211 protein-coding genes, 1 tRNA gene and 7 pseudogenes (1 of these 219 running past the window's edge) are annotated in these 230686 nt (G+C 71.7%); 100 read left to right on the top strand and 119 right to left on the bottom strand.

Going from position 1 to position 230686, the window contains the following annotated elements:
- Positions 1–188: 188 nt before the first annotated feature.
- A complete protein-coding gene (locus EV371_RS13460) occupies positions 189–1526 on the top strand; it encodes a sensor domain-containing protein (RefSeq protein ID WP_130462347.1) in 1338 nt (445 codons plus the stop codon).
- Positions 1502–2173 carry a response regulator transcription factor gene (locus EV371_RS13455; RefSeq protein WP_130462346.1) on the top strand — a complete coding sequence of 224 codons (672 nt, stop codon included), beginning with the start codon at positions 1502–1504 and terminating at the stop codon, positions 2171–2173. Before EV371_RS13460 ends, EV371_RS13455 begins: the two co-directional genes overlap by 25 nt.
- A gap of 49 nt (positions 2174–2222) precedes the next feature.
- On the opposite strand, the gene EV371_RS13450 is transcribed toward EV371_RS13455, so the two are convergent.
- Positions 2223–3041 (bottom strand): hypothetical protein, encoded by an 819-nt coding sequence (locus tag EV371_RS13450; RefSeq protein ID WP_130462345.1) that lies wholly within the window; start codon positions 3039–3041, stop codon positions 2223–2225.
- A gap of 78 nt (positions 3042–3119) precedes the next feature.
- Positions 3120–3545: a hypothetical protein gene (locus tag EV371_RS13445; RefSeq protein ID WP_130462344.1), complete on the bottom strand. Its 426-nt coding sequence runs from the start codon at positions 3543–3545 to the stop codon at positions 3120–3122.
- Between the two features lie 147 nt (positions 3546–3692).
- Here EV371_RS13445 and EV371_RS13440 point away from each other — a divergent pair, with 147 nt between their 5' ends.
- From EV371_RS13440 to EV371_RS13425, 4 genes are all read left to right on the top strand, one after another.
- Positions 3693–4343: an alpha/beta hydrolase gene (locus EV371_RS13440; protein ID WP_130462343.1), complete on the top strand. Its 651-nt coding sequence runs from the start codon at positions 3693–3695 to the stop codon at positions 4341–4343.
- Between the two features lie 115 nt (positions 4344–4458).
- Positions 4459–4797, top strand: a complete 339-nt coding sequence (locus EV371_RS13435; protein ID WP_130462342.1) for a PadR family transcriptional regulator — start codon at positions 4459–4461, stop codon at positions 4795–4797.
- On the top strand, positions 4794–5657 hold the full coding sequence (locus EV371_RS13430; protein ID WP_130462341.1) for an ABC transporter ATP-binding protein: 864 nt from the start codon (positions 4794–4796) through the stop codon (positions 5655–5657). Before EV371_RS13435 ends, EV371_RS13430 begins: the two co-directional genes overlap by 4 nt.
- Positions 5654–6337, top strand: coding sequence for an ABC transporter permease (locus tag EV371_RS13425; protein WP_130462340.1), 684 nt, complete (start codon positions 5654–5656; stop codon positions 6335–6337). The genes EV371_RS13430 and EV371_RS13425 overlap by 4 nt, the downstream gene beginning before the upstream one ends.
- A 38-nt stretch (positions 6338–6375) precedes the next feature.
- Here EV371_RS13425 and EV371_RS13420 read toward each other — a convergent pair whose 3' ends face one another.
- From EV371_RS13420 to EV371_RS13380, 9 genes are all read right to left on the bottom strand, one after another.
- Complete coding sequence (locus tag EV371_RS13420) at positions 6376–8415, bottom strand: glycogen debranching N-terminal domain-containing protein (RefSeq protein ID WP_130462339.1); 2040 nt, start codon at positions 8413–8415, stop codon at positions 6376–6378.
- Positions 8412–8819: an SCP2 sterol-binding domain-containing protein gene (locus tag EV371_RS13415; RefSeq protein WP_165436678.1), complete on the bottom strand. Its 408-nt coding sequence runs from the start codon at positions 8817–8819 to the stop codon at positions 8412–8414. Before EV371_RS13415 ends, EV371_RS13420 begins: the two co-directional genes overlap by 4 nt.
- 92 nt (positions 8820–8911) lie before the next feature.
- Positions 8912–10966 (bottom strand): glycogen debranching N-terminal domain-containing protein, encoded by a 2055-nt coding sequence (locus EV371_RS13410; protein ID WP_130462337.1) that lies wholly within the window; start codon positions 10964–10966, stop codon positions 8912–8914.
- Complete coding sequence (locus EV371_RS13405) at positions 10963–11337, bottom strand: SCP2 sterol-binding domain-containing protein (RefSeq protein WP_130462336.1); 375 nt, start codon at positions 11335–11337, stop codon at positions 10963–10965. The genes EV371_RS13410 and EV371_RS13405 overlap by 4 nt, the downstream gene beginning before the upstream one ends.
- Positions 11338–11532: 195 nt before the next feature.
- Positions 11533–11949: a CBS domain-containing protein gene (locus tag EV371_RS13400; protein ID WP_130462335.1), complete on the bottom strand. Its 417-nt coding sequence runs from the start codon at positions 11947–11949 to the stop codon at positions 11533–11535.
- Positions 11950–12046: 97 nt separating this feature from the next.
- The gene (locus EV371_RS13395) at positions 12047–13078 is read right to left on the bottom strand and encodes an aspartate-semialdehyde dehydrogenase (protein ID WP_130462334.1); all 1032 of its coding nucleotides are present in this window, start codon (positions 13076–13078) and stop codon (positions 12047–12049) included.
- Positions 13079–13189: 111 nt separating this feature from the next.
- Positions 13190–14551 carry a M16 family metallopeptidase gene (locus EV371_RS13390; RefSeq protein WP_130462333.1) on the bottom strand — a complete coding sequence of 454 codons (1362 nt, stop codon included), beginning with the start codon at positions 14549–14551 and terminating at the stop codon, positions 13190–13192.
- Entirely contained in the window at positions 14551–15846 is a 1296-nt protein-coding gene (locus tag EV371_RS13385) for an insulinase family protein (protein ID WP_130462332.1), read from the bottom strand. Before EV371_RS13385 ends, EV371_RS13390 begins: the two co-directional genes overlap by 1 nt.
- Positions 15847–16137: 291 nt before the next feature.
- Positions 16138–16884: a phosphotransferase gene (locus EV371_RS13380; RefSeq protein ID WP_207230474.1), complete on the bottom strand. Its 747-nt coding sequence runs from the start codon at positions 16882–16884 to the stop codon at positions 16138–16140.
- A 155-nt stretch (positions 16885–17039) separates the two neighbouring features.
- Here EV371_RS13380 and EV371_RS13375 point away from each other — a divergent pair, with 155 nt between their 5' ends.
- Entirely contained in the window at positions 17040–18458 is a 1419-nt protein-coding gene (locus tag EV371_RS13375) for a tetratricopeptide repeat protein (RefSeq protein ID WP_130462331.1), read from the top strand.
- A 554-nt stretch (positions 18459–19012) separates the two neighbouring features.
- On the opposite strand, the pseudogene EV371_RS13370 reads toward EV371_RS13375, so the two are convergent.
- Positions 19013–20247: pseudogene (locus EV371_RS13370) on the bottom strand (IS3 family transposase).
- Between EV371_RS13370 and EV371_RS34280 the strand changes: the two are divergent.
- A pseudogene (locus tag EV371_RS34280) lies at positions 20238–20429 on the top strand (epoxide hydrolase N-terminal domain-containing protein); the annotation flags it as partial. The pseudogenes EV371_RS13370 and EV371_RS34280 overlap by 10 nt on opposite strands.
- A gap of 229 nt (positions 20430–20658) precedes the next feature.
- On the opposite strand, the gene EV371_RS34275 reads toward EV371_RS34280, so the two are convergent.
- Entirely contained in the window at positions 20659–21363 is a 705-nt protein-coding gene (locus EV371_RS34275; RefSeq protein WP_130462329.1) for a DUF4184 family protein, read from the bottom strand.
- 257 nt (positions 21364–21620) lie between these two features.
- On the opposite strand from EV371_RS34275, the gene EV371_RS13355 reads away from it, so the two are divergent.
- The 4 genes from EV371_RS13355 to EV371_RS13340 all read left to right on the top strand — a co-directional run bounded on the left by EV371_RS13355 (position 21621) and on the right by EV371_RS13340 (position 23960).
- A complete protein-coding gene (locus EV371_RS13355; protein WP_130462328.1) occupies positions 21621–21839 on the top strand; it encodes a hypothetical protein in 219 nt (72 codons plus the stop codon).
- A 294-nt stretch (positions 21840–22133) separates the two neighbouring features.
- The gene (locus tag EV371_RS13350; RefSeq protein WP_130462327.1) at positions 22134–22454 is read left to right on the top strand and encodes a threonine--tRNA ligase family protein; all 321 of its coding nucleotides are present in this window, start codon (positions 22134–22136) and stop codon (positions 22452–22454) included.
- Positions 22455–22507: 53 nt separating this feature from the next.
- A complete protein-coding gene (locus EV371_RS13345; protein WP_130462326.1) occupies positions 22508–23335 on the top strand; it encodes an alpha/beta fold hydrolase in 828 nt (275 codons plus the stop codon).
- Positions 23336–23423: 88 nt separating this feature from the next.
- The gene (locus EV371_RS13340) at positions 23424–23960 is read left to right on the top strand and encodes an isochorismatase family protein (RefSeq protein WP_130462325.1); all 537 of its coding nucleotides are present in this window, start codon (positions 23424–23426) and stop codon (positions 23958–23960) included.
- A gap of 130 nt (positions 23961–24090) precedes the next feature.
- Here EV371_RS13340 and EV371_RS13335 read toward each other — a convergent pair whose 3' ends face one another.
- Positions 24091–24339, bottom strand: coding sequence for a flavin reductase (locus tag EV371_RS13335; RefSeq protein ID WP_130462324.1), 249 nt, complete (start codon positions 24337–24339; stop codon positions 24091–24093).
- Between the two features lie 162 nt (positions 24340–24501).
- Between EV371_RS13335 and EV371_RS33390 the strand changes: the two genes are divergently transcribed.
- The 8 genes from EV371_RS33390 (at position 24502) to EV371_RS13300 (ending at position 31464) form a co-directional block, all read left to right on the top strand.
- The gene (locus EV371_RS33390; RefSeq protein WP_165436677.1) at positions 24502–24639 is read left to right on the top strand and encodes a hypothetical protein; all 138 of its coding nucleotides are present in this window, start codon (positions 24502–24504) and stop codon (positions 24637–24639) included.
- Positions 24640–24977: 338 nt separating this feature from the next.
- On the top strand, positions 24978–25847 hold the full coding sequence (locus EV371_RS13330) for a Scr1 family TA system antitoxin-like transcriptional regulator (RefSeq protein WP_130462323.1): 870 nt from the start codon (positions 24978–24980) through the stop codon (positions 25845–25847).
- Positions 25840–26040, top strand: a complete 201-nt coding sequence (locus EV371_RS13325) for a DUF397 domain-containing protein (protein WP_130462322.1) — start codon at positions 25840–25842, stop codon at positions 26038–26040. Before EV371_RS13330 ends, EV371_RS13325 begins: the two co-directional genes overlap by 8 nt.
- Positions 26041–26130: 90 nt before the next feature.
- Complete coding sequence (locus tag EV371_RS13320; RefSeq protein ID WP_130462321.1) at positions 26131–26604, top strand: TspO/MBR family protein; 474 nt, start codon at positions 26131–26133, stop codon at positions 26602–26604.
- Positions 26605–26920: 316 nt separating this feature from the next.
- Entirely contained in the window at positions 26921–28015 is a 1095-nt protein-coding gene (locus tag EV371_RS13315) for a 3-deoxy-7-phosphoheptulonate synthase (protein ID WP_130462320.1), read from the top strand.
- Positions 28016–28220: 205 nt separating this feature from the next.
- Complete coding sequence (locus EV371_RS13310) at positions 28221–30683, top strand: transglycosylase domain-containing protein (RefSeq protein ID WP_130462319.1); 2463 nt, start codon at positions 28221–28223, stop codon at positions 30681–30683.
- A gap of 303 nt (positions 30684–30986) precedes the next feature.
- A complete protein-coding gene (locus tag EV371_RS13305; protein WP_130462318.1) occupies positions 30987–31208 on the top strand; it encodes a hypothetical protein in 222 nt (73 codons plus the stop codon).
- 61 nt (positions 31209–31269) lie between these two features.
- Complete coding sequence (locus tag EV371_RS13300) at positions 31270–31464, top strand: hypothetical protein (RefSeq protein ID WP_130462317.1); 195 nt, start codon at positions 31270–31272, stop codon at positions 31462–31464.
- A 109-nt stretch (positions 31465–31573) separates the two neighbouring features.
- Here the strand turns inward: EV371_RS13300 and EV371_RS13295 are convergent, their stop codons facing one another.
- From EV371_RS13295 to EV371_RS13285, 3 genes are all read right to left on the bottom strand, one after another.
- Entirely contained in the window at positions 31574–32092 is a 519-nt protein-coding gene (locus EV371_RS13295; RefSeq protein ID WP_130462316.1) for a DUF1360 domain-containing protein, read from the bottom strand.
- 116 nt (positions 32093–32208) lie between these two features.
- Positions 32209–32547 (bottom strand): SRPBCC family protein, encoded by a 339-nt coding sequence (locus EV371_RS13290; RefSeq protein ID WP_130465874.1) that lies wholly within the window; start codon positions 32545–32547, stop codon positions 32209–32211.
- The gene (locus tag EV371_RS13285) at positions 32544–32900 is read right to left on the bottom strand and encodes a DUF6158 family protein (protein WP_130462315.1); all 357 of its coding nucleotides are present in this window, start codon (positions 32898–32900) and stop codon (positions 32544–32546) included. The genes EV371_RS13290 and EV371_RS13285 overlap by 4 nt, the downstream gene beginning before the upstream one ends.
- A gap of 143 nt (positions 32901–33043) precedes the next feature.
- On the opposite strand from EV371_RS13285, the gene EV371_RS13280 reads away from it, so the two are divergent.
- A complete protein-coding gene (locus tag EV371_RS13280) occupies positions 33044–33472 on the top strand; it encodes a hypothetical protein (protein ID WP_130462314.1) in 429 nt (142 codons plus the stop codon).
- Positions 33473–33475: 3 nt separating this feature from the next.
- A complete protein-coding gene (locus EV371_RS13275; RefSeq protein WP_130462313.1) occupies positions 33476–33787 on the top strand; it encodes a DUF3817 domain-containing protein in 312 nt (103 codons plus the stop codon).
- Between the two features lie 159 nt (positions 33788–33946).
- On the opposite strand, the gene EV371_RS13270 is transcribed toward EV371_RS13275, so the two are convergent.
- The gene (locus EV371_RS13270) at positions 33947–34132 is read right to left on the bottom strand and encodes a DUF397 domain-containing protein (protein WP_130462312.1); all 186 of its coding nucleotides are present in this window, start codon (positions 34130–34132) and stop codon (positions 33947–33949) included.
- A 275-nt stretch (positions 34133–34407) separates the two neighbouring features.
- Between EV371_RS13270 and EV371_RS13265 the strand changes: the two genes are divergently transcribed.
- Complete coding sequence (locus tag EV371_RS13265) at positions 34408–35271, top strand: Scr1 family TA system antitoxin-like transcriptional regulator (RefSeq protein ID WP_130462311.1); 864 nt, start codon at positions 34408–34410, stop codon at positions 35269–35271.
- A gap of 164 nt (positions 35272–35435) precedes the next feature.
- Here the strand turns inward: EV371_RS13265 and EV371_RS13260 are convergent, their stop codons facing one another.
- The gene (locus EV371_RS13260) at positions 35436–35975 is read right to left on the bottom strand and encodes a DUF6232 family protein (protein ID WP_486484596.1); all 540 of its coding nucleotides are present in this window, start codon (positions 35973–35975) and stop codon (positions 35436–35438) included.
- Between the two features lie 726 nt (positions 35976–36701).
- On the opposite strand from EV371_RS13260, the gene EV371_RS13255 reads away from it, so the two are divergent.
- Both EV371_RS13255 and EV371_RS13250 read left to right on the top strand, forming a co-directional pair.
- Positions 36702–37664: a C40 family peptidase gene (locus tag EV371_RS13255; RefSeq protein ID WP_130462310.1), complete on the top strand. Its 963-nt coding sequence runs from the start codon at positions 36702–36704 to the stop codon at positions 37662–37664.
- A 129-nt stretch (positions 37665–37793) separates the two neighbouring features.
- Positions 37794–38483, top strand: coding sequence for a hypothetical protein (locus EV371_RS13250; protein ID WP_130462309.1), 690 nt, complete (start codon positions 37794–37796; stop codon positions 38481–38483).
- Between the two features lie 24 nt (positions 38484–38507).
- On the opposite strand, the gene EV371_RS13245 is transcribed toward EV371_RS13250, so the two are convergent.
- From EV371_RS13245 to EV371_RS33385, 7 genes are all read right to left on the bottom strand, one after another.
- Positions 38508–38867 (bottom strand): hypothetical protein, encoded by a 360-nt coding sequence (locus EV371_RS13245; RefSeq protein ID WP_130462308.1) that lies wholly within the window; start codon positions 38865–38867, stop codon positions 38508–38510.
- Between the two features lie 46 nt (positions 38868–38913).
- Positions 38914–39111, bottom strand: a complete 198-nt coding sequence (locus EV371_RS13240; protein ID WP_349338184.1) for a DUF397 domain-containing protein — start codon at positions 39109–39111, stop codon at positions 38914–38916.
- Positions 39112–39145: 34 nt separating this feature from the next.
- Positions 39146–40000: a Scr1 family TA system antitoxin-like transcriptional regulator gene (locus tag EV371_RS13235; protein ID WP_165436676.1), complete on the bottom strand. Its 855-nt coding sequence runs from the start codon at positions 39998–40000 to the stop codon at positions 39146–39148.
- A gap of 259 nt (positions 40001–40259) precedes the next feature.
- The gene (locus EV371_RS13230; protein ID WP_349338182.1) at positions 40260–41258 is read right to left on the bottom strand and encodes a sigma-70 family RNA polymerase sigma factor; all 999 of its coding nucleotides are present in this window, start codon (positions 41256–41258) and stop codon (positions 40260–40262) included.
- A gap of 498 nt (positions 41259–41756) precedes the next feature.
- On the bottom strand, positions 41757–42656 hold the full coding sequence (locus EV371_RS13225) for an N-acetylmuramic acid 6-phosphate etherase (RefSeq protein WP_486484595.1): 900 nt from the start codon (positions 42654–42656) through the stop codon (positions 41757–41759).
- Positions 42657–42953: 297 nt separating this feature from the next.
- Positions 42954–43862, bottom strand: a complete 909-nt coding sequence (locus EV371_RS13220; RefSeq protein WP_130462303.1) for an SIS domain-containing protein — start codon at positions 43860–43862, stop codon at positions 42954–42956.
- A gap of 263 nt (positions 43863–44125) precedes the next feature.
- On the bottom strand, positions 44126–44299 hold the full coding sequence (locus EV371_RS33385) for a hypothetical protein (RefSeq protein ID WP_165436675.1): 174 nt from the start codon (positions 44297–44299) through the stop codon (positions 44126–44128).
- Between EV371_RS33385 and EV371_RS13215 the strand changes: the two genes are divergently transcribed.
- Positions 44298–45053: an SDR family oxidoreductase gene (locus EV371_RS13215; RefSeq protein WP_130462302.1), complete on the top strand. Its 756-nt coding sequence runs from the start codon at positions 44298–44300 to the stop codon at positions 45051–45053. The two genes, EV371_RS33385 and EV371_RS13215, sit on opposite strands and share 2 nt — an antisense overlap.
- 316 nt (positions 45054–45369) lie before the next feature.
- Here the strand turns inward: EV371_RS13215 and EV371_RS13210 are convergent.
- Positions 45370–46017: pseudogene (locus EV371_RS13210) on the bottom strand (dTMP kinase); the annotation flags it as partial.
- A 263-nt stretch (positions 46018–46280) separates the two neighbouring features.
- On the opposite strand from EV371_RS13210, the pseudogene EV371_RS13205 reads away from it, so the two are divergent.
- The 4 genes and pseudogenes from EV371_RS13205 to EV371_RS33380 all read left to right on the top strand — a co-directional run.
- Positions 46281–46847: pseudogene (locus tag EV371_RS13205) on the top strand (nucleotidyltransferase); the annotation flags it as partial.
- Positions 46848–46918: 71 nt separating this feature from the next.
- Entirely contained in the window at positions 46919–47194 is a 276-nt protein-coding gene (locus EV371_RS13200; protein WP_130462300.1) for a hypothetical protein, read from the top strand.
- Between the two features lie 13 nt (positions 47195–47207).
- Positions 47208–47981 (top strand): metallophosphoesterase, encoded by a 774-nt coding sequence (locus EV371_RS13195; RefSeq protein WP_130462299.1) that lies wholly within the window; start codon positions 47208–47210, stop codon positions 47979–47981.
- 3 nt (positions 47982–47984) lie between these two features.
- Positions 47985–48128 (top strand): GPGG-motif small membrane protein, encoded by a 144-nt coding sequence (locus EV371_RS33380; RefSeq protein ID WP_165436674.1) that lies wholly within the window; start codon positions 47985–47987, stop codon positions 48126–48128.
- 224 nt (positions 48129–48352) lie between these two features.
- Here the strand turns inward: EV371_RS33380 and EV371_RS13190 are convergent, their stop codons facing one another.
- Positions 48353–49129, bottom strand: a complete 777-nt coding sequence (locus tag EV371_RS13190) for a M23 family metallopeptidase (RefSeq protein WP_486484594.1) — start codon at positions 49127–49129, stop codon at positions 48353–48355.
- Between the two features lie 130 nt (positions 49130–49259).
- Here EV371_RS13190 and EV371_RS13185 point away from each other — a divergent pair, with 130 nt between their 5' ends.
- The 6 genes from EV371_RS13185 (at position 49260) to EV371_RS13160 (ending at position 56512) form a co-directional block, all read left to right on the top strand.
- Positions 49260–50015, top strand: coding sequence for an HD domain-containing protein (locus tag EV371_RS13185; RefSeq protein WP_130465872.1), 756 nt, complete (start codon positions 49260–49262; stop codon positions 50013–50015).
- Between the two features lie 169 nt (positions 50016–50184).
- Entirely contained in the window at positions 50185–51528 is a 1344-nt protein-coding gene (locus EV371_RS13180; protein ID WP_130462297.1) for an ABC transporter substrate-binding protein, read from the top strand.
- A 76-nt stretch (positions 51529–51604) separates the two neighbouring features.
- Positions 51605–52672 carry a carbohydrate ABC transporter permease gene (locus EV371_RS13175; RefSeq protein ID WP_130465871.1) on the top strand — a complete coding sequence of 356 codons (1068 nt, stop codon included), beginning with the start codon at positions 51605–51607 and terminating at the stop codon, positions 52670–52672.
- A gap of 1 nt (position 52673) precedes the next feature.
- A complete protein-coding gene (locus EV371_RS13170) occupies positions 52674–53642 on the top strand; it encodes an ABC transporter permease subunit (protein ID WP_130462296.1) in 969 nt (322 codons plus the stop codon).
- Positions 53643–53745: 103 nt separating this feature from the next.
- Positions 53746–54768, top strand: a complete 1023-nt coding sequence (locus tag EV371_RS13165; RefSeq protein ID WP_130462295.1) for a LacI family DNA-binding transcriptional regulator — start codon at positions 53746–53748, stop codon at positions 54766–54768.
- A 64-nt stretch (positions 54769–54832) separates the two neighbouring features.
- Positions 54833–56512: a glycoside hydrolase family 13 protein gene (locus EV371_RS13160; protein WP_130462294.1), complete on the top strand. Its 1680-nt coding sequence runs from the start codon at positions 54833–54835 to the stop codon at positions 56510–56512.
- Between the two features lie 90 nt (positions 56513–56602).
- On the opposite strand, the gene EV371_RS13155 is transcribed toward EV371_RS13160, so the two are convergent.
- Positions 56603–58090 (bottom strand): MFS transporter, encoded by a 1488-nt coding sequence (locus tag EV371_RS13155; RefSeq protein WP_130465870.1) that lies wholly within the window; start codon positions 58088–58090, stop codon positions 56603–56605.
- A gap of 130 nt (positions 58091–58220) precedes the next feature.
- Here EV371_RS13155 and EV371_RS13150 point away from each other — a divergent pair, with 130 nt between their 5' ends.
- From EV371_RS13150 to EV371_RS13140, 3 genes are read left to right on the top strand one after another with little or no spacing between them, the layout of a single operon-like run.
- The gene (locus EV371_RS13150; protein ID WP_486484593.1) at positions 58221–58553 is read left to right on the top strand and encodes a PadR family transcriptional regulator; all 333 of its coding nucleotides are present in this window, start codon (positions 58221–58223) and stop codon (positions 58551–58553) included.
- Complete coding sequence (locus tag EV371_RS13145; protein ID WP_130462293.1) at positions 58550–59152, top strand: hypothetical protein; 603 nt, start codon at positions 58550–58552, stop codon at positions 59150–59152. The genes EV371_RS13150 and EV371_RS13145 overlap by 4 nt, the downstream gene beginning before the upstream one ends.
- 2 nt (positions 59153–59154) lie before the next feature.
- The gene (locus EV371_RS13140; RefSeq protein ID WP_130462292.1) at positions 59155–59448 is read left to right on the top strand and encodes a hypothetical protein; all 294 of its coding nucleotides are present in this window, start codon (positions 59155–59157) and stop codon (positions 59446–59448) included.
- A 330-nt stretch (positions 59449–59778) separates the two neighbouring features.
- Here EV371_RS13140 and EV371_RS13135 read toward each other — a convergent pair whose 3' ends face one another.
- The 5 genes from EV371_RS13135 to xylA form a co-directional block, all read right to left on the bottom strand.
- The gene (locus EV371_RS13135) at positions 59779–60054 is read right to left on the bottom strand and encodes a DUF6458 family protein (RefSeq protein ID WP_130462291.1); all 276 of its coding nucleotides are present in this window, start codon (positions 60052–60054) and stop codon (positions 59779–59781) included.
- Positions 60055–60819: 765 nt separating this feature from the next.
- A complete protein-coding gene (locus tag EV371_RS13130; protein ID WP_130462290.1) occupies positions 60820–61878 on the bottom strand; it encodes a hypothetical protein in 1059 nt (352 codons plus the stop codon).
- Between the two features lie 146 nt (positions 61879–62024).
- Entirely contained in the window at positions 62025–63545 is a 1521-nt protein-coding gene (locus tag EV371_RS13125; RefSeq protein ID WP_130462289.1) for a hypothetical protein, read from the bottom strand.
- A gap of 134 nt (positions 63546–63679) precedes the next feature.
- Positions 63680–65095: a xylulokinase gene (xylB, locus tag EV371_RS13120; protein WP_130462288.1), complete on the bottom strand. Its 1416-nt coding sequence runs from the start codon at positions 65093–65095 to the stop codon at positions 63680–63682.
- Positions 65096–65201: 106 nt separating this feature from the next.
- On the bottom strand, positions 65202–66389 hold the full coding sequence (xylA, locus tag EV371_RS13115; RefSeq protein ID WP_130462287.1) for a xylose isomerase: 1188 nt from the start codon (positions 66387–66389) through the stop codon (positions 65202–65204).
- A gap of 136 nt (positions 66390–66525) precedes the next feature.
- Between xylA and EV371_RS13110 the strand changes: the two genes are divergently transcribed.
- Positions 66526–67821 carry an ROK family protein gene (locus EV371_RS13110; protein ID WP_486484592.1) on the top strand — a complete coding sequence of 432 codons (1296 nt, stop codon included), beginning with the start codon at positions 66526–66528 and terminating at the stop codon, positions 67819–67821.
- Positions 67822–68175: 354 nt separating this feature from the next.
- Here the strand turns inward: EV371_RS13110 and EV371_RS13105 are convergent, their stop codons facing one another.
- Positions 68176–68652: a MarR family transcriptional regulator gene (locus tag EV371_RS13105; RefSeq protein ID WP_130462286.1), complete on the bottom strand. Its 477-nt coding sequence runs from the start codon at positions 68650–68652 to the stop codon at positions 68176–68178.
- A 107-nt stretch (positions 68653–68759) separates the two neighbouring features.
- On the opposite strand from EV371_RS13105, the gene EV371_RS13100 reads away from it, so the two are divergent.
- On the top strand, positions 68760–69884 hold the full coding sequence (locus EV371_RS13100) for a PP2C family protein-serine/threonine phosphatase (protein ID WP_130462285.1): 1125 nt from the start codon (positions 68760–68762) through the stop codon (positions 69882–69884).
- Positions 69885–69924: 40 nt separating this feature from the next.
- Here EV371_RS13100 and EV371_RS13095 read toward each other — a convergent pair whose 3' ends face one another.
- From EV371_RS13095 to EV371_RS13085, 3 genes are all read right to left on the bottom strand, one after another.
- Positions 69925–71409 (bottom strand): sugar transferase, encoded by a 1485-nt coding sequence (locus EV371_RS13095; RefSeq protein ID WP_486484591.1) that lies wholly within the window; start codon positions 71407–71409, stop codon positions 69925–69927.
- Between the two features lie 260 nt (positions 71410–71669).
- A complete protein-coding gene (locus tag EV371_RS13090; protein ID WP_130462284.1) occupies positions 71670–73421 on the bottom strand; it encodes a substrate-binding domain-containing protein in 1752 nt (583 codons plus the stop codon).
- Between the two features lie 198 nt (positions 73422–73619).
- Positions 73620–74672, bottom strand: a complete 1053-nt coding sequence (locus EV371_RS13085) for a lactonase family protein (RefSeq protein ID WP_130462283.1) — start codon at positions 74670–74672, stop codon at positions 73620–73622.
- Positions 74673–74872: 200 nt separating this feature from the next.
- Between EV371_RS13085 and EV371_RS13080 the strand changes: the two genes are divergently transcribed.
- Genes EV371_RS13080 through EV371_RS13065 form a run of 4 tightly spaced genes read left to right on the top strand, consistent with a single transcriptional unit; the run spans position 74873 to position 78537 of the window.
- The gene (locus EV371_RS13080; protein WP_486484590.1) at positions 74873–75670 is read left to right on the top strand and encodes a GntR family transcriptional regulator; all 798 of its coding nucleotides are present in this window, start codon (positions 74873–74875) and stop codon (positions 75668–75670) included.
- The gene (locus EV371_RS13075) at positions 75661–76392 is read left to right on the top strand and encodes a (Fe-S)-binding protein (protein ID WP_130462282.1); all 732 of its coding nucleotides are present in this window, start codon (positions 75661–75663) and stop codon (positions 76390–76392) included. The genes EV371_RS13080 and EV371_RS13075 overlap by 10 nt, the downstream gene beginning before the upstream one ends.
- Complete coding sequence (locus tag EV371_RS13070) at positions 76389–77870, top strand: lactate utilization protein B (RefSeq protein WP_130462281.1); 1482 nt, start codon at positions 76389–76391, stop codon at positions 77868–77870. Before EV371_RS13075 ends, EV371_RS13070 begins: the two co-directional genes overlap by 4 nt.
- Positions 77857–78537, top strand: coding sequence for an LUD domain-containing protein (locus tag EV371_RS13065; protein ID WP_130462280.1), 681 nt, complete (start codon positions 77857–77859; stop codon positions 78535–78537). Before EV371_RS13070 ends, EV371_RS13065 begins: the two co-directional genes overlap by 14 nt.
- Positions 78538–78720: 183 nt before the next feature.
- Here EV371_RS13065 and EV371_RS13060 read toward each other — a convergent pair whose 3' ends face one another.
- From EV371_RS13060 to EV371_RS13035, 6 genes are all read right to left on the bottom strand, one after another.
- The gene (locus EV371_RS13060) at positions 78721–79323 is read right to left on the bottom strand and encodes an ATP/GTP-binding protein (protein WP_130462279.1); all 603 of its coding nucleotides are present in this window, start codon (positions 79321–79323) and stop codon (positions 78721–78723) included.
- The gene (locus EV371_RS13055; RefSeq protein WP_130462278.1) at positions 79304–79696 is read right to left on the bottom strand and encodes a DUF742 domain-containing protein; all 393 of its coding nucleotides are present in this window, start codon (positions 79694–79696) and stop codon (positions 79304–79306) included. Before EV371_RS13055 ends, EV371_RS13060 begins: the two co-directional genes overlap by 20 nt.
- A complete protein-coding gene (locus EV371_RS13050) occupies positions 79686–80108 on the bottom strand; it encodes a roadblock/LC7 domain-containing protein (protein WP_130462277.1) in 423 nt (140 codons plus the stop codon). Before EV371_RS13050 ends, EV371_RS13055 begins: the two co-directional genes overlap by 11 nt.
- Entirely contained in the window at positions 80109–82982 is a 2874-nt protein-coding gene (locus EV371_RS13045) for a nitrate- and nitrite sensing domain-containing protein (protein WP_207230473.1), read from the bottom strand.
- Between the two features lie 280 nt (positions 82983–83262).
- Complete coding sequence (locus EV371_RS13040) at positions 83263–84594, bottom strand: MFS transporter (protein ID WP_130462276.1); 1332 nt, start codon at positions 84592–84594, stop codon at positions 83263–83265.
- Between the two features lie 260 nt (positions 84595–84854).
- On the bottom strand, positions 84855–86345 hold the full coding sequence (locus tag EV371_RS13035) for a catalase (RefSeq protein WP_130462275.1): 1491 nt from the start codon (positions 86343–86345) through the stop codon (positions 84855–84857).
- 569 nt (positions 86346–86914) lie between these two features.
- Between EV371_RS13035 and EV371_RS13030 the strand changes: the two genes are divergently transcribed.
- The 3 genes from EV371_RS13030 to EV371_RS13020 all read left to right on the top strand — a co-directional run bounded on the left by EV371_RS13030 (position 86915) and on the right by EV371_RS13020 (position 89178).
- Positions 86915–87505 carry a hypothetical protein gene (locus tag EV371_RS13030; protein WP_130462274.1) on the top strand — a complete coding sequence of 197 codons (591 nt, stop codon included), beginning with the start codon at positions 86915–86917 and terminating at the stop codon, positions 87503–87505.
- A gap of 14 nt (positions 87506–87519) precedes the next feature.
- Entirely contained in the window at positions 87520–88623 is a 1104-nt protein-coding gene (locus tag EV371_RS13025; protein WP_130462273.1) for a hypothetical protein, read from the top strand.
- 186 nt (positions 88624–88809) lie between these two features.
- On the top strand, positions 88810–89178 hold the full coding sequence (locus EV371_RS13020) for a hypothetical protein (RefSeq protein ID WP_130462272.1): 369 nt from the start codon (positions 88810–88812) through the stop codon (positions 89176–89178).
- A 113-nt stretch (positions 89179–89291) separates the two neighbouring features.
- Here EV371_RS13020 and EV371_RS13015 read toward each other — a convergent pair whose 3' ends face one another.
- The gene (locus EV371_RS13015) at positions 89292–91058 is read right to left on the bottom strand and encodes a glycoside hydrolase family 6 protein (RefSeq protein ID WP_130462271.1); all 1767 of its coding nucleotides are present in this window, start codon (positions 91056–91058) and stop codon (positions 89292–89294) included.
- A 745-nt stretch (positions 91059–91803) separates the two neighbouring features.
- Between EV371_RS13015 and EV371_RS13010 the strand changes: the two genes are divergently transcribed.
- From EV371_RS13010 to EV371_RS12995, 4 genes are all read left to right on the top strand, one after another.
- Positions 91804–92955: a hypothetical protein gene (locus EV371_RS13010; RefSeq protein ID WP_130462270.1), complete on the top strand. Its 1152-nt coding sequence runs from the start codon at positions 91804–91806 to the stop codon at positions 92953–92955.
- On the top strand, positions 92939–93700 hold the full coding sequence (locus EV371_RS13005; protein ID WP_130462269.1) for a class F sortase: 762 nt from the start codon (positions 92939–92941) through the stop codon (positions 93698–93700). Before EV371_RS13010 ends, EV371_RS13005 begins: the two co-directional genes overlap by 17 nt.
- Positions 93701–93936: 236 nt before the next feature.
- Positions 93937–94740, top strand: coding sequence for a hypothetical protein (locus EV371_RS13000; RefSeq protein ID WP_130462268.1), 804 nt, complete (start codon positions 93937–93939; stop codon positions 94738–94740).
- On the top strand, positions 94724–95476 hold the full coding sequence (locus tag EV371_RS12995) for a class F sortase (protein WP_130462267.1): 753 nt from the start codon (positions 94724–94726) through the stop codon (positions 95474–95476). Before EV371_RS13000 ends, EV371_RS12995 begins: the two co-directional genes overlap by 17 nt.
- Before the next feature lie 109 nt (positions 95477–95585).
- Here EV371_RS12995 and EV371_RS12990 read toward each other — a convergent pair whose 3' ends face one another.
- Entirely contained in the window at positions 95586–100529 is a 4944-nt protein-coding gene (locus EV371_RS12990) for an NAD-glutamate dehydrogenase (RefSeq protein ID WP_486484938.1), read from the bottom strand.
- A gap of 504 nt (positions 100530–101033) precedes the next feature.
- Here EV371_RS12990 and EV371_RS12985 point away from each other — a divergent pair.
- Positions 101034–102998: a penicillin-binding transpeptidase domain-containing protein gene (locus EV371_RS12985; RefSeq protein WP_130462265.1), complete on the top strand. Its 1965-nt coding sequence runs from the start codon at positions 101034–101036 to the stop codon at positions 102996–102998.
- A gap of 90 nt (positions 102999–103088) precedes the next feature.
- Here EV371_RS12985 and EV371_RS12980 read toward each other — a convergent pair whose 3' ends face one another.
- Positions 103089–103322, bottom strand: coding sequence for an NINE protein (locus EV371_RS12980; RefSeq protein WP_130462264.1), 234 nt, complete (start codon positions 103320–103322; stop codon positions 103089–103091).
- 125 nt (positions 103323–103447) lie between these two features.
- Entirely contained in the window at positions 103448–104005 is a 558-nt protein-coding gene (locus EV371_RS12975; protein WP_130462263.1) for a TetR-like C-terminal domain-containing protein, read from the bottom strand.
- 218 nt (positions 104006–104223) lie between these two features.
- Here EV371_RS12975 and EV371_RS12970 point away from each other — a divergent pair, with 218 nt between their 5' ends.
- On the top strand, positions 104224–104376 hold the full coding sequence (locus tag EV371_RS12970) for a hypothetical protein (protein WP_207230472.1): 153 nt from the start codon (positions 104224–104226) through the stop codon (positions 104374–104376).
- A gap of 1463 nt (positions 104377–105839) precedes the next feature.
- Here EV371_RS12970 and EV371_RS12960 read toward each other — a convergent pair.
- The 6 genes and pseudogenes from EV371_RS12960 to EV371_RS12935 form a co-directional block, all read right to left on the bottom strand.
- A pseudogene (locus tag EV371_RS12960) lies at positions 105840–106776 on the bottom strand (arginase family protein); the annotation flags it as partial.
- 65 nt (positions 106777–106841) lie between these two features.
- Positions 106842–107780 (bottom strand): tetratricopeptide repeat protein, encoded by a 939-nt coding sequence (locus EV371_RS12955; protein ID WP_130462262.1) that lies wholly within the window; start codon positions 107778–107780, stop codon positions 106842–106844.
- Between the two features lie 103 nt (positions 107781–107883).
- Positions 107884–109572 (bottom strand): coenzyme B12-dependent isobutyryl-CoA mutase large subunit, encoded by a 1689-nt coding sequence (icmA, locus tag EV371_RS12950; RefSeq protein ID WP_130462261.1) that lies wholly within the window; start codon positions 109570–109572, stop codon positions 107884–107886.
- Between the two features lie 284 nt (positions 109573–109856).
- Entirely contained in the window at positions 109857–110279 is a 423-nt protein-coding gene (locus EV371_RS12945) for an Asp23/Gls24 family envelope stress response protein (RefSeq protein ID WP_130462260.1), read from the bottom strand.
- Positions 110280–110446: 167 nt separating this feature from the next.
- Complete coding sequence (meaB, locus tag EV371_RS12940) at positions 110447–111391, bottom strand: methylmalonyl Co-A mutase-associated GTPase MeaB (protein ID WP_130465864.1); 945 nt, start codon at positions 111389–111391, stop codon at positions 110447–110449.
- A gap of 50 nt (positions 111392–111441) precedes the next feature.
- A complete protein-coding gene (locus EV371_RS12935) occupies positions 111442–112641 on the bottom strand; it encodes an acetyl-CoA C-acyltransferase (protein ID WP_130462259.1) in 1200 nt (399 codons plus the stop codon).
- A gap of 64 nt (positions 112642–112705) precedes the next feature.
- On the opposite strand from EV371_RS12935, the gene mce reads away from it, so the two are divergent.
- Complete coding sequence (mce, locus tag EV371_RS12930) at positions 112706–113170, top strand: methylmalonyl-CoA epimerase (protein ID WP_130462258.1); 465 nt, start codon at positions 112706–112708, stop codon at positions 113168–113170.
- A gap of 53 nt (positions 113171–113223) precedes the next feature.
- Here the strand turns inward: mce and EV371_RS12925 are convergent, their stop codons facing one another.
- Positions 113224–114105, bottom strand: a complete 882-nt coding sequence (locus EV371_RS12925) for a phytanoyl-CoA dioxygenase family protein (protein WP_130462257.1) — start codon at positions 114103–114105, stop codon at positions 113224–113226.
- 201 nt (positions 114106–114306) lie between these two features.
- On the opposite strand from EV371_RS12925, the gene EV371_RS12920 reads away from it, so the two are divergent.
- The 4 genes from EV371_RS12920 (at position 114307) to EV371_RS12905 (ending at position 120655) form a co-directional block, all read left to right on the top strand.
- Positions 114307–115389 (top strand): TIGR03621 family F420-dependent LLM class oxidoreductase, encoded by a 1083-nt coding sequence (locus EV371_RS12920; protein ID WP_130462256.1) that lies wholly within the window; start codon positions 114307–114309, stop codon positions 115387–115389.
- A 239-nt stretch (positions 115390–115628) separates the two neighbouring features.
- Positions 115629–116909: a cell division protein DivIVA gene (locus tag EV371_RS12915; protein ID WP_130462255.1), complete on the top strand. Its 1281-nt coding sequence runs from the start codon at positions 115629–115631 to the stop codon at positions 116907–116909.
- 195 nt (positions 116910–117104) lie between these two features.
- The gene (locus EV371_RS12910; RefSeq protein WP_130462254.1) at positions 117105–119330 is read left to right on the top strand and encodes a hypothetical protein; all 2226 of its coding nucleotides are present in this window, start codon (positions 117105–117107) and stop codon (positions 119328–119330) included.
- Positions 119331–119413: 83 nt separating this feature from the next.
- Positions 119414–120655, top strand: coding sequence for an AI-2E family transporter (locus EV371_RS12905; protein WP_486484589.1), 1242 nt, complete (start codon positions 119414–119416; stop codon positions 120653–120655).
- A gap of 63 nt (positions 120656–120718) precedes the next feature.
- Here the strand turns inward: EV371_RS12905 and EV371_RS12900 are convergent, their stop codons facing one another.
- Positions 120719–120952: a hypothetical protein gene (locus EV371_RS12900; RefSeq protein WP_130462253.1), complete on the bottom strand. Its 234-nt coding sequence runs from the start codon at positions 120950–120952 to the stop codon at positions 120719–120721.
- A complete protein-coding gene (locus EV371_RS12895) occupies positions 120945–122207 on the bottom strand; it encodes a hypothetical protein (RefSeq protein ID WP_130462252.1) in 1263 nt (420 codons plus the stop codon). The genes EV371_RS12900 and EV371_RS12895 overlap by 8 nt, the downstream gene beginning before the upstream one ends.
- Positions 122208–122435: 228 nt before the next feature.
- Here EV371_RS12895 and EV371_RS12890 point away from each other — a divergent pair, with 228 nt between their 5' ends.
- The 5 genes and pseudogenes from EV371_RS12890 to EV371_RS12865 all read left to right on the top strand — a co-directional run bounded on the left by EV371_RS12890 (position 122436) and on the right by EV371_RS12865 (position 125117).
- On the top strand, positions 122436–122642 hold the full coding sequence (locus EV371_RS12890) for a hypothetical protein (protein WP_207230471.1): 207 nt from the start codon (positions 122436–122438) through the stop codon (positions 122640–122642).
- A 155-nt stretch (positions 122643–122797) separates the two neighbouring features.
- Positions 122798–123058 carry a hypothetical protein gene (locus EV371_RS12885; RefSeq protein ID WP_130462251.1) on the top strand — a complete coding sequence of 87 codons (261 nt, stop codon included), beginning with the start codon at positions 122798–122800 and terminating at the stop codon, positions 123056–123058.
- Positions 123059–123080: 22 nt separating this feature from the next.
- Positions 123081–123715: pseudogene (locus EV371_RS12880) on the top strand (hypothetical protein).
- Between the two features lie 105 nt (positions 123716–123820).
- On the top strand, positions 123821–124228 hold the full coding sequence (locus tag EV371_RS12875) for a hypothetical protein (protein ID WP_130462250.1): 408 nt from the start codon (positions 123821–123823) through the stop codon (positions 124226–124228).
- 105 nt (positions 124229–124333) lie between these two features.
- Positions 124334–125117, top strand: a pseudogene (locus EV371_RS12865) (transposase family protein).
- A 9-nt stretch (positions 125118–125126) separates the two neighbouring features.
- On the opposite strand, the gene EV371_RS33790 reads toward EV371_RS12865, so the two are convergent.
- The 4 genes from EV371_RS33790 to EV371_RS12845 all read right to left on the bottom strand — a co-directional run bounded on the left by EV371_RS33790 (position 125127) and on the right by EV371_RS12845 (position 127785).
- Complete coding sequence (locus EV371_RS33790; RefSeq protein ID WP_207230470.1) at positions 125127–125708, bottom strand: hypothetical protein; 582 nt, start codon at positions 125706–125708, stop codon at positions 125127–125129.
- Between the two features lie 147 nt (positions 125709–125855).
- Entirely contained in the window at positions 125856–126437 is a 582-nt protein-coding gene (locus tag EV371_RS34270; RefSeq protein ID WP_349338136.1) for a hypothetical protein, read from the bottom strand.
- 114 nt (positions 126438–126551) lie between these two features.
- A complete protein-coding gene (locus EV371_RS12850; RefSeq protein ID WP_130462249.1) occupies positions 126552–127349 on the bottom strand; it encodes a transposase family protein in 798 nt (265 codons plus the stop codon).
- A gap of 256 nt (positions 127350–127605) precedes the next feature.
- Entirely contained in the window at positions 127606–127785 is a 180-nt protein-coding gene (locus tag EV371_RS12845; protein WP_130462248.1) for a hypothetical protein, read from the bottom strand.
- 416 nt (positions 127786–128201) lie between these two features.
- Between EV371_RS12845 and EV371_RS12840 the strand changes: the two genes are divergently transcribed.
- Positions 128202–129545, top strand: coding sequence for a glycoside hydrolase family protein (locus EV371_RS12840; protein ID WP_130462247.1), 1344 nt, complete (start codon positions 128202–128204; stop codon positions 129543–129545).
- A 53-nt stretch (positions 129546–129598) separates the two neighbouring features.
- Here EV371_RS12840 and EV371_RS12835 read toward each other — a convergent pair whose 3' ends face one another.
- From EV371_RS12835 to EV371_RS12815, 5 genes are read right to left on the bottom strand one after another with little or no spacing between them, the layout of a single operon-like run.
- On the bottom strand, positions 129599–130924 hold the full coding sequence (locus EV371_RS12835) for a Coenzyme F420 hydrogenase/dehydrogenase, beta subunit C-terminal domain (protein ID WP_130462246.1): 1326 nt from the start codon (positions 130922–130924) through the stop codon (positions 129599–129601).
- Positions 130924–132258, bottom strand: coding sequence for a polysaccharide pyruvyl transferase family protein (locus tag EV371_RS12830; protein ID WP_130462245.1), 1335 nt, complete (start codon positions 132256–132258; stop codon positions 130924–130926). The genes EV371_RS12835 and EV371_RS12830 overlap by 1 nt, the downstream gene beginning before the upstream one ends.
- Positions 132255–132890, bottom strand: coding sequence for a PIG-L family deacetylase (locus tag EV371_RS12825; protein WP_130462244.1), 636 nt, complete (start codon positions 132888–132890; stop codon positions 132255–132257). Before EV371_RS12825 ends, EV371_RS12830 begins: the two co-directional genes overlap by 4 nt.
- Before the next feature lie 8 nt (positions 132891–132898).
- Positions 132899–133753, bottom strand: coding sequence for a glycosyltransferase family protein (locus EV371_RS12820; RefSeq protein WP_130462243.1), 855 nt, complete (start codon positions 133751–133753; stop codon positions 132899–132901).
- Positions 133753–134982, bottom strand: a complete 1230-nt coding sequence (locus EV371_RS12815; RefSeq protein WP_130462242.1) for a class I SAM-dependent methyltransferase — start codon at positions 134980–134982, stop codon at positions 133753–133755. Before EV371_RS12815 ends, EV371_RS12820 begins: the two co-directional genes overlap by 1 nt.
- Positions 134983–135161: 179 nt before the next feature.
- Here EV371_RS12815 and EV371_RS12810 point away from each other — a divergent pair, with 179 nt between their 5' ends.
- The 7 genes from EV371_RS12810 to EV371_RS12785 all read left to right on the top strand — a co-directional run bounded on the left by EV371_RS12810 (position 135162) and on the right by EV371_RS12785 (position 141460).
- The gene (locus EV371_RS12810; RefSeq protein ID WP_130462241.1) at positions 135162–136193 is read left to right on the top strand and encodes an SDR family oxidoreductase; all 1032 of its coding nucleotides are present in this window, start codon (positions 135162–135164) and stop codon (positions 136191–136193) included.
- Positions 136190–137407 (top strand): methyltransferase domain-containing protein, encoded by a 1218-nt coding sequence (locus EV371_RS12805; protein WP_130462240.1) that lies wholly within the window; start codon positions 136190–136192, stop codon positions 137405–137407. The genes EV371_RS12810 and EV371_RS12805 overlap by 4 nt, the downstream gene beginning before the upstream one ends.
- 12 nt (positions 137408–137419) lie before the next feature.
- Positions 137420–138352, top strand: coding sequence for a glycosyltransferase family 2 protein (locus EV371_RS12800; protein WP_165436672.1), 933 nt, complete (start codon positions 137420–137422; stop codon positions 138350–138352).
- A 1-nt stretch (position 138353) separates the two neighbouring features.
- A complete protein-coding gene (locus tag EV371_RS12795) occupies positions 138354–139931 on the top strand; it encodes a lipopolysaccharide biosynthesis protein (RefSeq protein ID WP_165436671.1) in 1578 nt (525 codons plus the stop codon).
- Between the two features lie 660 nt (positions 139932–140591).
- Positions 140592–140732, top strand: coding sequence for a helix-turn-helix domain-containing protein (locus EV371_RS34265; protein ID WP_486484588.1), 141 nt, complete (start codon positions 140592–140594; stop codon positions 140730–140732).
- A 16-nt stretch (positions 140733–140748) separates the two neighbouring features.
- Positions 140749–141264, top strand: a complete 516-nt coding sequence (locus EV371_RS12790) for a DUF5753 domain-containing protein (RefSeq protein WP_486484587.1) — start codon at positions 140749–140751, stop codon at positions 141262–141264.
- Positions 141257–141460, top strand: a complete 204-nt coding sequence (locus EV371_RS12785; RefSeq protein WP_130462238.1) for a DUF397 domain-containing protein — start codon at positions 141257–141259, stop codon at positions 141458–141460. The genes EV371_RS12790 and EV371_RS12785 overlap by 8 nt, the downstream gene beginning before the upstream one ends.
- 75 nt (positions 141461–141535) lie before the next feature.
- Here the strand turns inward: EV371_RS12785 and EV371_RS12780 are convergent, their stop codons facing one another.
- Positions 141536–144451, bottom strand: a complete 2916-nt coding sequence (locus tag EV371_RS12780) for a PQQ-dependent sugar dehydrogenase (RefSeq protein ID WP_130462237.1) — start codon at positions 144449–144451, stop codon at positions 141536–141538.
- 163 nt (positions 144452–144614) lie between these two features.
- Positions 144615–147512: a PQQ-dependent sugar dehydrogenase gene (locus EV371_RS12775; RefSeq protein WP_130462236.1), complete on the bottom strand. Its 2898-nt coding sequence runs from the start codon at positions 147510–147512 to the stop codon at positions 144615–144617.
- Positions 147513–147972: 460 nt separating this feature from the next.
- On the opposite strand from EV371_RS12775, the gene EV371_RS12770 reads away from it, so the two are divergent.
- Genes EV371_RS12770 through EV371_RS12745 form a run of 6 tightly spaced genes read left to right on the top strand, consistent with a single transcriptional unit; the run spans position 147973 to position 154398 of the window.
- Positions 147973–149226 (top strand): glycosyltransferase family 4 protein, encoded by a 1254-nt coding sequence (locus EV371_RS12770; protein WP_130462235.1) that lies wholly within the window; start codon positions 147973–147975, stop codon positions 149224–149226.
- 41 nt (positions 149227–149267) lie between these two features.
- Positions 149268–150191 (top strand): hypothetical protein, encoded by a 924-nt coding sequence (locus tag EV371_RS12765; RefSeq protein ID WP_130462234.1) that lies wholly within the window; start codon positions 149268–149270, stop codon positions 150189–150191.
- Between the two features lie 53 nt (positions 150192–150244).
- On the top strand, positions 150245–151651 hold the full coding sequence (locus tag EV371_RS12760) for an O-antigen ligase family protein (RefSeq protein WP_130462233.1): 1407 nt from the start codon (positions 150245–150247) through the stop codon (positions 151649–151651).
- 58 nt (positions 151652–151709) lie between these two features.
- On the top strand, positions 151710–152561 hold the full coding sequence (locus EV371_RS12755) for a glycosyltransferase (protein WP_130462232.1): 852 nt from the start codon (positions 151710–151712) through the stop codon (positions 152559–152561).
- Positions 152558–153415, top strand: a complete 858-nt coding sequence (locus EV371_RS12750) for a glycosyltransferase family 2 protein (protein WP_130462231.1) — start codon at positions 152558–152560, stop codon at positions 153413–153415. Before EV371_RS12755 ends, EV371_RS12750 begins: the two co-directional genes overlap by 4 nt.
- 8 nt (positions 153416–153423) lie before the next feature.
- Positions 153424–154398, top strand: a complete 975-nt coding sequence (locus tag EV371_RS12745) for a glycosyltransferase family 2 protein (RefSeq protein WP_165436670.1) — start codon at positions 153424–153426, stop codon at positions 154396–154398.
- 51 nt (positions 154399–154449) lie between these two features.
- Here EV371_RS12745 and EV371_RS12740 read toward each other — a convergent pair whose 3' ends face one another.
- Both EV371_RS12740 and EV371_RS12735 read right to left on the bottom strand, forming a co-directional pair.
- A complete protein-coding gene (locus tag EV371_RS12740; protein ID WP_130462229.1) occupies positions 154450–155250 on the bottom strand; it encodes an alpha/beta hydrolase family protein in 801 nt (266 codons plus the stop codon).
- A gap of 82 nt (positions 155251–155332) precedes the next feature.
- The gene (locus tag EV371_RS12735; RefSeq protein WP_455419397.1) at positions 155333–155614 is read right to left on the bottom strand and encodes a hypothetical protein; all 282 of its coding nucleotides are present in this window, start codon (positions 155612–155614) and stop codon (positions 155333–155335) included.
- Between the two features lie 167 nt (positions 155615–155781).
- On the opposite strand from EV371_RS12735, the gene EV371_RS12730 reads away from it, so the two are divergent.
- The 4 genes from EV371_RS12730 to EV371_RS12715 all read left to right on the top strand — a co-directional run bounded on the left by EV371_RS12730 (position 155782) and on the right by EV371_RS12715 (position 160982).
- A complete protein-coding gene (locus EV371_RS12730) occupies positions 155782–156960 on the top strand; it encodes an Ig-like domain-containing protein (RefSeq protein ID WP_130462227.1) in 1179 nt (392 codons plus the stop codon).
- 447 nt (positions 156961–157407) lie between these two features.
- A complete protein-coding gene (locus tag EV371_RS12725) occupies positions 157408–158514 on the top strand; it encodes an Ig-like domain-containing protein (protein ID WP_165436669.1) in 1107 nt (368 codons plus the stop codon).
- A 40-nt stretch (positions 158515–158554) separates the two neighbouring features.
- Positions 158555–159670: an FG-GAP-like repeat-containing protein gene (locus EV371_RS12720; protein WP_130462225.1), complete on the top strand. Its 1116-nt coding sequence runs from the start codon at positions 158555–158557 to the stop codon at positions 159668–159670.
- 217 nt (positions 159671–159887) lie between these two features.
- Positions 159888–160982 (top strand): FG-GAP-like repeat-containing protein, encoded by a 1095-nt coding sequence (locus tag EV371_RS12715; protein ID WP_130462224.1) that lies wholly within the window; start codon positions 159888–159890, stop codon positions 160980–160982.
- A 36-nt stretch (positions 160983–161018) separates the two neighbouring features.
- Here EV371_RS12715 and EV371_RS12710 read toward each other — a convergent pair whose 3' ends face one another.
- Together EV371_RS12710 and EV371_RS12705 are read right to left on the bottom strand one after the other, a co-directional pair.
- Entirely contained in the window at positions 161019–162710 is a 1692-nt protein-coding gene (locus EV371_RS12710) for a 3-hydroxyacyl-CoA dehydrogenase family protein (RefSeq protein ID WP_486484586.1), read from the bottom strand.
- 142 nt (positions 162711–162852) lie between these two features.
- Positions 162853–163368, bottom strand: coding sequence for an FHA domain-containing protein (locus EV371_RS12705; protein WP_165436668.1), 516 nt, complete (start codon positions 163366–163368; stop codon positions 162853–162855).
- A 212-nt stretch (positions 163369–163580) separates the two neighbouring features.
- Between EV371_RS12705 and EV371_RS12700 the strand changes: the two genes are divergently transcribed.
- Positions 163581–165077 carry an aldehyde dehydrogenase family protein gene (locus EV371_RS12700; RefSeq protein ID WP_130462221.1) on the top strand — a complete coding sequence of 499 codons (1497 nt, stop codon included), beginning with the start codon at positions 163581–163583 and terminating at the stop codon, positions 165075–165077.
- Between the two features lie 79 nt (positions 165078–165156).
- A complete protein-coding gene (locus tag EV371_RS12695) occupies positions 165157–165816 on the top strand; it encodes a methyltransferase domain-containing protein (protein WP_130462220.1) in 660 nt (219 codons plus the stop codon).
- A gap of 39 nt (positions 165817–165855) precedes the next feature.
- Here EV371_RS12695 and EV371_RS12690 read toward each other — a convergent pair whose 3' ends face one another.
- The 4 genes from EV371_RS12690 to nucS all read right to left on the bottom strand — a co-directional run bounded on the left by EV371_RS12690 (position 165856) and on the right by nucS (position 168613).
- Positions 165856–166698, bottom strand: a complete 843-nt coding sequence (locus EV371_RS12690) for a MauE/DoxX family redox-associated membrane protein (protein ID WP_130462219.1) — start codon at positions 166696–166698, stop codon at positions 165856–165858.
- A 77-nt stretch (positions 166699–166775) separates the two neighbouring features.
- Positions 166776–167378 (bottom strand): cell wall protein, encoded by a 603-nt coding sequence (locus tag EV371_RS12685; RefSeq protein WP_130462218.1) that lies wholly within the window; start codon positions 167376–167378, stop codon positions 166776–166778.
- 12 nt (positions 167379–167390) lie between these two features.
- On the bottom strand, positions 167391–167801 hold the full coding sequence (locus EV371_RS12680; protein ID WP_130462217.1) for an RlpA-like double-psi beta-barrel domain-containing protein: 411 nt from the start codon (positions 167799–167801) through the stop codon (positions 167391–167393).
- 152 nt (positions 167802–167953) lie between these two features.
- Positions 167954–168613: an endonuclease NucS gene (nucS, locus tag EV371_RS12675; RefSeq protein WP_107260418.1), complete on the bottom strand. Its 660-nt coding sequence runs from the start codon at positions 168611–168613 to the stop codon at positions 167954–167956.
- A gap of 73 nt (positions 168614–168686) precedes the next feature.
- Between nucS and EV371_RS12670 the strand changes: the two genes are divergently transcribed.
- From EV371_RS12670 to EV371_RS12655, 4 genes are read left to right on the top strand one after another with little or no spacing between them, the layout of a single operon-like run.
- Positions 168687–169319: a DUF4126 family protein gene (locus EV371_RS12670; RefSeq protein WP_130462216.1), complete on the top strand. Its 633-nt coding sequence runs from the start codon at positions 168687–168689 to the stop codon at positions 169317–169319.
- 45 nt (positions 169320–169364) lie between these two features.
- Entirely contained in the window at positions 169365–170348 is a 984-nt protein-coding gene (locus EV371_RS12665; protein ID WP_486484585.1) for a polysaccharide deacetylase family protein, read from the top strand.
- A 50-nt stretch (positions 170349–170398) separates the two neighbouring features.
- Positions 170399–171247 (top strand): ATP-binding cassette domain-containing protein, encoded by an 849-nt coding sequence (locus tag EV371_RS12660; RefSeq protein ID WP_130462215.1) that lies wholly within the window; start codon positions 170399–170401, stop codon positions 171245–171247.
- Positions 171244–172101: an ABC transporter permease gene (locus tag EV371_RS12655; RefSeq protein WP_130462214.1), complete on the top strand. Its 858-nt coding sequence runs from the start codon at positions 171244–171246 to the stop codon at positions 172099–172101. The genes EV371_RS12660 and EV371_RS12655 overlap by 4 nt, the downstream gene beginning before the upstream one ends.
- Positions 172102–172136: 35 nt before the next feature.
- On the opposite strand, the gene EV371_RS12650 is transcribed toward EV371_RS12655, so the two are convergent.
- From EV371_RS12650 to EV371_RS12620, 7 genes are all read right to left on the bottom strand, one after another.
- Positions 172137–172886, bottom strand: a complete 750-nt coding sequence (locus EV371_RS12650; RefSeq protein WP_207230469.1) for an SRPBCC family protein — start codon at positions 172884–172886, stop codon at positions 172137–172139.
- Between the two features lie 4 nt (positions 172887–172890).
- Positions 172891–173529 carry a winged helix-turn-helix domain-containing protein gene (locus tag EV371_RS12645; protein WP_130462213.1) on the bottom strand — a complete coding sequence of 213 codons (639 nt, stop codon included), beginning with the start codon at positions 173527–173529 and terminating at the stop codon, positions 172891–172893.
- A gap of 152 nt (positions 173530–173681) precedes the next feature.
- On the bottom strand, positions 173682–174851 hold the full coding sequence (locus EV371_RS12640) for a DUF6596 domain-containing protein (RefSeq protein ID WP_130462212.1): 1170 nt from the start codon (positions 174849–174851) through the stop codon (positions 173682–173684).
- A gap of 50 nt (positions 174852–174901) precedes the next feature.
- Positions 174902–175252, bottom strand: coding sequence for a YciI family protein (locus tag EV371_RS12635; RefSeq protein ID WP_130462211.1), 351 nt, complete (start codon positions 175250–175252; stop codon positions 174902–174904).
- Positions 175252–176016 carry an SRPBCC family protein gene (locus EV371_RS12630; RefSeq protein ID WP_207230468.1) on the bottom strand — a complete coding sequence of 255 codons (765 nt, stop codon included), beginning with the start codon at positions 176014–176016 and terminating at the stop codon, positions 175252–175254. Before EV371_RS12630 ends, EV371_RS12635 begins: the two co-directional genes overlap by 1 nt.
- A gap of 123 nt (positions 176017–176139) precedes the next feature.
- On the bottom strand, positions 176140–176988 hold the full coding sequence (locus tag EV371_RS12625) for a 3-hydroxyacyl-CoA dehydrogenase family protein (RefSeq protein WP_130462210.1): 849 nt from the start codon (positions 176986–176988) through the stop codon (positions 176140–176142).
- Positions 176989–177111: 123 nt separating this feature from the next.
- The gene (locus tag EV371_RS12620) at positions 177112–177672 is read right to left on the bottom strand and encodes an NAD(P)H-dependent oxidoreductase (protein ID WP_130462209.1); all 561 of its coding nucleotides are present in this window, start codon (positions 177670–177672) and stop codon (positions 177112–177114) included.
- Between the two features lie 103 nt (positions 177673–177775).
- On the opposite strand from EV371_RS12620, the gene EV371_RS12615 reads away from it, so the two are divergent.
- A complete protein-coding gene (locus EV371_RS12615) occupies positions 177776–178270 on the top strand; it encodes a MarR family transcriptional regulator (protein WP_130462208.1) in 495 nt (164 codons plus the stop codon).
- Positions 178271–178323: 53 nt separating this feature from the next.
- On the opposite strand, the gene murA is transcribed toward EV371_RS12615, so the two are convergent.
- Positions 178324–179772, bottom strand: coding sequence for a UDP-N-acetylglucosamine 1-carboxyvinyltransferase (gene murA / locus EV371_RS12610; protein ID WP_130462207.1), 1449 nt, complete (start codon positions 179770–179772; stop codon positions 178324–178326).
- Between murA and EV371_RS12605 the strand changes: the two genes are divergently transcribed.
- Together EV371_RS12605 and EV371_RS12600 are read left to right on the top strand one after the other, a co-directional pair.
- Positions 179771–180343, top strand: coding sequence for a cob(I)yrinic acid a,c-diamide adenosyltransferase (locus EV371_RS12605; RefSeq protein ID WP_130462206.1), 573 nt, complete (start codon positions 179771–179773; stop codon positions 180341–180343). The two genes, murA and EV371_RS12605, sit on opposite strands and share 2 nt — an antisense overlap.
- Before the next feature lie 159 nt (positions 180344–180502).
- Positions 180503–180655 carry a VOC family protein gene (locus EV371_RS12600; RefSeq protein ID WP_486484584.1) on the top strand — a complete coding sequence of 51 codons (153 nt, stop codon included), beginning with the start codon at positions 180503–180505 and terminating at the stop codon, positions 180653–180655.
- A gap of 21 nt (positions 180656–180676) precedes the next feature.
- On the opposite strand, the gene EV371_RS12595 is transcribed toward EV371_RS12600, so the two are convergent.
- The gene (locus EV371_RS12595) at positions 180677–181405 is read right to left on the bottom strand and encodes a response regulator (RefSeq protein ID WP_130462205.1); all 729 of its coding nucleotides are present in this window, start codon (positions 181403–181405) and stop codon (positions 180677–180679) included.
- The gene (locus tag EV371_RS12590) at positions 181402–182598 is read right to left on the bottom strand and encodes a sensor histidine kinase (RefSeq protein WP_486484937.1); all 1197 of its coding nucleotides are present in this window, start codon (positions 182596–182598) and stop codon (positions 181402–181404) included. The genes EV371_RS12595 and EV371_RS12590 overlap by 4 nt, the downstream gene beginning before the upstream one ends.
- A 166-nt stretch (positions 182599–182764) precedes the next feature.
- On the opposite strand from EV371_RS12590, the gene EV371_RS12585 reads away from it, so the two are divergent.
- The gene (locus EV371_RS12585; RefSeq protein ID WP_207230467.1) at positions 182765–183370 is read left to right on the top strand and encodes an SAM-dependent methyltransferase; all 606 of its coding nucleotides are present in this window, start codon (positions 182765–182767) and stop codon (positions 183368–183370) included.
- Positions 183371–183487: 117 nt separating this feature from the next.
- On the opposite strand, the gene EV371_RS12580 is transcribed toward EV371_RS12585, so the two are convergent.
- The 18 genes from EV371_RS12580 to prmC form a co-directional block, all read right to left on the bottom strand.
- Entirely contained in the window at positions 183488–183928 is a 441-nt protein-coding gene (locus EV371_RS12580; protein ID WP_130462203.1) for a DUF2550 family protein, read from the bottom strand.
- 12 nt (positions 183929–183940) lie between these two features.
- Entirely contained in the window at positions 183941–184222 is a 282-nt protein-coding gene (locus EV371_RS12575; protein ID WP_130462202.1) for a F0F1 ATP synthase subunit epsilon, read from the bottom strand.
- 90 nt (positions 184223–184312) lie between these two features.
- Positions 184313–185461, bottom strand: coding sequence for an LCP family protein (locus tag EV371_RS12570; protein WP_486484936.1), 1149 nt, complete (start codon positions 185459–185461; stop codon positions 184313–184315).
- A 310-nt stretch (positions 185462–185771) separates the two neighbouring features.
- Complete coding sequence (locus EV371_RS12565) at positions 185772–186929, bottom strand: LCP family protein (protein ID WP_349338103.1); 1158 nt, start codon at positions 186927–186929, stop codon at positions 185772–185774.
- Positions 186930–187160: 231 nt separating this feature from the next.
- Entirely contained in the window at positions 187161–188597 is a 1437-nt protein-coding gene (atpD, locus tag EV371_RS12560; protein ID WP_130462201.1) for a F0F1 ATP synthase subunit beta, read from the bottom strand.
- The gene (locus EV371_RS12555; RefSeq protein ID WP_130462200.1) at positions 188597–189538 is read right to left on the bottom strand and encodes a F0F1 ATP synthase subunit gamma; all 942 of its coding nucleotides are present in this window, start codon (positions 189536–189538) and stop codon (positions 188597–188599) included. Before EV371_RS12555 ends, atpD begins: the two co-directional genes overlap by 1 nt.
- Positions 189539–189547: 9 nt before the next feature.
- Positions 189548–191200 carry a F0F1 ATP synthase subunit alpha gene (atpA, locus tag EV371_RS12550; protein WP_130462199.1) on the bottom strand — a complete coding sequence of 551 codons (1653 nt, stop codon included), beginning with the start codon at positions 191198–191200 and terminating at the stop codon, positions 189548–189550.
- 82 nt (positions 191201–191282) lie between these two features.
- On the bottom strand, positions 191283–192104 hold the full coding sequence (locus tag EV371_RS12545; RefSeq protein WP_130462198.1) for a F0F1 ATP synthase subunit delta: 822 nt from the start codon (positions 192102–192104) through the stop codon (positions 191283–191285).
- Entirely contained in the window at positions 192104–192655 is a 552-nt protein-coding gene (locus EV371_RS12540) for a F0F1 ATP synthase subunit B (protein WP_130462197.1), read from the bottom strand. Before EV371_RS12540 ends, EV371_RS12545 begins: the two co-directional genes overlap by 1 nt.
- A gap of 29 nt (positions 192656–192684) precedes the next feature.
- Positions 192685–192918 carry an ATP synthase F0 subunit C gene (atpE, locus tag EV371_RS12535; RefSeq protein ID WP_130462196.1) on the bottom strand — a complete coding sequence of 78 codons (234 nt, stop codon included), beginning with the start codon at positions 192916–192918 and terminating at the stop codon, positions 192685–192687.
- A 91-nt stretch (positions 192919–193009) separates the two neighbouring features.
- A complete protein-coding gene (gene atpB, locus EV371_RS12530) occupies positions 193010–193789 on the bottom strand; it encodes a F0F1 ATP synthase subunit A (RefSeq protein ID WP_130462195.1) in 780 nt (259 codons plus the stop codon).
- A gap of 42 nt (positions 193790–193831) precedes the next feature.
- Positions 193832–194053 (bottom strand): hypothetical protein, encoded by a 222-nt coding sequence (locus tag EV371_RS12525; RefSeq protein ID WP_130462194.1) that lies wholly within the window; start codon positions 194051–194053, stop codon positions 193832–193834.
- A gap of 171 nt (positions 194054–194224) precedes the next feature.
- Positions 194225–194656 carry a Cg1360 family ATP-synthase-associated protein gene (locus EV371_RS12520; RefSeq protein ID WP_130462193.1) on the bottom strand — a complete coding sequence of 144 codons (432 nt, stop codon included), beginning with the start codon at positions 194654–194656 and terminating at the stop codon, positions 194225–194227.
- The gene (locus EV371_RS12515; protein WP_349338102.1) at positions 194653–195984 is read right to left on the bottom strand and encodes a serine hydroxymethyltransferase; all 1332 of its coding nucleotides are present in this window, start codon (positions 195982–195984) and stop codon (positions 194653–194655) included. Before EV371_RS12515 ends, EV371_RS12520 begins: the two co-directional genes overlap by 4 nt.
- A gap of 107 nt (positions 195985–196091) precedes the next feature.
- Positions 196092–198431 carry a transglycosylase domain-containing protein gene (locus EV371_RS12510; protein ID WP_207230466.1) on the bottom strand — a complete coding sequence of 780 codons (2340 nt, stop codon included), beginning with the start codon at positions 198429–198431 and terminating at the stop codon, positions 196092–196094.
- A gap of 218 nt (positions 198432–198649) precedes the next feature.
- Positions 198650–199267, bottom strand: a complete 618-nt coding sequence (locus EV371_RS12505; RefSeq protein ID WP_130462192.1) for an arsenate reductase/protein-tyrosine-phosphatase family protein — start codon at positions 199265–199267, stop codon at positions 198650–198652.
- Positions 199268–199930: an L-threonylcarbamoyladenylate synthase gene (locus EV371_RS12500; protein WP_130465854.1), complete on the bottom strand. Its 663-nt coding sequence runs from the start codon at positions 199928–199930 to the stop codon at positions 199268–199270.
- Positions 199931–199989: 59 nt separating this feature from the next.
- Positions 199990–200916: a peptide chain release factor N(5)-glutamine methyltransferase gene (gene prmC / locus EV371_RS12495; RefSeq protein WP_130462191.1), complete on the bottom strand. Its 927-nt coding sequence runs from the start codon at positions 200914–200916 to the stop codon at positions 199990–199992.
- Positions 200917–201089: 173 nt separating this feature from the next.
- Between prmC and EV371_RS12490 the strand changes: the two genes are divergently transcribed.
- Positions 201090–202643, top strand: coding sequence for a diguanylate cyclase domain-containing protein (locus tag EV371_RS12490; RefSeq protein ID WP_130462190.1), 1554 nt, complete (start codon positions 201090–201092; stop codon positions 202641–202643).
- 79 nt (positions 202644–202722) lie between these two features.
- Here EV371_RS12490 and prfA read toward each other — a convergent pair whose 3' ends face one another.
- Together prfA and rpmE are read right to left on the bottom strand one after the other, a co-directional pair.
- Positions 202723–203811, bottom strand: a complete 1089-nt coding sequence (gene prfA / locus EV371_RS12485) for a peptide chain release factor 1 (protein ID WP_130462189.1) — start codon at positions 203809–203811, stop codon at positions 202723–202725.
- Between the two features lie 106 nt (positions 203812–203917).
- A complete protein-coding gene (gene rpmE / locus EV371_RS12480; protein ID WP_130462188.1) occupies positions 203918–204142 on the bottom strand; it encodes a 50S ribosomal protein L31 in 225 nt (74 codons plus the stop codon).
- Between the two features lie 227 nt (positions 204143–204369).
- On the opposite strand from rpmE, the gene EV371_RS12475 reads away from it, so the two are divergent.
- Complete coding sequence (locus EV371_RS12475) at positions 204370–205476, top strand: RNA ligase (RefSeq protein ID WP_486484583.1); 1107 nt, start codon at positions 204370–204372, stop codon at positions 205474–205476.
- Positions 205477–205548: 72 nt separating this feature from the next.
- The gene (locus tag EV371_RS12470) at positions 205549–206448 is read left to right on the top strand and encodes a phosphatase domain-containing protein (RefSeq protein ID WP_130462187.1); all 900 of its coding nucleotides are present in this window, start codon (positions 205549–205551) and stop codon (positions 206446–206448) included.
- A 229-nt stretch (positions 206449–206677) separates the two neighbouring features.
- Here EV371_RS12470 and EV371_RS12465 read toward each other — a convergent pair whose 3' ends face one another.
- The 8 genes from EV371_RS12465 to EV371_RS12430 all read right to left on the bottom strand — a co-directional run bounded on the left by EV371_RS12465 (position 206678) and on the right by EV371_RS12430 (position 220670).
- Positions 206678–210142, bottom strand: coding sequence for a phosphodiester glycosidase family protein (locus tag EV371_RS12465; protein ID WP_130462186.1), 3465 nt, complete (start codon positions 210140–210142; stop codon positions 206678–206680).
- A 225-nt stretch (positions 210143–210367) separates the two neighbouring features.
- Positions 210368–212458 (bottom strand): transcription termination factor Rho, encoded by a 2091-nt coding sequence (gene rho, locus EV371_RS12460; protein WP_130462185.1) that lies wholly within the window; start codon positions 212456–212458, stop codon positions 210368–210370.
- Positions 212459–212756: 298 nt separating this feature from the next.
- The gene (gene thrB, locus EV371_RS12455) at positions 212757–213704 is read right to left on the bottom strand and encodes a homoserine kinase (protein ID WP_130462184.1); all 948 of its coding nucleotides are present in this window, start codon (positions 213702–213704) and stop codon (positions 212757–212759) included.
- A 92-nt stretch (positions 213705–213796) separates the two neighbouring features.
- On the bottom strand, positions 213797–214147 hold the full coding sequence (locus tag EV371_RS12450; RefSeq protein ID WP_130462183.1) for a hypothetical protein: 351 nt from the start codon (positions 214145–214147) through the stop codon (positions 213797–213799).
- A gap of 12 nt (positions 214148–214159) precedes the next feature.
- Positions 214160–215026, bottom strand: a complete 867-nt coding sequence (locus tag EV371_RS12445) for an SPFH domain-containing protein (RefSeq protein ID WP_130462182.1) — start codon at positions 215024–215026, stop codon at positions 214160–214162.
- A gap of 142 nt (positions 215027–215168) precedes the next feature.
- Positions 215169–215822 carry a phosphodiesterase gene (locus tag EV371_RS12440; RefSeq protein ID WP_130462181.1) on the bottom strand — a complete coding sequence of 218 codons (654 nt, stop codon included), beginning with the start codon at positions 215820–215822 and terminating at the stop codon, positions 215169–215171.
- 224 nt (positions 215823–216046) lie between these two features.
- A complete protein-coding gene (locus tag EV371_RS12435; protein WP_130462180.1) occupies positions 216047–217339 on the bottom strand; it encodes an MFS transporter in 1293 nt (430 codons plus the stop codon).
- Between the two features lie 52 nt (positions 217340–217391).
- Positions 217392–220670 (bottom strand): efflux RND transporter permease subunit, encoded by a 3279-nt coding sequence (locus EV371_RS12430; RefSeq protein WP_130462179.1) that lies wholly within the window; start codon positions 220668–220670, stop codon positions 217392–217394.
- 353 nt (positions 220671–221023) lie between these two features.
- Here EV371_RS12430 and EV371_RS12425 point away from each other — a divergent pair, with 353 nt between their 5' ends.
- Positions 221024–221617 (top strand): hypothetical protein, encoded by a 594-nt coding sequence (locus EV371_RS12425; protein ID WP_130462178.1) that lies wholly within the window; start codon positions 221024–221026, stop codon positions 221615–221617.
- 159 nt (positions 221618–221776) lie between these two features.
- Here EV371_RS12425 and thrC read toward each other — a convergent pair whose 3' ends face one another.
- The 4 genes from thrC to argS all read right to left on the bottom strand — a co-directional run bounded on the left by thrC (position 221777) and on the right by argS (position 227671).
- Positions 221777–222826, bottom strand: a complete 1050-nt coding sequence (gene thrC, locus EV371_RS12420; protein ID WP_130462177.1) for a threonine synthase — start codon at positions 222824–222826, stop codon at positions 221777–221779.
- A 257-nt stretch (positions 222827–223083) separates the two neighbouring features.
- The gene (locus EV371_RS12415; RefSeq protein WP_130462176.1) at positions 223084–224433 is read right to left on the bottom strand and encodes a homoserine dehydrogenase; all 1350 of its coding nucleotides are present in this window, start codon (positions 224431–224433) and stop codon (positions 223084–223086) included.
- A 126-nt stretch (positions 224434–224559) separates the two neighbouring features.
- On the bottom strand, positions 224560–225945 hold the full coding sequence (gene lysA / locus EV371_RS12410) for a diaminopimelate decarboxylase (protein WP_130462175.1): 1386 nt from the start codon (positions 225943–225945) through the stop codon (positions 224560–224562).
- A gap of 64 nt (positions 225946–226009) precedes the next feature.
- The gene (gene argS / locus EV371_RS12405; RefSeq protein ID WP_130462174.1) at positions 226010–227671 is read right to left on the bottom strand and encodes an arginine--tRNA ligase; all 1662 of its coding nucleotides are present in this window, start codon (positions 227669–227671) and stop codon (positions 226010–226012) included.
- A gap of 95 nt (positions 227672–227766) precedes the next feature.
- Here argS and EV371_RS12400 point away from each other — a divergent pair, with 95 nt between their 5' ends.
- The 4 genes from EV371_RS12400 (at position 227767) to EV371_RS12385 (ending at position 230377) form a co-directional block, all read left to right on the top strand.
- The gene (locus EV371_RS12400) at positions 227767–228690 is read left to right on the top strand and encodes a DUF3105 domain-containing protein (protein WP_130462173.1); all 924 of its coding nucleotides are present in this window, start codon (positions 227767–227769) and stop codon (positions 228688–228690) included.
- A gap of 5 nt (positions 228691–228695) precedes the next feature.
- Positions 228696–229364: a DUF305 domain-containing protein gene (locus EV371_RS12395; RefSeq protein ID WP_349338092.1), complete on the top strand. Its 669-nt coding sequence runs from the start codon at positions 228696–228698 to the stop codon at positions 229362–229364.
- A 166-nt stretch (positions 229365–229530) separates the two neighbouring features.
- Positions 229531–230211, top strand: coding sequence for a winged helix-turn-helix domain-containing protein (locus EV371_RS12390; RefSeq protein WP_130462172.1), 681 nt, complete (start codon positions 229531–229533; stop codon positions 230209–230211).
- Positions 230212–230305: 94 nt separating this feature from the next.
- A tRNA-Arg gene (locus EV371_RS12385) sits at positions 230306–230377 on the top strand.
- A 37-nt stretch (positions 230378–230414) separates the two neighbouring features.
- Here EV371_RS12385 and EV371_RS12380 read toward each other — a convergent pair.
- A protein-coding gene (locus EV371_RS12380; protein ID WP_130462171.1) for a discoidin domain-containing protein crosses the window boundary here: on the bottom strand, positions 230415–230686 show its 3' end. Its footprint extends 1516 nt past the window's final position; 272 of the gene's 1788 nt are visible here — the last part of the coding sequence; its start codon lies off the right edge, out of view; its stop codon occupies positions 230415–230417.

Here is a 230686-nt window from a genome sequence, read left to right as displayed (position 1 = left end):
CCTCGTCCCCACTTCCCCGTCCGGACCCGGACCCGGCACGGGTCCGTCGCATCGACCCGTCGAGCAGACCACCGGGACGGGCTCGCCGGCACGGGCAGCAGGCACCGGATTCGGGGTGGGGCTGGGCATACCCGGTGACTACTGCCAGCCGCCTGGGCCGGCCCCGGTCTGCGCACTAGCGTGGTGACGTGTCGTCGAGCCCTCGTACGCTGCTGGAATCGGTGACCCGGCGCCGATTCCCGGTGACCCGCTGGCCGTGGCGGGCGCTGGCGTACCTGCTCAGCACCCCGCCGGTGGCGCTCGCCGCCGCCGTCCCACTCGGGCTGCTCGGCCTGCCCTGGCTCTACCTGCTGAGCCGGGGCGCCGGGATCACCGAACTTCCGCTCGGCACCGTGGCGCTGCTGCTCTCGCTCGGCGCGGTCCTGGTCGCCGGGCTCGGGCCGCTGGTCGCGCTGCCGCTGGCCGAGGTCGAGCGACTTCGGCTGCGCCTGGTCGACCCCCGGCCGGTCCGCTCCGGACACCGCCCTCCCCCGGTACCCGATCCGTGGTCCTGGCTGCGAACCCGGTACGCCGAGCCGGCCACCTGGCTGGCCCTGCTGCACGCCGTCCTGCTCGGTACGGTCGGGCTGCTGCTCTCGGCGACCGCTTCGGCGCTGCTGCTCCTGGTCGGGACGCTGATCGCCAGCCCGCTGCTGGTGCGGATCGACGACGGCCCGGTCACGATCGGGTGGGCCGAGGTCGAGACCGCCGGGCAGGCGGCGCCGCACGCGCTGCTCGGGGTGGTGCTGCTGGCCGTGTCGCCGTACCCGCTGGCGCTGCTGGCCGCCGGGCAGGGCGCGCTGACCCGGGCACTGCTCGGCGCCGGTACGCAGGAACGGCTGCGTACCGAACTGGTCGAGGTGGCCCGGTCCCGGGCCCGGTTGGTGGACGCCTTCGAGGCCGAGCGGCGCCGGATCGAACGCGACCTGCACGACGGGGCCCAGCAGCGGCTGGTCAGCCTCACCCTGCAACTCGGGTTGGCCCGGCTGGAGATCCCGCCCGGAACCCCCGGGGCGGCGGCGGTCGCCGACGCGCACGAGCAGGCCAAGCTCTTCATGACCGAGTTGCGGGAACTGATCCGGAACATCCACCCCAAGGTGCTCACCGATCGCGGCCTGCCGGCGGCGATACGCGACCTCGCCGATTCCTCGGCGGTCCGGGTGACCGTCGAGGTGGAGCTGCCGGGCCGGCTGCCGAACCCGGTGGAGGGGACGGCGTACTTCGTCGTCGCCGAGGCGCTGACCAACGTCGCCAAGCACAGCGGAGCGACGGCGGCGACCGTCTCACTGCGGCTGCGGGACGACCGGCTGACGGTCGAGGTCGCTGACGACGGCCGGGGCGGCGCCGATCCGGGGCTGGGCAGCGGGTTGACCGGGTTGGCCGACCGGGTGGCCGGAGTCGACGGAAGAATGCTGCTGTCCAGCCCGCCCGGCGGGCCGACCCTGTTGCGTGTGGAGTTGCCGTGCGGCCCGAACAACGAGACCTGATCCGGGTGGTCCTCGCCGAGGACGGCGTACTGCTCCGGGAGGGGCTGGCCGGGCTGCTCGGCCGGTTCGGCTTCGACGTGGTCGCCGCGGTCGGTGACGCGGAGGCGCTCGCCTCGGCGGTCGAGGCGTACGCCCCGGATCTGGTGCTGACCGACATCAGGATGCCGCCGGACTTCACCGACGAAGGGCTGCGGGCGGCGGTACGGCTGCGCCGCGCCCACCCGGGACTGACGGTGGTGGCGCTGAGCCAGTACGTCGAACAGAGCTACGCCGCCGACCTGCTCGACTCCGACGGCGGTCGCGGCGTCGGCTACCTGCTCAAGGACCGGGTGGTCGACGTGGCGGAGTTCGTCGGGGCACTCCGCCAGGTGGTGGCCGGTGGCACGGTCGTCGACCCGGAGGTGGTCCGCCAGCTGCTGCGCCGGCGGCGCGACCCGCTGGCCCGGCTCTCCGCCCGGGAGCGGGAGGTGCTGGCGCTGGTCGCCGAGGGACGCTCGAACGTGGCGATCGCCCGGCTGCTGGTGGTCTCGGAGGCGGCCGTCGGCAAGCACGTCGGCAACATCCTGGCCAAGCTCGACCTGCCGCCGACCGAGGACACCAACCGCCGGGTACTCGCGGTGCTGGCCTATCTGACCGGCCGAAGTTGACCCGTCGACGGCGATCGGTCAGACCTCGCCCGCCGTCGGGCCGCCGGGGTCAGCCGGCCCGGGCCGCGCGCCACCGTCGGGCCGTACCCTGCGGCCGGGGCTGCTCGCTCGCCGACCCGCGCGGTGCGGCGGCGACCGGGGACGGCAACCAGCGCCGGAGCGCAGCCGTCCGGCCGGCGGCGGCGAACGCCTCGTCGCGGAGGCTGCGGGCCGCCGCGGCGGCGACCTCGGCGTCCCGCCACGCGGTCCGCTCCCGCTCCTCCGCCGCCAGATAGGCGGCCCGCAGGCTGTCCCGGGCCACCCGACGCAACACGATCTCCTGCTCGGCCGGATGCCGTCGCGGGTCCCAGCCGTTCCGGTTGGCCAGCGCGTCGCTCAGTTGCAGCACCGTCAGCTCCTTCCGGGTGCAGGCCGCCATCACGGCGCGGTGCAGGAAGCGCTCGCGGTCGGCGTACTCGGCCGGGGTACGCGGGGTGCGGGGCTCGGGCAGTACGGCGGCGGCACCGACCCGCCGGGCTGCCGCGTCCGCCACCTCGTACGCCTGCCAGGCCGCCTCGACCGCCTCCTGCGCCGCCAGCCACTCGTCCCGACGCCGCTGGGCGGTCACGGCCGACCGCTCGGCGGCGACCGCCACCTCCTCGGCGTACCGGTGCAGCTCCGCCGCCCGGGCCGCCAGCCGTTCCCGGCGTCCCTCGGCGTCCTTGACCGCCACGTCGTAGCCGGCGTCGTCGGCCCGGCGGTCGGTCGGGTCGCCCTGTGGACGCACGACGAGCCAGATGCCCGCGGCCAGCACGAGCCCGAGCAGGACGAGCCAGAGGGTACTGGCCTGGGTCACCTCGATCAGGAAGTCGAACAGAACATTTTCCATGACGGCACCTCACGGGGTGGACGATGCGGACGAGGAGTCGGCGGGACCGGACCGGACGCGGTCGGGCGCGAGCGGTCCTCAGCCCAGCGGGGGTGCGCGCGGCCCGACCACCCGGGCGTACGCGTCACCGGCCGGCCACACCCCGGCCGCCGATCCGAGCGCCGGCCGAACCGGCTCTCTGCCCAACAGGCCGGCCCGGACCAGCACCGTCGGCACCGAGCCGGTCGGCACCGGTCGCTCGTCGGTCGCGGCGGCGCCCTCGACCGACGTCGAGGGTCGCTCATCCTCCACAGTCGAGTGCCCGACGCTGGGCGACTGTCCGACGCTGGACGACCCGGTGGCCGCAAAGGCCGGATCGGTAAGGCCGGACCGGGCTCCGGGGGCGCCGAGCAGCAGGCCCATCAACACCAGGGCGGTCACGAACCGCAGCGACCGGCACGCGATCCACCACACGGGGCGGACCAACGCGACGGAGAGCACGGAACCCAAATTACCTCGGGTCATCCGAAACCGCTCGGCGAGCCGGAGCGGTGCCGGTCACGCCGGAGGGGGTCCCGCTCACCGTCGTGCGCGGATCCGCGCGGTTACGCCGTCAGCGGAGTCGGCATTCCCGGCTGGCCCGACGGGGACGCCAGCGACCATGCTTGGCCCATGACGGAGCGGGGAATCGTGCTGTGGCTGCCGGGTGGCGGCTGGCGCGGCTGGTCGGACGAGGACGGCGCGGCGCTGGCCGGGCACGGGCTGGCGGTGGTGCAGGGCCGCTACCGGCTGAGCTCGGAAGCCAGGTGGCCGGCGCAGCTCGCCGACGTACGGGCGGCGGCGCGGGAGCCACTGGCCCGGGCCCGCGCGGCCGGGCTTCCGTTCCTGGTGGCCGGCGACTCGGCCGGCGGCCACCTGGCGCTGCACCTCGGGCTGCGCGGCGTCGCCGAGCCGGACGACGTGGACGGCGTACTCGCGTTATGGCCGCCGGTCGATCCGCTGGACGAGGAGTGGCCGCAGGCCCGCCGTGGTGACAACCCCTGGGCTGCGCTGCTGGGCCACCAGCCCACGGCCGGGGACCCGACGACGCGGGACGCGGTTCCGCTGCACCACGTCGGCAACCGGGTACCGGTGCTGCTGGCGCACGGTGTCGCGGACGACGCCGTACCGGTCGGCCAGACGATCGCGTTGACCTCGGCGCTGCTCCGGGCCGGTCATCCGGTGCACTCCCTGGTCACGCACGGCGGTCACGGCCTGCCGCTGCACCGGCCCGACGTCCGTGCCGTCGTCGCGGCCTTCCTCGACGCCCACCTGCCCGGCTGACCGCACTCGATATGCATGATCATCCTCCCCGTTCACCCGGCCTCGAACCTCGGGCGCACACCGTCGGGGCACTAGGTTGCTGCGCCAGCTAGCTGGCTGTGCTACCTTCTTCGCCGTGGATCAGGAGCGCCGTGGCCAGTGGTTACGCGGGGTGCTCGACCTGTGCGTTCTCGCCCTGCTGCACCGTCGGGAGTCCTACGGATACGAGTTGGCCCAGTCGCTCGACGCGAGCGGCATCGGCCCGATCCAGGGTGGCACCCTCTATCCGGTGCTGCTCCGGCTGCAACGGACCGGCCTGGTGAGCGCGCAGTGGCGGGAGGGCGACTCCGGCCCGGCCCGCAAGTACTACCGGATCACTCCGGCCGGCGCCGACACACTACGCCGGACCGCCGTCGACTGGGACGCCTTCGCCCGAGGGGTGGAGACGGTCCTGCGGGAGGTGCAGACACGGTGAACTCCGACGGATGGCTCCGGGCGCTCGCCGCTGAGCTGCACCGGCACGGCCTCGATCCGGACCTCGCCCGGCACGTGGTCGCCGAGTCCGCCACGCACCTGCGGGACAGCGGCGAGTCGCCGTTGCAGGTCTTCGGCCCGCCGTCGACGTACGCGTCGGCGGTCGCCGAAAGCGTCGGCGCACCGCGGCACACCGCCGGCGTCGGGACGGCCCGGGTGGACGCGCCGGCGCGGGCGCCGCAGACCGCCGGCCCGGTCCGGCTGGAGGTGCGCGACATCACCAAGCGCTACCGCCGGCGCCCGGTGCTGGCCGGCGTCGACCTGACGGTGCGGGCCGGTGAGATCGCCGCCGTGGTGGGGGCGAACGGCGCCGGCAAGAGCACCTTCCTGCGGATCTGCGCCGGCCTGCTCAGCCCGGACTCCGGCCGGGTCCGGGTGCACGGCACCCTCGGCTACTGTCCGCAGTCCGGCGGTACCGCCGACTTCCTCCATCCCGAGGAGCACTTCGTGCTGGTCGGGGCCGGACGCGGGCTGAACCGGGCGCAGTCCCGGGCCGCCGGTCGGGCGCATGCCGCCGCACTGGACTGGGAGCCCGCCGGCCGGACCCAGGCCCGGCACCTCTCCGGGGGTACCCGGCAGAAGCTCAACCTGGTGATGGCCGCGCTCGGCGAACCGGACGTGCTGCTGCTCGACGAGCCGTACCAGGGCTTCGACCGGGGCACCTATCTGGACTTCTGGCAGCAGCTCTGGCGGTGGCGCACGGACGGGCGGGCGATCGTCGTGGTGACCCACCTGCTCAACCAACTCGACCGGGTCGACACCGTGCTCGACCTGACCCCGGCCCGGGAGATGTCGGCATGACCAAGATCTGGACGGTGGCGGAGCTGGCGCTGCGCGAGGTGGTGCGCCGCCGGGGCGTGCTGCTGATCCTGCTGGTGTTTCCGCTGGCCTTCTACGCCAGTCGCCGGGACGATCACGCCGGCCAGTCGATCCGGTTCGTCTGTCTCGGACTGAGCTGGGCGCTCAGCACCGCCGCGCTCTTCGCCGGCAGTGCCGCCCGGGGCATCGAGCCCCGGCTGCGACTCTCCGGCTACCGGGCGCACCACCTGCATCTCGGCCGGCTGCTCGCGCTCTGGACGGTCGGCGCCGCGCTGTCGGTGCCGTACTTCCTGCTGGTCCGCTTCGACCAGGACGACGTCCGGTACGGCGCCATCGCGCTGATCATGGCGTTGACGGTGGCCACCGCCGTCCCGTTCGGGCTGGCACTGAGCGCGATCCTCCCCCGTGAGCTGGAGGGCACCCTGGTGCTGCTGATCGTGGTCGGGCTCCAGATGGTGCTGGATCCGGCCGACACCGCCGCCCGGGCGCTGCCGTTCTGGTTCAGCCGCGAGATCGGCACGTACGCGATCGACCACACCGACAGCGGTTACCTGGCCCGCGGCCTGGTGCACGGTGTCGTGCTGACCCTGACGCTGACCACGCTGGTGGCGACCGCCTCCGGCATCCGGCTGCGCCAGCGCCGGCACCTGAGCTTCGAATAGCCCTGGGCGGCCGGACCTCCAACGGCCGTCCGGGCGGCTCAGTCGGGTTTCAGCGGCACCCGGCCCCGACCGAACGCGTCGATCAGGCCCCACCGACCAGGAATGTCGATCAGCTCGATCCGGCCGAGCCGCTCCGGGATCGCCGGGTCGATCGTCAGGTGGTCCTGGTGCGGACGCAGGCCGAGCAGGGTACGGAGCAGCGCCAGCGGGGCGCCCGCCGACGAGCTGTGCGGGCTGCACGCCCGGGGGTACTGCACCGGATACCGGGTGAATCGCCGGTCGTAGCCGGCGAAGGCCTCCGGCATCCGGCCGTCGAAGTACTGGGACGCCTCGATCATCGTCACCGCCAGCCGGGCCGCCTCGTCGGCGAAGCCGTACCGGCGCAGCCCCAGGGCGATGAGGGAGTTGTCCGACGGCCAGATCGCGCCGGTGTGGTAGCCGACCGGGTTGTACCCGGCCTGGTCGTAGGCGAGCGTCCGGATGCCCCAGCCGGAGAAGAGCGGCCGGCTGAGCAGGTGGTCGGCCACCTGCGCGGCCCGGGACTCGTCCACGATGCCGCTCCAGAGCAGGTGCCCCATGTTGGAGGCGAGTGCGTCGACCTGGCCGCCCTCGGCGTCGAGCGCCAACGCGTAGTAGCCCCGGTCTGCGATCCAGAAGTCCCGGTTGAACCGGATGCGCAGGTCGGCCGCCTCCCGCTCCAACCGGTCCGCGTACGCCGGGTCGTTCCAGATCACGCGGGCCAGCCGGGCAGCCCGGACCTTCGCGTCGTACGCGTAGCCCTGTAGCTCGCAGGTGGCCCGGGGCCTGCCGGGCAGCCGGCCGTCGGCGTAGACGATGGCGTTCCAGGAGTCCTTCCAGCCCTGGTTCTCCAGCCCGCCGGGGCTGCGGCGCTCGTACCAGATGTAGCCGTCGTCCATCAGGTTGCCATACGTGTCGACCCAGTCCAGCGCCGACCGGGCCTCGTACTCCAGCAGCCGCACCGTCTCGGCATCCCCGGTCCACCGTTCGTACTCGTCGAGCAGGACCACAAACAGCGGTGTGCAGTCCGCCGCGCCGTAGTAGGTGGTGAACGGGCTGTCCTCGAAGCCGCCCGGCTCGCCGTACCGGACCTCGTGCAGGATCTTGCCCGGCTCCTCGTCCCGGAAGTCGTCCACCCGGCCGCCCTGGAGCAGCGCGAGCACCGACAGCGCGCTGCGGGCGATCTGCGGTAGGTACGGCAGCGACTGGTAGCCGGTGATCAGGCTGTGCCGGCCGAACAGCGACATGTACCAGGGCAGTCCGGCCGCCAGCAGCTTCCCCTGGCCGGTCAGCCCGGCGTACTGCAACGCGGCGAGGTCGGTCAGGCTGCGCCGGTAGGTGTGCGCCAGCATCCCGCAGTCACAGGTGAGCTTCGGGGCCCCGGCCATCCACTCCGCCAGCTCACGCTCCTTCTCCGGCCGCCTCTTCCGGTAGCCGCTCAGGTTCTCCCGGACGTCCCGGCCGCCGGCACCCCGGATGGTGCCGATCGCCCGGAGCGTCGTCGACCAGGCCTGGTCGGCGCCGAGTTCGATCTGGAAGGTCATGCCCCCGGGGTCGACCGCGGCCGGCAGGCTGCTGGTGACGATCGTCTCGGCGACGTGCCGGCCACGCTCGTGACGCAGCCGAAGCGCGCCCTCCTCGACGAACTTCTCCGACCGACCGGGCAGGGCCCGGGCCTCCCGGGCGTCGAACAGGTCCGCGAAGTCGCAGTCGATCTCCATCCGCAGCGTCAGCACCACCGCTTCGTCCCGGTGGTTGAGCACGGTCAACTCCTCCGACAGCCCATCGGCGAGCGTCCGGTGCCGGATCACCGAGGTCTTCGCGTCCACGTAGTGGGTCGGCTCGCCGGGCACCACGAAGAACCGGCACTCGTAGTACTGGAGGTCGTCGACGGAGAGTTCGTGCAGCCGCTCGCCGTCGACGGTCAGCGCCCACGTGGAGAGGAACCGGGTGTCCCAGGCGAAGAGCCCGGACGGCACGGTCGGGGACGAATCCACGTCACCGGCGGAGTCGCTGACCATGAACGTGTTGCCATCCAAGATGCTGACCAGCTCGTTCACGACCAGCTCTCCCCATTCCTTCCGGCCCGGCCGCCTGCGAACCGCTCCCGGATCCGCTCCCGGGGATCCCGGGTCCCCGGCGGCGAGGGGAAGGCGCGGCGGAACGTCAGCAGCAGCGGCAGGCTCCCCTGCACGGTCAGGTCGTTCCGGTTGTACGCGGCGAGCACCTGCGCCTCGCCGGTGGCGAGCTTGTCGAACAGATCCTTGTCGGTGGTGACCACGCAGTCCGCCTCCCGCCACTCGCGCGACACCAGCACGTTCCCGCGATTGATCGCGACGAACCAGTGATCGACCTCGTCGCCCCGGTCGATGTCGAACCGGAGTGTTCCCCGGGCCCTGGTCGGCAGCAGGCCCGGTCCGCTCTCCTCGATCCGGTTGAAGAACTCGACGGTCGGATCCGCCATCGGATGATGCCTCCTCCCCGATTCGTCCGGCATTCCGCACCCCTGCGGGTGCCGTGGCACCCCCGCACATCGACGGAGGCCGTGCCGCCCGGTCAATCCGTCAGGTTCGCCGTGTGCTCCGGGCGGCCCCGGCCGAAGGCGTCGATCAGGCCCCACCGCCCCGGGATGTCCAGCAGTTCCATCCGGCCCATCCGCTCCGGCAGGGCCGGGTCCACGACCAGGTGCTCGCCGTGCGGCTCAAGCCCCAGCAGGGTTCTGATCATCAGCATCGGCGTACCGGTCGACCAGGCCTGCGGGCTGCACGCTGTCGGGTACTGCACCGGATACTTCGTCAGCGCCCGGTCGTAGCCGGCGAACGCCTCCGGGAGCCGGCCGTCGAAGAACCGTGCCGCGTCGATCATCGCCTCGGCGATCCGGCCCGCCTCGCACCGGAAGCCGTACCGGCGCAGCCCCCAGGCGATCAGCGAGTTGTCGAACGGCCAGACCGTGCCGACGTGGTAGCCGATCGGGTTGTACCGGCCCTCCCCCTCGGCCAGGGTGCGCACACCCCAACCGGAGAAGAGCCGGGGCCCGAGCAGGTGCTCGGCCACCTTCGCGGCCCGGTCCTCGTCGACGATCCCGCTCCAGAGCAGGTGCCCCATGTTGGAGGAGAGGGCGTCCACCTGGCTGCCCTCGATGTCCAGGGCCAGCGCGTAGTACTCGCCGTCGGCGACCCAGAAGTCCCGGTTGAACCGCTGCTTCAGGTCCGCCGCCTCCCGCTCCAGCTGCTCGGCGTAGACCAGGTCCTTCCAGACCAGCCGGGCGAGGCGGGCGCCCCGAATCTTGGCGTCGTACGCGTAGCCCTGTAGCTCGCAGGTGGCCCGGGGAAACGCGGGCAACCGGCCGTCGGAGTACGAGATGCCGTCCCAGGAGTCCTTCCAGCACTGGTTCTCCAGGCCGTTGCGCAGGTTCCGCCGTTCGTACCAGACGTAGCCGTTGCCCATCAGGTCCCCGTACCGGTCGATCCAGTTCAGCGCCGCCCGGGCCTCGTACTCCAACGACTCGACCAGCTTGGTGTCCCCGGTCCACCGTTCGTACTCGTCGAGCAGGATCACGAAGAGCGGGGTCGAGTCGGCCGAGCCGTAGTAGGGCGAGTGTGGCTGCTCCTCGAACGCGGTCGACTCGCCGTACCGGACCTCGTGCAGGATCTTCCCCGGCTCCCGGTCCCGGAAGTCGTCCAGGCTCACCCCCTGGGTCATCGCCAGGTAGCGCAGCGCCGGCGGGGTGAGTTCCGGGGTGAACGGCAGGGTCTGCAGGCAGGTGATCAGGCCGTCCCGGCCGAACATCGTCATGAACCAGGGCAGGCCGGCGGCGGGCAGCGGGGCACCGGAGGTCAGCGGCACGTACCGGAGCGCGGCCAGGTCGACCAGGCTGCGCCGGTACGTCCCGGTCAGCGCATCGCTGTCGCTGCTGAGCTTCGGCGCCCGGTCCAGCCACCCTTGCAGGTCTTGCCGCAGTTCCTCGGGGGACCGGCTGCGGTGCCGCTGGATGCTGAGCCGGATGTCCCGGCCGCCGGCCCCCTCGACGTTGGCCTGCACACACAGTCGGGTATGCCATTGCTGGTGCGCTTCGATCCGCAGCGCGAAGGTCAGCCCGTCGGGGTCGAACTCGGCGGGTGCGCTCGAGGTGATGACCGTCTCGCGTCGGTAGGTCTCCCGGTGGTAGCAGAGTCGCAGCCGATCGTCCTCGACCAGCGCGATGGTCTCGCCGGCCTTCCCCTGCATATCCTTGATCTCGAACAGGTCGGCGAAGTCGCTCGCCACGTTCAACCGGACCGTCAGTTCGACCGCCTGGTCCTGGTGGTTGAGGACGGTCAGATCCTCGACGAAGCTGCCGCCGATCGTCCGGTGCCGGATGATCGACAGCTTGGCGTCCACGTAGTGCGTCGGCTCGCCCGGGACCAGGAAGAACTGCGACTCGAAGTACTGGAGGTCGTCGACGGAGAGCACGCTGAGCCGGTTTCCGTCGACGGTCAGCTCCCACTTCGACAGGAACCGGGTGTCGAACGAGAAGAACCCGGTGGGAAAGGTCGGCGAGGGGTCGATGTCGCCCCGGTTGTCGCTGACCACGAAGGTGTTGCCATCGAGGATGCTGACCAGTGGTTTCATCTCCGCTGCCCCCGCCGCCGCGCCCATTGGCGAGGTTCGTGCGCGCCGGGCGGTCCGGGCACCAGGTGCAGCAGGTAGCTGTACAGGAAGAGGTTTCCCTCCACGGTGACCCTGTTGCGCAGCAGCGCCGCGAACACGTTCGCCTCGCCCGCGGCGACCCGGTTGAAGAACTCCCGGTCGGTCCGGACCGTGCAGTCCGCCGGCCGGTCCGACTCGGTGGCGGAGACGCTGCCGGCGCTGAGCACCAGCAACCAGGTGTCGACGTCGATATCCGACTCGATCTCGAAGCGGATCGTTCCCCGGATCTCGCGCAGCAGCGGATCCGGCGGACGGTAGTTGAGTCCTTCGAAGAACTCGGTGGTCGGATCCATCGCCCTGCACCTCCCTCGCCTGTCCGTCACCGCCCTCCGGACCGTCCCCTGGGCGCGTCACCGTCTCCGGACCGTCCCCTGGGCGCCCGGGACCAACCGTCGGCGGACGCTGAGGGGATCAACCGACCGGGGAGACCTGGCCGCTGTCCGGCGGGCCCGGGGACGCCGTTGTCGCCCGGGCCCGTCGGGCAGGTCTCAGTTGTTCGGTTCGTCGGCGCTGATGTCGGCGAGCACGGACTGCGGCTCCCGCTCCACCGCGAGGTCGCCGAGGGAGACCAGTCCGATCAGCCGGCCGTCCTCGACCACCGGCAACCGTCGTACGCCGTACGTCCGCATCAGGTCCGCGGCGGCGACCGCGTCGTCGTACTGCGTCACGGTCACCACGTCCTGGGTAAGGATCTGGTTCAGCGTGGCGCTCGACGGGTTCAACCCTTCGGCAACCCCGCGTACCGTGATGTCGCGGTCGGTGACGATACCTACGACTTTGTCGTCGTTGGTCACGATCACGTCGCCGATGGCACTGTCCCGCATCTCCTGGGCGGCAGCGGTGAGCGTGTCGCCGCCGTCCATGGTCACCAGGCGGGTCGTCATGAACTCTCCGACGGTCGTCATCCTGCACCCCTCTCCATGTGGCCGATCCGGTCTACCCGGGCAGACCTCGACGTAACGCCGCAGGGAGGGAGTCGGCAGATTCGACCGCGCTCGACCGCTACCGCGGGCGCGACTCGCCGGCCACCAGCTCGGCGATCTGTACCGCGTTCAGCGCCGCACCCTTGCGCAGGTTGTCGCTGGCGCAGAAGAACGCCAGCCCGTGCGCGACGGTCTCGTCGGCCCGGAACCGGCCGACGTACGTCGGGTCCTGCCCGGCCGCCAGCAGCGGGGTCGGTACGTCCGCCAGCGCCACCCCGGGAGCCCCGGCCAGCAGCTCACGGGCCCGCTCCGGGCTAAGCGGCCGAGCGAACCTGGCGTTGACCTGCAGGGAGTGCCCGGTGAACACCGGCACCCGGACGCAGGTGCCGGAGACCCTCAGCTCGGGAATCTCCAGGATCTTGCGGCTCTCGTTGCGGAGCTTCTGCTCCTCGTCGGTCTCCGCCGACCCGTCGTCGACGATCGAGCCGGCCACCGGCAGCACGTTGAAGGCGATCGGCTCGGCGTACTGCCGGGGGGCCGGGAACTCGACGGCCCGGCCGTCGAAGGCGAGCGCGGTGGCGCCGTCGGCGACCTTGCGGACCTGCTCGTCCAGCTCGGCGACCCCGGCCAGGCCGGAGCCGGAGACCGCCTGGTAGGTCGTCACGACCAGGCTGACCAGTCCGGCCTCGGCGTGCAGCGGGCGCAGCACCGGCATCGCCGCCATCGTGGTGCAGTTGGGGTTGGCGATGATGCCCCGGGGGCGTACGGCGGCGGCGTGCGGGTTGACCTCGGCGACCACCAGGGGCACCTCGGGATCCATCCGCCAGGCCGAGGAGTTGTCGATCACCACGGCGCCGGCGGCGGCGACCCGGGCAGCGAGCGCCTTGCTCGTGCCCTTTCCGGCCGAGAAGAGCACGATGTCCAGTCCGGCGTAGTCGGCGGTCTCCGCGTCCTCGACGGTGACCTCACCGTCCCGCCAGGCCACGGTCCGCCCCGCCGACCGGGCCGAGGCGAACAGCCGCAGCTCGTCCACCGGAAACTGGCGTTCGGCGAGCACTCGCCGCATCACGCCACCGACCTGCCCGGTGGCCCCCACAATGCCGATCCTCATACCGGGAGGCTACCCAGCCGCTCGGGCGGCCCGGCAGGCCGATCAGCGCACCGCCCAGCATGCGGTCCGGTTTCGGGGGCCCCCGGTGCCGGACGACCGGACGCCGGAGCGTCAGCCGGTGGCGTCGCTCACCTCACCGAGCCCGCTGGCGACCAACTCGTCCCGGATCACCGCCGCGTCGCCCTCGATCACCAGGGTCAGCCCCTGCGGGTGCAGGTGCGTCGCGGCCGCCGCCGACACCGCCGGCTCGGCGGTCGACAGCAGCCGCTCGCGCAGGGTCGCGTGGTAATCGTCCGGCAGGTCGTGCACGACCAGCGTGGCGAGCGCGCTGGCGATGGCCCGGGGCGTCTGCAACTCCACCGAGAGCTGCCCGGCCCGCCAGGCCCGGGCGACGGCCAGCTCCGGCTCGGTCACCCCGGCGTCCCGGGTACGGGTGATCTCGCCCACCGCGTCCACCAGGGCCGGCGCGGTCACCGCGGTCTGCACCCCGGAGCTGACCACGAACCGACCGAACCGCCGCGAGTGGCCGAACTCGGCCCTGATCCCGTACGTGTAGCCGCGTACCTCCCGGATCAGGTGGTTCAGCCGGGAGGTGAAGGCACCGCCGAGCACCGTGGCGGCCAGCGCCATCGGGACGTAGTCGGGGTGGGCCCGGTGCGGTGCGGCGTGCCCGAGCCGCAGCGTGGACTGGACCGAACCGGGGCGGTCGACCAGGATGATCCGCCGCTCGTCGCGGACCGGCACGCCCAGCGGCGGTCCGGCCGGCTCCACCGCGCCGTCGGCACCGGCGAACGCGGCGGCGCCGAGCACGTCCAGGTCGATCCGGTCGAGGTCACCGACGACCAGCAGGGTGCCGAACCGGGTCAGCCAGGCGGCGTGGAACGACGTCACGTCGTCGACGGTGACGGCGGCGACCGAGTCGGGATCGCCGTCCATCGGGCGGCCGGGCCGCTGGTCGGCGCCGAACAGGTCGGCCCGGAGCGTGGCGTCGGCCCGTGGTCCCGGGTTCGCCCAGTACATCCGCAGCGCGGTGACCTCGTCGTCGCGTACCCGGGTGATGTCCGCAGGGTCGAGGCGCGGGCTACGGACCGCCTCGGCCAGCAGTTCCACCGCGGCCGGCAGCCGCTGCACCGGAACCTGCACGCTGACCTGGAAGGCGTCCCAGTCGGTGGCGATGGTCAGCTCGGTGCCGAGCCCCTCCAGCGCCAGCGCGTACGCCGTGGAGTCGCGCCGGGTCGTCCCCTCCTCCAGCGCCTTCGCGAGTACCCCGGAGAGCCCCTCCCGGCCCAGCGGCTCGCGCCCGGCGCCGCCGTCGAGCAGCAGCACCGCGACGGCGAGGTGGTGCCCCGGCAGGTGGGCGGCGACGACGCTGCCGCCGGCCACCGTCTGGCGGACCACCGTCGGGAAGGTGTACGGCCGGGCCGCCCCGGTCGGCGGCCGCTCCGTGATCAGAATGGGGCCCGGCTCGGTCATCACGCCTCTTCCTGGGTCTCCGGCAGATAGGTCAGGGTCGCCCGGTCCTCGGGCCGGAGCAACTCGGCGGCGAGCCCGCTGACCTGCTCCGTGGTGACCGAGAGCCAGCCCGGCAGCCGGTCGGCCGCCCGGGCCGGGTCGCCGAGCTGGGTGGCGTGCCGGCCGAGGATGTCGGCCCGGCCGTCCACGCTGGCGAGCTGCCGCCACCAGCCGGTGGTGAGCAGTGCCTTGGCCCGGTCGAGCTCGGCCTCGGTCACCCCGTCGGCCAGCCCGTCGAGCACCTCGACGAGTCCCGCCTCCAACTCGGGCCCGGTCACCCCGTCCCGGGCGGTGGCGGTGACGATCAGCGGTGCCGGCGCGTACGCCAGGTCGACGCCGAACGCGCCGACGCTGTCCGGCTGGGCGAGCCGGGCCCCGTCGGCGAGCCGCTGGTAGAGCCGACTGCCCCGCCCGCTGCCGAGCAGCGTCGCCAGCACGGTCACCGTGTCGTAGCCGGGGCCGCCGAACGGGTGGGTCCGGTGCGCCAGGTAGACCCTCGGCGCGGGCACGTCCGCGGTGACGGTCTCCCGGACCGGTGTCCCGGTGGCCGGCACCATCGTGCCGTCCGGGGCCGGCGGGATGTCGAACTGCGGGACGAGCCTGCCGAAGTAGCGCTCGGCCAGCGCGAAGACCTCGTCGGCCGAGGTGTCCCCGGCCACCGTGAGCACCGCGTTGTTCGGCGCGTAGTAGGTGGTGTGGAATGCCTGGAAGGTGGCCAGGTCGGCGGCGTTCAGGTCGGCCATCGAGCCGATCGTGGCGTGGTGGTACGGGTGCCCGGGCGGATAGAGCAGGGGCAGCAGGCGCAGCCAGGCGTCCCCGTACGGGACGTTCTCGTAGCGCTGCCGCCGCTCGTTCTTCACCACCTCGCGCTGGTTGTCCAGGGTCTCCTGGGTCAGGGCCGGCACCAGGCCGCCCATCCGGTCCGCCTCCAGCCAGAGCGCGAGCGCCAGGTGCTCCGACGGCAGCGTCTCGAAGTAGTTTGTCCGGTCCGGGTTGGTGGTCGCGTTCAGCGAGCCGCCGGAGCCCTGCACCAACTGCATGTGCTCGGTCTTGGCCACGTTGACCGAACCCTCGAACATCAGGTGTTCGAACAGGTGGGCGAAACCGGTCTGGCCGTCGGGTTCGTGCCGGGAGCCGACGTCGTACCAGAGGTTGACCGCGACTACGGGGGCGCTGCGATCCTCGCTGACCACCACGCGCAGGCCGTTGTCCAGCCGGGTGGTTTCGATCGGCCAGGGATAACCGGTCTCGGGCATGGTCACGACGCTATCCGATCGACCCGCCCCGACGTGGACAACCCCGCCGGGACGGGTCCCCGGCGGGGTCGGGACGCCGGCCACTGTGTCCGGTTCCGCTCCCGGCCGCACGGAGGCCGTGCAGGGGCCGTCCCGGGCGCCATCGTGCGGGGTTGCCTCGTAAGGGCCACGCACGGTGCACGGTGGCGACGCACGGAGCACGGTGGCGACGCACGGAGCACGGTGGCGACGGCACATGTCCAACTGCCGCCCCCCGGGGTCACATTTGGTGGCCGTCGGGTTCGTGCAGCCTCACATCCGTGCCCTCAACACGTCGAACTCACCGCCGGGCAGCGACGGGTCGAAGCCGTGTCCGACCAGCCAGCGGGCCGCCACCAGGCTTCGCCACGACCACCACCCGCGGATCACGTCGAGGTCGACATCGGTGCCGTAGCCAACGACCACATCGTCAAGGCGCTCCTCGTGTCCGAGCGTCAGCACGGCGAGGTCGTAGAGGGCGTCGCCCTGGGCCGCCTCGGACCAGTCGATCACGCCGGTGACGGTGTCGCCGTCGACGAAGACGTGGGTGATCTGCAGGTCTCCGTGCACGAAGACGGGTTTCCACGGCCGGAGCGCGGCCTCGGCAACCTGGCGGTTACGGGTGACCACGTCCGCGGGAAGGACACCATTGGTGACGAGCCATTCGCATTCGCTGTCGAGGCGCGCTGCGAGCTCGTCGAGGCGCCGACCGGGCCATGGTGGCAGGGGCGCGTCGTGCAGCGTCCGCGCGACCGCACCCGCCGCGGCCCACGCCGCCGACGACGCGGGTGAGGGCTCGCCGAGGATGCCCAGTGCCGTACCCGGAACGGCGGCCAGCGCGAGCACGGGTGGCCGACGCCAGAGGACCTGCGGAGTCGGGACCGGCGCCAGAGCCATCGCCTCGACCTCGACGTCGGTGCGTGTCTGATCAGCGTCGATCTTCAGGAAGACGTCACCGACCCGCAGGGTCGCCCGCTCGTCATGGGCGACGACGACCTTGACTTCCTCCACGTCGGTCATTATCCCGGCGTGGTCATCAACGCGCCCGGGCTTATCGCCCGCTCGGGGTGTTCCCGGGAGTGCGCGTGTGTCGGTGGGGGGTTCTAAGCTTGCGGCTCGTGACGACACCCCCCACCCCGGTCGAGGTGGCCTTCGCGCTCTTGCGGGAGGGCCGAATGGGCGACGCCGAGAACCTCATGACGCGCGAGTTGCAGGCCGCCACGGACAAGCACGGGCACGGCAGCCCGGAGTGGGCCTCGGCCCAGTGCGACCTCGGCAATGTGCTGCTCAACACCGATCAACTCGACCGCGCGATCGAGTGCTACCGCGACGCCGTCTCCGCGACTCCGCGCGATCACGAGTCCCGCAAGGACCAGTTGACCTACCGGCTCAATCTGGGCTTGGCGCTGCGCATGGCGGGGCGGCTCGATGACGCCGAGGCGGAGTTGCGCCAGGGCGTTCAGGAGCGGCTCGCCTTCTACGGTCGCGAGCACGCCGGCTACGCGTTCGGTCTCGAACCGCTGGCGGACCTGCTGCGGCAGCGTGGCGAGGTGGCGGAGGCCCGGCAGGTCGTCGAGGAGGCGGTGGCCAACCTGTGGCGCGACGGGCACGAGCGGGTGGCCTCCGCGTTGGCGCTGCGAGCAGCGATCGTGCATGCCGAGGGGAGCCCGGATCCGCTGTTCGTGGGACTGCACCAACTGCCGGACGGGATCGTCGAGCAGGTCGGACGATCCGTCACCCAGATGGTGGACCACGACGATCCGGCATCCAAGTCCCTGCTCACCTCCCTGGTCGCCGCTTTGGAGGAGCGGCTCGGCATCGACCACCAGGCGACGCTCAACGCCTTGTCCGCGCTGGCGAACCTCGGCCGTGATCTCGGTGACCAGGCCGGGCGGGTTGATGCGATCGAGCGGGTGCTCGCCTCATACGACCGGCAGGGCCGGGAGGAGGAAGCGCTGATGGCAGCGCTCGGATTGGCGATGGCCCAGGACGACGCCGGCGACGCCGAGGCGGCGCTGCGCACGTACGGGTCGGCGCACGCGAGAGCGGAGCGCATCGGTCGCCCGGAGCTACTGAGTCAGGTCCTGCGCAACTGGGGCCTCGCGCTGAAGGAGGCCGGCCGGGTGGACCTGGCGGAGCAACGGCTGACCGAGGCGGTGCGGCAGGCGCGCCGCGGCACCGACTACGACATGGTCGGGCGGGCCTGCGTCGCGCTCGGTCTGTTCCTCCAGCATGAGGCGCGGCTGTCGGAGGCCCGCACGGTCCTGGAGGAGGGCCTGGCCGTCCTGGATCCCGTACACCCGGACGCGATCGTCGGCCGCAGTCACCTCGGCGCGGTGCTGGATGGCCGCACCTGCGGGTGTGGCGACATGGCGGGCACGATCGCCGATGCGTTCCGCGACTTCGTCATCACCAGACTTCCCGCGGACCTGCTCGACCGCCTCGATGTGGCGATCGTGGACGGCGACTTCAAGATCGATGTCGGGCTGCGGCGGGAGCCGACCGAGTCCGAGCTCGCGCGGCTCAACGACGTCTTCCAGACCGCTCACGCGGAATTCCGCCACCGGCTCGGCGAGCCCCGCTACGCCGGCTGACCGCTCGACTGCCGCTGCCGTACCCAGACCATGGCTGTACCCAGACACTCGACTACGGATAGTGACATGCTGGACAGCGGAAGCGCGTGGTCTGCGACAGGTCCGCGGATGAGTGGATCTACTACGGGCCCGGACATGAGTCAGACCAGTACGGCGGCCTCGGGCAGGCGAGCCTGGATGATCCGGAAGAAGACTGGAGCCCGTTCCTCATCACACCAGACGCATTCGAGCACGCCTGGAACTCCGCTCGTGGGTAGCCCGAGCACTCGGAACTCGCGCGCCTGGCGGCTCGCAGCGGTGGGTAAGGTGACCCGCGTCAGCGATGAGGGGAGGTGAGCCCGGTGAACACCCAACGTCACGTCTGGGCGCTCCACCCGGCTATCCCTGTTTGCTGATCTCGCGTCGGGGAGCGCCCTCCTAACCGGAGGAACAATGACCTTCTCCCCGTTCCGTATCGACGTATCCGACGAGGTACTCGACGACCTGCGAGCCCGACTGACCCGTACCCGCTTCACTGACCGCAGTGTCAAGCCCCGGGTTTGATGGAGAGTTGGTTAGCTGGTTTCCAGGGGTGCGGTGACCGGCTGGGTCATCGCGTGTAGTGCCTCGTGCTCGGCGGGCGGGACGTGCCCGAGCTCGCCGTGTAGGCGCCGGTTGTTGTACCAGTCGATGTACTCGACGGTGGCCATCTCCAGGTCGTCGAGTCCACGCCACGGGCCTTTGTTGCGGACGAGTTCGGCCTTGTACAGGGAGTTGAACGCCTCGGCCATGGCGTTGTCGTAGGAGTCGCCCTTGGAGCCGACCGAGGCGACGGCGCCGGCCTCGGCCAGCCGCTGGGTGTAGCGGATCGCTCGATACTGGACTCCCCGGTCGGAGTGGTGGACCAGTCCGCCCAGGTCAGCGCCTTGATTCTCGCGGCGCCAGATCGCCATCTTCAACGCGTCGAGGGCCAGACCGGTGTAGAGACTCGTGGACACCTGCCAGCCGACGATCATGCGGGAGTGCACGTCGAGGACGAACGCGGCGTACACCCAGCCCACGCTGGTGCGCACGTAGGTCAGGTCCGCGACCCACAGCTGGTTCGGCCCGGCTGCGGTGAAGTCCCGTCTGACCAGGTCAGCAGGGCGGCTGGTCTCGGCTGCCGGGCGGGTCGTGCGTGGCGACTTGTCGCGCAGCAGCCCACGCAGCCCGGACTCACGCATCAGCCGCTCGACCGTGCACCGGGCCACCCGCACCCCTTGGCGGTGCAGCTCGTGCCAGATCTTGCGGGCGCCGTAGACGCCGTAGTTGGCCGTGTGGACCTGCTCGATCATCGCGGTCAGCTCCTCGTCGCGCCGACAGCGGGCGCTGGCGGGGCGGGTCTTGGCGGCGTAGTAGGTCGACGGTGCGATCTGCGCCGGCGTGTCTTCGAGCGCCCGCAGGACCGGCTGGACACCGTGTTCGGCCTTCTGGGAGTCGACGAAGTCGACCTTCATCGCGACGGACGGTCCAGCTCCGCCGCGAAGAAACTCGCCGCGGACTTCAGGATCTGGTTCGCCCGCCGCAGCTCACGCACTTCCCGTTCCAGGGCGGCGATGCGTTCGGCGTCGCCGCTGGTGGTCCCCGGCCGCTGCCCGGCGTCGGTCTCGGCCTGCTTCACCCACGTGCGCAACGCCTCCGGATGAACCCCGAGCTGACCGGCGATCCGCCGGATCGCCCCGACCGCGGACGCCGGATCCCGGCGGGCCTCGACCGCCAACCGGGTAGCACGCTCACGCAGCTCATCGCTGTACTTCTTCGGTGCCGGCATCGCTAGTGTTCCTCCCAGGTTTCGATGTCTCCATCAAACCCGGTGCGGAACACAGCGGTGACCAGCCGTGGCAGGCCGGCACCGACCCCGACTACCTGCGACACCTGGTGTCCTACTGGGTCGACGGGTTCAACTGGCGGGCTCGGGAAGCCGAACTCAACGCACTGCCGCATTACCAGGCCCAGATCGGCGGCCCTGCTCGCCAACGAACTCAGGCAGTTCTTCACATCGCTCCGCCCGTACTGATCAGCAAGGGAGCCGGGTCACACGGCCCGGCTCCGCTGTCGGGTCCGGCCAACCGCACCTCATCTCCCCGGCGGCGAGGACATCGCACCCAGCCGGGAGGACGACGTGTTCACTGCGGCGGGACGCCAGCCGTTACGACCTCGTCCCCTTCTTCCAGGTCATCGGTCATCTCTGCGGCGATCGGGGGACCAGATGGCCACGGCTCGCCGCGACTGCCAGCGACGCGACGAGTAGGCCGGCACCGACCGCGCACAGCAGGCGTACCCCGGTGGTGTGCGCGAGTGACGCCGCTGGCAGGAAGGGGGTCACCGCTGCCAACGGCAGTGTGACGCCGCCAGCGGCGGCCCAGAACAGGACGGGCCTCGGCCGCCGCGGCGGTGGCTCGCCGTGGCATTGGCGCAGCAGCCGCCCCCTGCCGATCTGCACGGCGATGGCCAGCGATCCGGCGCCGCCGAGTACGTGCATGACGTACTCGGTCGTGGGAAGACCGACCTCGACCCGGTCCAGGACGAGGTGGCTGGCGGCGCCGAGCAGCGCCGAGTACATGGTGATCGGCCACCGATGTCGACCCTGCCCGAGCGAGCCGTAGTCGGGAAGGGCGAGCGGGCCGCCGGCCGGAAGGTGGCTCGCGAGGACCGGCGCCGCACGACGGATCAGCCAGGTCCCGATCAGCGTGACTGGCAGGCACCACCCCACGAGTCCCGGCAGTTGGTGGGAGAACGGCCACACCGGCAGTCCGGAACCGTCGAACAGATACGCCAGGTCTGGCGCCATCGATCCGACAACCAGCGCGACACCATCGAACCAGCGCGGCCGCCACAGCTTCAGCGGCAACACGGCGGCCGGGTGGGACGGAAAGGTCAAAGGCATCCCGAAACGGTAACGACCACCTGTGCAGACCGGGTGCTGCCGTGATGGAGATGCTGAGACCGGCGGGGCCGTCAAAGGTCGGACGATAGCCAATCGGTGTCGGAGCTGCGCCACACCATCGACCGCCCTTCCTGGTCATCGAGCACGACCGGTTCGTCGCCCGTTTCCCGGCGATCCTGGGCGACGACCTGGAGCAACTCCAGGACCAGGACATATACGTCACCGTCACCGGCGGCCCGACCTACTGCGCGACCCTCATGACCCTCGACGCCATCAAGGCCGTGCTACACCGATGGGAACAGACGGCGAAGCCGCCGGAGGCCGATACTTCTAACGCGACAGACCTCGTGATCACACCCCGGCCCGGCATCACCACGATGATCGAAGCCATTGAAGGACTTGTCCGCGACGGAGAGATCGCCAATGCCTGCCAGGTCATCCCCGACCCGGAAGGCGGCCGAGATGCCTCAGATTAACTGGCAGACGACAACAGGATGGTCACGTCCCGCCGGGTGGAACCCGTGCCGCCGACGAGCCGTCTCAGTGGAATGGCGCGTCTCCTCGTTGCCGGCCTGAGTCTGGTGCTCCTTTCTGCCTGCAGCCTCACCCGCCCCGCGGGTCAACGCGATGTCCGCCCGCCCGCACCCGCTGTAAGTGAACGTGACGACACGTCATCATCGCTGGGGTCGGTCGCGGACTACTTCTCCCCTCCGCAGCCCCACCCGGGCTCGACGTGGACCAAGGCAGGCCGTCTGGTCGACGGGCGGGAGTTGAACAGCATCGCCGGGCCGGATCACTGCGATTGGCAGAGCGCTGTGATGATGCACCTCGGGTGGCCGCTGGGCACCGTCTCCCAGTCGACCGCCGAGATCCGCCAGTTCATCCGCGACCCAAACGGGGTCATCGGATATGGGATTCACGACAAGCTTGCGATCGCCACCGACCTGCCTGATGATGCCCGGGACACCGGATATCGCAACGGCGACCTTCAGCTCTGGCTCTCACCGTCGGATCCAGACGCGGCATACCTGCGGGCAGGAGATGACGTCGAGCGTTGGCCGAGAGCCGATCCCATCGTTGCCTGCCGCTAGGCGTCCGGGACTGACCGGGCCGAGCACGGCTGCAGTCTGGCAGTGTTGGCCTGATGGAACTGACGGAAAAGTTCGAGTGGCGTGGACGCGAAGTTCGGTGGTGCCGGACGGGTTCCGGCCCCGATGTCGTTTTCTGCCATGGGACTCCATGGTCCTCCGGGTTGTGGACCCCCTACGCCGAGGCGCTGAGCGACCGGTTCCGGGTTCATCTCTGGGACATGCCCGGTTATGGACAGTCCTCGAAGTCTGCACATCACCGGGTGTCACTGGACGTCCAAGGTGAGCTTCTGGCCGACCTTGTCGCGCATTGGGATCTGCGGTCGCCACACGTCGTCGCCCATGACTACGGCGGTGCTGTCGCGCTGAGGGCGCTACTCCTGCATGGTTCTGCGTTCGCGTCGTTGGCGCTGGTCGACGTGGTGGCGCTGGCGCCGTGGGGGTCGGACTTCTTCCGGCTTGTGCGCGAGCAGACAGAGGTTTTCCGCGCGCTTCCCAGCGCCGTGCACGAGGGGGCGCTTCGGGCCTACATCGCAGGAGCCAGTCACGTCGGCCTCACGCCCGGGCAGATGGAGGCTCTCGTGTCGCCCTGGCTCGATGCCGAGGGGCAAGCCGCGTTCTATCGACAGATCGCCCAGGCGGATCAGGCGTACACCGACGAGATTCAAGGGCTCTATCCACGTCTCGACCTGCCGGTGCTGGTGGCGTGGGGCGGGAACGACAGGTGGATCCCCGTCGACCGCGCTCACCGGCTGGCAGAGCTCATCCCTGGCGCCCAACTCAAGCTGATCGACGGAGCAGGTCATCTGGTGCAGCTCGACCAGCCCGTGCAACTGGCCATGACGCTGCACGATTGGCTGACCGCTCAGGCAAGGATGTCCTGATGTAACTGCCGAACAAGTGCGCAATTTACTGTGGCAGGCTGCTGTTGGTGGCGGTAATAACGCGCCTACCGAGTATTAGGGTCGCAGGATGCCTTCACTCCTCACCAAGCCATTCCCCGCCGGACGCACCGCGTTGATCGTTGTGGACCTGATGCCACGTATCGTCGAGCAGGACATGGGTCCCCACAAGGGGGCCGACGTGGTGGCCCGGGCAATCCGCCTGGTGACAGCGTTCCGCCGAGCAGGCGGCACCGTGGTGCTGGTCCGGGTGGATCGGCCGGGCGTTGCCGAGCAGCCACCAGGTAGTGGATTCGTCCCGGCACTGGAGCCGCAGCCCGGCGACATCATTGTCGTGAAGCAGACCATTGGCGCGTTCTATGGCACAGGCTTGGCCGACCAACTGTGGAAGCGCGGCGTGCACTCGGTGGTCATGACCGGCCTTGCCACGACGATGGGCGTGGAGTCGACTGCGCGCGCTGCGTCCGATCACGGGTTCGAGGTCATCTTCGTGGCCGACGCGATGAGCGGTATGACGGCCGCGGAGCATGACCACGCTCTGACGGTGGTCCTGCCGCGGTTCGGCAAGGTCGTCACCACTGACGAGGTGCTTGACTGGCTCAATTGACGCCTGTCACGCCCCCTGGTCGGGGGATCCTCGCCTCGCTCTGCGGGTACCGCTGGTGCCTGCCCCGAGCTGCCATGACCACGGGGACGTCGACAGCTCGGGGCAGGCATCGGGTGATGAGGCAGGTCATTCAACGGCGGCGCGGCACCCAGTGCAGGAACCGGCCGGCGAGCAGCGCGGGGTGTACGTCGGGCAGCTCTCGCAGGGCGCGGGCAAGGTGGCTGCCGAGGTACACCATCAGGCCCACCCGATCGCCTCGGAAGCCGGTAAGCAGCGCCAGCCGCGCGTCCTGGCACGGCCAGTCGAGGCCGCAGGCCCGGCACCGGTACGAGGGATGCACCGGTACGTGCCGCCGCCAACGCTCTTCACGGCCGATCATGGCAGCGCCGGTCGGGCTTCCTCGGCTCGACGTACCCGCGCGGCCTGACCGGGCGTGCGCGCACCGACCCGGCCGATCTCGTGTCGTCCCGAGGGTGAGTGCCACAGTGGATCTCGCGCGTTCCTGGCGCGGGGCCGAGCCGGTGGCGGTGGGCTGTCCCCCGTGTCGACCACCGGCGCCGAGGCGCGCACTGCCATCCGGTACGCGGCCGGGGTGAGCGGCGGCACCCTCGGCGCGTACGGCATCGGGACCGGTTCGATCGAGTCCGGGCAGCGCCAGCGGAACCCGCACCGGCAGTAGCGCCAGAGGCGACGCCAGTCCCGCCGATGCGGCGCCCCTGGGCCGACCAGGAAGTCGATCAGCAACCGGTGGAGTCTCCTCATCGCATACCTCCTCGGGTGGTCGGTGGGAGCCGATCTCGGTGGGAGAGGCCGAGACCGGCTCCCGAGGCGAGTTCCACCCGGGCGCGTGGCGGTCACCGAGCGGTCCTGCTGCTGCCACTCTCGGTGCCCCCACAAGGGACACGCAACGGTCTAAGCTGATGCATCCGTCGCTAGTCGTCCCTTTTTCACAATCCGCTGGAAACAGTCCCAGAATCGATCAACTGATTGCGTCACATTGAGACAGGAGGTCCGGCGATGACGGACGCGGGGTCGTCGATACCGCGCAGGCAACTCGGCCGAATCCTGAGGCAGGCTCGCGAGCAGGCCGGGCTCACGCTGGAGGCCGCCGGCACCGAGCTCGAATGGTCGCGCTCCACGATGTACCGGGTCGAGGGCGGGCAGACCGCCGTCAAGGCACGGGACGTCGAGGCGATGTGCCGGCTCTACGGCACCCCGGGTGAGATGACCGAGGTACTGAAGAAACTCGCCGCCGAGACCAAGGCGAAGGGGTGGTGGCATGCCTACGGCGACACCCTGCCGGCCTGGTTCGAGCTGTACGTCGGCCTGGAAGCGGCAGCCTCCCGACTCCGGCACTGGGAACCCGCCACAATCCCCGGCCTGCTCCAGACCAGGGAGTACGCCGAACACCTCCTGCGGTCACATCCGGACATCTCACCCCGCGAGGTCGGCCGGCTGGTCGAAGTTCGGATGGAGCGCCAGAAGATCCTGACCCGCAGGAACCCGGAGCCGCCACGCCTGGAGGTCATCGTCGACGAGGGGGTGCTGCGTCGGGAGGCCCCGGGCATGGTGCGACAGCTCGCCCACCTCCACGACCAGGTGACGAACGGAGTGGCGAGTATTCAGGTCGTTCCGCGATCCGCAGCCCCGACCTTCGCCCTGACGGGTGGGCAGTTCATCGTCCTCGAGTTCCCCACGCTCGGCATCAGGACTCCCGAGCCCACCACGGTCTACAGCGAGCTACTCACCGGCGCCCTCTACCTCGACAAGCCGGCGGAAGTTGCGGCGTACGCTAAGGCATGGAGGTCGCTCGAAGAGGTGGCACTCGATATATCTCGGTCGGCCGACCTGATAGCGATGATCGCCAAGGAGATGGGTGATGAGTGACCAGTCCGGTGCGAAGTGGCGCAAGTCCCGCCGGAGCAACGGGTCGGGTGGCGCCTGCGTGGAGGTCGCCGACAACCTGGTTGGCGTCGTGCTCGTCCGGGACACCAAGGACCGCGAGGGTGGCACGCTGACGTTCGCTCCCGCCCCCTGGCGAGCCTTCGTCGACTTCGCGAAGCAGTCCGCGACCCGCTGACCCCCGCAGCCCACTCTCCCGGCCCGCTCCGGCGGCACACCGGGCACGCCGTCGGGGGATGACCGGCGTCCGACCGGGTACCAGACCGGGATGAACGGTTCGACTCTCGCCAAGACCGGGCTGGCCACCGCGCTCGCCGCCGCTGCCGGCTCGCTCGCCACCGATGCCCGTTCCGCCTGGTACCGGTCGCTGGACAAGCCTGCCTGGCAGCCGCCTCCGGCGGCGTTCCCCGCCGTCTGGACCCCGCTCTACGCCTCGATCGCGTTCGCCGCCGCCCGCGCTCTCGACGCCAGTACCACCGCCGCACAACGCAGCGCTTTCCGGCGCGCGTACGCGATCGATCTTGCCCTGAACGCCGGCTGGACCGCGCTCTTCTTCCGGGCTCGCCGGCCACGGCTCGCCCTGGCCGAGTTGATCCTGCTGAACGCCGCCAACGCCGCCCTGCTGCACCGGGCCTGGCGGGCGGACCGGGTGGCCGGGGCGGCGCTCCTGCCCTACCTGGCCTGGACCGGCTTCGCCACCGCGCTGAACACCGCGATCGCCGCCCGCAACCCGGGCCGCTGACCCACCCGCAACCCCCGGGCCGCTGACCTGGGTCATCCGGTCCGGTGCGCCCCGGCGTACGCCGTTGGTACCAGCAAATGGACGGTAGGGACCGGTCCGGTCCGGGATCGGGTATGGTTCGCTGCGTGACGCGGTCGTATCGATGGTTTAGTCAGCCGGCTCGGGAGCCGGTGACTCAGCCATGACCTGACGTCACCAAGATCCAGCAGAGCCGGCTGAAGCAGGGACATCGTCCCTGCTTTTTCCATGTGACCAGCCGGCTCGGCTCCCGGGCGCCGGCCCCGGGGTGGCGGTCGGCAGAGAGGGAGTCTCGACGATGACCACCACCGGAATGGGTCGGGTCAGCGACCAGCGCATCGACCGGATCGTGCCGCTGACCACCCCGGCGCTGCTGCACCACGAACTTCCCCTGGACGAGCCGCTGGCCAGCGCCGTGCTGGACGGCCGACGATCGGTCGCCCAGGTCCTCGACCGCGAGGACGATCGGCTGCTTGTCGTGGTCGGGCCATGCTCGGTGCACGATCCGGTGGCGGCCCTGGACTACGCGCGCCGGCTGCGGGTGGCGGCGGCCCGGCACGCCGAGGACCTGCTGGTGGTGATGCGGGTCTACTTCGAGAAGCCCCGCTCGACCGTCGGCTGGAAGGGCCTGATCAACGATCCCGGACTGGACGGTTCCGGTGACGTGAACACCGGGCTGCGGGCCGCCCGCGCGCTGCTGCTGGACGTACTCCGGCTGGGGCTGCCGGTCGGCTGCGAGTTCCTGGACCCGATCACCCCGCAGTACATCGCCGACACGGTGGCCTGGGGCGCCATCGGGGCCCGTACGGTGGAGAGCCAGGTGCACCGTCAGCTCTCGTCCGGCCTCTCCATGCCGATCGGGATGAAGAACCGCCCGGACGGCAGCGTGGCTACGGCGGTCGACGCGATCCGGGCCGCCGGGGTGCCACACGTCTTCCCCGGCATCGACGTCTCCGGCGCTCCGGCGATCATGCACACCCGGGGGAACGCGGACTGCCACCTGGTGCTGCGCGGCGGCCGGGGCGAGCCCAACTACGACGCCGAGTCGGTGGCGGCGTCGCTGGCGCTGCTCCGGGCGGCCGGGCTGCCCGAGCGGCTGGTGATCGACGCGAGTCACGACAACAGCGGCAAGGACCACCGCCGGCAGCCGGTGGTGGTCGCCGACGTGGCCCGGCAGATGGCCGACGGCCAGCGCGGCATCGTCGGGGTGATGCTGGAGTCGTTCCTGGTACCCGGCCGGCAGGACCTGGACCCGACCCGGCCGCTGGAGTACGGGCAGTCGATCACCGACGCCTGCCTCGGCTGGCCGGAGACCGAGGAGGTGCTGGCGGATCTGGCGGCGGCGGTCCGGGGACGGCGGGTGGCGGCACCGGCGGGTACCGCCCTGGGCTGACTGTCCGGATCGGCGGCGGCCGCTCGGGGCCGCCGCCGACCTGACGGGTGTGACGTAGCAGTCACTTGGGCTTTCCACCGTTACGCAACCGTGCGGTTCGGCGCCGCGTCTGGATCAATAGGGCGAAAGGCGCGCGTACGGTTGTGCTCGCGCCGGCCGCCCCGCCCGCGACCTGCCCGCCCAGCCCCAGAGGTTCAACGCGATCATGCCGAAACTCCGCCGACGCAGCCTTACCAAGGCCGCCACGCTGCTCACCTGTGCCCTGCTCGCCGGAGTCGTGGTCGCCGGGGCGGCGTTCCCGGCGGTGGCCATGTCCGGGCTCGCGGCCAAGGCCGGCGCCGACTCGTTCCAGGACCTGCCCACCGAGCTGACCGTGCCACAGGTGCCGGAGGCGACCCGGGTCTTCGCCGCCGACAACAAGACGCTGATGGCGACGTTCTACGACGAGAACCGCCACGACGTCGCGCTGGCCGAGATCTCCCCGGCGATGCGGAACGCGATGATCGGCGCCGAGGACCACTCGTTCTACCGGCACAACGGGATCGACGTGCGGGGCTTCCTGCGTGCCCTGGTCTCGAACTTCACCGGCAACTCCCGGCAGGGTGCCTCGACGCTGACCATGCAGCTCGTCCGGATGTCGATCACCTACGGCGCTACCGACCCGAACGTCGTGGTGGCGGCGACCGAGGACACCAACGCCCGGAAGCTGCGCGAGATGCGCCTGGCGGTGGCACTGGAGAACAGGCTGAGCAAGGACCAGATCCTGGAGCGCTACCTCAACATGGCGCCCTTCGGCCACGGCACGTACGGGGTGGCCGCGGCGAGCCGGTTCTACTTCGGCAAGGAACCGAAGGACCTGACCGTGCCGGAGGCGGCGATGCTCGCCGGCCTGGTCAAGTCGCCGAGCTACTACGACGCGCTGGACGTCGACGGCCCCGGTCACGACCGGACGGTGCAGCGCCGCAACTGGGTGATCGGGCAGATGGCGGAGATCGGCGCGATCACCGAGGCGGAGAAGCAGGCGGCGCTGGACACCCCGCTCAAGGTCAAGGGGCAGCGGCCGGCCAACGGCTGCACCGGCTCGGTGCACAACGACTGGGGCTTCTTCTGCGACTACTTCTACCGCTGGTGGATGGATCAGGAGGCGTTCGGCGAGACCGCGTACGACCGGGAGCGGCGGCTCAAGGGCGGCGGGTACCGGATCGTCACCACCCTGGACCCGACGGTGCAGAAGGCGGCGTACAAGAACGTCCAGCAGTACCTGCCCACCGGACGGAAGGACGCCCTGATGGTGGCGGCCGTCGAGCCGGGCACCGGCCGGGTGCGGGCGCTTGCCACCAACCGTACGTTCGGGCTGGACGACCCGGTGAAGCCGAAGAACCCGATATCCAGCAACCCGAGGCAGGCGGACGCGGGGATGCGGGCCACCTATCCGCGTACCACCAACCCGCTGCTGACCGGTGGCGGTGGCGTCGCCGGGTACCAGGGCGGATCGACCTTCAAGATCTTCACCCTGGTGGCCGCGCTGGAGCAGGGCTACCCGCTGAGCCACACCTACAACGCCCCGCACCGCTACCCGTCGAAGTACTCGGCGAAGGCCGGCAGCGAGTCCGCCTGCGCCGGCACCGAGCGGTGGTGCCCGAGCAACGACAACCGGAGCATGGCCGGCGTGCACGACATGTGGAGCGCGTTCGGTCGCTCCGTCAACACCTACTTCGTACCGCTGGAGGAGCGGGTCGGGGCGGCCGAGGTCGTCGACGCGGCACAGCGGCTCGGCATCCGGTTCCGGGAGCCGGGCGAGGCGGCGATGGCCAAGGACCCGGTCCGGGCCGACGGCTGGGGCTCGTTCACCCTCGGTGTCTCGGCGACCACCCCGCTGGATCTGGCCAACGCGTACGCGACGCTGGCCGCGGACGGCAAGCACTGCGAGTCGATCCCGGTACAGGAGGTCAGGGACCGCACCGGCAGGGCGCTCGACATCGCCAACCCGCGCTGCGACCGGGCGGTGGACCCGGCGGTGGCCCGAGCGGCCGTCGACGCGGCCCGGTGCCCGGTCGGCGACCAGTCCGCGTACGGCAGGTGCCGTGGCGCGACCGAGGCGGACGCGCGCCGGGTGGTGGGCCACCCGGTGGCGGGCAAGACCGGCACCACGGACAGCGACCGGACCGCCTCGCTGGTGGCCATGACCACCACGCTCTCGGTGGCCGGCATCATGGCCAACCCGGACTGGCCGGAGACCACCGCCAGGATGGACCACGACATCGTGAACCCGGCCGTCTACGAGACGCTCGCCGACGCCATGAAGGGGAAGCCGAAGCAGGACTTCCCCCGGCCGGACGAGAAACTGGTGTACGGGGACCAGCGGTCGGTGCCCTCGGTCAACTGCCGCTCCGTCGACGACGCCACCGCGACGCTGCGCAGCGCCGGGTTCAGGGTCGAGGTCGACCCGAACCGGGTGGCCTCGAACTGCGCCGCGGGTACCGTCGCCGGCACCGATCCGGACGGCCGTACCGTCTCCGGCGGTGTGGTGATGCTCCGGATCAGCGACGGCCGGCCCTCGACGAACGGTCCCGGCGACGGAGCGAACGGTCCCGGCGCCGGCCGGTCCACGACCGAGGGCGGCAGCGGAGTCCCCAGCCCGCCCGGTCGTCCCGGGCGGCGCGGCTGACGCCGCCACCGGACGGAGACCCGAGAATGAGTACGCCGCCCATGGCGGGGCCATGGGCGGCGCGGGCGTCGGTGTGCAGGTCGCCTCTCGGCGAGTGGCACGACGCGGCTCCAGCCGGACGGTATTCCGCGAGGGCAATAGGGTGAGGCCCGGGGACACTGGACACACCGACAGTCATAGTCAACCTCGGTTCCGGGTCCGGTGTTCCGTCCTCTGCCGTGACGCACCTCACTGCCCGCTCCACCGGCCCGGGCGGGAGATGCGGGGTGTTTGGCCGGATCGAACCGGGGTAGCCGATCCGACGTGACCGACCAGCCCGCCCGTGCCGCCTCGACCGCGCCGGAACTCGACGCCCTGCTCGACGACCTCTATTCGGGCCAGGAGCGGGTCACGCAGTCGGAGATCCAGCGCCGGGCGGTTGCCGCCGAGGTGCCCGCGGAACTGTTGACCAGGATCAACGCACTGCCCGAGGGCGAGTACGCGGTCGACGAGGTCGCCGACCTGCTCGGCGGCACACCGGGCTGACCCGCCGGGTACGGCGAGCGCCCCGTCACGCCACCTACCCGGACGGCGAGGAGGGATATCGATGACCGACGACGACAGGCCCGGACGGAAGCCGCTACCTCCGCTCGGGCAGCCACCCGGTGAAACCACCCCGCAGGACGATCCGGACTTCAGCAACGAACACGACAAGACGGCGGTGGCCGAGGACATCATCACCGATACGGACACCGAGCGGGAGCCGGAGTCCCCTCGCGGCTGGTCCGGCATGCAGCGCTGACCCGCCCAGGTCCGCCATCGGCTGACTTCACCGCCCCGACCAGCCGAAATGGTGTCACAACCCGGCCCGGCGCGGTGACCACCTGGACCCCTCCGACACCGTCGCGGCGCTACGGACGGGAGGCGGCCCGCTGCGCGACGGCATAACCCATCTGGAGGAAGTCGGAGGCGGCCACGGCGGTGAGGGCCGTCGCCACCAGCCGGGTCAACCGGGGGGCGAGCACCAGGCCGCCGGTCAGCCCGGTGGCGACCCAGACCGCCAGGCAGAACGGGCAGCTGAGCAGTTCGCCGACGGCGTGCCGGGCCGAGCTGCCCTGGTCGCGTACCTGCTCCATCACCTCGCCGCTGCCGATCGGCCGGTCGTAGCGGGTGAACGGCGCGCGCAGCGGACTGGTTATGGCGTCCTTGGAGAGCAGCCGGCTGAGCTTGTGCGTTGCCACCGACAGCAGTACGACGTCGGAGGCGCTCGGCCGGTCCGGCACCCGCCGCCCCGTCGTCTTCGCCGCGGCGGCCAGCGCCAGCGCCACCCCGGCGTAGGTGCCCATCGCCGCCAGATAGCCGCCGAGCGGCCGGTGCTCGTCGGGAGCGTACGCCTGCCGAAGTCGCGCCACCCTGTCCCGCACGTTCATCCCGCCTCGTTCCGCGTTTCCGTCCGCCGTTCGCTGCTGCCGGTTCCGCCGTTCGCCAGTGCCGATTCCGCCGTCCGCCGCTGCCGTCTGTCGTCCGTCCCCGGGCGCCGTTGCGCTCATCCCGGGGTGAGGTTGTCGTCGACCTCCCGGGCGAGGCTGACCAGCATCTCGTCGGCCAGCTCCGCCAGCCGCCGCTGCGACGGGTCGGCCTCCAGTTCGAGCTGTACGGTGGCACCCCCGGCGGCGACCGGCGACACCCGCAACCGGACCGACCAGTCCGGGGGGTCGGCGCTGTGCCAGCGGGCCCACAGGCCGGCGACGGAGAGTTCCGGGTCCGGCGCGCCGTTCTCGCGCAGTGGGGCGGGAAGCCAGGCCGCGACCCGGTCCGGATCCGTGGCGGTGTTGAAGACCACCTCCGGTGGGGCCGAGATGCCCCGCTCGGCGCGGGCCGTCACCACGCGCCGTCCCGTAAACGGCTCGGGTCGACCTCCCGGCCCGGGTGCCGGGTCAGGTACTCGGTCTCCAGTTCGGCGGTCCGCCGCAGGTGGTGGCCGAGCGCGGTGTCGGCGGCGTGCCGCAGCGTGTCCAGCCTGGTCCGGTGCAGGCTGTGCATCTCCCGGAACAGGTCCTCGTCGCTCAGCTCGACCGGGTCGATGCCGAGGTTCTCCTCCTCGGCGGCCACGAAGTCGCTTGCCGTGCCGCCACGCTGGACCGGGTCACCGTCCCACTGGCCGATCCGCTGTTCTGGGCTGGCGTCGATCGGCGACCCGGCCGGGGAGAACTCGTCGTGCCGTACTGATTCGGACATCGTCGCCCCCGATAGCTCGTTTGGGTGGACGACTAGACGGTTGCCCAAACCGGGTACCGCCAAACCCCGACCGCCCCACCGCCCGGGCGACACTACGACGCCGCGTCGGAGACGGGACCGACCCGCCCGGTACGCTCGGGGGCATGAGGCGGCTGTGCACACCGGCGTGGATCGTGCGCCACGTGCTCACCGTCGCGGTGGTCGTCGGCTTCCTCGCCCTCGGCTGGTGGCAGATCAGCCGGGCCCTGGCCGGCAACACCCTGAGCTGGGCGTACGCCTTCGAGTGGCCGATCTTCGCCGGCTTCGTCGTCTTCCTGTGGGTGCGGGAGGCGCGCCACACGCTGCGCGGTGGCCGGCCGGCCGCCGCCGAGCCGGCCGATCCGCCGGCCCGGCCGGCGACCCCGGGGGTACGCCGACCGGTGCGCACCAGCAGCACCCGGCCCCGGCTGGCCGCCGACGGCCCGGAGGACCCGGAGCTGACCGAGTACAACCACTACCTCGCGTGGCTGAACGCCAATCCGGGCGCCCGGCCCGCCGACTATCCCGGCCTCGGCCGGCAGCAGGAAGGATGAACCGTGGGCGCAGCCCTGACCCGCTACCGTGTGGTCGCTTACGTCGTCGGCGTCGTGTTGATCGCGCTCGTCGTGGTGGGCATGCCGCTCAAGTACCTCTGGCAGGACCCGGTGGTCGTCGAGACGATCGGCCCGGCGCACGGCTTCCTCTACATGGTGTACCTGCTGGTCACCTTCGACCTGGGTCGCCGGGCGCGCTGGCCGCTGGGCCGGATGGTGTTGGTCATGCTCGCCGGGACGATCCCGTTCGTCTCGTTCTTCGCCGAGCGGGCCGTCACCCGGCAGTTGAGCCAGCCGGAGCCGGTGGCCGGCTGAGCGGCTGCGCCCGGGGCGGCTCGCCGTTCGCGAGCCACCCCCTATTCGATCATTGGTGGTTCGTTCATCTCTATGTCTCGCCGTACGCGAGGTCATGCACCATGCTCCAGCGGCGCCGACGGGCCGGAACGTGAATGAATCACGTCCCCGGGTCAGCTTTCAGGCGTTGCGGAGCCCGTCCAGGAATGCCCGCCAGGCACCCGCGCCGAACACCAGCGACTGCCCCGGATCGACCGAGTCGCGGACGGCGGCACCGCCTCCGACCTGAGCCACCTCGACACAATGCTGCGATTCGCATCGAGTGCTCTTCCGCCACACGCGCTCGGCGGAACCAGTCTGTGACATGCGCCCTCCCGGCACTAATACTGTTGCGGCAGATACCGCGACAACGGACAGAGGCTACCCGTAGCCTCCGCATTCCGCACACTCCGGAATATCGCGATTATGATGTCGGCGTCGACAATGGACACCATCCGTGATGGTGTCGTCGCGGCAAGCAGGGACGCTGGTGGAAGACAGCGCTCCCGTGTAGCCTGCACAAAAGTCTGGCACCGACCCCTCAGTCTGGCATCGAACCCCTCGCTCGGCCGCCGGGGAGCCGTTTGAAGGGAGCGTTCCCGATGACTACGGCGTACGGCCCGACCGTGGGTCGCCGCAAGCTCCGCTCGGCGATCCGGCGGGCCCGGGAAGCCGCCGGGTTCACCCAGGAGCAGGTGGCCGCCGCGATGGACTGGTCGCTGTCCAAGCTGATCCGCATAGAGGCCGGATACGTCTCGATTTCCACCAACGACGTCAAGGCGTTGCTCAATTACTATCAGGTGCGCGATCCGGAACAGGTCGCCGAACTGGTGCAACTGGCCCGGGTGTCCCGGCAGCGCACCTGGTGGTCACAATATCGTGACGCACTGCCACCCGCTTATTACTCGTATATCGGGCTGGAGGCGGAGTCCTCGGAACTCTATTTCTACCAGTCCGTCGGCATGCCGGGACTGCTCCAGACAGAGGCGTACGCGCAGGCGGTCCTCCGGACGGCAATTCCCAAACTGGACGATCCCGAGGAGGCGCGGGCCTCGGTCGCGTTACGGTTGCGCCGCCAGCAGGAAATGCTCGCCCGCGCCGAGCCGCCGAACATTGTCGTGGTATTCGACGAGGCTGCGCTGCACCGGCAGACCGGCGGTCCGGCGGTCATCCGCGAACAGCTCCTGCATCTGGTCGACCTCGCCGACTCGGGCCGGATCACCGTCCAGGTGCTGCCGTTCACCTCCACCGTCTACACCCCGCTCGGGCAGTTCGTGATCCTGCGCTTCGCCGGGGAGGACGCCGACGTCGTCTATCTGGAGAGCACCGGCCTCGAGGACGTACTCGACGAGCCCGAGGCGGTGACCGCGCACCTGCGGACCTTCATGGGGCTCCGCGAGGCGGCCCTGACCCCTGCCGACTCGCTGCGCCGGATCTCGGAGATCGTCGCCGGCCTGGCCGGCTGACCACCCAGGTGCCGGCCTGGCCGGCTGACCACCCAAGTACCGGCCTGGCCGGCTGACCACTCCCGTGCCGGCCCTCTGAGCGGGGCCGGACGGGTGGCCGGCGCCCGGGTGGCACCGCCGGACCGGTCGAGGGTCCGGCGGGACCACGCCGTGGGCCCACTCGTCTAGGACATCGGCTCGTACGGGGTGTCCGAGGCCGGCGGGAACGCCAACCCACCCAGCCGGGCGGCCTCCCGGGCCCGGATCAGCGCCCGGGTCACCTGGCCGAACTGCCGCTCGTGGTCGGAGCTGAACAGCAGCACCGTCTCCCCCCGGTACCGCCCCCACAGCTCGTACGCCGGTGGCCGCCACCGGTGGCCCACCAGGGCGAGTCCGACCGGCACGAAGGCGGCGAGCCCGAGCCCGGCGTACGTGGCGGCGGGGAGCCGGTAGAGGTCACCGGTGTAGCCCAGTGCGACTCCGATGCCGACCAGCACCGCGGCGGTGACCATCACCGCGCGCAGCGTCAGCCGGTCGTGCGGCCCCCGAGCGGTCTGTAGGTGGGTGAGTTCGGAGATCGAGAACCTGCGACCGGCGACGATGAACACCTCGCTGGTGATCCGTACGCCGGGTTGCCGGTAGAGGTCGACGGGGCGGTGACGGGAGAGTCCAGATACCTCAAATGACGCGTCTGGCAGGGGGACGGGAGGGCGAGTAGGCTCCATTCTTGCCTCCAACGGCTCCTGAGGCGGGCTGGCCTGGAAGGTTCCTGAAGATCGGCATCTGGTGGCAGCCGGGTGCCGATCGTCCTGCGGGCGATCTGCGGCGCGCGTGACGGTCCGGACCTACGGCTGGTTCGTCGCACGCGACCTCGCCCCCTGTTGGCGACTACGCCGAGTACCTGCTCTGTGTCAGACCCGCCGGGTACCTGCCGTGCCGGACCCCGGAGAGCCTTCGGCTCCTTGCATTCATTGTGCGAAGGGCACACCAGCAAGTGGAAGGTACGCAGACAGCCACCTGGCAGATTTCCAGGCGGCAGCCGAGCTACCCGTAGCCCTCTGCCCGGTTGAGTGATGATTTGCCCCTACTCAGGCCGAGCCGCCATCCGCCAAGACCGACCTATCGGGCGACGAGCCGAGGTGGCCGGAGAACGCCTTCCCGACCAGCCGCTATCACGTCTGGAGCAGGGATCGGTACCGTTCGTGATCACGACATTCGGGTTATCGCTCATGACTGCCGCATCTCGTGCACCGGCCACTGTCGGTAATGCCGGAGCCAGGCTACGTTGAACCGGCTGGGCCGGTCGTCAGTCATCCTCCGGGTGGCGCCGGGTCCGGTGCCGCCGCACAGCGCTCGCGGTGGCGTAAGGCCGCCGCACACGGCGCTCACGGTGGCGAAAGCCGCCACACAGAGCGCTCGCGGTGGCGCAACCAGGAAGGGTTCTGCACACGTTGTCTTCGGTGCGGATCCTGCTGCGTACCCTCGTCGTGGCCGGACTGTCGGCGGCGCTACTCGCCCCGATGTCGGTGGCCCGGGCCGAACCGTCGGTCAGCGAGCTCACGCAGCGGATCAACAAGGCCTCCGCCGAACTGGAGAAGGTCGTCGAGTCGTACAACAAGCTCAACGAGGAGATCAAGGAGAGCAAGGCCGCCGCGGCCACGCTGAGCGCCCGGATCGAACCGCTGCGGCAGCAGGCGGACCAGAGCCGGGCCGAGGTGGCCGAGCTCGCCAACCGGGCGTACAAGCTCGGTGGCTTGAGCACGGCGAGCGCCCTGCTGAACCGGGGCGACGGCAGCAGCCTGGTGAGCCGGCTCGGTGCACTGGAGCAGTTGGCCCGGGAGCGGGAGCGGCAGATCGCCGGGTTCGACGCGACACAGCGCCAGTACATCGAGGAGAAGGCCCGGCTCGACGCCACGCTGGCCCGGCAGACCGCGCAGGCGAAGCAACTGGCCGCCGGCAAGAAGCGGATCGAGGGAGAGCTGGCCAAGCTCTACGAGATGCGCCGCGAGGCGTACGGATCGGCGACGTCGTCCGGCAGCAGGTACACCGGGCGCGTCCCGGCGGTCTCCGGCAAGGCCGGCGTGGCTGTCCGGTACGCCTACGACGCCATCGGCAAACCGTACGTCTGGGCGGCAGAGGGCCCGAACGGCTACGACTGTTCCGGACTGACCCTGGCCGCCTGGCGGGCCGCCGGCAAGTCACTGCCGCACAACGCGGCGATGCAGTGGGACAAGGTGGCACACATCAGCCGTGGCGAGCTGAAACCGGGCGACCTCGTCTTCTACAGTGGACTCGGCCACGTCGCCCTCTTCGTCGGCAGCGGCAAGGTGATCCACGCACCACGGGTCGGCGAGACCGTCAAGCTGGCCAGCGTCGACATGATGAGCCCGTACGGCTACGGACGCGTCCGCTAGTCGGACCCGGGTCGATCGCGCGCCGGACCGGTCGGTCCGGCGCGCGATCGCCTTTCCCGACCCGTACGCCCCCCGTCGGCCGGGCACGCCGGGGGCCGTGCCGTCCCGGCCGGGCGCTAACCTGCCGGGGTGACTCCGTCGGAGGCCAGGAACCTCGCCGCTGTGGTGCTCGACCGCCTCGCACCGCACCTGCCCGGGATCGCCTCGACCGGTGACCCGGGACCGGTCCGCCGACTCTACGACCTGGTGGCGGGGCGGCTACGCACCCTCGACGAGTTGGATGCGCTGGCCGACCTGCTCCGGGAACCCCGAAACAACTCGCTGGTCAAACGCCTGTTGAGCACCGCCGCGACCGAGGATCAGGGGTACGCGGCCGAGCTGGCCGCCGCCGTCGAAGCCCTGCCGTCCGCCCCCACCGGGCCGGTACCGGCGGATCGGACGGCCAGCGCCGCAGCGGCCCGGGAGCCGGCCGGGGTGGCGGCGGACGCCGTACCGGGATCGGGCGGTGCGCGACGGCCGCGCCGCTACGGTCCCTGGATCGCGCTCGGGGCGGTCGTCGTGCTGCTGGTGGTGGGCGGCCTGGTCGTCCGCGCGGTGCTCGACGGGCTCGGCGACGCCGGCGGGCTGACCGCCGACTCGACCTGCGAGGAGTACCAGCAGGCCCCGCCCGAGGAACGGGTCGCGGCGATCCGGCAGATCGGGCTGGCCAAGGGGATCTCCGGAGTGGACAGCCCGCTGGTGATGACGGCGGTGGACCAGCTCTGCGACGCTACCCCGTCGGCGCGGATCGGCGACCTGGTCGCCCGTTTCGACGGCTGAGCCCGCTGCGGGGACCGGAACGACCTACGAGAGGTTGACCTGCCGTGACCGGTGCTGGAGGCCGCCGGCCAGTACGCCGCCGATCAGGAGTCCCAGCCCGAGGGTATGACAGATGGTCAGCACAATGCTGACGCCCGCCCTGATCATGTCGAACTCCGTCGGAGAGGGATCACCGGCCAGCAACGTGGGGATCGACGCCAGCCACGCCGTATCTGCCACGATTCCGATCAGAAGCACGCTGCAACCCGCGACGGCGAGTCCTTTGGCCAGGCGGGAGAGCTGATCGCGACGGACTGCCACCAGGACGAGACCGACCACCAGCACCAGCAGGACGGGTAGCTGAAACACGCCCTGCGTGAGAACCCATCCGGTCATATTGGACACTGCGCCTCCACTAGTCGCACGACGAGACAGACGCTATCTGGCACGGTCAAGCACGTCTGCGGTCCTCCGGCGCGGTTTGGGCGAGACCGGTGAGGAAGGCCCCCCAGGCGGTCGGCGGGAACCGGAGTACCGGACCGGCCGTGTCCTTCGAGTCACGTACGGCGACGCCGGTGCCGAGCCGGGCCACCTCGACGCAGTTGCCGCCCTCGCCCCCGGATCGGCTGCTCTTTTGCCAGGTCAGCATGCTTTCGTCCGGCCACATCCGCTCCGGCCCTCCCTCACGTCCAGAAGGCCGCCGTCTCCCTGAGCAGCCGCGCCGATTCTTTCCGCGACAACGCTGCCGCAACCAGGTGGTCGAAGGCAAGCGCGAAGGAGGCGATCTGGGCCGGCTCGTCGATGTAGAGCGCACCGGTCCGGTGTTCGGTGTAGACCAGACCCGGATCGGTGGGCTCCGGAAAGCCGAGGATCGCGAACGGCCGGCCGAACGCGGTGTACGCCGGACTGCTGAACTGGACCACCCGCAGCTCCACGTGGGAGCGTTCGGCCAGCACCGCCAGGTGCCCGAGCTGGTCACGCATGACCGCCGCGTCGCCGACCCGGCAGCGCAGTACCGCCTCGCCGAGCACCACCCGCAGCCGCATCGGGTCGTGCTCGTGCAGCCGACGTTGCCGGGCCAGCCGCAGCTCCACCTGGCGGGTCAGTTCCTCGGCCGGCGCGAGCGGCTGGGTGGCCCGGATCAGCGCGGCGGCGTACGCCTCGGTCTGCAGCAGGCCGGGCACCAGATGGGTCTCCACGGTGCGGATCTCGGTCGCCTCGGACTCCAGGCCGACGTACACCTCGAACCAGTCCGGGATCGCCCCGCCGTAGGTGACCCACCAGCCGCGCTGGGTCGACTGCTTGGCCAGGGTCGCCAGCACCTCGCGGGTACGCTCGTCTGCCACCCGGTAGATGTCGAGCAGGGCCAGGACGTCGCGGGTCCGGGTGGAGTGCTTGCCCGCCTCGATCCGGGAGATCTTCGCGTCGGAGCACTTCATCCGCTGTGCGACCTGAAGCAGGGTGAGCTGTTCCCGCTCGCGCAGGCGGCGCAGCTCGATGCCGAGCCGGCGACGCCGGGCGGTCGGACTGATCGGCACGGAGTCCTCCCCGGATTGCTCCCGTCGGCTCTGGGCGCCACCGTCTGCCGACAGCACCTTCCGACGCGAGCGGAACTCACTGTCGTGATGCCGATCACCCTAGTGGTTGTCGGTGGTACGGCGCTCCGCAGACACCCCGGAATCCCGGGTACGACGGTGAGCGGCCGGCGCCCCCGTGGGGACGCCGGCCGCTCACCGATTCGTCGAAGTCTCCGACCGTTCGTCGAGGTCCCCGACCGCCGCGTGCCGGGCCGGTCGCTCAGGCCGCCTGGAGTCCCTCGGCCCGGGCCAGCTCGCGCAGCCGCCCCAACGCCTGGATCTCCAGCTGCCGGATCCGCTCCCGGGAGAGCGAGAAGCGGGACGCGACCTCGGTCAGCGAGTGCTCGCGGCCGTCCTCCAGGCCGTACCGGGCCCGCATGATCCCGGCCGACCGGTCGTCGAGGTGGTTCAACAGGCCCTCGATGCGCTGCCGCTCCAGGCCGGTCAGCACGATCTCCTCCGGCGACGGAGCGTCGCTGTCCGCGACGAGGTCGCCGAGGTTGGTGTCCCCGTCGTCGCCGACCGGAGTGTCCAGCGAGACGGTGTCCTGCGACCAGCGGACCAGCTCGTGCACCCGCTCCACCGGCACGCCCAGCGCCGCCGCGATCTGCTCCGGCTCCGGGTCGGTGCCCAGCTCACGGGTGAGCTGGCGGGCCACGTTGCGCATCCGGTTGACGTCCTCGACCAGGTGCACGGGGAGCCGTACGGTGCGTTCCTGCTGGGCGATCGCCCGGCTGATCGCCTGGCGGATCCACCAGGTCGCGTACGTCGAGAACTTGTAGCCCCGCTCGTAGTCGAACTTCTCGACCGCCCGGACCAGGCCGGTGTTGCCCTCCTGGATCAGGTCCAGCATGGGCATCCCGGAGCGGACGTACCGGCGGGCGATGGAGACGACCAGCCGGAGGTTGGCCCGGATGAAGAGGTCCTTCGCCCGCTCCCCCTCGACCACCAGCCGCTCCATCTCCGCGAGGCTGACGCCGACCGGGAGCTTCCCCTGGTCGATCAGGTGCTCAGCGTAGAGGCCAGCCTCGATGGCCTTGGAGAGGTCGACCTCGGCGGCGGCGTCGAGCAGCGGTGTGCGGGAGATCTCGTGCAGGTACACGCCGACCAGGTCGCGCTCCTCGGCGACCTCGTCGGTTCGCATCACGATCTTCTTCTCCACGTTCCCCACGGTCCCCTCGTCGTTCCTCCCGGTGGCCCGGGTTTCTGCTCCTGCCATCCCCACGTTCATCAGCCCTCCCCGTAACTTCCGCTGTGCCCCGCGGTGCTGACACCTACACAACAGTTGAGACGCGTCAGGGATTCCATCTGGTGAGTCGAAAGTGTCACGAACGCCTGAGTAGTTGCTGAAAGCCCGATCGACGTTTGCTGTCAGTCGTCCCGATCAGGGTCTGTCGGAGCCGGCGATACCGCAGCTACGGGGCCTTGCGACGGCTCTGCACCAACTATCGGATCATCGTCATACAACGACGCACAGCGATCTACGTCACCAGGTTGCTGCGATCCTCGTCACGCTTCGATATATACGCACGGCGCGGCCGGCCGGTTCATCCGCCACCGAAGGGTTACCCCTCCGTCTGCGCAACAATCCGGAGCCCGGAGATAGTCCCGCGCCGGTACGTCCGGTCTCCGACGCTCCCCGCACCACATCCGCCCGCCGGGCCGGACAGGGCCGAGGCGGGACGGATGGGACGGTGGGATACCGGAATACCGGGCGTCAGCCGGTCAGCAGGGCGATCGCGCCGCGTACCTGGTTGGCCGAGCGGTCCAACGCGGCCCGGGCGTCGGCGACGGCCGCACCGGACAGCAGTGCCACCAGGGCGGCCTTCAGGTCGCCCTCAGCCTCGGTAAGCGCACGCTGCGCAACCTCCTCGGGACAGTCCGTCGCCTCCACGAGGATCGAGATCATTCGTCCCCGCAGTTTCGCGTTGGTGGCGACCATGTCGATCATCAGGTTTGAGTAGACCCGCCCCAACCGCACCATCACGGCGGTGGAAAACCCGTTCAGCACCAGTTTCTGGGCGGTCGCGGCCTTCATCCGCGTCGAGCCGGTGATCACCTCCGGGCCGGTCTCCACCCCGATGAACACCGTCACCGACCGGGCCGCCCTGGCGCCCGGATCGGCACAGACCAGCACGGTGTCCGCACCCAGGTCGGTCGCCGCGCGCAGGGCCCCGAGCACGTACGGGGTACGCCCGCTGGCGGCCAGACCGACCACGAGATCTCCGGGGTGTACGCAGCCGCGCGCCTCCTCGGCCCCGCCGTCCTCGTCGTCCTCGGCATCCTCCACGGCCCGCCACATCGCGTCCGGCCCACCCGCCAGGTGGGCGCAGAACCAACGGTCCGGGGCGTTGAAGGTGGGCGCCAGTTCGGCGGCGTCGAGCACGCCGAGCCGGCCCGAGGTACCCGCGCCGAAGTAGTGCACCCGCCGGCCGGCCCGCAGCGCCGTCACGGCCAACTCGACCGCCACCGCGATCTCGTCCAGCACCTTCGACACCGCCGCCGGTACCCGCCGGTCGTCCTCGTTGATCACCTTCAGCACGTCCCGGACGGACATCAGGTCCAGGTCGAGACTGCGCGGATTGCGCAACTCGGTCGGGGAACTGACCCGGACCACCGCGCGCGGCTCCCGTTCCCGTCCCCCGGCCAGGCCTGCCGTCGGCCCGGGTTCTCCGGGCCGACCGCCGTCCTCCGACCGGTGACCCGGCTCGGTCGGCGGGTAAGAGGACCCCGCGTCGGGATCCTGACGCGGGGTGGTGGCGGGTAGCGCACCGGGCTCGACCCGTCCGGCCGTCATGTCCGCCCCCCCGCACCTCGACCACCGCCGAGCCCGTGACTCATACCCCCGCCGCCTCGCCGCGTACGGTGCCGCTCCGCGACACCGTCGCGCCGGACCGGCCGGCCCGCCCGCTTCTCATGCCCGTCTCCCCTTGACCCGGTGCGGCCGTACCGCTTCGGCGGTGACCTCTAGTGCCTTCTTTGCTCTGGCCCGGTTACGCGCGGCGACCCCCACGAAGAGGCAGTCGACCACCGTCAACTGGGCGAGCCGGCTCGCCATCGCGCCCGACCGGTACGTCGTCTCCCGGGCAGCCGTGGTGAGCACGTAGTCCGCGACGTCGGTGATCGGCGACCGGGGGAAGTTGGTCAGCGCGACCGTGGTCGCCCCCCGGGCCCGCGCCTGCTCCAGCACCTCGATCGCGTCCAGCGTGGTGCCGGTGTGCGAGATCCCCATCGCGACGTCCCCCTTGCCGAGCAGGGCCGCCGAGGTGAGCGCGGTGTGCACGTCGGGGAAGTAGAACGCGGTCCGGCCGATCCGGTGCAGTTTCTGCTGGAAGTCGGAGGCGACGAACCCGCTCGCCGCGGCGCCGTAGATGTCGACCCGACCGGCACCGTTGATCGCCTCGACCACCTGCTCGCAGACGGCCGCGTCGAGCTGCTCCGCGGTCTCCTCGACCGCTCGGGCGTCGCTGAAGGCGATGGTCGCGATGATCTGGGCCAGGTCGGCGCCGGGCGGGATGTCACCGCCGACGACCCGGGCGTCCGGCGGCTCCACCCGGCGGGCCGCCTCGGCGGCGAGCCGGATCCGCAGTTGCGGGTAGCCGTCCATGCCGACCGACCGGCAGAACCGGATGACAGTGGCCTCGGAGGTCTCGGCGGCGGTCGCCAGGTCTGTGATGGTGCGACGGGCGGCGTCCGCGGGATCCGCGACCACGAGCCTGGCAACCCGTTGTTCGGCGGGCGACAGGGACGGGAGCAGGCCGCTGATATGGACAATCAGCCCACCCGTCTCGTGACTCGCAGAAACCTTCGCAGTCTTCACCACGGATGAAACTTACTTTCACGAAGGCGTGAGCGTCAACCGTGACGCGCTACACCTGCGAAAGTACGCCCAACCGGTGGGAAACTGCGGCCGGTCAGCCCAGCCGAGCGTGCCATTCCCCCCACACCTTCGTCCTGGCAGGGTCACCGAGCCCGCAACGCCGGACGGCGTCCGGGTGAATAGTCATCCATCGATAGGCTACCGAAGCACTCCGGCGACAGGCCGGAAACGGCGGAAACCGGCGCCGGACGACCATCGGGCCGCATTCAGCGTACGTCAGGGTCCGGGTCCGGCCGGACGGCGAACCGGAACCGGTGCGGTCCCGGGCCCCGGTTCGCCGACGTCCAGATCGGATCGCCCGCCCCCGAGTGGATCGTCCGGCGCGGCTCCTCGGCGGTGCCGCCGGACGCGCCCGGTGTTGCCGATAGCGTTGCGGGCATGGCAGATCGCACTGTGTTCATCAGCGGCGGGGCGGGCGGGCTCGGCGGGGCGGTCACCGCCGCGTTCGTCGCCGCCGGGTGGCGGGTGGTCGTACCGGTCCGGCCGCACGGCGGGACCGAGCCGGCCACCGGCGGGACGGAGCTGGCCACCGCCACCGGCGGGACGGAGCCGGCCACCGCCACCGGCGGGAGGGGCGCCGGGCCGCTCCGGGTACCGGCGGACCTGACCGACCCCGAACAGGTGGCGGCAGCGGTCGAGGCGGCCGGCGGTGACGCCGGGGCGCCGCTGCGGGCGGTGGTGAACCTGGCCGGCGGGTTCGCGGCCGGCGGACTGGTGCACGAGACGCCGGTAGCCGACTTCGACCAGATGATCGTCCGCAACCTGCGCCCGACCCACCTGGTCACCCGGGCCGCCCTGCCCTACCTGCTGGCGGCCGGCGGCGGGTCGGTGGTCTGCGTCTCCTCCCGTGCGGCGGTCGCGCCGTTTCCCGGCGCCGCCGGCTACGTCACCGGGAAGGCGGCGGTGATCGCCTTCTCCTCGGCGGTCGCCGTGGAATACCGGCAGTCGGGCGTGCGGTGCAACACGGTGTTGCCGAGCGTCATCGACACGCCGGCCAACCGGGCGGCGCAACCCAACGCGGACCACTCGCGCTGGGTGGACCCGGCGGAGATCGCCGGGGTGATCCGTTTCCTGGCCAGCGACGAGTCGGCGCCGACCAGCGGTGCGACGATACCGGTGTACGGCCGGGCCTGAGCGATCCGGCCCGGGCCGGCTCCGCCTCGTCCGGCCCGGACGACCGGGTGGTGGGATCCGGCGCATCCACCTTCGATGCAGCCGGGGCGGGTGCCGGGGCCGGAGTCAGGGCTGCCGGAGCCGACGCGGCGCCGGCGGGCGCGGCGTCTGCCGGCGCGGTGCCGGCGGGCGCGGGATCGGCGGGCGCGGGATCGGCGGGCGCGGGATCGGCGGGCGCGGGATCGGCGGGCGCGGGATCGGCGGGCGCGGGATCGGCGGGCGCGGGATCGGCGGGCGCGGGATCGGCGGGCGCGGGATCGGCGGGCGCGGGATCGGCGGGCGCGGCGTCCGGTGGCAGCCAGCCCCGGACAGCGGCCCGGATCGCCCGGGTCACCTCGTCCGGAGAACGGTTGGCGTCCACCACCACGAATCCGGCGAACTCCGGCAGCGAGCGGTACGCCGTCGCCCCGGCGGTCAGGTACGTGATGTTCTCGTGGTCGGTGCCCCGCGCCTCGATCCGCCGGTACGCCTCACCGGGGTCCACCGCTAGCAGCAGGGTGACGTCCGGCGGCGGGAAGACCCGGTACAGCAGCCGGGCGATGCTCTCCCAGCGGCGCCCTCCACCGTGCGCGCGGATGCTGGCGTACTGGCAGACCGAGTAGCGGTCCATCACGGCGACCCGGCGGCGGAGCCGGGAACGGATCAGCGCCCGCGCGATGGCCAGCCAGCGCAGTGCCGACTCGGCCAGCAGCATCCCGTCCCGCCCCAGCAGGCGCTGGGCGTCCCGCCGGCCAAGTGTGCGGGCGAGTCGGCCGAACCACCGCCGTCCGCCGGCGTTCTGCCAGTACGTCGCCGGGATGCCGGCTGCGGTCAACGCGTCCGCCAGCCGGTGTGCCTGGGTGGTCTTGCCCGAGCCGTCGATTCCGACCAGGGCCACGGCCCGCAGTCGTCCCCCGTGCCGCCGCTGGAACAGAGTTCGGGCCACGCTCAGCAACGGTACTCGGCGCGCGCAGCCCCCCACGCCGGCCAAACGCACCCGCCGCTGCCCCGACCCGCCCGGGACGCGCCGTTCCGGCCGGCGCGTCCCGGGCGTGGCCGGCACCCGCGCTCCGTGCCGGTGCGTCCGGTTCCGGGCCCCGGGCCGGCACCGCCGGATCCCGACCAGGTGTGAAGGAACGAAGTGCCGGGTACCGGTAAATCTCCACCACATTGACCAGATGCCCGCTCGCCACCGACCTGGGAGACCCGATGGATCACAACGGCGACGAGACCCTTCTTGCCACCCTCAAGCGGGTCGCCGCCGTCCTCAAGCAGTCCGAGATCCCCTTCGCGCTGGGCGGCAGCTTCGCGGTGTACGCGCACGGCGGCCACTCCAGCGACCACGACGTCGACTTCCTCATCCGGGAGCAGGACGTCGAACGCGCCCTGGAGGCGCTCGTCGAGGCCGGCTTCACCGCCGAGCGCCCGCCGGAGGACTGGCTGGTCAAGGTCTGGGACAACGACCGGATGGTCGATCTGATCCACCGGCCGATCGAGACCCCGGTCACCGACGAGACCTTCCGGGACACCGTGGTACGCCCGGTCGACGCCATCCACATGCCGGTGCTGTCGGCGACCCACCTGATGGTGCACAAGCTGCTGAGCTTCTCGCAGCACTACTGCGACTTCGCCCGCGGCCTGCCGCTGGCCCGCTCGCTCCGGGAACAGATCGACTGGGAGCGGGTACGCAAGGAGACGGTGCACTCCCCGTACGCGGAGGCGTTCCTGGTGCTGCTTGACCGGCTGGACGTGGTGCCCTACGCGCCGACCGGTGAGCAGCCGCGCTACTCCTCGGGCGCGGCGGAGAGGGTGATGACCGGTATGGACGAGCGCAGCGAGGTGGCGACATGAACCAGCACGGCCCGGGTGGTGCCGAACCGCCCGACGACTATCTGGAAGCGGCGATCCAGCGCCTGCTCACCGAGCGGAGCGAGATCGCCGAGCAGGGCATCACGGTGACCCGCCGGGGCCACGCCGTGGTGCTCTGCGGCGAGGTGGCGAGCGCGCAGCGACGCGAGGAGATCCTCCGGCTGGTGCTGGAGCACTTTCCCGAGGTACCGGTGACGGTCGACATCGGACTGATCCGTGTCCAGGCACCGACCGAGGTGGAGGAACTCCGGTGAGGGAGGCGACGACATGGTGATCCGGATCGCGGCAGTCGGCGACGTGCACCTGGACCAGGACGTGGTCGGCCGGTTCCGGCCGGCCCTGGAGCAGTTGCCCGAGCGCGCCGACGTCCTGCTGCTGGCCGGTGACCTGACCAGGCACGGCACCGAGTCCGAGGCCCGCTGCGTGGCGACCGAGTTCGGCAACCTCGGCGTACCGGTGGTCGCGGTGCTCGGCAACCACGACCACCACTGCGACGAGGTGCCGGCGGTGATCCGGATACTGGAGGACGCCGGCATCCTGGTGCTGGAGGGCACCAACGTGGTGCTGGAGTGCTCCGGGGTGCGACTCGGGATCGCCGGTGCGAAGGGCTTCGGCGGCGGCTTCGCCGGCCGGTGCGCAAGCGAGTTCGGCGAACCCGAGATGAAGTCCTTCGTCCGGACCACCAGCGACATCGCCGAGCAGCTCGGCGAGGCGTTGCGCGAGATGGACTGCGACGTGCGGGTGGCGCTGACCCACTACGCGCCGGTACCCGACACGCTGGCCGGGGAGCCGCTGGAGATCTATCCGTTCCTCGGCTCGTACCTGCTCGGTCAGGCCATCGACTCGGCGCCGACCGAACTGGCCCTGCACGGGCACGCGCACGCCGGCAGCGAGCGGGGCACCACCCCGGGCGGGGTGCGGGTCCGTAACGTCGCGCACCCGGTGATCAAGCAGGCGTACAGTGTGTTCCACCTGCACCCGCCGTACGCCGGGGCCACTGCGGGCAAGGTTTCCGCGCTCACTGCCGGGGGTAGTTCCTGAGTCATGGAACTACTGCTCTGGATCCTCGCGGTTGTACTGGTGGTCGCCGGTGTGCTGGCACTGTTCCGGCGGCAGCTCCTCTGGGGCATCGTGCTCATCGTCGTCGGACTGCTGGTCGGTCCTGGCGGCGTCAGCCTCTTCAATTGACGCGTGGCCGACGTTGGCGCAGCGCCGGCTTCGGGTCGCTGAAGAATCCCTGTCCCTACTGAGAGTTCCCAACAGGCAAGTGAGAACCCCCAACAGGCAAGCCGGGGCCACCATGCCCGGGGCGTTCATCCTCCCCCTGGATGCCCCGGGCACGGTGCCCCGGCCATCTGTCTGTCCGGGCTACCGACGGCCGATGCCCGGCAGCGTGGTGGTACGCCCGGCATTCAGCAGCGCGGTACGCCCGGGATGAAGCCGTCGTAGCCGGTCAGGACGTACGCGTCGGAGACGAATCGGCCGGCCCCGATCCGGTCCCAGATGTTGCTGGTGCCGTAGGTGCCGGTCACCGTCGTACCCGTGGTCTGGCACTGGATGGTGACCCGGGCGCCGTCGGCGACCGTGCCGACCGCGGAGTAGCCGGTGCCCGGGCCGGAGCGGACGGTCAGCGGGCTGCCCGCGGTGTTCACCGTGCCGGAGCCAGCGCCGCCGGAGCAGCCGTTGTCGCTGGTGTAGGTGCGGGTGCCCCAGTAGAGCGCCAACGCGCCGTTGAACCGCACCTGGATGTCGGAGCCGTTGAGGCGCTGCTCGTAGTGCAGGTGCGGGCCGGTGGAGCCACCGGTGGAGCCGACGTACCCGATCACGGTCCCGTAGCCGACGCTCCGTCCGACGGCGGTGTTGAAGCTGCTCAGGTGGGCGTAGTAGGTCGTGTAACCGGCACCGTGGTTGATCCGGACGTACTTCCCGTAGCTGGTGTCGCCGAGATTGGCGACGACGTCGACGGTGCCGGGTGCGCTGGCCACCACCGGGTCGCCCTGGTCGTCGGTCCGGTTGAAGTCGACGGCGTACGCCGGGCTGTGGTTGGTCCGGGTCTGCCCCGACCAGGACTGGCCGCATCGGAACGGCACCTTGAAGGTGGGTGCGGCGGCGGCCGGCGGGGCCGCCACCAGCACGGCGGCGGCCAGCAGCAGGCCGGCACCGAGGGAGGTGGACAGGCGGAAGCGCACGATGACCTCCATGGTGGTGAAAGTTTTCTATCTATGGATTGAGCGTGGCAGAAAACTTCAGCCAGCGGAAGAGTGGAACCCGGCGCCGGACGGGCGTACCGGCCGGGCCGATCCGGTATACCTGGACGACATGGCCTCGCCGACGTACCTGAGAAGCATGCCGCTGCACGCCGTGACCGAGGTCTACGGCGAGGCCGGCCTGCGGGACCGGTTCCGGCTGGAGGCGGAGCACTTCGCCCCGGCCGAGCGGGCCCGGCTGGCGGCGGCGCTGGACCTCGCCGGCACGCTGCACCGCGACGACCGCCGGGTACGCGAGCCATACCTCAATCACCTGCTCCGGGTGGCCATCCGGATCATCTGCTACTACTCCGTGACCGACGTCGACGTGATCGTGGCGGCGCTGCTGCACGACGCGGTGGAGGACCATCCGGCGGAACTCGCCGGCCTGCCCGCCGGCACGGCCGGGCCGGCGGCCACCCGGGCGGCGCTGGCGGAGGTGGCCCGGCGGTTCAACCCCCGGATCGCCCGGCTGGTCGCGGCGGTCACCAATCCGGAGTACGACCCGGCCCGCGACCGGGACGAGCAGTACCACGCGCACCTGGCGAGGAGCCTGGACCGGGAACCGTGGGCCCGGGTGATCAAGGTGTCCGACTTCACCGACAACGGCGTGGGGATCATCCACACCACGGGCGAGAAGGTGCACCGCTCGGCGCGGAAGTACCGCCCCCTGGTGCCGCTCTTCCGTGACCTGATCACCCGGCCGGACACCCCGCTGGGCGCCGAGGCGCGGGCGCACATCCTCGGCCAGCTCGACCTCGCCGAGCAGCGCTTCGCCGCGATCCTCGACGAGCCCGGGGCCGTCCCGGCGGTGCCGGCGGCCGAGTAACCGGCCCTCGCCGCCCGGCGGGCCGGTACCGGGTTTCCGAATCGTTACGGCCTCGTGGCTCCACGGGGCTGGACGATCATGGCTGCAAGCGCTTACATGTGGTGACGCCCACAGGCCGGCCCGGTTGCCCACACAGGCAACCGGCACGCCGGCACGAAAGGAGGACGGCATGGCGGTCCAGTCCAGACCACGCCAGGCCTTCGCGATCGCCAGTGTGTTGGCCTTGGCACTTGGCGCCACCGCCTGTTCCGGCGACAGTGACAGCGGGCTCGACCCCGACTCCGCCGAGTGCGCGCCGTACTCGGCCTACCAGGGGCACGACGGCGAGAGCGTTTCCATCTACGCGTCGATCCGGGACGCCGAGGCCGACCTGCTGCGGCAGTCGTGGAAGCAGTTCGAGGACTGCACCGGCATCGAGATCAAGTACGACGGCAGCGGCGAGTTCGAGGCCCAGCTCCAGGTCCAGGTGGACGGCGGCAACCCGCCCGACCTGGCCTTCATCCCGCAGCCCGGGCTGCTCGCCCGGTTCGCCGAGGCGAACAAGCTCAAGCCGATGACGGCGGAGCAGAAGAGCCTGGCCGAGGCGAACTACCCAGCCGACTGGCTCAAGTACGCCACCGTCGGCGGGCAGCTCTACGGCACGCCGCTCGGCGCGAACGTGAAGTCCTTCGTCTGGTACTCGCCCAAGGCGTTCGCCGAGAAGGGCTACCAGGTGCCGACCACCTGGCAGCAGCTGATGGAGCTCAGCGACAAGATCGCGGCGACGGACCAGAAGCCGTGGTGCGTCGGGCTGGAGTCGGGCGACGCCACCGGATGGCCGGCGACCGACTGGATCGAGGACCTGATGCTGCGTACGCAGCCGCCGGAGGTCTACGACCAGTGGACCACCCACGCCATCCCGTTCAACGACCCGCGGGTGGTGCAGGCGGTCGAGCAGGCCGGCCAGGTCCTCAAGAACCCCAAGTACGTCAACGGCGGCTACGGTGACGTGAAGAGCCTCACCACCACCCCGTTCCAGGAGGGCGGCCTGCCGATCCTCCAGGGCCAGTGCTCGATGCACCGGCAGGCGAACTTCTACGCCAACTACCTGCCCGAGGGCACCAAGATCGGCCCGGACGGCGACATCTACGCCTTCTACTTCCCGGCGGTCGACCCGGCCAAGGGCAAGCCGGTACTCGGTGGTGGCGAGTTCACCGTGGCCTTCACCGACGGCCCGGCGGTACAGGCCGTCCGGCAGTACCTGATGACCGGCGAGTACGCCAACTCGCGGGCCGGGCTCGGCAACTGGATCTCGCCGAACAACAAGCTCGACGTGAGCAAGGTCGAGCAGGCGGTCGACAAGCTGTCGATGGAGGTCCTGCTCGACAAGAGCGCGGTCTTCCGGTTCGACGGCTCCGACCTGATGCCCGCCGCGGTCGGTGCCGGCACCCTCTGGAAGGGCATGATCGACTGGGTCAACGGCAAGGACACCAAGAGCACCCTCGACTACGTCGAAGGCTCCTGGCCGAAGTGACAACCCCGACGGTCCGGCTCGCTCCGTTGCGAGCCGGACCGTCGGCTATCCGACCGTCGTGGCGTTGGAGGCGCTGATGGATTTCGCCGACGAGGCACCAAAGCTGCTCATGCTGCTCTACGGCCTGATCGCCTTCGCGGTCGTGGTCGGCGGACTGCTCGTGCTGCTCGACGTCGTACCCAACTGGTTCGCCCGGCGCCGCGAGGCGGCGCTGGTCGCGGCCTCGGCGCAGGGCCCGGCGACCGCCGGCGGTCCCCGACCGCGCCGCCGCTCGGTGGTGAACCGCCCGGAGGGCGGGCTCGCGCTCTTCTTCCTGCTGCCCACCCTGGCACTGCTCGCGATCGGCCTGGTCGTACCGGCCGTCCGCACCACCGTGCTGTCCTTCATGGACGGCCGCAGCGACAACTGGGTCGGGCTGGCCAACTACCGGTGGATGTTCGCCCAGGACGAGATCTTCGGCATCCTCACCAACACCCTGATCTGGGTGGTCCTGGTCCCGCTGGTGGCCACCACCGTCGGGCTGGTCTACGCCGTCCTGGTCGACCGGGCCCGGTTCGAGGCGGTGGCCAAGGCACTGATCTTCATGCCGATGGCGATCTCGTTCGTCGGCGCGAGCATCATCTGGAAGTTCGTCTACGCCTACCGCTCCGCCGAGTACGACCAGATCGGCCTACTCAACCAGGTCTGGGTGATGTTCGGCGGCGAGCCCCGGCAGTGGCTCAACGACCCACCGCTGAACACCCTGCTGCTGATCGTGATCATGATCTGGATCCAGGCCGGCTTCGCGATGGTGGTGCTCTCGGCCGCGATCAAGGCGATCCCGAACGACGTCGTCGAGGCGGCCCGGCTGGACGGGGTGAACCCCTGGCAGATGTTCTGGCAGATCACCCTGCCGAGCATCCGGTCGGCCCTGATCGTCGTGGTGGTCACGGTCTCGATCGCCACGCTCAAGGTCTTCGACATCGTCCGCACCACCACCAACGGCAACTTCGACACCGGCGTGATCGCCAACGAGATGTACAACCAGGCGTTCCGGTTCGGTCAGACCGGCCAGGGGTCGGCGCTGGCCGTCGTCCTCTTCGTCCTGGTGATCCCGATCGTGATCTACCAGATCCGCAACCTGCGCAAGCAGCGGGAGGTTTGAGATGACCACCACCACTCCTCCCGCGCTGGCCGATACGCAGTCCGCGGCGGCACCGCCGGCCACCCGGGTCGGCCGGATCCGCCGCCGGCTCAACAGTCCGTACGCCACCGCCGCCTCGATCCTGATCGCGGTGCTCTGGACGGTGCCCACCTTCGGGTTGTTCGTCTCGTCGTTCCGGCCCGAGGACGAGATCAAGAGCACCGGCTGGTGGACCGCCTTCACCAACCCGCAGTTCACCCTGGAGAACTACCAGCAGGTGCTCTTCGGCCGGTCGGCGATCTCCGGGCAGCTCGCCGGCTACTTCGTCAACTCGCTGGTGATCACGATCCCGTCGGTGCTCTTCCCGCTCGCCTTCGCCGCGCTGGCCGCGTACGCGCTGGCCTGGATCAACTTCAAGGGACGGGACTGGATCTACATCGGCATCTTCGCGTTGCAGATCGTGCCGTTGCAGATGGCGCTGGTCCCGCTGCTCAGCTTCTTCTCCGAGGGGGTCAGCCTGGGCAGCGTCGAGCTGATGCCGGCGTGGAACCTCGACGACGAGGAGAAGTTCCTCCAGGTCTGGTTCGCACACACCTGCTTCGCCCTGCCGATCGCCGTCTTCCTGCTGCACAACTTCATCTCGCAGCTCCCGAAGGACCTGATGGAGGCGGCCCGGGTGGACGGCGCCACCCATCCGAAGATCTTCCGTTCCATCGTGCTGCCGCTGATCCTGCCGGCGCTGGCGGCGTTCGGCATCTTCCAGTTCCTCTGGGTCTGGAACGACCTGCTGGTCGCACTGATCTTCGCCGGTGGCGGCAGCGAGACCGCACCGCTGACCGTACGCCTCGCCGAGTTGGCCGGTACCCGGGCCAACGAGTGGCAGCGGCTCACCTCCGGCGCGTTCGTCTCGATCGTCGTACCCCTGATCGTGTTCCTGTCTCTCCAGCGCTACTTCGTGCGTGGCCTGCTCGCTGGCGGCGTCAAGGGCTGACCGCCCTCGCGGGCCGACGGCCGTCGGGCGGCGCACCGCCCGGCGGCCGGGTCCCGGGCCGGAGCAGCCGTGGCCGGCGGCACGGCCGGATCAGGATGTCACCGTGACCACCATCGACGACGTGGCCCGGCTGGCCGGGGTCTCCACCGCCACCGTCTCGCGGGCGCTGCGCGGACTGCCGACGGTCTCCGAGGCGACCCGGATCCGGGTACTGCTCGCCGCCGAGCAACTCGACTACACCGTGTCGCCCAGCGCATCCCGGCTGGCCGGCGGCAAGACCGGCACCGTCGCCGTGATCGTCCCCCGGATCACCCCCTGGTTCGTCGGTGCCGTGGTGGAGGCCGCCGAGGAGGTCCTGCACGCCGCCGGCTACGACCTGCTGCTCTACACCATCGGCGGCCGGGAGCGGGCCCGGACGCGCCTGCTGCACAAGTCCAACCTGCCCAACCGGGTGGACGCGGCGATGCTGGTCGCGACGCCGTTGCCCACCGCCGACCTGGTCACGATCGCCAACCTGGCGCTGCCCGGGGTCACGGTCAGCTCCGGGGCGGCGGTGCCAGGGTGGCCGAGCATCCGGATCGACGACCAGGCGGCCGGCCGGGCCGCCACCGAGCACCTGCTGAGCCTCGGGCACCGGCGGATCGCCTGCGTCTGGGGAGACCCCGACGAACTCGTCCACCCGGCCCACCTACAGCGGCACCGCGGCTACCGGGAGGCCCTCGGTGCCGCCGGGATCGACCCCGACCCCCGGCTCGGCATCGCGGCTCCGGCGGACGCCGACGGTGGCCGGTCGGCCGCCGAGCAACTGATCGCCCGGGGCGAGCTGCCGACGGCGATCTTCGCGAGCTGTGACGAGATGGCGATGGCCGTGCTGAACACGCTGCGGGCCGCCGGGGTACGGGTGCCGCAGCAGGTCAGCGTGATCGGCGTCGACGACCACACCCTGGCCGGCGCGTTCGGCCTGACCACCGTGGCCCAGCCCGCGACCGAGCAGGGCCGGCTCGCCGCCGGTACGCTGCTGGGTCCGCTGGCCGGTCTGTCCCGGACCGGAGAGGAACCCGAGCCGGTGATCCTGCCCACCCGGCTCGTCGTACGCGATTCGACCGGCCCGCCCCGGGAAAAGTGACTTCGACACGTGGCAGACACCACACCTCGACCGATGGGAGAGCACCCTGAACAGCACCGAGGCGATGTCCTCCACCGCCGCCGTCGAGCCGCTCCCGGGCAACCTGCCGACCGAGGTCGGACCGTGGTGGCGGCACGCGGTCATCTACCAGATCTATCCGCGCTCGTTCGCCGACTCCGACGGCGACGGCGTCGGCGACCTGCCCGGAATCACCGCCCGGCTGGACCACCTGGTCGAGTTGGGCGTGGACGCGGTCTGGCTCTCGCCGTTCTACCCGTCCCCCCAGGCGGACGCCGGATACGACGTGGCCGACTACCGTGGCGTGGACCCGCTCTTCGGCACGCTGGCCGACCTCGACCGGCTGATCGCCGAAACGCACGCCCGTGGCCTGAGGTTCATCGTCGACCTCGTGCCCAACCACACCTCCTCGGCGCACCCGTGGTTCACCGCCGCGCTGGCCGCCGGGCCGGGCAGCCCGCAGCGGCAGCGCTACGTCTTCCGGGACGGTCTCGGCCCCGGCGGCACCGAACCACCGAACGACTGGCGCAGCGTCTTCGGCGGCCCGGCCTGGACCCGGGTCACCGAGCCGGACGGCAGCGCCGGGCAGTGGTACCTGCACCTCTTCGACCCCGGCCAGCCGGACCTCAACTGGGACCTCCCCGAGGTGCGCGCCGAGTTCCTCGACATCCTGCGGTACTGGCTGGACCGAGGGGTGGACGGATTCCGGGTGGACGTGGCGAACGGGCTGGTCAAGCAGCTCGAGCTGGCCGACGCGCATCCGCCGGTGGAGCCGACCAGCGGTGAGGGCACCGAGGGGCCGCGCCCGCCGATGTGGGACCAGGACGGCGTGCACGAGATCTACCGGGAGTGGCGCCGGGTGCTGGACGGGTACCCGGGCGAGCGGATCCTGGTCGCCGAGGCGTGGGTGCAGTCGGCCGAGCGGCTGGCCCGGTACGTCCGGCCGGACGAGATGCACCAGGCGTTCAACTTCGAGTACCTGGAGGCGGCCTGGACCGCTCCGGTCCAGTACGCGGTGATCACCCGCTCGCTCGCCGCGAGCGAGGCGGTCGGTGCCCCCACCACCTGGGTGCTCTCCAACCACGACGTGCTGCGGCACGCCAGCCGGCTCGGGCTGCCGGTCGGCACCCGCCGGCCCCGGGGCATCGGCGTCGACGACCCGCAGCCGGACGCCGTCGTCGGGCTGCGCCGGGCCCGGGCGGCCACCCTGCTGATGCTCTCGCTGCCCGGCTCTGCCTACCTCTACCAGGGAGAGGAGCTCGGACTGCCGGAGCACACCACGCTGCCGGACGAGGCCCGGCAGGACCCGACCTTCCAGCGGAGCGGTCACACCGAGCGGGGCCGGGACGGCTGCCGGGTGCCGATCCCGTGGCAGGCGGACGCCCCGTCGTACGGCTTCGGGCCGGGGGACGCGAGTTGGTTGCCGCAGCCGCCGCTCTGGGCCGAGTACGCCCTGGACCGGCAGCGCGGGGTGGTCGGCTCGACGTACGAGCTGTACCGCACCAGCCTGCGGCTGCGCCGGGACCTGCGGCTCGGGTCCGGCACCGTGTACTGGCTGTCGAGCCCGGACGACGTGCTCTACTTCCGCAACGGGGAGCTGCGGGTGTTGACCAACTTCGGGGCCGACCCGGTCGAGTTGCCGGCGGGTGCCGAGCTGGTGCACGCCAGCGGTCCGCTCGACGCCGACGGGCGGGTGCCGACCGACGTCACGGTCTGGCTCCGGTGAACGAACCTTTGTCAACCTGAACCACGCGGCGCTCACACACCGCGTCCGACCTTGCGCTCCGACGGACCGCAAGGGGAGGTTGAAAAAGGTTCAATGGAAGGGCCCCTTCTTATCGCTTTCTGTTGTGTGGGGGCCCTTCCCCACCGTCAGGCCGGCCGGAGCGACCTCCTCGGCCCGGGCGGTGAGCAGCTCGTGCACCCGGCGGATGTCCCCGGGGGCGCTGCGCGAGGCGAGCCAGTACATGAGCCCGGTGGGCAGGAAGAAGAGTTGGAAGGCGGCGAGCCCGACCGCGAAGTTCAGCGGTGGCGGGAAGGCCGCACGCAGCGCCGAGGCGGCCACCCCGATCAGGCCGTTGCCGGCCGCCCGGCCCACCCCGTTGACCAGGTTGCCGAGGCTGTAGACCGTACCCCGGTGTTCCGGCGGGTTGACGTCGGCGATCAGCGCGAACCAGTTCGGCGAGTTGGCCGAGGTGAGGCCGAGCGCGAGCAGGGCGGTGAGCAGGCTGAACCCGACCGTCGGCTCGGTGAGGACGCTGCCGAGCACGGCCGCGGCCACCGCGCCGGCGCCGGCGCCGTCGGGCACGTCGATCCGGATCGGCACGAAGAAGAGCACCGCGTAGAACGGCACCGCCGCCAGCACACCGATCGCCGCGACCAGCGCCCTCCCCCGGGGAGTACGCCGTTGCGCGGCGTCGCCGACCAGTCCGCCGACGATCGATAGCACCCCGCCGAGCTGGAACAGTACGGCGAAGATGCTGCCCACGACGGTCGCGGTCGCCGACGAGTAGCCCTGTGCCTCGGCCCGCTCCCGGAACAGCACCGGCAGCCAGACGAGCGAGCCGAACGCCACCTGCGCGGTGAGGCCCTGCAACACCAGCCACCGGTTCGTCCGGCGGTGCAGGATGCCCGGCAGGTCGGCCCGGCTGATCTGGTAGTCGTAGTCCCCGCCGACCGCCAGCGCGCCGGTCAGCTCCGGCTCGCTCTGGCCGCGCCGGATGTCGTAGGTGAGCAGGTAGGCCACCGTCGCCACCAGGCCGGCGACGCTGAGCAGCAGGAACGGGCGACGCCAGTCCTGCGCGCCGAGCACGCCGCCGACCAGGGTGCCGGCCAGGGTACCGATGCCCTGGGACAGTCCCCAGAAGCTGAGCACCACTCCCCGGCGGCGCGGGCTGACCAGGTCGGTGACCACGGAGAAGCCGACCGAACCGACCGCGCCGAGCCCGATCGCGGCCAGCAGTTGCGCACCGAAGAACGCCAGGTAGGTGGGGGCGACCGCGCTGCCGGCCGTACCGGCGGCCCAGATCAGCGTGCCGACCATGAGCAGCGGCTTGCGGTTGGCCCGGTCCCCGACGTACGCCCAGCCGACCGCGGCCACCGCGCTGACCAGGAAACTCGTCGCGGTGACCGCGCCGATCGCGCCGACGCCGACGTCGAGCGCCGGGGCGATGGAGCCGTAGAGCGGCGGCACCAGCCCGATCGCCACGTTGTCCAGCGAGGCGAGCACGACGAAGACCGCCACGCTGTAGAACCGGTGGACCGGGCCCCCACCTCGGGCGGCTCGCTGGTCACCGATCGGCATGTCCGGCACTCAACCAGGATCAGGTAACGCCGAGGTGACGGTCGCGCGGGGTGCCGGGCCGACCGGTCGACCCGGATCGCGGTGCCGACGGGTAGGTTGAACTCTAGCTAGGGCTTGGTAGAGTACGAGCATGCCTGCTCCCCGGATGACGCTGCCCACCCAGGCGGTGCTGCGCACCCTGCTGGAGTACCCGTCCCGCGAGTTCTACGGGCTGGAGCTCTGCGCCGCCGCCGGGCTCGCCAGCGGCACCATCCATCCCATCCTGGCCCGGCTGGAGAGCCTCGGCTGGCTGCAATCCCGCTGGGAGGATCTGGACCCGCACGAGGTCGGTCGCCCACGCCGCCGCTACTACTCGCTCACCTCGGACGGAGCCGTTGCGGCCCGCCGGGCCCTGGCCCAGGCCGACGCGCGCGTCGCCAAGTTCGGTGCGCTCCGGCCGGGGCTCGCCGAAGGGCAGCCGTGACCGGGCCCGGGCAGCCCGCGGAGGCGCACGAGGTCACGGTCGGTAACGCCCCGCGCCACGCCGACCCCGCCGACGAGGTGGTGCTGCGGGTCCTGGCCGGCCTGCGCGCGGCCGGCGGGCGCGACCCGGGGCCGCCGGCCCGGCGTGTGAGTTCGGACTGGCCGCTGCCGCGCCGGGTGCCGGGCCTCGACCCCGGCCCCTACGCGCCGTGGGCGGACCGGCCCCTCGTGCCGGCCGTCCGGGAAGCCTCGGCGATCGCCCGGAACACCAGCACCTACCTGCGGGGGTGGCGGCTCGGCAACGCGGCCCTCAAGGTCGCGCGGCCGATGGCGGCCAACGTGGCCGTCCCGATTCCGCCGCCGGCGGCCGGCGGGATTCGCCGCCGGATCGCCGCCCGCACCGGCGTCACCGCGGTCCGGCTGATCGGCCTCGTCGTGCAGGCCCTGCCGGCCCGGGAACGCCCTCGCTACCAGGAGGAGTTCCGGGCCGAACTGAGCCGGCTGACCGGACTGCACCAGCTCGGTTACGCCACCCGCCTGCTGCTGTCGATGTTCGCGCTCCGGCGCGCGCTGCGACAGTCGCGCACCGAGGCGGACTAGCCGTGCCAGCGCGCCGGGCGGGCGCGGTCGTGGCCGGCGGCGGGCTGGTCACCACCCTGTCGTTGCTGGACTGGCCGGGGCTGCTCGCGCTCCTCGCGGCCACCGCGATGGTGGTGGGCGCCACCTGCTGGGTGCTGAGTGACCAGGATCGCCCGAAACGGCTCGCGCTGCTCATCCGCAGTTGGCGCGCTCCGACGCATCTGGCGCGCCCGGGTGCCCGGCCGGTGGCCCGCCGGCCATCGACCGCGAGAACGCGTACCGACGCGCAGGCCGCCGGGACCGTCGACGGACGGTGACCCGCGCGCAGGGCCCTTCAGGTCGCCGTGCCGGACGCCGTCGACCGGCCACGAAGGCTGTTCCCCGACGCTGTGACGTGTACCGGCCCTGGGCGGCTGCGCCGCGTACCGGCCCCGGGCGCTGTGACGCGTACCGGGCCGGCGACGCTATTCGAGTAGCCGGCTGGGGTGTGGGGTGCGCCCGGTGCCCCCCAGCCACCGATCCCGCGCCCCAGCCGGCCCGTTGCCGTTCCGTCGCCGTGACGACCCCGCGCCGACGTCGCGGTCCGGCAGATCGCGGCGGACCCGGGCGCCACCACCACCGTCCTCGGCGACAGCGCCGGGCCGTCGTCACCGGGGCGGCAGCACGTCGCGCCGCTCCTCGACCCGGCGATACTCGGTCGGCTCGGTGGTGTTGACCTGGCGATACTCGGTCGGCTCGGTGGTGGTCACGACCGAGCGGCGCCGGTTGTTCCAGATCACCGTGGTCATGATCAGACCCAGCACGCCGGCCGCCATCAGGATCCAGCCGACCACGTCCAGGTCCAGGCCGCCGACGCTGATATTCAGCGCGAAGGTGAGGATCGCGCCGAGCGCGATCAGGAAGATGCTGGTGCCGATACCCATGACACGCCTCCTCGTGGGGGATGTTGGCTGTCGGGGTGCTGCTACCCATTCGCGGGACCGGCGAATCGTCGTACCGGGCTGGCCTGCCGAAACGCCACGACTGTTCCGGGCGAAGCTGCCGCTGCCGGTCGAGCCCCGGCGGCTCCGGTGGCGACCAACTCCGGCACCCTACCCGGGTCGCACCCCTGGGCCACTCCATAGGGAGGGACGGTGGCCCCGGGGTGCTTCCGTGTCGGTGCCGGTCCCGGGTGATGCGCGGGAAGCGGAGGCCGGTGCCGACGTTTCGGGGAATGCGGAACCGGCGCCAACGGCGCCGGGGCACCCAGTAGATGATCTGCGCGACGATCAGCGCGGGATGTCGGTCGGGCAGCGATTCCAGGGCGCGGGCGAGGTGTGCGGCGAGGTACATCATCAGGCCTACCCGATCGCCGTCGAAGTCGATCAGCAGTGCTAGGCGGGCCGGGGCGCAGGGCCAGTCGTGTTCGCATTCTCGGCAGGCGTAGGTGTCCGTGGGGACGTGCTGCCCGGCCATTGCTTCCCGGGCGATCCTGGCGTCAATCGTGGCAGCCCGGACCGCCCGGCGGAACTCGGGACCTGTCAGGGACGCACCCTCGGCGAGGTGTGGTGTTGGCACCCGCCGATCGTGTGCTCCTACTGCCCCGTTGGGGGCAGTAGGAGCACACGCAGGGATCCGAGTCGGGGCAGATCCATCGGTGTCCGCACCAGCAATAGCGCCACAGGCGCCACCAGACCCGACGATGGCGGTCAGTCCTGGTCGTGCACCGTCGCCCAGTCGGTCGGGATGAAGTGGTCGGGCGCGTGCAGCACGTTGAGCAGGCGCTGCCGGATGCTCTCGTGCATCACCTGTCCCCAGGGGAACCGGGTGGGGTACTGCACCATGTTGCGGAAAGCGTTCGCCGGCCCGTTGTTCCGTTCGAGGTACTGGATGGCGGCCTGGGTGCAGACGTAGTCGGCGTACGCGAGCGCCTGGTGCGCCGCGGTGTAGAGCGCCTCGGTGCCGGGCTGGTGCCGCAGGTACGGCTCGAACCACGGCAGGTCGACCCCGGCCATCGGGGTGGGCTGACACTGGAGATCGCCGGCGAGCGCCACCGGCAGCGGATCGTGTTCGATCCCGTTGGCCTGGGCGAGCATCTGGGCACCGGCCAGTACCCCGGCCGGCTTGGCCAGGTCGAGCAGCTTCTGCCGGCCGAGCACCGCCTGGTGGTTCCGCTGCATGTACCGGTCCAGCCCCAGTGGATCGTCCGGGAAGTCGAACGCGATCTCGGCCAGCGCCTGTACCCGGTCGTGCCGGCCCCGGTCGTTGTAGTAGGTGATCATCCAGCTCATCGCCTTCGGGGCGTACTGCGGATCGCTGGTGGCCCGCGCCTTGGCCATGGCGTCGCGGGCCCGGTCGAGCTCGCCGGCCCGCTCGTGGTCGAGTGCGATGTGGAACCACGCCACCCCGCTGTACCCGAGCCGGTACGGCCCGGCGAGCTGGTTCCAGAGCCGGTTCGCCAGCTCGTGGTCCTCGACCCGGGTGGCGTGCCCGGCGAGCAACAGTTTCGCCGCAGGGGTGTAGACCGGATGCTCGGCCTCGGCGGCGATCCGCAGCGCGTCCACGCCACCGGCCAGTTGCCGGTGCGTGTACGGCACCGCCTTCGCCAGCGCGAGGAGGAACGCCGCCTCGGTCCGGTACGGGGCGCCGGGTGCCGCCTCGGTGAGCCCCTTGAGCTGTGCGGCGGCCGACTCCGGCTCGCCGGTCAGCAACAACTCGAATGCGTCCCGGCACACCGCCGCCCGCCGGACGCGTTCGGCTTCCTCCATCAGTGGCCTCCTCGGACAGTTCCACCCGCCCGTAAGGAAGTTACACACCTCGCGGCGATCCGACTACCCACCGTGTCTGTTCCCTGTGTCCGGCCGCGCCGGCAGGGGTGGGCCGGGCTGTCGGGGGCGGCGGATCTCGCCGGCGGCTACCAGCGCCAACCCCACGGCGACCACCGCGACCAACCGCCCCGGACCGCCGTACCCGCCTGCCGGACGATCCGGCCGACCAGCGGCGCGGTCAGCCAGAGCAGCACGACGGCGTAGCCGGTGAGGGCGATCCGCTGCAACCCGGTCAGGGCCGGTTCCACCACCAGCGGGTACCACAGCGGACTGAACTCCGGGGTGAAGTGGCAGAGCGCTTCCAGGTAGTAGTTGTTGTCGTAGCAGGTCCAGGGCCAGAGCTGCCCGTAGAGCAGGCTGCTCGCGGCCCCCCAGACCGAGAGCAGCACTGCGGCGAGGGTGGCCAGGTTCGCCCAGGGGCCGGCCTGGGCCGCCCCCAGCCGTACCGCGAGTGCCAGGCTGGCCGGCAGGACGGCGATCAGGAAGAACCTCGGCCCCCAGTACAGCCCGCCGTACCAGGCCCACCACGGGGCGTAGACCAGTACCAGGCCGGCCACGAAGACCACCCAGAGCAGCCAGACCCCGGCCACGCCGCGACCGGCCCGGTCCGCCAACCACCGCCGGGCCGGCAGGAACAGCCCGGGCGTGAACCAGAGCAGCCCTTTGCCGAACGAGAAGAGGATCGCCACCACCCCGAGCAGCAGCGGATAGGAGAAACCCGTCTCCCCCGAGTACGGCATCACGGTCCGGCCGCCGCCGGTGCCCGCGTACGCCCGGTGCAGCGGGTCGCCGAAGCGCAGCCACGCCTCACCGGCGATCAGCATCCCGGCCGCCAGCGGCACCAGCAGGTAGCGCCAGCGCCGTTCCCGGAAGCAGAGCAGCCCGGCGACGAGACCGAGCGCCGCCACCGAGGCGGGCGTGTTGGCGACCCCGAGCACCACCGCGAGCCAGCCGACGAGCCGGGTCGACCGTCCCGTCCCGGGCAGTGTGGCGGCGAGCAACCCGACCCCGACGGTCGTCGCGGTGAACATCTCGCCGTAGAAGTCCTGCACGTGCACGGCGGCCATGCTCCCGGCGACCAGCACCAGCAGGAAGCGGCGGAGCAACCGGCGGTCGGTCCGGTCGCGCAGCAGCAGGTGCAGGGCGACCAGCCCGAGCCCGAAGAGCAGCACGTTGTACTGCGCCAGTATCGGCTGCGGGTTGTCGTACCACCGGCCGACGACCCACAGCGGAGCCGCGAACAGCGGGCCGATCATCGAGTACGGCGTCTCCGGTACCTGCCGTTGCTCCAGCAACTGGAGCAAGGCCTGGTAGCGGGCCAGGCCGTCGCCCATCATCGGCGGGCGGGGATAGACCGCCAACAGCAGCATTCCGGCCCAGAGCAGGCCCCACTCCAGCACCGCCGCGACCGCACGCCACGACCGCTTCTCCGCGACGCCAGCCGACTCGGTCCGCCCCGGCGGCTCCCGGGGGTCGTCCGTCCGCCCCGGCGGCTCCCGGGGCTCGTCCGTCCGCCCCGGCGGCTCCCGGGGCTCGTCCGCGGGCTCCGCGGGGTCCGCCGGCTCCCCCGACTCCGCCCGCACCTCGCCGGTCGTCGGCGCGTCCATCCACGGTCCCCTCACGCTCGCACACCTGGTCGGGCCGGAAGTCCGACCAGAGGAAGTGTGTCAAACATCGATCCACGGTCCTATAGGCAATCGTGGATGCCCATAGGACCGTGGATCGGGGACGGACGTGGTCGCTAACCCGCCGGCCGGTCCAGGATCAGGTCACGGGCCCGGGCGTACTGCTCACGGATGGCCGGGACGCCGGCGGTGACGTACTCCTGGGACTCGCCGGCCGACCAGGCGGGTGGCTCGGCGCCGCCCTGGACGACCCAGGCGGCCTGCCGGGCCGCGCCGTCCGCGACGTACTCGCCCGGCTCGGGCACCAGCACCGGGCACCCGAAGACCTGCGGCGCGATCCGGCGTACCGCCTCGGAGCGGGCCCCGCCGCCTACCAGGATGATCCGGTTCGCCTTCGCCCCCTCGGCGAGCAGCGCGTCCAGCCCGTCCGCCAGCGCACAGAGCATGCCCTCCACGGCCGCCCGGGCCAGGTGCCCCGGCGTCGACGTCCGCAGGGTCAGCCCGTGCACCGCCCCGGTCGCCAGCGGCCGGTTCGGCGTCCGCTCGCCCTCCAGGTAGGGGACCGCCACCAGCCCGTCCGCGCCGGCCGGTGTGCCCAACGCCAGCTTGGCCAGCTCGTCCAGGCTGACGCCCAGCATCGCCGCCGCCGCGTCCAGCACCCGGGCCGCGTTGAGGGTGCAGACCAGCGGCAGGAACCGCCCGGTCGCGTCCGCGAACCCGGCCACCGTGCCCGACGAGTCCGCCGCCGGAGTGTCCGCGACGCTGAACACCGTCCCCGAGGTACCGATCGAGACGACCACATCCCCGGCGACCGCGCCGACCCCCAGCGCGGCGGCCGCGTTGTCCCCGGTCCCCGGCCCCAGGGCCGCACCGCCGGCCAACTGCCCGGCCACCTCCGCCGGCCCGAGCACAGTCGGCACCTCCAGGGTCCGGCCGAACGCCTGCTCCAGCAGGTCCAGCCGGTACTCGCCGGTCGCCGGTGACCAGTATCCGGTCCCGCTCGCGTCCCCGCGGTCGGTACGCAGCGCGTCCAGCCCGGCCGCACCACCGAGCCGCCAGGTCAGCCAGTCGTGCGGCAGGCAGACCGCCGCCACCCGCGCCGCGTTCTCCGGCTCGTGCCGGGCCAGCCAGCGCAGCTTGGTGATGGTGAAGCTCGCCACCGGCACGCTGCCGACCGCCTCGGCCCAGGTCCGCCGCCCGACCTCGCCGCCACCCGACTCCTCGATCAGGTCGTTCGCCGCCCCCGCCGACCGGGTGTCGTTCCAGAGCAGCGCGGGCCGGACGACCTCACCCGCCTCGTCGAGGCAGACCATCCCGTGCTGCTGCCCGGCGACGGCGACCGCCGCCACGTCGTCGAGCCCACCCGCCTCGGTGATCGCCTGCTGCAATGCGTCCCACCAGGCCCGGGGATCGACCTCGGTCCCGTCCGGATGCGCCGCCCGGCCACTGCGGACCAGGGCACCGGTCTCGACGTCCCGGATCACCACCTTGCACGACTGGGTCGACGAGTCGACCCCGGCAACGAGCGCCATCTCACGCCCTCCTTCTGGGCTTCACCGACGGTTGTCACAGGACGGCTCGGAGAGGTCGGAGCGCGCTCTGACCGCGCGCCCCGACCAGGCCAGCGAGCCAGGAGGCTCAGCGAGCCCCGAGCAGGTGCTCCACCGCGAGCTGGTTCAACCGCACGAACCCGAACCCGCGGGCCGCGACCGCGTCCACGTCGAGGTCCTCGAACGCACTCCGGTCCGCCAGCAGGTCCGAGTAGGTCTCCCCCGGGTTCAACGTCGGCGTCGACAGCTCACCCACCTTGCTGGCGGCCAGCGCCTCCTGCACCTCCGGGTCGGCCCGGAACGCCGCCGCCCGCTCCTTGAGCAGCAGGTACGTCCGCATGTTCGCCGCCGCCGACGCCCACACCCCGGTGTAGTCCTCGGTCCGGGACGGCTTGTAGTCGAAGTGCCGGGGACCGGTGTAGGCGGGTCCGCCCTCCGGCCCGCCGTTCTCCAGCAGGTCCACCAGGGCGAACGCGTTCAGCAGGTCGCCGTGGCCGAAGACCAGGTCCTGGTCGTACTTGATCCCCCGCTGCCCGTTCAGGTCGATGTGGAAGAGCTTGCCGGCCCAGAGTGCCTGCGCGATCCCGTGCATGAAGTTGAGCCCGGCCATCTGTTCGTGCCCGACCTCGGGATTCAACCCGACCAGTTCCGGGTGCTCCAGCTCGTTGATGAAGGCGAGCGCGTGCCCGACCGTCGGCAGCAGGATGTCGCCGCGCGGCTCGTTCGGCTTCGGCTCGATCGCGAACTTCAGCCCGTAGCCCCGGTCGATGACGTACTGGGCGAGCAGGTTGACCGCCTCGCGGTAGCGGTCCAGCGCCGCCCGGATGTCCTTGGCGGCGTCGTACTCCGCGCCTTCCCGGCCGCCCCACATCACGAAGGTCTGCGCGCCCAGCTCGGCCGCGAGGTCGAGGTTGCGCAGCACCTTGCGCAGCGCGTACCGGCGTACGTCGCGGTCGTTGCTGGTGAAGCCGCCGTCCTTGAAGACCGGGTGGGTGAAGAGGTTGGTGGTGACCATCGGCACCACGACCCCGGTCGCCTCCAGCGCCTTGCGGAACCGGGCGATGTGCTGCTCCCGGGCGGCGTCGTCGGAGCCGAACGGGACCAGGTCGTCGTCGTGGAAGGTGATCCCGTACGCGCCCAGCTCGGCGAGCCGGTTGACCGCCTCGACCGGGTCCAGGGCCTCCCGGGTGGCGTCACCGAACGGATCCCGGGCCTGCCAGCCCACCGTCCAGAGGCCGAAGGAGAACTTGTCGGCGGGGGTTGGTTGGGGTGCCATGACTGACCTCCAGTGGAACCGACTCGACGTTGAGGTGAGGGGCGCGGGTGGTTGACCCCGGGTTGACGCCCCGGCAACCCGGGCCGATTTGTTTATCGGTTGAATTATTTGGCTGCGCTGTGGCATTGTCAATACCGTGACGCAACCTGCGGCGGTGCCGGTCGGCTCGGCGGTGACCGCCGTCCGCCAGGCCAGCCTGCGCGAGCACAACCTGGCCCTGGTACTGCGGCAGATCGCCACCGCCGCACGCCCGCCGTCCCGGGCCGACCTGGCCACCGCCACCGGCCTGACCCGGGCCACCGTCTCCGCACTGGTCGACGACCTGATCACCGGACGGCTGCTCACCGAGGTCGCCCCGGCTCCCCGGTCCGGCGCCGGCCGGCCCGCGGTCGGGCTCACGCTCGCCGGGCACGGCCCGGTCGGACTCGGGCTGGAGATCAACGTCGACTACCTGGCCGCCGTCCTGGTCGACCTCACCGGGGCGGTACGGCACCGCGCGGTGCACCGGGTCGACCTCCGGCCGGTACCCCCCGCCGAGGCGATGGCGCTGGTCGGCGACCTGATCACCGAGGCCGGAGCCGAGGCGGACCGGCAGGACCTGGCACTGGCCGGTACGGCGCTCGCGGTGCCCGGCCTGGTCACCGCCACCGGGCTGGTCCGGCTCGCGCCGAACCTCGGCTGGCGGGACGTGGACGTGCCGGCGCTGCTCGGCGGGCATCCGGTGCTCGACGGGTGCGGGTTGGGGGTGGACAACGAGGCCAACCTCGCCGCACTCGGCGAACTGCACGCCGGCCCGCCCGACTCGGGCAACTTCATCTACATCTCCGGCGAGGTCGGCATCGGCGCCGGGATCGTGCTGCACGGTGCCCTGTTCCGGGGTGCCCGGGGGTGGAGCGGCGAGCTCGGCCATGTGCCCGTACACCCGGAGGGCCGGCCCTGCCGGTGCGGCGGCCGCGGCTGCCTGGAGCAGTACGCCGGGCAGGAAGCCATCCTGGCCGCCGCTCGCCTGGCCGTGCCGCCCGCCGTCGACACCGGCCCGACCACCGCCAGGGCCGGCCGGGGCCGGCCGGCGGTCCCGACTCCGGGCGCGGCGGTCGCCCGGCTGGTCGAGGCGGCGGCCCGGGACGACGCGACCGCGCATCGGGCACTGGTCGACGCCGCGACCGCGCTCGGGGTCGCCGTCGCCGGGGTGATCAACCTGCTGGACGTGGACACGGTGGTGCTCGGCGGCGTCTACGCGCCGCTGGCCCGCTGGCTGGCCCCGACGGTGGAGGCCGAGATCCGCCGCCGGGTGCTGACCGCCGCCTGGTCGCCGGTGACCGTCCGGGCCGCACTGCTCGGCGGGGACGCCGCCGCGCTGGGCGCCGCCGGTTCGGTCGTCCGCACGGTGCTGGAGCACCCCGCCCGGTGGCTCGGCCGGCCCGGCCGGTAGCCGTCGGTGCCGGTCCGCCCTACGGACCGTCACCCGGCGGGCATCATGGAGTCGTCGGCGACAACCGGGAAGACCGCGACAGCGAGGCCGCGCGACCGATCGCTATTGTTGCCCTCGAACAACTATTCCGATCATCAACCAATGGACCTCTTTCAACCTGAACCGCGCGGCGCTCATGCACCGCGTCCGGCCCTGCAGTCCCTCGGACCGCAGGGGGAGGTTGAAAAAGGTTCAATGGACGTTGTGCCGACAGGAGTGCCAGCGCCGATGCGCACACCTCGACGATCCGGCGGACGGGCGGCGGACACCGCCGCCCGACGTCCGGACCGCCGCGACGAACGGCCGACGGCCGGCTCAGGCCGACCGTTCGGTCGGCTCGACGTTGGCCCGGAACGCCCGGTCGAACTCGACGAGCCCACGCAGCAGCGCCTGCCGGCCCGCGGGGCTCATCCCGGCGAGCGTCTCGGCCAGCCGTGCCCGACGATCGGCGCGGATCTCGACGAGCAGCTTCTGCCCGACCGTGGTCAGATGCAGCGAGATCTCCCGACGATCCGCCCGGCCCGGTTCACGTTCGAGCAGCCCGGCCGCGACGAGCCGGTCGCAGAGCCGGCTCGCCGAGGAGAGCAGCATGCCGAGGATCCCGGCCAGGCCCCGCAGGTTGATCCCGTCGAACTGCTCGACCACCATCAGGGCCCGCAGCTGAGAGCTGGACAGCCGCCCGCTCGTCTGCTCCCGGGCGGCGTCCCAGACCGACAGCAGCGCCGCCGCGGCGGTGTCCACCGCGGTGGCGAGGGTCGGATCCGGTCCGCCAGGACCGCCGGATTCAGCCATGGTGATCCTGACCCTACCGCCGCCACACCGCCGGCCGCACCGGTGCGGGGCCACACCGCCCGTCCGGACCGCCACCCCGGTACGCCCGTCCGAGCGGCGGGCCACGGATGACCGGCCGGTTGGTCGAGCTGCGCCGGATCCTGGCCGAGGCACCCGCGGATCTCGTCGTCGAGCGGCTCGGCGCGGAGCTGACCAGGGTTTACGGGACGGTGGGGACCGAGCTGTTCCAGGTCGACTACCGACTGGCCGTCCTGGTGCCGCTGCACGGTGGCGACCCGGTCGTCGGGGCCGGCACCCCCGCCTGGCGTTGCTTCGACCACCAGACCGAGGTACTCCAGGACGGCGCCCTCCACCTCCCGGTCTCGATGCGCGGCGAGCGACTCGGGGTACTCCGGCTCACCCCGGCGCCCGAGGACCCGGACCGGCGCGACGAGCTGGCGCAGGCGGCGACGGCGCTGGCACACGAACTGGTCACGGTGCGGCCGGGCACCGACAGGTACACGGTCGGCGCCCGGACCCGCCGGCTCACCCTGGCCGCCGAGATGCAGTGGGAGCTGCTCCCCGGCCGGAGCCGGATCCGTCCCTCGTTCAGCCTCGCCGGTCAGCTCGAACCGGCGTACGCGGTGCGCGGCGACAGCTTCGACTGGGCCGACGACGGCCAGCGGCTCTGGCTCTCCACGGTCAACGGCATGGGTGAGGGGGTGAGTGCGGCGATGCTCACCTGCCTGGGCACCAACGCGCTGCGCAACGCCCGCCGGGCCGGTCTCGATCTCGCCGACCAGGCCGCCCTGGCCGACCAGGCGATCTACGCCTACCACCAGGGCATCCAGCACCTCTCGGCGCTGCTGCTGGAGCTGGACCTGCACAGCGGGGTGGTGACGGCGGTGGACGCCGGCTCACCCCGGCTGCTCGTACTGCGGGCGGGTGAGGTGATCGAGCAGCGGCTGGACGACCAGTTCCCGCTCGGCATGTTCGACGGCACCATCTACCAGTCGCAGAACTTCCAACTGTCGCCCCGGGACCGGCTCTTCGTGGTCAGCGACGGCGTCCTCGACGCGAGTTCCCCCACCGGCCGGTACGGCGACACCGCGCTCTACCGGTCCGTCCGGCGGACCAGGTCGATGGCGCCACTAGAGGCGGTACGGTCGCTCCTCGGCGACCTGCGGGCGTTCGTCGGCAATGACCCGGTCGACGACGCCGTGGTGGTCTGCCTGGACTGGTACGGGAGCTGACCCGTGCCGCCGCCCGGCGGCAGGCTTCTCGGACCCGGGGTCAGTACGCCCCCCGGGTCCGGACCACCGCGCCGAAGGTCTTCCACAGGATGGTGAGGTCGGCGGCGAGCGACCAGTTCTCCACGTAGTAGAGGTCGAGTCGGATGCCGTCCTCCCAGCTGAGGTCGGATCGGCCGCTGATCTGCCAGAGGCCGGTCATGCCCGGCTTCACCAGCAGCCGGCGGGCGACGTCACCGTCGTAGCGGGCCACCTCGGACGGCAGCGGCGGACGCGGCCCGACCAGGCTCATGTGCCCGAACAGCACGTTGGCGAGCTGCGGCAGCTCGTCGAGGGACCACTTGCGGAGTATCCGGCCGACCCGGGTGACCCGGGGGTCCACCCGCATCTTGAACATCAGGCCGTCGGTCTCGTTCTTCGCGGCCAGCTCGGCCAGCAGGGCGTCGGCGTTCACCACCATGGTCCGGAACTTGTACACCCCGAACTTTCGGCCGCCCTGGCCGACCCGGATCTGCCGGAAGATCACCGGCCCCCGACTGTCCAGCTTGATGGCGAGCGCGATGAGGGCGAGCAGCGGCAGTGCGAACGCGAGCGCCGTGGCGGCCAGGGCCCGGTCGACGAACGCCTTGACGATCTTCCGGGCGCCCCGGAACTCGGGCGCCTCGACGTGGATGAGGGGCAGTCCGGCGACCGGCTGGGTGTGGATCCGCGGCCCGGCGACGTCGGTCAGCGCCGGGGCGAGCACCAGGTCGATCCCGGTGCCCTCCAACTGCCAGCCGAGCCGGCGCAGCCGGGTCGCGGTCAGCTCGTTGGAGGCGGTCACCGCGACCGTGTCGGCGTTGATCGCCCCGGCGGCGTCGACGATCGTCCGGAACGAGCCGAGCACGGGTACGTCGCCGAGGCGCTGCGGCACCGGCGCGAGCAGCGCGTCCGGGATGCACGCGCCGACCACCTGGTAGCCGGCGTACGGCTCGCGGCGCAGTGTGTGCACCAGTTCCAGTACGTGCGCGGTGTCGCCGACCGCCAGCACCCGGCGGGACCAGCCGGCCCCCCGGGACCGGGACCGGTGCAGTCGTTTCCGGGCGGCGAACCGGGCGACCACCAGCCCGACCGTCCCGACCGCGAACGAGATGCCGAGGAATCCCCGGGAGACTCCGACGTCGGCGAGATAGCCGGCGATCGCGACTCCACCGGCGAGCCGCAGGCTGGCCGAGGTCACCCGGCGGTACTCGTCGGCGCCGTAGCCGAGCACCCGGTGGTCGTAGCAGCGCAGTGCCTTCAGCGAGACCAGCCAGGCGACCACCAGGGCCGGGCCGACGATCACGTACGGGATGTCGGAGCCGCTCGCCTCGTCCCCGCCGAACCGCGCGAGGTATCCGCCGATCACCGCCAGCACCAGGATGACGGTGTCGAGCAGGAGCAGTGCGCGGATGTAGCCGCGCTGGCGCGCCCGGGACGACGAAGCGGATGCCCCCGAGCTCGGCTCCGGAGGCATCGTGATGGGGCTCAGCAAAGTCGCCGACGTCACCGGCCCTCCCTCGCTCCAGGGGGCACCCGATCAGCCGCCCGCTGCCTTGGCGGAGCGACCCGGAGGCACTTCGACATCTTCACCTACCGGGGGCATCACCGAGAGTTTCCGACGGATTACCGTCACTTGTTTGCGTCGCCGCGATCAGGCTGCTCACGTACCGCGGCGACCGGAAGGTACGGCGCCCGCCGTACCGGCACGGATGGCCGGTACGGCGGGCGTGGCCGAGCGGGGTCGCGGGTCGGCGCGGCCGGGGCGGGTCAGCGCGGAGCGGTCGGCCGGCTGGCGATCGCCTGGAGGAAGATGTCGCCGATCTTCGCCGGGTCCTCGGTGACGAAGGCGGCCCCGCCGGTCACCTTGGGGATGGAGTCCAGTTCGGCCTTGCTGACCTCGGCACTGATGCCGATGATGATCACCTGGATCGGCCGGTCGGGGTCGTTGAGCCGCTTCAGCTCGGCGAGCAGTTGCGACTGGCTGATCCCGTTGGCGTCCTCGTTCTTGCCGTCGGTGAGCATGACCACCGAGTTCACCCGGCCGGGCTGCCAGTCGTCCTGCACGGCCTTGTAGCCGGCCAGGATCGTGTCGTAGAGCCCGGTGTCGCCGCCCCGCTTCGGGGTGATGCCGGCGAGTCGGCTCTCCAGCCGCTCCCGCTGGGCGGACATCGGGCCGATCGGCACCAGAGAGCGGTAGTCACGGGAACCGTCCAGCTCCGTGGAGAAGACCCACAGGCCGAGTGCCCAGTTGTCGTCGAAGAGCGCCAGGCCCCGCCTGGCCGCCTCCAGGGTCACCTGCATCCGGGTCGCGTTGTTGGCGGTCGGCACCCGCGCGAACATCGAGCCGGAGATGTCGATGATCGCCAGCATCCGGCCGGACTGGGTGGCGACGGCCCAACTGGAGAGCACCCGCTCGATCGTCGCACCGTCCCCGCCGCCGGCGGTGCCGCCGGGGTTGGCTGCCTCGGTGGTCGGCGTCGGCTGGGTGCCCGCCGGACTGGGCGCGCCCCGGGGCGGCACGAAGCCGTCCGCCCAGGTGCCGTCCGGGGCCCGGAGCCCCTGCGCGGCCAGCTGGCGGCGGAAGGCCCCGGAGTCGAGGGCGGCGAAGAGCTTCTCCGCCGCACCGGTCCTGGCCGGCTCGATGCCGGGCATCACCGCGTACGGGTAGTCGAGCGAGATCGGTGCGGGTTCCAGGTAGAGGGCGGCGAGCGGCACCGGCGGCTCCGTCGCGTTGTACTCGATGACGTCCTCTTCGGAGAGGGCCGCGGCACCCAGCCCGCGGGCAAGGGACGTCTGGTCGGGCGCCTTGGGGAACCGGGCGATCAACTCCTCGCGGACCGCCGAGACACCGGTGGCCAGGGCCCGCAGGGCGGCCGTGGTCGTCTGCTCGGCCCGGGCCCCACCGGCGGACTGGGCGGCGGTGGCCAGCGAGACCAGTCCGGCCAGCCCGGCCGCGTCCCGGCTCGGCTCGACGAGACCGGTCTTGAGCTGGGTACCGGTGGTGATCTTGCCGAGCAGGTCCTTCCAGCCCAGCTTCTTCTCCGGCCAGCCGATCGTGGTGGCGAGCGGCTCCGGCATGGCCACCACCACCGGGCTGCGGGCCACCGAGGTGTTGTTCTGCGGCGCGAACGCGGGAGCCTGCTGCCGCAGCCGCAGCAGCCAGGTGGAGGAGTCGGGCAGCCAGACGTTGGGCAGTACGGTGTTGCCGCTGGCCTGCCCGACCCCGGAGAGCGACACACCGTGCTGCCCGGCGACGGCGGCGGCGACGTCCACGGACTGACTGGCGGTGACCTCGACGGCGAGGCAGAGGCCGTCCACCGCGGTTTCGGCGGCGACCAGGTCGGCCGCGGCCTGCTCGACGGCCGGAGCGATCTCCGGCGCCGCGGCGACGGTCAGCTTCAGCTCACCCGAGCAGTCGGGGCCCGCCCACCGCTGATAGCCGAACCACCCTCCAACCACGACGAGGACGAGCACCATCGCGCTGGCGATGGCGCCCGCCCCTCGGATAGGTCTACGCATGCGATGGCGGCCAGGCACGTGACCATCTTGAGGGCTTCTGCCAGGTGGTGCCAGGGGCGAAAGGCCGAATGTTACCGAGGCGGCAAAGACTTTCCGAGGAAGATTCACCTTAGGTAACCGCTCGGCCTCGGAACGTCAACAATACCGCCCAACGGGGCGCCATCGGTCCAGCGGCAGCCAAAAAGATCTTATGCAGATTTATCCAAAAATTAAGGAGGGATCGCCGAGCACGCACGTCGGACTCGGCACCGCTACCCGGTCGGGCGGACCCGCCGGGATCCCCGAACCGGGATCGACCCGGAAGACCGCCACCGCGTCGGCCCGCTCCTGCGCGACGTAGAGATGCCCGCCGAGCAACGCCAGGTGCCGGGGCCAGTCACCGATCCCGGAGACCTCCGCCAGGTATCGGGGCGACTCGTCGTCGAGCGCGAAGACCGTGACCGTGCCGACACCCCGGTTCGCCAGGTAGAGGAACCGGCCGTCCGGCCCGACCGCGATCTCCGAGGGCTGGACGTGCCCCGGCCGCCGGCTGGCCTGGACCCGACCCCGCTCGACCAGCCGGCCGGCGCCGTCGAGGGCGTACGCGGTGACGGAGGCGTCCAGCTCGCCGGCGAGGAAACAGCGACGGCCGTCCGGGTGCCGGGCCAGGTGCCGGGGGCCGGTGCCCGGACGGGTCGCGACCCGGGCGACGGTGCGCAGGCGGCCGTCCGGGTCCCGGTCGTACCGGTAGATCGAGTCGACGCCGAGGTCGACCGCGAGCAGCCCGGTGCCGGCCGGGTCCGGCGAGACCATGTGCGCGTGTGGTCCGGCCTGCCGGTCCGGCACGGGACCGTGTCCGTCGTGCCTGAGCAGGTCGGTCCGGTCACCCGGCGCCCCGGTCGGGTCCAACGGGAGTACGGCGACACTGCCGCTGCCGTAGTTCGCCACGAAGAGGAACTCCCCGGCCGGGTCGGCGGCGAGGTGGCACGGCTCGGCGCCACCTGTCGACCGGACCCCGAGCGGGCTCAGCGCGCCGTCGGGGTGGATCGTCCAGGCGCTGACCGTACCCTCCGGCAGCTCGTTGACCGCGTAGAGCACGGGCAGCCGGGGATGCCGGGCCAGGAACGACGGCGACGGCGTACCCGCCACCACGCCGAGCAGGTCGAGCCGGCCGGTCCCGGCGTCCCGGCGGGCGGCCACGATGCCGGTGCCCCTGCCCCCGCCCTGCGCCGTGTAACAGCCGATGTAGACGATTTCCGCGCCGCCCGACATATCAGCTCCCGTTCCCGGCCGACCGCCCTCGGACGAGCCGCTCCGGCACGATCCAACCAGAGCCGGCCCCGCCCCGTCCCGGCAAACCACGTCCGGCCGGGCGGCACGTTCCCCTCGCCGACCTCGGCGCCACGCTCCCCGCGCAGAGGTCGGGTGGGCGATCTTCCGGCCGGGAGGCGAACCCTATAGGATCTTCGATTGTGCACGGACTGCTCCGGCCGGCTCGCCGGACCACCCTCGCCGACGACGTGTACGAGTCGGTGCGGGCCCTTGTGATGGACCACGCCGTGGCCCCGGGCGAGCGGATCAACATCGACGGGCTGGCCCGCCGGCTTGAGGTGTCGCCGACCCCGGTCCGCGAGGCCCTGGCCCGGCTGGAGTCCGACGGGCTGGTCCGGAAACGGCCGCTCGCCGGCTACACCGCCGCGCCACTGCTCACCCGGACCGAGTTCGACGAACTGGTGGAGATGCGGCTGATCCTGGAGACCGCCTCGGCCCGGCGGGTGGCGCAACGGTTCGCCGGGCGACCCACCTGCGACGGCCACCGCGACCCGCACCGGGCCAGGTCCACCGAGGGGGCCACCGAGGGGGATGCCCAGGCGTCGACGGTTGCCCCGGCGGAGGCGCCGGCCGGGCTCGCCGGAGAACTCGCCGAGCTCCGCCGCGAGGCCGAGCTGCCCGACCCGACGCCCGGGACCGAGGGTTTCGCCGCGATCGCCGCCTTCACCGCCCAGGACGCCCGCTTCCACCACCTGCTCGCCGAACGCTCCGGCAACCGGATGCTGCACTCGGCCGTGGTCCGGCTCCGCGCCCACCTGCACCTGTTCCGGCTGCACTTCCCCGCCGCGCACCACGGGACCAGCACCCGGGAGCACCTGCGGATCGTCGACGCGATCGGCGCCGGCGACCCGGACGCCGCCGGCGCCGCCATCCGCGACCACCTGCTCGCCGCCGCCGACCGGCACCTGCCGTTCTTCGAAGGAACCCGATGCGGATAGCCCTCTTCGTGACCTGCGTCAACGACCTGGTGTACCCGGGCACCGGCCGGGCCGTGGTACGCATACTGGAGCGGCTCGGCCACACCGTCGAGTTTCCGGTCGAGCAGTCCTGCTGCGGGCAGATGCACGCCAACAGCGGATACCGGGCCGAGGCACTGCCGCTGGTGCGAGGCTTCGTCGACACCTTCGGCCGGTACGACGCCGTGGTGGCCCCCTCCGGCTCGTGCGTGGCGATGGTGCGGGAGTCGTACCCCCGGCTCGCCGCCCCGGACCCCGGCCTGGCGGCGGCGGTCGCCGACCTCGCGCCCCGGGTGCACGAACTCTCCGAGCTGCTGGTCGACGTGCTCGGGGTGACCGACGTCGGCGCCGCCTTCCCGCACCGGGTGACCTACCACCCCACGTGTCACGGCCTGCGGATGCTGCGGCTCGGTGACCGTCCGCTCCGGCTGCTGCGCGCGGTACGCGGGCTGGACCTGGTGACGCTGCCCGGCGCCGAGGAATGCTGTGGCTTCGGCGGCACGTTCGCGGTGAAGAACGCCGACGTCTCCGCCGCGATGCTGGCCGACAAGTGCACGGCGGTACGCGATACCGGGGCGGCGTACGTGGCGGCGGCGGACAACTCCTGCCTGGCGCACATCGGTGGCGGCCTGTCCCGGCGCACCGGGACGGAGCCGGAAACACCCCGCGCCATCCACTACGCCGAAATCCTGGAGCACACATGAGCGCGGGTACCGGGAACATCGTCGCGCCGCTGCCGTTTCCGACGGCGGCCCGGCGTGAACTGGCCGACGGGCAACTCCGGGCCAACCTGCGCCGGGCCACCCACACCATCCGGGACAAGCGGCTCCGGGTCGTCGACGAGGTACCGGACTGGGAGGCGCTGCGCCGCTCCGGCGCGGCGATCAAGGACGACGTCCTGGCCCGCCTGCCGGAGCTACTGGAACAGTTCGAGGCCGCCGCCACCGCCGCCGGGGCCACCGTGCACTGGGCCCGGAACTCGGCCGAGGCGTGCGCCGTCGTCACCGAACTGGTCCGGCGGACCGGCAGCACAGAGGTAGTCAAGGTCAAGTCGATGGTCACCCAGGAGATCGGGCTCAACGAGGCGCTCGCCGAGGCCGGCATCGCGGCGGTCGAGACCGACCTGGCCGAGCTCATCGTGCAGCTCGCCGACGACACCCCGTCACACATCCTGGTACCGGCGATCCACTACAACCGGCGGCAGATCCGGGACATCTTCGCCAGCCGGATGCCCGGGGTCGATCTCGACGCGCTCACCGACGACCCGCCCGCGCTCGCCGACGCGGCCCGCCGGCACCTGCGGGCGAAGTTCCTCAGCGCCCGGGTGGCGATCTCCGGCGCGAACTTCGCGGTCGCCGAGACCGGAACCCTGGCGGTGGTGGAGTCCGAGGGCAACGGCCGGATGTGCCTGACCCTGCCCGAGACGCTGATCTCCGTGGTGGGGGTGGAGAAGCTGCTGCCGACCTTCCGCGACCTGGAGGTCTTCCTGCAACTGCTGCCCCGCTCCTCTACCGGCGAGCGGATGAACCCGTACACCTCGCTCTGGACCGGGGTCACCCCGGGAGACGGGCCGGCCACGCTGCACATCGTGCTGGTCGACAACGGGCGCACCCGAACCCTGGCCGACCCGGTGGGCCGGCAGGCGCTGCGCTGCATCCGCTGCTCCGCCTGCCTGAACGTCTGCCCGGTCTACGAGCGGGTCGGCGGGCACGCGTACGGGTCGGTCTACCCGGGCCCGATCGGCGCGATCCTCTCGCCGCAGATGACCGGCCCGGACTCGGGCGCGAACCGCACCCTGCCGTACGCCTCGACGCTCTGCGGCGCCTGCTTCGACGCCTGCCCGGTCCGGATCGACATCCCCGAGGTACTGGTGCACCTGCGCCAGCGTGGCGTGGACGCGCGCCGGGGCCGGCCGTCGGCGGAGCGCACGGCGATGCGGGCGCTGTCCTGGGCGATGCGGGACCGCCGTCGGTATGCGGCAGCGCTGCGGGCAGCCCGACGCGGCGCCGCCCCGCTGCGCCTGGTCAGCGGGAGTCGCGGACAGGTACGCCGACTGCCCTGGCCGCTCTCGGCCTGGACCGCGAGCCGGGACGCCCCGCTGCCGGCGAAGGAGACGTTCCGGGACTGGTGGGCGGGGCGGGATCGGACGAGCGGCGGAAGGAGCGGTGATGACCGTGCCTAGCCCGGCCCGGGGGACGGTGCCGGGTTCGGCCCGGGCGGAGATCCTGGCCCGGATCCGGGCCGCCCGGCCCAGCGGGCCGGTGCCGGTGTCCCGGGACTACCGCACCGCACCGCCGCCCGGCACCGGGCCGGCCGAACCGGCGAGCGGGGAACTGATCGACCTGCTGGTCGACCGGCTGGTGGACTACCGGGCCACGGTACGCCGCTGCGGGGCGCGGGAACTGCCAGAGGCGCTCGCCCAGTTACTGGGCGAGGTGTCGACCGTGGTCGTACCCGGGCAGGCGCCGGCGCGGTGGCTCTCGACGTACCTCGGCCGGATCCGCCGGGACGGCGACCCGGACCCGCTGACGGTGGCCGACCTCGACGCGCCGGGCGTGGCGGTGGTCACCGGCTGCGCGGTGGCGATCGCACAGACCGGCACGCTGCTGCTGGACGGCGGTCCGGACCAGGGGCGCCGGCTGCTCAGCCTGGTACCCGACCACCATCTCTGCGTGGTCCGGGCCGCGCAGGTGGTCGACGGGGTGCCGGAGGCGCTCGCCCGGCTCGCCGACCCGACCCGGCCGCTCACCCTGATCTCCGGGCCGTCGGCGACCAGCGACATCGAACTCGACCGGGTGGAGGGTGTGCACGGACCCCGCCGGTTGGACGTGCTGCTGGTCGCCGGCTGATCCCCGGCCGGTCGACGGATCGGCCGACCAGCCGAGACAACACCGACCGGCCCGGGCAACCGACCAGCCGAGACAACACCGACCAGCCCAGGCGACCGACCAGCCCAGGCAACAGACCAGCCCAGGCGACTGACCGCCGGCCGGAACGACCGACCGGCCGGCGGTCAGTCGCCGGGACCCGGGTCAGTTCGCCGAGACTCGCTCGGCGCGGCGGGCGGCGACGTGCTCCACCAGGGCAACCAGCACGACCTTGCCGGACTGCCGGCTGCGCGCGTCGCAGAGTACGACCGGCACGTCCGGATCCAGGTCGAGCGCGCCGCGCACCGCCTCGGCGCCGAACCGCTTGGCACCGTCGAAGCAGTTGACCCCGACCACGAACGGGATGCCCCGGCGTTCGAAGTAGTCGACCGACGGGAAGCAGTCGGCGAGTCGACGGGTGTCGGCGAGCACCACCGCACCGAGCGCGCCGAACGCCAGCTCGTCCCAGAGGAACCAGAACCGGTCCTGCCCCGGGGTACCGAAGAGATAGACCTGGAGATCGGAGTTGATCGTGATCCGGCCGAAGTCCATCGCGACGGTGGTGGTCTGCTTCCCCTCCACCCCGGACAGATCGTCGGTGCCGGCCCCGGCGTCGGTGAGCACCTCCTCGGTCTGCAAGGGACGGATCTCGCTCACCGCGCCCACCAGGGTCGTCTTGCCGACCCCGAAGCCACCGGCGATCAGGATCTTCAGGGCGAGCGGGACCCGCCGCTTCGCCGTCGGCTGGTCAGAGAGCTCGGAGTCCATCGACCACCGCCTTGAGGATGTCGTCGTCGGGGAACTGGCGTGAGGTGGGCGGGTCGTACATCGAGATCCGGCCGCTGCTGAGCAGGTCGCCGAGGAGCACCCGGATCACCCCCACCGGTAGGTTGAGGTCGGCGGCGAGATCGGCGACGGTGATCGGTCGCTGCGCCCGGGCGATGATCGCCCGCTGTTCCGGCTGCAGCTGAGGAACGCCGTCGCGGTCCTCCTCCGGTGGCCCGGCGACCACGAACGCGACCAGGTCGAACCGGCCCGCCGACGGTTGGACCCGGCCACCGGTCACCGTGTACGGCCGGACCACCGGCCCGGCGTCGTCGTCCAACCAGTCGTGGTGCGGGCCCGGTGCCTCACTGCGCATCTGCCGGCGCCCGCGGTGATCGGTTCGACGCGGACAGGTTCTGCCCCACCCGGGTCACCAGCATCGCCATCTCGTACGCGATGACGCCGATGTCCGACGCGGCACTGGCCAGTACGGCGAGGCAGGCACCCTGACCGGCGGCGGTGACGAAGAGGAAGGCGGACTCCATCTCGATCACGGTCTGCCGGACCGGTCCCGCCTGGAAGTGCCGGCTGGCTCCCTTCGCCAGGCTCTGGAAGCCGGCCGCCATCGCCGCCATGTGTTCGGCTGCCTCCCGGCCCAGGTCCCGCGACGCGGCCATCAGTAGGCCGTCCGCGGAGAGCAGCACGGCCTGCTGCGCGGAGGGTACGCGCTCCACGAGATCGTCGAGCAGCCAACCGAGATCCGCGCCCGGCTTCGTCGTGTGCACCACTCACCCGTCCCCTTCAGAATTCGTTACACCCGGATCGGCGACCCGGGAGGTGGCATCGGCGGCGCCGGGCGGCGTCAGCTCCTCGGCGTCCCGCCGCCCCCGCGCCGTACCGGACTGCAACGCGGCCATCACCGCCCGGACCTGCTCCGGGGTACGCGGCTGCGGCTCGTCCGACCCGACGTCGGCGGTAGCGCCCGCCGCGTCAACAGGGCCCGCGGCAGCGGAGCCGGCAGCGGCAGCGGAGCCGGCGGACCGGTCCGGGCCGGTCACCGGTCCGGCGCGCAGTTGCGGGGCGAGACTCGTCTGCCGAACCCGCCGGGGCAGGCCGTCCGCGCCCACCGGGCCGGCGGTCGGGCGTACCGGACCGGCGTCGACCGGGCCGGAAGTCGGGGGTACCGGGCCGGGAGTCGGGGGTACCGGGCCGGGAGTCGGAGGTACCGGGCCGGGAGTCGGAGGTACCGGGCCGGCGTCGGCCGGAACCGCCGGGAGGACCACGGTGTCGTCGTCCATTGCCGGTCGCGGCCGGCTGGCGGGCGTAACCGGGCTGGCGGCTTCCGCCGGGGCGGCGGTCGCCGGAGGCGTGCCGGCGGCGCCGACTCGGGGCACGGTCGCCGGAGGCGTGCCAGCCGACGCGGTCGGGAACGATTGCGCTGTCCCCGGGCGACTCCCCGCAGCCGGCGGTGATTGCGGTGCATCCGGGTGACTCCCCGCAGCCGGAGGCGACTGCGGTGCATCCGGGTCGTTGGCGCTGACCAGGGCGGCCAGGGCGGCGCCCGCCTTGCGCCGGGGACCGAGCCCGGTGGTCGAGCCGGGCTTCGCGGCCGGCTCGTCACCGTTCGTGAGGTCTAGCCCGGGCCGGTCGGAGCGGGCCGGCGGTCGAGTCGGATCCGAGCCGTCCGCATCACCGGCGATCGGGCCGGGACCGGTGCTCCGGGGCGTACCGTCCGACTTCGCGCCGGACCCGGCACCGCGGTCGCGCGTCGAGGTGGAGGTGTCGGGTACCACGAGATCACTGGGGATCAGCGTGACCGCCGTCACTCCGCCGTACGGAGAGGACAGCAACTGGACCCGTACGCCGTGCCTGGCGCCGAGCAGAGCGACCACGAAGAGCCCGAGCCGGGCGCTGTTCGCCGGGTCGAAGTCCGGTGGGTCGGCGAGCCGGCGGTTGGCCTGCTCGATCGCCTCGGCGGTCATGCCCAGGCCCCGATCCTCGATCTCGATCGCGTACCCGTTGGAGACCACGTGCCCGGTGACCTGCACCCGGGTGTGCGGCGGGGAGAACGAGGTGGCGTTCTCGATCAGCTCGGCGAGCAGGTGGATGACGTCACCGACCGCCCGGCCGGCGGTGGCGGCCGGCGCCACGGTGGCCAGGTCGACTCGGGCGTAGTCCTCGACCTCGGAGATCGCCCCCCGGATCACGTCCACCATGGAGACCGGGTTGCGCCAGCCCCGGCCCGGCGCGGATCCGGCGAGCACGACCAGGTCCTCGGCGTGCCGCCGCATCCGGGTCGCCATGTGGTCGAGCCGGAAGAGGTCCTCCAACTCGTCCGGCTGGGTCGCCCGCCGCTCCATCCGGTCAAGCAGCGCGAGCTGGCGGTGCAGCAGGGTCTGGCTGCGCCGGGCGATGTTGAGGAAGACGTCCCGCAGACCGCGGCGCAGCGCGGCCTCGTCGATCGCCGACGCGATGGCGGTACGCTGCACCTCGCTGAACGCGTGGCCGAGCTGGCCGATCTCGTCCTGTCCGTAGTCGAGCGGCGGCGCCTCGGCCTCGACGTCCACCTCCTCGCCCCTGCGCAGCCGTCCGACGACATCCGGCAGCCGTTCGTCCGCCATGTTCAGTGCGTCGGCGCGCAGGCTGGTCAGCCGCCGCACCAGGGACCGGCCGATCCGCAGCGCGATGACCGCCGAGAGGAGTACGGCGACGAAGCCGAGCAGGCCGGCGAGACCCAACCGGAGCAGGATGCCGACGGCCACCGGTCGGCTCCGCTCGGTGAGCGATTCCGCGCCCCTCAGCTCGAAGTCGCGCAGTTCCCGCTGGACCGCCTCGTAGCTGTTCTGCCACGCCCGGGCGTCGACCGGCAGCGTGCTGCCGCCGCCACGGCTGATCAGGTCGTCCTCCATCCGGCGCAGCCGGACGTATGCGTCCCCCTCGGTGAGCTCCTGGTACGCCATCCGGTCGGCGTCCGGCAGCTCCGCCGTGGTCGACGCGTAGAGGAATCGCTGGGTGCCGACGATCTGGACGAACTGGGCGTGCTCGCCCGCCCCGAAGCGCCCGGCGCTGAACGCACCGGCGAGCAGCGCGTCGGCCTGGGCCCCGACCTCGCGGGCCCGGCCGAGTTCGGTCAGGCTCCGGGCCTCCCGGGCGAGGGCGTCGTCCGGCAGCGTGTTCAGCGCGGAGAACGTCCGGAACGCGGCGTCGATGATTCCGCTGTAGAGGCCGAGCGCACCACTGGCGTCGACGGTGCGCCGGTCGATGAAGACGCGTCCGGACCGCAGTGCGTCGATCGCGGTGAGCAGCTGGTCGATCCGGGCGTCGATCAGCGCACCGGTGGTGTCCCGCAGGTCTGCGTCGGTGGTCCGGCGGCGGAACTCGGCAATTGCCTGGTCGGTCCGGGTCCGCTGGTCGGCGAGGGCGGCGCGGACGCTCGGGTCGACCAGGTGTCGCACCGAGAGGCGGCGCTCCTGCTGCAACTCCACCACGAGCACCGCACCGGGCCGCCCCACCTCGTCGAGCAGGGTCTGGGCGGCGAGTAGCTTCGACGCGGGCCCGACGGTGAGCGTGGTCGCGAAGATCCAGAGCGCCGACAACGCGACGATCGGCACGGCGACCAGCGCGACGATCTTCGAGCGGATCGGCCAGTTCTGGGTTTCCATCAGACCTCGCCGGAAGGGGATATGTCAGGGGCGACACCCGCACCGGCGGCCCGCGGCTCCGGACAGAGTCGAGGGTCACGGGCGCGCGTGCCTTCGGCAGGATACGTAATCGGCGCCGTGTGCACTACCGGACGAGAGGCTTCCAGTTGATCCAATCCGACAATTAAATTGACAACTATCTTTCTCAAATGGCTCCGACCCTGCTCGCCGGGGTGGGCCGGAGCGCCGACCGGCCCACCCCACCGACCGTTTCTGCCGGCATCCCCCTCCGCGACGGCCGTCACCGGCGTCCGCGGGCCGTCCGCCGCCGGTCCCGCTCCGCCGTGGTCCGGCCCAACCCGATCGCCAGCACCAGGTAGGGCAGGGCGAGCAGCCCGAAGACCACGCCGTGCCCGGCAACCGTCGAGGCGAGGGCGTACCCGCCGTACACCGCGATGGTGACCAGTTCGGTGCCGAGTCCGGCCAACGACGTCACGGTGGCCCTGGCCGGTCCGGCGATGCTCTCCTGGAGGCGTACGTCGGCCACCAGGCTTGCCATCTGCAGGGCGCAGAACGCTGCCGCCACCAGTACGAAGCCCGCCGGCCGGCCGGTCAGCGCACCCAGGGCCAGGGTGATCGAGGCCGCCCCCACCACCACGGCGAACCACCGCGCCGGCAGCCGCTGCCCGAACGGGGTGAGCAGGCCGCCGAGCATCACCCCGGCCCAGACCAGCAACACCAGCAGCGGCACGTCGGCGGCCGGGGCGACCTCACCGGCCAGCAACGGCACGTACTCCTCCAGCCCGCCCCAGATGCCGAGCATCGCCGGCAGGATCAGCAGCGCCCGGCGTACCGTCCGGCTGTGCCGGGCCTCGGCCAACGCCCCGCGCAGGATCGCGAGCGGACCAGATGCCCCCGCCTCGACCACCGGCGCCGGGGCGAGCTGGACGAGATCCCCGGACGGCACTCGGGTCCCACCGCCCGACGCGACGACGCCCCCTCCCTCCGGGACGGGGTCGGCGGACGGGGCGGCGGGCGGTGCCGGTGCCCGGTGTTCCGGCAGTGCCAGCCCCACCGCCGCACAGAGCAGGCTGGCCAGTACGCTGGCGACCCCGACCGCGGGGTAACCGCCGACCGCGAAGACCGGACTTGCGACCGCGATCGCCAGCAGCGCGCCGAGCAGGCTCACGGTGCTGGCCCGTCCGATCACCCGGCCGTAGCGGTCGGCCAGACCGAGCCGGTCGAGTTCGTCGTAGAGCAGGGCCTCGGAGGCGCCGGACTGGAGGGCACCCCGCGCGCCCCAGAGCACGAAGCCGAGCGCGAAGACCCAGTAGGAGGGTGCCGCGACCCAGAGCCCGAAGCCGACCGCGCCGAGCAGCGGGCCACCGGCGAGCAGCAGACGCCGGGAGACGGCGTCGGCCCAGACCCCCGACGGGACCTCAAGGACGATCCCGGTCAGCGACCAGATGACGAAGAGCGAGGAGATCTGCGCGACCGAAAGCCCGGTGTCGGTGAACAGCAGCGCGTACACCGGGTAGAGCAGGACGAAGTCGTCCAGGAATGCGTACAGGTAGAAGGTGGTGATCAACCGCCGCGCACGAGCTGCCGGCGCGGACGACGAGGTGACGGGCATGAGGCCTTCCCACGGGGACGAATCGGACTCGGAATCGGGTCACGAACGTCCCGGGCGGGCCCCGGCAGCGCGGTCCGGGCCGGCCTCCGGCGGGGAATTAATGTCGGTGCGTCATGCCGGCAGTCTAAGCGGTCGGTGGGCTCGCCGGAGAACGGGACGGGGCGTCCCTCGGCGCGCTCACGCCGAGGGACGCCCCGTCCGACTGCCGGGAGCCGGGCTCGTTCTGCCGGGAACCGGGCTCTTTTCCGGGGGACGCCGGATCAGGCGCCCGCCGCCAGCCCCAGCCCCTCGGCGACCCGTCGCCCGTACGCCTCGTCGCACTGGTGCAGGTGCCGGACCATCTGCTCCTGGATGTGCTTGTCGCACTGGCCGAGCTGATTGATCATGTTTTTCACCAGGTCGTCCCGCTCCCACGCCGGCATGGTGCGGAACCGCTCGCCCGCCTGGGCGTAGTTGTTCTCCCGCTCGATCGGAGCCCGCATCACCCGCCCGGAGACGTGCGGCCGGTACTCCCGGTACGACCCGTCGGCCTCGGCCAGCCCCGCGGCGGAGGAGGGCTCGTAGTTGATGTGCGGGTTGCCGCCCCGGTTGTCCACCCCGTACGCCATCTGCCCGCCATCCTGGTTGGTGTTGACCTGGACGTCCTGCCGGGGCGCGTTGACCGGCAACTGGAGGTAGTTCGGACCCACCCGGTACCGCTGGGTGTCGGAGTAGGAGAAGGTCCGACCGACCAGCATCTTGTCGTCGCTGAAGTCCAGCCCGTCGACCAGCACACCGGTGCCGAACGCGATCTGCTCGTTCTCGTTGTGGAAGTTGCTGACGTTGCGGTTCAGGGTCATCATCCCGACCGGGCGCAGCGGGAAGACGTCCTCCGGCCAGGTCTTGGTGTCGTCGAGCGGGTCGAAGTCCAGCTCCGGGTGCTCGTCGTCGCTCATGATCTGGACGTTCAGCTCCCACCTCGGGTACTCGCCGCGCTCGATCGCCTCGTAGAGGTCCTTGGACGCGTGCCCCAGCTCGGTCGCCTGGATGGCCGCGGCCTGCTCCTCGGTCAGCGACTCGATGCCCTGCTGCGACTTCCAGTGGTACTTGACCAGTACGCCCTCGCCGGCCGCGTTGACCATCCGGTAGGTGTTCACCCCGAAGCCGTCCTGGGTCCGGTAGTTGGCCGGGATGCCGCGCGGGCTGAACAGCCAGGTCAGCATGTGCATCGACTCGGGCGCGTTGGACATGAAGTCGAAGATCCGGTTCGGCTCCTGCCGGAAGGTGACGGGGTCCGGCTTCAGGGCGTGGATCACGTCCGGAAACTTGATCGCGTCCCGGATGAAGAAGACCGGCAGGTTGTTGCCGACCAGGTCCCAGTTGCCGTCGTCGGTGCGGAACTTGACCGCGAAGCCGCGCGGGTCGCGGGTCGCCTCGGAGGAGTCCCGGCCACCGATCACTGTGGAGAACCGGATCGAGACCGGGGTCTTCTTCCCCCTGCTCTGGAAGAGCTTGGCCCGGGTGTACGTCGACGCCGGCTCGTCGCCGATCGTCCCGTACGCCTCGAACTCGCCGTGCGCGACGAAGCCGCGCGCGTGCACCACCCGCTCCGGGATGCGCTCCCGGTCGAAGTGGCTGATCTTCTCCAGAAAGTGGTAGTTCTCCAGCGTGGCCGGGCCGCGCGAGCCCACCGTCCGCTGCTGCTGGTTGTTGTGTACGGGGTGACCCTGTCGGGTCGTGAGCGTCGGCTTCTTCACCTGGGGATCGCTCATCGGTCTCCTCCTGTCCATGCTCTTCCTGGCAGTCGGGCAATGCCGGGACGTGATCCTGATCCCGCTCGGAAAGCGGATGTTCCGCCCAGTCCAACGGAGGGCGACGACCTGCGACCCGATCACCGGGTGATCCACCGCGGCCGGGTGGAGTTCGTCGCCGAGCAGTGCCCGCCTCGGGCCGGGCCTGCCGGGTGCCGGTCGCCGGAACCGGCCGTACTGGCCGGTCATGGGCCGGTCGTGGCCGGTGCGGCTCCGCCCGGCACCAGACCAGCCAACCGCGTTTTCTGGAATGAGTCAAGTTATGTCGTACATCCCACTCCGGCCCCGCCGACCTCGCCGCGCCGGTCCCGAGGTGGCCGCGGCGGCCTGAGGACGTAGCTGACCGCCTCACCCCGTCGGGGCGGCGCGTCTCCCCGCACCAGTTGTTCCGGCCGATTTTCCCAATCGGACACCCTACGACCGGTTCCTTACGCTCCGCGCCGGTTCCCGTCAGCGGGCAGGAAAGTGTGTGCCAGATCTGGATTGGCGATCAGGGTGCAGCGGGAATACCAGGAGACGAAGGAGGAACCATGTCGCCCATAGAAGTCGTCCTCATCGTCCTTGTGGTCCTCGTCGTCGCCGCAGCCGTACCGGCCATCTGGGTGGTAAGCCGCCGCCGCGCCCTGCGCAGCCGGTTCGGCCCGGAGTACGACCGGGTGGTCGCCGAGCAGCAGAGCCGGTCCGCAGCCGAGCACGAACTCCGGGAGCGGGAACGCCGGCACGCCGAGCTGACGCTCACTCCGCTCTCCGCCGACTCGCGCCGGCAGTACGCGGCCGACTGGGAGGAGATCCAGGCCCGGTTCGTCGACTCCCCCGCCGAGGCGGTGGGTGCGGCGGACGAACTGGTCACCCGGCTGATCGCCGAGCGCGGCTATCCGATCGGCGAGTACGACGACCAGCTCGCCCGCCTCTCCGTCGAGCACGCCCGCACCCTGACCCACTACCGGGACGCGCACGAAATCCAACTGCGCAACGAGCGTGGCGAGGCCAGCACCGAGCAGCTCCGCCAGGCCGTCGTGCACTACCGCGCGCTCTTCGCCGACCTGCTCGGTGAGGACCCCGTACGCCAGTCCTCGGACGAGACCCGTCCGGACACCCCGCAGGACGTACCGAGCCGGTGAGGAGGCACCCTGCCATGCGTCAACAGGAACAGCAGATCGACAACGACGACGCCGACGTGACCCGCTCCGACGCCGACGTGACCCGCTCCGAGGACGGGGCACTGGACGACGACCGCTTCGCCGAGCGCTCGTCGACGGACCGCACCGGAGACCTCGACGGCGCCACCGGGAGCGCTGGCGACCGAGGTGACCTCGACGGCGTCACCGAAAGCACCGGTGACCGGGGTGACCTGGCCGACGCCGGCCGGGCCGGCAGCGACGGGCCGACCGGCGAGGCCGCCGGAAACACCGGCACGGTCTACGCCACCGCCGAAGCGGACGGCGCCGACGAGGCCCGGAGCGATGCCCGCCAGCGCTCGGACACACCGGAGTTCCACGAGCCGGCGCCGCTGCCCACCGCCTTCGGTGCCAGCACCGTCGGCGGCGCGGTGGCCGCCTCGGCACTGGCCGGCAGTCACCGCGACCCGCGCAGCGAAGACACGGTCCGCTCCGGGGACGGCCCGGCCGACGACCGGATCGACGGGGTCGGCGATGCCACCCGGGCCGGCGTACCGGCCGACGGCGACGAGCCGGTTCGGCCGGTGGACCCATCCGGCCGGACCTTGCCGGAGGGCTCGGCGGTCGGGGTGGCGCATCCGGTGAACGGGGACGCGGCCAGCACGGGCGACACCGACGCGCTGGCCGGGGAGACCCGCTCGCCGACGCCGGCCGGCGACCGGAACGAGCCGGCCACAACGGACGACGAGTTCACTACGGACGACGCGACCGCCAGCGACGACGCGACCACCACGACGGATGGTGGCGGGACGGCGGACGGTGGGCTGCCGCCCGGTGCCGAGCCGGCCGAGCCGATCGTCGCGCTCCTCGACCAGGAGGCGGTGCAGGGCTTCCGGGACCGCTGGCGGGATGTGCAGCTCCGGTTCGTCGACGATCCGCCGGGCGCCACCGAGCAGGCCCACCGGCTGGTACGGGAGTCCGTGGAGGCGGTCACCGCCGCCCTGACCCGGCAGAGTGACGAACTCGGCGGCTGGCAGAACGAGGACGGTACCGACACCGAGCGGTTGCGGATGGTGGTCCGCCGGCACCGGGACTTCCTGGACCGCCTACTCGGCCGGTAACCGGCCCGACGGCTCCCCGACGCCCCGACCCGGTGGGCGCCGGGGAGCCGTCGGCCGTCCGGCACCCGGTGCGGGCCGGTGCGGCGTGGGCCGGTGGGTCGGGGCGGGCGCGGAGAGGCATGGCGCGGGTCGTCCGGGGTAGCCGAATCGGAGGACTAGTCGCATCCGGACAGGAGGGCAGCAAGCATGACGGAGCGCGATCCGACCCGCAACCGGCCGTTGGAGGAAAGCCCGGAGGTGGCTGCCGCGATCGAGGACGACGTCGCCGTACCGCAGCTCGCCGCCGACGGTGGCCGGGGTGCGGAGAATCCGGACTTCGTGGACCCGGAGGACGTTCCCGGCGACTTCCCGCCCACCGAGAACCTGCTCGGCGATGCGTACGGGCAGGGCGCGGGCGGTGCCGGTGAGACGCGTACCGGTGCCGAGCAGCCGTGGGACCCGGAGGACCTGGCGGTGGCGCAGGGCCGCGACCCGACGCCGGAGAACGTGCGGCGGGCCGGCGAGGAGCTGGACCGGGAGGGCAGCGCGGCCACGGTGGAGAAGACGGTGCCCTGATCGGGGTACCACCGGAACGGAACCGGGGGCGGTCCCCGTCCGGTGCGTTGAACGCGCCGGACGGGGACCGCCGGTGGTGGTGCTGCCCTGCTGGGCCAGTTGCTACCAGCCGATCAGAGCGCCGGGTAGGCGTTCTGCATCAGCTCGGTGAGCTGCGCCGGGAACCAGGCACCCGAGATCGGGGCACCGGAAAGCGCGCCGCTCATGTTGTTGTTGTTCCGCGGGTTGCCGCCGTAGGTCGGGTCGCACATCCGGTCGAAGCCCTTGCCCTCGTCGTTGTCGATCGCGGTGCTGGAGCCGTCCGACTCGCCCGGGGGCTTGATCCAGACGTACGCGTCGATCCCGGTCGCCGGGTTGGCCCGCGGCCGCTCACCCAGACCGGCACCGCTCTGGTTGCACCAGTTGCCGAGGTGGATCCGGCGGTCGATGCGGGAGCCGTCGACCTGCTCGTCGACGGTGCCCGAGGTGACCGGGCCGGTGGGCCGGGCCGAGCCGCCCCAACCGTTACGCGAGGTGTCGATCAGCATGCCGATGCTGCTGGAGAAGCCCTGCGAGATCAGCTCGGTCCGGAGGGCCTGGGCGAAGCGCTGCTCGTCCACGTACCGGTTGTAGTCGATCCACTTCGACAGCCGGTTCTGCTCGGTCACGTTGAGGTACGGCTCGACGGTGGCCGAGTAGTTGGCGGTGTTGGCGATGAAGCCGTGCACGTTGGCCACGGTGCTGCCCTCGGCGCGGGCGGCCTCGGCGAAGATCTGCGCGGAGGGCCGGAAGTTGTCGTCCCACCCGATCCAGCCGTGGTGGCCGGCGTCGATGTAGTTGTAGACGTTCGGGATCGCGCCGAGCTTGGCCAGGGCGTAGCCGACACCCTTGACGTAGTTGCCGTTGGCCTTCATCGTGTTGCAGTTGTCGGTCGCGGTCTCCCGCGGCGCCACGTTGGTGACCAGGTTCGGCAGCGAGTCGATCTCGATGATCGCGATGATCCGCAGGTTCCGGTAGGCCGAATCCGACATGATCGCGGCGATCGGGTCGATGTACTCGGTCTTGTACTTGGGCAGCTCGTCCGCCGCGAGTTCACCGTTCGAGGCCAGCGCCGCGCAGTCCCGGCCCGGCAGGTTGTAGATGACGATCTGGATGTAGCCGGCGTTCTGCGCCAGCGCCTCGTCCAGGTGGTCCCGCAGGCCCATCGGGCCGTTGGAGCTGCTGTCCGGGGTGCCGGTGATCGCGGCGATCCGGTCGAGCCAGACACCGGTCGGGTTGTTGGAGATCCGGCTGCCGCCGGAGACGCTCTCCGCCTTGGCCTTCCACTCCGGGTTCACGTAGCCCTGGGCGCCGGCGTACGGGTTGTCCACTCGGCCGGGGCCGGGGTTGCCGGTCGGTCCGGTGGTCGGCGGCGTGGTCGGCGGGTTGGTCGGGTTGCCCGTCGGTCCACTGGTCGGCGGCGTGGTCGGCGCGGTGCCGTTGCAGGTCGTCCCGTTGATGCTGAAGGACGTCGGTGCCGGGTTGCTGCCGCTCCAGGAACCGTTGAACCCGATGCCGGTGGACGCGCCGGTGGCCAGGTTGCCGTTCCAGGACATGTTCGTGGCCGTCACCTGGCTGCCGGACTGGGTCCAGTTGGCCGACCAGCCCTGAGTCACCCGCTGGCTGCTGTCCGGGAAGGTGAAGCGGAGGGTCCAGCCGTTGATCGCGTCACCGACGTTCCGGATGGTGATGTTGGCGCTGAAACCACCCTGCCACTGGTTGGCACTGTAGGTGACGCTGCACCCGGGGGCCGCCTGCGCCACCGACGCCGGGATGGTGACCAGACCGGCGGCGACCAAAGCGCTCGCACCGGCCACCGCGACGGCTTTCTGCCGAATGGACAATCTACTCCGTAAATTCATGCCACTGATCTCCTTGAGCCAGCCGGTCACGTCAGGCGGAACCGGCGCGGCGGTCACGCGGACGTCGCGTCAGGTGTGGATTACGTCCGTGGTACGCCATGGGGGACTGCGGTATGCCCGACCCGGACGGGCGCAACTGGTGGTGGTGCCGGCCGCGGTCAGCGGCCGTGGTGCGACGACGCCGTCCGGTGAACCGGTTGCCCTCGACGCCTGCTGCGCGGTGTGGCTCCCCCGGCACAGTGGATGAATTCTTGCATGGGAGCGCTTCCACCACAACACCCCGATACTGATGGCTGACGATTCCCTGCTCGCGCCGGCCGCCGGCAGGGACCGCCACGACCTGCGGCGGCGTGGCCAGAGCCGGGCACAGTGGACCACCTCGGACCGGAGCCTACCGCGCGAACCCGGCCCGGTCGCGGTACGGAAACCCATGTCCGGGACCGGTCGCTCGACATCGAACGACGATCAGGTTCCTCGATGTGTCCACGTTGGAGCGAGCCCTCGGCGGAGGGCGTCCGGGGCTCACCGGACCGGGCGGGCACGAACCGGACGACCGCCCCCGATCCCCCGGATCGGCTCGATCACGGCGCAACCAGCCGCTCGGCGCCCGTTCCGGCCGCCGGACGCCTTCTCCACCCGTTCGTGGAAAAGACGAGAAAATCCGATGAAAGCTCGCGAATTCGCTAATCTCGGTCATGGCTCGTCTGCCGACGAGCTGAGGCAAGAGGGAAGGATGACGAAAGTCATGTCCAAGAAGTTCCTCGGCAAGATGATCGCAGGAGCCGCCCTCGGCGGCGCCTCCCTACTCGCTTTCTCCCCTGCGGCCGCCCTGGCGGACGGCGGCTACCACCCGGAGGGGTACCACAACGACAGCTCCGGGAAGGTCTTCGCGAAGCCGCACGCGGCGAAGCCCGGGCAGAAGGTCGAACTCGTCGAGGTCTGCCCCGACGCGCAGGAGCACGCCTGGTTGTGGTCGAAGGTCACCGGAAAGGTGGACCTGGCCCCCGAGAAGCACCGGGACGGCCACAAGACCGACACGAAGCCCGAGTACTCCGGCGGCGCGGAGAAGGGTTCCGGGGAGAACGGCGGCAAGGAGAACGGTGGCGGGGACGCCTACCAGGACGGCGAGGACTACAGCGGCGGGGAGGACTACAAGAAGGAGAGTGAGTACCAGGAGTACCTCCGGTACAAGGAGTACCAGGAGTACCAGGAGTACCGCCGCTACAAGGAAAAGAAGCACGGGGCGGCCCCGGCGGAGAACGGGGCGCCCCGGGCCGAATCCGCTCCGTCGACCGCCGAGCAGGCACCGGCGGCACCCGGTCCGTCGGCCGACGGGGTGCCGGCACCGGCCCCCTCGGCGAGTGGTCAGCCCCAGCAGCAGCCCGCCGAGGGTCAGCAGCCACCGGACGGACAACCGGCACCGGGCGGCACCGGCGGGATGGCGCTGGACGACGGTGGGCACGGCTGGACGGAGAGTGGGAAGGCCGAGGACTCCAGGCACGGCTGGGAACGGGCCGGGCAGAGCAAGGACGGCTGGGAAGCCGAGCAGAGCAAGGACGGCTGGGAAGCCGAGCAGAGCAAGGACGGCTGGGAAGCCGAGGAAGAGGCCAAGTCGGACTGGCACGGCGGCGCCGAGGAGAAGAAGGCCGGCCACGAGTACCGGGCCAGCGTCACGATCCCCTGGGACGCCAAGCCGGGGTCGTACGACCTCAAGGGCTCCTGCGGCGAGGGCAAGCTGATCATCCTGCCGAAGGGCTGGGTCGACGGGGGTGACGGCGGGCCGACCTCCGGAAACAGCGACAACCTCGCGGTCGCCGGGGTCGGGATGCTCGGGTTGGCCGGACTCGGCGGACTGGTGCTGATGCGGCAGCGCCGTACCGATGAGTCAGCCGTCTGACACGACGGCGAGCGGTGCCGGCGGCCAGCACGGGAGACCGTGGCGGGTTGCCGGCACCGTACTCGTCGCCCTGCTGGCCCTGCTGGGGGCCGGCCTGATCGGGGCCGCCCTGAACGCGCCGGATCCGACCTCGCCGCCGCAGCCGAGCGCCGGTGCCGCCCCGGACTACCCGGACCGGGCGGCCCGCGACGCGGCGGCCGGGACGGACCTCCGGACCGCACCGGCATCCCCGGCGGCTCCGGAGAACGGGGGTGACGCCTCGCCCGCGCCCGTGACCGCACGGGTGCTGACCAGGTCGGAACCGATCAAGGTCACGATTCCGAAGATCGGCGTGGACGCGACCGTCATGCCCGTGGGGCTCACCCCGACCGGCATGGTGCAGGTGCCACCGCTGGCCAAGGCGGAGCTGGCCGGCTGGTACGCACCTGGTCCGAGTCCGGGCGAGGCCGGCAATGCCGTGATCGTCGGCCACGTCGACTCGCAGAAGGTCGGACCGGCCGTCTTCTTCCGGCTCGGCGCCCTGCTGCCCGGGGACCGCGTCGAGGTGATCCGCAGGGACGGCCGTCTGGCCACCTTCGTGGTGGACGGCGTGAAGTCGTACCCGAAGACCGCCTTTCCCACCGACCTCGTCTACGGCCCGACCGACGAGCCGGGGTTGCGCCTGGTGACCTGCGGCGGGGACTTCGACGAGTTGGCCGGCTCCTATCCGGACAACATCATCGCCTTCGCCCGGCTCGCCGGGTAGCGGCGACGGCGCCCGGCACGGGCCAGGGGGACAGCGGCGTACCGCTGTCCCCCTCTGTGCGTTGGGCGAACCGGTCGGCGAACCGGACACCACAGATGCGAGGACCCCTCTACCACCCAGAAGCGAGCTTTCCGAAAGAACACGCATAATCACGACATCCGCTCACAAACTGGTTAGCGTCGGTCCTGGCTCGGCTGGTCGCCGAGCAACCAACGGGGAAGGAGTGACTACGAGTCATGAGTAGGAAGTTGCTGGGGAAGGTGTTGGCCGGCGCCGGTATCGGTGCGGCGTCTCTGCTGATCTGCGCGCCCGGGACCGCTCTGGCGGACGACGCCCCGAACGGGTGGGAGCGCGAGGGGCACATCCACACCGTGCCGAAGGGGGTGAAGCCGGGCCACAAATTCAAGATCATCCTGAAGTGCGACCACCCGGTGGAGCGGGCCTGGGTCTCGTCGAAGGTCACCGGCAAGCTCTGGCTCAAGCCCTTAGCGGAGGACGGTGTCCGAGTACCGGAGCGGCCCCGCCCACCCGCGGACGGCGACCAGCCGGACGGCGACGGCCAGCCGCCGCTCCCACCGGACGGTGCACAGCCACCGCTCCCGCCGGACGACGGCCAGCCACCGCTCCCGCCGGAGGACGGACAGCCGGGACTGCCGCAGGGCAGCCAGCCCGGGGACGACACGCCGCCGACCGACGGGGGTCAGCCGCAACCGCCGCCCGCCGACGCGAACGCGGAGAGCGACGACGAGCAGGGCGACGGCGGCCAGGGCGGCCAGGCCGCGTACGGCGACGAGGCCGTCTACTGGGCCTGGGCCAAGGTGCCGCACAAGACCAAGCCCGGGCACTACCGGGCCTGGGGGGCGTGCGACGCCACGGGCAAGATCGTGGTGCTGCCCCGGGGCCCCGTAGCCGGTGGTGACGGCGGTGCCACCAGCACCGACCAGGGTCGGACGGCAGCCGGGGCCGGCCTGCTGGGAGCGGCCGCGCTCGGTGGCTTCCTGATGATCCGCCGGCGTCGTACCGATGGTTCAGCGGCCTGACGGCTCGACCAGGCGCACCGGCGGCCGGCACGGGCAACCGTGGCGTGCCGCCGGCGTCGTCCTGGTCGTCCTGCTCGCACTCGGCGGAACCGCCCTGCTCACCGCCGGTCTGCGGCCGGCGCCCGCGCAGCCGCCGCAGCCGGCCGAGACCGAGGCCGGCGAGGCACCGCCGCAGCCGGAGTGGAGACCGGAGGCACCGCCGTCGTCGTCGCCGGCCCCGGGCAGCCCGTACGGCCAGCCGGGCGGTCGGGCCGACGTGCCGGCCCAGCCGGTGGAGCTGCCGCGCTCGGAGCCGGTCAGGATCACCATTCCGAAGATCAAGGTGAACGCGAAGATCATCTCGCTCGGGGTGAACGACGACGGGACCGTGCAGGTGCCGCCGCTCAAGCAGGCCCAGCTGGCCGGCTGGTACAACGCCGGGGCCAGCCCCGGCGAGGTGGGCAACGCGGTGGTGGTCGGGCACGTCGACTCGGCCGCGATGGGGCCGGCGGTCTTCTTCCGGCTCGGCGCTCTGAAGCGCGGCGACCGGATCGAGGTCACCCGCAAGGACGGCAAGGTCGTCCGGTTCACGGTGGACGCGGTGAAGTCGTACCCGAAGACGTCGTTCCCGTCCGAACTGGTCTACGGGCCGGCGGACACGGCGCGGCTCCAGGTGGTGACCTGCGGTGGCACCTTCGACCGCAAGAAACGCAGCTACCGCAACAACGTGATCGTCTCCGCGACCCGGATCCCCTGAGTCGGGACCCGGGTCGCGGCGGCGGCCGGTGCGGCGGCCCGCCGGGCCAGCGGAGCAGGACCCGGCACGCCGCCGCCGCGCGGTGCTCGCGGCCGGCCGCGCAGGTCGGTCAGCCGGCCGCGGAGGTCCGGACGAGGGTACGGATCTGCCGCAGCAGTACGGAGAGCGCGGCCAGGTCGGCCCGGGACTCGTCGAACTCCCCCATCGCCTTGCGGGTACGACCGATCGAGATCGAATTCGACCGCTCCCACTCCTGCACCCGCTCGTCCGGCGACAGGTCGGCGGAGGTCCCGCCGAGCACCTCGGCGGTGAGTGCGGCCAGCGCGGCGTAGAGGTCGTAGCGCAGGGCCATCCGGGCCAGCGTCTGCCAGCGGTCCTCCCGAGGCAGCAGCGAGATCTTCGACAGCAGCGAGTCGACCCGGAACCGGTCGGAGAGCACGAAGTAGACCGCCGCCACCTCGCCGACGTCCCGCCCGGTCACCCTCGCCGTCTCCACCACGTCGAGCAGGCCGAAGCTGTACATCAGCCGGGTGGCACGCTCGGCCAGGTCCCGGGGCAGCCCGCGCTCGACGCTCGTCGCGACGTGCGCCTCCAACGCCTCGCGCTCGCTGCCGTAGAACAGGGTGCCGAGTTCGGGCAGGAGCCGGGAGACCCCGTCGCGCAGCCGGGCCGTCTCGGCCGGCACGTCGATAGGTGACCGGCGGTTGGTCACCAGCCACCGGACGGCCCGGTCGAGCAGCCGCCGGGTGTCCAGGTAGACCGAGGTCTGCACCTCGGTCGGCACCCGGTTGTCCAGCGCCTCGATGTCGGCCCAGACCTGCCGCAGCCCGAACACCTCGCGGACCACCACGTACGCCCGGATCACGTCGGCCGGGGTCGCGCCGGTCTCCTCCACCACCCGGTAGATGAACGAGATGCCACCCCGGTTCACCACCTCGTTGACCAGTACGGTGGTGACGATGTCCCGGTGCAGCCGGTGTTCCGGCATCCGGTCGGCGTACCGCTCGCGCAGCGGGGTCGGGAAGTAGCCGGTGAGTACCTCGCCGGTCCACTCCTCGTCCGGCACCCGGTCGGCCAGGATCTCCCGCTCCAGCACGATCTTGGCGTACGCCAGCAGCACCGCGAACTCCGGCGCCGTCAGCCCGATGTCGGTGCGGCCGGCCAGCTCCTCGTCCGGCGGCAGCGCCTCCAACGCCCGGTTGAGGTGCCCGGCCCGTTCCAGATCCGAGATCATCCGTCGGTGCACCGGCAGCAGCGACGGCGCCTGGGCCAGCGCGCTGCCGATCGCCCGGGCCTGGTCGTAGTTGTCCCGGAGCACCAGCTGGGCGATCTCGTCGGTCATCCCGGCCAGCAGTGCGTCCCGGTCCGGCACGCTCAGCTCGCCGTCGGCCACCGCCGAACCGAGCAGGATCTTGATGTTGACCTCGTGGTCCGAGGTGTTCACCCCGGCCGCGTTGTCGATGAAGTCGGTGAAGATCCGGCCACCGGCCAGGGCGTACTCGATCCGGCCGACCTGGGTGAAGCCCAGGTTGCCGCCCTCGCCGACCACCCGGGTGCGCAGGTCCCGGCCGTCCACCCGGATCGCGTCGTTGGACTTGTCCCCGACCTGCGCGTTCGACTCCGACGACGCCTTGACGTAGGTGCCGATCCCGCCGTTCCAGAACAGGTCGACCGGGGCGCAGAGGATCGCCTTCATCAGCTCCTGCGGTGACATCGACTCGACGCCGTCGCCGAGGCCGAGCACCGCGCGGACCTGCGGGCTGATCGGAATCGACTTCGCGGTCCGCGGGTAGACCCCGCCACCGGCGCTGATCAGCTCCGCGTTGTAGTCCGCCCAGGAGGAGCGGGGCGTGTCGAAGAGCCGGCGACGCTCCACATAGGAGGCGGCCGGGTCGGGGTCCGGGTCCAGGAAGACGTGCCGGTGGTCGAAGGCGGCCACCAGCTTGATGTGCTGGGAGAGCAGCATCCCGTTGCCGAAGACGTCCCCGGACATGTCGCCGACACCGACCACGGTGAAGTCCTGGGTCTGGGTGTCGATCCCCATGTCCCGGAAGTGCCGCTTCACCGACTCCCAGGCACCCCGGGCGGTAATCCCCATCTTCTTGTGGTCGTAGCCGGCGGAGCCGCCGGAGGCGAACGCGTCGGCCAGCCAGAAGCCGTTGCGTACCGAGATCTCGTTGGCGATGTCGGAGAAGCTGGCGGTGCCCTTGTCCGCCGCCACCACCAGGTAGGGGTCGTCGCCGTCGTGCCGGACCACGTCGGCCGGCGGCACGACCTGCCCGCCGACCAGATTGTCGGTCACGTCCAGCATGGCCGAGATGAACCCCTGGTAGCAGGCGACCGCCTCGTCCCGGTCACCGGGCTTCTGCTTGAGCACGAAGCCGCCCTTCGCGCCCACCGGCACGATCACGGCGTTCTTCACCATCTGCGCCTTGACCAGGCCGAGCACCTCGGTCCGGAAGTCCTCCCGCCGGTCCGACCAGCGCAGACCGCCCCGGGCCACCGGCCCGAACCGCAGGTGTACGCCCTCGAAGCGCGGCGAGTAGACGAAGATCTCGTACTTCGGCCGGGGCTCCGGCAGGTCCGGCACCATCTGCGGGTCGAGCTTGAACGCCACGTACGGCTTGGGCCGCCCGTCGGTGCGCCGCTGGTAGAAGCTGGTCCGCAGGGTCGCCTGGATCAGTGTCAGGTACGACCGCAGGATCCGGTCCTGGTCCAGGCTGCTCACCTCGTCGAGCTGCTGGTTTATCGAGGTGAGCAGCTCCTTGCTCCGCAGGCTGCGCTCCTCGGAGCCGAGCCCCAGCGTCGGCGAGAACCGCACCTCGAAGAGCTCCACCAGCAGCGCGGCGATCTGCGGGTACGCGATGAAGGTGGCCTCCATGTAGTCCTGCGAGAAGACCGTGCCGGCCTGCCGCAGGTACTTGGCGTACGCCCGCAGCACCACCACCTGCCGCCAGGTGAGCCCGCCGCGCAGCACCAGTTCGTTGAAGCCGTCGACCTCGGCCTCGCCCCGCCAGGTGGCGGAGAACGCGTTCTCCACGTGTGGCCGTACCTCGGCCAGCTCCCGGGCACCGTCCGGCAGCTCCAGGCCGAAGTCGTACAGGTATATCCGGCCGTCGATCCGGTCCACCTCGTACGGGTGCTCGTCGACCACCCGTACGCCGAGGGAGTGCAGCACCGGAAGGACGGCGGAGAGCACCATCGGCTCGCCGTACCGGTAGACCTTGAACCGGACGTCCTCGACCGCGGTGGCCGGGGTCGTCCCGCCCGGCCGGACCGGCTGCTGCTTGCGGAACATGTGCATCTCGAGCTGGCCGGGCTCTTCCAGCAGCTCCAGCTTGGCGAGGTCCTTCATCGCCTCGTACGGGGTGTGCCCGTCCTTGTAGCCCTCCGGGAACGCGTCGGCGTACCGGGTGAAGAGCCACTTGGCCTGCTCGTCGCCGAGCTTGCGCTCCAGCACCAGCCGGTAGTCGTCGTCCCAGAGCCGGGTCGCGTCGGCGAGTTCCTCGGCGAGCAGGTCCGCGTCCACCTCGCCGGGCGGGCTGGCCGGATCGGTCCGGACTATGAAGTGCACCCGGGCCAGCATCGACTCGGTGACCCGGGTGGTGTAGTCGACCCCGATCCCGTTCAGCTCGCGAAGCAGGATCTCCTGCATCCGCAGCCGGTTCTGCGTGGTGAACCGGTCCCGGGGCAGGTAGATCAGGCAGGAGATGAACCGACCGTACCCGTCGCGGCGCAGGAAGACCCGCAGCTGGCGACGGCCCGCCATCCGCAGCACCCCGACGACGGCGTGGTAGAGGTCGTCGGTCTTGATCTGGAAGAGCTCGTCCCGGGGATAGGTCTCCAGGATCTGCAACAGGTCCTTGCCGGAGTGGCTGCGCGGGCTGAGCCCGGACCGGTCCAGCACCTCGGCGACCTTGCGCCGGATCACCGGCAGCTCGCGGACGCTGGTCCGGTACGCGGCCGTGGCGAGCAGGCCGAGGAAGCGGCGCTCCCCCACCACCTCGCCGCGCTCGTCAAAGACCTTGAAGCCGATGTAGTCCAGATAGGCCGACCGGTGCACCGTGGCCCGGGAGTTCGCCTTGGTGATGATCAGCAGGCGTTTCTCCCGCACCTTCTGGTGTGCCTCGGGGGTCATCGAGCTCAGTGCCCGGGGCGTGGTCGAGTCCTGACGCAGGATGCCCAGCCCGGTGCCGAGGATCGCCTCCAGCGCCGGGCTCTGCCTGTCTTCGGTCGCGACTGCGGGGCTCGCAAGCTCACTCCTCGCGCTCCCGGGCCTGTCTTCGGTCTCGGTCAGCCGGTACTCCCGGTAGCCGAGGAAGGTGAAGTGATCGTGCGCCAGCCAGCGGAGCAGTTCCACCGAGTCGGTGATGTCCTTCTCCGGTACGGGTGGGCGGTTCTCCGAGGTCCGTGCGGCGGCCAGCTCGTCGGCGAGCGAGAGCGCGCGCTGGCGCATCTTGGGCCAGTCCTCCACCGCCTCCCGCACGTCGGTGAGGACCCGCTGCAACTCGGCGCGCAACCGGTCCCGGTCGGCGGCGCCGCGTACCGGGTCGATCTCGATCCGCATCCAGCTCTCGACGATGTCGCCGTCGATCGCGTCGTCCGGCTCGACGTCGGCGGCGACCTCGGTCAACCTGCCGAGCGGCTCGCGCCGGACCACCACCAACGGGTGGACCAGCATGTGCACGTCGAGGTGGTGCCCGGTCAGCAGCGCCGTGGTGGAATCCACCAGGAACGGCATGTCGTCGGTGACTATCTCGATGACGGTTCGCTGCTGGTCCTCGTCGGGCTCGTGGATCCGCAGCTTGAGTTCGCCCGGCACGCGCTGCTGGGCCAGCTCCCGGTGCGCCTTGGCGGCGGCGAGCATCTCCGCCGGGGTGAAGCCGATCAGCTCCTCGTCCGGGGCGAACCGCCAGAACCGGTCGACGAGCGTCGCCGCGTCGTGGTCGTCACCGGCCAGCGCCACCGCCTGGGCCACCAGCCGCTCGGCGTTGGGTACCGACTCGTCCAGATCCGCGTCCTCGACGTCGTCGGCGAGGGCCTCCGGGGGCAGTCCGAGATCGTAGAGGGTGTCGATACTGGCTCCTGGTACGCCGGTCGCGCCGGTGGTGAGTCGAGAGCCCACCCCGTCGTCGTCGATCGCCGCGTCATAGCTGTCGCCTCGGCTGGCATCCGCCGGCCGAAGAACGGGTTCCGGTGTGATAGCCGGACGCCGGTCCATCGTGCCACTCCCCTCGACCCACCACGCCGTGGGTCACTCTCCGCCCAGACTAGGCCCTACCGATAAGCCCCTCTGCCGGTGGACCGGCGGCCGGATGGGAGTACCCACGCACGCTCAGCCTTCACCCGATCCGCCTCGCGGAGCCGCGCCCCGCCCGCACACCGGGCAGCCCACCCGCTCTGACCTGCATAGGAGCGCGTCGAGGCGGTCAGAAGCGGACGTGGTCGGGCTCTCGCGCGCCGCACCGGGGCAACTCCGAGTAGGCATTGCGTACTACCGTCAGGCTGCCGCCGGACCGACCCCCGGCGGTGCGCCGACCTGGAAGGTAACCGCGGCATGCGCTCTCGCAAACCCCTCCAACACCCCCTTTTCCGGCAAACCACCCGCAAAGGGGCGGTAGCCGCGCTGACCAGCGTGCTGCTCGCCGCGGGAGCCCTGGCCGGCTGCTCGGACTCCGACGGCCCCGACCGCACGGTCGACGCCTTCCTGGCCGGTTGGCTGAGTGGCGACCTGAACGAGGTCGGATTCCGCAACCCGGCGGGCGAGCGGCTAGCGGCCAACGAGGTGACCGAGGAGATCAAGCAGCTCTCCGGTGAGCTGGCCAGGACGCCACCGAAGCTCCGCCGGGAGGGCGAGACGAAGATCACCGAAGACACCGCGACCGCGACGGTACGGGTGGACTGGACACTGCCCGGGGACACCCACTGGACGTACCCGTCGGAGATCCATCTCAAGCGTGGCGGCGACGACGAGTGGCAGGTGATCTGGGAACCGAAGGTCGTCGAGCCGCGCCTCACCCGTGGGGACGAGTTGGCGGTACGCCGGCTTCCCGCGAAACGGGCGGCGGTCACCGACGGGGCCGGCAAGCCCATCGTGGCGCCCCGGCCGGTGGTACTGGTCGGCGTGCAGCCCGGCGAGGTCACCGACGTACCCGGACTGGTGCGAAAGCTCGACGCGGCGTTCAGGGCGATCCGACCGCCGATCGTCCCACCGGTCGACCTGACCGACCTGCCCGGCCGGATGCGGGAGGCGAAGCCGGACGCCTTCGTCGACGTCGTGACGCTGCGCCGGGATGCGTACCTCCAGATCAAACCGCGCATCTACCACCTGCCGGGGACGAAGTTCCGCGAGGACACCCGGGATCTCGCGCCGACCAGGGATTTCGCCCGGGCCCTACTCGGCTCGGTCGACCCGGTGCAGGCCGACGACATGACGGCCAACCCGGGCCTCTTCACCGAAGGTGACCTGGTCGGGCACGGTGGCCTCCAGGGCCGCTACGACAAGCAGTTGCGCGGCGGGGTCGGGCTGAGCGTCATCATCGCCAGCAAGCGCCCGGACGGTTCGGTCACCCCGACCGGCACCGAGGTGTTCCGGCACGAGCCGCAGGCCGGCGTTGCGGTGAAGACCACCCTCGACGTGGCGACGCAGAACGCCGCCGACGACGCGGTACGCGGGTCCCGGCAGCGGACCGCCCTGGTCGCGGTACGGATCAGCGACGGCGCGGTACTGGCCGTGGCGAACGGCGCCAGCGCCGAGAACCTCGCCTTCACCGCCCAGGTCCCGCCGGGCTCGACCTTCAAGATGGTCAGCGCGCTCGGCCTGCTCGACGCCGGGGCGGTCACCCTGGACGGGCCGGTCGCCTGTCCGAAGACGTTCACCGTGGACGGGCGCTCGTTCAAGAACTCCGACAACTTCGCCCTCGGCACGGTCCCGTTCCGGACCGACTTCGCGAAGTCCTGCAACACGGCGTTCGCCGCGTTGGCTCCGAAACTGGGACCGGACGGGCTGGCCAACGCCGGCCGGAGCCTGGGCCTGGAGGCCGACTGGAAGCTCGGGATCGACGCGTTCACCGGGAAGGTGTCGGCCGGCGGCTCGGCGGCCGAACGGGCGGCCGCCTCGTTCGGCCAGGGCACCACGGTGGTCAGTCCGGTGGCGATGGCGGCGGCGACCGCCGGGGTCGCCCGTGGCCAGTGGCAACAGCCGAAGCTGGTGCTGGAGCCGGCGCCCGGTGAGGCCGCCCCACCCGCCCCGCAACTGAAGGCCGGCTCGGTCGAGCCGCTCCGCACGATGATGCGGGAGGTGGTCACCAAGGGGACCGGCAGCGCGCTGGCCGACGTGCCGGGCGACCCGGTGTACGGCAAGACCGGCACCGCCGAGTACGACAACAACCCGGCGCACACCCACGCCTGGTTCGTGGGCTGGCAGGGGGACATCGCGTTCGCGGTCTTCGTCGAGAAGGGCGGATCGAGTACGGCCACCGCCGTGCCGATCGCCGAGAGGTTCCTCCGCGGCCTCCGCTGAGTGCGGCCGGGCGGCCCGGATACGCGTCGGCCGGGACGGTCGACGGGGAGTTCTCCCCGGACCGCCCCGGCCACCGGGGTGCGGGTCGCCTCAGCGGGCGAGCGCCTGGCCCTGCTTGTCGGTGAACTTGCCGACCGCGATCATGATCAGGTCGATCAGGGTCCAGATGCCGAACGCGCCGAAGGTCAGGAGCATCAGGATGCCGGTGCCGACCTTGCCGACGTAGAACCGGTGCACGCCGATGGTGCCGAGGAAGAGGCAGAGCAGCAGCGCGGCGATCCAGGACTTCTGCCCGACGGCCGGACCGGCGGCGGTTGTGGACATGATTTGTTCCTTTCAGGACATTCTCAGGAAGTGCACAAGATTCTCAGGAAGTGCACAGCGTCCGCGCACCTTACCGGAATCCGGCCGGCCCCGCTGCCCCGGCCTACGCTGTGATCAGCCGAAAGTCACCGGCGCGGCAGACTGGCCACGAACATCGCGATGAGTTGCTCGTAGGTCTGGTCCAGGTCCTCCGGAAGCCCGAAGCCGCCGCTGGCCTCCAGCGAGGAGAACCCGTGCGCGATGGCCCGGCCGCACCGGGTGGCGTGGATCGCCGCCGAGTCGGTCAGCCCGTACCCGCGCAGCGTGGCGAGGAAGACCTGCAACATCCGGGTGCCGGCCTCGACCATCGCCGGCTCGTGCAGCGGATCGGGCGGCATCGCCGCATACCGGGCCGGGTGTTCCCGGACGTACTCGCGGTAAGTACGCAGCAGCGCCGCCACCGCCTCGTCGCCACTGCGGCCCAGTACGGCCGCCACGGACCGGTCGGTCAGCTCGGTGATCACCCGGATGCCCACCAGGGTGCGCAGCTCGGCGAGGCCGGCGACGTGCTTGTAGAGCGAGGGCGGGGCGACCCGGGTGCGTGCGGCGACGGCCGCCAGGGTGAGCGCCTCGACGCCCTGCTCGTCGATGACGGCGAGCGCCGCGTCGACCACGGCCGCCGTCGAGAGCCCGGCCCTACGCATCGCACCGCCCGAGGGATGCTCCTCGTCGATCCGACAGTTTGCTAGTCACAATAGCTAGAAAGCTAGTGACACTAGCCCGCCCTGTCAAATCCGCAGCCGGCGTCAGTCCGCGCATGAGCTGATCAAATCGTGGCAGATCAACGGGCCAGGAGACCTGGTTGTCGCCGGAGCCAGCGGCATCTTGAGGTGGCTAGCCGGTCACGATCCAGGAGGCGTGTATGACTGTCGAGATGGTCGCGCCGGCCTGGATGTATGAGCAGGTCACGGCCGAGCAATACGCGACGTGGACCGAAGAGCAATGTGCGGGTATCGACACCCTCCTCGGCCGCAAGCTGTGCGCGCTGCACGGCAGGAGCCTCCACACGCGGTAGCTGTGGATAGCGACCTTGCCCGACGCCCAGCGTGGCCTTTGCCCTGCCGGAGCGCGACTCGAACCGCCCACGGTATAGAACAGTCGTCAAGATCCTTGGTGACTTATGGCCGAGGGCGAACCACACATCAACAAGAATCATGAGAATGCCTTGCCCCCAGGGGTGCCGGGCCTGTCTGGTCGTGCTCCAAGGGGCTACATCGGACGAACCTGGCCATTCAAGATCTGTTTTCGTCTCGACCGCTGCGCGCTGGCGACTGACTCCGAGGTAGTCGGCCACTTCTGCGAGCGCCATGACGTGCATTCGGCGCACCATCCGACTTGAGGGGTTGATAGCTTGCCTACCCCGGGTTGACTAGTTGCCTATAGCTGCCGGAGGTGCCGAGCATGCCCGGTTGAGGCGCGACGAAACGTCGTTCGACCTGGCCGGCAGTGTGGATCGGCCTCACTGGTCGGCGTTGAGCGGCTGGCCCTCCAGGAGATCTCCGGCGACAGGACACATCAGGAGAAGGGGCGTAGCGACGTGCGGCAACTCCTTCGGCGCATCCTGGCACCATCACGTACACCCGACCGGATGCCCCCGCCCGGCGGCGTCTACCGCTCCGCGTCGTACCGGCCGATGTGGCCCTCGGAGCTGCGTCTACGCCGAACTGGACCGCAGCCCGGCGGAGACGGCCGGTACGTCATCCACCTGCCGATCGTCACGACCGACCTGGTCCCGGGCGCGTGTCCTGGCCCGGACCGCCGCCCGGGCGCTGGCCTTCCTCTGTGTCGACGTGCAGGAGACCACCCTTTCGGAGACGGCGACGCCGGGCGTACACCAGTCTTCTGTGATCGGCTCCTGCCCGACGGCCGGCGCTGCGGACTGCGGGCCGACCACGACATCCCGTGCACCCGCCGGGTACGGCGGCGGCCGATATGAACCACCCTGCGCCACGCGGTCGCCGCACTCGGACCACCCAGCCCGGACCCGCCGCGCTGACCTGGCGGCTTGGGCTGGCCGGCAAGCTTTGTCGACCAGGCCGGTGGGCTCGCCGAGCGCCGGTCTGGAGGGCGCGACGACGGCTCAGGCGATCTCCGCCGCCCCCGGCTCGGAGTTCCGGGTCTGCGCCGCCGTCGACGCCCCACGCTCGCCGTCGGTGGCGCGGACGGGCTGCGCAGCATCGTCGACCGGTTCCTCGGCCGGCGCTGGCGGGGTGCGACGGAGTCGCCCCGGTCCGGCCGAGACGGGTGGGCCGACCGGCTCCGACCAGTGGGCGGCCAGCTCGGGCACCCGGACCTGGGCACCGTTGGCCGCCGGCTCGTCCGCCCCACCGATCGGCGGCTCCGACGACTGCCGGGCCTGTTCCGTCGAGGGCCGAGTCGGTGCCGACGGCTGCCGGGCCGGTGCCGGCGGCATGGCGGGCGGGACCGTTCGAGGCCCCGGGACCGTCGGGCCGCTCTCCGGGTCGACCGGCCGGCTCGGGGGCAACCGGGGCGGGACCGCCTCGGGGGCGGAGACCGGGGCCAGGCCCGCGACCAGGGTGTCGACGATCTCGGCCGCGTAGACCCCGTCCGGGTCGTAGTCCGGGTCGAAGACGGTGACCTCCACCCCAAGGCAGTGCGGGGTGTCGACCAACCCGGCCAGCAGCAGCTCCAGCTCGGCGAAGGCGATCCCGCCCGGGTCGGGCGCGTCCACCGCCGGCATCACCGCCGGGTCGAGCACGTCGACGTCGATGTGAACCCAGTAGCCGGCGCAGTCGGTCAACTGGTCGTGCGCCCACTGGGCGGTCCGGGCCGCCCCCTCGACCCGCAGCTCCGGCACCGGCCGGGTGACGATGCCGGCCGCCTGGAGGTCGAGCCGGTACTCGTCGTGGGCGCGGATACCGAGCACCACCACGTCGATGTCCCGGAAGTACGGCCGGCGACCCTCGATCGCCGCCAGGTCTGCCTGGCCCCGCCCGGTGACCAGGGCCAGGCCCTCGCCGGCCGCCGCGCCGACGTAGGAGGCGTTGCCGGGGTGCCGGAAGTCGGAGTGGCCGTCGACGAAGACCAGCCCGATCCGTCCGCCGACCGCCTCGCCGAGCCGGTGCATGGCGAGCGCCGAGCCGAGCAGGATCGAGCAGTCCCCGCCGAGCACCAGCGGGAACTCACCCTGGTCGATGATGCCGCCGATCCGCTCGGCCAGCTCCATCGAGTAGTGCGCGATCGAGCCGGCGTGGCACACCCCGTCCCCGGGACGCCAGTCGCCCGGGTCGTACCGGGGCGGGGTGAGGCAGCCGGCGTCCCGGGCCGCGAGCCGGGCGATCAGGTCGTGGTCACGCAGCGCGCCCGGCGCCTTGGTGCAGCCCGGCACCGAGGTGGGAGTCGGCGGACGCAGGCCCAGGTTGGACGGGGCGTCCAGGACGGCGATCCGGCGCATACTGTGCTCCCGTCCGGTATCGCGGCTGCCAGGCCGGCATGCGCGCTGCTCGTACTGCCTATTGTCTAGAAGAGCGCACGCGAAAGGGCCCTCCGGGCGCTGGCCACCGCAGGATCGTCCGGACCGGCGATGGTGAACAGGGACACCAGGTGCTGCCGGGCCGCCTCCCGGTCATCGCCGGCCGTCCGACGGACCAGTTCGACCAGCCGGGCGTACGCCTGCTCGGCCTGACCGCTGAGCACCTCGACGTCGGCGGCGAGCAGCTGCGCCGGTACGTCGTCGGGGCTCGCCTCGGCCGCGGCCAGCGCCGCCGCCGGATCCGCCCCGCTGACCCGGCGGGCCAGCGCGACGTGCGCCAGACCGGCCTCGGCCGCCGTGTCCGCCGGAGTTTCCGAGAGAATCTTCTTGTACGCCCGCTCGGCGGCGTCCAGGTCACCGCTGATCAGCGCCTCGTCGGCCTCGCCGAGCCGGGGATCCTCCGGCGCCTCCACCGAGACCCCGCCGGCCTTGGCTACCGCGCCGATCCACTGCCGCAGCTGTGCTTCGGGCACCACTCCGGCGAAGGCGTCGACCGGCTGGCCGCCGACCACCGCGTAGACCATCGGGATGCTCTGGATCCGGAACATCTGCGCGAGCCGCGGGTTGGCGTCGACGTCGACCTTGGCCAGGATCCAGGCGCCGCCGCCCTCGACGGCCAGCCGTTCCAGCACCGGGGAGAGCTGCTTGCATGGCTCGCACCACTCGGCCCAGAAGTCGACCACCACCGGGGTGGTGAGGGAGCGTTCCAGCACCTCGGACTGGAACGTGGCTTCGGTGACGTCGATCACCGCGACTCCGCCCCCGCCCCCGGGAGGTGCGCTCGGCGGCATCCCGCCGGGGACGCCGGGACCGGCCGACGGGGTCGCTGGCGCCGCCGGCTTCGCGGGGGTCTGTGCGGCGCGCAGTGCGCCGAGGTCGACCGCGCCGCGGGTGAAGATCGACGAGGTGATCCGTGGGTCGCTCATGGTTCCCTAGTCTCGCACGCGACGTCGCGAACCCCGACCAACCGCCGGTGCCCGACAGTTGCCGGCCCCGCGAGTCGGCCCGCGCTCAGAAGTCGGCCCGCGATCAGAACCGGGCCGGCTCGCGGTAGACGCCCCACTCGGCGCGGAGCGCGTCGCAGATCTCCCCGAGGGTGGCCTCGGCGCGTACGGCGGCCAGCATCGGCGGGATCAGGTTCTCGCCGGTCCGGGCGACCTCGACCATCCGGGCCAGCGCCTCGGTGACCGCCGCCGCGTCCCGGCCGGCCTTGCGGTCGGCGAGCACCCGCCGCTGCTCCACCTCCACCTCGTGCGAGACGCGCAGGATCTCCAACTCCTTGGCGACCGTGCCGGTGTGGCAGTTGACTCCGACGATCTTCTTGTCGCCCTTCTCCAGTGCCTGCTGGTAGGCGAAGGCCGCCTCGGCGATCTGGCCGGTGAACCAGCCGTCCTCGATGCCGCGCAGGATGCCGGAGGTCATCGGGCCGATCTGGTGCGGGCCGTCACCGCCGAGCTGCCGGATCCGGGCGAAGATCTCCTCCGCCTCCGCCTCGATCCTGTCGGTCAGCGCCTCGACGTACCAGGAGCCGCCGAGCGGGTCGGCCACGTTGGTGACCCCGGTCTCCTCCATCAGCACCTGCTGGGTGCGCAGCGCGATCTCCGCGGACGAGTCGCTGGGCAGCGCCAGGGTCTCGTCCAGCGCGTTGGTGTGCAGCGAGTTGGTACCGCCGAGCACCGCGGCCAGCGCCTCGACGGCGGTCCGCACCACGTTGTTGACCGGCTGCTGCGCGGTCAGCGAGACACCGGCGGTCTGGGTGTGGAAGCGCAGCCAGAGGGCCCGCTCGTCGGTGGCGCCGTACACCTCGCGCAGCCAGCGGGCCCAGATCCGGCGGGCGGCCCGGAACTTGGCGATCTCCTCGAAGAAGTCGACGTGCGAGTCGAAGAAGAAGCTCAGCCCCGGCGCGAAGCGGTTGACGTCCAGGCCCCGGGAAAGGCCCAGCTCCACATAGCCGAACCCGTCCGCCAGGGTGTACGCCAGCTCCTGCGCGGCGGTCGAGCCGGCCTCCCGGATGTGGTAGCCGGAGACCGACAGCGGCTTGTAGCGGGGGATCTCCCCGGCGCAGTACTCCATCAGGTCGCCGATCAGTCGCAGGTGCGGCTCGGGGTCGAAGAGCCACTCCTTCTGCGCGATGTACTCCTTGAAGATGTCGGTCTGCAGGGTGCCGTCCAGGGTGGAGAGGTCGGCGCCCTGCCGCTCGGCGGCGACCAGGTACATGCAGAAGACCGGCACCGCCGGCCCGGAGATGGTCATCGAGGTGGTGACGGCGGCCAGGTCGATGCCGTCGAAGAGCACCTCCATGTCGGCGGCCGAGTCGATGGCGACGCCGCAGTGCCCGACCTCGCCGAGCGCCTGCGGGTCGTCGGAGTCCCGGCCCATCAGGGTCGGCATGTCGAAGGCGACGGAGAGCCCGCCGCCGCCCGCGCCGAGGATCATCCGGTAGCGCTCGTTGGTCTGCCGGGCGTTGCCGAAGCCGGCGAACTGCCGGATCGTCCAGGTCCGTCCCCGGTAGCCGGTCGGATACAACCCCCGGGTGTACGGATACTCGCCCGGCCAGCCGATCCGGGCGAACCGGGGGTCGGCGCTCCCCTCCGGCGGGCCGTAGACCGGGTCGACGGGCATCCCGGAGAGGGTGGTGAAGTCCGCCTCCCGCTTGCGTGCCGCGTCGTACCGGGCCTGCCAGCGGGCTCGACCGGCGGCGATCTCCTCGGCGTTCATCGGTGGGGGCCTCCTCGCGCTCCTCGACTGAGCCCGAGTGTAGAGGGGACCCTGAACGATCGCTAAGGTAGCCCGCGATCAAGGCCGGAATGTCCCGCGATCAAGGGACCTTCCGGCACCGGGGCGGGTGCCTACCGGGCGGAAGATCCCTGATCACGGTGATCTGCAGCACGCGGGCAACGGCTCGCGCGACGCGGTGTAATCGCGGCGATCGCGGTGGTTCGGGGCCGGGGCGGGCGCGCACGGGCCAGATCAGGGGCCGGGGCGGACGTCCACCGGCCAGATCAGGCCCCGGGGGCCGGCGGGCTGTTCAGTTCGATGTCGTCGACCTTGACGTTCACCTCGGCGACCGTCAGGCCGTACTTCTCCACCGCCTCGATGACCTTGGCCCGGACCGCCTCGGTCACCTCCTGTACGACGTGCCCGGCCTCGATCACCAGCACGATCCTGATGGTCGCGCTGGTCCCCTTCACCTCGGCCGAGACGCCCCGCCCGGCGTCACCCACCTCGTCCAGACCGACCCTGTCCAGCACGCTGTTGAAGAACCGGGCGACATCGCCACCGAGATCGGCGACACCGGGCACCGAGCGGGCCGCCGTACCGGCGATCTTCTCGACGACCTCTTCGGACACTTCGGTGCCACCCCTCGGCGCCGCCGCCGGTGCGGTCACCGGAGCCTGGCCGGAATCGTTCTGAAGCTCGGTCATTCTCTCTCCCCTGGTCTCGACGGCCTGCACGGCGCCGTCGGCGTTGACGGAGCCTATCCGCCGCCGGCGAACCGACGACGGAACTGACACATTCTCGGCTCTGTCGAGTCCGGCCGGGAGGCCCGGAGGGGTGGCGCGGCGCACGGAAGGTACCGGACCCGCGGGGTTCAGCCGGTGACTCGGCCGAGCTGATCGAGCAGTTCGCCGGCTGCCGCGTACGGGTCGAGTGCGCCGTCGGCCACCCGGTCGGCGAGCGCCGCCAGCGACGTACCCGCGCGGAGCGAGCCGATCCGGTCCCGGAGGGTGCCGAGCGCGATCGCCTCGACCTCGGCGGCGGCCCGGGCCTGGCGGCGACGGCGCAGCTCGCCGTGCTCGACCAGCCAGCCGCGGTGCTTCTCCACCGCCGTGACCACGTCGTCGATCCCCTCGCCCCGGGCCGCCACCGCGCGCACCACGCGCGGTCGCCACTGACCGGGGCCACGCTCGCCCAGCGCGATCATGCCGTTGATGTCCCGCACGGTGGCGTCGGCACCGTCCCGGTCGGCCTTGTTCACCACGAAGACGTCGGCGATCTCCAGGATGCCGGCCTTGACCGCCTGGATCGCGTCACCCATCCCCGGCGCCAGCAGCACCAGGGTGGTGTCGGCCAGCGAGGCGACGTCGACCTCGGCCTGGCCGACCCCGACGGTCTCCACCAGTACGACGTCGCAGCCGGCCCCCTCCAGCACCCGGACCGCCTGCGGGGTGGCCGCCGCCAGCCCGCCCAGGTGTCCCCGGCTGGACATGGACCGGATGTAGACGCCGGGGTCGGTGGCGTGGTCCTGCATCCGGACCCGGTCGCCGAGGATCGCCCCGCCGGTGAACGGGCTGGACGGGTCCACCGCGAGCACCCCGACCCGATGGTCCCGGGCCCGCAGCGCCCGGACCAGCTCGTTGGTGGTGGTCGACTTCCCCACCCCGGGCGAACCGGTCAGCCCGATCACCTGGGCCCGCCCGGTGTGTGGCGCGAGCGCCGCCGCGACCTGCGGCAGCAGTTCGTCACCGGACTCGACCAGGGTGATCAGCCGGGCCACCGCCCGGGCATCGCCCCGGCGGGCCCGGTCGACCAACATCGGCACGTCCCGGCTGCGCCGCACGGACCGGTTGGCGGCCGACGCCGCGGTCACTCCCGCCCGCCGGCCTGTCCCGGCACGTGCACGATCAGCGCATCGCCCTGGCCACCGCCGCCGCAGAGCGCGGCCGCGCCGGTACCGCCACCCCGGCGGCGCAGTTCCATCGCCAGGGTGAGCACCAGCCGGGCCCCGGACATCCCGATCGGGTGGCCCAGCGCGATGGCGCCGCCGTTGACGTTGACGATCTCGTCCGAGACGCCGAGATCCCGGATCGACTTGATGCCCACCTGCGCGAACGCCTCGTTGATTTCGATCAGGTCGAGGTCGCCGACGCCGAGCCCCGCCTTGCGCAGCGCGTGCTCGATGGCGTTCGCCGGCTGCGAGTGCAGCGAGTTGTCCGGGCCGGCCACGTTGCCGTGCGGGCCGATCTCGGCCAGCCAGGTCAGCCCCAGTTCCTCCGCCTTGGCCCTGCTCATCACCACCACCGCGCAGGCACCGTCGGAGATCGGCGAGGAGCTACCCGCGGTGATCGTCCCGTCCGGGGTGAACGCCGGGCGCAGCCGGGCCAGCGACTCGGCGGTGGTGTCCGGGCGTACGCCCTCGTCCTCGTCGATCACCAGCGGGTCGCCCTTGCGCTGCGGCACCGACACCGGAACGATCTCCTCGGCGAAGGCGCCGTTCTTCTGCGCCGCGGCGGCCCGCTGGTGGCTGGCGGCGGCGAAGGCGTCCTGGTCGGCCCGGCTGATCCCGTGCCGTGCGTTGTGCCGCTCGGTGGACTCGCCCATCGCGCAGCAGTCCCACGGGTCGGTGAGCCCGTCCAGCGCCATGTGGTCCTTCACGGTCACGTCGCCGTACTTGTAGCCGGCCCGCTGACCGAGCAGCAGGTGCGGGGCGTTGGTCATCGACTCCATGCCGCCGGCCACCACGATGTCGAACTCGCCCGCCCGGATGAGCTGGTCGGCCAGGGCGATCGCGTCCAGGCCGGAGAGGCAGACCTTGTTGATGGTCAGCGCCGGTACGGACATCGGCACGCCCGCCTCCACCGCCGCCTGCCGGGCCGGGATCTGTCCGGCGCCGGCCTGGAGCACCTGCCCCATGATCACGTACTGCACCTGGTCGGCGGAGACCCCGGAACGTTCCAGGGCGGCCCGGATGGCGATGCCACCGAGCCTGGTCGCCGAGAAGTCCTTGAGGTTGCCGAGCAGCCGACCCATCGGGGTACGGGCGCCGTTGACGATCACGGATGCCATGGGAACTGTCGCCTCCGGGGGACCTGGCGGAGCGCCTTAACGTCGGTTAGGTCAGACTAGCCTGGTGGACGACGACAACCGGGACACCCCCGCTGCCGACTATCTCACAGGCATCGGCCTGCTCGGCATCGATCACGTCGGGGTGGCGGTGGCCGACCTCGACACCGCGATCGAGTTCTACCAGCGGGTCTTCGGGATGCGCTGCGTGCACACCGAGACCAACCCCGAGCAGGGGGTCCGGGAGGCGATGCTCCAGGTCGGCCCGGCACCGGACGGCGGCTGCGTGCAACTGCTGGCGCCGCTGACCCCGGACTCCACGATCGCCAAGTTCCTGGACCGCAGCGGGCCGGGCGTGCAGCAGGTCGCGTACCGGGTCGCCGACGTCGACGCCGCCTGCGCGGCCCTGCGCGACCGGGGTGTACGGGTGCTCTACGAGACGTCGAAACGCGGTACCGCCGGCTCCCGGGTCAACTTCGTGCACCCCCGCGACGCCGGCGGCGTACTGGTGGAACTCGTCGAACCCGCGTAGGAAAGGGTCCACCTCTTATCGCTTCCGGTTGTAGCCGGGCCCTCCCTGACACGTCAGGCCGGCACGCTGTCGTACGACTCGACCAGCTCGGGCGGCATCGGCGCGAGGTCGGTGGCCCGACGGAAGTCGCCGAGGGTGGTACCGGTGCACTCCGAGTCGACGTTGCGGGCGCCGGCCCGGGTCCGGACGTCACCCAGGTTGACCGCCCGGAAGTCGATGGAGAACCTGGTCCGGCCGGAGGTGTTCGGCACGGTCGTGTGCAACTGGGCACCGGAGAAGACCAGCACCCCGCCGGGCGGTGTGATCACCCGCAGGTCGGGCTCCCGCTCCAGCTCCTGCTCCAACTCCGGCTGCCGGCGGGTCTCGGCGTGCACCTGGGCGGCGGCGGCGCTCCTGCCGTGTGCCACCCACTGCGCGTAGTTGTAGTCCCGGGAACTGTTCCGGACTCCGGTGTCGAAGTATCTCGGGTGGAAGGCCATCACGTTCGTCTCGGTCAGCTCGTACACCGGAATCCAGAAGTTGAGCTGGCACATCGGCGCGGAGAACCAGGTGTCCCGGTGCGGCTCGAACTGCAGCGTCAGCCCGGCGTTCAGGTATTCGCTGGTCATCGAGCGCAGCCGGGGTACGTCGAAGTAGGTCCGCGCCGGGTCGGCACCGAGGTCCGTCAGGAGTCCCCGGACCAGGTCGGCGCTGCGCGGGTGGTTGATGAAGCCGGGTTTCAGCTCGGCCAGCACCGAGACGTAGTCCGGGGCGGCCAGGTGGTGCTGCGCCTCCGGCGGGAAGTGCGGCGCGAACGCGGTCTCGGTCATCTGCCGGGCGAACGCGACCAGCGCCATCGAGTGCGGCGTCGGCGAGTAGACGAACAAATCCCCGGCGAAGAGCCGTTCCCGGCGCTCGTCGTCGGAGATCGGCGAGTCGAAGTGCAGCACCGTCACGGCGGCCTCCTGCGGTAGCTCCCGGTAGGTCCGGCGCCCGGCGGGTCACGCCGGGTCGCGCAGCGGTCACGGTAGGCCGCCGGACGGCGGCCCGGAATGCGCCGTCCGGTCGGGCCGGGACCGGTGTCGACAATCCGACTTCACCTCGGGTACCCGGGCGGAACGCCGGGTGTGCTGCCCGCCGGCACATAGAGTCGGGCGATGCCGCCCGCGCATCCCGCCGCGCCCGCCGCCACCCCGGCGAGCCCGGCGCCGCGCACCGGGTCGTCCACCACCCCGGCGAGCCCGGCGCCGCGCACCGGGTCGTCCGCCACCCCGGCCGGGTCCGGTCCCGCCGGGGTACGCCCGTTCCGGTTCACCGCCGCGATGCCCGGACTGGACCGGCCGGCGGCGCGGTGGCGCGACGAGATCCGCCGGATCGAGGATCTGGGCTTCCACTCCGTCTCGGTCTCCGACCACTTCACCGGCGGCTGGGCGATGGATCCGCTGGTGGCGATGACGGTGGCCGCCGAGGCGACCAGCCGGCTCCGGGTGCTGGGCATGGTCTTCTGCAACGACTTCCGGCATCCGGTACTCCTGCACAAGGCGCTGGCCAACCTCGACGTCTTCTCCGGCGGCCGGGTGGAGATCGGCCTCGGCGCCGGGTGGCTGCGCGACGACCACGACGCCGCCGGGCTGCCGTTCGACCCCCCGGCGGTACGGGTCGCCCGGCTGGCCGAGTCCGTCGAGATCCTGCTCCGGCTCTTCGGCGACGAGCCGGTCGACTTCACCGGCCGGCACTACCGGATCACCGGGCTGCTCGGGCTGCCGGAGCCGGTGCAGCGTCCGCATCCCCCGCTACTGGTCGGCGGCGGCAGCCGGCAAATCCTCGAACTGGCCGGCCGGTGCGCCGACATCGTCGGGATCAACCCGCGGCTCGCCCCGGACGTCGACCCGCTGGCCGCGGTCGCCGAGATGAGTCCGGAGCGCTTCGCCCGGAAGGTGGCCTGGGCCCGGGACGCGGCGACGGCGGCCGGGCGGGATCCGGCCGTGCTGGAGTTCCAGTCCCGGATGTTCGACGTACGGGTGGTGCACCGGGGAGTCGAGCACCGCGCATCCTCCAGTCACGCCCGGCTCGTCGACCCGGCCGCGCTGGCCGGCTCGCCGTCGGTGCTGCACGGCAGCGTGGACGAGTGCGTCGACAAGCTCCTCGCGCTCCGCGACCGGTACGGGATCAGTTATCTGCACCTCGGCGGCAATCTCGACGCCGCCGCCCCGATCGTCGCCCGGCTGGCCGGACGGTGACCACCCGGCCGATGGCAGGACGGCTACCCCCGGCCGACGGCACGACGACCACCCCGGAGCCCGTCCGCCCGAGGGGTTTCGGAACCGGCATCGACGGCACTCGTCCGGAGGTCCTCCGAGCACAGTAGATCCGGCAAAGAGAATCGCCGTACGGCGGGTTGAGTTGACCTTGTGAACTGGGCGCGATAGTACGGCTCGGCCCTTGCGAAGCACCCCGGTAAGTCTGCAAGTATGTCCCAATGCCCCAGCAGCAGTCCTCCCCTCTCGCGTTCTTCGACAACGCGAACTCGCAGCCAGACTTCACGGTTGCCCTGCGCGGCTACGACCGTGAGCAGGTCAACAGCCACCTGGGCCGGTTGAACGCCGCTCTGAACCAGTCCGAGCAGGCCCGTGCCGAGGCCGAGCAGCGGATGAACGACGCACAGCGCCGACTCCGCCAGGCCGAGCAGCGGCTCGCGTCGGTCGAGCAGAAGCTCACCGACACCAACAAGCAGCTCGAGGAGAACAACCGCCCCACCCTCTCCGGCCTGGGCACCCGGGTAGAGCAGATCCTGCGCCTCGCCGAGGAGCAGGCGAACGACCACCGCGGCGAGGCCAAGCGCGAGTCGGAGGGCATCCTCTCGGCCGCCCGGCTGGAGGCCCGGGAGATCACCGACAAGGCCCGCGCCGAGGCCGCCGCGATGAAGGCCTCCGCCGAGCGGGAGGCGGGCAGCGTCCGCACCGCCGCCGAGCGGGAGGCCGCCGAGGTCCGGGTGCAGGCCCGCCGGGAGGCGGACACCCTGCGCGCCGACGCCGAGCGGGAGACCAAGCAGCTCCGCACGGTGACCGCGCACGAGGTGGCCGAGCTGAAGTCCACCGTCGAGCGGGAGGTCGCCACCCTCCGGGCGACCGCCGAGCGGGAGATCACCCAGCAGCGCGCCAAGGCGGCCCGGGAGGCCGAGGAAAAGCGCGCCGAGGCGACCAAGCTGCTCACCGACGCCCGGGACAAGCGCGACAAGGACCTCCAGGCGCTGGAACTCCAGCTCGCCGAGCGCCGCGAGAAGGCCGAGCGCGAGGAGTCCGAGCGGCACGCCGCCCAGGTCGCCCAGACCCAGAAGCTGGTCGCCGAGGCCGAGCAGCGGGCCCGGGCCGCGCAGGACCGTGCCAAGGAGATCGAGCAGCGCGCCGAGGCCCGCCGGGTGGAGTCGGAGCGGAACGCCAACGAAACCATCGACAAGGCGAAGGCGCTCGCCGACAAGACCCTCAACGAGGCCCGTGCCGAGGCACACCGCCTGCTCACCGAGGCGCGTACCGAGGCCGACCTGACCACGCAGGCGGCCCGCCGCGAGGTCGAGGACCTCACCCGGCAGAAGGACGCCGTCACCTCGCAGCTCGGGCAGATGCTCTCCGGCCTGGCCGGCATCGTGCCGGGCGTCGGTGGGGCAGCCGCCAAGCCGGAGGCGGCGCCGACGACGCCGGCGGCGGCCACCGCCGAGAAGGCCGAGTCGGAGGAGCGGGTTCCCGCCGAAGCCACGAACTGACCCCCGAGGGCGGATCGCGGGTCGAACTGCGGGGCAGCAGCACGGCCGGGGCCGTACCGGAATTTCCGGTACGGCCCCGAGTGGTGCGCGGCGTACGAGTCGATAGATCGGCCAATGTCATGACCGGTGAGCTTCGTCCCATCAGCCCCGCCGGGTATCGCCGCAGAACCGGCCACCTCGTGTGAGGATGGGAGCATGTCGCACGGCGAGGAACTGTTTGCCCTGAACGGAGACGTGGCTACGGAGCCGAGCTTCGAGCCGGCCTTTCGGGGCTACGACAAGGGGCAGGTGGACCGGTACGTCGCTCGCGCCGAGAACGACATCGCCACCCTGGCCGCCCAGCGTGAGCACGCGTACACCCAGATCCACAACCTGGCCGGCCAGGTCGAGGTGCTGCAACGCGACCTCGCGGCGGTACGCCGGCAGGTCGGCATGGTCGACCGGGCGTCGTTCCGGCACCTCGGTCCGGTGGTCGAACAGATCCTGGCGCTCGCCGAGGAGCAGGCCGAGATCATCCACCGGGACACCCTCCAGGAGATCGAGGCCCGCCGGGCCGAGGCGGAACAGGTGCTCGAGGACGCCCGAGCGCAGGCCGCCGACGCGCTGCGCGACTTCGAACTCGCGCTCGCCGCCCGCCGCGCCGAGGAGGAGAAGGTCAACACGGCCCGCCGGGCGGAGGCGGACGCCGCCGTCACCGCCGCCGCCGAGGAGGCCACCCGGCTCCGCGAGGCCGCGCAGGCCGCCTTCGAGAAGGCCAAGCAGGAGGGTTCCGAGCTGCGCAACCGGGCCGCCGAGGAGGCGAACCGGCTGCGCGAGGCGAGCCAGGCGGCGCACGCCAAGGCCGTACAGGAGGCGAAGGAGCTCCGGGACACCGCCGAGCAGGAGGCGAACCGGCTCACCGAGCTGACCAACCAGCAGGCCCGGGAGCTGACCGAGCGGACCGAGCGGGAGAGCCAGCAGGTCGTCGAGCGGGCCCGCCAGGAGTCGGCGCGGCTGCGGCACGCGGCCCAGCACGAGGCCAACCGGCTGCGTGACGCCGCGCAGCAGGAGGCGACCCGGCTGCGCGAGGCCGGGCAGGCGGCGCACCTCCAGGCCCAGCAGGAGGCGCAGCGGCTGACCGACGCGGCGAGCCAGGAGGCCGACCGCATGATCGAGATCGCCAAGCAGGAGGCGGCGCGGCTGCGCGAGGCCGGCCAGGGGCTGCACGCGAAGGCCAAGCACGAGGCCACCCAGCTCCGCGAGGCCGGGCAGGCGGCGCACGCCAAGGCCCAGCAGGAGGCGGCCCGGATCAACGAGGAGACCGCCGAGTACGTCCGCAAGTCCCGGGCCGACGTCGAGGACTACGCCCAGAAGGTACGGGCGGAGACGCAGCAGGAGCTGGGCGCCTGGCGGTCCGGTGTCGAGCAGGAGGTGAACCGGCGCCGTACCGCCGCGGAGGCGGAGATTGCCGCCCTGCGGAGCGCGGCCGAGCAGGAACTCTCCGCCGGCCGGGCCGCGCTGGAGGAGGAACTCGCCGCCTACCGGGCCGGGGCCGACCGCGAGTTCGACCAGCGCAGGTCGGAGCTGGAACAGCAGTTCCAGGAACGGCAGGCCGAGCTGGAGCAGCAGGTGGAGCAGCGGCGCTCGGAGCTGGAGGAGTCGTACGAGACCCGCCGGGCGGAGATCGAGGGCGGCGCCGACCGGGTCCGCCAGGAGGCCGACGAGTACGCCGAACGGGTGCGCCGGGAGGCCGACGAGCACGCCGTCGAGGTCCGGCGGGAGGCCGAGGAGCGCCTCGCCGAGTTGCAGCGGCAGGCCGACGAGCAGGCCGCCACGTCCCGGCGCCAGTTCGAGGAGTACATGGCGACCGCCCAGCAGCACCTGGCCACCACGCAGCAGCACCTGGCCGGTACCCAGCAGGAGGCGGCAGCCGGCCGGCAGCAGCTGGCCGAGGTGATGCAGGAGCTCGCCGAGGCACAGCAGGCGCTCGCCGACATCCGCCAGGAGACGGTCGCCTCCCGCCAGGAGTCCGACCGGATCCAGCGGCAGCTCGCCGCCGCACGGGACCAGCTCGCCGGTGAGCGGGACCGGCTGACCGGTACGGAGCAGTCGGCCCAGCATGCCGAGCAGCAGCTGGCGCTGGCCGAGGCGGACATGCAGCAGATCGTCGAGGCCGCCGCCGAGCAGGTCGCCGCCGACCAGCAGGCCGGATCGGCGGACGGCGGGAAGTCCGCGAACCGGGTGACCGAGCCGGTGACCGCCGGAGCCGACGGCGGCGGCATCGACGGGGAGCCGACCGTCGCCGCGGTGCCCGGCACCGGTGGCCGGGAGCCGATGCCGACCCGGATCACCAGCACCGGCGACTCCGGCAAGCGCAGCGGCAAGCCGAAGGTCGAGGACCAGGGCACCAAGTCGAACAAGGTCACGGTCGACTCGGACTAGTGGCAGCCGGCCGGTCGGTCCCGTCACGGGCATTGCCCGGGGCCGTTAACCTTCGCCCAGACGAGGCGTCGGGGGAGGTCAGGGTGGACAGCGAACAGCCATCGGTGCAGGACGAGCGGCGCGACGGCGACGCCCCGGGGAACGTGCCCCGACCGTCCGGTCCGGTCGACGCCGCCGAGACCCACGAGGACTTGGCACCTGCCCACCCCGACACCGGCCCCGATCCCGGCACCGACCCTGATGCCGATGTCCACACGGGGGAGTCCTCGGCCGCCGGTGGCCGGTTCGGTCGGCCCGGTCAGCCTCTGCGGCTCAGCCCGTTCCTGGTCGGACTCACTGGCGGGCTGGGCGTGCTGCTCGCGTACGCGCTGTTCCTCGCGGTCCGCAACGCGGGCTCGGTACTGGTGCTGGTCTTCATCGCGCTCTTCCTGGCGATCGGCCTGCACCCGGCGGTGGTCCGGCTGCGGTCCTGGGGACTGCCCCGTGGCCTCGCCGTGGCGGCGGTGACCCTGACCCTGCTCGCGATCATCACCGGTGCGGTGTACGCGCTGGTCCCGCCGATCGTCAGCCAGACCGGCGAGCTGATCGGGCAGGTGCCCGACTACGTCACGCAACTGCGCCGCAACAGCACCGTCAACGACCTGATCGAGCAGTACGACCTGGCAGGCAAAATCGAGTCGGCGGTCACCACCGAGAACCTCACCCGGGCCCTGGGCGGGGTCTTCGGGGCCGCCGGGTTCATCTTCGGCGCGGTCTTCAACGTCGTCACCGTGATCGTGCTGACCATCTACTTCATGGCCACCTTCGATCGGCTCCGCGCCCTCGGCTACGGCCTGGTCCCGGCGACCCGGCGGGACCGGGTACGACTGATCGGCGACGAGATCCTCGCCAAGGTCGGCGCGTACATGGTGGGTGCGCTGGCGATCGCCCTGCTGGCCGGGGTGAGCACGTTCGTCTTCGCCGTCATCGTCGGCCTGGCGTACCCGTTCGCGCTTGCCGTGGTGGTGGCGATCTGCGACCTCATCCCGCAGATCGGCGCGACCATCGGCGCGGTGGTGGCCAGCCTGGTCGGCTTCGCCACCGACGTGCCGACCGGGATCACCTGCGTGGTCTTCTTCCTGGTCTACCAGCAACTGGAGAACTACCTCGTCTACCCCCGGGTGATGCGCCGCTCGGTGCAGGTCAACGACCTGGCGGCGATCGTCGCGGCGCTGCTCGGGGTGGCCCTGTTCGGGGTGATCGGCGCCCTGGTGGCGATCCCCGCGGTGGCCGCCATCCAACTGCTGCTCCGCGAGGTGGTGCTCCCCCGGCAGCAACACCGCTGATCCCGGCCGCCGCACCCGATCCGGGGTTGGCTCTCCGGGATACTCGACCGAAGCGTGGCCAACTCACCAGGGCACGCCGTCCCAGCGGCCCCGGTTGGCCGGGCCGCGTCGGAAGCAGTGACGGTGCTGGGCCTGCCAGCGCCGTAGCGTCGCCCGGAGCCGGTCCGCCTCGCCCCGGGCCGCGCCGATCGCGCGATACAGCTCGTCGCGTTCGGCGGCGAAGGCGCGCAGCAGCGCGTACACGTCCTGGGGTGGATCCGGCGGCGGCCGGTCGTCCGGTCCGGGATGGTCAGCCATCGCAGTTGCGGTCCCGGTCGGTGGGCTCGACCGTCAGCCGGGCCGGACCGGCGGTCAGGGCGACGTCGACCGCCTCGGCCCGGAACGCCGTCCGGCCGCAACGGGTGAGGCGTTCGTCGCCGAGCAGGTCCACCAGCAGCAGGGTCTGGAGGACGGTCAGTCGGACCGGGTCGGCCACTGGCGGGGGCGCCTCGCCGAGCGCGGCTCGGATCAGCTCGGCAACGACCTCGGGCGGCACTTCCCCAGTCCCGCCGCTGTAGCGGCTGTGCATCCGGGCGGCGAGCCGCCGTACCGTCCGGCGGTCCCGGCCGGGGGTCAGCCGCCGATCGACGGCGACGACCACGGCTGCGGCCAGCGCGTCGGCGTAGCCGTCGAGGACCTGCGCCCGGCGGTACAGGTCGAGGCGGTCGGCGTACCAGATGGGATTGCCCTGGGTGAGCAGGAGCATGCTCCGCAGGCAGTCGTCGAAGAAGGCGGCGTCGGTGTGCGGGCGGAACAGCCGCAGCCCGCCGGAGGCCCAGTAGCCGCGCCCCGCGTGCCAGGCGATCCGGCGCCGCAACGGCACCCGCAGGTGCGCCGGGACCGGCGGGTCATGCGGCCGGTGACCGGCCGCGCCCACCAGCCGACCCGCCAGCCGGGCGCCGAGGCCGACGCTGTCGGGTGGATACCAGGTCGCCTGCGCGAGGGCGACGGCCCGCGCGGTCCGGTCGGGCTTCGGGTCCAGCCCGGAAACCCTGATCGCGTACCCGGAGAGGGCTACGCTGCCCTGCTGCATCCGCGCGGTCAGCTCATCGAGGACCCCGGCTCCCCGCCGGAGGTCCGTCAGCGCGGCGGCCGACAGGGCTCCGCGCGTCGGTTCGGCGGTGCAGGTGTCGATCCGTTGCCGCAGCTCTATCAGGCCGGCGGTGCTGACGCGTACCCCGTCGGCAGCCGCGCCGAGGGCGGTGACCACTTCTTTGGCGAGGCCGGTCGGCACCGCCCGGGGCATCTGGCGCAGCTCAGTCGCCCCGCAGGCCAGCCACTGCTGGGCCCGGTCGGTCAACTCCAGGGCGGCGGTCCAGTGCCGCAGCGCCCGCGCCGGCAGCGGATGGGTCGATCCGGCCGTCACCGCCCGCGCCCGGCTGAGGTTCAGAACCAGCCGGGAGTACGCCTGCCGCAGCTCCTCGATGCCGTACTCGACCGACCGGGCCGCCTCGCGTACCGCCCGCGCCCGCTGCTCCGCCTCGTCCTCGTGCACGTCCCCGATCGACGTCATCCGGCCCACCTCATGCAGTTGTCCCTTTCTGCCAGTCGTTGTGCAGCTGCGGCTGGGCGATATCAGTCGCCAGGCGTCTTTGAGCCCTTCCACCTCTGGCGAGCCCACCACCGTGTCCCCGATAGCGGCACGGCCAGTATCCCCGTGCAGGTGCACCGGGTCAACCTTAACCGGGTGTACCTTGCAGTAGGTGCACATGCGCCCGGTTCACGTTCATAGCCTGTACACATGGACCTGGTGGCGCTGGCGGAGATCCAGGAGATGCTGGGCGGCGTCTCCCGCACCCGGGCCACCGAGGTCACGAACTACAAGACCTTCCCGGCGCCAGTCGCCGTCGTCGCATCCGGTCGTGTACGGGTCTGGAGCCGCACAGAGGTCGCCGCGTGGATCAGGGAGTACCGGCCACACCAACGCGACGACGCCGACGAGACGTAGTCACGTCAGGCGGCACCTCGCCAGCGCCAGTTCGTAGCCAACTGATCACTAAGCGCCTCGACGTGGTCGATGTCCACCGATAGCTGATCACCCTGAGCCGTTGACGCCCGCCCGTGGCGCGTCCGGCGCACCTGGTTCCTGGGGAGGATGATCCAGTGTCGAGCATCGGTGAGATCAAAGCCGGCCTCGCTCGGAGCAGAGGCGAGGCCGAGAAGGCGCTCGCGCAGCTCAATAGCGTCAACGCCGAGATCGACAAGACCATCACCGCGCTCCAGGCTCTCGCCGCCGGCACGCAGCAGCCCGCCGTCTTGGGCGCCATCAGCAAGCTCGGTGCAGCCAAGCAGAAGTTCGGCGAGGGCGCCGGTCTCATCCGAGCCGCCATCGATCAGACCGAGAAGTACAGCGCCGCCATCTAACCTCGAAGCCCTGGAAGGCCCCATGCCCACCGTCATCGTGCCCGTCGGCCTCAACCTCGGCCCGTCCTTCCGATACGTCACTCCACCAGACCCGAAACCGGAGTTCTGGGAAGTCCGTCTCGGCAACGACTCTGAAGAACTGACTGACGAGGAGTTCCAGGTATGGGGACGAGCCTTCCTGGACCCCGAACGCCACGCCCGGCTGGAAGTCAACCGCGACAGCCTGCAACTGGATGTACTGCTCGCCGGCAACGGCCCTGTCAACCCTGGTCCCGTCGTCGATGGCTCATCGACCGAGGTCTCCTCATCGAGTACGACCCGGAGAGAGATCTTGAGAAGCCCTTCCGGCGAATCACGCTCCACCCCCTCGCTGAAGGCATGGGCAACACCCCCGACGAACCCGACCGCCGACTCATCGGCCACAACGGACAGGCTCTCGTCAAGGTCAACTACACGGTCTACAACTTGTGGGCATATTCATCGACCGTCGGATCACTCTGGGAAGCCTGCGTCATCGCCACGCAGTTCGCGGACGAGCAGCGCGCCAGCGGAGAGGACATCGATCCGATGACCAGTGGTGAACTGGCGCTTGACACGGCCAAGGTCATTCCCATGCTCGTTGCCTCCGGCTGCGCGTTCCTCCAACCGGCACGATAATCAATGTTCGGACTAAGCAAACAAGGCCGAGGACGAACGAAGGACGCACGGGTCCCTGGCGCTCGGGAGAAGGCGGCCGGAGCGCTCACCGCAGCAGCGGGTGCGTTGCGGGATACTGCCCTGGAGAGTGCGCGGGACGGGATCAAGAACCTGAGTGAGAGAGTCGGCAAGCTGGCCGGGGCCGGGATAGCCGTCGCGGCCACTGCTGCCGCCGACGCCGTCGGCCACCGCCCCGCTCCTCTGATCGCGGTCGGCGCCGCCTACGCCGGTATGAAGCTCGGCGGACTCGTCGGCCGCGCCATGAACACCGGACTCGACCGGTTCACCGCCGGGCACGGTACCAGCCCGATCGGTACAGCGCTGGCGGAACTAGCCACGGCGCTACAGACGCTCGAACAGGTGGACCGGGGCATCGCAGCGGTCATCGATTTCGTGAACCAAGCCCAGACTCACGTCCAGAAGGTCAGCCGAGGTCAGGGCAACAACCTGCTCAATGAGCCTTTTCCAACCTGATCTGGCAGCACAGGGGCGGTGTGCGTAGCCCGGTGATCGATGAGGGCGAGGCTCCAGGTAAGACAGCAAATCTGTGACCCGATGCCCCGACCGGGAGCCTCGCCTGTGCTGTCTTACCCGTCCACGATCTCGTTGTCCAGCCGGACCTTGAACCACCTGGCCGACCGCATCCGTAGCCACCGCAACCAGCGCCGATCCAGGTGGCGGCGCCTCGACGCGGGACGGCAGGCACTGCTCGCCCTGGCTCACCTGCGTAACGGTGATACCTACACCCGCCTCGCTGCCGGGTTCGCCGTGGGCGTGAGCACCGCATGGCGATACGTGCAGGAAGCGATAGCCCTTCTCGCGGCGGCCGCAGATGACCTGGCCACCGCCATGGACCGGATCCGCCGACTGGCGTACGCGATCCTGGACGGCACCCTGATCCCGATTGACCGGGTCGCCGACCAGAAGCCGTACTACTCCGGGAAACACAAGCACCACGGCATGAACGTGCAGGTCATCGCCGATGCCGCCGGCCGCCTCATCTGGGCTTCGCCGGCGCTACCCGGCTCAGTCCATGACCTGACCGCAGCCCGAACCCACGGCATCATCGACGCGCTGAGCAACGCGAACGCGATGACCTTCGCCGACAAGGGCTACCAGGGCGCCCACGGCAGCGTGCGCACCCCGTTCAAGCGGCGCCGCTTCCGGCCAAATCTGTCACGCAGGCAGAAGGCCGTGAACCGGGCTCACGCGAGGATCCGCGCCCGCGGCGAACGCGCGATCGCCACCCCTCAAGACCTGGAAGATCCTGATCAAGCTGCGCTGCTGCCCACACCGAGCCACCGCGATCGTCCAAGCCATCCTCGTCCTGTACCACGTCGAAGCCAACCGCTACGCACGATGAAAGTGGCTGTCAGTAGTACGTCGGCTGCCGCTCTTCCGGGTCCGCATGCACCACGTCGAGGTTCCTGTCCGCGACGAGGCGGTCGATAACCCCACGGTCGGCTCCGATGCCGGCCCAATGAGGGTCGACGTCGCTGGCGAAACACCACGCATGATCCGCCGGCCAGACGAATGCCGGCGCTGAGTAAACTTCGGAGTCGAACAAGTCGCTCCACCCCATCAAGTCGTCCAGGGTACCGGTGAACAGGACGTATCGCCGGTGCGGAAGGTCCAGCATGGGTCCGCCAGTCAGTGCAGGATTCCGGAACGTCGCGCCACCCTCCCACACGCAGACATAGCAGTCGCGCGTGGAGGAGCTGTAGTCGGCGAGGGCCTCCAACGCTGTTCGGGCCATGTCGATCTCAGTGGATCGGCGAGATGGCAGCCGCACGTCCGACTCGCGCATATCCGGAAGGACCGGATCGGGCAGGTAGCGAAGGCGTGCGTACGCGGGGAACGAGGCCGGCCCGAACGTGATCAACCGCGTCGGGCCGACATCGGTCGCATACAGCCACGCCGCAGCAGAGAGCTCGTCAGTGGGCTGCAGTGTCATCGTCGGAATAATAGACCGCTAGTTGTAGTGGCCATGAGCGTCTTTGACGGCGTGTCGGCTTGATCCATGGAGAGACCCCCGGCGAGGTGTGAGGTGCTGACGCCCATACCTACCGGAGGCCTCTATGGCCCACCGTAAACGCTACGGCTAGTTCACTACGCAGTAGACCTCGGCCTGCCTGTAGGGTTGGTTGCTGTCGTCGATCTCGCCGATGACGTCGACGTCCTCGTGATTGCGCCACGAGATGAATTGGCTGGTCGAGTGACAGACATGCCGAGCGTTGGACCTGTTCCCAGCCCCGCCGCCGGCCGTCACCGTCACCGTGCTCGAACACGACTTCCGCCGCCAGGTGCCGTCGGTGTACCACTCGTACAAGCAGTTGTAGACGTTAGCCGTGTTGTTGGTGCACGTTCCCTTGACGTAGGTTCCATGACCCGAGACGTCAGGCGCCGTGTAGTGCGGATTGTCAGCTCCGTTGCCCGGTGTGCAGCCAAGGAGCAGGGCACTGCCTGCTACCAGGTCGACGTCCTGCCCCCGCATCGACAGGACGTTGCCCTCCTCGTCGAGGTACGTGCCCCCCGCACCGGCGGGCGCCAGCCCTGGCCGAGCCGCGGCCCGCGACGGGTCCGATGCCGGTGGAGAGGCTACGGCGCTCGCTCCGGTCGACAGCAAGGCGACGGCCAGGGCGATAGCCAAGCTCGATGCACGCATACTCCTGATCAAGGTCATTCCTCCCGTGGTGACAATGACGTGACGAGCACCGAACGTAACGTGAGAAGCACTTTGAGTCAATCGGTCGATGTATCTAAAGATAGAGATTGCCGAATGTATCGCTCAACTCGCTCAAGTTGTCTTGATCAGCCTTTTCCTTCTGCGGTCGGCTTCGACGTGGTGCAGGACGAGGATGGCTTGCACGATCGCGGTGGCGCGGCGTGGGCAGCAGCGCAGCTTGGTCAGGATTTTCCAGGTCTTGAGCGTGGCGATGGCTCTTTCGCCGCGGGCGCGGATCTTCGCGTGGACCTGGTGGATCGCCTTCTGCCGGCGTGACAGCCTCGGTCGGCAGCGTCGTCGCTTGAACGGGGTGCGCACGCTGCCGCGGGCGCCCTGGTAGCCCTTGTCCGCGAAGGTCATCACGTCGGCGCTGGTCAAGGCGTCGATGATGCCTCGGGTGCGGGCGGCGGTCAGGCCACGTGTCGAACCGGGCAGCGCGGCCGAGGCCCAGACGACACGCCCAACCGCGTCCGCGACGACCTGCACGTTCACGCCGTGGCGTTCTTGCTTGCCGGAGTAGTACGGCCTCTGGTCGGCGACCCGGTCGATCGGGATCAGCGTGCCGTCCAGGATCGCATAGGCCAGGTGCCGGATGCGCTGCATTGCAGTGTGCAGGTCGTCGGCGGTAGCGCTCAGCAGGGCGATCGCTTCTTGAAGAGCCCACGCGGTCGCGATCCCGATCTGGAAGCCGGCGGCGAGGCGGGTGTAGGCGTCGCCGTTGCGCACGTGGGTCAGGGCGAGCAGTGCCTGGCGGCCCGGGGTCAGTCGCCTCCACCGGGAGTTGCGCTGCTGGCGGTGGCCGCAGATTCGTTCGGCGAGGTGGTTCAGGGTCCGGTTGGACAACGGAATCGTGGCAGGGTGGGACAGCATGGCGAGGCTCCTGGTCGGGGCATCGGGTTGTGGTCGATTTGCTGTCCTACCTGGAGCCTCGCCCTCATCGATCAACGCCCCTCCCGACCGCGCCGACCTGCAAGATCAGGTTGGAAAAGGCTCAATGGCGCCGTCAAGGCGTATCGGCAGGCGCCCGCGCGTTTTGAAGAGGGTGTGGGCGAGATTGAGCAGGCGCAAGAGCTTGTGGGCAAGCACCTGGTGGCGGTGGCGACGGCCGGAGGATGAGGCTGAGTAATCAGTAGTACTCGCGGATGTACCCGAGCGCGCGCTCGTACACGTCGTTGTCGCGGATTTTGAACTTGGTCCAGAGCGTCCTGTGGAGTTGCTGCTGGACCAGGCGGTCGCCCTCACGGGTGTCCTGCCAGCCTGCGTCTCGCCGTTGACGAACAGCACCCTGCCCTTGCGGTCGAGCCATGCTTACTGTCATCTCCTGTGCAGCCGTCGACGGTGGTCTGACCTCGCGGGATGCTGAGCCACCGGGATACGGGGGGCGGTCGCCCGGCCCGTCGGGAGATCACATTCCGGAGGTACCGAGACTCTACCCGTAACCGGCAGGGCGGCCAGACACGCGGAGCGATCATCCGCGACCTTCTGTCCGTAATCCGTCTGAATCGAGAATAGTAACCTCTTCGCCACAGCTTGTAGTATTCATTCATGGCCAGTGGATCGAAGAGATCGGAACTACGCCCCTCCTGAGCTGGGAAGGTGTCCCGATCGCGCGATCGTGTCGACCCGGGGGTGTCGGCGCGGACCGGCCCAATGGCGGTGGGCGCCTCGTCGCGCACGAGCGGTGGCCCCTGCCCGTGTGCAACGCGCCCGTGGGGGGTAGCCGTGACCGACAGCAACGCCGGACCTCCGATCGAGCCAGCGAGTCTCGTCCGCGATCCGCACCGCAGGCGGCGCCGCGCCACCATCGTCGGAACCTTCGGTGTCACGGCCGCACTCCTCGCCGCCAGCGGCTATCTCCTGCTCAACGTTGCGGGGCAGCCGGTCCGGGCCACGCCGATGGTGCTCGACCAGCCCGCGAGCGTCCTCTACGGACAGACGGTCAACCGCCCGATCGAGGTGGCGGCCGACAACATCACGATCCGGCGGGTGAAGGTGCGCACCGGCGGCGCCGCCGCCATCGTGATCCGGTCCGGGGTGCTCGGCACCCTGATCGAGGACACCGAGATCCGGTGCGCCTCTGCCAGGACCGACGGTGTGGTGCCGGGCGGATACTCGGCGCTACGCGTCCGGGTCAAGGGCTGCCGCGAGGCGTTCCGGCATACCGACGACAACCCGGCCACCATCGTCGAGTCGTCGCAGGACGGCAAGCCCTACCGCGCCCCGGTGCCGAGCAGCCCGACCGCGCCGATCCCGCCACCGGACCCGGACTCCCGGGCGATGGCGGAGCGGCCGCCGTACGCGCCGGCCAGCGCGCCGCCCACCCCGATCACGTACTGGCCCGGGCCGGGCAACACCGGGGTGCCCGCCGGGACGGCACTGCGCAGCTCCGGCGCGCTCAGCCTGCGCAAGGCTGGTCAGGTGGTGACCGGCCTGAACATCGTCGGCTGCGTCACCGTCGCCGCCGCCAACGTCAAGATTCTGAAGTCCAGGATCACCTGCAACAGCCCCACGTACTCGATCCGGACCTTGGCCGGGACGACGAACCTGCTGATCGAGGACGTCGAGATCAACGGCATGGCGACGAACTCGGCCTCGATCTGTTGCGCCGACTACACGCTACGCCGGGGGAACGTCTACAACATGATCGACGGACCCCGGCTGGCCAGCAACACCCGGATCTTCGACTCGTACCTGCACAGCCTGGCCCGGGTCGCCGGCTCGCACAACGACATCCTGCAGAGCACCGGCGGCAACAACATCATCGTCCGGCACAACACGCTGCTGTCGTACAACCCGGTGACCCGGGACCCGTTCAACTCCTGCCTCACCATCGGCTCGGAGACCGCCCCGTCGCTGACGAACCTGACCTTCGAGGACAACTACTGCAACGGCGGCAACTACTCGATCGGGATCAGTCCCCGGCTGGTCGGCTCCAACATCCTGTTCCGGAACAACAAGTACGGCCGCGACTACCGCTACGGGGTGGTCTCCGGCTGGAACCGCCCCGGAGTCACCTGGGAACGCCCCACCAACGTCTACTTCGACAACGGTCAGCCGGTGGTCTGACCCGTTAGCAAGGGCCCTCGCATCTACCGAAAACGATAGGAAGGGGCCCTTCCTCACCTGGGTTGGTACGGGGTGAGCACGGCCGGCTCACGGAGTCGCTTACGACCGATCCGGCGCAGTGTGCCGAGGGTGGAGCGGAGCTTCTCGACAGTCGACAGGTGCCGCCACCAGATCCCGGCCATCGGCAGGTTGCGCAGCCGGGGCGTCATCAGGCCGGCGGCCCGGAGCGTGCCGATCCGCCCCCAGACCGCGCCCCGGGCCCGGAGCAGGTTCGGCTGCGAGGCGGGCAGGATGTCGACGGTCACCGGGGTCAGCACCAGCGCCCCGGCGGCGATGGCGGCCTCGACCAGTCGTACGCCGCGCTCGGTGCGGGCCAGCACCAGGGACTGGCCCGGGTCGTCGCCGGTCGGCCTGTACCACGGGTCGCCGACCGCCACGTCGGCGAACTCGCCGGTGTGGTCGGCGCAGAGGTAGCAGCGCCACTGCCGGTGCTTCTGCAGGATGTCGCCCCAGGACTCGGCGTAGCTCAGCTCGCGCCGCTCGTCCGGCGGGTCGTCGGTGAGCCGGGCCCGGGCCGAACCGGGCCACCCCGCCCCCCGGTAGTGCACCGACGCCAGCCGGGTCGGGTCGGTCACCCCGAGCCGGTCCAGCATCTCCAGGGTGCCCCTGGTGGTCGGGGTGCCGGCGCAGAAGATCGCGATGGTCAGCCCGAGCCTGCGGTCCAACTCGGGCCGGACCTGCCGGGCCATCCGGACCGCAGCCACGTCGCAGGGCTTGCCGACGAAGACGCACGGCGCCTCGGCCGACTCGACCAGGTCCAGCCGGTCGCAGGGGCTGGCCGGGGCGTACCGGGAGCCGGCGTTGGCGAGCAGTTCGGCGGGGGTACGGGACAGCCTGGTCTCGTTCAGATAGGGCACGTCGGCCCGGGCGCCGATGTGCAGCACCCCGGCCATCCCCTCGCCGGTCAGGCAGTGTCCGGCCAGCGCGGTCGCCACCCCGCCGCTGGAGCCGGCGTACCGGATCGCCGGATCGGCGGCGTACCCTTCCCAGATCGCCCGGACCGGCCCCCAGGCCGGACGCAGCTCGGGGATCTCGCCCGGCACCGACCGGCTGCTGTCGTGCGCCAACCGCACCCCCGGGCAGCAGTCCAGCGCCGCCGCCGCGCCGCTGCCCGCCGCCGCGCCCGTGCCCGCCGCCGTGCCGCTGCCCGCTGCCGCGCTCCGGCCCGCTGCCCCGACCGGCGTGATCGGTAACGGGCGCCGGCCGTGGTCGAGCACGTCGACCATCCGCACCTCGTCCGGAGCCAGGTAGGCGCAGACCCCGCACCCGGTGCAGAGCCTGCCGGACGCGACGTCGTGCACCGTGCGGGGCCGGGGCATCAGCGCACCCCCGCCGGGGCTCGACGGTCCCGCTCGGCCCGGGCCAGCGCGACGAACTCGTCCATCTGGGCGGACGCCCGGGCGACCGCCGCCGGGGTGCGTACCGCCAGCTCGGCGGCGGTCTCGGCCCGGGTGGTCCAGGAGGCCCAGAGCGCGTCGAGCAGTGCGTCGTCGGGCAGCCGCCGGGCGTCGGCGACGTGCTGGCGCTGCCCGACGCTGGCGAAGACACCCCCCGCCTTGTCGCTGTACGCCAGCACCGCCGCCGGCACCCCCGAGGAGAGTGCCGCGATCGTCGAGTGCATCCGCATCCCGCAGAACCAACTGGTGTGCGCGATCACCCACTTGCTCTGGTGCGGGTCCAGGCCGGACGGGGCGAGCGCCACCCGGTCGCCGTACCGGGGGGCGAGCGCGGCGTAGAGCCGCTCGCTGGCCACCCGGTCGTCGTCGGACCCGTTCGGGGTCAGCACGTGCGGGACGATGATCACCCGGGTGTCCGACTGGTCCAGCAGCCGCTCGCAGAGCCGGTTGGCGACCCGCGAGGTGTCCCCGGCGAGCCCGAACCGGACCCGGCCCTCCGGCCGGGACATCAGCCCGCTCACGTTGATCCCGGCCACCGGCCCCGGGTCCGCCTCGAACCATCCGGCCAACCGCTGGTACGCCGGTTCGTCCGGCACCCTCGGCTCCAGCCCGAAGGCCACGTCCACGCCCTCCCGGTGCCGCCGCGGGTCCAGGTCCGGGCCGAGCAGGTCGGCCAGGGCGGCGAAGCTCTCCGGATCCCGGGCCCAGGCCGTCCGCGCGCCCCGGACCAGTGCCGCCGCCTCGGCCCGCAGCCGCGCCGACCGGAACGGCCCGTACGTCTGCGGCAGCAGCACCAGCGGGCGGCGCCGCAGCAGGGCCAACCGCTTCGGCCAGGCCACGGTGCGGAACCGGTGCTCGCCGTAGATGTCGCTGAAGCTGTCCCCGCCGCTGACGTCGAGCACCACGTCGGCGGCGTCGATCCGGGCCAGCCCGGCGTTGCCGAGCCCGCCCAGCGCCGCGCTGATCCGCATGTTGAGGTAGGACTCCGGCCGGTGGTAGCGGCGCGAGTGCCGGGCACCGGCCAGTGAGATCGGCACCGACCGGCCGGCCACGAAGGTGTGCCCGGCGCGCTGCCCCCACCCGTCGTCGAAGACGGTGACGTCGGCGCCCGGCTCCCGGGCCAGCAGCCCGCTCAGGGTGGCCGCCCGCAGCGCCCCGACCCCCAGGTTCAGGTGTGCGCCGGGCACCCCGAACAGGCAGGCCGACACGGCTCTGGTCCGGGCACCCGCCCCGGTCGTCTCGGTCAGCTCGGTCACTGCTCGATCACCGCCTTCTCGCACCGGTACGCCTCGGCGTACCGGGACCGGCACTCCATCCCCCGCAGCCGGGCCAGTCCGAGGAACACCTCGTCGTCCCACCAGTCCCGGCCCTTCTGCGACGGATAGCTCGCGTGCAGGAGCTCCACCTTGCGGCGCACCCGCTCCTGCGTCAGTGGCAGGTAGACGTTGCGCCGGCCCAGGTCGCCGTCCCACTTGGGGATCTCGTAGTACAACACCGTGGCGTCCCGAAACGACGTGGGCACCAGGGCGGCGAGTGTGTGGTGATCCTGGTGCGCGTCGTCCGGGCCGGGCGCCAGCACCAGGTCGGCGTCCAGGGTCGCGGCGGCGGCGTTCACGATCTCCTTCGCCTCGCCCCACCGGGCCGGCACCCGGCCGTCCGGCAGGTCGTGCAGGGCGAAACTGAGCCGGGCGCCGGGCAGGAAGGCCCCGGCCGCGGCCCGCGCCTCCGCCTGCCGGACGGGGGTTCCGGTGAGCAGCACGTAGTGCACCCGGAGCCCGGGTACGTCGCCGAGGGCGAGCAGCAGCCCGCCGGCGCCGATCTCGATGTCGTCCGGGTGTGCCCCGAGCAGCACCACCGAGCGGGCCGCGGAGAGGCGCAACGGCATCATCAACCGGGTCAGTCCCAGACCCGGGCGCTGCCGGCGACACCGGCGAGCACCGGCTCCAGGGTCGCCGGCCGGCGGCCCTGGTTGCGATTGGCGTCCCAGAGCATCCAGGGGCAGCGGGCCGACTGGTAGAGCTGCTCCAGCTCGGCCCGGTCCTTGAAGGTGTCGGCGGCCCGCCAGAACCCGGTGTAGCGCTGGGCGATCAGCCGCCGCTCCGGCAGCAGCCGGTCGAAGCCGTGCGGCACCAGGTCCTCCCCCTCGCGGAGCACGTCGAAGATCTCCCGGCGCAGGATGAAGTAGCCGCCGTTCTCCCACTGCATCAGCTCGCGGATCGGGCGTACCCGGGTGACCTGGTCGCCGGGGGCGATGTCGATGACGTGGTGGGTCGACTGCACCGGTACGGCGAGCAGGCTGGCCACCGCGTCGGAGTGCCGGAACCGGTCGACCATCTCCGGCAGCGGCGCGTCGGTCAGGGTGTCCGCGTAGTTGGCCAGGAACATCGGCTCGTCCTCGACGTACCTGCGGACCCGCATCAGCCGCTCGCCGATGCAGGTCCCGAGGCCGGTGTCGATGAAGGTGATGTTCCAGTCGGTGATGTCGGCCGAGTGCAGCCGTACGTCCCGGCCGTCCATGGAGAGGCTGAAGTCGTTGGAGAGCGTCTCGTCGTACCGCAGGAAGTACTCCTTGACGGCGGCGGCGCCGTAGCCGAGGCAGAGGATGAAGTCGGTGTGCCCGAAGTGGGCGTAGTAGCGCATCACGTGCCAGAGCAGCGGGCGGTCCCCGATCATCGCCATCGGCTTCGGTGCCGAGGCGGCGTCCTCGCGCATCCGCATCCCCAGGCCGCCGCAGAAGAGGACGACCCGCATCACAGCACCTCCAGGGCGGGAATCGGGAAGACGAGCCGGCCACCCCAGTGGCGTACGTAGGCGAGCTGCGCGGAGATCTCGGTGCGCAGATTCCAGGGCAGCACGAGTACGTAGTCGGGACGGTCCTCGGCGATCCGCTCCGGCGGGTGGATCGGGATGTGCGTGCCGGGCAGGAACTTCCCCTGCTTGTGCGGGCTGCGGTCCACGGTGTACTCCAGCAGGTCGGCGCGGATGCCGCAGTGGTTGAGCAGGGTGTTGCCCTTGCCCGGTGCCCCGTAGCCGACCACCCGCAGCCCCTGTGCCCGGACGGTGAGCAGGAAGTCGAGCAGTTCCCGCTTGATGTCGAAGACGGCGTCGGCGAAGCCGAGGTGCCCGGCGACGGTGTGCAGGCCGGCCTCGGTCTCGGCGTCCAGCACCGACTTGACGTTGCCGGACGGCTCCCCCGCCGCCGCGGCCGGTCGGGCGTGCACCCGCAGCGAGCCGCCGTGCGACGACAACTCGTCCACGTCGATCACGATCAGGCCGGCGGTGGCCAGCGCGCGCATCGCGGTACGCAGCGTGAGGTACTGATAGTGCTCGTGGTAGATGGTGTCGTACTGCCGGCGCTCGATCAGCCGCAGCAGGTGCGGGACCTCGCAGGTGACCAGCCCGGTCGGCTTGACCAGCGCGGCCAGCCCGGCGGTGAAGCCGATCAGGTCGGGCACGTGCGCGTAGACGTTGTTGGCGGCGACCAGGTCGGCCCGGCCGTAGCGCTCCGCCAGCTCGACGCCGGTTTCGGCACCCAGGAACCGCACCTCGGTCCGGACTCCCCGCTGCCGGGCCACCTCGGCGACGTTGCCGGCCGGTTCCACCCCGAGCACCGGTACGCCCCGGGCGACGAAGTGCTGGAGCAGATATCCGTCGTTGCTCGCCACCTCGGTCACCAGGCTCTCCGGCCCGAGCCCGAGCGTCTCGGTCATCGTGTCGGCGTACCGCTTGGCGTGTGCCACCCAGGAGTCGGAGTACGACGAGAAATAGGCATAGTCGGAGAAGATTTCCTCTCCGGATACGTACGCCGGAAGTTGCACGAGCAGACAGTTCGAACAGATTCGGACGTGGAGTGGGTAGAAGATCTCGGCCGAATCGAGCCTATCCGCGCTGAGATAACTCTCGCAGAGCGGCGACATGCCCAGGTCGACAAACGTTTCGGTCAATACCGCCGCACACAGCCGACATTTGGCATCGGTCATGCCCACCCACCCCGATATGATCGCAAATACCGGCGCGGCGCCCGCCCGCCTGCGCGCCACGCTAACCAGCACTCCGGCGCGGCGGGAGCGGTTGAGTAAAAAGTCCGACAATAGCCGGGTCGGCCAGGGGGGCACCCATAAACTCGCCTTCTCATCCGGGCGACGACGGGAGCTCTGCCGTGCGTGTTCTCGTGACCGGCCACCATGGTTACCTCGGCGGCGTACTCACCCCGATGCTGAGCGCCGCCGGGCACGACGTGACCGGCCTGGACACCGACTACTACTCCGACTGCCTGCTCGGCCCGGCACCGGCGGCCGTACCCTCCCTCCCGATGGACCTGCGGGACGTCCGGCCGGAGCATCTCGCCGGTTTCGACGCGGTCTGCCACCTCGCCGCGCTCTGCAACGACCCGATCGGCAACCTCGACCCCGAACTGACCTACGAGATCAACCATCGGGCCACGGTGCGGCTGGCCGGGGCGGCCAGGGCGGCCGGGGTGACCCGCTTCCTCTTCTCCTCCTCGTGCAGCCTCTACGGTGCGGGCACCGACGACCGGCCGCTGGACGAGACCGCGGGCTTCGCCCCGGTCACCCCGTACGGCGCGTCGAAGGTCCGGGCCGAGCGGGACCTCGCGGCCCTCGCCGACGACGACTTCTCCCCGGTGTTCCTGCGCAACGCCACCGCGTACGGCTTCGCCCCCCGGCTCCGCGGCGACCTGGTGGTCAACGACCTCACCGCGCACGCCCTGCTCACCGGCGAGGTACGGCTGCTCTCCGACGGCTCGGCCTGGCGGCCGCTGGTGCACGCCGAGGACATCTGCGCGGCCTTCCTGGCCCTGCTGGAGGCGGACCGGGCGGTGGTGCACGGCCGGGCCTACAACATCGGGGTCAGCGCCGAGAACTACCTGATCCGGGACGTCGCCGAACTCGTCGCCGAGGTGGTGCCGGGATCGCGGGTGACCTTCGCCGGGGGTGCCTCGGCGGACACCCGCAACTACCGGGTCAGCTGTGACCTGGTCGCGGCCGAGGTGCCCGGGTTCCGCCCCCGCTGGACGGTGCGCAAGGGGATCGAGGAGCTGGTCGAGGCGTACCAGCGGTACGGGCTGACCATCGGGGCGTTCCGGGGCGAGCGGCACCAGCGGCTGCACCGGATCCGGGCGCTCACCGAAGCGGGCCGGCTCGACGCCGAGCTGCGCTGGAGAACGCCGTGACCGCTGCCGGCGGCTCCGGCGGCAGGCAGTTGGTGCACCGGTGCACGGCCTGCGGCCGGCACGACCTGGTGCCCTTCGCCGACCTGGGCGAGATCCCGGTCTACTGCGGGGTGCACTGGGCCAGCCGGGCGGAGGCGCTGGCCAGCCCGCTCGGCCGGATGTGGCTGGGCTACTGCCCGGACTGCGGGTACGTCCGCAACCTCGCCTTCGACCCGGCCGTTCTGGTCTATGACACCACCATGGACACCAACCTGCACCACTCGCCCGCCTTCGGCGTCTTCTCGGCGGAACTGGTCACGCACCTCGCCGGGCGGTTCCCGCTGCGCGGCGGCACGGTGCTGGACGTCGGCTGCGGGCAGGGCGAGTTCCTGCGCGAGCTGTGCCAGGTGGCCGGTTGCCGGGGCATCGGCTACGACGCGATGTACGCCGGCCCGCCCGGCCCGGACCCGTCCGGCGCGACCCTCGTGCGGGGTCACGCCCCACTCGACGGCGACACCCCCGCGTTCGACCTGGTCACCTCCCGGCACTGGTTCGAGCACCTGGACGACCCGTACGCCTTCCTGGTCCGGCTCCGCGAGCTGGCCGGTGACCGGCCGGTCCACGGCTACCTGGAGGTGCCGGACGCCGGCTACGACCTGGGCACCGCCGGCTGGGAGGTGATCTACCCACACGTCTCCTACTTCGACGGGTACTCACTCTGCCGGATCGTCGAGCGGGCCGGCTGGCGGGTGGTCGCCACCGGGCGGCTCTTCTCCGGCATGTTCCGGTACGTCGAGATCTCGGTGAACGCCACAGCGCCGGTGACCGGTACGGCGCTGCCCGGAACCGAGTCGCCGGGAGTGGCCGACCGGGACCGGCAGCTCGCCTCGATCGCCGGTTTCGCCGACCGACACGCAGCCGTTCGGGAGCACTGGCGGGGCACCATCGACCGGCTGGCCTCCGCCGGTGACCGACCGGTGCTCTGGGGAGCCGGCTCGCGCGGGGTGCAGTTCCTCCACCTGGCCGACCCGGATCGCCGGCTCGCCGCCGTGGTGGACGTCAACCCGCGGAAGTGGGGCCGCTACCTGCCGGTGACCGGGCATCAGGTGCGGGATCCGGCCACCCTCGCCGGCTCCGGCACCCGCTCGGTGATCATCACCAACCCGGCCTACCGGGACGAGATCGACGCCGCGCTACGCCGGCTCGGCGTGCACGCCGAGCTGCTGGTCGCCTGAGCGGAGGAGACGATGGAGCCAGCACCGCGGGTGAGTCTGGGCGTACCCCTCTACAACGCGGAGCGCTACCTCGAAGGCTGCCTCGACGCCCTGCTCGCCCAGGACTACCCCGACTTCGAGATCATCATCAGCGACAACGCCTCCACCGACCGGACCTGGGAGATCTGCCAGCGTTACGCCGCGCGGGACCCCCGGATCCGGCTCTACCGCAACCCGCGCAACTTCGGCGGGCACGTCAACTACGCCCGGGTGGTCGAGTTGGCCCGGGGTGAGCTGTTCAAGTGGGTGGCGTACGACGACGTCTGCCTGCCGGCGTACCTGCGCACCTGCGTGGCGGCGCTGGACGCGGCCGGGCCGCACGCCGTACTCGCCTATCCGCGCACCGTACTGATCGACGAGGCCGGCGAGGTCATCGGCCCGTACGCCGACCGGCTGGACCTGCGCGACCGGCGGGCGTGGCGCCGGGTGGCCCGGGTGGCGAAGAACATCAACCTCTGTCACGCGCACTTCGGGGTGTTCCGGATGTCGGCGCTGCGCCGGACCGGCATGATCCGCCCGTTCCTCTCCTCCGACTACACGCTGATCGCCGAGGTGGCCCGGCTCGGCGAGATCCACGAGGTGGCCGAGCCGCTCTTCCTGCGCCGGATGCACGGCGCCTCCACCCGGCAGGCCAAGGACGCCACCCCGGCCTCGGCACTGGCCTGGTATGCCCAGAGCGGCAGGCGGGTCCGGGCGCCGAGGCTGCGGATGCTCGCCGAGACGCTGCGGACCCTCTCCACCGGTTCCGAGCCGCTCGGCACCCGGCTCAGTTCGGCGGTGGCGTTCCTGGCCACCTGGTGGGCCCGCCGGGTCCGGGTCCGACTCGGCCTGCTGCGCCGCCGGATCACGGTCTGGCTGGGTCGGCTGATCCGGCGGCGTGCCAGCACGGCGAAGGGAAGCGCCTAGGGTGCCCGCGGTCCAGCCCGCCCGGACGGCTCCGGAGCAGCCAGCACGCATCCCGGCAACCGACCCGGGTCCGCCGTCGACGGGCGGCGGTGGCCGGCTGCGCTCGGCGATCGGCTGGTCGTACGTGCTCACCGCCGGCCGGATCGGCTCGTCGATCCTGGTCACCTTCCTGCTGGCCCGGCTGCTCGGCCCGAGCGAGTTCGGCCTGGTGGCGATGGCCACCGTCTACATCACGGTGGCGCAGACGCTGATCCAGCAGGGGCTGGTCTCCGCGATCGTGCAGCGGGACAGACTCACGCCGGAGCACCTGGACGGCGCGTTCGTGGTGCTGATACTGGCCGGGGTGGTGATCGGTGGGCTCGCCGCCGCGGTGAGTCCGCTGTGGGCGCTGGCCAACCGGGCTCCGGAGCTGACCGCGATCTGCGTCGCACTCTCCCCGCTGGTGCTGTTGCAGGGGCTGTCGATCGTGCCCGAGGCGGTGTTGCGCCGGGAACTGCGGTTCCGGGCGGTCGCCATCCGTACCCTGCTCGCCTCGCTGCTCAGCGGCGCCGCCGGGGTGGTGCTGGCGCTGGCCGGCGCGGGCATCTGGGCCCTGGTGGCGCAGCAGTTGGTGAACGCGGCGGTCGGCCTGGTGGTGCTCTGGTGGGTCTGCCCGTGGCGGCCGAGCCGCCGGCCCCGGCTGGCCGGCATCCGGGACCTGCTGGTCTTCTCCGCCCACTCGGCCAACGCCGGGCTGGGCCTGATGCTCAGCTCCAAGGCCGACGTCCTCTTCACCGGGCTGTTCTTCGGGCCGGTGGCGACCGGGATCTACCGGTTGGCGGCCCGGCTGCCGGACATGCTGGTCGACGTCACGGTCCGGTCGCTCCAGCAGGTGGCGCTGCCGTCACTGTCCCGGCTACAGCGGGACCGGGCGGCGCTGGCCGCGCAGCTCAACCAGCTCCAGCACCTCGGTGCGCTGGCCGGGCTGCCGGTGCTCGGCATACTCGCGGCGGCGGCGCATCCGCTGGTCACGCTCCTGGGTCCGCAGTGGGCCGGCACCGAGGTGCCGCTGCGGCTACTCTGCCTCTTCGGCGCCGTCAACGTGTACGGGGTACTGCTCGGCCCGGCACTCCAGGCGATCGGCCAGCCGGGCAAGCTCGCCGCGATCCTCTGGACCCGGGGCGTGCTCGGGGTGGCGACGCTGGCCGCCGTCGGCACCCTCTTCACCGGGTACGGCGACGTGGCCGAGGCGACGGCGGTGGCACTGGCCGGGGTCGGCATGCAGGTCGTGGTGACCGCCCTGGCGGTCTGGGTCACCGTGCGCCGGGCCGCGGGGGCGTCGGTCGCGGCGTTCCTCGCCCCGACGGTGCCGGCGATCCTGGCCGCGGCGGCCGCCGTCCTGGTGCCGCTGGCGGCGGCCCGGGCCGGTCTGGAGGCCGGGCCGGTGGTCGAGTTGCTGGTGCTGGGCGGGGCGGCCGGGCTGGTCGCCGGCGTACTGCTCTGGGCCACCGACGCCCGGCTACGCCGGCTGGTGCTGACCCGACTCCCCCGCCGCCGGGCCGCCGGAAGCGGCGCCACCGGCACCGGCGCCGGATCCTGAGCACCGTCGGACAGCAGGCTGCTCGCACCAGCTCTGCGCGAACGCCGCCAGCACGGCTCGACGCTCGGACTCGGGCAGGACTCCGGCGAACGGTGAGTTCTGCCGCAACTCGACATCGTCAGGGCGCGTCGAGGTCAAGACCGTCAAGACTGACTCCACCCCGGCGTCGAGGACTGCGCTCCAGCGTTCGAGCCACTTCGCCGCCATCCCGTCCGGGTGTACCGAACGTAGCCGTTCGAGGTTCGCCGCCGCCTTCGCCAACACTCCGTCGGGGTCGCTGACCAGACGTCCCGCGACCGCGCGGTGCAGCCACAGCGCCTTGAGTTGATCACGGGTCAACCGGTCCCCGCCCGGTCTGCCACGAGCCGTCGGTTCGCCGATCGCGATCAGGCCGGTGGCGTAGGGCGAAAGAATACGACAGACATTTGCGCGCACGCAGCATCATCCTTTCGCCGAGGATTGTTGATCAGCGCGGCGACCCAGTCGAGAACTGTTTGGACGGTCACCTCTCGAAGGCCATCTTGTAGCGTGTGACGCGTGAATGGCAAGCGAACTATCGGGAGAAACCACCCATCGTCTATTGACTTACCTATGGTCAACAGATAGACGTTTCATCGGAGGCGGCAGGATGTTGCAGAATCGAACGCGGGGAGTGATCAAATGACCGAGGACATGGGTTCGACCGTGCCACGCCGCCAGCTCGGCCGAACGCTCAAGCAGCTCCGCACCGAGGCCGGGGTGACCCTTGACGCGGCGGCCGAGGCCCTGGAGTGCAGCCGGCAGACTCCGGTTCTTCTATGACGCGATGGTGCCGGGCATGCTCCAGACCAGGGACTACGCACTGGCGGTCTACCAGCACCGGTCAACAATGAGCGATGAGGAGCGAGACAGGCTGGTCGAGGTTCGGCTGCAACGACAGTCGCTACTGACCCGACGGTTGCCGTCTGCGCCCGGGCTCGAACTGATCATTCACGAGGCGGCTTTGCTGCGGATCGTGGGCAGCCGCCAGACGATGGCTGGCCAGCTTCGCCATCTGCTGGATGTAGGTGCTCGACCCAACGTCTCGATCCGGGTGCTACCGCTGGCAGCCGGGCTGCACTACGGCGCCGTCGCCGGCACGTTCGTCATGCTCAACTTCCCACCCGGCAACCGGAACACTCCGGAGCCGCCCATCGTCTATTGCGAGTCGCTGACCGGGGCGCTCTATCTCGACCGGCCAAGCGAACTGGCAGCCTACGAAACCGTCTGGGCCGGGCTGACCGCACTCGCCTTGGATGAGGGACAATCGAGGCACATGATCGAGAAAATCGTTGGGGAGGTCCATCATGGTTGACGTGACCGGCGCCCAGTGGCGCAAGAGCACTCGCAGTGGGGACAACGGTGGCGAATGCGTCGAGGTCGCCGACAACCTGGCCGACGTCGTCGCCGTACGCGATACCAAGGACCGGACCGGGCCGGTCCTCGCCTTCGCGCCGTACGCCTGGTCCGCCTTCGTCGCCGGAGTCAAGACCGCCAGCATCGCCCGCTGACCGACCCCTCCAGCCGGTGGCACCCTTCGCCCACCCCCGACGTCGTGGCAGGACTGACGTCACCGGCGGAGTCGACTACGGCACCTGCAGCGCGTTACACGACACCCGACGGAGCTCCGAGCAGGGAACTCGGGCCGTCCCCGGGACCGAGGCCGGTGGGGTGAAGATGATCGCCCTGCCGTTCGCCAGCACCAGTTGGTTCACCGAGTACTGGGCCGCGTCGGTGCCGGTGGGGTTCTCGATGCCGATGGTTGCCGAGTTGCCCAGCTCCCGTCCGGCGTTCAACGCGGTGTAGTTGAAGACGATCTGGCCCCATTCGGAGAGCACCACCTGGAAGCTGATCCGGGCGGAAGGCGCGCCGGAGAGTCCCACGTCCTTCCACTCGACCACGAACTGCCGGTCCGGCGCGGCGCCGAGTACGGCGGTCCGGACCCGGGACTCCGGGTGCATCACCAGGTCGTCCCAGAACGGGTAGAGCGCGGCGTTCGGTGTCGTGGCGTGCGGCAGCGCCCGGTTCGCCGGCCAGGAGCCGCGTGGATCCACGAAGGACAGTACACCGTTGACGTCCACCCACGCCCTGGAGTGGTTCTGCCCGTAGTACGGGAACGGGAACGGCAGCGCCACGGACGCGGTGTCGTTGTCCCCGGCCAACGGCAGCTCGCCGGGGCCGGCCGGCAGGTACGCCCGGCCGGGCTGCGTCGTACACGTGTAGCCGAAGCCGTCCGCGCAGCTACCCGGTGCGCCGTCGTAGCTGGCGGTGTAGCTCGCCGTGGTGGCGGCCGGCGCCGTGATCACGTGGGTCGCGGCGCCCCCGTCCGCCCAGCTCTGGAAGGTGTACGTCGCCGGCCCGAGCCGCTGCGGTCCGGGCGCGCTGACCGTGTTGGTCGAGCCGACGATCACCTGTACGGCGTTCGGGGTGGTGAGGCTCCGCCCGTTGAGGTTGACCCGCAGCCCGGCGGGGCGGGTGGCGAGCTTGAGCTGCACGGTCCTCGGGTCCAGCCGCAGCGTGGTGCTGCCGGTCAGCCCACCGCTGTCGGTGGCGGTCAGCGTCAGCTCCAGATAGGACGGGTACTCGTGGTCCGGGGCGAGGAACGTGCCGGTGGCCACCCCGGTCACCTCGCGGACCGGATGGCTGTGGCAGTTCTCCGGCGTGCTGCAGTGCATGTTGACAAGCGTCCAACGCAGCGCCGAGGCCGGCAGCCGGCCCTGCTCCGGATCGGTGGCCCCGCCGCTGAACGTGACCGTCTGGCCGGTCGCCCAGCGCAGCGCCGCGGTCGGTTGGTCGATCACCGGCACCGGGGCGCTGGTGCCGACCCTGACCTGTACCGTCGCGGTGTCGCTGAGCCCGGCGAAGTCGACCACCCGCAGCCGGGCGGTGTAGGTGCCGACCGAGGGGTACCGGTGGGTCGCGTTCAGCCCGGTCGCGTCCACGGTGCCGTCGCCGGTGAAGTCCCACTGGTATTCCAGGATGTCGCCCGGGTCCGGGTCGGTCGAACCGACGGCGTCGAAGGAAACCGTCAGCGGGGCCCGTCCGCTGGTCGGGGTCGCCTCGGCGACGGCGTGCGGCGGACGGTTGCCGGTGCTGTGGTGGAACCGGCGCACGGTGCCGCCGAGCAGGTCGACGTAGTAGAGGTCGTTCTCCGGGCCGATCCGCAGGTCCACCACGCCGGGCGCGATCGCGAACGGCACGATCCGGCCCGGGTCGGGCAGCCCGTCGGCGCCGCTCCGCATCGCCCAGACGCAGCCCCGGGAGTAGTCGGCGAAGAAGAGCGCCCCGGCGTACGCCGCCGGGTAGCCGCCGCCGCTGGTCGGGTAGAAGGCCACTCCGGCCGGGGAGGAGCCGCCGGTCCGGCAGCCGTCGCCGACCGCGACCTGCTGGCTGTGCTGGTAGGTGTAGTAGGGCGGGATGACCGTGCCGGCGGGCTGGGTGTAGAGGGTCTCGCAGAGCGACAGGTTCGCCGCGTTGTAGCCACCCTGCGGGGCGTTTCCCTCGTAGCACGGCCAGCCGTAGTTGCGGACCGGCCCGACCGCCGGGTCGACCACCCGATTGAGCTCCTCCCAGGTACGCCAGCCGACGTCGCCGAGCCAGATCTCGTTGCTGCCCGGCCGGAACGTCCAGCGGTACGGGTTGCGCAGCCCGTACGCGACGATGCGCCGGTTGTTCGGGTCGCTGCTCGCCGCCAGTGGGTTGTCCGGCAGCGCCGCCCCGGTGGAGGGCGAGATCCGGATCAGCGTGCCGGAGAGCCCCGTCGGGTCGGCCGGGGTACGGATGTCCTGGGAGCGCAGGGCACCGCCCTCGGCGCCCGGGGGCGTCATCGCGGCACCGGCCGGGCCGGGCGGGTCGCCGCACGGGTTCGACGGGGTACCCGCCTGCCCGTAGTCGGTGAAGGTCGCCGACGCCCCGTCGCCGCCGGCCACGTAGAGCGCGCCGTCCGGGCCGAACGCGAGGTCGCCGATCGAGTGGCTCTCGATCTGGTGGCACCAGTCGTGCAGCAGCACCTGCTCGGCGCCGGTCGACACGTCACCGCTGGCCCGGAGCCGGGAGACCCGGGCGCTGGCCCGGCAGGTCCCGATCACCCGGCAGGTGTCGTGGTAGGTCGGTGCGCTGCCGCCGGCCACGCCGTCGTAGGTGTAGCTGAGGTAGACGTACGGGTCGGTGGGGAAGTTCGGGGCCAGGGCCAGGCCGATCAGGCCGAGGTCCTCGTAGTCGTAGACCTTTGGGCGCAGATCGGCGAAGACGGTGGCGGTGTTGTCCGCCAGGCTGTCGAAGACCTTGACGATGCCGCTCTTCTCCGCGACGAAGACCCGGCCGTCCGGCGCGAAGACCAGCTTGGTGGGGCGGGTCAGGCCGGTGTGGACCACCTGCTGGGTGAAGCCGGCCGGGAGCGCCGCCGCGGGTGCGGGTCCGGACGGAGGCAGCCCGACCACGACCGGTACACCCAGCCCGAGTGCCAGGCTCAGTGCCCAGAATCGCCGTACCGCACCGGACATGGCGGCCCTCCCTCCACGGCGCCGCCGAAGGGATCGACGACCGCGCGCTCCAGGATCACCCTCCGTAGCGGGATCGACTGTCGCGAGCTTGACCAGGGCGGTTAGCTGACTGAACATTCCTTAACGGTCGATCGGCTTCCCTGGTCAGCCGTTTGCACGGCGGCTACCCGTAATAGCGGCCCGGAATCGGCGAGCGGCGGCGCTCGCCCCTGACGGCTGCCGGCGGTTGCGTTCCGTCCGGGCGGAAGACCACGGAGGTGTCGTTCGTCAGGACCGGCTGGTTAACCGAGTACGACAGCGCGACCGTACCGGTCCCGTTCTCGATGCCGACCGTCGCCGAGTCGCCCCGCTCCCGCCCGCTGGTGTTCAGGTCCCGGTAGTTGAAGACGATCTCACCGTCCTCCGCGATCACCACCTCGAAGCTGATCCGGGCCGAGGTGGAGCCGTACATGCCGCTGTTGCGCCACTCCACCACGAACCGGCGGTCCGGCGCGGTACCCGTCACCGCGGTCCGGACGCTGGAGTCCGCCCGGACCCAGAGGTCGTCCCAGAACGGGTAGAGCACCGCGTTCGGCGCCGCGGCCGCCGGCAGCGCCGTGTTGGTCGGCTGCGACCCGCCCGGGTCGGTGAAGGAGACGAACCCGTTCGAGGAGACCCATGCGGTGCTGTGCCGCTGTCCGAAGAACGGCACCGCGAACGGCAGCGCCACCTGGGTCACCGCGTCGTCGCCGGCCAGCGACAACACGGTGGTCTCCGCCGCGCGCCAGGGCCGGCCGGTCTCGGTGCGGCAGGTGTAACCGGGCACGGCGCCGCAGCCGACCGCACCGGCGTACGTCGCCGTGTAGGTGGCCGCCGTCGCCGGTGCGGTCACGACGTGGGTCGCCGCCCCGTTGTCGGACCAGCCGGTGAAGGAGTACGCCGTGCCACCGGCCGTCTGCGGGCTCGGCGCGCTGATCGTGTTGGTCGAGCCGACGATCACGGTACGGGTGAACGGGGTCATCCCGGTGATCGCGCCGACCGTCAGTTGGAGCCCGGGCGGGTTGCTGGCGAGGGTGAGGTCGACGGTCCGGGGATCGAGCCGGCGTACCACCGTGTTCGACAGGCCCTGCCCGTCGGTGGCGGTCAACTCCAACTCCAGGTAGGACGGGTACTCGTGGTCCGGCGCGACGAAGGAGCCGGACGCCACCCCGGCCCACTCCTGGAGGTGGTGGGTGTGGCAGTTGCCGACCGACTCGCAGTGCTCCATCCGCAGCCGCCAGTGCAGCGCGGAGGCCGGCAGGGTGCCCTGCTGCGGGTCGGTGCCCCGACCGGCGAAGCTCAGTGTGTCGCCGACCTGCCAGGTGGTGCCGACCGTCGGGCTGTCCAGCAGGGCGGTCGGGGCGGCGTTGCCGGGCTGGATCTCCACGGTGCTGCTCGCCGAGGCGCCGAGGGTGTCGGTGACGGTCAGCGTCGCGGTGTGGCTGCCGGCGGTCGGATAGCGGAAGGTGGCGGTCGGTGTGGTGGCGTCGACCGTACCGTCGCTGGTGAAGTCCCACCGGTAGCTGAGCCGGCCGGCGTCGGCCGGGTCCGGGTCGGTCGAGGCGGTGCCGTCGAAGGTCACGTCGAGCGGGGTGGGGCCGCTGGTCGGGGTCGCGTGGATCACCGCGGTTGGCGGCTGGTTGCCCGGGAAGTACCGGATCCGGCGTACGGTGCCGCCGGTCAGGTCGGCGTAGTAGAGCTCACCGCCCGGGCCGATCGCCAGGTCGGCCGGGCCGGCGGCGGCCTGGCCGAACGCCTGGATGTTGGTCGGGTCGGGCAGCCCGCCGGGAGTGCTCGGGCGCATCGCCCAGATGCAGCCGCGCGAGTAGTCGGCGAAGAAGAGCGCCCCCGCGTACGCCGCCGGGTAGCTGCCGCCGCTGCCCGGATAGAACGCGAGCCCGGAGACGGCGTCCCCGCCGGAACCGCAGTTCTCCCCCGGCACCACTGCCGAGGCGTGGTTGTAGGTGTAGTACGGCGCGGTCTGCCCGGCCCCGCTGTACAGCGTCTCGCAGAGGTTCAGGTTGGCATTGTCGTAGCTGGCCATCCGGGCGGCGCCCTCGTAGCAGGGCCAGCCGAAGTTGGTGACCCGCGCCGTCGGGTCGACGATCCGGTCGATCTCCTCCCAGGTACGCCAGCCGACGTCGCCGAGCCAGATCTCGTTGGTACCCGGGCGGATGGTGAACCGGAACGGGTTACGGGTGCCGTGCCCGACGATCCGCCGGGTGTTCGGGTCGGCGGCGCCGATCGCCGGGTTGCCCGGCGCCGCCGCACCGGTCGCCGGGTCGAGCCGCAGCACCGCGCCGTCCAGGCCGGTCGGGTCGGCGCCGCTGCGGACGTCCTGGGCACGCAGCGCCCCGCCCTCGGCGGTCGGCGGCCGCATGGTGCCGCCGGGCGGATCGCCGCACGGGTTGGCCGGGTTGCCCAACTGACCGTAGTCGGTGGCGCTGAAACTGGCCCCGTCGCCGGCCGTGGCATAGAGCATGCCGTCGGCACCGAACCGCAGGTCCCCGACGGAGTGGCTGGGGTACTGCTGGCACCAGTCGGAGATCAGCACCTGCTCGGCACCGGTCATCACGTCGCCGCTGGCCCGCAGCCGGGAGAGCCGGCCGGTGACCACGCAGCGGCCGTCGTTGGCGTCGCCGCAGGTGTCGTTCCACACCGGAGCGGTCTGTCCGGGGGGCGCGTCGTAGGTGTAGAGCACGTAGACCCACGGGTTCGCCGGGAAGTCGGCCGGCAGGGCCAGCCCGAGCAGGCCGCGGTCCCACTGGTTGTGCACGTTGGTGGAGAGGTCGGCGAAGACGGTCGGGGTGGTGTCGGCGAGGTCCTCGTAGACCTTGATCCGGCCGCCCTTCTCGGCGACGAAGATCCGCCCGTCCGGGGCGAACTCGATGTTCGTCGGCTGGAGCAGCCCGCTGAACACCACCTGCTCCTGGAACCCGGTCGGCAGCGTCACCGCCGCCGCCGCGGTTCCGCGCAGCGGCGTCAGGACGCTCGCCAGCAGTGCCAATACCAGTCCCAGGCGCAAGCCCTGCCGCAACCGCATGACGCAACGTCCTCCCCACCCGGCGAGCGACAGTTCCGACCGACTCTGAACCGCGCTCACCTTTGCCGGCACAGAGTAGTTTCCGGCGCCACACCCGCCACCCGGCTGCGTCTAATCGCGAATCAGGACGAAGATCATTGAAACCCCGCTTCCCCGACGATTCGCGTCCGATGCCGCCGAACTGCTGCTGACCAGCTCCTGAACTGGTGTTTCATCCCCGGTACGCGGATGAGCGAGTGAAGGAACAATCGTACGATCGGTCGTGACCTTGTAAGTAACTCGACACATCCGCCAATCCACGGTCCTTGCCCGGACCGGGCCGGTAGAGCAATGTCTTGGTAGGCACCGGGCGGGTGGCGGGACAGTCCGGGAGCAGGCTCATTTCGGGTCGCGGCGAATTCGCATACACCGCGACCTTCCATCGAAAACGTCGTCCGAGCTGCGCGGATGGGAGTTAGAGATGGCTGATCAACGCCCCCACGTGGTCATCGTGGTGGTAAATCTGCCAGCCGAGCGGGACCGTCGGGTGATCCGGGAGTGCCAGGCGCTGGAGGCGGCCGGCTACCGGGCGTCGGTGATCTGCCCACGGGGACCGCGACGGCTCACGGTGCTACCCGGCACCACCGCCACCAGGATCCACTCGTTCCCCCAACCACTGGCGGGCAAGGGAGTGCTCTCCTTCGCCGCCGAGTTCGCCTGGGCGCTGATCGCCGTCGCCACCCGGCTGCTCGGGCTGATGCTGCGGACCCGGGTCGACGCCGTCCAGGCGTGCAACCCGCCGGACGTCTTCTGGCTGGTCGGGCTCCTGATGCGGGCCCTCGGGCGCCCCTTCGTCTTCGACCACCACGACCTGAGCCCGGAACTCTACGAGTGCAAGGCGGGCCAACCCCGGCCGAGCGTGCTGTGGATGCTCCGACTCTTCGAACGGCTCTCCTGGCGTACCGCCACCGCCGTGGTCGCCACCAACGAGTCGTTCCGGGAACTGGCGCTGCGCCGGGGCGGCTGCCCGCCGGAGAAGGTGGTGGTGGTGCGCAACGGGCCGGCGCTGGCGGAGGTGCGACACGGCGACGGCCCGACGACCGACGATCACCGGCAGAAGATCGTCTACGTCGGCGTGATCAACCCGCAGGACAACGTCGAGGCCACCGTGCTGGCCGCCGAGCGGCTGGCCGGGCTGCGCGGCACCGACGACTGGGAACTGGTGGTCGCCGGGGACGGCGAGAGCATGCCGGAGCTGCGCCGGCTGGCCACCGAGCGCGGGGTGGACGACATCGTGCGGTTCACCGGCTGGCTGGAGGCCGACGAGGTCGACGCGCTGCTCTGCTCCGCCTCGGTCGCCATCCAGCCGGACCGGCCGAGCCGGATGGCGCAGATGTACACGATGGCCAAGACGGTGGAGTACGTCGCCCGGGGCGTACCGGTGGTCGCGGTCGACATGTTGGAGACCCGACGTACCGCCGAGGCGGCCGCGAGCTACGTGGAGACCGGCAGCCCGGACGAATTCGCCAAGGCCATCGACCAGCTTCTCAGCGACGAACGCGCCCGAGCCGCGATGAGTGCCACCGGAAGGCAGCGGTTCGTCGATGAACTCGCCTGGGACCACCAGGTGAAGTCGTACATCCGACTGTGGGATCGATTGCTCCGCGGGTCACCCAGCGACTACAACGAGGTTTCACACGGTAACGGGGCCGATGCCGCGCGTCTGCCGATCTGACCACCCGCACGCACTTCCGCGCCTTTCGAAAGGGCCGCCCGATGGACCTTCTCGACCTGCTGAAGCTCATGTTTCGGCGGTGGTACGTCTCGGCTCCGATCGTCGTCGTGACGCTCGGCGCGGCACTCGCGTTCGGACTGGCGATCCAGCCCGAGTACAAGACCGAGGTCGCGATCCTGCTCGTGCCACCGACCACCGCGACGGCGGCCCCGGCCCCGGACGCGACACCCCGGCCGGGCAACCCGTGGCTGCGCATCGGTGAGAACGCGATGGCCCAGGCCGTGCAGATCTCCACCTCGGCGCACGACGCCCGGACCAGGATCGCGGCCGCCGGTGGCGACCCCGACTACGAGGTCGGACTGGTGAACCGCAGCTCGATCCTGACCGTGGCGGTGACGGCGGCGAGCCACGACAGCGCACGGAAGACCGTCGAGGCGGTGACCCGGCTGATCCACGACGAGGTCGCCGGGCAGCAGGCGCCGTACCAGCCCAACCCGGGCGAGCAGATCACCACCGAGGTGCTGGATCCCGGGCTGAACATCGTGCAGTCCCGCTCCAACGTGCTGCGGGCACAGGTCGTGATCACCGCGATCGGCCTCCTGCTGGCCGCCGTCGGTGCCGTGGTCTGCGACGCGGTGGCCCGGCGCCGGGCGAGCGCCCGGCTCGGCCAGCGCCGGGATGCGCGTACCCCGGTGGCCTGGAACGCCGGCCAGGCGGTCGTCAGCCCGCCGCGACCGGCGCCGGTCTCGCCGGCTCCGGTGACCCGGGCCGCGCCGCTCGCCCCCGGTCCCGGCCGCGAGCCGACCCAGTCCCTCTCCCGGCGCGCCGCGCCCGACCCCGACGACCGGACCCCGGCGCATCCGGTCGACGACCGCCGCCCCAGCTCACCGACCGCGCCCGGCGGCGAGGAGACGGTCCTGCTCACCGCCCCTGCCCGGCACGTCGTGGACGATCCGAACCGATGATCCGCGGGAAGCCCACGAGCGCCGGCTGACGGCGCACGGACGAGACGAGCGACGTGCCGACCTACTTATCCGCGCGGCGGTCCGACACCGTGTACGACGGCATCACCCCCGCCGTACACCACTTCCCGGACGCCACCGCAGCGGTGATCGCGTCGGTCATGCTCGCCTACCTGCTTCCCTTCCGGCTGGTCTTCCCGCCGCTGAGCGACCTGGGCAAGCCGGGACTGATGGTCGGGTTCGGCCTGCTGGTCTGGTGGGCGCTGAGCCGGCTGCACCCCAGCCTGGTCACCCGGGGCCAGCAGCCGATGCGCTGGGCGATCGCGATCTACCTGGTCACCCTCTTCCTCTCCTACGTCGCCGGGCAGGGCCGCGGGATGCCGGTGCTGGAGGCGAACGGCGCCGAGCGGACCCTGCTGATGGCGCTCGCCGGGGCCGGGATCCTGCTCGCGGTCGCCGACGGGGTGCTGACCCGGGAGCGCGTCGACAAGGTGCTGCGCTGGTTCTGCTGGGGTGCCACCTTCATGGCGCTCGTCGCGCTGGTGCAGTTCGTGACCCGGATCGACCTGACCACGTACCTGAAGCTGCCGCCGCTGCTCACCTTCCACAAGGAGGTGGTCGGGTTCCGCGATCGGGGCGGCGACGGGCTGGTCCGGGTCGCCGGCACCGCCGGGCACTACATCGAGTTCAGCGTGCTGATGGTGATCGGCCTGGTGGTGGCGATCCACTTCGCCCGGTTCTCGTCGACCCGGCGGGACCGGCAGATCTACGGCGCGCTGGCGATGCTCCAGGCCGCCGTCATCCCGATCTCGCTCTCCCGCACCGGCGTACTCGCCCTCGGCGCCGCGATCCTGCTCTTCGTCCTGGTCTGGCCGCTGCGTACCACCTTCAACGTGCTGGTGGTCGGCGCCTTCCTGACCGCCCTGATCCAGGTCGCCCGGCCCGGCCTGCTGGCCGCGATCAAGTCCCTGCTGCTCGCCGGGGAGAGCGATCCCAGCGTGCAGGCCCGGGTGGAGGACTACGACTACGTGACCCCGTTCATCCAGGAACGGCCCTGGCTGGGACGGGGGGTCGGCACCTTCCTGCCGGAGCTCTACCAACTGCTGGACAACCAGTGGCTGACCACCCTGGTGCAGGGCGGCATCATCGGGGTGGTCGGGCTCGCCGTCTTCTTCCTCTCCGGAGTGGTGGTCGCCGGCCGGGTACGCCGGTTCGCCCGTACCGAACGGGACCGCGACCTGGCCGCGGTGCTGGCGGTGGCGATCGGGGTGGCCGGCGTGTCCGGGTTCACCTTTGACTCGATGTACTTCACGACGTTCTTCATCACGGTGCACGTACTGCTCGGCCTGACCGGGGCGATGTGGCGGCTGACCAGGGCGGAACGCACCAACCGGATCGAGTCGGGCCGTCCGGGCCGGCAGCCCGACGGGGCCGGACCGGTGCCGGCGACGACGCAGGCATGACGGAGCGGGGCGTGAGCCGCGGCCAGCTCCGGGAACCCGAGCGGAGGCAGGCGATCGGATGACCGGCGACGGTGGGATCGACATCCTCATGATCACGTACGACCGGCCGGAGTACGTCCGGCTGTCGCTGCCGCACCTGCTCGACACCTGCCCGGCGGACGCCCGGGTGTGGCTCTGGCACAACGGCACCGACCGGCCGACCCTGGAGGCGGTCGAGGAACTCCGGCACCACCCCCGGGTGCACCGCTTCCGGTGCAGCCCGGTCAACGCCGGGCTGACCGAGCCCACCAACTGGCTCTGGGCCGGGGCGACCGGCTCGTACCTGAGCAAGGTGGACGACGACTGCCTGCCCGATCCCGACTGGCTGACCGTCCTGCGCAGGGCGCACCGGGACGTGCCGGGGTTCGGCGTGATCGGCACCTGGCGCTTCCCACCGGAGGACGTCGACGAGGCGCTGGTGGCGACGAAGCTGGCCGATTATCCGAACGGGCACCGACTGTTCCGCAACCACTGGGTGCAGGGCAGCGGCTATCTGATGAAGCGCGAGACGCTGGACCAGGTCGGCCCGCTGGCCGGCGGCGAGACCTTCACCGCCTGGTGCCTGCGGGCCGCCCGGCTCGGCTGGCTGAACGGCTGGTACCACCCGTTCCTGCCCGAGGACCACATGGACGATCCGCGCAGCCCACACACCATCTACCGCACCGACGCCGACTTTCTGGCCCGCCGGCCGCTGTCGGCCCGGCGTACCGGGGTGACGACGGTGGCCGAGTGGACGCAGCAGATGCGCCACTCGGCCCGGGTGGTCCAGGCCGCCCCGCTCGACCTGCGGGAATACCAGGGCTGGCGGCTGCGCCGACGCAACGCCACCCGGAGGATCCGCCTCGCGCTGACCGGGCGGGCGCCGTGGTGACCACGGTGGTCGTGGCCGCACACGACGAGGCGGCGGTGCTCGGCCGGAACCTACGGACCCTGCTCGCCGACGCCGAGCCGGGCGAGTTCGAGGTGGTCGTGGTGGCGAACGGCTGCACCGACGCCACGGCGGCGGTGGCCCGCTCGGTGCCCGGGGTCGTGGTGCGGGAGCTGCCCGAGCCGGGCAAGCCGGCCGCGCTGAACGCCGGGGACGAGGCGGTGCACGGCTTCCCCCGGATCTACCTCGACGCCGACATCGCACTCGACACCGCCGGGGCCCGCGCGTTGGCCGCGGCGGTCGCCGTACCGGGGACCCTGGCCGCCGCGCCGCGCCGCCGGCTGGACACCGTCGGGCGGCCCCTGCTGGTACGCGCCTACTACGCGATCAACGGACGGCATCCGGCGTACCGGAACGCGCTCTTCGGCCGGGGTGCGATCGCGCTGTCGGCGGCCGGCTGGGCCCGGTTCGACCGCTTTCCCGACGTGGTCGCGGACGACCTCTTCCTGGACGGACAGTTCACCGAGGCGGAGAAGCGGGAGGTCGCCGGGGTGGCGACCGTGGTGGCCACCCCGCGGCGCACCGCCGACCTGCTGCGCCGGCTCGGCCGGGTCCGGGCCGGCAACGCCAGCCTGCGCGCCGCCGACGGCCGGGTACGCCGGGCCCGCCGTACCTCCTGGCTGGTCGACGTGGTGCTGCCCCGGCCGTGGCTGCTGCCGGCCGGTCTCTGCTACGTCGGGTTGACCGTGCTGGCCGCGGTGGCGGCCCGGCGCCCGGCGGTCCGGAACGGGTGGGGGCGCGACGAGTCCAGCCGGAGCCCTTCGGCGGCCGGCGGCGTCACCGGAGCGGCACCGTGACGCCGGCGGTGAGCGTCGTCGTGGTCTCCTACCAGACCCGCGAGTTGATCCTGACCGCGCTCGCCACGCTGCGCACCGCCTGCCCGGATGAGCCGTACGAGGTGCTCGTGGTCGACAACGCCTCGACGGACGGGTCGGCGGCGGCGGTCGCGGCGGCCTTCCCGGAGGCCCGGGTGGTCCGGCTGGCCCGCAACGTCGGCTTCGGCCGGGCGGTCAACGTCGGCGCGTCCCGGGCCCGGGGCGACTGGCTGCTGCTGCTGAACCCGGACACCGAACCGGTCGGCAACCTCATCGGGGAGCTGCTGGCGTTCACCCGGGCCCGGCCCGGACACGGCATCTACGTAGGCCGCACCCTCGGGGCGGACGGCAGCGACGACGGCCACTCGGTCTTCGGCCCGCCCTCGCTCTGGACGCTGACCTGCTTCGCCACCGGACTGTCGAAGCTGTTCCCCCGGTCCCGGCTCTTCAACCGGGAGGCGCTGCCCTGGCTGGACCGCTCCGCGCCGGTCCGGGTGCCGGCCGCCTCCGGCTGCCTGCTGCTGGTCCGGCGGTCCCTCTTCGACCAGTTGGGCGGCTTCACCCCGGACTACTTCATGTACTGCGAGGATCTCGACCTATGCCTGCGGGCGGCCGAGATCGGCGCCCGCCCGGTGCTGGTACCGGCGGCCCGGGTGCTGCACGTCGGCGGGGCCGCCTCGACCAGCGCGGGCAAGCGGGTGATGCTGCTGCGCGGCCAGGTCACCTTCCAGCGGCTGCGCTGGTCGCCCGCCCGGGCGGCGCTGGGCCGGACGCTGCTGCGGATCGGCATCGCCGCCCGGGCGACCGCGGCCCGGCTGACCGGTCGGGCCGGCTACTGGCGCGAGGTGTGGCGGCAGCGCCGGACCTGGCTGACCGGTTGGCCATCGGCGGCCGGCCTGCCCCCGGTCGAGGTCACCGAACCGGTACCACCCGCGCCGCGCGGCACTCCCGACACCGACGGCTGAGCCCGCTCGGACACGGCTCGATCCGCCCAGGCAGCAACGCGGAGAGCCCGCTCAGCCCCACTGCTCGTCCGGCGTCGGCAGGTCGGCGAAGGCCGCCACCGTCCGGTCGGCGTACGCGCTGGCGTCACCGGTCTCCATCGGCCCGTCCCACCGCGACGGCAGCGGTACCGGTACCGCCGGGTTCACCCGCCGGACCACCTCGTCGAGGACGGTCTCGGCGTCGCCGACCCAGAGGTGCTTGGCTCCCGGCACGCCGATCACCTCGGCCTGGGGCACGACCGCGAAGCGTCGACGGGCCTCCTCCGGGCGCAGGTAGTCGTCGAACTCCGGGACCAGCGCGGTCAGCGGCTTGCCGGCCCTCGCCCACTGCGCCAGGTCGGCGTCGGTGCTGCTGCGCAGCGGCGGAGAGAGCAGGATCGCACCGGCGATCACCGGGTCGCAGCCGTGCCGCAGGGTCAGGTCGGTCCCGAACGACCAGCCCAGCAACCAGATCTCCGGCAGGTCGGCGAACTCGGCGTACTCGATCGCGGCCGCGACGTCGTACCGCTCGGCGTCACCGCCGTCGAAGGTCCCCTCACTGGTGCCGCGTACGCTGCTGGTGCCCCGGGTGTTGAAACGCAGTACCGCGAGGTCGGCCAGGGCCGGCAGCCGCCAGGCGGCCTTACGGAACACGTGACTGTCCATCATCCCGCCGTGCGTGGGGAGCGGGTGCAGGCAGACCAGGGTGGCGACCGGCTCGCGGTCGGCGGGGAGGGCCAGCTCGCCGACCAGCCGCAGGCCGTCGGCGGTGTGCAGCTCGATCTCCTCCCGGCGGGCGGGCAGGATGCTTGCGGCGCGGATGGCTGTACTCACAGGGATCAGTCTTACCCGCTCCGGCGGTACCGGGCACCGAACCCGGGACAGCGTGACGAAGATCCCTCGGATCGGGCGCCGGTCACCCGTACCGGGGGGCGCTGCGCGAGCGTTCCACACCCGGGCCGCGCCGGTCCCGGGCGCGCCAGCAGCCGGTGTGCCAGTGCCGCCGGTCGGTGAGGTCGCCCTGCCCGTCGGCCGGCCAGGCCACCAGGTGGGCCACCCCGGGTCGGATCTCCTGGACGCAGCCGGGACAGCGGTACGTCTTGGTCGCCGCGCTGCCAGGGATGTTGCGTACCTGCCACTCGCCGTCCCGCCAGGTCTGCACCGAGCCGACCCCGCGCTCCAGCCGGGTGCGGTCCAGCGGCGGGGTCTCCGCTGGCCGTGGGCGGTTCCGACGCGGGCTCACGTCTTCCAGGGTACGCAGCCTGCCGTCGAACCGATCAAGGCGACCGAGGGCGCGGCCGATCGCACCCATCTGACAGGAAGTAACTGTCAGATCACGGTCGGCAATCGTAATGGCTTCGCAAAATGGGGTTAACCTTCCTGAACATCCTCTCGGCGGTCAATCCGGAACTTCGGCACGAGGAGGGCGTCATGTGGGGCAGGCGCATCGGCACGTCGATCGTGTTGGCAACGGTGGCCGTGGCCGGCGGCACCGCACCGGCCGCCCGGGCGGCCGCGCCAGGTGAGCCGATCCTGGCGGACTTCAACAACGACGGCGTCCAGGACCGGGCGGTCCTGGGAGCCATCCATCCCAACCTCTGCTCGCTGGTCATCCAGCACGGCTCCGCACCCGGGGTCTACCTGCCGCCGATCGCGCACACCTACGAACGGCCCGGCGGCCCCATCGGCACCGACTGCCCGGACATCGGCACCGCCTTCGACGCCGACGACGACCAGTTCAAGGAGCTCTGGCTCGCCTGGAGCGTCGCCGTGCCGCCCGGTCTCAGCTACAACCGGCTCGTCATCGACCACAACTTCCGGTCGATCACCACGTACACCTCGCCGCAGGCCACCCCGCGCCATCTCGGCACCGCCGACTTCGGCGGCGACGGCGTCGCCTCGCCCTGGAGCATCGGCCCGGGCGGCTACTACACCAGCCAGGTGATCGACGGCGTCGTCAGCCCCGGCCTCGCGAACTGGTGCTCGACGGACACGCCGACGGTCCAGCACGCCGACCTGAACCTGGACCAGCGGATGGACAGCATCGTGGCGTACACCGACGCCTGCGCGGACGGCAGCAGCGGCGTGGTGGTACTGCTGGCCACCGGCGAGGTCCAACAACTCCAGCTCGACCCCACCGGTGCACAGAGCTGGCGGACGCAGGTCAGCGAGATGAGCGGAGACCGCCTCGCCGACATCAGAACCCAGAACCTGAGCACCGGGACGGTCGAGTACTACTTCGGCAGCGAAACCGGCACCCTGGTCAGGGGCCCCGACGCGAACACCGACCGCGTCGGGTTGACCAGCGTGAAGCCGCTGGCGATCGACGTACTGGCCAACGACTACGCGGCCCTGCAGACCCGGGTCGTGGTCACGGTCCCGCCGAGGTACGGCACCACGCAGGTGCTGACCGACCGGCGGGTCCTCTACCGGCCGCACCCGCAGCACGGGCGTACCGACCGGTTCACCTATCAGCTCCAGCGGCATGACCGGAGAAGCACCGCGGTGGTCACCGTCATCTTCCCGCCGGACGAGCCCCGCTGAGCCGCTTTCACCGTCGATCCCGCCCGACCGGACCGGTCGGGTCAGCCCGGTGCGCTGCGTGGCCCGGACGTCAGCGCCCGGCCCGTCCGCGACGACATGCCGCAAGCCCGCTGTCAGATCACGGTCAGCATCGGTCAATACCACCAGAATCGGTCTAGCGTCCCAAATGTGGGTTGGTCCGAAGGACCCGCTAAAGCACTACATAGGGGGAGCACTATGTGGAGCAGACGCCCAGGTGCGGCGATCGCCGTGCTCGCGGTCGGCGACCCGGGCGTTGCGGAGGCCACTCCCGACCGCCCAGCCGCCGTGGTGAACCCCGGTCGCCGCCACCGGGCGGGCGAGCCGGACGGACACGCCCCGGCCAGCGTCCACTGCCGCATCCCAAACCGCGCCGGCGCGCACACTTCGAGGTAGCTGGGAGGCGCCATGTGGCGCAGACGTACCGCCATGTCGTTGGTAATCGGGATCATGATCGCGATCGGCGGCGTCGCCGGATCGGCCCCGGCGCCGGTCTGGGCCGCCGGCCGCGGCGACCAGGTTCTCGGCGACGTCAACGGGGACGGCTTCACCGACCGGGTCACGCTGGGCCTGGTGCGGCCCGACCTCTGCTCGGTGATCGTGGAGTACGGCACCGCCTCCGGCGAGTACCGGCTGCCGGTGGCCTTCGTCTACCTCCGGCCCGGCGGCACCGGCATGGGCACCCGCTGTCCCGAGCTGGGCGTCGCCGTCGACCTGGACGCGGACCGGACCGAGGAACTGGTGGTGGCCTGGTATCCGGGCCCGCCACCGACCGTGCCGTACAACCTGATGGTGCTGGACACCTCGTTCCAGCCGTCGTTCGGGCTCGTCTCGGCGATCTTCGCGCCGTACTACCTCGGCACCGCCGACTTCAACGGGGACGGGCGGGAGGACGTGTACTCGGTCACCGACCAGGGCCAGGGCATCGAGACGTACCTGAACCTGGGCAACGGAACACTGACCCAGGGACCGGCGGGCTGGTGCGCGCGTCCGCTCGATTACGAGCTGACGGACTTCGACCTCGACGGTGCGACCGACATGGTCAACAGCTACACCGAGCGCTGCATGTCGCCGACGCCGATCAGCGGGGTCGCGGTGGTGCTCGACGACGGCACGCCCCAGGAGCTCCAGCGCGACCCGATCGGCGTGGAGACCTGGATCACCCGGGTGGTCGACGCCAACGGCGACCAGATACCGGACATCCGCACCGAGTCCCGGCTCACCGGTGTGGTCGAACACTTCATCGGTATCGCGGGCGGCCGGTTCGTCCGGGCGCCGAAGGCGAACACCGACTCCGTCACGCTCACCGGCACCAAGGCCGTGACGATCTACGTGCTCGACAACGACCAGGCGACCAGCCAGGTGCGGGTCACCATCACGAATCCGCCCCGGTACGGCACCGCCCGGGTGATCAGCGGTGGCCGGATCATCTACACACCTCGGGCGAACCACGGCGTTACCGACCGGTTCACGTACCAACTCACCGAGGACGACCGACGGAGCAGCGCGGTGGTGTACCTGCGGTTCACCGGATAGCTCGGCTCCCGACGGGTCCGCGAACCTGAGGAGGGCCGCCATGAGGAGCAGGCGGATCGCCACTGCCACCACGCTGGTAACCGCCGCGACAGCCGTCTGGGCGGGTGCGGGATCACCGGACGCCACCGCCGGCGGCCCGGGAGAGGCCATCGTCGCCGACGTGAACGGAGACGGCCGGCCGGACCGGGTGGTGCTCGGTCTCGCCGTCGGGCCCACCGGGACCCGCTGCCACCTGGCGGTCAGCCTGGGGCTGCCCGGAGGTGACTTCGGCACGCCGCAGACGTACGTGTTCCTGACCCTGCCGGCGGACGAGCCGAACTGTCCGGACATGGAGGTAGGGCTCGACCTCGACGCCGACCCGGCGGCCGAGCTCGCGCTGACCTGGTCCGCCGGCCCGCCGACGACGGTCGACAACACACTGCTGGTGCTGGACGACTTCGCGGTCTCGGCCGGTTTCGACACCATCTTCCAGCCCAGCTTCATCGGCACGGCCGACTTCGACGGGGACGGCCGACAGGACGTCTACGAGTGGACCGACCAGGGCGAGGGCTTCGCCACCTACCTCGCCACCGGACTCGGAACCCTGGTGCCGGGCCCGGTACGGCACTGTTCCGGTCCGCTCACCCACCGGCTCGCCGACTTCGACCGCGACGACGCGATGGACGTGGTGATCGCGTACATCGAGGGTTGCGCCGACTATTTCAGCGGCGTGGTGGTGGTCCGGGACGACAGCAGCCAACTCCACCTGCACACCGACGTGGAGGGCTTCGCGAGCTGGACGGTGGAGACCGGCGACGCCAACAGCGACGGCCTGGTCGACGTGATCACACACAACGAGCTGACCGACGAGACGACGACCTTCATCGGTCTCGGCAACGGCGACTTCGTCAGATCGCCCGTCGCGATCCGGGACTACCCGACGGTCCCCGGAAACAAGGCGACCGGCATCCGGGTGGTCGCCAACGACTACGCCAGCAACCGGGCCAAGGTCAGTATCTGGACGCCGCCCCGGTACGGCACGGTGAAGGTCACCACCGACGGGACCGTCATCTACACCCCGAACCCGGTACACGGCCGGAGTGACAGGTTCGTCTACCGGCTCAGCGAGGACGGCAGGACCAGCAACGCCACGGTCAGCCTCAAGATCATCGACTGAGCCGCCGGAACACCCTCCGAAGCGGGGCGCCGAGTCAGACCGCGAGGTGGATCGCCACGCCACGCCCGAAGTCGAGCCCCGGCTACCCCGAATCGACCCTTTCAAACGGAATGTCGGGTTGCTGTCAGCACATGAGTGATAACGATGAGTGCAACTAGTCTCCACATGGGAACCAGTCCGCCTCCTCGGCGGCTGGCCAGCCGCCGAGGAGGCGCTCATGTGGGGTCGACGCACCGCCATCGTCGCCGTCGTGGCGGCCACCACCGTCATCGGCCTGGCCGTTGGACCGGCCCGGGCCGGCTGGCAGGACGAACCGATCATCGCGGACGTGAACGGCGACGGCCGCCCGGACCGCAACATCCTCGGCGTGGTGACCGGCACGTCGAGTTGCGCGGTCCGGGTCGAACTCGGCCTCGCCGCCGGCGGCTACGGGCCGGCACACTCCTATCCGTTCCTGCCGTCGGCGGAGTACTGCCCGGACATGGGGGTGGGGCTCAACCTCGACGGCGACGCCGCGGACGAACTCGCGGTCACCTGGTTCGCCGGCCCACCGCCGTCGGTCAGCGGCACCCTGCTGGTGCTGGACAACTTCGCGGTCTCGGCCGGTTTCGACACCATCGACCAGCCCAGCTACATCGGCACGGCCGACTTCAACGGCGACGGCCGGCAGGACGTCTACGAATGGACCGACCAGGGCGAGGGCTTCACCACCTACCTCAACACCGGCACCGGAAGGCTGGTCCCCGGCCCGGTCCGGTACTGCTCCGGCCGGCCGCAGTTCCACCTCGCCGACTTCGACGCCGACGGGGCGATGGACGTGACGATCGCCTACGCCGAGGGGTGCGGTGCCTACTTCACCGGTGTCGTGGTGGTGCTCGACAACGGCACGGTGGTGAACCTGCACGGCGACGCCGACGGTGACGACCTCTGGACGGTGGCGGTGGCGGACGTGAACGGCGACGGCACCCTCGACGTGGTCACCACCAGCGACATGACCGGGGTGCAGAGCGCCTTCATCGGCACCGGCACCGGCACCTTCGTCCCGGCCCCGACGGCGATCCGGGACAATCCACGGGTCAGCGCGGCACGGGCGACCGGGATCGAGGTACTCGCCAACGACTTCGTCACCGGCCGCACCCGGCTCACCATCGTCACTCCGCCGGCACACGGGACCGTGCAGGTCACCACCGCCCGGACGGTCATCTACCGGCCGTACCCGCAGCAGCGGGCCACCTCCGACCGGTTCGTCTACCGGCTCACGGACTTCGGCCGGACCAGCAACGCCGCCGTCAGCCTCCGGTTCATCCGCTGACCAGCCGCCGCGATCATCCGCTGACGGGCCCGCGGCTCAGCCGGTGACGCCTCGGCCGGCGGCCTCCTCGCGGAACCGCCGGCCGGCGGTGACCAACTGCTCCAGCAGGGGCGCCGGGGCGAGCCCCGGTTCCCGGGATTCCCGGTACAGCGACCGCTGGACCCGCAGCGCCAGCTCCGGGCCGATCGTGTCGAGCATCTCGAACGGCCCAGACGGATAGCCGCAGCCGAGCGTCATCGCGTGATCGATGTCGTCCACCGTCGCGTACGACGCCTCCAGCATCCGCACCGCGTCGTTCAGGTACGGGAAGAGCAGCGCCCGCACCACGAAGCCGGCCCGGTCCCCGCAGACCACTCCGGTCCGGCCCAGCGCGGCGCAGACCGCCCGGGCGGTGGCGACCGCCTCCGGCGAGGAGCGGACGGTCCGCACGATCTCCACCACCGCCCCGGCCCGGGTCGGGGCGGGCAGGTGCAGCCCGACCACCTGGGCCGGGCGCCGGGCGGCCATCGCGATGTCGATCACCGGCAGCGTTCCGGTGGTGGTGGCGAGCAGGGTCTCCGGCTTGCATACCTCGGCCAGCTCGGCGAAGAGGTCCCGCTTGACCGACAGCTCCTCGGCCACCGCCTCCACCACCAGGTCGACGTCGGCCAGCCCGGCCAGCCCGCCGGTCTGCCCGGCGTCCCGGGACACCACCACCACGTCGTAGCCGGCCTCGCCGAAGAGATCGCCGAGCCCGGTGACGGCGTCACCCGTACCGACCACGCCGACGCTGCGCACCGGTCGGGCGCCGTCCAGCGGCGCTGCCGCCGAGGTCTGCCCGTCGGGCACCACGATGGCCGAACCGGGCCGCTCGTACCGGTAGAAACCCTGGCCGGACTTGCGGCCGAGCTGTCCCGCCGTGACCATCTGGCGCAGCAGCGGCACCGGGGCGTGCCGGCGGTCCCGGCCGCCCCGCCGGTACATGGTGTCCAGGATCTCGTACGCCGTGTCCAGCCCGATCAGGTCGAGCAGCGCCAGCGGCCCCATCGGCAGCCCGCAGCCGAGTCGCATCGCGTCGTCGATCTCCTCGCGGCCGGCGTACCGCGACTCGACCATCGCGACCGCCTGGTTGAGGTAGCCGAAGAGCAGGGCGTTGGCGATGAACCCGGCCCGGTCGCCGATGGTCACGCCGACCTTGCCCAGCCGGGCGCAGAGCGCCTGCACCGCCTCGACCACCCCGGTCGAGGTGGTCACGGTCCGGACCACCTCGACCAGCTTCATCACCGGCGCGGGGTTGAAGAAGTGCATCCCGACCACCCGGTCCGGCCGGCCGGAGGCGGCGGCGATCTCGGTGACGCTCAGCGAGGAGGTGTTGCTGGCCAGGATCGCGGCCGGCCGGCAGATCCGGTCCAGGTCGGCGAAGAGTCGCCGCTTGAGGTCGAGCCGCTCGGGCACCGCCTCGACCACCAGGTCCACCTCGGCCAGCGCGGGCAGGCCGACGGCGAAGGTGATCCGGCCGCGCAGCGCGTCCCGGTCGGCGGCGCTCAGCCGCCCCCGCTGCACCGCCCGGTCGGTGGAGTGGACGAGGGTGTCCCGGCCGCGTTCGAGGGCCTCGGCGGTGATCTCGACGGCGATCACCCGGAGACCGCCGCGGGCGAAGACCTCCGCGATTCCGGCGCCCATCGTGCCGAGCCCGACGACCCCGACGGTACGAATGGTGCTGTCGGCACCCGTTGTCTCGCCTGCCACCCCTGGCCTCCGCTCCGTCCCGGGCGGCCGGCGCGGCGGCCGCCAGGTCATCTCCGGCGAGTCTGCCACGGGCCACCCGGTCGCCTCGGACCGGTGCCGCCCTCGCTACCTCGGGCGTCGCGCCTGCCGGCAGGAGGCGAGGTCAGTGGAAGGCGAGGTACGCCCAGGCCATTCCGCTGGCGAGGGCGACACAGCCACCGATCACCAACAGCGCCCGCCGGGACCGCCGGGCGGGCGTACCGATCAACTGGGTCGGCGCGGCGAGCACACCGGCCGGCGCCGCCGGGTCCGCGGGCGGCGGCGCCAGGTGCCGGCGGTACGTCCCCAACCGGTCCGTGGCGGCGGCGCCCGGGTCGAAGAACCGCAGCTCCAGGTTGCCGAGCCGGATCCGGTCGCCGTCCCGCAGCTCGGCGTGCCCGCGGAGCCGTTCGCCGTTGAGCCAGGTCCCGTTCGTGGAACCGGTGTCGGTCAGCAGCACCCGGCCGACGGTGAGTTCGACGGTGGCGTGCCAGCGGCTGACCTTGGGATCGTCCAGCAGCACGTCGGCGCCGTCCTCCCGACCGATCCGGCGCACTCCGGGACGCAGCCGGAAGCTGGCGCCCCGCAGTGGCCCACTGCTCACGGTCAGTATCGGCAACAGATCAAGTTGGTCGGACATGGATTTCTCCATCCGGCTTCGCCCCCCACCGACGCGGCAACGTCGGCCCCCGGACCAGCTTCCCACCCACCCCGGCCCGGTTCCACGTCCTGGCGGTCCGAACCGCGCTGACCAGGGAGCGGATCAGGGCTCGCCGATTCGGCCGAGAGGAGATCGGACCCCGGCGATCCGTATACCTACCCGTGGGTAATCCTCGGGTCTAGACTTCCGCCATGACGACCGTGAACGCTCCCGGCGTGCCCGGAATCGCAGACGGCGAACTGGTCTCCACCAACCCGGCCACCGGGGAGCCGGCGGGGCGGTTCCCGGTCGCCGACGCCGAGGGCGTGGGCCGGGCCGTCGCGCGGGCCCGGGAGGCCGGGCAGTGGTGGGCCGGGCTCGGCTTCGCCGGCCGGCGGGGCCGGTTGCTGCGCTGGCGGGCGCTGCTGGCAAACCGGATCACCGAACTCGCCGAACTGTCGCACCGGGAGACCGGCAAGCCGGTCGCCGACGCCGTGGTCGAGGCGGTCAGCGCAGTCGACCACCTCGACTGGGCGGCCCGGAACGCCAAGCGGGTGCTCGGGCCCCGCCGGATGCGCTCCCGACTGGTGGTCGCCGAGTTCTCCGCCCGGCTGGAATACCGACCGTACGGCGTGGTCGGGGTGATCGCGCCGTGGAACTATCCGGTGCTGACCCCGCTGGGCGCCTTCGGCTACGCGCTCGCCGCCGGCAACGCGGTGGTGCTCAAGCCCAGCGAGTACACCCCGGCCGTCGGGCAGTGGCTGGTCGACACCTTCGCCGAGGTCGTCCCCGAGCAGCCGGTGCTACAGGCGGTACACGGCCTCGGTGACGTGGGCGCCGCGCTCTGCCGATCCGGCGTGGACAAGATCGCGTTCACCGGCTCCACCCGTACCGGCAAACTGGTGATGGCGGCCTGCGCCGAGACGCTCACCCCGCTGGTCGTCGAGGCGGGCGGCAAGGACGCCGTGATCGTCGACGACGACGCCGACCTGGACGCCGCCGCCGAGGCCTGCGTCTGGGGCGCCCTCACCAACGCCGGCCAGACCTGCATCGGCATCGAACGCGCCTACGTGACCGCACCCGTCTACGAGGCCTTCGTCGACCGGGTGGTGGCGAAGGCCGGCCGGCTCACCGTCGGTCCCGACGGCACCGACCTCGGCCCGATCACCATGCCCGGCCAGATCGCCACGATCCGCCGGCACATCGAGGACGCCATCGACCGGGGCGGCCGGGCCGTGCTCGGCGGGCCGGAGGCGGTGCAACCGCCGTACGTGCACCCGACGATCCTGGTCGACGTACCCGAGGACGCCGACGCGGTCCGCGAGGAGACCTTCGGGCCGACCCTCACCATCAGCAGGGTGACCGACGCCGAGGAGGCGTTGCGCCGCGCCAACGCCGTCCGGTACGGCCTCGGCGGCGCCGTCTTCGGCCGGCGCCGTGCCGCCGAGATCGCCGACCGGATGCACTCCGGGATGACGGCGATCAACTCCACTTTGTCCTTCGTCGGGATGCCGACACTCCCGTTCGGCGGAATCGGCGATTCCGGGTTCGGCCGGATCCATGGCGCCGACGGACTGCGCGAGTTCGCCCGCAGCAAGGCGGTGACCAAACGGCGGGGACCCTCGCTGCTGCCGGCGATGACCTTCGAGCGGACTCCCGCCCAGGTGCAGCGCATCGTCAAGGCCGCGAAAATTATGTACGGACGGTGACTTCAGTCTAACCGATCGTAGGGACAAAAGGGCGACTAAGACATCCCTGGCCGTCTCCCGCGTCGGTACCGTTCGCCCAATGGGGCTGCACGCGTTGCGATTCCGCCTGGTCGACAGCGATACCTCCTGGGGCGCCCGGCGTCGGGCGCGCCGGGCCGGATGGCTCGCGGAGACCTTCCCGGACCTGGCCCAGATGTCCGTCGTCGACCTCGGCGGACGGGTGGGCACCTGGGCACAGGCGCGGGTCCGCCCGAAACACGTACACGTGATCAACCTTGAGGAGTCCCCGGCCGACGTACCGGACTGGGCGGAGGTGGACCGGGCCGACGCCTGCGCACTGCCCCGGCACATCGCCAACCGCCGCTACGACCTGGTCTTCTCCAACTCGGTGCTGGAGCACGTCGGCGGGCACGAGCGCCGGCTGCGGTTCGCCGAGACGGTGCACGCGCTCGCCGACGCGCACTGGGTGCAGACCCCCTACCGGTACTTCCCGATCGAGCCGCACTGGATCGCCCCGGGAATGCAGTTCACCCCGATCCGGCTGCGGATCGCGCTGGCCCGCCGCTGGCCGCTGGCGCACACCCGGCCGGACTGCCGGGAGACGGCGATCCAGCAGGTGCTCTGGACCGAGCTGGTGGACCGCTCCCAGATGCGGCACTACTTCCCGCACTCCCGGATCCGGGCCGAACGGCTGGCCGGGCTGATCAAGTCGTTGATCGCGGTCCGTACCGGCGGGTGACCCGCGAGCCGGCCGTGGCCGCCGCCTTGCGGGCTCGGCTCAGCTCGCGTACGCCGGGTCGGCCAGGCTGACCAGGGTTGCTCCGGTCGAGTCGTCCACCAGGGCGACCCGGACCCGGTCCGGTGCCACCTCGACGGCCGGCACGGCGAAAACCGCCGTCGCCGACCGGCCCTGGTAGCGGGCCGAGTAGCAGACCATCCGCCAGGAATCCTCCAGCCAGTGGTCCCGTACGTCGGAGGTGAGCAGCGCGGCGACCTGCCGGTACGCGGCACTGAGCTGGAGTTGCTGCACGCTTGCCAGCAGCGGCACCCCGGAACCGCCGCGCAGCGGATGGGTGAGCCGGGCCCGGAGCCGGCGCAGCGGCAACAGCCAGTACGCGTCGAACTCCGGCGACAGCGCGACGATCAGCGCCGCCTCGGCCAGCAGCAGCCCGGCCGACGCGGCCGGGGCCCCGGTCAGCGCCGGCAGCCAGTACGTGCCGCCGGCCGCCACGCCGAAGAGGCCGGCCAGCACCAGCACGCCGGCCCGGGCGATGCTACGCCCGGTGACCGGGGTGGCCTTGGCGCTCAGGCAGCCGCACGATGCACCGGGGGCGACGCGGCGGGCGTACCCGAGATAGCCGACGAAGCCGGCGGCCAGCGCGGCGGCCGCCACCGGCTCGGCGATCGGGGCCGGCGGCAGCACCAACAGGACGCCGAGCAGCAGTTCGGTCCCGCCGAGCACCCGGTACGCCGGCACCGCCCGGTCGGCGCCGAGCAGCGTGCCGAACGCCGAGGTGCGCGCCTGCTCCGCCGCCCGCCGGTCGACCAGCTTGATCCGGGCCGACCAGATCAGCACGACGCCGACCAGCAGGGACTGGAGCGCCGCCATGGACTGAAGCATGATGCCCTCCTCTCGTGCTTGTAAGGAAGGGCCCCCGCTCGTTCGTCTTCTGTTGTAGCGGGGGCCCTTCCCCCATCTCAGTTGGCGGCGTAGACGGTGGCGATGCTGATCTCGTTGGTGTCGGGGTGCCAGGCGCCGATCACCTGGACGTGCCCGCCGACCCGCAGCAGCGAGACGTCGGAGATGGCCGGGGTGCCGTTGTAGACCGCGGCGGTGGTGCCGGGCACGACGTGCCCGATCAGCCGCCTGCCGTGGTGGTCGAGGTGCAGCACGTTGCGGCCGACCGAGACGATGTGCGCGGTCAGGTTGACGATGTTGGCCCAGAGCGAGTCGGCGGCGAGGGTGCCGTCGGGCAGCCGCACGCCTCGGACGTACATGCCGTCGCCCTTCTCCAGCCGGTCGAAGGTGGTCGGCTGGAACTTCCAGATGCTGGTGCCGTTGGTGACCTGGATCCGGTGCAGCGCACCGTCGGAGCCGGCCAGCAGCACCACGCTGCCGGTGATCGAGGTGACCCGCCCCTCGGCGAAGTTCGGGTCGGGTGCGCCGGGTGAGACCTTCACCGGTTCGGCGGCGAGGGCGGCCTCCGGGGCGAGCGAGCCGAGTGCGGTGGCTCCGGCGATGCCGGCGCCGCCGAGTACGGCCGTGCTGAGCAGTCGCCGACGGTCCATCGTGGTCGTCATCGTGGCTCCTCCCTACACCGTGTCGACAGAGCAGGGCCGGAGCCCGGTGGACAGGCTGGCGATCGCGCTGTACGCCGCCGGGGTCAGATCGATGATCCGGTTGGTTCCGCAGGCCGAGCCGCAGCAGGCGCGCTCGCCGCAGAACAGGTCGGTCTGCGGCCCGCAGTCGGCGATCGAGGTGCCGACCCGGGCCCCGTTGCAGAGGTTGGTGGTGTAGTGCACGAACCCGCAGGTCCGACGCGAGAGGGGGGTGCCGCAGACGTCGGGTCGGGTGATCGCGAGGCAGGCGGCCGAGGCGTTCGGCCAGGCGTGTTGGAAGTTGCCGGAGGTGCAGGTGCCGCAGGCGCCCCGGCCGGTCGACGCGCACGGGCCCCAGGCGCTGCCGCAACAGAACCAGGACACCTCTCCGGTCACAGCTGCCATGATCGGTCCTCCCTTCGGGGGTTAAGGGAAACGACATTGATCAATATTGACGACAATTATTGCGGCGAAAACCCACGCAGTCAATCGATGGTTCTGAAAGTTTTCTTCAGGAAGTGACCGGAACGCCGGGCCGACCCCACCGGCCTGATCGATCAGAAGAGCGTCAGCTCGTCCCGTTCGATGCCGCGCAGCCGGTCGTAGTTGACCACCACGCACCGGATCCCCCGGTCGGTGGCGAGCACCCGGGCCTGCGGCTTGATCTCCTGGGCGACGAACATCCCGCTGACCGGTGCGAGCAGCGGGTCGCGGTTGAGCAGTTCCAGGTAGCGGGTGAGCTGTTCCACCCCGTCGATCTCGCCGCGCCGCTTCACCTCGACCGCGACGGCCGCCCCGGCCCCGTCCCGGCAGAGCAGGTCGACCGGGCCGATCGCGGTCATGTACTCCCGGCGGACGAGCGTGAACCCCTCGCCCAGCTCGGTCGGGCTGGCGGCCAGCAGCTCCTGGAGGTGCGCCTCCACGCCGTCCTTGCGCAGTCCCGGGTCGACACCCAGCTCGTACGAGGTGTCCTGGAAGATCTCCTCCAGGGTGATCCGCAGCTCCTCGCCGGCCTTGTTGACCACCCGCCACACCCCGGGTGCCTCCTCCAGCCGGCACGGCGGACTCATCCAGTTCAGCGGCTTGTAGGCCCGGTCGTCGGCGTGGATCGAGACCGACCCGTCCGCCTTCACCATCAGCAGCCGGGTCGCCAGCGGCAGGTGTGCCGAGAGTCGTCCGACGTAGTCCACGGAGCACCGCGCAATCACCAACCGCACCCGACGAGGGTAGCCGAGGGGTCGGTACCGGCTGGGCGCGCCGTCCTGGCGCGTCGATGCCATCCTGGTACCCGTGCTGGAAGCCCTCACCGGAACCGGCCTGGCGGCATCGGCCGGTCTCAACGCGTACATTCCGCTGCTCACCATGGGGCTGCTCGCCCGGTACACCGACGTGGTGAACCTGCCCGGCGGCTGGCAATGGATCTCCAACGGCTGGGTACTGGCCATCCTGGTGGTGTTGCTCACCGTGGAGGTGGTCGCCGACAAGGTGCCGGTGGTCGACCACGTCAACGACGTGGTGCAGACCGTCATCCGGCCGACCGCCGGTGGGCTCGCCTTCGGGGCGGGTTCCGGGGCGGAGACCGTCACGGTCAGCGACCCGGGTCAGTTCTTCGGCTCCAGTCAGTGGGTGCCGGTGGTGATCGGGGTGCTGATCGCGCTCGGCGTACACGGGGTCAAGGCCGCGGCCCGGCCGGTGATCAACGCCGGTACGGCCGGCTTCGGCGCCCCGGTGGCGAGCACCGCCGAGGACGCGACCAGCGTGTTCTTCTCGCTGTCGGCGATCCTACTGCCGGTGCTGGTCCTGCTCTTCCTGCTGTTCGTGCCCCTCGTCGTGCTCTGGGTGGTCCGGCGGCGCCGGCGCCGCCGGGCGGAGCGGCGAGCGGCCCGAGCCGCTGCCCGGGAGGGGTCCCTGACAAAGTACTGACGCCCGGGGCCACGCGGGCACGTCGCGGCTGGCATCCTCGGCCAGGTGCTCGCGAAGATCTTTCGGGTGTCCCTGGTCGCCGTCACCGCCGCCGCGCTGGTCGGCGCACTCGTCCTCGTGCTGACCGTGGTCCGCAACGGCACCACGTCGGTCCGCGAGGACACGGCGGCGGTCGGCAACGGCACGGCTCCGGCGACACGGCCGCGGACCGATCCGGGTCCGGCCACCACTGCGGCGACCGGCGGCACACCCGGCGGCCAGCGGCCGGGCACCGTGGGGCCGAGCACCCCGACCCGTTCCGGCGACATCTCCCGGCCGATGGGCACGGACCGGCCCGGCACCACCCGGCCGGGCACCCGGCCCCCGGTGGTGGCGCACGGGCCACGTACCGGCAACCTGGTGGCGTTGACCTTCGACGCCGACATGACCGACGCGATGCTCGGTAACCTGCGCGCCGGCCGGGCCAGGTCGTACGCCAACCTGCGCGTCGTCGACCTGCTGGAGCGGGAACGGGTCCCGGCGACGTTCTTCCTGACCGGCAAGTGGGTCGAGCGCTATCCGGAGCTGACCCGGCGGCTCGCCGGCAACCCGCGGTTCGAGCTGGCCAACCACACGTACGGGCACCTGGCCTTCACCCGGGACTGCTACGGGTTGCCCCGGCTGCCGGCCGCCCGGATGACCGAGGACGTGGACCGGACCTTCCGGCTGATCGAGCCGTACGGTGGCCGGCAGACCCGGTACTTCCGGTTTCCGGGGCTCTGCCACGACCCCGCCGCGCTGGCCGCGCTCGCCCCGCTCGGCCTGACCGTGGTCGACGGGGACGTGGTCAGCGGGGATCCGTTCGCCACCGCCTGGCGGCCGATCGTGCGCGCGGTGCTGTCGAAGGTCCGGCCCGGCTCGATCGTCGTGCTGCACGTCACCGAGGAGAACGCGGCGATGACCGACGAGGCGCTGCCGCACATCCTGGCCGGCCTGCGGGACCGGGGGCTGCGCCCGGCGCCACTGTCGGAGGTGCTGGCCGACGGGTGAGCCGCCGACCCGGTCGCCGGAACGAACGGTCCGTCACGCATAGTTGACGCATGGCAGAGCAGCTCGCGATCTCCGTACGGGGGTTGCGCAAGGCGTACGGCGGGACGGTCGCCGTCGACGGCGTCGACCTGGCGGTGGCCCGGGGCGAGGTCTTCGCCCTGCTCGGCCCGAACGGTGCGGGCAAGACCACGACGGTGGAGATCCTGGAGGGCTACCGGCGCCGGGACGCGGGCGAGGTCAGCGTGCTCGGCGTCGATCCGGACGCGGCGGACGGGCGGTGGCGGTCCCGGGTCGGCATCGTGCTCCAGGGCACCGGCGAGTTCGACGACCTCACGGTGGCCGAAGTGGTGCGGCACTTCGCCGGCTTCTATCCGGATCCGGACGATCCAGACAAGGTGATCGAGCGGGTCGGGCTGGCCGGCAAGGCGAGGTCCCGCACCCACACTCTCTCCGGTGGACAGAAGCGCCGGTTGGACGTGGCGCTCGGCATCATCGGCCGGCCCGAACTGCTCTTCCTGGACGAGCCGACCACCGGTTTCGACCCGGAGGCCCGCCGCGGGTTCTGGGAGCTGATCCGGGACCTGGCCGCCGCCGGCACCACCATCGTGCTGACCACGCACTACCTGGACGAGGCCGAGGCGCTCGCCGACCGGGTCGCGGTGATCAGCGGTGGACGGCTGGTCGAGGTGGCCGCCCCGGCCCGGCTCGGCAACCGGGCGGAGGCGCTGGCCACGGTCTCCTGGCGTACCCCCGAGGGTGTGCTGCAGCGCGTCGAGAGCGCGACGCCGACGGCGCTGGTCACGGAGCTGGCCGCGCGGTTCGGTGGTGAGGTGCCGGGGCTGACCGTGACCCGGCCCACCCTGGAGGACGTCTACCTGGAGATGATCGGGCACCGATGAGCACCTCGACCACCGCACCGCAGACCGCCGGCAGGCCGGCGACGTCCGCACCGGCCCGGCGGGTCGGGCCCGTCGCGCTCGGCCTGCGACAGGGCCGGCTGGAGGTACGTCAGTTCCTGCGCAGCCGCGAGTCCGTGGTCTTCACCATGCTCTTCCCGGTGGTGATGATCCTGATCTTCGCCTCGATCTTCACCGGCGAGATCGGCGGCGGGGTCCGGTTCACGCAGTACTTCGTGACCGGCATGATCGCCACCGGCCTGATGACGGTCGGCTTCCAGAGCCTGGCCATCCAGATCCCGATCGAGCGGGACCGGGGCGTGCTGAAGCGGCTGCGCGGCACCCCGATGCCGAAGTGGGTGTACTTCGTCGGCAAGATCATAATGGTCGCGGTGATCGGCGTCGCCGAGACCGTACTGCTGCTCGCCGTCGCCGTGCTGCTCTTCGACCTCACCCTGCCGCAGACCGCCGGGAGCTGGTTCGACCTGTTCTGGATCTCCGTCCTCGGCATCACCGCCTGCACCCTCTGCGGCATCGCCTTCTCCTCGCTGCCCCGCACCGGGCGGGGCGCCTCCGCCACGGTCACCCCGGTGGCCCTGGTACTCCAGTTCATCTCCGGGGTCTTCTTCGTCTTCACCGAGCTGCCGAGCTGGATGCAGCAGGTCGCGGCGATCTTCCCGCTGAAGTGGATGTGCCAGGGGCTGCGCTCGGTCTTCCTGCCCGAGTCGTTCGGCGCCCAGGAGCCGGCCGGCTCCTTCGAACTCGGCCGGGTCGCCCTGGTCCTCGCCCTCTGGTGCGTCGTCGGCCTGGTGCTCTGCCTGACCACCTTCCGCTGGACCGCCCGCCGCGACGGCTGACCCCGGGGCCGGTCGGCCGACACCGGCAACCTTCGTCAGGCCGGTACCTGGCCGGCGTGTAGGTCGGCTCCGGCCGACGCGGGAAGCGTCGACTCCCCGGCGACCGTGGTCACCCTGGCCCCGGCCACGCCGTCCCAGCGGGCCGTCCACTCGGCGAGCAGCCCGGCGAACGCCTCGTCGTCGAGGCCGTAGGTGACGACGGTGAGCGAGCTCGGCGCCGGCTCGGTGCTTGCCAGCGGCGCCTGACCCGCGACCACCAGCAGGTGCCCGGACGGCGACACGGTCATCCGCTGGTAACGGCTCTCGTGCCACGGCCGCCCCGCGCCGCCGGCGGCGTCGGCGATCGCCAGCGCCTCGGCAGCGGTAGCCGTACCGGTCAGGTAGATGGTCCGGCGGCGGCCCTGCGGCCGGCACTCCAGCAGGAAGCGGAGTTGTTCGAGGAAGGTCCGCCAGCCCTCCTCCATGCCGTCGTAGACCTCGGCCCAGTCCGTCCCGTCGAGCGACCCCGGCAGTACGGCCCGGACGGCGGTCCGGCGCTCCTCCGCCACCAGCTCCAGGTACGAGCCGTCGGGGAAGAGCATCCGCTCCGGCCCATGGCGTTCGGCATGGTCGAAGAAGATGTACTGGATCTCGCCGTCCAGGTCACCTCCGTGGTCCCAACCGAACCACTCGCGGATCCGTGCGGCATCGGTCACCGTCCGCCACACGGTGTCCCGGTCGGCGTCGATCGGCACCTCGACGCGGTACGGCTTGGCCTGCTCGGCCGTTTGTGCCTGCTCGGTCATCTCGTCACTCCGTTCGATCTGGTTCGCTGGCTTCACCGGCCCGGTGGTCCGCAGCCGGCGGTGTGGGACGGTCGTCTGCCGTCGACGTGGGATGACCGCCGACGAGCAGGTGGTAGCGACGACCGGCGGTGGGCGAGTCGAACTCGGCGGCCAGCTCGGCGACCCGGGTCGCGAGCCGCTCGGCGAACCGGGTGATGTCCGCCGGCCGATCGAAGCCGATCTCCGCCTCGATGGTGAAGGTGACCAGCCGTTTCCCGGCCCGGGCCGCGCCCTCGCGCATCCGGGCGACGTCGTCGAAGGTGCGGGCGGCGGCGGCCAGCAGGGTGTCCGCGGCGAACCGGTCCTGCCCGGTCGGACCGAGGTCACCGACCAGTGCCGGTGCGACGATCACCGCGTGCGCGGCGGTCCGCATCACCCGCTCGGTCCGGCCGCGCCGCTGACGCAGCTCGACCAGCTCGACCAGGCCACCCTTCTCCAGCTCCCGCAGGTGGTAGTTGACCCGCTGCCGGCTCTCGCCGAGTCGGGCGGCGAGGCCGGCGGCCGAGGCCGGCTCGCGCAACTCCGCCAGCAGCCGCTGGCGCAGCGGCGTGAGATTGCCCCGGAGCCGCTCACCGTCCCGGATCACGTCGACGTCCTTGGTCACCGGACCATCCTGCGATTAGACAAACCAATTTGTCAAATCGCGGTGCGTCACGGGACCGCGCTGTCGGTACGGGTAACAGCCCGGCTCGGCCCACACCGGACGGACAGCCTCACCGGCCACGGCGGTCACCTTCGCCGCCTGCGTCTGTCGGATCACCGCAGCTCACGCAGCCGATCGGCCAGGAACTCCCGCTCGGCGGCGTTGTCGGCCAGCGCCAGTGCCGCCCGGTACGCCTCGGCCGCCTCGGCGTGCCGGCCGAGTCGGCGCAGCAGGTCCGCCCTGGTGGCCGGCAGATAGCGGTACCCGGCCAGCCGCCCGTCCCGCTCGATCGCCTCGACCTCGACCAGCGCCGCCGCCGGGCCGTCCACCATCGAGACCGCCACCGCGCGGTTCAACGCGACGACCGGGGACGGCCAGATCCGCAGCAGCTCGTCGTAGAGGGTGCGGATCTGCGGCCAGTCCGTCTCCGGATAGCTCGGTGCCTGGGCGTGCAGCGCGGCGATCGCCGCCTGCAGGGTGAACCGGCCGGGCGGACCGGCCCGGAGCGCGGTCACCACCAGGCGATCCGCCTCGGCGATCAGCTCCCGGTGCCAGGCGGTCCGGTCCTGCTCCTCGATCCGCAGCAGCCGGCCGGCCGGGTCGGTCCGGGTGGCCCGGCGGGCCTGGTGCACCAGCAGCAGGGCCAGCAGCCCCGCGACCTCCCGGTCGGCCGGCAGCAGCAGCCGGAGCATCCGGGCCAGGTCGACCGCCCGGCCGGTGAGTTCGTCCCGAACCAGCTCCGCGCCGGCCCGCGCGGTGTGCCCGGTGGTGAAGAGCAGGTGGAGCACGGTGAGCACCGCGTCGACCCGGCCGGGCAGCTCGGCGGCGGCCGGAACCGCGTACGGGATGCGGGCGACCGCGATCTTCTTCTTCGCCCGGGTCAGCCGGGCGGCCATGGTCGCTTCGCTGACCAGGAACGCGTGCGCGATGTCCGGGGTGGGCAGCCCGCAGACCAGCCGCAGGGTGAGCGCGATCCGCGCCTCCAGCGCGAGTGCCGGGTGACAGCAGGTGAAGATCAGCCGGAGCCGGTCGTCGGGGATGGTCTGCGGCTCTGCCACCTCGGCCACCTCCGGTTCGAGCAGCAACGGCAGTTTGGCGTCGAGCGTCCGGCGCCGGCGCAGCGCGTTCAGCGCGCCCCGCCGGGCCGTCGTGGTCAACCAGGCGGCGGGCCGGTCGGGTACGCCGTCGCGCGGCCAGGTCCGCAGTGCCTGGACGTACGCGTCCTGCACCATCTCCTCGGCGAGGTCGAGATCCCGGGTCACCCGCACCGTCGCGGCGAGCACCCAGGCCCACTCGCGACGGTGCGCCTCGGCGACGGCTTCCGCTACCCCGCTCAGGTCACACCCGGGATGTCGAAGCCGACCAGCGGTCGGACCTCCACCCCACCGGCGACGACCGGGGTCAGTCGCGCCATCGCCAGGGCGTGGTCCAGGTCGCGCGCCTCGATCACGAACACCCCGGCCAGCACCTCCTTGGTCTCGATGAACGGGCCGTCGGTCAGCAGGTCGGCCCGGATCGCGGTAGCCGTGGTGCTGGGCTCCAGCGCCAGCCCGGCGACGATCCGGCCGCCCAGCTCGGCGATCCGATCGGGCAACTCCTCGTGCGCCCGCATCACCTCCGGCGGGATGTCGGCGACCCCGCCCGGGGTCTCGCGCTCGTAGATGAGGACCGCGTACTGGGGCATCAGGCCACCGCCCCGGTCGGCACCGCCGGGCTGGACGGGGCCGGCGTGGACAGGGCGGCGGTCAGCCACCCCTGCCAGGCAGCCGACTCCGCCGCCTCGTCCACGCCGTCGGCGAACAGGTGGTGGGCCACCCCGACCGGCCACCCCCAGGCGTCCCGGCCGTAGAACCGATAGAGCGCGTCGGCGCCGCGTACCCCGAGGAAGACCGGGGTGGCGTAGTCGACCACCCCCTCGACCGGCGGCAGTCCGGCCGGGGTCAGGGTCACCCGGTCGCCGGCCGAGACCTCCGGTGGCAGGCCCAGCGCCCGGCGTACGGTGGCGAAGCCGTCCCGCCCGGACGTCTCCGGGCCGTCCGCCGAGACGTACGCCGCGTCCCGGCCGGCGAAGTGCCGCAGGTACTCGCCGAGCGAGTGGTAGTAGAACGCGGTGTGCTGCCGGCAGGCGTCGAGGTTCCGCGCGTAGTCCTCGGCGAAGACCCCACGGTGGACGAACCGCAGGTGGCAGCCGACGAGGCCCGGCTCGATCCGGTAGTCGAGTTCGTTGACCTCGTCGTCGGTCCCGGCCCGGGTGCCGAACCGGCGGTGTGGCTCCCAGGCCGTCACAGTGCCGCCGGAATCGCTCAGCCCTCGCTCGGTGCCGCCGAGCCGTGGCTCGTACTCGATCTTCCACAGCCACCCGGCGGTGCGCGCGGTGATCGCGTCCCACGCCTGCGACGGGCTCGCGGCGAGCCCGCCCTCCCAGCGGACCTCGAACTTCCTGGTCATTCCGACCCTCCGTAGCTGTCGGTACGTCGAGCCTCGCGGCTCCCTCCATCTCACCGACAACCGGGGTACGGCGGAATCGACAGCGGCCCGAAATCTCCCGGGATTTTCCGGGCCGCCGCCCGGTCAGTAGGAGTAGAAGCCCTTCCCGGTCTTCCGTCCCAGGTCACCGGCGGTGACCATCCGCTGCAACAGCTCCGGCGGGAAGAACTTCTCGTCGGCGGTGTCGGCGTAGATGTTCCGCGTGGCGTGCAGCAGCACGTCGGCGCCGGTCAGGTCGGTGGTGGCCAACGGCCCCATCGCGTGCCCGAAGCCGAGCTTGCAGGCGGTGTCCAGGTCCTCCGGCGAGATCACCCCGGACTCGACGAGCTTGACCGCCTCCATCACCAGGGCCGTGATGAGTCGGGTGGTGACGAAGCCGGCGATGTCCCGGTTGACCACCACGCAGGTCTTGCCGATCTCCTCGGCGAACGCCCGGGCGCTGGCCAGCGCCTCGTCGCTGGTCTTGTAGCCCCGAACCAGCTCGCAGAGCTTCATCATCGGCACCGGGGAGAAGAAGTGGGTCCCGACGACCGACTCCGGCCGGTCGGTGGCCGCGGCGATCTGGGTGACCGGGATCGCCGAGGTGTTGGTGGCGAGGACCGCGCCGGGCGCGCAGATCCGGTCCAGCTCCCGGAACACCTCCTGCTTGACCTCCAGCCGCTCGAAGACCGCCTCGACCACGATGTCGGCGTCGGCCGCCGCCTCCAGCTCGGTGGTCGGGGTGATCCGGTCCAGGGTCGCCTCGACCTCGTCGGCCCCGATGGTCCCCTTGGCCGCGAACTTCTCCAGCGACGTACGGATGCCGGAGAGCCCCCGACGGGTGGCGGCGTCGTCGAGATCGCGCAGGGTCACCTGCCACCCCGCCCGCGCCGCGACCTGGGCGATGCCCGAACCCATCAGACCGGCCCCGATGACCGCGAGTCGACCCGCCATGTGCGTACTCCTTCGGCTGGATTGTGTCCTCGCAGAGCACCCTAACGGGCGGCCGGGCCGCCGCTACCCGCCGGTAACCGATTCGGGCCGGCGGCACGTCTCCGCCGGGGGTCAGCCGGCGGGTCAGCCGGCGCGCAGCGGCGCGAGCGCGGTGCTCCAGGCGACGGTCTGGTCCAGTACGACGCCGAGGGCGTTCGCCTGCTGCGGGCCGGGCTTGAAGGCGCTGAAGTTCTCGAAGTCGGTGTGCAGCGAGAGCGCCACCTGGGCCCGTACGTCGGCCATCATCAGTTCACCGGCGACCAGGCGCAGGTGCTCGACGGCGCGGGCGCCGCCGACGGAGCCGTAGCTGACGAACCCGACCGCCTTGTTGTTCCACTCGGCGAAGAGGAAGTCGATCGCGTTCTTCAGCGCCCCGGAGGTGGAGTGGTTGTACTCCGGGGTCACGATGACGAAACCGTCGAACGAGGCGATCTTGGCAGCCCACTCCAGGGTGTGCGGGTTGGCGTACTGGCCCATGCTCGCCGGGAGCGCCTCGTCCAGGTGCGGCAGCTTGTAGTCGAGCAGGTCCACCAGCTCGTACTCGGCGTCGCCGCGCTGGCTGGCGATGTCGTACACCCAGCGGGCCACGGCCTCGCCGTTGCGGCCGGGCCGGGTGCTGCCGAGGATGATGCCGATTCTGGTCATTGCTGTCGTTCCCCTCTGAAACCGCGCAAGCACCTGCTTGCCGCGTCAGGCAGATCTCCTGCTAGTTGCTTTGTCAAGCAACTGTAGTGCTAGTGTTTCCTCCATGACAGCCGGGTTGCCCCCGTTGAACAACGCGGAGGAGGCCGTCGTCCGGGCGCTGGGCCGGGCGATCATCGTCGTACCGCGGGCCCTGGACGCCGACCTGACCCGCGAGCAACGCCTGTCGATCAACGAGTACGCCGCACTGATGCACCTCTCCGAGGCGCCCGACCGCCGGATGCGGATGAACGAACTCGCCACCGCCTGCGACCTCTCGCTCAGCGGGATGACCCGGATCGTCACCCGACTGGAGCAGCAGGGCTTCGTCCAGCGGATCCGTTGCGCCGAGGACGCCCGAGGCTGGAACGCGGTGCTCACCGGCGCCGGACTGGCCCGGCTCGAAGCGGCCTATCCGACCCACCTGGCCAGCGTCCGGCGGCACATCGTCGACCACCTCGACGGGCTGGACCTCGCGCGGCTGGCGGACGCGCTGCGCCGGCTCGCGACGACCGGACCCGGTGCGGAAGAGCCGACCCGGAAGCCCGGGCCCAACCCCTGACCGGGCCGGCCGCCGCCCGGGCCCGCCCGCTGACCGGGCCGGCCGCCGCCCGGTCACAACGTGAACGCCGGCTCTTCGGGAGCGGTCGCCCGTTCCACCTCGACCCCCAGGCTCCGCAGGTCGGCGATGAAGTCCGGATAACCCCGGTCGACGTGGTGCACGTGGGAGACCTCGGTCACCCCGTCGGCGCAGAGCCCGGCGATCACCAGGCCCGCGCCGGCCCGGATGTCGGTGGCCCGCACCGGGGCGCTGGAGAGCCGCTCCCGGCCCCGGACCACCGCGTGGTGCCCGTCGGTCTTGATGTCGGCACCCAGCCGGGCCATCTCGTTCACGAACATGAACCGGCCGTCGAAAATGTTCTCGGTGACCAGCGAGGCCCCCTCGCTCACCGAGGCCAGCCCGATCGCCATCGGCAGCAGGTCGGTGGCGAAGCCCGGAAACGGCAGGGTCACCACGTCCACCGCCGTCGGGCGCCGGTCCAACCGCACCCGGAACGCGTCGGACCGGGTCTCCACCAGGCACCCCGCCGAGACCAGCTTGTCGAGCGCGATCTCCAGGAAGTCCGGGCTGACGCCGGTCACCGTGACGTCGCCCCGGGTCATCGCCGCCGCGTACGCCCAGGTACCGGCGACGATCCGGTCGCCGACCGTGGCATGCCGGACCGGCCGCAGTTCGGCGACACCCTCAATGCGCAGCATGGAGGTGCCGGCGCCGTCGATCTTGGCACCCATCTGGCTGAGCATGGTGCAGATGTCCACGATCTCCGGTTCCCGGGCGGCGTTGTCGATCTCGGTGACGCCCCTGGCCAGTACCGCCGCCATCACCAGGTTCTCGGTGGCGCCCACGCTGGGGAAGTCCAGCCAGATCGTCGCGCCGTGCAGCCCCCGGGGCGCCGAGGCGATGACGAAGCCGTGCTCACCGGAGATCTCCGCGCCCATCCGGGCCAGCCCGGCCACGTGCATGTCCAGCCCGCGCGAGCCGATGGCGTCACCGCCCGGGTGCGCCACCCGGACGTACCCGCGCCGGGCCAGCAGCGGGCCGAGCACGCAGATCGAGGCGCGGAGCCGGCGTACCAGGTCGTAGTCCGCCTCGGTGCCCGGATCCGTCGGCACGTCGATCGTCACCGAACACGACCGGGGCGGCCCGCCGTCCCGGTCCGCCGTGCCCTCCCCCTCGTCGTCGCCGAAGGTGACCGCACAGCCGAGCCGGCGCAGCACCTCGGCCATGATCGCGATATCGGTGATCCGGGGTACGTTCGTGATCACACTCCGCCCCGGGGCGAGCAGCGCCGCCGCCATCAGCTTCAACGCGGAGTTCTTCGCACCCACGACGTGCACCTGGCCCTCCAGCCGGGTGCCGCCGCTGACCCTGATCACGTCCACGTCGCAAATCGTAGTGTCGTCGGCGCCACCCGGCCCGGCGCCGTCCGGCCAGCCCTGCACCGCCGCCGGCTCCGGCCGGGCCGGCGTGGCCGCCGTCGACGCCCGTACGCTGTTCGTCATGGCCGTCCACCTCACCCGCATCTACACCAGGACCGGCGACGCCGGCACGACCAGGCTGAGCAACAACGAAGAGGTCGCCAAGACCGACCCGCGGATCCGCGCGTACGCCGACGTGGACGAGTGCAACGCGGCGATCGGCGTGGCGCTCGCCCTCGGCCAGCTCGACGAGGACCTCCGCGCCGTGCTCGGCACGGTCCAGAACGACCTCTTCGACGTCGGCGCCGACCTCGCCAACCCGGTCGAGCCGGAGCCGGCGTACCCGCCGCTGCGGGTCACCGAGGAGTACGTACAGCGCCTTGAGGACTGGTGCGACCGGTACAACGCCCGACTGGCCAAACTCGACTCCTTCGTCCTGCCCGGTGGCACCCCGGGGGCGGCCCTGCTGCACGTGGCACGCACGATCGCCCGGCGGGCCGAGCGCTCGGCATGGGCCCTGGTCAGCACAGAACCAGATCGAACCAGCCCTCTCCCGGCAAAGTATCTCAACCGTCTCTCGGATCTGCTGTTCATCCTGGCGAGAACCGCAAATCCGGCCGGAGATGTGCTATGGGTGCCGGGTGGCCAGCGCTGACCCGACCGGGCCCGGCGACGCCGCCGACAGACTGACCCCCGACCGGCCCCCCGTCCCGCCTGGCGGCCTGCACCACGTCGAGATCTGGGTGCCGGACCTCACGACCGGCTCGCGCCGGGCCTCAACCACCTGGCCTTTCACGCCGGCCCGCCCGCCGCCGTGGACCGGCTGGTCGCGCAGGCCCCCGGGTACGGCTGGTCGCTGCTCTTCGCCGACCGCCACCCGTACGCCGGCGGGCCGGAGAACTACGCCGGCTACCTGGCCGACGGGTCCGGGTTCGAGGTGGAACTCTGCGCCACGCCCGCGCGGTGACGCGCCCGGTGACCGGCCCGCTCAGTCCCCGGCTCCGGCGGCTGCCCGGCCCGGCCCGGCCAGGCCGATCGGCCGGAAGTCGTCGTCGACCAGCCCGAGCCGGTGCGCGACCACGGCGGCCTGGACCCGGTTGCGCAGCCCGAGCTTCTCCATGGCCGCCGAGACGTGCGTCTTGACGGTGGTGACGCCCAGGTGCATTCGGGAGGCGATCTCGGCGTTGGACAGGCCCGCGCCGACCAGGGCCAGCACCTCCCGTTCCCGGCCGCTGAGCAGCCGGTGCCTCGACGGCCGTAGGCTGTCCGCGCCGCGTTCGAGGTCCTCGGTGTGCGCCTGCAACGCCCGGTGCACGATCCGGGCCAACACGGCCGGCGCGAGCAGCGGCTCCCCCCGGGCGGCCCGGCCGACCGCGTCCACCAGGTCCTCCGGGGCGCCGTCCTTGACCAGGTAACCGATCGCCCCGGCGCCGAGCGCCCCGTAGATGTTCGCGTCGTCGGCGAAGGTGGTCAGCACCAGCACCCGGGTCGCCGGATGCTGGTCGAGGATCCGGCGGGTGGCCTCGATGCCGTCCAGCCGGGGCATCCGCAGGTCCATCAGCACCACGTCGGGGCGGAGCCGCCCGGCCAGCCGGACCGCCTCCCGTCCGTCGCCGGCCTCGCCGACGATGTCGAAGCCGCCGGCGGTACGCAGCAGCAGGGTCACGCCGGCCCGGACCAGGGCCTGGTCGTCGACGACGAGGACTCGTACGGTCACCGGGGCCGCCCGGTCGGCTCCGCGTCGGCCGCCCTGGTCGGCGTGCTCGCGCAGATCGCCGGCGTCTTCTCCCGGATCGGCAGGTGCGCGGCGAGCCGCCAGCCACCGCTGCCGGTGGGTCCGGCGAGCAGGGTGCCGCCGAGCAGCCGGACCCGTTCCCGCATCCCGGCCAGCCCGTGCCCGGAGGGCGGCAGCAGCGCGGGTCGCGGCTGCTCCGGGCCGGTGTCGAGCACCTCGACCAGCAGGCCGCTGCCGTTCGGCCGGATGTCCACCGAGGCGGTCGCCCCCGGTCCGGCGTGCTTGAGCGTGTTCGTCAGCCCCTCCTGCACCACCCGGGCGGCGGTGGTGCGCACCACCAGCGGTGCCCCGCCGACGTCGCTGGCGAGGTTCATCCGGACCGCGACCCCGGCCGCCCGGACCCGCTGCTCCGCATCCATGATCAACTGCTCGGGCTCGATCGGCGGCCCGCCCGCCACGATCGCGTCCGGGTCACGCAGCACCTCCAGCAGCGCCCGCAGCTCGTCGAGCACCTGGCCGGCGGTGACCCGCAGCTCCCCGAGGGCCTGCACGGCGTCGTCCACCCGGCCGGTACGCCGGGCCGCGTACTGTGCCGCACCGGCCTGCAACGCGATCGCTCCCACGTGGTGCGCGACGATGTCGTGCAGGTCCCGGGCGATCGCCGCCCGCTCGGCCAGCCGGGCCGCCCGGGTCTGCATCTCCTGCTGTGCCTCCACCTCCCGGGCGCGCTCCTCGGCCGACTGGGCCACCCGGCGCACCCGGCCGAGGTAGCGGGCCAGGGCGACCGGGGCGACGGAGATCCCGAGGAAGCCGGCCAGCTGGACGAACCCCTGCTGCCCGGGAAGCAGCCCTTCGCCGTCCGGGCCGAGCAGGTGGACCAGCGACGCCAGGTACGACAGCCCCAGCGCCACCGCGGTGGCCGGCCGGTTCGCGGTGTAGGCGATGATCCCGAGCGCGGTCAGCGCGGCGAACTGGGCGACGTTGCCGCCGAGCGGGGCGGTCCAGTTGGCCAGGCCGAGCAGCAGGCACTCGACCAGCAGCACCGGCCAGGGCCACCGGCGGACCGCCACCAGGGTCAGCCCGGCGGCCACCGTCACCAGCAGCGGCAGCGGCTCACTCGGCACCACGGGCCAGCCCAGGGTGGCCAGCCCGAGGGCAGCTCCGACCAGGGCCATCAGCACGTCTGGCCACCATCTCCGCCGCGCTCGCACGCCGGCAACGATACGGAGCCGGATCTTTGGCTGCGACTCCTGCCACCGGTCACGGCGCATCCTCCGAATGGCCGGTACACCGACCGGCCGGATGACATCGACGACTGATCATTTCGCCTAGCTTCGGTCCGTGCCCACCGAGATGATCTCGTTCCTGGCCCAGTTGGCCCGCGACCCCTGGGCGGTCGGCGCCATCGCACCCAGCGGAACACCGCTCGCCGAGCGGATCACCGCGACGATCCCCCGGTGCGGACAACCGCTGGTGGTCGAGCTGGGTCCGGGCACCGGGGCCTTCACCCGGGTGATCCAGCGCCGGCTGGCCGGTCAGGGCCGACACCTCGCGGTGGAGATCAATCCGACCTTCGCGGACCGGTTGGCACGGGCGCATCCGACGGTCGTCGTGCTCCGGGCCGACGCCCGAGCGCTGGCCGGACTGCTCTCCGAACGGAACCTGCCGCCGGCCGAGGTGATCGTCAGCGGCCTGCCCTGGGCGGCCTTCGACGCGCGGCGGCAACGGGAGATCCTCACCGCCGTCGTCGCCGCGCTCGCCGACGGCGGGGTCTTCACCACCTTCGCGTACCAGCACGCCCGCTGGTCGCCACCGGCCCGTCGGCTGCACCGCAATCTCCGGGAACTGTTCGAGGAGGTCGTGGTCGGCGGGACCGTCTGGGCGAACCTACCGCCCGCGGTGGTCTACCACTGCCGGCGACCGGTCCGGCAACCGGCCGTCCAGTAGTCCGGCGGACCCGGCCGGCAGCCGGGATCGCGGCGGACCCGGCCGGCAACCGGCAATCCAGGATCGCGGCGGACCCGGCCAGTCCTCCGGGCGGGCCCATTCGGAACCCGCTCCGCCTCAGTCGCGCAGGACCAAATGAGAAACCGCCCCCGGAGGGGCGGACTCGAGCCAGGAGAGAAAACCGGTGACCGTGGACTTCGCCATTGCGATCTCCACGGGCGCCTGGTGGCTCACACATCGCAGGATCACCCAGTCGGCGGGCATGATGAGCCGTTCCTGACCCTCGGGCAGCCGCCGGCGCTCCACCGCGAGGCCACGCCGGGAGAGCACCCGCTTCGGCCGGAGCGCGAAGCTGAACATCCGGTACCAGCGGAGTTCGTTCTCGGCGAACCGCGCGAAGCCCGGCGACCAGCCGCGGCCGTCGAGGATCGTGGAGACCCGCACGCTGAGCCGGATGATCCCGCCGGAACGGGTCATCAGGGCCCGTCTGGCGAAGAGTGCCGCAACCACGAGGAGCAGCACCAGGACGCCGATTCCGATCCAACGCAAGACCAGCATCGACGTCTCGGGTCAGCGGCTCGGGGATTCGGCCACCGGGCTGGCGCTCTCGGCCAGGACCGTCACGCCGGAGGCGGTCACCGACAGGAAGCCGCCGTTCACCTCGTAGGTCAACTGCTCGCCGCCGGCCAGCTTGATCCGCACCTTGCCGGGCTCGGCGAGCTGCCCCAGCAGCGGCGCGTGCCCCGGCAGCACTCCGAGTTCGCCCTCGGTCGTCCGTGCGACGACCATCTCGGCCTCGCCCGTCCAGATCTTTTCCTCGACGGCGACGAGTTCGACCTGAAGCTGTGCCACGCTGTCTCCTTGCTGCGGCGGCGGGATTGTGGGAAGTCTAGTCCGGCTCCCGCCGCCGCTCCCAGCCGGGTGGCTCCGGCCCGGCGCCGCTCACTTGAGCTTGTTCAACAACTCCGGGTTGTTGATCACGAAGCTGTCGACCGTGCCGGCCCGGATGGCGGCGAAGAACTCCGCCGCGATCGGCTCGAACCGCTCACCCCGGTAGTTGCTGCCGGTACCGATATTGCCGCCCGGAAGCCTGATCATCTGGATCGAGTCCGACCGCAGGTTGCGCAACGCGAAGCCGAAGTCGATCAGCTTGTGTCCACGGCCGCTGAAGACCAGCGAATCGCCGGCCGCCTGGATCACCCTGTCCAGCTTGAGCGGGTTGGTCACCACGTCCTTGCTCAACGCCTGGTCGGCCATTGCCCGGACGAACTGCTGCTGGTGCCGCTGCCGGCCGTAGTCGCCGTCGCTGACCCCGTTCTTCTGGTACCGCTGCCGGACGTAGTCCAGCGCCTGCCAGCCCTTCAGGTGCCGGGTGCCCTTCTTGTACTGCGCCTGCGGGCCGAGGTAGCCGCCACCGCCGGGCTTCAACGTCCGGTGCGTACCGTCCGGGCGGCGGTGTTCCGACCTGACGTTCTGGTCGATGTACATCGTGACGCCACCCATCGCGTCGACGATCTTCTGGAAGCCGCCGAAGTTGATGATCGCGCCCGCGTCGAACCGCTTGATCCCGGTCACCTTGGAGACCGTCAGGGAGAGTAGTTCGAAGCCCTGTGACGCGTTCGGCAGCTTCTTTCCGGGCACCCGGCTGCCGTACGCCATCGCGGCGTTCAGCTTGGTCCGGTCCCCCGAGAAGTCGGCCTTGGGGAACCGGGGGATGTCGACCAGCAGGTCCCGGGGCAGCGAGAAGAGGTACGCCGAGTCCAGCGTCTCGGTCACGTGCAGCACCATGATCGAGTCGGCCAGCGGCGGCGTCTCCGGGTTCCGCGGATCGATCCCGACCAGCAGGATGTTCAGTGGACCCTTGATGTCCGACTTCTTCTCCGCCGCTCCCCCCGCGGCCTCGTCACCGAAGAGGTCGTCCTCGTTCACCGCACTGTCGAACCGGGCCAGCACGGCCTCCAGGCCGACCAGCACGCCGCCACTGAGCATCACCAGTACGGCGCCGAGGATCGTGCAGAGTCGGGCCCAGGTCGGTACGGCGGACTTCCTGCGCCGCCCCTCCCGGATCCGCCGTCCGCCGCCGCCCGACAGGTCGCCCACCGGGCCGTCGTCGCCCAGCCCCACGCCGCCGTCCGGCCGACCCCTGCGTCCGGTGGACCGGTCAGCGCCCTTGCCACCCTCGCTCACTGCGTCTCCATCCGTTGCGCCCTGCGAATCTCGCGCCCGCGACAAGCCCGCGAATCTCGCGCCCGCGACAAGCCTGCGAATCTCGCGCCCGTCAATAAGGACGGGCCGAAGAGGCGGAACTGTTGCAGAGACTAGTCCCGGATCCGGAGTGCGGGTGGCGCCGGTACCGGCCGGGCCGCCGTACCCGCCCCCGGTCCGGCGCCGGCGTTGGCGGTCACCTGGCCCTGTTCAGCAGCTCCGGGTTGCCGATCACGAAGCTGTCGACGGTACCGGCCCGGATCGCGGCGAAGAACTCGTCCGCGATCGGCTGGAACCGCTCACCCCGGTAGGAGCCGCCCTGGGTGACCCCGCCACCGGGCAGCTTGATCATCTGAATCGAGTCCGACCGGAGCCCCCGCAGCGCGAAGGCGAAGTCGACCAGGTCGTGACCGCGACCATTGAAGATCAGCGACTCGCCGGCCGCCCGGATCACCCTGTCCAGCTTCATCGGGTTGGTCACCACGTCCCTGCTCAACGCCTGGTCGGCCATTGCCCGGACGAACTGCTGCTGGTGCCGCTGCCGGTCGTAGTCACCGTTCGGCAGGCCGTACCGCTGCCGTACGTAGTCGAGCGCCTGCCAGCCCGACAGGTGCGCGTTGCCCTTCCGGTACTCCGCCTGCGGTCCGGTGTAACCACCCCCGCCCGGCTTCAGCTTCCGCATCTTGCCGTTCGGCTGCCGGTGCTCGGACTTGACGTTCGTGTCGATGTACATGTCGACGCCGCCCATCGCGTCGACGATCTTCTGGAAGCCGTTGAAGTTGATGATGGCACCGGCGTCGAAGCGCGGGATTCCGGTCACCTCGGAGACGGTCCTGGAGAGCAGTTCGAAGCCCTGGGACGCGCTCGGCAGCTTCTCGCCGGGCACCCTGCTGCCGTGCGCCATCGCCGCGTTCAGCTTCTCCGTCCCGCCGTCGTAGTCGGCCTTGGCGAAGGCCGGGATCTCCACCAGCAGGTCCCGGGGCAGCGAGAAGAGGTACGCCGAGTCCAGCGTCTCGGTCACGTGCAGCACCATGATCGAGTCGGCCAGCGGCGCCCACTCCGGGGTCCGCGGGTCGATCCCGACCAGCAGGATGTTCAGCGGACCCTTGATGTCCGACTTCTTCTCCGGCAGCACGCCGGCTGCCTCGTCGCCGAAGAGGTCCGCCTCCCGCACCGCACCCTCGTAGCGGGCGAGCACCGCCTCGAAGCCGACCAGCCCGGCACCGCTGACGAACACCAGCAGGGCACCGAGCATCGTGCAGACCCGGGCCCAGCGCGGCGTCCGCGACCTGCTCCGGTGCCGCCGGTGGGTCCCGTCACCCGACCGACCGTCGCCCCTGCCGCCTGCACCCACCAGACACTCCGTTCGTAGCACCCGCCACCGGATCGCCCACTGGACAGAACGTCGCCGGTCAGCGGAGGGTTGCGGGCCGCATCCGACGGTACCCGGCGAGGCCGGGTAACCAAAGCATCGGAACCGGACAAAGAGCGACCAAATCCGCCAAAAGAAGAGAACAGCGGGTGAAAACGACGCAGCCGCACCGGCGTTCTGCCGGTGCGGCTGTCGTGCGGGTACTCGCCGGAGCTACTCCTTCATCAGCTCACGGGCGTTGCGCTCCAGGTCGTCCAGCCCGCCGCACATGAAGAAGGCCTGCTCGGGGAAGTGGTCGTACTCACCCTCGCTGATCTTCCGGAACGCCTCGACGGTGTCCTTGACCGGCACGTACGAGCCCTTGATGCCGGTGAAGACCTCGGCCGCGTACGTGTTCTGGGAGAGGAACCGCTCGATCCGGCGGGCCCGGCCGACGGTGAGCTTGTCCTCCTCCGACAGCTCCTCGATGCCGAGGATGGCGATGATGTCCTGCAGGTCCTTGTAACGCTGCAGGATCCGCTTCACCTCGGAGGCGACCGCGAAGTGCTCGGCACCGACGAACTCCGGCGCGAGAATCCGGGACGAGGACGCCAGCGGGTCCACCGCCGGGTAGATGCCCTTGTCGGAGATCGACCGCTCCAGGTTGGTGGTGGCGTCCAGGTGGGCGAACGTGGTGGCCGGCGCCGGGTCGGTGTAGTCGTCCGCCGGCACGTAGATCGCCTGCATCGAGGTGATCGCCTGGCCCCGGACCGAGGTGATCCGCTCCTGGAGCTCGCCCATCTCGTCCGCCAGCGTCGGCTGGTAGCCCACCGCGCTCGGCATCCGACCGAGCAGGGTGGAGACCTCCGAACCGGCCTGGGTGAACCGGAAGATGTTGTCGATGAAGAGCAGCACTTCCTGCTTGTTCACGTCCCGGAAGTACTCCGCCATGGTCAGCGCGGAGAGCGCCACCCGGAGCCGGGTGCCCGGTGGCTCGTCCATCTGGCCGTAGACCAGCGCGGTCTTGTCGATGACGCCGGACTCGGTCATCTCGTGGATGAGGTCGTTACCCTCACGGGTCCGCTCACCCACACCGGCGAAGACCGAGGTACCACCGAAGTTGTTCGCGACCCGGGTGATCATCTCCTGGATCAGCACCGTCTTGCCCACGCCGGCACCGCCGAACAGGCCGATCTTGCCACCCTTGACGTACGGGGCGAGCAGGTCGATGACCTTGATGCCGGTCTCCAGCATCTCGGTCTTCGGCTCCAGGTCGGCGAAGGCCGGCGCCTTGCGGTGGATCTGCCACCGGTCGGCCGCCTCGAAGGTCTCGCCCTCCTTGAGGTTGAGCACCTCGCCGATCGTGTTGAAAACCCGGCCCTTGACCGCGTCACCGACCGGCACCGTGATCGGCGAGCCGGTGTCCCGGACCTCGGTGCCCCGGACCAGGCCGTCGGTCGGCTGCATCGAGATCGCCCGGACCATGTTGTCGCCCAGGTGCTGGGCGACCTCCAGGGTCAGAGTCTTGGTGCCCCCGGAGAGGGTCACGTCGACGTGCATGGCGTTGAAGATTTCCGGCATGGCATCGCGCGGGAACTCGGCGTCAACGACCGGGCCGATGACCCGGACCACGCGGCCCGTCGCGGTCTTGGTCTCTGAAGGAGCAGTCATCACACTTCACTTCCCGACGCGGCCAGCGCGTTGGCGCCACCGACGATCTCACTGATCTCCTGGGTGATCCCGGCCTGGCGGGCCGAGTTCATCTCGCGGGTGTAACTTTCGATCATTTCCTCGGCGTTGTCCGTCGCGCTCTTCATCGCCCGACGACGGGCCGCCGACTCGCTGGCCGCCGACTCGAGCAACGCCGCGTAGATCCGCGTGTTGATGTACTTCGGTAGCAGCGCGTCCAGCAGTGCGTCCGCATCCGGCTCGAAGTCGTACTCCGGCAGCAGCCCCGGCGCGGCCTCGCTGCGGGGACGCTCCTCGACCTCCATCGGGCCGAGGATCCGGACCACCGGAGTCTGCGACATCAACGATTTGAACTCGGTGAAGACGATGTGCAGCTCGTCGACCCCGAGCACGCCGTCGATCCCCGGGTCGCCGCCCTCCAGATCGTCCGCGCCGGAGACGAACGCCTTGATCAGCGTCTCGCCCACCTGCTTGGCGTCGGCGAAACCCGGCTGCTCGGAGAAGCCCGTCCAGCTCGCCTCCACCTTGCGCTGCCGGAACCGGTAGTAGCCGACGCCCTTGCGGCCGATGACGTAGAGCACCGGCTGCTTGCCGTCGTCCTTCAGCCGGGCGATCAGCGACTCCGCCGCCTTGATCGCGTTGGAGGTGTAACCGCCGGCCAGGCCGCGGTCGCTGGTGACCACGAGCACCCCGGCCCGGCGGATCTTCGGCCGGGCGGTGAGCAGCGGGTGGTCGATGGCCGCGTTGGATGCCAGTGCGGTGAGCACGCCGGTGATCGCCTGGGCGTACGGCAGCGAGGCCGCGACCCGGCCCTGGGCCTTGGCGAGCCGGCTCGTCGCGACGAGCTCCATCGCCTTGGTGATCTTCTTCATCGACTTCGCCGAGCGGATTCGTTGACGAAGAACGCGTACCTGTGCAGCCACCGGTCAGCCCTACTGCTTCTCGGTCTGGGCCGGCGCGCTGTCGCGGTACCGGGTCACGGTCTCGCGCTCCTGCTCGCCCTCCATCGCCTCGGCGGGTGCCTCGTTGATTCGCACCTCGTCCTCCTTGCCGAGGAACATCTGCTTAAACCGGGTGACGGCCTCGTTCAGGGCGTTGATGATGTCGTCGTCCCAGTTGTTGTCCGCGATCGACTGCATCGTCGGCTTGTACTGGTGGCGGAGGAACTCCAGGAACTCGGACTCGAAGCGCCGGACCTCGCCGATCGGGATGTCGTCGAGCTTGCCCTCGGTGCCGATCCAGACCGAGACCACCTGCTCGTGCACCGGCAGCGGCTGGTAGTTGGTCTGCTTCAGCAGCTCGACCAGCCGGGCACCCCGGCTGAGCTGGTCCTGGGACGCCTTGTCCAGGTCCGAGGCGAGCGCGGCGAACGCCTCCAGCTCCCGGTACTGGGCAAGGTCCAGCCGGAGCCGGCCGGCGACCTTCCGCATCGGCTTCACCTGGGCGGCACCGCCGACCCGGGAAACCGAGGTACCGACGTTGATCGCCGGCCGGACACCCTGGTTGAACAGGTCGGTTTCCAGGAAGATCTGGCCGTCGGTGATCGAGATGACGTTGGTCGGGATGAACGCGGAGATGTCGTTGCCCTTGGTCTCGATGATCGGCAGACCGGTCATCGAGCCCCCGCCCATCTCGTCGGAGAGCTTCGCGCAGCGCTCCAGCAGCCGGGAGTGCAGGTAGAAGACGTCACCCGGGTACGCCTCACGGCCCGGCGGGCGGCGCAGCAGCAGCGAGACCGCGCGGTACGCCTCGGCCTGCTTGGTCAGGTCGTCGAAGACGATCAGAACGTGCTTGCCGGCGTACATCCAGTGCTGGCCGATGGCCGAGCCGGCGTACGGGGCGATGTACTTGAAGCCGGCCGGTTCGGAGGCGGGCGCGGCGACGATGGTGGTGTACTCCATCGCGCCCTGCTCCTCCAGCAGGCCCTTCACCGAGGCGATGGTGGAAGCCTTCTGGCCGATCGCCACGTAGATGCAGCGGACCTGCCGCTTCGGGTCGCCGGAGCGCCAGTTGTCCCGTTGGTTGAGGATGGCGTCCAGCGCGACGGTGGTCTTGCCGGTCCGCCGGTCGCCGATGATCAGCTGCCGCTGGCCCCGGCCGATCGCGGTCATCGCGTCGATCGCCTTGATGCCGGTCTGCAGCGCCTCGTTGACGCTCTGCCGGGCCATCACGTTCGGCGCCTGCAGTTCCAGCTCGCGGTAGCCCTCGTTGGTGATCTCGCCGAGGCCGTCGATCGGCTGGGCGATCGCGTTGACCACCCGGCCGAGGAACGCGTCGCCGACCGGCACCGAGAGCACCCGGCCGGTCCGCTTGACCCGCTGACCCTCCTCGATGCCGCCGTAGTCGCCGAGCACCACGACGCCGATCTCCCGGACGTCGAGGTTGAGTGCCAGCCCGAGGGTGCCGTCCTCGAACTCCAGCAGCTCGTTGGTCATGGTCGAGGGCAGGCCCTCGACGTGGGCGATGCCGTCACCGGCGTCGGCGACGGTGCCGACCTCCTCACGGGAGACGTCGGGCGAATAGGAGGAGACGTAGCGCTCCAGAGCACCGCGGATCTCCTCCGACGAGATGGTCAGCTCGGCCATCCTCTTCTTCCTCTATTCAGGGCCCGGTTAACCGGAACGGCGTGGATGTCTTCTCGGCGCTGCGCGAAAGGTCGGTGTTGCTTCAGCGCCGCGCAAGCGCGTTTCTGGTGTCGGTGAGGCGGCGCAGGATCGTGCCGTCGTAGAGATCGGACCCGATCTGGACGCGCAGCCCGCCCAGCACGGCCGGATCCACCGTCTGCTTGACGGTGACCTCTCGACCGTATAGTTCGGCGAGCCTGCGCCCCAACCGGCGCTCGTCCTCCTCGGCCAGCGGGGCCGCCACGGTGACGTACGCCACCTGTCGGTCCCGCCGGTCGGCGGCCAGCTCGACCAGCCGGGTCAGTGCGCCCGAGAACGAACGCCCACCGAACCCGGCGAGCGCCACCTGGACCAACCGGATGGTCACCGACCCGGCCTTGCCGGAGAGCAGCGCCCTGGTCAACTCGGCCCGCTGCGCCACCGGGGCGATCGGGTCGGAGAGCAGGTTGCTCAGGTCCGGGTTGGCGGCGACCACCTGCCCGAAACGGAACAGCTCGTCCTCCACCTCGCCCAGCGCCCCCGCGCGACCCGCGCTGGCGAGCAGGGCCTCCACCCCGAGCCGTTCGGTGGCCTCCAGCAGCTCGGACGGCGCCGACCAGCGCCCCGTCACCAGCACGGCGAGCAGATCCCTGGCGTCCGTGCCGACCTTGTCGCCGAGCAGGTTGCCCAGCAGGTCGGCCCGGTCCTCGCCGGACCGACCCGGGTCGGAGAGCGCCCGCCGCAGCCGTGGCTCGCGACGCAGCAGGTCGGCGACCGAGCCCAACTCGTCGCCGACCGCGGAGAGCCCGGCCGGCTCGGCGTCCCCGGCGTACGTGTCGAGACGCTGCCGTGCGGCGGCGTACGACTCCCGGCTGGCGGCCTGCATCAGCGCGCCCCGACCGTGGAGCCGCCGACGGAGGTCTCCTCGATGCTGGCCAGGAAGCGCTCCACCGTGCCCCGGCGGCGCGCCTCGTCGGCGAGGGACTCACCGACGATCTTGCTGGCCAGGTCGACCGCGAGGGTGCCGACCTCGGTCCGCAGTTCCTGCACGATGGCCTGCCGCTCGACCGCGAGCGACTCCCGCCCTGCCGCGATGATGCGATCCGACTCCTCACGGGCCTTGGCGAGCACGTCGGCGCGGATTCCCTCGGCGTCGGCGCGGGCGTCGTCCCGGATCCGGGCCGCGTCGGACCGTGCCTCGGCGAGCTGTGCCCGGTACTGCTCCAGCAGTGCCTTCGCCTCCGCCTGAGCGGCATCGGCCCGCTTGATGCCACCCTCGATCGCGTCGATCCGCGCCTGGTACATCGCCTCCATGCGCGGCATGACGTACTTGAGCAGCACGAAGCAGAGGATCGCGAAGGAGATCGTGCCGACGACGAGCTCCTGCCAGATGGGCAGGATCGGGCTGCTGTGCCCTTCCGCCGCATAGAACAACATCTGGACCCCTCCCGGTGGCCGGTGGACGGTCAGCTACCCGACGGCAGGGCGAAGGCGAGCACCAGACCGAACAGCGCCAGCGCCTCGACCAGGGCGAAGCCGAGGACCAGCCAGGTCCGGTTGAATCCGGCGGACTCGGGCTGGCGGGCGCTCGACTGGATGTACGAGGCGAAGACGATGGCGACACCGATACCCGGGCCGATGGCGGCGAGGCCGTAGCCGATGCTGTTGATGTTGCCACTGATCTCGGCAAGGACGCTCATTGCGAGGATTCCTCCTAGTAGGCGCGTGGCTCTCACGCGTACGAACAATCGCTGTCGAAAGCTGGGTGCGGCGCCGCCCGGCGCCGCCCGGTCAGTGCTCGTCGGCCAGGGCGGTCCCCATGTAGTTGGCCGTCAGGACGACGAACACATAGGCCTGGAGAAGTGCGACCAGCACCTCGAAGAAGGCCATCAGGATCGCCATCACGAAGGAGAAGAACGACGTCGCCTGGATGAAGATGTTGTCCGAGGCGAGCAGCACGAAACCGCCGACGGTGAAGACCAGCAGGATCAGGTGCCCGGCGAACATGTTGGCGAACAACCGGACCGCGAGGGTCACCGGTCGGTTGATGAAGTTCTGGAGGAACTCGATCGGCACCACGAGGATGTGCATCGGCCATGGGATGCCCGGCAGAATCAGGCTCATCTTCATGTACTTGAAGAACCCGTGCTTGCGGACTCCGATGGAGAGGTACAGCACGTAGGTGACGGCGGCGAGCACGATCGGGTACGCGATGTGCGAGTTCGGCGAGATCTGCAGCAGGGGCACGATGCCGAAGAGGTTGGTCAGCACGATGAAGCTGAACAGCACCGTCAGGTATGGAGCGAACCGGACGCCGACCTCGCCCATCTGCTCTCGGGCGACGCTGTCCCGCATGAGGCCGTAGATGGAATCGGCGACCCACTGCATCCTGCTGGGCACGAGCTTCGGGCTACGGTAGGAGACCGCGAAGAAGACGATCAGCAGTGCGACGGCGAGCCACACCATGATGGTGAACTTGGTGACCCAGGGGCCCGCCACGTTGGGCGGGAAGAAGTCCCCGACGGCAGGGGGCCAGGGAAGTCCCGCAGCGACGAGCACTTGTCCGCTCACCGTGTCATCCTCCGCACTCGATAAGACCGGCACCGGTTGGCGCTAGGTGCCGAGCCTTTTCATGATCAGGTAGATCGCTCCTGCCGCGCCGACCATCATGCCCGTCGCGATCCCAATGCCCTCCGGCAGCCCGAACCACCGTTCCGCCAGCCAGCCGAGGAAGCCCCACACGACGATCCCGGCGAGCAGGTAACCCACGACTGCACCAGCGACCCCCTCCGACGACGGCTCGTCGGGCTTGCGGGGGTGGAGGTCATCGGCCATGACGTGCGGAACACTATCAGCCGGCAAATCGCGGGTGCGCGTCAACCCCCGCACACCGTCGACCGGGTGCGGGAAGGACCGGGACGCGTCAACCCCGGCTCACGTTACTCCCGATCCGCCAGGATGGAACCTGTCGTTCCACCGACACGGTGAGGTCTTCCGAAAATGCCGCTACCGACCACTCGGCCCGGCGTACGGTAGTGGCGATCGCAGTGCCCAGACCAGCTGGGTCGCGGTCCAGACGACCACCCCGGCGATGATGCCCGCCCCCATCGGCAGCAGGCCGGACCAGCCGGTGGTCGCGATCGCCGCCATCACCATGCCCAGCAGGACCATCTTCACCGCATAGGTGACCAGTCCCACCGACATGATCATTCGAGGGTGGACCGAGTCCGCCCAGGCCACGGAGTAGGCGGAGATCAGGTAACTGACGACGGCCAGCGTCACGCCGGCCGCCACACCGGCCCCGCCGTCGACGCCGGCCACGCCGAAACCGACCGGCGTGGCGACGACCAGCAGCGCCGCCGAGGCGAGCAGGGTGGCCCGCAGATGCGGCAACCGGGACTGGACCGCGTGCCACTGACCCGGCGACCGCGCGGTCACCGCCGCCGTCCCGCGGTCGGGTAGGCGGGAAAGGCGGCCACCAGATCGGCGACCTCGGCGGCGACTCCGGCGAGCGCCTCCGCTCCGCCGGGTGCGGCCGGGTCGGTACGCACGGCGCGTCCGATGAACCCGGCGATCCGGCGCATCTCCTCCGCACCCATGCCCTGGGTGGTGACGCTCGGGGTGCCGACCCGGATGCCGGAGGCGGTCATCGGTCGCTGCGGGTCGAAGGGGATGGCGTTCTTGTTCAGGGTGATCGCGGCGGCGTCGCAGCGCGCCTCGGCGTCGCGGCCGGTCACCCCGACCTCCCGGAGGTCGATCAGGGCGAGATGGGTGTCGGTGCCGCCGGAGACCGGTCGCATCCCCTCCGCTTCGAGTGCGGCCGCGAGCACCTGCGCGTTGGTAACCACCTGGGCAGCGTACGCCTGGAAGGCCGGAGACGCCGCCTCGCGGAGCGCGACCGCCTTCGCCGCCACGGCGTGCATCAACGGCCCGCCCTGGGTGAACGGGAAGACCGCCTTGTCGATCCGCTCGGCGAGTGACGCCCGGCACAGCACCATCCCGCCCCGGGGCCCGCGCAGCACCTTGTGCGTGGTGGCGCAGACCACATCGGCGTACGGCACCGGGGACGGGATCGCCCGCCCGGCGACCAGCCCGATGAAGTGCGCCGCGTCCACCATCAGATAGGCGCCGACCTCGTCGGCGATCTCGCGGAACCGGGCGAAGTCGATCAGCCGGGGGTAGGCGGTGGCACCACAGATGATCATCTTGGGTCGGTGCGCCAGGGCCAGCTCCCGCACCTCGTCGTAGTCGATCAGCTCGGTGTCCCGGCGCACCTGGTAGCCGACCGGAGCGAACCACTTGCCGGAGAAGTTGACCCGGCTGCCGTGGGTCAGGTGGCCGCCGTGCGGCAGGTCCATCGCCAGCACCGTGTCGCCGGGCTGCACCAGCGCGGCGTACGCGGCCAGGTTGGCGCTCGCCCCGGAGTGCGGCTGGAGGTTGGCGTGCTCGGCCCCGAACAGCGCCTTGGCCCGGTCGATGCCGATCCGCTCGGCCCGGTCCACCTCGGCGCAGCCGCCGTAGTAGCGCCGGCCGGGATAGCCCTCGGCGTACTTGTTGCTCAGGGTGGAGCCGAGCGCCGCCAGTACCGCCGGGGAGGTCAGGTTCTCGCTGGCGATCAACTGCAACCCGCCGCGCTGCCGGTCGAGTTCGTCCAGCAGCACCTCGGCGATCTCCGGGTCGGTCCCGGTCAGCTCGTCGAAGTCCGGCCCCCAGAAGGCCGGCTCGCCGGCACCGGGCCGCCCCACCCGTTCGGTCAGCTCGCTCACCCCGGCACCTTCTCGTCACGCTCGGCATTGGGCCAGGTCCGAGTCTATGGGGGTGCCCGGGGTGCCGCCCGACGACCTGCCGGCGCGCTCCTGCGAGTCAGGGCCGGTCAGCGGGGTGCGGGCGGGGTCGGTGGCACGACCACCGCCGGGCCGGGTGCGGTCGGCACCGGGCGTACCGGACGTGGCCCGGCGGCCGTGGGCCGGGGCGGCGCCGGGAGCGTCGGTCGGGGTACCACGGCGGTGGGCGCCGGGGCCGGCGGCGTCGGAACGGGCACCGGCGGGACCGGAGTGGGCGCCGGGGCGAACGGGTCCGGGCCCGGGCCGGCCGGGGCGGGACCGAGATCACCCGGGCCGTCGCCGAGGGCGATCTCCCGACCGGGCGGGGTGAAGTCCCGCCGGGGCTTGCCCGCCAGCGCGCTGGCCAGGGTGGTGGCGACCGCGGCGATGACCTTCCGCTGCACCGCCTGGCCGACCGCGTCGCTCGGGTCGTCCGGGTTGGCGGCGATGGCCGCCGCGGCGAGCTGCGGGGTGAACCCGACGAAGGTCTCCGTGGCGTACCCCTCGGCGCTGCCGGTCTTGCCGGCCACCGGCTGGTCACCGAGGATCCTCGCCACCTCCGGAGCGCTGCCGCCGTCACACCGGGCGTACGCCGACTGACCGCCGACCGGGCAACGGGCCGCGTCGGTCGCCGCCCGGGCCACCTCCACCTGGAGCATCTTCCCGCAGCTCGGCGCGGCGCCGGGCAGCGCCCGACCGGCGGGGTCGACGATCGAGAGCACCGGCAAGGGCTTGCAGTACCTTCCCTCGGCCGCCAGCGTCGCGTACGCGTTCGCCAGGTCCAGCGGGGTGGTGGCGGAGACGCCGAGGGTGAACGCCCCCCAGCCCTTCGCCCCGTACGTGGCCAGCCGGGCGTCGCTGTCGGCCCGGAACACGATGCCGAGCCGCTCGGCCATCCGTACCGCCCGGTCCGCACCGATCCGCTGTTGCAGCGCCACGAAGTAGGTGTTGACCGACCGGCCGAAGGCGGTCCACATGGTGCGGTAGCCGTTCATCCACGCCGGGTTGGCGTTGGCCGGGCACCAGTAGCCGCCGCAGGCCCGCGGCCCGTCGATCGGATAGCTGGTCACCAGCTGGGACGGCGCCACGTAGCCGGCGCTGAGCGGCATCCCCTGCTCCAGCGCCGCGAGCAGGGTGAAAATCTTGAACGTCGAACCCGCCTGGTAGCCGTCGATACCGCCGCCACCGGCGATCAACTGGTTGACGGTGTTCGGATGGTTGCGCTGCCCCGGCGGGTTGGGGTCGAGCGAGTAGTGCCGGTTGACCGCGAGCGCCAGTACCCGGCCGGTGCCCGGCTGCACCACGGCCATCGGCGCGGCCCGGCGGTCGGAGTAGTCGTAGACGGTCAGGATCTGCCGCAGCGCGGTGGCCTGGATCGCCGGGTCGAGTGAGGTGGTGATCCGGTAGCCGCCCCGGCGCAGCGTCCGCTGCCGCTCGTCGACGGTGAGCCCGAACGCCGGGTTCGCGTTCCACCACTGCCGGAAGTAGTCGCAGAAGAAGCCCCAGTCGGAACGCCCGTCCGGGATGCCGGCACAGTCGTTCGGCTCGGCACCGGGGCGCAGCCTGATCGGCTCCGCCTGGGCCCGGGTGGCGGTCTCGACGGGGACCACCCCGGTCTCGGCCATCTGGCCCAGCACGTAACCCCGGCGTGCCAGGGCGGCGTCGGCGTTCCCGCCGATCGGGCTGTCCGTCTCCGGCGAGCGGAGCAGCCCGGCCAGCAGGGCGGCCTCGGCCAGCGTCAGCTGGCTGGCCGGCTTGGAGAAGTACCGCTGGCTGGCGGCGGCGACGCCGTACGCCCCGGCACCGAAGTAGGCGATGTTGAGGTAGCGGCCGAGGATCTCGTCCTTGCTGAGCCGGCGCTCCAGCGCGAGCGCGTACCGCATCTCCTGGATCTTGCGTCCGGGGCTGGTCTCGGTCGCCTCGGCGCGCTGCTCGGCGGTCAACCCCGGGTCGCTCTTGAGTACGTTGCGGACGTACTGCATGGTCAGCGTCGAGGCACCCTGACGTACCTCGCCACCGACCTGGTTCGCCACCACGGCCCGGAGTACGCCCCTGAGGTCGACGCCGCCGTGTGAGTAGAACCGGGCGTCTTCCGCCGCCACCGTCGCCTGCCGCATCACCTCGGCCACCTGGGACAGCGGCACGTTAGTCCGGTTCTCGTCGTAGAACGAGGTGATCGGGGTACGGCCGTCGCTGGCGAACAGATAGGAGCGCTGGGCGGTCGGCGGGGTACGCAGGTCCTGCGGCAGGTCCTCGTAGCGGGCGCCGATCGACTTCAGCCCCACCGCCGCGAGTACGGTGGCCGGCAGCGCGGCCGCGGCCAGGATCGTCCCGGCCAGGATGCCGGCCAGGGTCAGGGTCCAGAGCTGGCTCAGCCGCAGCCGGAGCATGCGTACCTCCCGGGCGGGACAGCGATCGACGCGACCCGGACGATTCGACCGGGCTCGGGGACCACGTCAGCCTGACGGCTGATTCCGGGCGGCGCACCCGTTTCCCGACAAACCGGCTCAGATTCACAAGTCGGAGTGACGACGGTCGGAGTGACCGCGGCGGTGCGGTCGAGCGGAGATCCGCGGGCCCCGCCACCGACTCCGGCGGCGGCGTGCGGTCAGGGCAGCAGCACGGCGGCGAGCGGCCCGACCGTCTCCTCGATCTCGTCGGCGACCCGGCTGAAGCACTGGTCGCCCCGGCCCCACGGGTCGTCGAGGTCGTCGCCGGGCAGCGGGGACGAGCCGCTCCGGGCCGCCGCCACCGCGGCCACCAGGGCGGTACCCCGGGCGTGCACCGCGTCCGGATCGGCGACGTCGGCCGGGGGCAGGGCCGCCGCGTCCACCGTGGGCAGCAGCCGGCCGAACTCGCCGAGCACGAAGGTGCGGTCGGCGGCGTCGGGCCGCAGCGCCACGACGTACTCCTGCTGGTCGGCGGTTGCGGTCAGCACCAGGTCGGCCGCGTCGATGTGCTCCGAGCGGAGCTTGCGGGCGCCGAAGTCGGCGGCGTCACCGCCCCGGGACCGCACCTGCCGGGCGGCCGGCGGGTTCATCTCCTCACCCGCGTGCCAGCCGCCGGTGCCCGCGCTGTGGCTGTGCACCAGGCGGTCTACGTCGTCCGGGTCCGCCGCTCCCCGCCGGGCCAGCCGTTCGCGTACGGCCAGCGCGAGCAGCCGCTCCGCCATCGGCGACCGGCAGATGTTGCCCAGGCAGACGTGCAGGACCGTGAAGGGCGGCACTCAGGACACCCGCCCCTGGATGTCCGGTGCCCCCTGGATGTCGGGCACGACGTCCCGGAGCTTTTCCAGCGGGATCGCGCCCTGGCGCAGCACCCGGCACACCTCACCGGTGGCGTCGACGATGGTGCTCGGCACCGGCTCCGGACACGGCCCGGCCTCCAGGTAGGCCCGGACCGCGTAGCCGAGCTGCTCGCGCGCCTCCTCGGCGGTCACCGCCGCCGGCTGGCCGGTCTTGTTCGCCGACGAGACGGCCATCGGGCCGGTCTCCCGGAGCACCTCCAGGGCGACCGGGTGCAGCGGCATGCGTACCGCCACGGTGCCGCCGGTGTCCCCGATGTCCCACTGCAGGCTGGGCGAGTGCTCGACCACGATGGTCAGCGCACCGGGCCAGAACGCGTCGGCCAGGTCCCGGGCGCTGCTCGGCAGCATGAAGACCAGCCCGTCCAGCGTCCGCCGGGAGCCGACCAGCACCGGCGGCGGATGCTGCCGGTCCCGGCCCTTCGCGTTGAGCAGCGCCTTGACCGCGTACGGGGTGAAGGCGTCCGCGCCGATCCCGTAGACCGTGTCGGTCGGGATCACGACCAGCTCGCCGTTCTTGACCGCCTCGACGGCCGCGGCGATGCCTCGGTCCCGGTCCGCCACCGACCGGCAGTCGTAGAGCATCACGGGGAGCCAGTCTGCCACGCCGGAGCGCCCACCGTGGCACGGGGACTTCCAGCCGGTCACGAACGGGCGTCGGCGCGGCGGGCGGTGGCGAACCTGGGCCGCCCGACCAGGTCCGGATGCTCCTCGATCCCGACGAACCGGCCGTCGGCACGCAGCAGCTCGGGAACGGCCGTACCGTGCGTGTCGTCGTGCTCGACCCCGAACGCCCCGCCCGGGCGCAGCAGCCGGGCGGCACGGTCCCGCACCAGCCGGATCACGGCGAGCCCGTCCGGGCCGCCGAAGACCGCGTCCGCCGGGTCGTGTCCGGCCACGTCCGGCGGTACGGGGGTGCCGTCCGGCACGTACGGCGGGTTGCAGAGCAGCACGTCCACCCGCCCGACGTACCCGGCCAGCAGTTCCGGGTCGGCCACGTCCCCGGCCACCACCTCGATCGGCGGGTCACCGGCACCGGCCCGCTCGGCGGCGTTGCGGCGCAGCCACTCCAGTGCCGCGGCGGACCGCTCGACCGCGACCACCCGGGCCCCGGGCACCTCGGCGGCGACCGAGAGCGCGATCGCACCGCTGCCGCTGCACAGGTCGACCACCACCGGCCCGCCGCCGGCCGGGTCGACACCGGCCCGCCGGGCCTGCTCGACTCCCCAGCCGGCAAGCAACTCGGTCTCCGGCCTCGGGACGAAGACCCCCGGCCCGACCGCCAGCTCCAGGTACCGGAACGCGGCCGAGCCGAGCAGGTGCTGCAGCGGCTCGTGCCGAGTACGTCGCTCGACCAGCTCCGCCAGCCGGTCCCGCTGCTCCGGACCGAGCGGGCCGGCCACGGCCAGCGCACCGCGCGACACGCCGAGGACGTACGCCAGCAGAAGTTCCGCCTCGGCGCGGGCCGGGCCGACACCGGCCCGGGCCAGCGCGGACGTCGCCGCCGCGAGCGCGACCGAGGGTCGGGTCGGCTCTGTCGCCGCAGGGGGGTGCCGGGGAATACGCGTCACGACATAATCATGGGACGTCGGCCGGGAATCATCGCGTCGCGGGCGCGTTTCCACCCCGGAACGACTGGGTGCTCGGACCGGCCGGGCGTCCCCGGAGGGCACCGTGCCTCCGGGCGACCTGCCGACTCCTTCACTCCGACGGGGGCTGGCTGGCGAAGCGATGGAGGTTGTGCGTGAGTTGGCTCGACCGGGTCGGTGACCGGGCCGAGGAGTTGAGACACGCCCGTTCCCTGATGGAGAGCAGTCGATCCGCCGAGGCCTGTCTGATCTTCGAGCGGGTGATCGGCACCACCGACGACCCGTACTCCCGGGCCGACGCGTTGCTCCAGCGGCTCTCCGCGATCCTCAACCTGGGCCGGACCGCGGAGTACACCCGATCGGTGGAGTTGGCCTTCGACGCCGCCCGGGACCTGCCCGAGCCGTACCTGCACGGCCACCTGCACGCCCTGGCCGCGCTCGCCGCGCAGAACCAGGGCGCGCTGGACCGCTGCGTCACCCACCTGGTCCGGGGCGCCCGGGCGCTCGGCTCGGTGGAGGAGCCCGACCGGGAGACCGCCTGGGGCTGGCACGACCTGGCAATGGCCTACTCCTACCTCAGCTTCCACGGCTACGCCCTGGGCGCGATAGAGCGGGCCCGCCGGCTCGGGCTGGCCGTCGGCATACCCCAGGAGACCTTCGCCGCGCCCGGCATCCGGTTGCGCAACGCGGTGGCGCTGGACCACCACGGGGACAGCGACGGCTGCCTGCGGGTGCTCCGGGACGTCGGCGCGGACCTGGAACGGTTCGTCGAGGCCGGCACCGCGGGCCGGGTCCGGCCGAGCAGCCGGGCGGCGTACGGGTACGCCCTCGCCCGGCAGGCCGCCCTCGGCGGCACGGCCGGCCGGCCGGCCGTGCCGGAGCTCGACCCCGACTGGCTGCTCGGCAACGGCGGGGACAGTGCGCGGGCCCGGGACATGCGGCAGCTCGGCGGGGCGTGCCTGGCGATCGCCGCCGGTCGCCCCGCCGAGGCGCTGTCCCGGCTGGAGACCGTGCACGTCTCGGCCGAGACGTTGGGCGCGGCCGAGCACGCCCGACTCTCCAGCCTGGCCTACGCCGGGCTCGGCGACCACGCGGCGGCGCACCGGGCCGACCGGTACGCGTTCCGGCTGGCGACCCAGCGCAACGACCGGCTCCGGGACGTCTACGTGGACGGCATAGCGGCCCGGATCGAGCACGAGGAGATGCGTCGGGAGGCGGCCCGGCACGAGGGCGAGGCGCTGACCGATCCGCTCACCGGGCTGCCGAACCGCCGCCGGCTCGAACGGTACGTCGCCGCCATGGTCGCCCGGGGCGAGCGGGCGGCGGTCGGCGTGGTCGACCTCGACGGCTTCCGGGCGGTGAACGCCTCGCACGGCCGGCACTCGGGTGACCTGGTCCTGCAACGGATCGCCGGGGTGATCAACCGGGTGATGCGACGCGGCGACTTCGTGGCCCGGTACGGCGGCGACGAGTTCGTGGTGGTGCTGCCCGGCGCCGGGATGACCGAGGCGGGCGAGGTGGGCCGGCGGATCAGTGCGGCGGTCGCCGCCGAGGAGTGGGAGTCGATCGTCCCGGACGCCCCGGTCGGGGTGAGCGTCGGCTTCGCCGAGGTGCACGGCTCGGGCGCCGGGCTGCGGGACGCGCTGCGCCGCGCCTTCGAGCTCGCCGGCCGGAAGATGCCGCCGGCCAGGACAGCGACGACGCCGTGAGTGCGGCCCGCCCGGCGAGCCGGGCGGGGCTCAGCGGCGGGCCAGCTCCGTCTCGCCGGCCAGCCTGGCCGAGCGGGGCTCAGCGGCGGGCCAGCTCCGTCTCGCCAGCCAGCCTGGCCGAGCGGTCCGCCTCGGCCAGCGCGTCCAGCACACCGTCCAGCTCTCCGGCGAGGGCCAGGTCGAGGTTGTACGCCGTGTAGCCGATCCGGTGATCGGTGATCCGGTTCTGCGGGAAGTTGTACGTCCGGATCCGCTCGGACCGGTCGACGGTACGCACCTGGGAGCGGCGGGCGTCCGAGGCGGCGGCGTCGGCCTGCTCCTGCGCGTTGGCGAGCAGCCGGGCCCGGAGGATCCGCATCGCCTGCTCCCGGTTCTGCAACTGGGACTTCTCGTTCTGGCAGGAGACCACGATCCCGGTCGGCAGGTGGGTGATCCGCACCGCCGAGTCGGTGGTGTTCACCGACTGCCCGCCCGGCCCGGACGACCGGAACACGTCGATCCGCAGCTCGTTCGGGTCGATGGTGACGTCGACGTCCTCGGCCTCCGGCAGCACCAGCACGCCGGCCGCGCTGGTGTGGATCCGCCCCTGGGACTCGGTCACCGGCACCCGCTGCACCCGGTGCACGCCGCCCTCCCACTTGAGCCGGGACCAGACCCCGTTGCCGCCCTCCGGCACGCCCTTCGCCTTGACCGCGAGCGAGACGTCCTTCACTCCGCCCAGGTCGGAGTCCTGCGCGTCGAGCACCTCGGTCGTCCAGCCGTGCCGTTCGGCGTACCGCAGGTACATCCGGAGCAGGTCACCGGCGAAGAGCGCCGACTCCTCGCCGCCCTCGCCGGCCTTGATCTCCAGGATGACGTCCTTGCCGTCATGCGGGTCGCGCGGGATGAGCAGTTCGGCGAGCCGGGCCTCCAGGGCGGGCAGCGCCGCGGCCAGCGACTCCGCCTCGGCCGTGAACGACGGCTCCTCGGCGGCCAGTTCGCGGGCGGCGGCGAGGTCGGCACGGGCCTGCTCCAGCTCGCCGGCGGCCTTGTACAGCGGGGTCAGCTCGGCGAACCGGCGACCCACCCGGCGGGCGGTGGCCTGGTCACCGTGGATCGTCGGGTCGGCGAGCCGCCGCTCCAGCTCCGCGTACTCGTCGAGAAGGCCGGCCAGCCGATCGCCGCTCATGCGCGTACTCCCTCTGCTTTCGAACACGGGTGGTGGAAAGGGCCGGGAAACGGCACGACGGCGCCCGCCCCCGGCGACGAACCGGAGGCGGGCGCCGTCGACGCGGCTACTTGGCCTTCTTGGCCTGAACCTTGGCGTACTTCTGCTGGAACTTGGCGACCCGGCCGGCGGTGTCGAGCACGCGCTGCTTACCGGTGTAGAACGGGTGGCAGGCGCTGCAGGTCTCGACGTGGATCGAGCCGCCCTTCGCCGTGCTGCGGGTCGTGAAGGTGTTGCCGCACGAGCAGGTGACCTCGGTGCTCACGTACTCGGGGTGGATGTTGGGCTTCATGTCGCCTCGGTCCTTTCGTGGATGGTCGCCGGGTCGCCGTCGGCGTCCGTCGGCCGCGACACGCGCGTCGCGGGGCGGTGACAGACTCGGGCGTGAACCGGAACCGGTGGCCGACTGACCAGTGTGCCATGGCGGCGGACCGCCAACGAAATCGGGCTGCACACCTGATTCCGTGACGGATAACGTCACTCCTCCCTCCCGCATTCCCATCCCGGAAGGCACACCCCGTGGTGACGTCCACCTCCGATCCCACCCTGCTCGCTCCGGCCACCCGGCTCGCCGACATCCTCGACCCGGCGGCGCTGGCCGCCGCGCTCGCCGACGGTCATGTCCGGGTCCAGCGGCATCCGACACGCCCGCTGGCGATCTACAACTACACGGAGGCGTGCACCTACGCCGGAAACTGGACGCCGGTGACGTTGGCCTGCCGAGGGCTGATCGTGGACGAGTCGACCGGTAGGGTCGTGGCGCGGCCGTACCCGAAGTTCTTCAACCACGACCAGCCCGGGGCGCCGGCGCTCCGGCTGGACGCACCGGCAGTGACGACGGACAAGGCTGACGGAAGCCTCGGCGTGCTGTACCCGGACGGCGACGGCTTCGCGGTCGCCACCCGGGGCTCGTTCGCCTCCGACCAGGCCCGGCACGCCACCACCGTGCTCCGGACCCGCTACCCCGACTTCATCCCGCCGCCGGGGCGGACCGTGCTCGTCGAGATCGTCTATCCGGCGAACCGGATCGTGCTCGACTACGACGGCCTGGACGACCTGGTGCTGCTCGGCACCGTGGAGATCGCCACCGGGCGCAGTTCCGGCCCGGAGACGGTGCCGGGCTGGCCCGGTCCGGTGGTCGAGCGGCTGCCCTACCGCACCCTGGCCGAGGCGTTGGCCGCACCGGTCCGGGACGGTCGGGAAGGGCTGGTGGTGCACTGGCCGGACACCGACGAGCGGGTCAAGATCAAATATCCGGAGTACCTCCTGCTGCACCGGCTGACCTTCGGGCTCAACGCCCGGGTCGTCTGGGAGTACCTGGTCACCGGGCAGGACCTCTCGGCCCGGGTAGCGGCGCTGCCGGACGAGTTCCACCGTTGGGTCTCCTCCGTCGGGGCCGAGCTGACCGCGACCGTCGAGGCCCGGGCCGCGAAGATCGAGCAGGCGTACGGTGAGCTCGTGGCCGGGCTGCCGGCCGGATGGACCCGGCGCGACTTCGCCGAGCGGGTCGGCCGGCACCCGGAGCGCGCCCTCCTCTTCCTGCGCCTCGACGGCCGCGACTACCGCCCGCGGCTCTGGCAGCAGGCCCGGCCGTCGGCGGACTGGACGCCTCAGCAGCGGGGGTGAACCGGTCCCGAGGTCCGTGCGGAAGCTCGCTCGACAGGGGTCATGATGGCGACGAGCGGAGCAAGGAGAGACATGACCCGACTGATCGTCACCCGCGGGCTGCCCGCCTCCGGGAAGACCACCTTCGCCCGGAAGCTGCAACCCGGGGTGGTCCGGGTGAACCGGGACGACCTGCGCCGGATGCTGCACGGCGAGCGGCTCTTCACCCAGCGGGCCGAGGGTCAGGTCACCGCCGTGCAGCGGGCCCAGGTCGAGGCGCTGCTACGGGCCGGGGCGGACGTCTGCGTCGACGACACCAACCTGCGCTCCCGGACGGTGCGGGACTGGGCACAGCTCGCCGCCCGGTTCGGCGCCGCATTCGAGGTGCACGACTTCACCGACGTACCGGTGGACGAGTGCGTCCGACGCGACGCCGAGCGGCCCGAGCAGGACCGGGTCGGCGAGGAGGCGATCCGGCGGCTGCACGAGCGCTACCTGGCCGGGCGGGCACTGCCGCTGCCGGTACCGACCGCCGAGCCGGGCGGGCCGGCGGCCGTCTACAGCCCGCCGTCGGAGGAGGCACCGGAGATCGTCCTGGTGGACATCGACGGCACGGTGGCGCTGCTCTCGGGGCGCAGCCCGTACGACATGACCCGGGTCGGCGAGGACCAGCCCAACACCGCCGTCATCTCGGCGGTCCGGGCCATGCACGCCGCCGGCTACGGGGTGGTCTTCTGCACCGGGCGGGACGCGTCCTGCCGGGAGCCGACCGAGCAGTGGCTGGCCGAGCACGTCGGGGTGCCATACCTGGCCCTGCACATGCGGGCCGTCGGCGACCAGCGACGCGACTCGGTGGTCAAGCGGGAGATCTTCGACCGGGAGATCCGCGACCGCTACCGGGTCGTCGGGGTCTTCGACGACCGGATGCAGGTGGTCAAGATGTGGCGGGCCCTCGGCCTGACCGTCTTCCAGGTCGCCGAGGGCGACTTCTAGCCCGTCGCCCCCACGTCCACCCGCCGCTGACGGTCACCCGTTGCTGACGGTCGCCCGTTGCTGACGGTCGCCCGTTGCTGACGGTCACCCGCCCCTGACCTGGACGCCAGATGCGCTATCGCTGCCGAATTGCGCCTCTGGCGTCCAGGTCCACCCGCGTGCTGAGCGTGCGGAGGGGTGAGCGTGGGGGGAGCGCCACCCGCGTCCGCCGCTCGCCCGGTGCGCCGCGCTAGCGGCGGGTGAGTGGGATGGTCGCCCGGGTGGTCACCCCGTTGACGGTGACGGCGAGTTGGACCGTGGCGCCGGGGCGCAGCGCGGTCAGCCGCCCGGTCGCCGGGTCGAACCAGGCGGCGTGCCAGGGCCGCACGCCGCGTACCGGTCCGACGTGCAGGTTCGCCGATCCCGACCAGTCGGCCGAGAGCGGGGCGGCGACCGGCACCTGCCGGCCACCCGGCTGGGTCACCGTGGCGGTGACCGCGACCGCCGAACCCGCCGGCAGCGTCTCCGGGACGGCCAGGGCGAGCTGGTCCACGTGCGCCCGGGTCTGCGCGCTCACCCACTCCGGCCCCTCGGCCAGCGGGTCGCGCCGGGCCGCCGCCGCCTCGGCCGGACTCACCGGGTCGACCCCGAACATCGTCCAGCCGCTGAACCCGCCGAGGTGCGGCGCGGTGGAGGGGTTCTTGCCGGCGTTGCCGTTGATCAGGTACGGCACCCCGTCGACCCGGTCGGCGGAGAAGCTGCCGACGTGCGCACCGACGAAGAGCGCCCCCTTGCCGGTCCCGCTCTGGAACTCGGCGAGCCATCGCTCCAGCAGCGCCGCCTCCTTGCGGTCGCCGAGCTGGCTGGCCCGGGCCGGCGTCGGGTCCCGGGGCGCGTGGTGCTGCAACACCACCACCGAGCCGACCGCCGGGTCCCGGGCGGCACCGTCCAGGGCGGTACGCAGCGCGCGTACCTGCCCGAAGCCGCCGCCGCGCAGGCTGCCGGTGGAGGTGTCCAGGGTGACGAACCGGGTCCGGGTGCCGCCCCGGCGGGGGGCGTGGTCGAAGACCCGGTAGGTCTGCCCGAAGACCGACCGGAAGTTCGTGATCGGGGCGCCCATGATCTCGTGGTTGCCCGGCACGTAGTGGTACGGCAGCGTGCCGCCCAACTCCTCGTCCAGGATCTGTTTGGCCAGGGCGAAGTCCTCCGGATAGCCGGTGTCCACGAAGTCCCCGTTGATCACCAGGAAGTCCGGCCGGGCCGCCTTCACCTCGCGCAGCGTACGGCGGGCCTGGGCGACCAGGTCACTGTCCGGGTTCGCGGCGACGAACTGTGCGTCGGAGAGCACCGCGAAGCGCCAGGGTGCCCGGTCGACGGTGCCGTCGGTCAGCACCACCCGGTCGGTGCGGAGCGGCTCGGCGGGCACGTCCACCTCGGCCGGTACCCGGGCGACGATGTCGTCGATCACCACCTCCCCGGTGTACGCCGCCGCCGCGTCGGTCTCGGCCACGTAGAACCGCCGGATCCGCACCGGGTACACCACGCCGGCCGGTACGGCCAGCTCGACGTAGCGCCAGCCGGTCCAGTCCAGGTACGGGCCGCGCAACACGTGCTGCTGGTCGAGCGCGTCGTGCAGGTGCAGGCTGGGCCACTCGCCGTTCCCGCTGGCGTGGATCCACATCCCGAACGACTGCGGCTGCCCGGCCACCGGAATGTACGCGGGCGGGTCGGCGTACGCGGCCCGGGTGCCGGTGGACTGGCCGAAGTCGTACGACAGCTTCAGGCCGGTGCCGGTGCGGCCCGGCGCCGGGGTCGCCGAGCCGGTGGCCCGGGCGGCGCTGAACCGCCAGCTCGCCGCGTCGTCGAACATCGCCACCGGTACGTCGGTGAGTCCGACCGTCACCGGCAGCACGGTGCTGGCCGCGCCGACGCGTACCGTGACCAGGGCGGCCCCACTGTCCACCTTGGCCCGCACGGCGAGGCTGCCGTCGGCGGCCGGGGTGACCTCCAGCAGGTCCCGGTCGTACTCCAGGCGCAGGTCGGCCGCCTCGATCGGCGCGATGTTCCCCTCGGCGTCGTAGCCGACCACTCCGAACGAGCCGGTGCCGCCGGCGCCGGCCAGCCCGACCTTGTCCACGGTGCCGTCGATCCGGGTCAGCGGGCCGAGCACGGTCAGCGGCAGTTCGCCCTTTGCCCGGCCCCGGAACGCGGTGACGGTCACCTCGCCGGACCGCCGGGCCCGGAAGACTCCGGTCCGGTCGACGCTGCCCCGGGACGCCGGTTCGGCCCGCCAGTGCGGCGTGCCGGCCGCCGGGCCGTAGGTCTCGTCGTAGCCGGCCGCCGAGAGCCGCCGGGTCAGCCCGGGAAAGACCCGGTCCGGGCGCCCGCCGCGCACCGGCCCGACGCCCGGCGCGGCCGCCGGGTCGAGCAGGGTCTTCACCCAGTACGCCCGCAGCCGTCCGCTGCCCTGCGGCGCGTAGAGCGCGAGCCCGTTCGGCACCGGTCGCTCGGAGCCGTCCGACGGGCTGTTCTCGACCCGTACCGCCGGCTGGCCCGGTTCCCGGGCGAGCAGCGTCGAGGAGCCGCCACCGTCGAGGTTGAGTGCGTCGTGCGCGCCGAGTTCGGCCATCATCCGGCCCAGTTCGGTCAGGGTCACACCCCGGCTGTCCGCCTGCCGTCCGTCCACTGTGATCAGAATCATCTTACGGCCGTCGGCGGAGAACCCGACCGCGGTCCGGGGTTCGGGGTTCACGTCGCCGATCTCCTGCGGTACCCCGTCGCGGACCAGTACCCGGTTGCCGCCGACCGCGGCGTGCAGGGTGCTGCCGTCGGAGGGCTTCGGCGCGTACCGGAGGTCGACCGGGTCGCCGGGGCGCAGTGCGGCGAGCGCGTCGGCGCCGGCCTCCCGGCCGAGCAGTACCGTCGTACCGGCCGGGATCGGGCCGCTGCCGGCGGCCGGGGTGACCGTGCCGACCCGGCCGCCGATCAGGGTGACCTCGGTGACCCGGGTGGCGCCCTCGACCGCCCTGGTCCGGGGGTACGACCCCCAGAGCGGGGTGAAGACGCCGACGCCGCCGGCCGCGACCATGTTGTTGAACTGGGTGAGCGTCAGCGGTCCGCCCGGCAGGGTGGCGGTGCCGTCGAAGTGCACCTGGACCACCCGGCCCACGCCCTCGGCGGTCACCCCGACCGCCTCGTGGTGCCCGGCCACCGGCGACTGGATCAGTTCACCGCTCTGGATGCCGATCCCCTGGGCCGCGCCGGAGTTGTTGATGTCGAAGAAGTCCCCGTTCACCGCGGCCACCGCACCGGCCCGGTCGACCGCCCGGCGCAGCGGTTCGGCCCGGGCCACCTCGCCGGAGTTGACGTAGTCGACGGTGAGTCCGCCGGACAGGTCGGCGGTGAGCGCGTCGGCCCGGAGCCAGCCGTTGGCGTCGTACCGGTCGAAGGAGGTCAGGTCGAGGCCGGGCGCGACCGGCCGGGTCCGGGTGTCGGTCACGATCCCGTCGGCGGCGTCGGCCGGGACCGGCGCGGACGACGGTGCCGGGTACGACGAGGCGGCCGGGGCCTCCTCCGGCGCGGTGGCGGCGGCCGGAACGGGCCGGGACACCGTGCGCACCGGTTCGGCGTACGCCGGGACCGGGCTGGCGAGGGTGAGGGACGGCACCAGGAGCAGTAGCCCGGCGAGGCGGGCGGATCGGCGGCGGATCACCATGCCGGGTAGTCAACCGGACGACGTATAGAAGTTTCAATAGTTGCGGGTTGAACCGAAGGAAAATTCCACCAACCGGCGGCGGTCCGTGGCTCGCCGACGGGCACGGCGCGGAGAGCGACACGGGAGTGATCGACGTCCTGCTCCGCTGAAACCGGCCCGGAGACGCACGGTGGGGCCCGGCCGAGTTCGGCCGGGCCCCACCAACTGCTCAGGGTGCCGGAGGTGTCACTCCCCCGGCGTCGACTTCGCGATCTGCATCAGGAACTCGATGTTGGTCCGGGACTGCTTGAGCCGGTCCAGCAGCAGATCCAGCGCCGCCTGCGAGTCGAGCGAGTGCAGCACCTTGCGCAACTTGTGCGTGATCGCCAGCTCCTCCGGGGCCAGCAGGATCTCCTCCTTACGGGTGCCGGAGGTGTGGATGTCGATGGCCGGGAAGACCCGCTTGTCGGCGATCTTCCGGTCCAGCTTCAGCTCGGCGTTACCGGTGCCCTTGAACTCCTCGAAGATGACCGTGTCCATCACGGAACCGGTCTCCACCAGCGCGGTGGCGAGGATGGTCAGCGAGCCGCCGTTCTCGATGTTCCGCGCCGCGCCCAGGAACCGCTTCGGCGGGTAGAGCGCGGTGGAGTCGATACCGCCGGACATGATCCGGCCGCTGGCCGGTGCCGCCAGGTTGTACGACCGGCCGAGCCGGGTCACCGAGTCGAGCAGTACGACCACGTCGTGGCCCAGCTCGACCAGGCGCTTGGCCCGCTCGATCGCCAGCTCGGCGACCGTGGTGTGGTCCTGCGGCGGGCGGTCGAAGGTGGCCGCGACAACCTCGCCCTTGACCGAGCGCTGCATGTCGGTGACCTCTTCGGGCCGCTCGTCGACGAGCACGACCATCAGGTGGCACTCCGGGTTGTTGTGGGTGATCGCGTTCGCGATCGCCTGCAACACCATGGTCTTACCGGCCTTCGGCGGCGACATGATGAGCGCCCGCTGACCCTTGCCGATCGGCGTCACCAGGTCGATGACCCGGGTGGTCAGGATGTGCGGCTCGGTCTCCAACCGGAGCCGCTCCTGCGGATAGAGCGGGGTCAGCTTGTAGAACTCGGGACGCCGCTTCGCCTCGTCCGGGTCCATCCCGTTGATGGTGTCGAGCCGGACCAGCGGGTTGTACTTGTCCCGCCGCTGCTCGCCCTCCCGGGCCGCGCGCACCGCGCCGGTGACCGCGTCACCGCGACGCAGGCCGTATTTCTTGACCTGGGACATCGACACGTAGACGTCGTTCGGGCCGGAGAGGTAGCCGGTGGTCCGGACGAAAGCGTAGTTGTCCAGTACGTCGATGATGCCGGCCACCGGGACGAGCACGTCGTCCTCGTTGACCTGCGGCTCCCGGCCGCCACCGCCCTCGCCGCTCTCCGCCCGGTCGCCGCGGCCCCGACGGCGGTCCCGGAAGCGACTCCGCCGGCTGCGCCGGCCGCCGCCCTCGCCGTCGTCGTCGCCGTCGTTGTCCCGGTCCGCCGAACGCTGGCCACGGTCGTTGCGCGACTCGCCGCGCTCGCCCCGGTCACCGCGCTCGTTGCGATCCCGGCCGTTGCGCGACTCGCCCCGGTCCGCGCGGTCTCCGCGCTCGCCACCGTCGGTCCGCTCGGCACCCTCGGCCCGGTCGCCACGCTCGCCGCGCTCGGCCCGCTCGCCACGGTCGCCGCGCTCGGCCCGGTCACCTCGGTCACCTCGGTCGCCACGCTCGGCCCGCTCGCCGCGCTCGGCCCGCTCGGCCCGCTCGCCGCGCTCGGCCCGCTCGCCACGCTCGGCTCGGTCACCGCGCTCCGGCCGGTCGCCACGCTCGGCCTGCTCCGGGCGCTCGGTCCGCTCCGTCGGCACCGCCTCGGTATCCACCTCGGCGGTGGCGGCGGCCCGGCTGGACCGACGCGACGTGCGGGACCGACCATCGCCGCCAGCGGCGGCGGTGGCGGGTACCGCCTCGGCGGCCCGGCGCTCGCCGTCCGGCCGGTCGGCGCTGTCCCGCACCTCGGCCCGGACCTCCTCGCGAGCCGGGGCAGCCGCGGCCGACACCTCGGCGCGCGGGCGCGGCGCGCCGCCGCTCGCGGTGTTGGTGGCACCAGCCTGCCGTTCCGAGATGGCGGCGATCAGCTCGCCCTTGCGCATCCGGGCCGTACCGGAGATGCCGAGCGACGCGGCCAGGCTCTGCAACTCTGGCAGCAGCATCGCCGACAGCCCGGTGCCGGTCCGCCGACGACGGGTGGCGCCTGTGGTGGCTTCGCCAGCGACGTTGGAAACATCCGACGTCACGTCGGTGGTGTCGCTCAATGGATTCCTTCCCTCGATAAGGCCGGGGCTGCCCTTGGCCCGAAGTGCTGGCTGGCCGGGCGGCCTCGGTACACCCGTCTCGCTTGACGCGTCACGGGAGTCTGTAACACAGCAGCCGGTTGGTTTCCCGACCCACCAACATCGGCGGGTAGGTCTCGCCGCCTGCGGCGACCTGTGGAAACTGCGGTGCGGCGTAGACCTAGGCAGGGGTGAGACGGGCTGACCGCCGAAAGCTTCGGGGGTGCACCGACCCGCAGGAGTCGCATTGCTTCGCGGCTGTGCTAGGTCTAGAGCGTAATCAACTCTTCCGACCTGCGGCAACAGGGTCCCGCTCGGCGTGTTCCAGTCTACCCCCATCGACCCGGGCCCCGGCTACGTCTATCGGCAACCTTTGCGCGGTCCAGCCCATTCCCGCCTCGAAATCCTCGTCCTCGCTGGTGAACGCGAGAATCGACGGGCCCGCCCCACTGACCACAGCCGGCACACCAGCCGCACGCAACTCGGCCAGCCGGGCGGCGGTGCCCGGCATCCCGGCCGCCCGGTAGGACTGGTGCAGCCGGTCCTCGGTCGCCTCGAAGAGCAGCGCCGGATCGGTGGTCAGGGCGTGCACCAGCAGGGCGGCCCGGCCGGCGTTGCGGGCCGCGTCGGCGTGCGGCACCGTCGCCGGCAGCACCGCGCGGGCCGACGCGGTCAGCCCGCGCTCCTCGGGTACGAAGACCGTGGCCCGGACCTGCGGCGCGACCGGCAACCGGACCGCCCGGGCCGGACCGCCCGCCTCCGTCCAGGCGATGGTGAACCCGCCGAGCAGGCACGGGGCGACATTGTCCGGGTGTCCTTCCACCTCGGCCGCCAGGCGCAGCGCCGCCGCGTCGTCGAGTCGGCCCGGTCCGTCCGCCACCAGCGCCCGGGCCAGTTGGATCCCGGCGACGATCGCCGCCGACGAAGATCCCAGGCCGCGCGCCTGGGGGATCCGGTTGACGCACTCCACGACCAGTCCCGGCGGCTGTACGCCGAGGGCGTCGAAACCGGCCCGCATGGCCCGGACCACGAGATGATCCTCGCCGGCCGGCAGCTCTCCGGCACCTTCCCCGGTCACCTCGACCCGGCAGCCGCTCGGCGCCGTACGGGCGCTGACATCGTCGTAGAGCGCCAACGCCAGACCCAGGGCGTCGAAGCCCGGGCCGAGGTTGGCGCTGGTCGCCGGCACCCGGACCCGGACCGGTTCGGAAACGAAAGTCGGCCGCATCGGCTCATGCTAGGCGGCCGGTGGCCGGCATCGGGTTGCGCGGTCCGGCGCTGGGACGGCGTCGACCGTCCCGGCGCCCCGGGGAGTACCGGTCAGGCCGGCGCGGGGTCGTCCGGGCCGGCACCGTCCGGGTCCGCTCCCGCCAACGGCTCGCCGTCCGGTCCCGAGCTGTACGACCCGGTCGGGCCGGGCCCGGCCGGGTCCGACCCCGCGCCGTCCGACCCCGCGCCGTCCGACCCCGAACCGTCCGACCCCGAGCCGTCCGGTCCGGCCGGAACACCGCGCCGGGCCGGCCTGACCGTCCGGCCGGCCGAGCGCAGCGCCAGTCGGAGGGCGTACTCGATCTGGGCGTTGACGCTGCGGATGTCGTCCGCGGCCCATCGTGCGATCGCCTCGTAGACCTGCGGGTCGAGCCGGAGCAGGAGCTTCTTACGTTCCGCCATGAGGGCGCGACACTATCCGTAGAGGGAGCCGGTGTTCACCACCGGCTGAGCGGCCCGGTCACCGCAGAGCACGACCAGCAGGTTCGCCACCATCTGCGCCTTCCGTTCCTCGTCCAACTCGACCACGTGCTCCTCGCGCAGCCGGTCCAGGGCGTTCGAGACCATGCCGACCGCACCTTCGACAATCTTGAACCGGGCACCCACGATCGCACTCGCCTGCTGCCGGGCGAGCATCGCCTGGGCGATCTCCGGGGCGTACGCCAGGTGGGTGGTCCGGGACTCCAGCACCTCCACGCCGGCCAGTTCGACGCGTTCGCGCAGCTCGGAGGTCAACTCGTCGCTGACCACCGCGCTGTCCCGCAGGCTGGCCCGGCCCGAGTCGTGCGCCTCGTACGGGTAGCTGGTGGCCAGGTGCCGGACGGCCGCCTCGGACTGCACGGCGACGTACTCGACGTGGTCGTCGACCGCGAAGGCGGCCTTGGCGGTGTCGACCACCTGCCACACCACGACGGCGGCGATCTCCACCGGATTGCCGTCGGCGTCGGAGACCTTGAGCCGGGCGGTCTCGAAATTACGTACCCGGAGCGTGACCTTCTGCCGCGCCGTCAACGGCCAGGTCCACTGGAGCCCGGCCTGCCGGATGGTCCCCACGTAGCGGCCGAAGAACTGCACCACCTGCGCCTCGTTCGGGTTGACCACGGTGTATCCGGTCGCCACCACCGCACCGACCAGGGCGTAGCCGACGGTGACCACGGTGATCCGGGAATCCAGGCCCGGTCCGCCGAACGCCGGCATGACGATCGCGATTCCGATGCCGGCCAGCACCAGCATGATCGCGGTGGGAATGAACCCCGAGATCCGGAAGGCGGCTCGTTCCATGACATCTCCCTGCTAGCGATGTGATATCACGAGGATATCCGGGCAACGCCTCCGCGTCGAGCCCGGCGGGCTCAGGTAGAGGTCAGGCAGGTTCAGGTGAGGCCAAGCGGGTTCAGGTGAGGCCAGGGGAGCTCAGCTGCGGTCAGGAGAGCCGGGTCTGGTCCTCGGCGGCGCCCCGCGCCCGCTGGGAGGAGGCGTAGCTGTTGACCCGCAGCCACTGGAGCAGTCCCCTGGGCCGCAGCTCCGAACCGTGCCGGCCGGCCGGGTCGAAGGCGAGCGCGGCGTCGGTCTCCGCGGGCAGCCGGGTGCCGAAGACGACGTGGCCGAAGGTCCGCCACGGGCCGCGTACCCCGGCTGCCAGCAGGTTCAGCCGGGCCCCGGCACGGGCGGCGAGGTCGGCCACCTCGTCGAGGGAACTCCCGAGGGGACCGTCGGCACACGCCAACAGGTACGTCCGACGCCCGTCGAACCGGTACGCCAGCAGACTCCCGTACGGCCCGGCGAAGTCGCGGCGCGGCACGGGCAGGTGCCGCAGCAGCGGCGGCCGACCGGTACTGGACAGGAGCAGATCGAAGGGGCCACCGGCGAGGTGCAGCCGGACGGCGAGCCCCAGCAGGTCCGGCCAGCCCTCCGGAGTCGGGGTGCCCCGCGAGAGCCGCACGGTCCCCGGGTACCGCCCGGAGCCGCCGGCCAGACCGTCGGCGAGCGGACCCGAGAGCTCGACATCGCCGGTGAACGAGATCCCACGCGGATGCAGCAGCCGACCGCCGCGCCACCGCGCGAGGCGGTTGCTCACCCGAACGCCCGTCACCGTGTCGATACCCCCACCTACCCCCGCAGGCCCCAAATACTCACCGTCGTCGCGTCGCTCCCAAAGGATGCGTGGCCACTCCTTCCCGAAAGCGGCCACTCCTTCCCGGAAAGAGTCCTTACCGCGCCGGCCGCAGCAACTCCTTCCCGGAAAGAGGCGCCACCAGGACGGCGCCGGGAGGCGGCGTGGGCTCAGGAGGCGGCGCGGGCTCAGGAGGCGGCACGGGGTGGATCGGCGGGGATGGGGGTGGACCGGGTGGGGGTGGGACTCTCGTCGGCGGAGGGACTCTCGTCGGCGGAGGGGGCGAGGCGTCGGGTGGCGACCCACCAGCCGAGCGCGTAGACCAGGGTGGTCAGGCCGCAACCGGCCAGCACCACCCGCTGGTCGACGTGGTCCACCACCCCGGCCACCACGAACTGGCTGAGCGCGATGGCCACGGTCGCCAGCATCATGTCGGTGGCGAAGACCCGGCCCCGCAACCGGTCCGGCACCTCGGCCTGCAGGGCGTAGTTGGACATCACCCAGTTGCTGCCGCCGGCCAGGTGCGCGACGAAGACGAGTACCAGCACCAGCGGGAACCACCGGGTCACCGACACGCCGAGGTAGCCGAGCCCGTACAGCGACATCGACAGGGCGAGTCCGGTGAAGAGCCAGGACCGGTGCTTCAGCACCCGGCGCATCAGCAGCGGTCCCACCACCGCGCCGGCGCCGCGTACCGCGAAGAGCAGGCCGGTGCCGATCGGGCCGACCCCGTAGACGGTGGCCAGCAGCGGAAAGACCGTCAGCACGCCGTTGCCGAGTCCGACCGCGCTCTTCACGGTGACCAGTGCCAGCACCCGGGGCCGGTGCCCGATGTAGCGCGTCGCCTCGCCGAGCGCCACCCACGGCCGAGGCACAGCCAGGCCGTGGTCGCGCGGCTGCTGCATGGGGCGGCGGATCAGCCAGGTCAGCCCCGCGGCCACCGCCAGGCCGACCAGGGCCACCCAGAAGCAGGTGTACGGGCCGACGGCGGCGGTCAGCACACCGCCGAGGGACGCCCCGACGATACTCATCGTGCCCCACGCCGAGCCGGCGATCGCGTTCGCCGCGGCCAGGTCCTCCGGATCGACGACGTTCGGCAGTGCCGCCGAGGCGGCCGGCGAGTAGAACGCCTTGGCCACCGCCACCCCGCCGACCGCCACCAGCGCCAGCCAGGCGGTGCCGGAACCGCGTACCCCGAGCAGCAGCACGATCGCGGTCAGCGCGGTGAGGTTCGCCACGATCAGGATTCGCTTGCGGTCCAGCCGGTCCGCGACGGTGCCGGCGTACGGCAGCAGCAGGGCGAGGATGCTGTTGTCGACGGCGAGTACCAGCGCACCCCACACCCCGCTGCCGGTCAGCTCCGGTAGCAGCACCAGCAGCGGCACCATCACGAACCAGTCGGCACCGAAGACCACCAGTTCGGCGGTGAAGAGGCGGCGGAAGTCCCGGTTCCGGGTAAGGACTGAAACTGCAGACGACACGTACCGGAACCCTACCGGCCGTCCCGCGCAGCCGCGGACGACGGCGGACCGGTCAGCTCTCCGGCGGCAGTGGGGACCTCCGGCTCTTCGGCAGCCGGAGCACCTCGAACTGGTCCGTACCGTCGATCAGCGCACCGGATGGCGCGGCCGGCACCGGGCCGGGCGATCCGCCGGCCGGCCCGGCGGCGCGGGCACCGGGACCGGCCGGGACCGGCTCACCGGCCGGTACCCCGGACCCGGCCGCGTCGTCGGGCCCGGCCGACCCCGCGCCGGACCGGCGGCGCCGGATCCGCTCCTTGGTGTTCTCCACCATGGTGTAGAGGGTCGGCACCAGCACCAGGGTGAGCAGCGTCGAGCTGATCAGGCCGCCGATCACCACGATCGCCAGCGGTCGCGAGATGAACCCGCCCTCGCCGGTGAGTCCGAGCGCCATCGGCAGCAGGGCGAAGATGGTCGCGATCGCGGTCATCAGGATCGGTCGCAGCCGGCGCCGGCCGCCCTCGACCACCGCCTCGACCACGCCCATCCCCCTGGCCCGGTACTGGTTGATCAGGTCCATCAGCACGATCGCGTTGGTCACCACGATGCCGACCAGCATCAGCACACCGATCAGCGCCGGTACGCCCAGCGGCGTGCCGGTGGCCAGCAGCAGCCCGATCGCGCCGGTCGCCGCGAACGGGATGGAGACGAGCAGGATCAGCGGCTGGACCAGGCTGCCGAAGGTGGCAACCATGATCACGAAGACGATCGCGATCGCGGCGAGTACCGCCAGCCCCAGGTCGGCGAAGGCCTTCTGCTGCTCGGCGCTGACGCCGCCGATCTCGAAGGTCGCCCCCGGCACCTCGATCCCGTCCAGCTTCTCCCGCAGCGCGGTGGTGGTGGCGCCCAGGTTGGAGCCGGTCGCCTTACCGCTGACCGTCACGCTGCGCTCGCCGTCGATCCGGGTCACCGCGAGCGGCCCCTGCACCTCGGTCACGTCCGCGACGTCGTCGAGCGTCACCACGCGGGCCGGGCCGGGCGGACCCACCGGCAGGGCCCGGAGCTCCTCGATCCCGGCGGGCGGCTGCCCGGTACGCAGCACCACGTCCTGCTGCCGACCGTCCAGTGACACCTGGCCGAGCGGGCTGCCCCTAAACTGCTGCGCGACGAGTTGCCCGACGGCCGCCTCGGAGAGCCCGAGCCGGGCCGCGGCGGCCCGGTCCACCGTGACGTCGATCCGGGGGGCGCTGTCGGCCAGGCTGCTGCGTACGTCGGTGACGTCCGCGACCTCCGACATCGCCTGCCGCGCCCGCTCGCTCGCCCGGGACAGCACCTCCTGGTCGGCGGCGCGGACGATCACCTGAACCTCGTCGACCGCGCCGCCGCCCGGCCCACCGGCTCCGCCGAAGCTGAGTTCACCGACCCCGGTCAGCTTGTCGAACTCGGCCCGGAGCGCGTCCTCGACCTGGCCGGCGTCGGCCTCCTCGGTCAGCGCCACCGAGAAGCTCGCCTCGTTGGCGCCACCTCCGCCGGCGAACGGGTTGCCGCCGCCCCCGCCCACGGTCACCTGGTACGACTCGACCCCGTCGGTGCCGGAGATGACCCGCTCCACCTGCTTCGCGGCGGTGTCGGTCGCGGCCAGGCTGCTGCCGACCGGCAACTCCTGGCTGATGCTCAGGGTGTCCTGCCCGGAGTCGTCCAGGAAGTTGGTCTCCAGGCGGGTGGACAGGCCGAAGGTGCCGAGCAGCACCACCAGGCCGAGGCCGACGGTGAGCCAGCGCCGCCGGGTCGCGAACCGGATCACCGGCAGGTACCCGCGTTGCAGCGGGTTGCGTAGCTCCTTCTCCTCGGCCGCCCGCCGGACCTCCTCCTCGGTCCCGCCACCGTTCGCCGGCCGGAGGAACCAGTAGGCCAGCACCGGGATGATGGTCAGCGACACCAGCAGGGAGGCGAGCAGTGCCACCGTGACGGTGATCGCGAACGGTGCGAAGAGCTGGCCGACGAAGCCGCCGACCAGGACGATCGGGGTGAAGACGGCGACCGTGGTGAGCGTGGACGCGACGACCGCGCCGGCCACCTCGCGTACCCCGCCGAGGATCGCGGTGCGCTTGTTCTCGCCGTACCCGAGATGGCGTTTTATGTTCTCCAGTACCACGATCGAGTCGTCGACCACCCGGCCGACCGCGATGGTCAACGCGCCGAGGGTGAGCAGGTTGAGCGAGTGGTCGCCGATCCAGAGCGCGATCAGCGCCACCACCACCGACAGCGGGATGGAGACCGCGGTGACCAGGGTCGACCGGACCGAGAGCAGGAAGACCAGGATCACCAGTACCGCCATGACCAGGCCGAGCAGTCCCTCGGTGGTCAGGCTCTCGATCGACTTCTCGACGAAGGGCGCCTGGTCGAAGACGACGGTGAGGGTGGCGCCGGAGGCGCCGGAGAGCTCGGCGAGCCGGTCCCGGATGTCATGCGAGATCCGCACCGCGTTGCCGTCCGGGGTGGCGGTGACCATGATCCCGAGGCTGTCCGTGCCGTCGGTCCGGGTGAACGAGGTCGGCGCGGCGAGCTGCTGCTGCACGGTGGCGACGTCGCCGAGCCGGACCGGCTGGCCGCCGGACCGGCCGGGCAGGAAGATGCCGGCGAGTTCCTCCACCGAGTCGATCTGGTCGCCGACCTGGACCGTCCGGGTCTGGTCGGCCTCGGTCAGCGCCCCGGCCGGGATGGTCACACCGTTGGCCCGCAGCGCCTCGCCGATCGCGGTCGGCGCGACGCCGGACGCGGCGAGCTTGACCGGGTCGGGGGTGATCACCACCTGCTCGTCGCGGGCGCCGGTCACCTCGACGGTACGGACACCGTCGATCGACTCCAGCTCCGGTACGACGATTTCGGCGAGCTTGTCCGCCAGGGCCCGCTCGTCACCGTTGCCGGCCGCCGCCAGCACCACCGCCGGCAGGTCGTCGGTGCTGCCGGCGATCACCTGCGGCTCGACGTTCTCCGGGAGCGAGAGCCGGTTCAGGGCGGTCTGCATCTTGTTGACCGCGTCGTCCAGGTCGGTGCCGAACTCGTACTCCACCTGGAGGAGCGCGCTGCCCTCCTGAGATGTCGAGGTGACCCTGGTCAGCCCGGCGATCCCCTGGATGCTGTTCTCGATGGGCTCGGCGACCTGCTGCTCCACCACCTCCGGCCCGGCCCCCGGGAACGGCGCGACGATGAAGGCCGCCGGGAACTCCAGCGAGGGCAGGAGCTGCTGCTTCAGCGACGGTACGGCGTACACGCCGAACCCCGTGACCACGATCGCGATGAGCGCGACAAGTCCTCGGTTGGCGAGACTGAGTCTGGCGAGGAACGACATCAGCGGGCTCACTCCTGGTGATCGAGTTGGCGCGACAGGTACGATCGCGCCCGTTCCGGGGTCGTCGGCAGGAGAAAGTCTGCCTGACCCGGAGCAGCGCCCCGGTGTCGGGGCGTTCGGCGCAGCCTGCTGGTGTGACCGACCCGGACGCAACCCCTGCTCAGCACCATCTCAGCCCGTCGTTCCGACCGGGACGCGGGGCCCGGTCGGGGTCGCTACGGGCGCGCGGATCAGCCGAAGCGGGCGGCCGTGCGGGCCGTGCCCCACCGGTCGGTCGGAGTCGGGCGACGGCCGACAAGAATGTCGGGCCGGGCGCATAGGGTGACCTTCCCTACCATCTGCTGAGGAGCAACGTGACCCGTATCCATCGCGCCCTGCTGGTCATCGGCGCCGCCGTGGGCGCATCGGCCCTGATCCCACCGGCACCCGCCTCGGCGGACACGATCACCAAGCACGCCCACGCCCTGTTCCAGAGCGCCGAGAGCCGGGTGTCGATGGCTGTCGACGTGACCAAGCGGGGCGACGGCAGCACCACGATCGACGTCGAATGGACCGACTACGAGTGCGCGGAGGCGAACGGCGCGTACGTCTGCAACCACGTCTTCCGGAACTCGCACGACGTACCGGTACGCCGCTTCTCGTTCTCGCTGACCGGTGCGACCGTCTCGGCCAGCCTGCCCTACCAGGAAATCCGTCGCACCTGTCGGATCCTCGAGGAGCAGGAGACGTGCACCGAGGAGTACGACGTCGGCGAGACCACCATCCAGGCGACCTGGACTCCCAACACCGAGCCCACCCGCTCCACGCGGATCGACGAGAACGGCCGGACCGTGGTGACCACGAGCGTCGTCACCGCGTTGACCGGCACCGCGTACGGTCTCAGCTACGGTGGCCCGTCGAGCGTCGGCTGGCTCACCAAGGTCCGGACCATCGATCCGACCGCCTGACGGGTCCGGAGTTCCGGCCGGCCGGCGAAACCGCCGTGCCGGCCGGACCGGCGGAACACCGGTGGTGGTCCCGAGAGGGCTCGATCCGACCGTCGCAGCGGCGGATTGGTCGGCACCGCATCGGACGGCGGACCGCAGACGCCGCTCGGGGAGCGCCGGTCAGGCCAGGTCGAGGGCGCGGGCCGCGGTGGGCACGTCGTTGCGGATGGTGATCGGCGACGGGGCGGTGGAGATCGCCCACTCCGGGTCCTTGAGCCCGTGCCCGGTGACCGTGCAGACCACGGTCGAGCCGGCCGGCACCCGCCCCTCGGCGGCCTGTTGCAGCAGCCCGGCGACGCTGGCCGCGCTGGCCAGCTCGACGAAGACCCCCACCTCGCGGGCGAGCAGCCGGTACGCCGACAGGATCTCCCGGTCGGTCACCGCCGAGATCAGCCCGCCGGAGGCGTCCCGGGCGTCGATCGCCTTGGTCCAGCTCGCCGGGTTGCCGATCCGGATCGCGGTGGCGATGGTGGAGGGTTCGCGGACCACCTCACCGGTGACGATCGGGGCGGCGCCGGAGGCCTGGAAGCCGTACATCTTCGGCCGGCGGGTCGCGTTGCCGGCCTCGGTCTCCTCCAGGTAGCCCATCCAGTACGCGGAGATGTTGCCGGCGTTGCCGACCGGCAGGCAGTGGATGTCGGGGGCGTCACCGAGCGCCGAGACGATCTCGAACGCGGCGGTCTTCTGACCGTGCAGCCGGTCGATGTTGACCGAGTTCACCAGGGCCACCGGGTAGTCCATGGCCAGCTTGGCGGCGAGTGACAGGCAGTCGTCGAAGTTGCCGTTGATCTGGAGCAGCCGGGCGCCGTGCACCAACGCCTGGGCCAGCTTGCCCAGCGCGATCTTGCCCTGCGGCACCAGCACGGCGCAGGTGAGCCCGGCCCGGGCCGCGTACGCCGCCGCCGAGGCGCTGGTGTTGCCGGTCGAGGCGCAGATGATCGCCTTGTTGCCGGCCTCGACCGCCCGGGACACCGCCAGCGTCATGCCCCGGTCCTTGAACGATCCGGTCGGGTTGGCGCCCTCCACCTTGAGATAGACGTCACAGCCGAGCCGGGCGGAGAGCACCGGAGCGGCCAGCAGCGGAGTGTTCCCCTCGTTGAGGGTGATCACCGGCGTGGCCTCGCTGACCGGCAGCCGGTCCCGGTACGCCTCGATCAAGCCCCGCCACATGTCGCTCTCCTCGCGTCACGGCCCCGCCCCGGCCGTCGGCGGCGGGCACCTCCTCCACGGTGACCCAGGGTGGCCGATCCGCCGCACCCGCACCACCGGCTAACCATCTGGCGGGACAGGGCCGATCCGGCGGTACGCCGACTGCCGGTCGCCACCGTGACTGCCGGTCGCCACCGCGATTACCGGTCGCCACCAGCTACCGGGTCGCCACCACGGCTACCGGTAGCGGGTGGCAGCTGGCTGACGGTCGCCGCCGGCTACCGATCGCCGCCCTCCACGCGGAGCACGCTGGCGATGGACCGGACGATGTCGAGCCGGCGCAACTCCTCGACGGTGGCGGTGAGCGCGGCGTCCGGTGCGGCATGCGTGACGATCACCAGGATCGCGTCGCCGCCCCGGCCCACCGGTCCGGCCGTGCCGTCCGGCGACCCGGCCGGGGCGGGAGCCTGCCGCACGGTGGCGATCGACACGTCGTGCCGGGCGAAGACACCGGCGACCGCGGCCAGTACGCCCGGCCGGTCGGCCACGTCGAGACTGATGTGGTAGCGGGTGACCGCCTCCCCCATCGGCCGGATCGGCAGCGCCGCGTACGCCGACTCGCTGGGTGCGCGTACCCCGGCCAGGTGGTTGCGGGCCGCCGCGACGATGTCGCCGAGTACGGCGCTGGCGGTCGGTGCTCCCCCGGCGCCGCGCCCGTAGAACATCAGCTCACCGGCGGCGTCCGCCTCGACGAAGACCGCGTTGAAGGCGTCGCCGACGCTGGCCAGCGGGTGACTGACCGGGATCATCGCCGGGTGCACCCGGACGCTGACCGAGTCGGTGCCGGCCGAGTCCGGGCCCCGGGAGGCGATGCAGAGCAGCTTGATGGTGCAGCCCATCGCCTTGGCACTGGCCACGTCGGCGGCGGTGACCTCGGTGATGCCCTCCCGGTACACGTGTGCGGCGGTGACCCGGGTGTGGAAGGCCAGCGAGGCCAGGATCGCCGCCTTGGCGGCCGCGTCGAAGCCCTCCACGTCGGCGGTCGGGTCGGCCTCCGCGTAGCCGAGTTCGGTCGCCTCGTCCAGCGCCTCGGTGAAACCGGCGCCGGTGGCGTCCATCGCGGAGAGGATGAAGTTGGTGGTGCCGTTGACGATGCCGGTGACCCGGGTGATCGAGTCACCGTGCAGCGACTCGCGCAGCGAGCGGAGCAGCGGGATGGCCCCGGCCACCGCCGCCTCGTAGTAGAGGTCGGCCCCGCCCTCGGCGGCCGCGTCGTGCAGCACCCCGCCGTCCTCGGCCAGCAGCGCCTTGTTGGCGGTGACCACGCTCTTGCCGGCCCGCAGCGCCTCGGTCAGCCAGCTCCGGGCCGGCTCGATCCCGCCGACGACCTCGATCACCAGGTCGATGTCGTCCCGCTTGACCAGGCCGAGCGCGTCGGTGCTGAACAGCGCCGGGTCGACCGGCAGCTCACCCCGGTCCCGGCCGAGCCGGCGAACCGCGATCCCGGCGATCTCCAGTGGCGCACCGACCCGCGCGGTCAGATCTGCGGCCTGTTCGTGCAGGAGGCGCACCACCTCCGCGCCGACGGTGCCGCAACCGAGCAGAGCCAGACGGACCGGCTTCGTCATCAAGAACCGCCCGCGAGGTCCCTGGCTTTCGCCATCGGGAGGGCTGGGCGATCGGGCGTGGCGCCGGTTGTCGGCATGGCGTCGAACTCCTCTGTGGGCCGGAACTGTCGGATGCGGCTGGACGCGTCAACCCACATCCAGTGCCAACAGATCGTCTTCGGTCTCCCGCCGGACGATCAGCCGCGCGCGACCGTCCCGGACCGCCACGACGGGCGGCCGGGGAACATGATTGTAGTTGCTGGCCATGCTCCGGCAGTACGCGCCCGTTCCGGGTACGGCGAGAAGATCTCCTGGCTGCACGTCAGCGGGCAGGAATTCATCCTTCACCACCACATCCCCGGCTTCGCAATGCTTTCCCACCACCCGGGCCAGAATCGGCTCGGCGGTGGACCGCCGGGAGGCGACCGTCGCCGAGTACGAGGCCCCGTACAGCGCGGTACGGATGTTGTCACTCATCCCGCCGTCGACGCTGACGTACGTGCGGATCCCGTCCACGTCCTTGACCGTGCCGACCTCGTAGAGGGTGAGGACGGCCGGACCGATGATCGCCCGACCGGGCTCGATCGAGAGCCGGGGTACCGCGAGCCGCAGCCCCTCGCACTCCCCGTCGACGATCTTGTTGATCCGCTTCGCCAGATCGTGCGGCGTCGACGGGTCGTCCTGGGTGGTGTACGCGATGCCGAACCCGCCGCCGAGGTCCAGCTCCGGCAGCTCGACCCCGCGCGCGTCCCGGATCTGCGCCTGGAGGCCGAGGATCCGCCGGGCGGCCACCTCGAAGCCGCTGGTGTCGAAGATCTGCGAGCCGATGTGCGAGTGCAGCCCGCGCAGTTCGAGCACGTCGTCGTCGAGGATCCGGAACGCGGCGGCCGCCGCCGCACCACCGGCCAGCGAGAAGCCGAACTTCTGGTCCTCGTGCGAGGTGGCGATGAACTCGTGGGTGTGCGCCTCGACCCCGACGGTGACCCGGACCAGCACCTCCGGGCGGACGCCCCGGTCCCGGGCCAGCGCGGTCAGCCGGTCGATCTCGTGGAACGAGTCGACGACGATCCGGCCCACCCCGGCGTCGACGGCCCGGGCCAGCTCGGCCGGGGACTTGTTGTTGCCGTGGAACCCGATCCGCTCCGGCGGCATGCCGGCGGCCAGTGCCACCGCCAGCTCCCCGCCGGAGCAGATGTCCAGGAACAGGCCCTCCTCGGCGATCACCCGCACCACGGCCCGACAGATGAAAGCCTTGCCGGCGTAGTAGATGTCCTGGTCCGGGAAGGCGGCCCGGAAGTCCCGGCAGCGGGACCGCAGGTCGTCCTCGTCGAGCACGTAGGCCGGGCTGCCGAACTCCGCCGCCAGTTCGCGGACGTCGAGGCCGGCGACCACGAGGGCGCCGTCGGCGTCGCGCGTGACGTTGCGCGGCCACAGTTGCGGCACCAGCGCGTTGACGTCCTCCGGGGTACGCAGCCAGGCCGGCCCCCGGACCCCGAGGTCGCCGTGCAGTGCCCCCGCTTCGTGAGCGCGCATTTCCGTTTCCCTCCGCTACGCGCGTGTTACCGGCCGGCCCGTCGGGCCGGAAGCCGAGACTGACTCACATCTGTTCCGGCGCCGAGACGCCGAGCAGCGCCAGCCCGTTGGCCAGGACGATCCGGGTCGCCTCGACCAGCCAGAGCCGGGCCTGGGTGAGCTGCTCCGACACCGGCTGGCGGCCGAGCGGCAACACCTGGCAGGCGTCGTTGAACCGGTGGTACGAGCCGGCCAGCTCCTCAAGGTAGCGGGCGATCCGGTGCGGTTCCCGCAGTTCGGCCGCGGTGGCCACCACCCCGGGGAACTCGCCCAGCGACTTGAGGAGGTCGTTCTCCTTCTCGTGGCTGAGCAGGCCCGGGTCGAAGTCCTCGCCCCGGCTGATGCCGAGACCGACGGCGCGGCGCAGCATCGACGCGATCCGGGCGTGCGCGTACCGCACGTAGTGCACCGGGTTGTCGTTCGAATGCTTGGTGATCACCTCGATGTCGAGGGTCAGCGGCGAGTCGGTGGAGGACCGGGCCAGCGAGTAGCGGGCCGCGTCCACGCCGACCGCGTCGACGACCTCGTCCAGCGTGATGATGTTGCCGGCCCGCTTGGAGAGCCGGACCGGCACGCCGTTGCGGACCAGGTTGACCAGCTGGCCGATCAGGATCTCGATGTTGAAGTCGGGGTCGTCCCCGGCACAGGCCGCGATCGCCCGGAGCCGGTTGACGTAGCCGTGGTGGTCGGCGCCGAGCAGGTAGACGCACTTGTCGAAGCCGCGCTCCCGCTTGTTGATGTAGTACGCCGAGTCGGCGGCGAAGTAGGTCAGCTCGCCGTTGCTCCGGATCAGTACCCGGTCCTTGTCATCCCCGAAGTCGGTGGTGCGCAGCCAGATGGCGCCGTCGGCGTCGTAGACGTGGCCCTGCTCGCGCAGCCGGCCCAGGGCGTGCTCGACGGCACCGCTGTCGTGCAGCGTGCGCTCGGAGAACCAGACGTCGAAGTGCACGCCGAACCGCTCCAGGCTGGCCCGCATCTCGTCCAGCATGAGCTGGTAGCCCCGGTCCCGGAAGACCGGCACCGCCTGCTCGGCCGGCAGGTCGAGCAGATCGGGGCGCTCGGCGACGATCCGCTCGGCGATCTCGTTGACGTACTCGCCGGCGTAGCCCTCCTCGGGGGTCGGCCCGCCCGTCGCCGCCGCGTACAGCGACTGGCCGAACCGGTCGATCTGGGCGCCCGCGTCGTTGACGTAGTGCTCGCTGGTCACCTCGGCGCCCGCGGCGGCGAGGATCCGGCGCAGCGAGTCTCCGACGGCCGCCCACCGGGTGTGCCCGAGGTGGATCGGGCCGGTCGGGTTGGCCGAGACGAACTCGAGATTGACCCGCTGCCCGGTGAGCCGGTCGCTGCGCCCGTACGCCTGACCGGCCTGGACCACCTCCCGGGCGAGCTGTCCGGCGGCGGCCGGGTCGAGCCGGAGATTGAGGAAGCCGGGCCCGGCGATGTCGACCGACTTCACTCCCGGGGTCCGGACCAGCTCCTCGGCGAGGGCGGCGGCCAGCTCCCGGGGCGGCAGCCCGACCCGCTTGCTCAACTGCAACGCGACGGTGGATGCGTAGTCGCCGTGCTCGGGATTCCGGGGTCGCTCCAGCGTCACGGACTCGGGCAGCACCGAGTGATCCAGCCCACGCCGGTCGAAGACGGCATGGGCGGCGGCGAGAACGGCCTCGGCGAGATTGGCGGGAGTCACCGAACCATGCTAGCGGGGGTAGACTCGGTCACTCGGTGGCGACCCTGCGCGTGTGTGGCCCGCCATCCCCTGACCGACCGACCTGACGAGGGACCATGAGCATCAGCACCTCGGGCGGCGAACAGCGCCGTCCGTCCGTGGTCAGCACCGGCAAGAAGGCGCCGGCCGGTGGTAAGCCCGCCGAGGGCGAGAAGGGGGCCGGGGCCAAGCCCGCGGGGACGGCCGCCAAGTCGGGCTCCGCTGTGAAGTCCGGCTCCGCCGCCAAGTCCGGCGGCAGGTCCGGCTCCGGCGCCCGGGTGCCGGCCGGCCGCAACGGCGGAGGCGGGAAGAAGCCGCAGCAGCGCCGTCCGGTCGCCCCGGTCAAGGTCAGCCAGGGTCGCTCGTGGGGGTCCATCAGCCTCTTCGTCCTGGTCGGCGTCGTCGCGGCCGGCATCATCGGGTACGGCGCGTACGCGGTGGTCCAGAACGGCAAGAAGTGGGAGGACAAGGCGGCCGCGATCGACGGGATCGTGAACTTCCGGGAGAGCGACCCGTCGGCGGTGAACCCGCTGCCCGGCAAGGAGTCCCACGTGGCCGGCCCACTCACCTACAAGGTCAACCCGCCGGTCGGCAGTTCGCACAACAACGCCTGGCAGAACTGCATGGGCGACGTCTACGACGCCCCGATCGCCAACGAGCACGCGGTGCACAGCCTGGAGCACGGCGCGATCTGGATCACCTACAAGTCAGACCTGCCCGCCGACCAGGTGGAGCAGCTGGCCAGCAAGGTCCGGGGCAACGAGTTCATGATGATGAGCCCGGTGGAGAACCTCGACCGGCCGATCTCGCTCCAGGCCTGGGGCTACCAGCTCAAGCTCGACAGCCCCACGGACGGCCGGATCGACGACTTCATCGAGGCGCTGCGGCAGAACGCCAGCATGGAGCCGGGCGCCGCCTGCTCCGGCGGCATCACCGCCACCGGTACGACGCCACGGGACAACGTCCCCGGCGACCAGCCGATGCCTCCGGCGGGCGGTTGATCGGCGTGACCACCGATTCGGGGGCGGTGGCGACCGCCGCCCCGGAGGATGAGACGACGGTCCGCCCCTCGGGCAGGCGGAACGCCGGCACCGCCGCGCTGGCCCTGGCCATCTTGCTGGGAATGCTGCTCGGGTTCGCGGGCGGGCTGCTCGCCCCCGGACTGTTCCATCCCGGGACCAACTCGCCCGAGGCCGGGTTCGCCCGGGACATGTCGTCGCACCACGCCCAGGCGGTCGAGATGGCGATCCTCGCCCACGAGAAGACCAGCGACGCGGACATCCGGACCCTGGCCGCGGACATCGCCCTGACCCAGCAGGCCCAGATCGGGATCATGCAGACTTGGTTGAAGGAGTGGGGGCTGAGCCCGACCGGTCGCCAGCCCCGGATGGCCTGGATGCCGGAGGGCTCGGGCGCGCTGAAGAACGGGCTGATGCCCGGGATGGCGACCGACGCCCAGCGGGCCGAGTTGCGGGCCGCCACCGGCCGCGACTTCGACGCCCTCTTCCTGAAACTGATGTACGACCACCACCTCGGCGGCATCCACATGGCCGACGGCATCCTGGACCTCTCCGACGACGAACAGGTGACCGAGATGGCCGAGGCCATGGTCGCCGGGCAGAAGAAGGAGATCGAGCTTCTCCGGAGCCTCCAGGGCAGGATCGGCACCCCCTGACCGGTCCATCCCATATCGCCTGGTCCGGCGGCCGTCCCTCGGGGACGGCCGCCGGTTCCGTTTCTTCTTCGAGTACGCATTGCCTGACTTCGACCACTTGCCCGGTTTGACGAGTTTTCTCCATACATAACGTGACCAGTCAGGATCTGCCGTCGTTGTCCTAGACATGACGGTTGCTCTCCGGGACGGACGTCGGTCGGTCACCAGTTGGTGCCGTCGGCACACCATCGGCGGGGACGGCGCGGTCGCGGCCGTCCGACGAGGACAGCGGTCCGGCGAGGCGGGAACGCTCAGCCGCGACCAGGAGCTGGAACTGATCGAGACGCTGCGCGGGTGCTATCCCGACCAGCTCGGGCTGGACGACGAACTCTGGACCCGGCAGAGCGTCGCCAGCCTCGTACACGACCGGTACGGCCTGCCCGTCGACAGCAGCGAGATCGGCGGCTACCTGCGCGCCTGGGGCCTCGGCCCCCGCCAGCCCACCGACCGGGCCTGCGGGCTCTGCGTGGACGCGGTGGCACTGTGGGTGGAACGGGAGTACCCGGCGATCGTGCGCGCCGCCCAGGAGCACCGGGCCGAGCTGTGCTGGATCGGCCGGACCCGGCTGCACGGGGTGGTACCCGCCGCCGACGTCCTCTCCGCGGTCTCCGTACGCGGCCGGGTGCGGTTCCTCATCACCACCCCGAACGTCGACCCGGCCCTCTCCCGGGACTTCCTGCTCCGGCTCAGCGGGGCGGACGGGGACGCCGTACACGTCGTGGTCGACGGCTCCTGGACCCGGGCCGAGTGGCCCCGCCGGCTCCCGCCCCGGATCGTGCTGCACCCGCTCCCGAGCTGCGGCCGGTAGCGGGGTCGTTCCCTGGCACGGCAGGCGGGCCCGACACGGCGGATACCGATTCGTGCCCGGGCGGCCATGCCTGCTACTCTTCCTGGGTCGCTGAGCCCCCGTAGCTCAGGGGATAGAGCACCGCCCTCCGGAGGCGGGAGCGCAGGTTCGAATCCTGCCGGGGGCACACTTGCTAAGGAAGCTCTGACCAGCACAGAGGATCCTCACCCGGCGACGCCAGCCACCACGTCCAGCTCTGCGGCCGATGCGTAGCCGCCGCGGCCTGCCGTCGCTTGGAGCCGGACGTACCTGGCTGGCAACGTGGCCCACCGGACGCCTTTCGTGGTGCGGTCATCGGCCCAGCTTCCGGTGGCCACCGTCGTAAACGTGACGCCATCCGAGCTGACCTGCACCTGGAATCTGGTGATGATGCCGTTGGGGCTCAGGTTGTCGGCGGCCCAGAGCCGCGGCTGGTAGACCAGGCCGCGCACCTGCT

This window comes from Plantactinospora sp. CNZ321, from assembly GCF_004217235.1.
The sequence above is the reverse complement of the archived record's forward strand: the minus strand, read 5'-3'. Positions and strand labels throughout refer to the sequence as shown.

Coding starts and splice junctions, on each gene's coding strand:
- EV371_RS13415 (WP_165436678.1), bottom strand. CDS start 8,819: ATGGCGGATCCGACCGTCGAGTTCTTCAACCGGATCGAGGAGAGCGGA.
- EV371_RS13135 (WP_130462291.1), bottom strand. CDS start 60,054: ATGGGTATCGGCACCAGCATCTTCCTGATCGCGCTCGGCGCGATCCTC.
- EV371_RS12650 (WP_207230469.1), bottom strand. CDS start 172,886: ATGACCGAGCAGGCACAAACGGCCGAGCAGGCCAAGCCGTACCGCGTC.
- lysA (WP_130462175.1), bottom strand. CDS start 225,945: ATGCGCGCTCACGAAGCGGGGGCACTGCACGGCGACCTCGGGGTCCGG.
- EV371_RS13065 (WP_130462280.1), top strand. CDS start 77,857: ATGACCGTGCCTAGCCCGGCCCGGGGGACGGTGCCGGGTTCGGCCCGG.
- EV371_RS13240 (WP_349338184.1), bottom strand. CDS start 39,111: ATGCTGACCTGGCAAAAGAGCAGCCGATCCGGGGGCGAGGGCGGCAAC.
- EV371_RS13020 (WP_130462272.1), top strand. CDS start 88,810: ATGACGGAGCGCGATCCGACCCGCAACCGGCCGTTGGAGGAAAGCCCG.
- EV371_RS12755 (WP_130462232.1), top strand. CDS start 151,710: ATGACCGGCGACGGTGGGATCGACATCCTCATGATCACGTACGACCGG.
- EV371_RS34270 (WP_349338136.1), bottom strand. CDS start 126,437: ATGACCTTGATCAGGAGTATGCGTGCATCGAGCTTGGCTATCGCCCTG.
- icmA (WP_130462261.1), bottom strand. CDS start 109,572: ATGAACGCCGAGGAGATCGCCGCCGGTCGAGCCCGCTGGCAGGCCCGG.
- EV371_RS12800 (WP_165436672.1), top strand. CDS start 137,420: ATGGAGCCAGCACCGCGGGTGAGTCTGGGCGTACCCCTCTACAACGCG.
- EV371_RS13320 (WP_130462321.1), top strand. CDS start 26,131: ATGAACGGTTCGACTCTCGCCAAGACCGGGCTGGCCACCGCGCTCGCC.
- EV371_RS12430 (WP_130462179.1), bottom strand. CDS start 220,670: ATGTCGTTCCTCGCCAGACTCAGTCTCGCCAACCGAGGACTTGTCGCG.
- EV371_RS13295 (WP_130462316.1), bottom strand. CDS start 32,092: ATGAACGTGCGGGACAGGGTGGCGCGACTTCGGCAGGCGTACGCTCCC.
- EV371_RS12845 (WP_130462248.1), bottom strand. CDS start 127,785: ATGGCTCGACCGCAAGGGCAGGGTGCTGTTCGTCAACGGCGAGACGCA.
- EV371_RS12765 (WP_130462234.1), top strand. CDS start 149,268: ATGGACCTTCTCGACCTGCTGAAGCTCATGTTTCGGCGGTGGTACGTC.
- EV371_RS13105 (WP_130462286.1), bottom strand. CDS start 68,652: ATGGCTGAATCCGGCGGTCCTGGCGGACCGGATCCGACCCTCGCCACC.
- EV371_RS12605 (WP_130462206.1), top strand. CDS start 179,771: ATGGCCGTCCACCTCACCCGCATCTACACCAGGACCGGCGACGCCGGC.
- EV371_RS12775 (WP_130462236.1), bottom strand. CDS start 147,512: ATGCGGTTGCGGCAGGGCTTGCGCCTGGGACTGGTATTGGCACTGCTG.
- EV371_RS13445 (WP_130462344.1), bottom strand. CDS start 3,545: ATGACCCGAGGTAATTTGGGTTCCGTGCTCTCCGTCGCGTTGGTCCGC.
- EV371_RS13170 (WP_130462296.1), top strand. CDS start 52,674: ATGACCACCACCACTCCTCCCGCGCTGGCCGATACGCAGTCCGCGGCG.
- EV371_RS13035 (WP_130462275.1), bottom strand. CDS start 86,345: ATGAGCGATCCCCAGGTGAAGAAGCCGACGCTCACGACCCGACAGGGT.
- EV371_RS33385 (WP_165436675.1), bottom strand. CDS start 44,299: ATGCCCGCAACGCTATCGGCAACACCGGGCGCGTCCGGCGGCACCGCC.
- murA (WP_130462207.1), bottom strand. CDS start 179,772: ATGACGAACAGCGTACGGGCGTCGACGGCGGCCACGCCGGCCCGGCCG.
- EV371_RS12945 (WP_130462260.1), bottom strand. CDS start 110,279: ATGACCGAGCTTCAGAACGATTCCGGCCAGGCTCCGGTGACCGCACCG.
- EV371_RS12450 (WP_130462183.1), bottom strand. CDS start 214,147: ATGGCGGAACGTAAGAAGCTCCTGCTCCGGCTCGACCCGCAGGTCTAC.
- EV371_RS13400 (WP_130462335.1), bottom strand. CDS start 11,949: ATGACGACCGTCGGAGAGTTCATGACGACCCGCCTGGTGACCATGGAC.
- EV371_RS12680 (WP_130462217.1), bottom strand. CDS start 167,801: ATGGCAGCTGTGACCGGAGAGGTGTCCTGGTTCTGTTGCGGCAGCGCC.
- EV371_RS12660 (WP_130462215.1), top strand. CDS start 170,399: ATGGCAGAGCAGCTCGCGATCTCCGTACGGGGGTTGCGCAAGGCGTAC.
- EV371_RS12715 (WP_130462224.1), top strand. CDS start 159,888: ATGTGGGGTCGACGCACCGCCATCGTCGCCGTCGTGGCGGCCACCACC.
- EV371_RS12770 (WP_130462235.1), top strand. CDS start 147,973: ATGGCTGATCAACGCCCCCACGTGGTCATCGTGGTGGTAAATCTGCCA.
- EV371_RS13440 (WP_130462343.1), top strand. CDS start 3,693: ATGACGGAGCGGGGAATCGTGCTGTGGCTGCCGGGTGGCGGCTGGCGC.
- EV371_RS13005 (WP_130462269.1), top strand. CDS start 92,939: ATGAGTCAGCCGTCTGACACGACGGCGAGCGGTGCCGGCGGCCAGCAC.
- meaB (WP_130465864.1), bottom strand. CDS start 111,391: ATGTTGGTCGACCGGGCCCGCCGGGGCGATGCCCGGGCGGTGGCCCGG.
- EV371_RS12685 (WP_130462218.1), bottom strand. CDS start 167,378: ATGACGACCACGATGGACCGTCGGCGACTGCTCAGCACGGCCGTACTC.
- EV371_RS12825 (WP_130462244.1), bottom strand. CDS start 132,890: ATGATGCCGTTGCGCCTCTCCGCGGCCCGCTCGGTGGTGCTGCTCGGG.
- EV371_RS13325 (WP_130462322.1), top strand. CDS start 25,840: ATGAGTGACCAGTCCGGTGCGAAGTGGCGCAAGTCCCGCCGGAGCAAC.
- EV371_RS13160 (WP_130462294.1), top strand. CDS start 54,833: ATGTCCTCCACCGCCGCCGTCGAGCCGCTCCCGGGCAACCTGCCGACC.
- EV371_RS33790 (WP_207230470.1), bottom strand. CDS start 125,708: ATGACACTGCAGCCCACTGACGAGCTCTCTGCTGCGGCGTGGCTGTAT.
- EV371_RS13215 (WP_130462302.1), top strand. CDS start 44,298: ATGGCAGATCGCACTGTGTTCATCAGCGGCGGGGCGGGCGGGCTCGGC.
- EV371_RS13195 (WP_130462299.1), top strand. CDS start 47,208: ATGGTGATCCGGATCGCGGCAGTCGGCGACGTGCACCTGGACCAGGAC.
- EV371_RS12915 (WP_130462255.1), top strand. CDS start 115,629: ATGCCCCAGCAGCAGTCCTCCCCTCTCGCGTTCTTCGACAACGCGAAC.
- EV371_RS12720 (WP_130462225.1), top strand. CDS start 158,555: ATGAGGAGCAGGCGGATCGCCACTGCCACCACGCTGGTAACCGCCGCG.
- EV371_RS12415 (WP_130462176.1), bottom strand. CDS start 224,433: ATGACGAAGCCGGTCCGTCTGGCTCTGCTCGGTTGCGGCACCGTCGGC.
- EV371_RS13185 (WP_130465872.1), top strand. CDS start 49,260: ATGGCCTCGCCGACGTACCTGAGAAGCATGCCGCTGCACGCCGTGACC.
- EV371_RS12975 (WP_130462263.1), bottom strand. CDS start 104,005: ATGCGTAGGGCCGGGCTCTCGACGGCGGCCGTGGTCGACGCGGCGCTC.
- EV371_RS12635 (WP_130462211.1), bottom strand. CDS start 175,252: ATGCCCCAGTACGCGGTCCTCATCTACGAGCGCGAGACCCCGGGCGGG.
- EV371_RS13340 (WP_130462325.1), top strand. CDS start 23,424: ATGCCTTCACTCCTCACCAAGCCATTCCCCGCCGGACGCACCGCGTTG.
- EV371_RS12445 (WP_130462182.1), bottom strand. CDS start 215,026: ATGGAACGAGCCGCCTTCCGGATCTCGGGGTTCATTCCCACCGCGATC.
- EV371_RS12545 (WP_130462198.1), bottom strand. CDS start 192,104: ATGCAGGCCGCCAGCCGGGAGTCGTACGCCGCCGCACGGCAGCGTCTC.
- EV371_RS12910 (WP_130462254.1), top strand. CDS start 117,105: ATGTCGCACGGCGAGGAACTGTTTGCCCTGAACGGAGACGTGGCTACG.
- EV371_RS12970 (WP_207230472.1), top strand. CDS start 104,224: ATGACTGTCGAGATGGTCGCGCCGGCCTGGATGTATGAGCAGGTCACG.
- EV371_RS12400 (WP_130462173.1), top strand. CDS start 227,767: ATGAGCATCAGCACCTCGGGCGGCGAACAGCGCCGTCCGTCCGTGGTC.
- EV371_RS13070 (WP_130462281.1), top strand. CDS start 76,389: ATGAGCGCGGGTACCGGGAACATCGTCGCGCCGCTGCCGTTTCCGACG.
- EV371_RS12820 (WP_130462243.1), bottom strand. CDS start 133,753: ATGCGGGTCGTCCTCTTCTGCGGCGGCCTGGGGATGCGGATGCGCGAG.
- EV371_RS12705 (WP_165436668.1), bottom strand. CDS start 163,368: ATGTCCGACCAACTTGATCTGTTGCCGATACTGACCGTGAGCAGTGGG.
- EV371_RS13285 (WP_130462315.1), bottom strand. CDS start 32,900: ATGTCCGAATCAGTACGGCACGACGAGTTCTCCCCGGCCGGGTCGCCG.
- EV371_RS12995 (WP_130462267.1), top strand. CDS start 94,724: ATGGTTCAGCGGCCTGACGGCTCGACCAGGCGCACCGGCGGCCGGCAC.
- EV371_RS13280 (WP_130462314.1), top strand. CDS start 33,044: ATGAGGCGGCTGTGCACACCGGCGTGGATCGTGCGCCACGTGCTCACC.
- EV371_RS13380 (WP_207230474.1), bottom strand. CDS start 16,884: ATGACCGACGTGGAGGAAGTCAAGGTCGTCGTCGCCCATGACGAGCGG.
- EV371_RS13025 (WP_130462273.1), top strand. CDS start 87,520: ATGCGTCAACAGGAACAGCAGATCGACAACGACGACGCCGACGTGACC.
- EV371_RS12955 (WP_130462262.1), bottom strand. CDS start 107,780: ATGAGCGACCCACGGATCACCTCGTCGATCTTCACCCGCGGCGCGGTC.
- atpD (WP_130462201.1), bottom strand. CDS start 188,597: ATGACTGCTCCTTCAGAGACCAAGACCGCGACGGGCCGCGTGGTCCGG.
- EV371_RS12935 (WP_130462259.1), bottom strand. CDS start 112,641: ATGGCATCCGTGATCGTCAACGGCGCCCGTACCCCGATGGGTCGGCTG.
- EV371_RS12615 (WP_130462208.1), top strand. CDS start 177,776: ATGACAGCCGGGTTGCCCCCGTTGAACAACGCGGAGGAGGCCGTCGTC.
- EV371_RS12835 (WP_130462246.1), bottom strand. CDS start 130,924: ATGCCCCGGCCCCGCACGGTGCACGACGTCGCGTCCGGCAGGCTCTGC.
- EV371_RS13090 (WP_130462284.1), bottom strand. CDS start 73,421: ATGCGTAGACCTATCCGAGGGGCGGGCGCCATCGCCAGCGCGATGGTG.
- EV371_RS12630 (WP_207230468.1), bottom strand. CDS start 176,016: ATGACCAGGAAGTTCGAGGTCCGCTGGGAGGGCGGGCTCGCCGCGAGC.
- EV371_RS12590 (WP_486484937.1), bottom strand. CDS start 182,598: ATGGCCCTGGTCGGAGCTGCCCTCGGGCTGGCCACCCTGGGCTGGCCC.
- EV371_RS13450 (WP_130462345.1), bottom strand. CDS start 3,041: ATGGAAAATGTTCTGTTCGACTTCCTGATCGAGGTGACCCAGGCCAGT.
- xylB (WP_130462288.1), bottom strand. CDS start 65,095: ATGGCGCTCGTTGCCGGGGTCGACTCGTCGACCCAGTCGTGCAAGGTG.
- EV371_RS13055 (WP_130462278.1), bottom strand. CDS start 79,696: ATGCGCAGTGAGGCACCGGGCCCGCACCACGACTGGTTGGACGACGAC.
- EV371_RS13265 (WP_130462311.1), top strand. CDS start 34,408: ATGACTACGGCGTACGGCCCGACCGTGGGTCGCCGCAAGCTCCGCTCG.
- EV371_RS13010 (WP_130462270.1), top strand. CDS start 91,804: ATGTCCAAGAAGTTCCTCGGCAAGATGATCGCAGGAGCCGCCCTCGGC.
- EV371_RS13315 (WP_130462320.1), top strand. CDS start 26,921: ATGACCACCACCGGAATGGGTCGGGTCAGCGACCAGCGCATCGACCGG.
- rpmE (WP_130462188.1), bottom strand. CDS start 204,142: ATGAAGCCCAACATCCACCCCGAGTACGTGAGCACCGAGGTCACCTGC.
- EV371_RS13300 (WP_130462317.1), top strand. CDS start 31,270: ATGACCGACGACGACAGGCCCGGACGGAAGCCGCTACCTCCGCTCGGG.
- EV371_RS13125 (WP_130462289.1), bottom strand. CDS start 63,545: ATGGACGCGCCGACGACCGGCGAGGTGCGGGCGGAGTCGGGGGAGCCG.
- EV371_RS12580 (WP_130462203.1), bottom strand. CDS start 183,928: ATGCTGGTCTTGCGTTGGATCGGAATCGGCGTCCTGGTGCTGCTCCTC.
- EV371_RS12850 (WP_130462249.1), bottom strand. CDS start 127,349: ATGCTGTCCCACCCTGCCACGATTCCGTTGTCCAACCGGACCCTGAAC.
- EV371_RS12920 (WP_130462256.1), top strand. CDS start 114,307: ATGCCGCCCGCGCATCCCGCCGCGCCCGCCGCCACCCCGGCGAGCCCG.
- EV371_RS12540 (WP_130462197.1), bottom strand. CDS start 192,655: ATGTTGTTCTATGCGGCGGAAGGGCACAGCAGCCCGATCCTGCCCATC.
- atpE (WP_130462196.1), bottom strand. CDS start 192,918: ATGAGCGTCCTTGCCGAGATCAGTGGCAACATCAACAGCATCGGCTAC.
- EV371_RS12470 (WP_130462187.1), top strand. CDS start 205,549: ATGACCCGACTGATCGTCACCCGCGGGCTGCCCGCCTCCGGGAAGACC.
- EV371_RS12895 (WP_130462252.1), bottom strand. CDS start 122,207: ATGACGTCGATCGGGGACGTGCACGAGGACGAGGCGGAGCAGCGGGCG.
- EV371_RS12525 (WP_130462194.1), bottom strand. CDS start 194,053: ATGGCCGATGACCTCCACCCCCGCAAGCCCGACGAGCCGTCGTCGGAG.
- EV371_RS12980 (WP_130462264.1), bottom strand. CDS start 103,322: ATGTCCACAACCGCCGCCGGTCCGGCCGTCGGGCAGAAGTCCTGGATC.
- thrB (WP_130462184.1), bottom strand. CDS start 213,704: ATGCGGCCGACTTTCGTTTCCGAACCGGTCCGGGTCCGGGTGCCGGCG.
- EV371_RS13260 (WP_486484596.1), bottom strand. CDS start 35,975: ATGGAGCCTACTCGCCCTCCCGTCCCCCTGCCAGACGCGTCATTTGAG.
- EV371_RS13405 (WP_130462336.1), bottom strand. CDS start 11,337: ATGGATCCGACCACCGAGTTCTTCGAAGGACTCAACTACCGTCCGCCG.
- EV371_RS13060 (WP_130462279.1), bottom strand. CDS start 79,323: ATGGACTCCGAGCTCTCTGACCAGCCGACGGCGAAGCGGCGGGTCCCG.
- EV371_RS13100 (WP_130462285.1), top strand. CDS start 68,760: ATGACCGGCCGGTTGGTCGAGCTGCGCCGGATCCTGGCCGAGGCACCC.
- EV371_RS13045 (WP_207230473.1), bottom strand. CDS start 82,982: ATGGAAACCCAGAACTGGCCGATCCGCTCGAAGATCGTCGCGCTGGTC.
- EV371_RS12780 (WP_130462237.1), bottom strand. CDS start 144,451: ATGTCCGGTGCGGTACGGCGATTCTGGGCACTGAGCCTGGCACTCGGG.
- EV371_RS12815 (WP_130462242.1), bottom strand. CDS start 134,982: ATGACCGATGCCAAATGTCGGCTGTGTGCGGCGGTATTGACCGAAACG.
- EV371_RS13085 (WP_130462283.1), bottom strand. CDS start 74,672: ATGTCGGGCGGCGCGGAAATCGTCTACATCGGCTGTTACACGGCGCAG.
- EV371_RS13385 (WP_130462332.1), bottom strand. CDS start 15,846: ATGCCCGAGACCGGTTATCCCTGGCCGATCGAAACCACCCGGCTGGAC.
- EV371_RS13390 (WP_130462333.1), bottom strand. CDS start 14,551: ATGACCGAGCCGGGCCCCATTCTGATCACGGAGCGGCCGCCGACCGGG.
- EV371_RS12790 (WP_486484587.1), top strand. CDS start 140,749: ATGCTCCAGACCAGGGACTACGCACTGGCGGTCTACCAGCACCGGTCA.
- EV371_RS12700 (WP_130462221.1), top strand. CDS start 163,581: ATGACGACCGTGAACGCTCCCGGCGTGCCCGGAATCGCAGACGGCGAA.
- EV371_RS12900 (WP_130462253.1), bottom strand. CDS start 120,952: ATGGCTGACCATCCCGGACCGGACGACCGGCCGCCGCCGGATCCACCC.
- EV371_RS13355 (WP_130462328.1), top strand. CDS start 21,621: ATGACCCTCGACGCCATCAAGGCCGTGCTACACCGATGGGAACAGACG.
- EV371_RS13130 (WP_130462290.1), bottom strand. CDS start 61,878: ATGGAGGAAGCCGAACGCGTCCGGCGGGCGGCGGTGTGCCGGGACGCA.
- EV371_RS13150 (WP_486484593.1), top strand. CDS start 58,221: ATGCCTGCTCCCCGGATGACGCTGCCCACCCAGGCGGTGCTGCGCACC.
- EV371_RS12390 (WP_130462172.1), top strand. CDS start 229,531: ATGACGGTTGCTCTCCGGGACGGACGTCGGTCGGTCACCAGTTGGTGC.
- EV371_RS13330 (WP_130462323.1), top strand. CDS start 24,978: ATGACGGACGCGGGGTCGTCGATACCGCGCAGGCAACTCGGCCGAATC.
- EV371_RS34265 (WP_486484588.1), top strand. CDS start 140,592: ATGACCGAGGACATGGGTTCGACCGTGCCACGCCGCCAGCTCGGCCGA.
- EV371_RS13425 (WP_130462340.1), top strand. CDS start 5,654: ATGACCAAGATCTGGACGGTGGCGGAGCTGGCGCTGCGCGAGGTGGTG.
- EV371_RS12690 (WP_130462219.1), bottom strand. CDS start 166,698: ATGCTTCAGTCCATGGCGGCGCTCCAGTCCCTGCTGGTCGGCGTCGTG.
- EV371_RS13335 (WP_130462324.1), bottom strand. CDS start 24,339: ATGATCGGCCGTGAAGAGCGTTGGCGGCGGCACGTACCGGTGCATCCC.
- EV371_RS12695 (WP_130462220.1), top strand. CDS start 165,157: ATGGGGCTGCACGCGTTGCGATTCCGCCTGGTCGACAGCGATACCTCC.
- atpA (WP_130462199.1), bottom strand. CDS start 191,200: ATGGCCGAGCTGACCATCTCGTCGGAGGAGATCCGCGGTGCTCTGGAG.
- EV371_RS12985 (WP_130462265.1), top strand. CDS start 101,034: ATGCGCTCTCGCAAACCCCTCCAACACCCCCTTTTCCGGCAAACCACC.
- EV371_RS12730 (WP_130462227.1), top strand. CDS start 155,782: ATGGGGTTAACCTTCCTGAACATCCTCTCGGCGGTCAATCCGGAACTT.
- EV371_RS13230 (WP_349338182.1), bottom strand. CDS start 41,258: ATGGCAGGAGCAGAAACCCGGGCCACCGGGAGGAACGACGAGGGGACC.
- EV371_RS12725 (WP_165436669.1), top strand. CDS start 157,408: ATGTCGTTGGTAATCGGGATCATGATCGCGATCGGCGGCGTCGCCGGA.
- prfA (WP_130462189.1), bottom strand. CDS start 203,811: ATGAGCGGCGATCGGCTGGCCGGCCTTCTCGACGAGTACGCGGAGCTG.
- EV371_RS12785 (WP_130462238.1), top strand. CDS start 141,257: ATGGTTGACGTGACCGGCGCCCAGTGGCGCAAGAGCACTCGCAGTGGG.
- EV371_RS13200 (WP_130462300.1), top strand. CDS start 46,919: ATGAACCAGCACGGCCCGGGTGGTGCCGAACCGCCCGACGACTATCTG.
- EV371_RS13410 (WP_130462337.1), bottom strand. CDS start 10,966: ATGAAACCACTGGTCAGCATCCTCGATGGCAACACCTTCGTGGTCAGC.
- EV371_RS13395 (WP_130462334.1), bottom strand. CDS start 13,078: ATGAGGATCGGCATTGTGGGGGCCACCGGGCAGGTCGGTGGCGTGATG.
- EV371_RS13310 (WP_130462319.1), top strand. CDS start 28,221: ATGCCGAAACTCCGCCGACGCAGCCTTACCAAGGCCGCCACGCTGCTC.
- thrC (WP_130462177.1), bottom strand. CDS start 222,826: ATGTGGCGGGGCTTGATCGAGGCGTACCGGGACCGGCTGCCGGTCAGC.
- EV371_RS33380 (WP_165436674.1), top strand. CDS start 47,985: ATGGAACTACTGCTCTGGATCCTCGCGGTTGTACTGGTGGTCGCCGGT.
- EV371_RS13180 (WP_130462297.1), top strand. CDS start 50,185: ATGGCGGTCCAGTCCAGACCACGCCAGGCCTTCGCGATCGCCAGTGTG.
- EV371_RS12465 (WP_130462186.1), bottom strand. CDS start 210,142: ATGGTGATCCGCCGCCGATCCGCCCGCCTCGCCGGGCTACTGCTCCTG.
- EV371_RS13270 (WP_130462312.1), bottom strand. CDS start 34,132: ATGTCACAGACTGGTTCCGCCGAGCGCGTGTGGCGGAAGAGCACTCGA.
- EV371_RS12620 (WP_130462209.1), bottom strand. CDS start 177,672: ATGACCAGAATCGGCATCATCCTCGGCAGCACCCGGCCCGGCCGCAAC.
- EV371_RS13345 (WP_130462326.1), top strand. CDS start 22,508: ATGGAACTGACGGAAAAGTTCGAGTGGCGTGGACGCGAAGTTCGGTGG.
- xylA (WP_130462287.1), bottom strand. CDS start 66,389: ATGGCACCCCAACCAACCCCCGCCGACAAGTTCTCCTTCGGCCTCTGG.
- EV371_RS13155 (WP_130465870.1), bottom strand. CDS start 58,090: ATGCCGATCGGTGACCAGCGAGCCGCCCGAGGTGGGGGCCCGGTCCAC.
- EV371_RS12890 (WP_207230471.1), top strand. CDS start 122,436: ATGGACCTGGTGGCGCTGGCGGAGATCCAGGAGATGCTGGGCGGCGTC.
- EV371_RS13040 (WP_130462276.1), bottom strand. CDS start 84,594: ATGCCCGTCACCTCGTCGTCCGCGCCGGCAGCTCGTGCGCGGCGGTTG.
- EV371_RS13000 (WP_130462268.1), top strand. CDS start 93,937: ATGAGTAGGAAGTTGCTGGGGAAGGTGTTGGCCGGCGCCGGTATCGGT.
- EV371_RS13030 (WP_130462274.1), top strand. CDS start 86,915: ATGTCGCCCATAGAAGTCGTCCTCATCGTCCTTGTGGTCCTCGTCGTC.
- EV371_RS12655 (WP_130462214.1), top strand. CDS start 171,244: ATGAGCACCTCGACCACCGCACCGCAGACCGCCGGCAGGCCGGCGACG.
- EV371_RS12510 (WP_207230466.1), bottom strand. CDS start 198,431: ATGCTCCGGCTGCGGCTGAGCCAGCTCTGGACCCTGACCCTGGCCGGC.
- EV371_RS12500 (WP_130465854.1), bottom strand. CDS start 199,930: ATGCTCTACGACTGCCGGTCGGTGGCGGACCGGGACCGAGGCATCGCC.
- EV371_RS34275 (WP_130462329.1), bottom strand. CDS start 21,363: ATGCCTTTGACCTTTCCGTCCCACCCGGCCGCCGTGTTGCCGCTGAAG.
- EV371_RS13175 (WP_130465871.1), top strand. CDS start 51,605: ATGGATTTCGCCGACGAGGCACCAAAGCTGCTCATGCTGCTCTACGGC.
- EV371_RS12625 (WP_130462210.1), bottom strand. CDS start 176,988: ATGGCGGGTCGACTCGCGGTCATCGGGGCCGGTCTGATGGGTTCGGGC.
- EV371_RS13075 (WP_130462282.1), top strand. CDS start 75,661: ATGCGGATAGCCCTCTTCGTGACCTGCGTCAACGACCTGGTGTACCCG.
- EV371_RS13015 (WP_130462271.1), bottom strand. CDS start 91,058: ATGAATTTACGGAGTAGATTGTCCATTCGGCAGAAAGCCGTCGCGGTG.
- EV371_RS13375 (WP_130462331.1), top strand. CDS start 17,040: ATGGGCGACGCCGAGAACCTCATGACGCGCGAGTTGCAGGCCGCCACG.